The organism is Mesorhizobium sp. J8, assembly GCF_016591715.1.
In the GTDB taxonomy this organism is placed as follows: Bacteria; Pseudomonadota; Alphaproteobacteria; order Rhizobiales; family Rhizobiaceae; genus Mesorhizobium.
This window is the reverse complement of sequence record NZ_AP024109.1, coordinates 1,879,981-2,103,867: the sequence shown is the minus strand read 5'-3', so window position 1 is coordinate 2,103,867 and position 223,887 is coordinate 1,879,981. Positions and strand designations below refer to the sequence as shown.

The 223,887-nt window shown below is 64.3% G+C and carries 218 protein-coding genes, 1 pseudogene and 1 riboswitch (1 of these 220 only partly in view); of the genes and pseudogenes, 94 read left to right on the top strand and 125 right to left on the bottom strand.

The features are described from left to right. Positions 1-102: 102 nt before the first annotated feature. The 3 genes from MJ8_RS09645 to MJ8_RS09635 all read right to left on the bottom strand — a co-directional run bounded on the left by MJ8_RS09645 (position 103) and on the right by MJ8_RS09635 (position 3,328). On the bottom strand, positions 103-669 hold the full coding sequence (locus MJ8_RS09645) for a DUF6101 family protein (RefSeq protein WP_140748261.1): 567 nt from the start codon (positions 667-669) through the stop codon (positions 103-105). Between the two features lie 185 nt (positions 670-854). Beyond that, positions 855-2,288 (bottom strand): FAD-binding oxidoreductase, encoded by a 1,434-nt coding sequence (locus tag MJ8_RS09640; RefSeq protein ID WP_201414161.1) that lies wholly within the window; start codon positions 2,286-2,288, stop codon positions 855-857. Between the two features lie 77 nt (positions 2,289-2,365). Beyond that, a complete protein-coding gene (locus MJ8_RS09635; RefSeq protein WP_201414160.1) occupies positions 2,366-3,328 on the bottom strand; it encodes an L-threonylcarbamoyladenylate synthase in 963 nt (320 codons plus the stop codon). Positions 3,329-3,502: 174 nt separating this feature from the next. On the opposite strand from MJ8_RS09635, the gene MJ8_RS09630 reads away from it, so the two are divergent. Next, positions 3,503-3,991 (top strand): hypothetical protein, encoded by a 489-nt coding sequence (locus tag MJ8_RS09630; protein WP_201414159.1) that lies wholly within the window; start codon positions 3,503-3,505, stop codon positions 3,989-3,991. A gap of 101 nt (positions 3,992-4,092) precedes the next feature. Next, positions 4,093-4,482, top strand: coding sequence for a hypothetical protein (locus MJ8_RS09625; protein WP_201414158.1), 390 nt, complete (start codon positions 4,093-4,095; stop codon positions 4,480-4,482). Between the two features lie 91 nt (positions 4,483-4,573). On the opposite strand, the gene MJ8_RS09620 is transcribed toward MJ8_RS09625, so the two are convergent. From MJ8_RS09620 to MJ8_RS09610, 3 genes are all read right to left on the bottom strand, one after another. Next, positions 4,574-4,951, bottom strand: a complete 378-nt coding sequence (locus tag MJ8_RS09620) for a hypothetical protein (RefSeq protein ID WP_225248210.1) — start codon at positions 4,949-4,951, stop codon at positions 4,574-4,576. 125 nt (positions 4,952-5,076) lie between these two features. Continuing rightward, on the bottom strand, positions 5,077-7,230 hold the full coding sequence (glyS, locus tag MJ8_RS09615) for a glycine--tRNA ligase subunit beta (RefSeq protein WP_201414157.1): 2,154 nt from the start codon (positions 7,228-7,230) through the stop codon (positions 5,077-5,079). Between the two features lie 69 nt (positions 7,231-7,299). Next, entirely contained in the window at positions 7,300-7,701 is a 402-nt protein-coding gene (locus tag MJ8_RS09610) for an endonuclease domain-containing protein (RefSeq protein WP_095816363.1), read from the bottom strand. A 254-nt stretch (positions 7,702-7,955) separates the two neighbouring features. On the opposite strand from MJ8_RS09610, the gene MJ8_RS09605 reads away from it, so the two are divergent. After that, positions 7,956-8,138, top strand: a complete 183-nt coding sequence (locus MJ8_RS09605; protein ID WP_201414156.1) for a hypothetical protein — start codon at positions 7,956-7,958, stop codon at positions 8,136-8,138. Here MJ8_RS09605 and MJ8_RS09600 read toward each other — a convergent pair. Both MJ8_RS09600 and MJ8_RS09595 read right to left on the bottom strand, forming a co-directional pair. Further along, the gene (locus MJ8_RS09600; RefSeq protein ID WP_201414155.1) at positions 8,105-8,794 is read right to left on the bottom strand and encodes a DUF4328 domain-containing protein; all 690 of its coding nucleotides are present in this window, start codon (positions 8,792-8,794) and stop codon (positions 8,105-8,107) included. The two genes, MJ8_RS09605 and MJ8_RS09600, sit on opposite strands and share 34 nt — an antisense overlap. An 81-nt stretch (positions 8,795-8,875) precedes the next feature. Continuing rightward, entirely contained in the window at positions 8,876-9,796 is a 921-nt protein-coding gene (locus MJ8_RS09595) for a glycine--tRNA ligase subunit alpha (protein ID WP_201415375.1), read from the bottom strand. A 192-nt stretch (positions 9,797-9,988) separates the two neighbouring features. On the opposite strand from MJ8_RS09595, the gene MJ8_RS09590 reads away from it, so the two are divergent. Then, entirely contained in the window at positions 9,989-10,450 is a 462-nt protein-coding gene (locus tag MJ8_RS09590) for a GNAT family N-acetyltransferase (protein WP_201414154.1), read from the top strand. 45 nt (positions 10,451-10,495) lie between these two features. Here MJ8_RS09590 and MJ8_RS09585 read toward each other — a convergent pair whose 3' ends face one another. From MJ8_RS09585 to MJ8_RS09565, 5 genes are all read right to left on the bottom strand, one after another. Then, positions 10,496-12,271, bottom strand: coding sequence for a tetratricopeptide repeat protein (locus MJ8_RS09585; RefSeq protein WP_201414153.1), 1,776 nt, complete (start codon positions 12,269-12,271; stop codon positions 10,496-10,498). 203 nt (positions 12,272-12,474) lie between these two features. Then, a complete protein-coding gene (locus MJ8_RS09580) occupies positions 12,475-12,885 on the bottom strand; it encodes a DUF1284 domain-containing protein (RefSeq protein ID WP_201414152.1) in 411 nt (136 codons plus the stop codon). Beyond that, positions 12,882-13,490, bottom strand: a complete 609-nt coding sequence (locus MJ8_RS09575) for a biotin transporter BioY (protein WP_201414151.1) — start codon at positions 13,488-13,490, stop codon at positions 12,882-12,884. The genes MJ8_RS09580 and MJ8_RS09575 overlap by 4 nt, the downstream gene beginning before the upstream one ends. A 277-nt stretch (positions 13,491-13,767) precedes the next feature. Next, a complete protein-coding gene (locus MJ8_RS09570) occupies positions 13,768-14,433 on the bottom strand; it encodes a GntR family transcriptional regulator (RefSeq protein ID WP_201414150.1) in 666 nt (221 codons plus the stop codon). A gap of 106 nt (positions 14,434-14,539) precedes the next feature. Beyond that, complete coding sequence (locus MJ8_RS09565; protein WP_040991398.1) at positions 14,540-15,553, bottom strand: polyprenyl synthetase family protein; 1,014 nt, start codon at positions 15,551-15,553, stop codon at positions 14,540-14,542. A gap of 165 nt (positions 15,554-15,718) precedes the next feature. Here MJ8_RS09565 and MJ8_RS09560 point away from each other — a divergent pair, with 165 nt between their 5' ends. The 7 genes from MJ8_RS09560 to MJ8_RS09530 all read left to right on the top strand — a co-directional run bounded on the left by MJ8_RS09560 (position 15,719) and on the right by MJ8_RS09530 (position 20,011). Beyond that, the gene (locus MJ8_RS09560; RefSeq protein ID WP_127875481.1) at positions 15,719-15,943 is read left to right on the top strand and encodes a DUF2007 domain-containing protein; all 225 of its coding nucleotides are present in this window, start codon (positions 15,719-15,721) and stop codon (positions 15,941-15,943) included. Further along, positions 15,943-16,740 (top strand): tRNA1(Val) (adenine(37)-N6)-methyltransferase, encoded by a 798-nt coding sequence (locus MJ8_RS09555; protein ID WP_201414149.1) that lies wholly within the window; start codon positions 15,943-15,945, stop codon positions 16,738-16,740. The genes MJ8_RS09560 and MJ8_RS09555 overlap by 1 nt, the downstream gene beginning before the upstream one ends. A gap of 131 nt (positions 16,741-16,871) precedes the next feature. Further along, entirely contained in the window at positions 16,872-17,729 is an 858-nt protein-coding gene (locus MJ8_RS09550) for a S49 family peptidase (RefSeq protein WP_201414148.1), read from the top strand. A gap of 84 nt (positions 17,730-17,813) precedes the next feature. Next, on the top strand, positions 17,814-17,999 hold the full coding sequence (locus MJ8_RS09545; protein WP_027164591.1) for a membrane protein: 186 nt from the start codon (positions 17,814-17,816) through the stop codon (positions 17,997-17,999). Between the two features lie 25 nt (positions 18,000-18,024). Continuing rightward, complete coding sequence (locus tag MJ8_RS09540; RefSeq protein WP_201415374.1) at positions 18,025-18,918, top strand: 4-(cytidine 5'-diphospho)-2-C-methyl-D-erythritol kinase; 894 nt, start codon at positions 18,025-18,027, stop codon at positions 18,916-18,918. Further along, positions 18,905-19,462: a molybdenum cofactor biosynthesis protein B gene (moaB, locus tag MJ8_RS09535; RefSeq protein WP_201414147.1), complete on the top strand. Its 558-nt coding sequence runs from the start codon at positions 18,905-18,907 to the stop codon at positions 19,460-19,462. The genes MJ8_RS09540 and moaB overlap by 14 nt, the downstream gene beginning before the upstream one ends. Before the next feature lie 123 nt (positions 19,463-19,585). Then, on the top strand, positions 19,586-20,011 hold the full coding sequence (locus MJ8_RS09530) for a GFA family protein (RefSeq protein WP_201414146.1): 426 nt from the start codon (positions 19,586-19,588) through the stop codon (positions 20,009-20,011). A gap of 54 nt (positions 20,012-20,065) precedes the next feature. On the opposite strand, the gene MJ8_RS09525 is transcribed toward MJ8_RS09530, so the two are convergent. Continuing rightward, positions 20,066-20,569: a glycosyltransferase gene (locus tag MJ8_RS09525; RefSeq protein ID WP_201414145.1), complete on the bottom strand. Its 504-nt coding sequence runs from the start codon at positions 20,567-20,569 to the stop codon at positions 20,066-20,068. A gap of 148 nt (positions 20,570-20,717) precedes the next feature. Here MJ8_RS09525 and MJ8_RS09520 point away from each other — a divergent pair, with 148 nt between their 5' ends. Next, positions 20,718-21,872, top strand: a complete 1,155-nt coding sequence (locus MJ8_RS09520; RefSeq protein WP_201414144.1) for a PA0069 family radical SAM protein — start codon at positions 20,718-20,720, stop codon at positions 21,870-21,872. Between the two features lie 194 nt (positions 21,873-22,066). Then, positions 22,067-22,765 carry a ribonuclease HII gene (locus tag MJ8_RS09515; protein ID WP_201414143.1) on the top strand — a complete coding sequence of 233 codons (699 nt, stop codon included), beginning with the start codon at positions 22,067-22,069 and terminating at the stop codon, positions 22,763-22,765. A gap of 414 nt (positions 22,766-23,179) precedes the next feature. Here the strand turns inward: MJ8_RS09515 and MJ8_RS09510 are convergent, their stop codons facing one another. The 7 genes from MJ8_RS09510 to MJ8_RS09480 form a co-directional block, all read right to left on the bottom strand. Further along, on the bottom strand, positions 23,180-23,671 hold the full coding sequence (locus tag MJ8_RS09510) for a F0F1 ATP synthase subunit B (protein WP_040990995.1): 492 nt from the start codon (positions 23,669-23,671) through the stop codon (positions 23,180-23,182). Positions 23,672-23,682: 11 nt separating this feature from the next. Continuing rightward, positions 23,683-24,264 (bottom strand): F0F1 ATP synthase subunit B, encoded by a 582-nt coding sequence (locus tag MJ8_RS09505; RefSeq protein ID WP_201414142.1) that lies wholly within the window; start codon positions 24,262-24,264, stop codon positions 23,683-23,685. A gap of 61 nt (positions 24,265-24,325) precedes the next feature. After that, positions 24,326-24,550: a F0F1 ATP synthase subunit C gene (locus MJ8_RS09500; protein ID WP_027164582.1), complete on the bottom strand. Its 225-nt coding sequence runs from the start codon at positions 24,548-24,550 to the stop codon at positions 24,326-24,328. Between the two features lie 79 nt (positions 24,551-24,629). Further along, positions 24,630-25,391 (bottom strand): F0F1 ATP synthase subunit A, encoded by a 762-nt coding sequence (locus MJ8_RS09495; protein WP_201414141.1) that lies wholly within the window; start codon positions 25,389-25,391, stop codon positions 24,630-24,632. A gap of 66 nt (positions 25,392-25,457) precedes the next feature. Beyond that, positions 25,458-25,850: an AtpZ/AtpI family protein gene (locus tag MJ8_RS09490; protein ID WP_201414140.1), complete on the bottom strand. Its 393-nt coding sequence runs from the start codon at positions 25,848-25,850 to the stop codon at positions 25,458-25,460. A 267-nt stretch (positions 25,851-26,117) separates the two neighbouring features. Continuing rightward, on the bottom strand, positions 26,118-27,299 hold the full coding sequence (locus MJ8_RS09485) for a cell wall hydrolase (RefSeq protein ID WP_201414139.1): 1,182 nt from the start codon (positions 27,297-27,299) through the stop codon (positions 26,118-26,120). 174 nt (positions 27,300-27,473) lie between these two features. After that, on the bottom strand, positions 27,474-28,748 hold the full coding sequence (locus MJ8_RS09480) for an MFS transporter (protein ID WP_201414138.1): 1,275 nt from the start codon (positions 28,746-28,748) through the stop codon (positions 27,474-27,476). Positions 28,749-28,862: 114 nt separating this feature from the next. Here MJ8_RS09480 and MJ8_RS09475 point away from each other — a divergent pair, with 114 nt between their 5' ends. Then, positions 28,863-29,783: a LysR substrate-binding domain-containing protein gene (locus MJ8_RS09475; RefSeq protein ID WP_201414137.1), complete on the top strand. Its 921-nt coding sequence runs from the start codon at positions 28,863-28,865 to the stop codon at positions 29,781-29,783. Positions 29,784-29,867: 84 nt separating this feature from the next. On the opposite strand, the gene der is transcribed toward MJ8_RS09475, so the two are convergent. Then, positions 29,868-31,298, bottom strand: coding sequence for a ribosome biogenesis GTPase Der (der, locus tag MJ8_RS09470; RefSeq protein WP_201414136.1), 1,431 nt, complete (start codon positions 31,296-31,298; stop codon positions 29,868-29,870). 67 nt (positions 31,299-31,365) lie between these two features. Further along, positions 31,366-32,031 (bottom strand): tetratricopeptide repeat protein, encoded by a 666-nt coding sequence (locus MJ8_RS09465; protein WP_201414135.1) that lies wholly within the window; start codon positions 32,029-32,031, stop codon positions 31,366-31,368. Between the two features lie 204 nt (positions 32,032-32,235). Here MJ8_RS09465 and MJ8_RS09460 point away from each other — a divergent pair, with 204 nt between their 5' ends. After that, the gene (locus MJ8_RS09460; protein WP_201414134.1) at positions 32,236-33,246 is read left to right on the top strand and encodes a polysaccharide deacetylase family protein; all 1,011 of its coding nucleotides are present in this window, start codon (positions 32,236-32,238) and stop codon (positions 33,244-33,246) included. Positions 33,247-33,263: 17 nt separating this feature from the next. Here the strand turns inward: MJ8_RS09460 and sbmA are convergent, their stop codons facing one another. The 3 genes from sbmA to MJ8_RS09445 form a co-directional block, all read right to left on the bottom strand. Further along, complete coding sequence (sbmA, locus tag MJ8_RS09455; RefSeq protein WP_201414133.1) at positions 33,264-34,541, bottom strand: peptide antibiotic transporter SbmA; 1,278 nt, start codon at positions 34,539-34,541, stop codon at positions 33,264-33,266. Between the two features lie 122 nt (positions 34,542-34,663). After that, complete coding sequence (locus MJ8_RS09450; RefSeq protein WP_225248209.1) at positions 34,664-35,824, bottom strand: YbfB/YjiJ family MFS transporter; 1,161 nt, start codon at positions 35,822-35,824, stop codon at positions 34,664-34,666. Between the two features lie 229 nt (positions 35,825-36,053). After that, positions 36,054-36,254: a hypothetical protein gene (locus MJ8_RS09445; protein WP_201414132.1), complete on the bottom strand. Its 201-nt coding sequence runs from the start codon at positions 36,252-36,254 to the stop codon at positions 36,054-36,056. 97 nt (positions 36,255-36,351) lie between these two features. On the opposite strand from MJ8_RS09445, the gene MJ8_RS09440 reads away from it, so the two are divergent. The 3 genes from MJ8_RS09440 to MJ8_RS09430 all read left to right on the top strand — a co-directional run bounded on the left by MJ8_RS09440 (position 36,352) and on the right by MJ8_RS09430 (position 39,046). Beyond that, on the top strand, positions 36,352-37,266 hold the full coding sequence (locus tag MJ8_RS09440) for a LysR substrate-binding domain-containing protein (RefSeq protein ID WP_201414131.1): 915 nt from the start codon (positions 36,352-36,354) through the stop codon (positions 37,264-37,266). A gap of 142 nt (positions 37,267-37,408) precedes the next feature. Next, positions 37,409-38,665 (top strand): aminopeptidase, encoded by a 1,257-nt coding sequence (locus MJ8_RS09435; RefSeq protein ID WP_201414130.1) that lies wholly within the window; start codon positions 37,409-37,411, stop codon positions 38,663-38,665. Positions 38,666-38,689: 24 nt separating this feature from the next. After that, positions 38,690-39,046, top strand: a complete 357-nt coding sequence (locus MJ8_RS09430) for a DUF488 domain-containing protein (protein ID WP_201414129.1) — start codon at positions 38,690-38,692, stop codon at positions 39,044-39,046. A gap of 253 nt (positions 39,047-39,299) precedes the next feature. On the opposite strand, the gene MJ8_RS09425 is transcribed toward MJ8_RS09430, so the two are convergent. Both MJ8_RS09425 and MJ8_RS09420 read right to left on the bottom strand, forming a co-directional pair. Next, on the bottom strand, positions 39,300-40,238 hold the full coding sequence (locus MJ8_RS09425; RefSeq protein ID WP_201414128.1) for an IS110 family transposase: 939 nt from the start codon (positions 40,236-40,238) through the stop codon (positions 39,300-39,302). A gap of 317 nt (positions 40,239-40,555) precedes the next feature. After that, a complete protein-coding gene (locus tag MJ8_RS09420) occupies positions 40,556-40,903 on the bottom strand; it encodes an ArsC family reductase (protein ID WP_225248208.1) in 348 nt (115 codons plus the stop codon). Positions 40,904-41,077: 174 nt separating this feature from the next. Between MJ8_RS09420 and MJ8_RS09415 the strand changes: the two genes are divergently transcribed. Next, positions 41,078-41,431, top strand: coding sequence for an ArsR/SmtB family transcription factor (locus MJ8_RS09415; RefSeq protein WP_201414127.1), 354 nt, complete (start codon positions 41,078-41,080; stop codon positions 41,429-41,431). Beyond that, positions 41,428-41,907 (top strand): SRPBCC family protein, encoded by a 480-nt coding sequence (locus tag MJ8_RS09410; protein WP_201414126.1) that lies wholly within the window; start codon positions 41,428-41,430, stop codon positions 41,905-41,907. Before MJ8_RS09415 ends, MJ8_RS09410 begins: the two co-directional genes overlap by 4 nt. Positions 41,908-41,999: 92 nt before the next feature. On the opposite strand, the gene MJ8_RS09405 is transcribed toward MJ8_RS09410, so the two are convergent. The 9 genes from MJ8_RS09405 to MJ8_RS09365 all read right to left on the bottom strand — a co-directional run bounded on the left by MJ8_RS09405 (position 42,000) and on the right by MJ8_RS09365 (position 51,228). Beyond that, a complete protein-coding gene (locus MJ8_RS09405; RefSeq protein ID WP_201414125.1) occupies positions 42,000-42,353 on the bottom strand; it encodes a nuclear transport factor 2 family protein in 354 nt (117 codons plus the stop codon). Positions 42,354-42,440: 87 nt separating this feature from the next. Continuing rightward, positions 42,441-43,052, bottom strand: coding sequence for a 2'-5' RNA ligase family protein (locus MJ8_RS09400; protein ID WP_201414124.1), 612 nt, complete (start codon positions 43,050-43,052; stop codon positions 42,441-42,443). Positions 43,053-43,153: 101 nt separating this feature from the next. Next, positions 43,154-44,131, bottom strand: a complete 978-nt coding sequence (locus MJ8_RS09395) for a 2-dehydropantoate 2-reductase (RefSeq protein WP_201414123.1) — start codon at positions 44,129-44,131, stop codon at positions 43,154-43,156. Then, positions 44,131-45,660, bottom strand: a complete 1,530-nt coding sequence (locus MJ8_RS09390) for an acyl--CoA ligase (protein ID WP_201414122.1) — start codon at positions 45,658-45,660, stop codon at positions 44,131-44,133. The genes MJ8_RS09395 and MJ8_RS09390 overlap by 1 nt, the downstream gene beginning before the upstream one ends. 45 nt (positions 45,661-45,705) lie before the next feature. Continuing rightward, complete coding sequence (ggt, locus tag MJ8_RS09385; protein WP_201414121.1) at positions 45,706-47,292, bottom strand: gamma-glutamyltransferase; 1,587 nt, start codon at positions 47,290-47,292, stop codon at positions 45,706-45,708. Positions 47,293-47,314: 22 nt separating this feature from the next. Then, on the bottom strand, positions 47,315-48,115 hold the full coding sequence (locus MJ8_RS09380; RefSeq protein ID WP_201414120.1) for an ABC transporter permease: 801 nt from the start codon (positions 48,113-48,115) through the stop codon (positions 47,315-47,317). Then, a complete protein-coding gene (locus MJ8_RS09375) occupies positions 48,112-49,035 on the bottom strand; it encodes an ABC transporter permease (protein WP_201414119.1) in 924 nt (307 codons plus the stop codon). The genes MJ8_RS09380 and MJ8_RS09375 overlap by 4 nt, the downstream gene beginning before the upstream one ends. After that, positions 49,032-50,111, bottom strand: a complete 1,080-nt coding sequence (locus MJ8_RS09370) for an ABC transporter ATP-binding protein (RefSeq protein WP_201414118.1) — start codon at positions 50,109-50,111, stop codon at positions 49,032-49,034. The genes MJ8_RS09375 and MJ8_RS09370 overlap by 4 nt, the downstream gene beginning before the upstream one ends. A gap of 76 nt (positions 50,112-50,187) precedes the next feature. Next, complete coding sequence (locus tag MJ8_RS09365) at positions 50,188-51,228, bottom strand: ABC transporter substrate-binding protein (protein WP_201414117.1); 1,041 nt, start codon at positions 51,226-51,228, stop codon at positions 50,188-50,190. A 226-nt stretch (positions 51,229-51,454) separates the two neighbouring features. On the opposite strand from MJ8_RS09365, the gene MJ8_RS09360 reads away from it, so the two are divergent. After that, positions 51,455-52,153 (top strand): GntR family transcriptional regulator, encoded by a 699-nt coding sequence (locus MJ8_RS09360; RefSeq protein WP_201414116.1) that lies wholly within the window; start codon positions 51,455-51,457, stop codon positions 52,151-52,153. Between the two features lie 13 nt (positions 52,154-52,166). Here the strand turns inward: MJ8_RS09360 and MJ8_RS09355 are convergent, their stop codons facing one another. The 6 genes from MJ8_RS09355 to MJ8_RS09330 all read right to left on the bottom strand — a co-directional run bounded on the left by MJ8_RS09355 (position 52,167) and on the right by MJ8_RS09330 (position 58,307). Beyond that, a complete protein-coding gene (locus tag MJ8_RS09355) occupies positions 52,167-53,237 on the bottom strand; it encodes an ABC transporter ATP-binding protein (RefSeq protein ID WP_225248207.1) in 1,071 nt (356 codons plus the stop codon). A gap of 61 nt (positions 53,238-53,298) precedes the next feature. After that, a complete protein-coding gene (locus MJ8_RS09350) occupies positions 53,299-53,907 on the bottom strand; it encodes a cupin domain-containing protein (protein ID WP_201414114.1) in 609 nt (202 codons plus the stop codon). A 208-nt stretch (positions 53,908-54,115) separates the two neighbouring features. Then, complete coding sequence (locus MJ8_RS09345; RefSeq protein WP_201414113.1) at positions 54,116-55,186, bottom strand: ABC transporter substrate-binding protein; 1,071 nt, start codon at positions 55,184-55,186, stop codon at positions 54,116-54,118. Positions 55,187-55,213: 27 nt separating this feature from the next. Beyond that, positions 55,214-56,032, bottom strand: a complete 819-nt coding sequence (locus MJ8_RS09340) for an ABC transporter permease (RefSeq protein ID WP_201414112.1) — start codon at positions 56,030-56,032, stop codon at positions 55,214-55,216. After that, complete coding sequence (locus MJ8_RS09335) at positions 56,029-56,916, bottom strand: ABC transporter permease (protein WP_201414111.1); 888 nt, start codon at positions 56,914-56,916, stop codon at positions 56,029-56,031. The genes MJ8_RS09340 and MJ8_RS09335 overlap by 4 nt, the downstream gene beginning before the upstream one ends. Before the next feature lie 107 nt (positions 56,917-57,023). Beyond that, on the bottom strand, positions 57,024-58,307 hold the full coding sequence (locus tag MJ8_RS09330) for an NAD(P)/FAD-dependent oxidoreductase (RefSeq protein WP_201415371.1): 1,284 nt from the start codon (positions 58,305-58,307) through the stop codon (positions 57,024-57,026). A 194-nt stretch (positions 58,308-58,501) separates the two neighbouring features. On the opposite strand from MJ8_RS09330, the gene MJ8_RS09325 reads away from it, so the two are divergent. The 5 genes from MJ8_RS09325 (at position 58,502) to MJ8_RS09305 (ending at position 63,813) form a co-directional block, all read left to right on the top strand. Beyond that, positions 58,502-59,659 carry a fumarylacetoacetate hydrolase family protein gene (locus tag MJ8_RS09325; protein ID WP_201414110.1) on the top strand — a complete coding sequence of 386 codons (1,158 nt, stop codon included), beginning with the start codon at positions 58,502-58,504 and terminating at the stop codon, positions 59,657-59,659. A 270-nt stretch (positions 59,660-59,929) separates the two neighbouring features. Continuing rightward, a complete protein-coding gene (locus tag MJ8_RS09320) occupies positions 59,930-60,862 on the top strand; it encodes a substrate-binding domain-containing protein (protein ID WP_201414109.1) in 933 nt (310 codons plus the stop codon). 99 nt (positions 60,863-60,961) lie between these two features. Then, positions 60,962-61,948, top strand: a complete 987-nt coding sequence (locus tag MJ8_RS09315) for an ABC transporter permease (protein WP_201414108.1) — start codon at positions 60,962-60,964, stop codon at positions 61,946-61,948. A gap of 4 nt (positions 61,949-61,952) precedes the next feature. Next, positions 61,953-62,747 carry an ATP-binding cassette domain-containing protein gene (locus tag MJ8_RS09310; protein WP_201414107.1) on the top strand — a complete coding sequence of 265 codons (795 nt, stop codon included), beginning with the start codon at positions 61,953-61,955 and terminating at the stop codon, positions 62,745-62,747. Positions 62,748-62,790: 43 nt separating this feature from the next. Continuing rightward, positions 62,791-63,813, top strand: coding sequence for a LacI family DNA-binding transcriptional regulator (locus MJ8_RS09305; RefSeq protein ID WP_201415370.1), 1,023 nt, complete (start codon positions 62,791-62,793; stop codon positions 63,811-63,813). Positions 63,814-64,142: 329 nt separating this feature from the next. Here the strand turns inward: MJ8_RS09305 and MJ8_RS09300 are convergent, their stop codons facing one another. From MJ8_RS09300 to MJ8_RS09290, 3 genes are read right to left on the bottom strand one after another with little or no spacing between them, the layout of a single operon-like run. After that, complete coding sequence (locus MJ8_RS09300) at positions 64,143-65,108, bottom strand: IS481 family transposase (protein WP_201410648.1); 966 nt, start codon at positions 65,106-65,108, stop codon at positions 64,143-64,145. Between the two features lie 60 nt (positions 65,109-65,168). Next, positions 65,169-65,957: a class I SAM-dependent methyltransferase gene (locus MJ8_RS09295; RefSeq protein ID WP_201414106.1), complete on the bottom strand. Its 789-nt coding sequence runs from the start codon at positions 65,955-65,957 to the stop codon at positions 65,169-65,171. Positions 65,958-66,012: 55 nt separating this feature from the next. Further along, the gene (locus MJ8_RS09290; RefSeq protein WP_201414105.1) at positions 66,013-66,594 is read right to left on the bottom strand and encodes a TetR/AcrR family transcriptional regulator; all 582 of its coding nucleotides are present in this window, start codon (positions 66,592-66,594) and stop codon (positions 66,013-66,015) included. A 250-nt stretch (positions 66,595-66,844) separates the two neighbouring features. On the opposite strand from MJ8_RS09290, the gene MJ8_RS09285 reads away from it, so the two are divergent. From MJ8_RS09285 to MJ8_RS09275, 3 genes are read left to right on the top strand one after another with little or no spacing between them, the layout of a single operon-like run. Next, positions 66,845-67,084, top strand: a complete 240-nt coding sequence (locus MJ8_RS09285) for a hypothetical protein (protein WP_040990915.1) — start codon at positions 66,845-66,847, stop codon at positions 67,082-67,084. Then, positions 67,078-70,278, top strand: coding sequence for an efflux RND transporter permease subunit (locus tag MJ8_RS09280; protein ID WP_201414104.1), 3,201 nt, complete (start codon positions 67,078-67,080; stop codon positions 70,276-70,278). The genes MJ8_RS09285 and MJ8_RS09280 overlap by 7 nt, the downstream gene beginning before the upstream one ends. Before the next feature lie 16 nt (positions 70,279-70,294). Beyond that, the gene (locus tag MJ8_RS09275; RefSeq protein WP_201414103.1) at positions 70,295-71,449 is read left to right on the top strand and encodes an efflux RND transporter periplasmic adaptor subunit; all 1,155 of its coding nucleotides are present in this window, start codon (positions 70,295-70,297) and stop codon (positions 71,447-71,449) included. 84 nt (positions 71,450-71,533) lie between these two features. Here the strand turns inward: MJ8_RS09275 and MJ8_RS09270 are convergent, their stop codons facing one another. Beyond that, the gene (locus MJ8_RS09270) at positions 71,534-72,457 is read right to left on the bottom strand and encodes a LysR substrate-binding domain-containing protein (RefSeq protein ID WP_201414102.1); all 924 of its coding nucleotides are present in this window, start codon (positions 72,455-72,457) and stop codon (positions 71,534-71,536) included. A 99-nt stretch (positions 72,458-72,556) separates the two neighbouring features. Between MJ8_RS09270 and MJ8_RS09265 the strand changes: the two genes are divergently transcribed. The 8 genes from MJ8_RS09265 (at position 72,557) to MJ8_RS09230 (ending at position 82,365) form a co-directional block, all read left to right on the top strand. Then, a complete protein-coding gene (locus tag MJ8_RS09265) occupies positions 72,557-73,348 on the top strand; it encodes a 2OG-Fe(II) oxygenase (RefSeq protein WP_225248205.1) in 792 nt (263 codons plus the stop codon). 199 nt (positions 73,349-73,547) lie between these two features. Beyond that, positions 73,548-74,237 (top strand): GntR family transcriptional regulator, encoded by a 690-nt coding sequence (locus tag MJ8_RS09260; RefSeq protein ID WP_201414101.1) that lies wholly within the window; start codon positions 73,548-73,550, stop codon positions 74,235-74,237. Positions 74,238-74,252: 15 nt separating this feature from the next. Then, positions 74,253-75,356 (top strand): mandelate racemase/muconate lactonizing enzyme family protein, encoded by a 1,104-nt coding sequence (locus MJ8_RS09255; protein ID WP_201414100.1) that lies wholly within the window; start codon positions 74,253-74,255, stop codon positions 75,354-75,356. 1 nt (position 75,357) lies between these two features. Further along, positions 75,358-76,542 carry a mandelate racemase/muconate lactonizing enzyme family protein gene (locus tag MJ8_RS09250; RefSeq protein WP_201414099.1) on the top strand — a complete coding sequence of 395 codons (1,185 nt, stop codon included), beginning with the start codon at positions 75,358-75,360 and terminating at the stop codon, positions 76,540-76,542. A 231-nt stretch (positions 76,543-76,773) separates the two neighbouring features. Then, on the top strand, positions 76,774-78,435 hold the full coding sequence (locus MJ8_RS09245) for an ABC transporter substrate-binding protein (RefSeq protein ID WP_201414098.1): 1,662 nt from the start codon (positions 76,774-76,776) through the stop codon (positions 78,433-78,435). 135 nt (positions 78,436-78,570) lie between these two features. Continuing rightward, on the top strand, positions 78,571-79,461 hold the full coding sequence (locus tag MJ8_RS09240) for an ABC transporter permease (RefSeq protein ID WP_201414097.1): 891 nt from the start codon (positions 78,571-78,573) through the stop codon (positions 79,459-79,461). Then, complete coding sequence (locus MJ8_RS09235; RefSeq protein WP_201414096.1) at positions 79,458-80,339, top strand: ABC transporter permease; 882 nt, start codon at positions 79,458-79,460, stop codon at positions 80,337-80,339. The genes MJ8_RS09240 and MJ8_RS09235 overlap by 4 nt, the downstream gene beginning before the upstream one ends. Further along, positions 80,332-82,365, top strand: coding sequence for an ABC transporter ATP-binding protein (locus MJ8_RS09230; protein WP_201414095.1), 2,034 nt, complete (start codon positions 80,332-80,334; stop codon positions 82,363-82,365). Before MJ8_RS09235 ends, MJ8_RS09230 begins: the two co-directional genes overlap by 8 nt. A gap of 6 nt (positions 82,366-82,371) precedes the next feature. On the opposite strand, the gene MJ8_RS09225 is transcribed toward MJ8_RS09230, so the two are convergent. Next, entirely contained in the window at positions 82,372-83,280 is a 909-nt protein-coding gene (locus MJ8_RS09225) for a LysR family transcriptional regulator (protein WP_201414094.1), read from the bottom strand. A gap of 126 nt (positions 83,281-83,406) precedes the next feature. Here MJ8_RS09225 and MJ8_RS09220 point away from each other — a divergent pair, with 126 nt between their 5' ends. Together MJ8_RS09220 and MJ8_RS09215 are read left to right on the top strand one after the other, a co-directional pair. Beyond that, on the top strand, positions 83,407-85,065 hold the full coding sequence (locus MJ8_RS09220) for an ABC transporter substrate-binding protein (RefSeq protein WP_201414093.1): 1,659 nt from the start codon (positions 83,407-83,409) through the stop codon (positions 85,063-85,065). A 2-nt stretch (positions 85,066-85,067) separates the two neighbouring features. After that, positions 85,068-85,958 (top strand): DUF427 domain-containing protein, encoded by an 891-nt coding sequence (locus tag MJ8_RS09215; RefSeq protein WP_201414092.1) that lies wholly within the window; start codon positions 85,068-85,070, stop codon positions 85,956-85,958. 82 nt (positions 85,959-86,040) lie between these two features. On the opposite strand, the gene MJ8_RS09210 is transcribed toward MJ8_RS09215, so the two are convergent. After that, entirely contained in the window at positions 86,041-87,399 is a 1,359-nt protein-coding gene (locus MJ8_RS09210) for an NAD(P)-binding domain-containing protein (protein ID WP_201414091.1), read from the bottom strand. Between the two features lie 318 nt (positions 87,400-87,717). On the opposite strand from MJ8_RS09210, the gene MJ8_RS09205 reads away from it, so the two are divergent. Beyond that, the gene (locus tag MJ8_RS09205; protein ID WP_201414090.1) at positions 87,718-88,440 is read left to right on the top strand and encodes a helix-turn-helix domain-containing protein; all 723 of its coding nucleotides are present in this window, start codon (positions 87,718-87,720) and stop codon (positions 88,438-88,440) included. Between the two features lie 170 nt (positions 88,441-88,610). Here MJ8_RS09205 and MJ8_RS09200 read toward each other — a convergent pair whose 3' ends face one another. The 4 genes from MJ8_RS09200 to MJ8_RS09185 form a co-directional block, all read right to left on the bottom strand. Continuing rightward, positions 88,611-89,651 (bottom strand): heme-dependent oxidative N-demethylase family protein, encoded by a 1,041-nt coding sequence (locus tag MJ8_RS09200; protein WP_201414089.1) that lies wholly within the window; start codon positions 89,649-89,651, stop codon positions 88,611-88,613. Positions 89,652-89,660: 9 nt separating this feature from the next. Further along, the gene (locus MJ8_RS09195; RefSeq protein ID WP_201414088.1) at positions 89,661-90,626 is read right to left on the bottom strand and encodes a PDR/VanB family oxidoreductase; all 966 of its coding nucleotides are present in this window, start codon (positions 90,624-90,626) and stop codon (positions 89,661-89,663) included. After that, a complete protein-coding gene (locus tag MJ8_RS09190; protein ID WP_201414087.1) occupies positions 90,623-91,219 on the bottom strand; it encodes a dimethylamine monooxygenase subunit DmmA family protein in 597 nt (198 codons plus the stop codon). Before MJ8_RS09190 ends, MJ8_RS09195 begins: the two co-directional genes overlap by 4 nt. Positions 91,220-91,321: 102 nt before the next feature. After that, complete coding sequence (locus MJ8_RS09185) at positions 91,322-92,455, bottom strand: aminomethyltransferase family protein (RefSeq protein ID WP_201414086.1); 1,134 nt, start codon at positions 92,453-92,455, stop codon at positions 91,322-91,324. A 295-nt stretch (positions 92,456-92,750) separates the two neighbouring features. Here MJ8_RS09185 and MJ8_RS09180 point away from each other — a divergent pair, with 295 nt between their 5' ends. The 16 genes from MJ8_RS09180 to MJ8_RS09105 all read left to right on the top strand — a co-directional run bounded on the left by MJ8_RS09180 (position 92,751) and on the right by MJ8_RS09105 (position 110,261). After that, a complete protein-coding gene (locus tag MJ8_RS09180) occupies positions 92,751-93,038 on the top strand; it encodes a hypothetical protein (RefSeq protein WP_201414085.1) in 288 nt (95 codons plus the stop codon). 10 nt (positions 93,039-93,048) lie between these two features. Continuing rightward, positions 93,049-93,426: a hypothetical protein gene (locus tag MJ8_RS09175; RefSeq protein ID WP_040998044.1), complete on the top strand. Its 378-nt coding sequence runs from the start codon at positions 93,049-93,051 to the stop codon at positions 93,424-93,426. Positions 93,427-93,462: 36 nt separating this feature from the next. Further along, positions 93,463-93,624: a hypothetical protein gene (locus MJ8_RS09170; RefSeq protein WP_201414084.1), complete on the top strand. Its 162-nt coding sequence runs from the start codon at positions 93,463-93,465 to the stop codon at positions 93,622-93,624. A 14-nt stretch (positions 93,625-93,638) separates the two neighbouring features. Further along, entirely contained in the window at positions 93,639-95,045 is a 1,407-nt protein-coding gene (locus MJ8_RS09165) for an APC family permease (RefSeq protein ID WP_201414083.1), read from the top strand. A 46-nt stretch (positions 95,046-95,091) separates the two neighbouring features. Next, complete coding sequence (locus MJ8_RS09160; protein WP_201414082.1) at positions 95,092-95,781, top strand: hypothetical protein; 690 nt, start codon at positions 95,092-95,094, stop codon at positions 95,779-95,781. After that, the gene (locus MJ8_RS09155) at positions 95,778-96,107 is read left to right on the top strand and encodes a hypothetical protein (RefSeq protein WP_201414081.1); all 330 of its coding nucleotides are present in this window, start codon (positions 95,778-95,780) and stop codon (positions 96,105-96,107) included. The genes MJ8_RS09160 and MJ8_RS09155 overlap by 4 nt, the downstream gene beginning before the upstream one ends. An 86-nt stretch (positions 96,108-96,193) precedes the next feature. Continuing rightward, a complete protein-coding gene (locus MJ8_RS09150) occupies positions 96,194-97,090 on the top strand; it encodes a class II glutamine amidotransferase (RefSeq protein ID WP_201414080.1) in 897 nt (298 codons plus the stop codon). 4 nt (positions 97,091-97,094) lie between these two features. Beyond that, positions 97,095-97,826: a GXGXG domain-containing protein gene (locus tag MJ8_RS09145; RefSeq protein WP_201414079.1), complete on the top strand. Its 732-nt coding sequence runs from the start codon at positions 97,095-97,097 to the stop codon at positions 97,824-97,826. A 6-nt stretch (positions 97,827-97,832) separates the two neighbouring features. Next, a complete protein-coding gene (locus MJ8_RS09140) occupies positions 97,833-99,161 on the top strand; it encodes an FMN-binding glutamate synthase family protein (RefSeq protein WP_201414078.1) in 1,329 nt (442 codons plus the stop codon). Positions 99,162-99,197: 36 nt separating this feature from the next. After that, positions 99,198-100,505: a type III glutamate--ammonia ligase gene (gene glnT, locus MJ8_RS09135; protein WP_201414077.1), complete on the top strand. Its 1,308-nt coding sequence runs from the start codon at positions 99,198-99,200 to the stop codon at positions 100,503-100,505. A gap of 36 nt (positions 100,506-100,541) precedes the next feature. Then, a complete protein-coding gene (locus tag MJ8_RS09130) occupies positions 100,542-101,795 on the top strand; it encodes a sarcosine oxidase subunit beta family protein (RefSeq protein WP_201414076.1) in 1,254 nt (417 codons plus the stop codon). Between the two features lie 15 nt (positions 101,796-101,810). Beyond that, positions 101,811-102,086 carry a sarcosine oxidase subunit delta gene (locus MJ8_RS09125; RefSeq protein WP_040998061.1) on the top strand — a complete coding sequence of 92 codons (276 nt, stop codon included), beginning with the start codon at positions 101,811-101,813 and terminating at the stop codon, positions 102,084-102,086. Further along, positions 102,086-105,067, top strand: a complete 2,982-nt coding sequence (locus MJ8_RS09120; RefSeq protein WP_201414075.1) for a sarcosine oxidase subunit alpha — start codon at positions 102,086-102,088, stop codon at positions 105,065-105,067. Before MJ8_RS09125 ends, MJ8_RS09120 begins: the two co-directional genes overlap by 1 nt. After that, positions 105,060-105,683, top strand: coding sequence for a sarcosine oxidase subunit gamma (locus tag MJ8_RS09115; RefSeq protein WP_201414074.1), 624 nt, complete (start codon positions 105,060-105,062; stop codon positions 105,681-105,683). The genes MJ8_RS09120 and MJ8_RS09115 overlap by 8 nt, the downstream gene beginning before the upstream one ends. Positions 105,684-105,941: 258 nt before the next feature. Beyond that, positions 105,942-108,311: a DUF1989 domain-containing protein gene (locus tag MJ8_RS09110; protein ID WP_201414073.1), complete on the top strand. Its 2,370-nt coding sequence runs from the start codon at positions 105,942-105,944 to the stop codon at positions 108,309-108,311. Positions 108,312-108,551: 240 nt separating this feature from the next. Continuing rightward, complete coding sequence (locus MJ8_RS09105; protein WP_201414072.1) at positions 108,552-110,261, top strand: APC family permease; 1,710 nt, start codon at positions 108,552-108,554, stop codon at positions 110,259-110,261. Between the two features lie 72 nt (positions 110,262-110,333). On the opposite strand, the gene MJ8_RS09100 is transcribed toward MJ8_RS09105, so the two are convergent. The 5 genes from MJ8_RS09100 to MJ8_RS09080 all read right to left on the bottom strand — a co-directional run bounded on the left by MJ8_RS09100 (position 110,334) and on the right by MJ8_RS09080 (position 119,178). Further along, positions 110,334-111,683 (bottom strand): LLM class flavin-dependent oxidoreductase, encoded by a 1,350-nt coding sequence (locus MJ8_RS09100; protein WP_201414071.1) that lies wholly within the window; start codon positions 111,681-111,683, stop codon positions 110,334-110,336. Positions 111,684-111,879: 196 nt separating this feature from the next. Further along, positions 111,880-115,032, bottom strand: coding sequence for an efflux RND transporter permease subunit (locus MJ8_RS09095; protein ID WP_201414070.1), 3,153 nt, complete (start codon positions 115,030-115,032; stop codon positions 111,880-111,882). 310 nt (positions 115,033-115,342) lie between these two features. Next, positions 115,343-116,506, bottom strand: a complete 1,164-nt coding sequence (locus tag MJ8_RS09090; RefSeq protein WP_201414069.1) for an efflux RND transporter periplasmic adaptor subunit — start codon at positions 116,504-116,506, stop codon at positions 115,343-115,345. Between the two features lie 56 nt (positions 116,507-116,562). Next, on the bottom strand, positions 116,563-117,168 hold the full coding sequence (locus MJ8_RS09085) for a TetR family transcriptional regulator (protein WP_201415368.1): 606 nt from the start codon (positions 117,166-117,168) through the stop codon (positions 116,563-116,565). A 369-nt stretch (positions 117,169-117,537) separates the two neighbouring features. Then, positions 117,538-119,178 carry an acyl-CoA synthetase gene (locus tag MJ8_RS09080; protein WP_201414068.1) on the bottom strand — a complete coding sequence of 547 codons (1,641 nt, stop codon included), beginning with the start codon at positions 119,176-119,178 and terminating at the stop codon, positions 117,538-117,540. Positions 119,179-119,381: 203 nt separating this feature from the next. On the opposite strand from MJ8_RS09080, the gene MJ8_RS09075 reads away from it, so the two are divergent. The 3 genes from MJ8_RS09075 to MJ8_RS09065 all read left to right on the top strand — a co-directional run bounded on the left by MJ8_RS09075 (position 119,382) and on the right by MJ8_RS09065 (position 123,772). After that, a complete protein-coding gene (locus MJ8_RS09075) occupies positions 119,382-120,347 on the top strand; it encodes a sugar-binding transcriptional regulator (protein ID WP_201414067.1) in 966 nt (321 codons plus the stop codon). A gap of 83 nt (positions 120,348-120,430) precedes the next feature. Then, positions 120,431-122,485, top strand: a complete 2,055-nt coding sequence (locus MJ8_RS09070) for a bifunctional aldolase/short-chain dehydrogenase (RefSeq protein ID WP_201414066.1) — start codon at positions 120,431-120,433, stop codon at positions 122,483-122,485. Positions 122,486-122,707: 222 nt separating this feature from the next. After that, positions 122,708-123,772 (top strand): D-alanine--D-alanine ligase family protein, encoded by a 1,065-nt coding sequence (locus tag MJ8_RS09065; RefSeq protein ID WP_201414065.1) that lies wholly within the window; start codon positions 122,708-122,710, stop codon positions 123,770-123,772. A 49-nt stretch (positions 123,773-123,821) separates the two neighbouring features. Here the strand turns inward: MJ8_RS09065 and MJ8_RS09060 are convergent, their stop codons facing one another. Next, the gene (locus MJ8_RS09060) at positions 123,822-125,327 is read right to left on the bottom strand and encodes a winged helix-turn-helix domain-containing tetratricopeptide repeat protein (RefSeq protein WP_201414064.1); all 1,506 of its coding nucleotides are present in this window, start codon (positions 125,325-125,327) and stop codon (positions 123,822-123,824) included. Positions 125,328-125,585: 258 nt separating this feature from the next. On the opposite strand from MJ8_RS09060, the gene MJ8_RS09055 reads away from it, so the two are divergent. Next, the gene (locus tag MJ8_RS09055; protein ID WP_201414063.1) at positions 125,586-125,825 is read left to right on the top strand and encodes a DUF1127 domain-containing protein; all 240 of its coding nucleotides are present in this window, start codon (positions 125,586-125,588) and stop codon (positions 125,823-125,825) included. A gap of 76 nt (positions 125,826-125,901) precedes the next feature. Here MJ8_RS09055 and MJ8_RS09050 read toward each other — a convergent pair whose 3' ends face one another. From MJ8_RS09050 to MJ8_RS09040, 3 genes are all read right to left on the bottom strand, one after another. Further along, a complete protein-coding gene (locus MJ8_RS09050) occupies positions 125,902-126,954 on the bottom strand; it encodes a substrate-binding domain-containing protein (protein ID WP_201414062.1) in 1,053 nt (350 codons plus the stop codon). A 39-nt stretch (positions 126,955-126,993) separates the two neighbouring features. Further along, on the bottom strand, positions 126,994-127,989 hold the full coding sequence (locus tag MJ8_RS09045) for an ABC transporter permease (protein ID WP_040988532.1): 996 nt from the start codon (positions 127,987-127,989) through the stop codon (positions 126,994-126,996). A 78-nt stretch (positions 127,990-128,067) separates the two neighbouring features. Further along, a complete protein-coding gene (locus MJ8_RS09040; RefSeq protein ID WP_201414061.1) occupies positions 128,068-129,579 on the bottom strand; it encodes a sugar ABC transporter ATP-binding protein in 1,512 nt (503 codons plus the stop codon). 137 nt (positions 129,580-129,716) lie between these two features. Here MJ8_RS09040 and mtnK point away from each other — a divergent pair, with 137 nt between their 5' ends. From mtnK to MJ8_RS09025, 3 genes are all read left to right on the top strand, one after another. Further along, entirely contained in the window at positions 129,717-130,985 is a 1,269-nt protein-coding gene (gene mtnK, locus MJ8_RS09035; RefSeq protein ID WP_201414060.1) for an S-methyl-5-thioribose kinase, read from the top strand. After that, positions 130,982-132,076 (top strand): S-methyl-5-thioribose-1-phosphate isomerase, encoded by a 1,095-nt coding sequence (gene mtnA, locus MJ8_RS09030; RefSeq protein ID WP_201414059.1) that lies wholly within the window; start codon positions 130,982-130,984, stop codon positions 132,074-132,076. The genes mtnK and mtnA overlap by 4 nt, the downstream gene beginning before the upstream one ends. 48 nt (positions 132,077-132,124) lie before the next feature. Then, positions 132,125-132,270: riboswitch (FMN riboswitch) on the top strand. A gap of 79 nt (positions 132,271-132,349) precedes the next feature. Then, the gene (locus MJ8_RS09025) at positions 132,350-132,817 is read left to right on the top strand and encodes a 6,7-dimethyl-8-ribityllumazine synthase (protein ID WP_201414058.1); all 468 of its coding nucleotides are present in this window, start codon (positions 132,350-132,352) and stop codon (positions 132,815-132,817) included. Positions 132,818-132,859: 42 nt separating this feature from the next. On the opposite strand, the gene MJ8_RS32775 is transcribed toward MJ8_RS09025, so the two are convergent. Then, on the bottom strand, positions 132,860-133,936 hold the full coding sequence (locus MJ8_RS32775) for an autotransporter outer membrane beta-barrel domain-containing protein (protein WP_412177113.1): 1,077 nt from the start codon (positions 133,934-133,936) through the stop codon (positions 132,860-132,862). Positions 133,937-134,609: 673 nt separating this feature from the next. Here MJ8_RS32775 and MJ8_RS09015 point away from each other — a divergent pair. From MJ8_RS09015 to MJ8_RS08990, 6 genes are all read left to right on the top strand, one after another. Continuing rightward, on the top strand, positions 134,610-134,891 hold the full coding sequence (locus MJ8_RS09015) for a hypothetical protein (RefSeq protein ID WP_201414056.1): 282 nt from the start codon (positions 134,610-134,612) through the stop codon (positions 134,889-134,891). Between the two features lie 137 nt (positions 134,892-135,028). Beyond that, positions 135,029-135,763, top strand: a complete 735-nt coding sequence (locus MJ8_RS09010; protein ID WP_225248204.1) for a FadR/GntR family transcriptional regulator — start codon at positions 135,029-135,031, stop codon at positions 135,761-135,763. 151 nt (positions 135,764-135,914) lie between these two features. Beyond that, complete coding sequence (gene fba / locus MJ8_RS09005) at positions 135,915-136,979, top strand: class II fructose-bisphosphate aldolase (RefSeq protein WP_040998092.1); 1,065 nt, start codon at positions 135,915-135,917, stop codon at positions 136,977-136,979. Positions 136,980-137,112: 133 nt separating this feature from the next. Further along, the gene (locus MJ8_RS09000; RefSeq protein ID WP_201414054.1) at positions 137,113-137,271 is read left to right on the top strand and encodes a peptide ABC transporter permease; all 159 of its coding nucleotides are present in this window, start codon (positions 137,113-137,115) and stop codon (positions 137,269-137,271) included. 112 nt (positions 137,272-137,383) lie between these two features. Beyond that, a complete protein-coding gene (locus MJ8_RS08995) occupies positions 137,384-138,106 on the top strand; it encodes an MgtC/SapB family protein (protein WP_201414053.1) in 723 nt (240 codons plus the stop codon). Between the two features lie 462 nt (positions 138,107-138,568). Next, complete coding sequence (locus MJ8_RS08990; protein ID WP_201414052.1) at positions 138,569-141,973, top strand: acyl-[ACP]--phospholipid O-acyltransferase; 3,405 nt, start codon at positions 138,569-138,571, stop codon at positions 141,971-141,973. Positions 141,974-142,186: 213 nt separating this feature from the next. Here MJ8_RS08990 and MJ8_RS08985 read toward each other — a convergent pair whose 3' ends face one another. Beyond that, entirely contained in the window at positions 142,187-142,912 is a 726-nt protein-coding gene (locus MJ8_RS08985) for an SDR family oxidoreductase (RefSeq protein ID WP_201414051.1), read from the bottom strand. 149 nt (positions 142,913-143,061) lie between these two features. Here MJ8_RS08985 and MJ8_RS08980 point away from each other — a divergent pair, with 149 nt between their 5' ends. Beyond that, positions 143,062-143,958 (top strand): AraC family transcriptional regulator, encoded by an 897-nt coding sequence (locus MJ8_RS08980; RefSeq protein ID WP_201414050.1) that lies wholly within the window; start codon positions 143,062-143,064, stop codon positions 143,956-143,958. 78 nt (positions 143,959-144,036) lie between these two features. Here the strand turns inward: MJ8_RS08980 and MJ8_RS08975 are convergent, their stop codons facing one another. Then, the gene (locus tag MJ8_RS08975; RefSeq protein WP_201414049.1) at positions 144,037-144,996 is read right to left on the bottom strand and encodes a dihydrodipicolinate synthase family protein; all 960 of its coding nucleotides are present in this window, start codon (positions 144,994-144,996) and stop codon (positions 144,037-144,039) included. A 99-nt stretch (positions 144,997-145,095) separates the two neighbouring features. Continuing rightward, on the bottom strand, positions 145,096-146,082 hold the full coding sequence (locus MJ8_RS08970; protein ID WP_201414048.1) for a zinc-dependent alcohol dehydrogenase family protein: 987 nt from the start codon (positions 146,080-146,082) through the stop codon (positions 145,096-145,098). Positions 146,083-146,184: 102 nt separating this feature from the next. On the opposite strand from MJ8_RS08970, the pseudogene MJ8_RS08965 reads away from it, so the two are divergent. After that, positions 146,185-147,087 (top strand): annotated as a pseudogene (locus tag MJ8_RS08965) (LysR family transcriptional regulator). 136 nt (positions 147,088-147,223) lie between these two features. On the opposite strand, the gene MJ8_RS08960 reads toward MJ8_RS08965, so the two are convergent. The 9 genes from MJ8_RS08960 to MJ8_RS08920 all read right to left on the bottom strand — a co-directional run bounded on the left by MJ8_RS08960 (position 147,224) and on the right by MJ8_RS08920 (position 155,969). Beyond that, a complete protein-coding gene (locus MJ8_RS08960) occupies positions 147,224-147,586 on the bottom strand; it encodes a hypothetical protein (protein WP_225248203.1) in 363 nt (120 codons plus the stop codon). A gap of 456 nt (positions 147,587-148,042) precedes the next feature. After that, the gene (locus MJ8_RS08955; protein WP_201414047.1) at positions 148,043-149,062 is read right to left on the bottom strand and encodes an isopenicillin N synthase family dioxygenase; all 1,020 of its coding nucleotides are present in this window, start codon (positions 149,060-149,062) and stop codon (positions 148,043-148,045) included. A 156-nt stretch (positions 149,063-149,218) separates the two neighbouring features. Next, a complete protein-coding gene (locus MJ8_RS08950) occupies positions 149,219-149,875 on the bottom strand; it encodes a methionine ABC transporter permease (protein ID WP_201414046.1) in 657 nt (218 codons plus the stop codon). Beyond that, entirely contained in the window at positions 149,856-150,947 is a 1,092-nt protein-coding gene (locus MJ8_RS08945) for a methionine ABC transporter ATP-binding protein (protein WP_201414045.1), read from the bottom strand. The genes MJ8_RS08950 and MJ8_RS08945 overlap by 20 nt, the downstream gene beginning before the upstream one ends. 83 nt (positions 150,948-151,030) lie before the next feature. Then, a complete protein-coding gene (locus MJ8_RS08940; RefSeq protein ID WP_201414044.1) occupies positions 151,031-151,873 on the bottom strand; it encodes a MetQ/NlpA family lipoprotein in 843 nt (280 codons plus the stop codon). Positions 151,874-152,081: 208 nt separating this feature from the next. Beyond that, positions 152,082-152,879: an aspartate/glutamate racemase family protein gene (locus tag MJ8_RS08935; protein ID WP_201414043.1), complete on the bottom strand. Its 798-nt coding sequence runs from the start codon at positions 152,877-152,879 to the stop codon at positions 152,082-152,084. After that, the gene (locus MJ8_RS08930; RefSeq protein WP_225248202.1) at positions 152,876-154,213 is read right to left on the bottom strand and encodes a dicarboxylate/amino acid:cation symporter; all 1,338 of its coding nucleotides are present in this window, start codon (positions 154,211-154,213) and stop codon (positions 152,876-152,878) included. The genes MJ8_RS08935 and MJ8_RS08930 overlap by 4 nt, the downstream gene beginning before the upstream one ends. A gap of 29 nt (positions 154,214-154,242) precedes the next feature. After that, positions 154,243-155,079, bottom strand: coding sequence for a substrate-binding periplasmic protein (locus MJ8_RS08925; protein WP_201414041.1), 837 nt, complete (start codon positions 155,077-155,079; stop codon positions 154,243-154,245). Between the two features lie 200 nt (positions 155,080-155,279). Next, positions 155,280-155,969, bottom strand: coding sequence for an SDR family NAD(P)-dependent oxidoreductase (locus MJ8_RS08920; RefSeq protein ID WP_201414040.1), 690 nt, complete (start codon positions 155,967-155,969; stop codon positions 155,280-155,282). A 288-nt stretch (positions 155,970-156,257) separates the two neighbouring features. On the opposite strand from MJ8_RS08920, the gene MJ8_RS08915 reads away from it, so the two are divergent. After that, positions 156,258-157,373 carry an anhydro-N-acetylmuramic acid kinase gene (locus MJ8_RS08915; RefSeq protein ID WP_201414039.1) on the top strand — a complete coding sequence of 372 codons (1,116 nt, stop codon included), beginning with the start codon at positions 156,258-156,260 and terminating at the stop codon, positions 157,371-157,373. A gap of 82 nt (positions 157,374-157,455) precedes the next feature. Here the strand turns inward: MJ8_RS08915 and MJ8_RS08910 are convergent, their stop codons facing one another. Further along, positions 157,456-157,878: a GNAT family N-acetyltransferase gene (locus MJ8_RS08910; RefSeq protein ID WP_201414038.1), complete on the bottom strand. Its 423-nt coding sequence runs from the start codon at positions 157,876-157,878 to the stop codon at positions 157,456-157,458. Between the two features lie 95 nt (positions 157,879-157,973). Then, positions 157,974-159,158, bottom strand: coding sequence for an MFS transporter (locus MJ8_RS08905; protein WP_201414037.1), 1,185 nt, complete (start codon positions 159,156-159,158; stop codon positions 157,974-157,976). A 48-nt stretch (positions 159,159-159,206) separates the two neighbouring features. Here MJ8_RS08905 and MJ8_RS08900 point away from each other — a divergent pair, with 48 nt between their 5' ends. Further along, positions 159,207-159,746 (top strand): Lrp/AsnC family transcriptional regulator, encoded by a 540-nt coding sequence (locus MJ8_RS08900; RefSeq protein ID WP_201414036.1) that lies wholly within the window; start codon positions 159,207-159,209, stop codon positions 159,744-159,746. Here the strand turns inward: MJ8_RS08900 and MJ8_RS08895 are convergent. Continuing rightward, positions 159,743-160,246, bottom strand: coding sequence for a hypothetical protein (locus MJ8_RS08895; RefSeq protein ID WP_201414035.1), 504 nt, complete (start codon positions 160,244-160,246; stop codon positions 159,743-159,745). The two genes, MJ8_RS08900 and MJ8_RS08895, sit on opposite strands and share 4 nt — an antisense overlap. A gap of 9 nt (positions 160,247-160,255) precedes the next feature. Further along, positions 160,256-161,089, bottom strand: a complete 834-nt coding sequence (locus tag MJ8_RS08890; protein WP_201414034.1) for a class I SAM-dependent methyltransferase — start codon at positions 161,087-161,089, stop codon at positions 160,256-160,258. Between the two features lie 84 nt (positions 161,090-161,173). Here MJ8_RS08890 and MJ8_RS08885 point away from each other — a divergent pair, with 84 nt between their 5' ends. Continuing rightward, positions 161,174-162,127, top strand: coding sequence for a LysR family transcriptional regulator (locus tag MJ8_RS08885; protein WP_201414033.1), 954 nt, complete (start codon positions 161,174-161,176; stop codon positions 162,125-162,127). Between the two features lie 227 nt (positions 162,128-162,354). Here the strand turns inward: MJ8_RS08885 and MJ8_RS08880 are convergent, their stop codons facing one another. Next, positions 162,355-163,137 carry a helix-turn-helix transcriptional regulator gene (locus MJ8_RS08880; RefSeq protein WP_263649650.1) on the bottom strand — a complete coding sequence of 261 codons (783 nt, stop codon included), beginning with the start codon at positions 163,135-163,137 and terminating at the stop codon, positions 162,355-162,357. A gap of 165 nt (positions 163,138-163,302) precedes the next feature. Between MJ8_RS08880 and MJ8_RS08875 the strand changes: the two genes are divergently transcribed. Continuing rightward, complete coding sequence (locus MJ8_RS08875) at positions 163,303-164,205, top strand: SDR family oxidoreductase (RefSeq protein ID WP_201414031.1); 903 nt, start codon at positions 163,303-163,305, stop codon at positions 164,203-164,205. 45 nt (positions 164,206-164,250) lie between these two features. Here MJ8_RS08875 and MJ8_RS08870 read toward each other — a convergent pair whose 3' ends face one another. The 10 genes from MJ8_RS08870 to MJ8_RS08825 all read right to left on the bottom strand — a co-directional run bounded on the left by MJ8_RS08870 (position 164,251) and on the right by MJ8_RS08825 (position 172,462). Beyond that, entirely contained in the window at positions 164,251-164,958 is a 708-nt protein-coding gene (locus tag MJ8_RS08870; protein WP_201414030.1) for a GntR family transcriptional regulator, read from the bottom strand. A gap of 134 nt (positions 164,959-165,092) precedes the next feature. Continuing rightward, positions 165,093-165,833: an aspartate/glutamate racemase family protein gene (locus tag MJ8_RS08865; RefSeq protein ID WP_201414029.1), complete on the bottom strand. Its 741-nt coding sequence runs from the start codon at positions 165,831-165,833 to the stop codon at positions 165,093-165,095. Positions 165,834-165,843: 10 nt separating this feature from the next. Further along, a complete protein-coding gene (locus tag MJ8_RS08860) occupies positions 165,844-166,566 on the bottom strand; it encodes an ABC transporter ATP-binding protein (RefSeq protein ID WP_201414028.1) in 723 nt (240 codons plus the stop codon). Then, on the bottom strand, positions 166,563-167,342 hold the full coding sequence (locus MJ8_RS08855; RefSeq protein WP_201414027.1) for an ABC transporter ATP-binding protein: 780 nt from the start codon (positions 167,340-167,342) through the stop codon (positions 166,563-166,565). The genes MJ8_RS08860 and MJ8_RS08855 overlap by 4 nt, the downstream gene beginning before the upstream one ends. Before the next feature lie 3 nt (positions 167,343-167,345). After that, entirely contained in the window at positions 167,346-168,326 is a 981-nt protein-coding gene (locus tag MJ8_RS08850) for a branched-chain amino acid ABC transporter permease (RefSeq protein WP_201414026.1), read from the bottom strand. A gap of 7 nt (positions 168,327-168,333) precedes the next feature. Beyond that, a complete protein-coding gene (locus MJ8_RS08845) occupies positions 168,334-169,200 on the bottom strand; it encodes a branched-chain amino acid ABC transporter permease (protein WP_201414025.1) in 867 nt (288 codons plus the stop codon). 73 nt (positions 169,201-169,273) lie between these two features. After that, the gene (locus MJ8_RS08840) at positions 169,274-170,476 is read right to left on the bottom strand and encodes an ABC transporter substrate-binding protein (RefSeq protein WP_140747818.1); all 1,203 of its coding nucleotides are present in this window, start codon (positions 170,474-170,476) and stop codon (positions 169,274-169,276) included. Between the two features lie 284 nt (positions 170,477-170,760). Next, positions 170,761-171,030 carry a hypothetical protein gene (locus MJ8_RS08835; protein ID WP_225248201.1) on the bottom strand — a complete coding sequence of 90 codons (270 nt, stop codon included), beginning with the start codon at positions 171,028-171,030 and terminating at the stop codon, positions 170,761-170,763. Between the two features lie 77 nt (positions 171,031-171,107). After that, positions 171,108-171,914, bottom strand: a complete 807-nt coding sequence (locus MJ8_RS08830) for a sigma-70 family RNA polymerase sigma factor (protein WP_263649701.1) — start codon at positions 171,912-171,914, stop codon at positions 171,108-171,110. 59 nt (positions 171,915-171,973) lie between these two features. Next, positions 171,974-172,462, bottom strand: coding sequence for a carboxymuconolactone decarboxylase family protein (locus tag MJ8_RS08825; RefSeq protein ID WP_201414024.1), 489 nt, complete (start codon positions 172,460-172,462; stop codon positions 171,974-171,976). 208 nt (positions 172,463-172,670) lie between these two features. Here MJ8_RS08825 and MJ8_RS08820 point away from each other — a divergent pair, with 208 nt between their 5' ends. After that, on the top strand, positions 172,671-174,167 hold the full coding sequence (locus tag MJ8_RS08820; protein WP_201414023.1) for an HAL/PAL/TAL family ammonia-lyase: 1,497 nt from the start codon (positions 172,671-172,673) through the stop codon (positions 174,165-174,167). Positions 174,168-174,187: 20 nt separating this feature from the next. Here MJ8_RS08820 and MJ8_RS08815 read toward each other — a convergent pair whose 3' ends face one another. The 14 genes from MJ8_RS08815 to MJ8_RS08750 form a co-directional block, all read right to left on the bottom strand. Beyond that, the gene (locus tag MJ8_RS08815; RefSeq protein ID WP_201414022.1) at positions 174,188-174,955 is read right to left on the bottom strand and encodes an SDR family NAD(P)-dependent oxidoreductase; all 768 of its coding nucleotides are present in this window, start codon (positions 174,953-174,955) and stop codon (positions 174,188-174,190) included. Next, the gene (locus MJ8_RS08810) at positions 174,952-175,917 is read right to left on the bottom strand and encodes a carbohydrate kinase family protein (RefSeq protein ID WP_201414021.1); all 966 of its coding nucleotides are present in this window, start codon (positions 175,915-175,917) and stop codon (positions 174,952-174,954) included. The genes MJ8_RS08815 and MJ8_RS08810 overlap by 4 nt, the downstream gene beginning before the upstream one ends. 21 nt (positions 175,918-175,938) lie before the next feature. Next, on the bottom strand, positions 175,939-176,925 hold the full coding sequence (locus MJ8_RS08805) for an ABC transporter permease (protein WP_201414020.1): 987 nt from the start codon (positions 176,923-176,925) through the stop codon (positions 175,939-175,941). After that, entirely contained in the window at positions 176,922-177,953 is a 1,032-nt protein-coding gene (locus MJ8_RS08800) for an ABC transporter permease (protein WP_201414019.1), read from the bottom strand. The genes MJ8_RS08805 and MJ8_RS08800 overlap by 4 nt, the downstream gene beginning before the upstream one ends. After that, positions 177,950-179,476 (bottom strand): sugar ABC transporter ATP-binding protein, encoded by a 1,527-nt coding sequence (locus tag MJ8_RS08795; protein ID WP_225248199.1) that lies wholly within the window; start codon positions 179,474-179,476, stop codon positions 177,950-177,952. The genes MJ8_RS08800 and MJ8_RS08795 overlap by 4 nt, the downstream gene beginning before the upstream one ends. 67 nt (positions 179,477-179,543) lie before the next feature. Further along, complete coding sequence (locus MJ8_RS08790; RefSeq protein WP_201414018.1) at positions 179,544-180,551, bottom strand: sugar ABC transporter substrate-binding protein; 1,008 nt, start codon at positions 180,549-180,551, stop codon at positions 179,544-179,546. Between the two features lie 61 nt (positions 180,552-180,612). Next, on the bottom strand, positions 180,613-181,272 hold the full coding sequence (locus MJ8_RS08785; protein ID WP_201414017.1) for an L-fuculose-phosphate aldolase: 660 nt from the start codon (positions 181,270-181,272) through the stop codon (positions 180,613-180,615). Positions 181,273-181,299: 27 nt separating this feature from the next. Continuing rightward, a complete protein-coding gene (locus MJ8_RS08780) occupies positions 181,300-182,076 on the bottom strand; it encodes an SDR family NAD(P)-dependent oxidoreductase (protein WP_201414016.1) in 777 nt (258 codons plus the stop codon). Positions 182,077-182,276: 200 nt separating this feature from the next. Then, complete coding sequence (locus MJ8_RS08775; RefSeq protein ID WP_201414015.1) at positions 182,277-183,131, bottom strand: GntR family transcriptional regulator; 855 nt, start codon at positions 183,129-183,131, stop codon at positions 182,277-182,279. A gap of 52 nt (positions 183,132-183,183) precedes the next feature. Beyond that, complete coding sequence (locus MJ8_RS08770) at positions 183,184-184,428, bottom strand: MFS transporter (protein ID WP_201414014.1); 1,245 nt, start codon at positions 184,426-184,428, stop codon at positions 183,184-183,186. Further along, on the bottom strand, positions 184,425-184,877 hold the full coding sequence (locus MJ8_RS08765) for a MaoC family dehydratase (RefSeq protein WP_201414013.1): 453 nt from the start codon (positions 184,875-184,877) through the stop codon (positions 184,425-184,427). The genes MJ8_RS08770 and MJ8_RS08765 overlap by 4 nt, the downstream gene beginning before the upstream one ends. After that, entirely contained in the window at positions 184,874-185,314 is a 441-nt protein-coding gene (locus tag MJ8_RS08760; protein ID WP_201414012.1) for a Zn-ribbon domain-containing OB-fold protein, read from the bottom strand. The genes MJ8_RS08765 and MJ8_RS08760 overlap by 4 nt, the downstream gene beginning before the upstream one ends. Continuing rightward, a complete protein-coding gene (locus MJ8_RS08755) occupies positions 185,314-186,465 on the bottom strand; it encodes a thiolase family protein (protein ID WP_201414011.1) in 1,152 nt (383 codons plus the stop codon). The genes MJ8_RS08760 and MJ8_RS08755 overlap by 1 nt, the downstream gene beginning before the upstream one ends. After that, positions 186,462-188,408, bottom strand: coding sequence for an acetoacetate--CoA ligase (locus tag MJ8_RS08750; RefSeq protein ID WP_201414010.1), 1,947 nt, complete (start codon positions 188,406-188,408; stop codon positions 186,462-186,464). The genes MJ8_RS08755 and MJ8_RS08750 overlap by 4 nt, the downstream gene beginning before the upstream one ends. 134 nt (positions 188,409-188,542) lie before the next feature. On the opposite strand from MJ8_RS08750, the gene MJ8_RS08745 reads away from it, so the two are divergent. Continuing rightward, positions 188,543-189,718: an acetyl-CoA C-acetyltransferase gene (locus MJ8_RS08745; RefSeq protein ID WP_201414009.1), complete on the top strand. Its 1,176-nt coding sequence runs from the start codon at positions 188,543-188,545 to the stop codon at positions 189,716-189,718. 289 nt (positions 189,719-190,007) lie between these two features. Here the strand turns inward: MJ8_RS08745 and MJ8_RS08740 are convergent, their stop codons facing one another. The 13 genes from MJ8_RS08740 to MJ8_RS08680 all read right to left on the bottom strand — a co-directional run bounded on the left by MJ8_RS08740 (position 190,008) and on the right by MJ8_RS08680 (position 202,349). After that, on the bottom strand, positions 190,008-190,256 hold the full coding sequence (locus tag MJ8_RS08740) for a cytochrome C oxidase subunit IV family protein (RefSeq protein WP_201414008.1): 249 nt from the start codon (positions 190,254-190,256) through the stop codon (positions 190,008-190,010). Beyond that, on the bottom strand, positions 190,253-190,888 hold the full coding sequence (locus MJ8_RS08735) for a cytochrome c oxidase subunit 3 (protein WP_201414007.1): 636 nt from the start codon (positions 190,886-190,888) through the stop codon (positions 190,253-190,255). Before MJ8_RS08735 ends, MJ8_RS08740 begins: the two co-directional genes overlap by 4 nt. Continuing rightward, a complete protein-coding gene (gene ctaD, locus MJ8_RS08730; protein WP_201414006.1) occupies positions 190,885-192,528 on the bottom strand; it encodes a cytochrome c oxidase subunit I in 1,644 nt (547 codons plus the stop codon). The genes MJ8_RS08735 and ctaD overlap by 4 nt, the downstream gene beginning before the upstream one ends. After that, positions 192,525-193,478, bottom strand: a complete 954-nt coding sequence (gene coxB, locus MJ8_RS08725; protein ID WP_201414005.1) for a cytochrome c oxidase subunit II — start codon at positions 193,476-193,478, stop codon at positions 192,525-192,527. The genes ctaD and coxB overlap by 4 nt, the downstream gene beginning before the upstream one ends. After that, a complete protein-coding gene (locus MJ8_RS08720; protein ID WP_201414004.1) occupies positions 193,475-194,227 on the bottom strand; it encodes an SCO family protein in 753 nt (250 codons plus the stop codon). Before MJ8_RS08720 ends, coxB begins: the two co-directional genes overlap by 4 nt. Next, complete coding sequence (locus MJ8_RS08715; protein WP_201414003.1) at positions 194,224-194,673, bottom strand: hypothetical protein; 450 nt, start codon at positions 194,671-194,673, stop codon at positions 194,224-194,226. Before MJ8_RS08715 ends, MJ8_RS08720 begins: the two co-directional genes overlap by 4 nt. Then, a complete protein-coding gene (locus tag MJ8_RS08710) occupies positions 194,666-195,781 on the bottom strand; it encodes a hypothetical protein (RefSeq protein WP_201414002.1) in 1,116 nt (371 codons plus the stop codon). The genes MJ8_RS08715 and MJ8_RS08710 overlap by 8 nt, the downstream gene beginning before the upstream one ends. After that, entirely contained in the window at positions 195,778-196,296 is a 519-nt protein-coding gene (locus MJ8_RS08705; protein WP_412177112.1) for a c-type cytochrome, read from the bottom strand. Before MJ8_RS08705 ends, MJ8_RS08710 begins: the two co-directional genes overlap by 4 nt. Positions 196,297-196,316: 20 nt before the next feature. Next, a complete protein-coding gene (locus MJ8_RS08700) occupies positions 196,317-196,844 on the bottom strand; it encodes a DUF3341 domain-containing protein (RefSeq protein WP_201414000.1) in 528 nt (175 codons plus the stop codon). Continuing rightward, the gene (gene nrfD / locus MJ8_RS08695; RefSeq protein ID WP_201413999.1) at positions 196,841-198,199 is read right to left on the bottom strand and encodes an NrfD/PsrC family molybdoenzyme membrane anchor subunit; all 1,359 of its coding nucleotides are present in this window, start codon (positions 198,197-198,199) and stop codon (positions 196,841-196,843) included. The genes MJ8_RS08700 and nrfD overlap by 4 nt, the downstream gene beginning before the upstream one ends. Then, positions 198,192-201,167: a TAT-variant-translocated molybdopterin oxidoreductase gene (locus tag MJ8_RS08690; RefSeq protein WP_201413998.1), complete on the bottom strand. Its 2,976-nt coding sequence runs from the start codon at positions 201,165-201,167 to the stop codon at positions 198,192-198,194. The genes nrfD and MJ8_RS08690 overlap by 8 nt, the downstream gene beginning before the upstream one ends. Next, the gene (locus MJ8_RS08685) at positions 201,151-201,807 is read right to left on the bottom strand and encodes a cytochrome c3 family protein (RefSeq protein ID WP_225248198.1); all 657 of its coding nucleotides are present in this window, start codon (positions 201,805-201,807) and stop codon (positions 201,151-201,153) included. The genes MJ8_RS08690 and MJ8_RS08685 overlap by 17 nt, the downstream gene beginning before the upstream one ends. Before the next feature lie 401 nt (positions 201,808-202,208). Continuing rightward, positions 202,209-202,349, bottom strand: a complete 141-nt coding sequence (locus MJ8_RS08680) for a hypothetical protein (protein ID WP_201413996.1) — start codon at positions 202,347-202,349, stop codon at positions 202,209-202,211. Positions 202,350-202,507: 158 nt separating this feature from the next. Here MJ8_RS08680 and MJ8_RS08675 point away from each other — a divergent pair, with 158 nt between their 5' ends. From MJ8_RS08675 to MJ8_RS08660, 4 genes are all read left to right on the top strand, one after another. Continuing rightward, on the top strand, positions 202,508-202,789 hold the full coding sequence (locus MJ8_RS08675; protein ID WP_225248197.1) for a hypothetical protein: 282 nt from the start codon (positions 202,508-202,510) through the stop codon (positions 202,787-202,789). A 233-nt stretch (positions 202,790-203,022) separates the two neighbouring features. After that, positions 203,023-205,329 (top strand): FdhF/YdeP family oxidoreductase, encoded by a 2,307-nt coding sequence (locus MJ8_RS08670; protein WP_201413995.1) that lies wholly within the window; start codon positions 203,023-203,025, stop codon positions 205,327-205,329. Then, the gene (locus MJ8_RS08665; protein WP_201413994.1) at positions 205,326-205,538 is read left to right on the top strand and encodes a hypothetical protein; all 213 of its coding nucleotides are present in this window, start codon (positions 205,326-205,328) and stop codon (positions 205,536-205,538) included. The genes MJ8_RS08670 and MJ8_RS08665 overlap by 4 nt, the downstream gene beginning before the upstream one ends. Then, entirely contained in the window at positions 205,468-205,989 is a 522-nt protein-coding gene (locus MJ8_RS08660) for a gamma-glutamylcyclotransferase family protein (protein WP_225248196.1), read from the top strand. The genes MJ8_RS08665 and MJ8_RS08660 overlap by 71 nt, the downstream gene beginning before the upstream one ends. A gap of 196 nt (positions 205,990-206,185) precedes the next feature. Here the strand turns inward: MJ8_RS08660 and MJ8_RS08655 are convergent, their stop codons facing one another. Further along, positions 206,186-206,560 (bottom strand): hypothetical protein, encoded by a 375-nt coding sequence (locus MJ8_RS08655; RefSeq protein ID WP_201413993.1) that lies wholly within the window; start codon positions 206,558-206,560, stop codon positions 206,186-206,188. 789 nt (positions 206,561-207,349) lie between these two features. Between MJ8_RS08655 and MJ8_RS08650 the strand changes: the two genes are divergently transcribed. From MJ8_RS08650 to MJ8_RS08640, 3 genes are all read left to right on the top strand, one after another. After that, positions 207,350-207,568: a hypothetical protein gene (locus tag MJ8_RS08650; RefSeq protein ID WP_201413992.1), complete on the top strand. Its 219-nt coding sequence runs from the start codon at positions 207,350-207,352 to the stop codon at positions 207,566-207,568. A 466-nt stretch (positions 207,569-208,034) separates the two neighbouring features. After that, positions 208,035-208,778 (top strand): Crp/Fnr family transcriptional regulator, encoded by a 744-nt coding sequence (locus tag MJ8_RS08645; protein ID WP_201413991.1) that lies wholly within the window; start codon positions 208,035-208,037, stop codon positions 208,776-208,778. Beyond that, the gene (locus MJ8_RS08640) at positions 208,778-209,848 is read left to right on the top strand and encodes a sensor histidine kinase (RefSeq protein WP_201413990.1); all 1,071 of its coding nucleotides are present in this window, start codon (positions 208,778-208,780) and stop codon (positions 209,846-209,848) included. The genes MJ8_RS08645 and MJ8_RS08640 overlap by 1 nt, the downstream gene beginning before the upstream one ends. 96 nt (positions 209,849-209,944) lie before the next feature. Here the strand turns inward: MJ8_RS08640 and MJ8_RS08635 are convergent, their stop codons facing one another. From MJ8_RS08635 to MJ8_RS08625, 3 genes are all read right to left on the bottom strand, one after another. Next, the gene (locus MJ8_RS08635; protein WP_201415361.1) at positions 209,945-210,868 is read right to left on the bottom strand and encodes a hypothetical protein; all 924 of its coding nucleotides are present in this window, start codon (positions 210,866-210,868) and stop codon (positions 209,945-209,947) included. Between the two features lie 334 nt (positions 210,869-211,202). Continuing rightward, the gene (locus tag MJ8_RS08630) at positions 211,203-211,799 is read right to left on the bottom strand and encodes a cysteine hydrolase family protein (RefSeq protein WP_225248195.1); all 597 of its coding nucleotides are present in this window, start codon (positions 211,797-211,799) and stop codon (positions 211,203-211,205) included. Between the two features lie 12 nt (positions 211,800-211,811). Then, on the bottom strand, positions 211,812-211,967 hold the full coding sequence (locus tag MJ8_RS08625) for a hypothetical protein (RefSeq protein ID WP_201413989.1): 156 nt from the start codon (positions 211,965-211,967) through the stop codon (positions 211,812-211,814). Between the two features lie 288 nt (positions 211,968-212,255). On the opposite strand from MJ8_RS08625, the gene MJ8_RS08620 reads away from it, so the two are divergent. From MJ8_RS08620 to MJ8_RS08605, 4 genes are all read left to right on the top strand, one after another. After that, positions 212,256-212,768 carry a ferritin-like domain-containing protein gene (locus tag MJ8_RS08620; protein ID WP_201415359.1) on the top strand — a complete coding sequence of 171 codons (513 nt, stop codon included), beginning with the start codon at positions 212,256-212,258 and terminating at the stop codon, positions 212,766-212,768. Between the two features lie 280 nt (positions 212,769-213,048). Further along, positions 213,049-213,777, top strand: coding sequence for a DUF4142 domain-containing protein (locus tag MJ8_RS08615; RefSeq protein WP_201413988.1), 729 nt, complete (start codon positions 213,049-213,051; stop codon positions 213,775-213,777). Positions 213,778-213,791: 14 nt separating this feature from the next. After that, entirely contained in the window at positions 213,792-214,391 is a 600-nt protein-coding gene (locus MJ8_RS08610; RefSeq protein WP_201413987.1) for a hypothetical protein, read from the top strand. 49 nt (positions 214,392-214,440) lie between these two features. Beyond that, positions 214,441-214,653, top strand: a complete 213-nt coding sequence (locus tag MJ8_RS08605; RefSeq protein WP_201413986.1) for a hypothetical protein — start codon at positions 214,441-214,443, stop codon at positions 214,651-214,653. Positions 214,654-214,671: 18 nt separating this feature from the next. On the opposite strand, the gene MJ8_RS08600 is transcribed toward MJ8_RS08605, so the two are convergent. Then, positions 214,672-214,935 (bottom strand): hypothetical protein, encoded by a 264-nt coding sequence (locus MJ8_RS08600; RefSeq protein ID WP_201413985.1) that lies wholly within the window; start codon positions 214,933-214,935, stop codon positions 214,672-214,674. A gap of 249 nt (positions 214,936-215,184) precedes the next feature. After that, on the bottom strand, positions 215,185-217,299 hold the full coding sequence (locus MJ8_RS08595; RefSeq protein ID WP_201413984.1) for a catalase: 2,115 nt from the start codon (positions 217,297-217,299) through the stop codon (positions 215,185-215,187). An 807-nt stretch (positions 217,300-218,106) separates the two neighbouring features. Here MJ8_RS08595 and MJ8_RS08590 point away from each other — a divergent pair. From MJ8_RS08590 to MJ8_RS08575, 4 genes are all read left to right on the top strand, one after another. Then, entirely contained in the window at positions 218,107-219,867 is a 1,761-nt protein-coding gene (locus MJ8_RS08590; RefSeq protein WP_201413983.1) for a thiamine pyrophosphate-dependent enzyme, read from the top strand. Between the two features lie 12 nt (positions 219,868-219,879). Beyond that, positions 219,880-221,871 (top strand): protein-L-isoaspartate(D-aspartate) O-methyltransferase, encoded by a 1,992-nt coding sequence (locus MJ8_RS08585; protein ID WP_201413982.1) that lies wholly within the window; start codon positions 219,880-219,882, stop codon positions 221,869-221,871. 54 nt (positions 221,872-221,925) lie between these two features. After that, positions 221,926-222,129: a hypothetical protein gene (locus tag MJ8_RS08580; RefSeq protein ID WP_201413981.1), complete on the top strand. Its 204-nt coding sequence runs from the start codon at positions 221,926-221,928 to the stop codon at positions 222,127-222,129. Between the two features lie 151 nt (positions 222,130-222,280). Next, positions 222,281-222,586, top strand: coding sequence for a hypothetical protein (locus MJ8_RS08575; RefSeq protein WP_201413980.1), 306 nt, complete (start codon positions 222,281-222,283; stop codon positions 222,584-222,586). Positions 222,587-222,846: 260 nt separating this feature from the next. On the opposite strand, the gene MJ8_RS08570 is transcribed toward MJ8_RS08575, so the two are convergent. Beyond that, entirely contained in the window at positions 222,847-223,161 is a 315-nt protein-coding gene (locus MJ8_RS08570; RefSeq protein ID WP_201413979.1) for a hypothetical protein, read from the bottom strand. A gap of 149 nt (positions 223,162-223,310) precedes the next feature. On the opposite strand from MJ8_RS08570, the gene MJ8_RS08565 reads away from it, so the two are divergent. Then, positions 223,311-223,514, top strand: coding sequence for a DUF2934 domain-containing protein (locus MJ8_RS08565; RefSeq protein WP_201413978.1), 204 nt, complete (start codon positions 223,311-223,313; stop codon positions 223,512-223,514). An 8-nt stretch (positions 223,515-223,522) separates the two neighbouring features. Continuing rightward, a complete protein-coding gene (locus MJ8_RS08560) occupies positions 223,523-223,660 on the top strand; it encodes a hypothetical protein (protein WP_201413977.1) in 138 nt (45 codons plus the stop codon). A 16-nt stretch (positions 223,661-223,676) separates the two neighbouring features. Here the strand turns inward: MJ8_RS08560 and MJ8_RS08555 are convergent, their stop codons facing one another. Continuing rightward, positions 223,677-223,887 carry the end of a diguanylate cyclase gene (locus MJ8_RS08555; protein WP_201413976.1) on the bottom strand. Its footprint extends 392 nt past the window's final position, so only the last 211 of its 603 coding nucleotides appear in the window; its start codon lies off the right edge, out of view; it ends in the stop codon at positions 223,677-223,679.

Sequence of the window (223,887 nt, the reverse complement as noted above, 5' to 3'; positions counted from 1 at the left end):
GGTGTTCCAGCGGAGTGAGACGCTGGCTTTCCCTGGAGCACCCCTCATCCGTCGCCTTCGGCGACACCTTCTCCCACAAGGGGAGAAGGAGAGGGCGTCGCACTACTCCCGCGCAATAATCTCCTGGCCGTCGATGACGAGCCTCAGGCCCAGGTTGCCGGCCTTGCGGCGGGCGAGGAAGCGAGGGCGGCGCATGGTGGAGACGCGGCCCTTGCGGCGCTCCTGCGGCGGCAGGGCCTTGATGGCGGCGCCGAGCGATTCTTCCAGGGTGCGGGCGATGCCATCGGCCTCGATCAAAAGCATCGGCAGGCGATAGGCGTCGGCCCAGGCGCGCCAGTCCGCGGCGACGTCCTCGAGGTCATCGGCGACCAGCAGCGGCACCGACAGCATCGGATCATTGTGCAGGAGCTCGAGCGTCACGGTGACGTTGCCGTCCGGATCTTCCATGGCGCGGGCGGCGACGCCGCGGAACGCCTTGGCGGGCAGCGCGATGATCGCCGGCACACCGCTCATCTCCAGCACACGGCGGATGACGGCGCCGCGCTGGTCGATGGTGAAGGTCACGTCGCCATAGTCGTCGCGGGTGGCATAGCTCACCATCTGCGGCAGGCGAAACGGGTCGAGACGCATGTTGCGCCCGGCCCAGACTGGCTTCAGTCCAGTGTTCATCGATGTCTTCCCTGTTAGTCCTGAGGGCCGTTTTTCCGGTTCTCTCAGGGCCGGTTTTTCCGGCCTCGTTATGGGAAGAAACATTAGCGCTCGCTTCTTACCGGCGCGCTTAAGAAAGTCGGTTAAATTTTGCTGATCTCGGCGATGGTTATCGGAATGCGACCGGCCGCCGGGTGAGGTGAGGATCAGATAACCTTACCGGGATTCATAATGCCGGCCGGATCGAAGGCCGCCTTCACGCGGCGCATCAGATCGATCGCCATCGGCGGCGCCGTGGCGATCAGTTCGTCGCGCTTCAGCTGGCCGATGCCGTGCTCGGCCGAGATCGAGCCGTGGAAGGAGCGCACGACATCGTGCACGGCCTTGTTCATGGGATGATAGAGCTCGAGGAACGGCTCGTCCTGCCAATCCACCGGACGCGAGATGTTGTAGTGCAGGTTGCCGTCGCCCATATGGCCGAAGCAGACCACGCGCGCGCCGGGGCAGACGCCTTCCACCACGCCGGCCGCCTTTTCGATGAACTCGGGGATCGAGGCGATCGGCACCGAGATGTCGTGCTTGATCGAGGCGCCCTCCGGCTTCTGGCACTCGGGAAGCGTCTCGCGGAAATTCCAGAAGGCGTCGCCCTGGGCCAGGCTTGCCGACACCACCGCGTCGCCGACGATGCCTTGCTCGAGGCCGGCTGAAAGGATTTCCTCGATCAGCGCCTTGCCGTCCTCTTCGGAACGGCCGGAAGAAACCTGCATCAGCACATACCACGGCCAGTCGTCGGCCAGCGGCCTGGTGATGCCTTGCCCGTGCTTAAGCGTGAAATCGTAGGGCCTTCTGCCGATAAGCTCGAAAGCGGTGAGCGAGGCGCCAGCGCGGTCCATCGCCAGGGTGAACAGCGACAGCGCGTCTTTCGGGGACGACGGCAGGCCGGCAAAGGCGACCTCCCTGCCCTTCGGCTTCGGGAACAGTTTCATTACCGCGGCGGTGATGACGCCGAGCGTGCCTTCGGCGCCGACGAAGAGGTTCTTCAGATCGTAGCCGGTGTTGTCCTTCTTCAGCTTGCGCAGATCGTCGAACACCTCGCCGGTCGGCAGCACCACCTCGACGCCGAGGCAGAGCTCGCGCGCATTGCCATAGGCAAGCACGCCGGTACCGCCCGCGTTGGAAGAAAGATTGCCGCCGATCTGGCAGGACCCTTGCGCGGCGAGCGACAGCGGAAACAGCCGGTCGGCGGCGTCGGCCGCTTCCTGCAGCGTCTGCAAGATGACGCCGGCCTCGACGGTCGCCGTGTTCGACAGGACGTCGATCTCGCGGATGCGGTTAAGCCTGGACAGCGACAGCACGATGTCGTGTCCGGATTTGTCCGGCACCTGGGCGCCGACCAGCCCGGTATTGCCGCTCTGCGGCACGACCGGCGTTCCGGTCTCGGTGGCGAGGCGCATGATGCGGCTCACCTCCTCGACGCTGCCGGGTCTCAGCACCAGCGATGTGCGGCCGTGCCAGAGGCCGCGCCGCTCGGTGATGTAAGGCGCGATGTCGGCCTGGTCGCGCAAGGCATATTTGCCGCCGACGATGGCCGCGAAGCGGTCGATGACGGCGGGGTCGAGGTCGAAGGGCTGATCGTTCATGGGTCAGAACCTAGAGCAATTCCAGGAAAAGTGCGAAGCGGTTCCGCCCGGAATCGCATCAAAACAAAGAGATAGGCTCAAGCGGTCTTGTCACGCGGCGCGGCGGCGCGGGCAAGCCGGTCGTTGATCGCTTCGCCCAGGCCCTCGAACGGGATCGGCTCGACGGCGATTGTCGCGGCGCCGCTGCGGTCGAGCGCGTGCATGAAGGCGAACAGATTGCTGGCCGCCTCGCGCAGGTCGCCTCCCTCGGAAAGGTTGCGCAGCGCAACGGCCCGTTCCCAGCCCTCGGCGCGGTTGCGGCCGAAGGCCAGCAACGCCTCGCCCTCGGCAATCTTTCCGACGTTGAGCCGCATCGCGGCGCCGGGCGCGTAATGCGAGGCGAGCATGCCCGGCGCCTCGATGCCAGCGGCGCCGCGCGACAGCTTCGCGCCGGCCACCGCCTCGATCTCCTCGGCGCCGATGCCGCCCGGACGCAGCAGCCGCAGCTTGCCGTTCTCGACCTTGAGAATCGTCGATTCCAGGCCGACCGGCGTCGCGCCGCCATCGACGACCAGCTTGATCCTGTCGCCGAGGTCGGCGGCGACGGCCTGCGCCGTCGTGCCGCTGATCCTGCCTGAAGAATTGGCGCTGGGCGCGGCGAGCGGCCGGCCGAGCCGCGCGATCAGTTCGCCGCCGAAGCCGCGCGGCATGCGCAGCGCGATGGTATCCAGCCCCGCGGTGACCAGCGGATGGATGCCGCCATCGGCGCGCTGCGGCAGCACCAGCGTCAGCGGGCCTGGCCAAAAGGCCTCGGCCAATTTTGCCGAGAGCGGATCAAAGCCGGCGATACGGTCCGCCATCGCGCGATTTGCGACATGAGCGATCAGCGGGTTGAAGCGCGGCCGGCCCTTGGCCTCGAAAATGCGCGCCACGGCAACACCGTTGGTGGCATCGCCCGCCAGGCCGTAAACCGTCTCGGTGGGGATGGCGACGACGTCGCCGCCTTCGAGCAGCGCCAATGCCTGCTCCATAGCCTCGCCGGCCGCCAGTATCTCAGCCAAATTCGCCACCAATCTCAAACATGCCGGTCCCGTAATACGACGGCTTCCATCGGGCAAGGGCGGGCATTGGCGATTTATCAATCCCTAAAATGTTAAGTTTTCGGGCAAGCCGGCTTCAATTTGGCGGCCTTAAGGTGCGGGTTCTATGCGGTTGCGGGCTTGGGAGTTGTTGTGATGCGTCTGCTTGAAGCGTTCGGTATCAGTCTTCTGGCGATGAACGGCGCGGCACATGCCTCGTCGATCGTCGTGGTCGGACCATCGAGCTCGACGCCTTCGGTGGTCAGGCTGAATGCGATCGAGCCGGCCAAGCTGTCCGCGGCCTCGACGCCGTCGATGATAGCGCTGGGCGATCCCATGCCCGCCGTCACCGACGAAAAGGTCGCGGCGATTCCCGAAAAGTCCAGGCACCAGCAGGCCCCGATGATCATCCGCGGCGGCGTTGTCGGCGGCGCTTTCGCAACGCCTGCGGCGACCGCGGCGGCCAAGCCCGCGGCACCGGCAACCGCGGCCGCGCCGGCAAACGGCACTTCGCCGGCAACGCCCGCCAACGGCACAGCGTCTGCTTCGAACGGCGACGGCAAAACCGGCGACAAACCGGCCGCGACGGCCAACGCACAGCCGTCAAATGGCCAGCCCCTGCCGCGCGTCGGCAAGGCGATGTAGATCACACTGGATACCGCCTCTATGTGCTAGGCGCTTAACTCTGTCCGATTCCCGTCATCGGGACTGGGCACGATGGCGCCGGCGTTTCAAAAGGGGGTTTCATGAACGTTACGAAAGCAATGGCCGTTGCCGCACTGGTGGCGGCGATGACACTGGGCGCGGGTACGGCGAAGGCCGACGACATGCTCGGCTCCTACGTCGCGCGGATTTCCGATCGCGATCATCGCGCCAGCGACGGCTATCCGCTGAGCAGCGCGGCGCAGATGGTGCGGCAGGACCGCGCCAACTGGCACAAGTTCCACCGGCGCGACGGCGACGACCAGGACGATCGCTGGTTCCGCAGCGACGGTTCGCGGGCCGACCTGCAGCGCTGGCTGGAGCGCGGCGGCGCCATGAGCAGTTCGACCCGGCGCGCCATCGTCAATGGCGAGCCGCTGATCGAGGTCGACGTCTATCCGGACAGCGTGCGGGTCGGCATCATAGAAGATTGACGGGGTCAATCTTCTCGGAAGATTGACGAGCCTGACGAAAAGGGCGACGAGTAACGCGTCGCCCTTCATGCTTCAGACGACAGGAGACAGCTCAGGCAGCTTCTTCCTTGTCGTCCTCGTCGGACTCATCGGCCTCGTCTTCATCCTCGTCGCCATCTTCGTCCTCCTCGTCGGACTCATCGTCGCCCGAGGCCTTGGCTTCGTCGTCGGCGTCCTCGCCGTCGTCGTCATCTTCATCCTCGTCGTCCGACTCATCGTCGGTCGAGGCCGTGGCTTCCTCGTCATCGCCTTCTTCCTCGTCGTCTTCGGAAGGATCGGCGGATTCGACCGCTGCAGCGGCATGGTCGAGGAGGTTTTCGGAAGCGGCTTCGATGCCCTCGGCGGCGGCCGGGGTCTCTTCAATCAGGTCGATATCGTCAACGGAATTCATGGCATGCCTCCGTGGTTTGGGAACGCCTTGTTGTCCCATGCGGAAGTCATCGCCGTATGACTGTAAGCCGGCTCCGGCGCATTAAATTTCGGGCGCCGAATTGTTCAAGCATGCCCGCATCCTGACGGATGCAGGCAGTGCCGAACGTGCGATTTTTCGAGCTGTCAGCCGGCGATTTTTGAAAAATCCGCGACCTGATCGGTGGCGGCGCGGATGCGGGCGAGCAGCGCCAGGCGGTTGGCGCGCACGGCCTGGTCCTCATCATTCACGAGAACGCCCTCAAAAAATGAATCAACGGGTTCGCGCAACGCGCTAAGCGCCAGCATGGCGGCGGAAAAATCTTCATTTTGAATTGCTTGGCCGGCTTCCTTCTCGGCTTGATTCACCGCGGCGAAAAGCTTCTTTTCCGCTTCCTCGCGAAACAGCGCCGGCTCAACATCCTCGGCGACCAGCGTTTTCTTCTTCTCCTCGGCGGCCAGGATGTTGGCGGCGCGCTTGGTTCCGGCGAGCAGGTTCTTGCCCCCGTCGGTGTCGAGCAAGGAGCCCAGCGCCTCGACGCGACGCACGATCTGCAGCAGGTCGTCGGACCGAGGCGTGATGACGGCATCGATCAGATCGTGCCGCGCGCCCTGGTCGCGGAGATAGACTTTGAGGCGATCGTGGAAGAAGGCCAGGAGGTCTGACGACTGATCCGCCCCGCCTTTGAAATTTGCGAAGGCCTTGGCGAAAATAGACGTCAGCGCCAGACGAATACGGTTCTCGGTGAGGAGCCTGACCACGCCGAGCGCGGCGCGGCGCAAAGCGAACGGATCCTTGCTCCCGGTGGGCTTCTCGTCGATCGCCCAGAAGCCGGTCAGCGTGTCGAGCTTGTCGGCAAGCGCGACGGCAACCGAGACCGGATCAGTCGGCACGCGGTCGGACGGACCCTGCGGCTTGTAATGCTCCTCGGCAGCGGCGGCCACGGATGCATGCTCGCCCTGCAGCAGCGCGTATTTGCGGCCCATCGCGCCCTGCAGTTCCGGAAACTCGCCGACCACCTCGGTCTGCAGGTCCGCCTTGGCGAGCACCGACGCCCTGGCGACTAAAGCGCTATCGGCTCCGACGACAGGTGCCAGTTCCTCGGCCAGCCGTTTGATGCGCTCCACCCGCTGCCCTTGCGTGCCAAGCTTGGCATGGAAGGTGACGTTCAGATGATCGAGCCGCGCCATGCGCTGGTCGAGCGGCTTCTTCAGATCGAGGTCGAACTTCGCCGCCGATTCCTTCAGCTGGTCGAGGTCGGGCAAATCGCTCTGGTCGGTCTTCCAGAAATAAAGCGCATCGGACAAGCGGGCGCGCACCACCTTGCCGTTGCCGTAGGCGATCTCCTTGCCGCCATCCCTCGCCTCGATGTTGGCGACCAGGATGAAGCGGTTCGACAGGTCCTCGCCCGCGCCCTGCGGTCGGGTGACGAAACACTTCTGGTTGGCGCGGATGGTGAGGCGGATGACCTCGCCCGGAATGGTGAGGAAATCCTGCTCGAACTCGCCCATCAGCACGACCGGCCATTCCACCAGCCCGGAGACCTCCTCCAGCAGGCCCTCATCCTCGACGAGGTCGAGGCCGTTGGCGAAGGCGATGTTGCGGGCATCGGCCAGGATGATCTCCTTGCGCCGGTCGGCATCGAGCACGACCTTGGCCGCCTCCAGCTTCGCCACATAATCGTCGAAACGGCGCACGGTGATCGGGCCCGGCGCGTGGAAGCGATGACCGTAGGTGACATTGCCGGCGCGGATGCCGTCGATCTCAAAATCGACCACGACCGGCTCTTCGGTCTCCGGTCCGAAGGTGCAGACGATCGACTGCAGCGGCCGCACCCAGCGCAGCGAGCCGGGCTTCGCCGAGGCCGGCCCCCAGCGCATCGATTTCGGCCAGGGGAAGCTTTTGATGATACCCGGCACCAGTTCGGCGATGATCTCTTCCGCCGCCCGGCCCGGCTTCGAAATGTGAGCGACGTAGAAGTCGCCCTTCTTCGGATCGGAATGGACATGCGCCTCGGCGATCGATGACAGGCCGGCCTTGCGCAGGAAGCCCTGCACAGCCTGCTCGGGCGCCGTGGTCGACGGCCCCTTGATCTCCTCGCGGATCTCCTTCGAGCGCGCCGTCAGGCCACGGATGTCGAGCGCGAGGCGCCGCGGCGTCCAATATTCGCGCGCCGCCTCATAGGTGAGACCCGCCTCGACCAGACCATCGGTCAGCATCTTCCTGAGGTCGCCAGCAGCCTTGCGCTGCATGCGGGCGGGGATTTCCTCGGAGCGAAGTTCCAAGAGCAGGTCGGGCATAGTTAAGCTCCCCACCCTCCCCTGGATGGGGAGGGTCGGCGCGTAGCGCCGGGGCGGGGTGGCGGCCTCTCAGCCGCCAATACCTTCGGCACCATCGCGCAGATGCAGGTGTGATTTCCGTTCTTCCACCGCCGCATAAATTGTATCGAGCACGGAATCCAGTTCGTTTTTTATCTCATGGTTCCAGAAGCGGACGACGCGATAGCCTTGGCTTTCGAACCACCGTGTCCGAACTTCATCATGGCGCAGCTGATCATCGGCACTGTGGTGGGAGCCATCCACCTCGATAATCAATTTCAGCCGATGGGATAAGAAGTCGGGGTAATAGGCGCCCACAGACGCCTGTCGGCGGAAATGTGTTCCTTCGACCGGGATGCGCCACAGGTGCCGCCACAGCAGTCGTTCTTCGTCTGTCATCGAGGCGCGAAGCCTTCGTGCGGACTGCAACTTGAAACGGTCAAGTTTTGGCATAGGGAAGCGCCAGTCACCCCCACCCGCCGCTCCGCGGCGACCTCCCCCATCAAGGGGGAGGTAGAAGCGCATAGCAACTCGGCCGGCCGCTGTCACCCCGCCAGCAGATCGCCTCGTCGATCGATTTCGCGGAATTTTTCGGCCCGCTGTCGGGACGCAGCGAGGTCGTCCGTCCTTGGAGCAGACCATCCCATGAACCGAACGCTGCGCTGAAGCGACACACGCTCAGGCAGAGACCTATTGGCTGAACGACGATGAAGACGGCATCGAGAACCCTGCAGATCCTGGCGCTCAGCGCCTGCTTCGCCGCGCAGATGCACGGCGCGATCGCCATGCCGGGGGTCAGGCAGGCCATGCGCACGATCGATGGATCGAGCGGGCTGAATGTCCCGGCTGCGGTGGCCTATGCCGTTTCAGGCAAGCCGGCGCTGTCCTGAGGCATTGCCGGAGGGGCGGCGGACCAGGCGGTTTGCCGCCGATAAATCTCCTTCACGACTTCCAGGAGAAGCAGGCTCAGCACAACGCTGGCAACATCGGCAGCGGTGGTCGCAATCGAGGCGTTCTTCAGTTCCGGAATTTCCTGCGCTTTCATGGAGAGCCTGAAGGAGACCCGACCGAGCGCGTTGGCCACCAGCCAGGCGGCCCACCAGCCCTGAAGCGTTCCGGACGTCTCGGCCGATTTCCAGTCGGCAGACCCGCTGCTTGCCCGCCATATCTCCGACATCGCCTGATAAGGCTTCCAAAGGTTGGCGATGGGGATGAAATACCAGCCGATCGCCCAGCCGGGCGTGAACTGCATGTCGCGGGCGCCAAGCGCCCTGGCGTTCCTGTTGGCCAGGCGGATCCAGCTAAGAATGATAATGGCCTGCGCCAGATAGAGAACGAGCTGGGCGATGCCTATCGCGCCTTGCCGGCTGTCGTTCCAACTGGCCGCTGCCGTGACATCGTAGTCATAGGTGCCGGCATCGATATCGTTCAGCAGCCAGATCTCGGACAGGCCTGAAAGTACGGCGATCACGTCGACGGCGATGCCGATGCACAGCAGCCTGACGACCCAGTTCGTGCTCGTCGAAAAATTTCTGAAAATGCCCACGCTGCCTGCTCCCCCTTGGTAAGTTGCTGCAACCTAAACGGGAACAAATAGGGAATCAAGCGGGAAAGCTGCAGCCTTCCCTTAAGCCGCCATTCCGCCGGCCTGCGTCTTCAGGAACGCCTCGCCGCAAGCCTTGGCCAGGTTGCGTACGCGCAGGATGTAGCTTTGCCGCTCGGTGACCGAGATCACGCCGCGCGCGTCGAGCAGGTTGAAGACATGGCTTGCCTTGATGCACTGGTCGTAGGCCGGAAAGACCATGCGGTGCATCGCCAGATTGTCGCTGGGCTTCGGCGTGCCCGCATCGAGCAGCGCCTTGCACTCGGCCTCGGCGTCCTCGAAGTGCCTCAGCAGCATCGCGGTGTTGGCGAATTCGAAATTGTGGCGCGAATATTCCTGCTCGGCCTGCAGGAAGACGTCGCCGTAGGTGACCTTCTCGGCGCCTTCACGGCCGTTGAAGTTCAGGTCGTAGACATTGTCGACGCCCTGCACATACATGGCGAGCCGTTCGAGACCATAGGTCAGCTCGCCCGCCACCGGCGCGCATTCGATGCCGCAGACCTGCTGGAAATAGGTGAACTGCGAGACTTCCATGCCGTCGCACCAGCACTCCCAGCCGAGTCCCCAGGCGCCCAGCGTCGGGCTCTCCCAGTCGTCCTCGACGAAGCGGATGTCGTGCAGCAGCGGGTCGACGCCGATCGCCTGCAGCGAGCCGAGGTAGAGCTCCTGCAGGTTCGGCGGATTGGGCTTCAGGATCACCTGATACTGGTAATAATGCTGCAGACGGTTGGGGTTCTCGCCGTAGCGGCCGTCCTTTGGCCGGCGCGAAGGCTGCACGTAAGCCGCATTCCAGCGCAGCGGGCCGAGCGCCCGCAAGGTGGTGGCCGGATGGAAAGTGCCGGCGCCGACCTCCATGTCGTAAGGCTGCAGGATGAGGCAACCATAATCCGCCCAGTAGTTGTGCAAGGTCAGGATCAGCCCCTGGAAGGAGCGGCTGGGATGCATGTGGACGGGGATCTCGATGGTCACGGCGGCCTCGGCAAGCGCAGGATGACGCTTCCCTAGTTGCCGGGCCGGCAAGCGTCAAGGCGGCGGCTCGCATCCGGCAAGGCGGAAAGCTTTGCGGCCGGCTGGCCCATTGCGGTCGAGCGGCGGCCAACCTTTGCTCCGTTCCACGTCAACGACAGAGATTTCGTTATGTCCGGTCAACTTACCGTCCGACCCGTCACAAGGCAGGATTACGAGCAATGGCTGCCGCTGTGGGACGGCTATAACGCGTTTTACGGGCGCTCCGGCCCGACGGCACTCGCCGGCGAGATCACGCACATGACCTGGTCGCGTTTCTTCGATGCCTATGAGCCGGTGCATGCGCTGGTGTCCGAACGCGAGGGCAACCTGCTCGGCCTCGTCCATTATCTCTACCATCGGTCGACGACGTCGATCGCGCCGAGCTGCTATCTGCAGGATCTCTTCACCACGCAGGCCGCGCGCGGCCAGGGCGTCGGCCGGGCACTGATCGAAGGCGTCTACGAACGCGCCAGCCAAGCGGGGGCGAACCGCGTCTACTGGCTGACGCATGAGACGAACCACACGGCGATGCAGCTCTATGACAAGGTCGGCGAGAAGTCCGGGTTCGTCGTCTACCGGAAGATGTTTTGAAAACGCGGGGCTCCGAAGGGCCCCGCCGGCAATCAGGATCGAAGCTCAGCCCTTCGGCGCGGGCGTCGGCTCCGGCTTCACCTTCGGGGTTTCCTGCGCGGTGTTGGATTCGATGGGCGGCAGGCCCTTGAGCAGCTTCTGCTGAAGGGTGGCGAGCACGTCTGGGTCCGGCTTCAGGTCGCGCGCCTGGGTCCACTGATAGGTAGCCTCGAGCTTGCGGCCGACGCGCCAGTAGGCATCGCCGAGATGGTCGTTGAGGACCGGGTCTTCCGGCTTCAGCGAGACGGCGCGCTCCATCTCGCGCACGGCGTCGTCGAAGCGACCCATGCGGTAATAGGCCCAGCCCAGCGAATCGACGATGTAGCCGTCGTTCGGCCTGAGATCCACGGCCTTCTGGATCATCGCCAGGCCTTCCTTGAGGTTCATGTTCATGTCGACCCAGGAATAGCCGAGATAGTTCATGACCTGCGGCTGGTCGGGCTGCAATTCCAGCGCCTTGCGGAAATTAGGTTCTGCCTTCGGCCATTCCTTCAGCCGCTCATAGGCGATGCCGCGCTGGTAAAAGATGTTCCAGTTGGCGGCGGTCGGCGCCTTCAGCTGCTCGACGGCCTTATCGTAGAGATTGGCGGCCGAGCGGAAATCTTCCTTCGAGCCATAGACGCCGCCAAGCGCCAGATAGGCGCGCATGTCGTCCGGGTGCTTGTCGAGATAGGCCTTGAGATGGGCGATCGCCTCGTCGTGCTTGTCGAGATCGGCGAGGTTCAGGCCGAGCTGCAGGTCGGAAAGCTCCTTCAGCGGCGAGGAAGCCGGGATGCGGCGGTAAAGCGCGATGGCGCCCTCGCCGTCCTTGAGCTGCTCGGCGACAGCGGCAAGCTGCACCAGGGCCGCATCGCTGTCCGGCTTCAGCGCCAGCGCGTATTGCAGGTAGAGCCGCACGAAAGGCTCGCCGCCGCCGCGGTTGAGCGCGGTCGCAAGGTCAAGCAGGATTTCGGAGGCGCCGTCGGCCGGGCCGGCGACGAGCGGCTCGATCTTGTCGCCCTTGGCGATGCGGTCCCGCAGCGTGGTGATCTCGAGCTTACCCGGGGCGAAGGCTTCGGCCTGGTTCAAAACCGCCAGCGCCTTCGACTTGTCGCCCTTGCGGGCGAGGAAGGAGGCATAGGCCTGGGCATTGCGCATCCAGGTTTCGGGCGCGGAGCCGCCGGCCGTGGTGTCGGCGAGCGTGGCGGCGTAGATCGCATCGGCCTTGTCGTTCAAGCCGGCGGCGTCGGCGATCAGCGCGCGGTGGAACGACTTGAACAGGCCGAACCAGTCCGGACCCTTGAGCTTGTCGATGGACTCCATCGCCTCGGACGCGTTGCCGGCGCCCTCCATGGCCCAGCCGTTCATGACGCCGGAGAGCAACCGGTCGAGATCGGATTCGAGCGAGAGCTTCAGCCAGTACTGCGCCTTGACGTAGTCCTTCTTGTGGAAGGAATCGATGGCCAGGGCCAGGCGTGAGAAGCGCTCGACGTCCGGCACTTCCTTCAGCTTGTCGGCATAGACCAGCGATTCCTCGAAGCGGCCTTGCGCAACGAGAGCCAGCATCAGGCTTTGCTGCAGATCCTTATCGTTCGGCGCAAAGGCAAGCGCCTGCTTGTAGTAAGCGATCGCGTCGTCGAGATCGTTGTCGCTTTCGGCGATATGGGCCGCGAGATAGGCGCCCGAGAAAGATGTGATCTGCAGCGGTTGGGCATCTTCCTTGGCCTGGACCGGCAGCACCCAAAGCGCCACACCGGCCAAAAATGCCAGCCTCATCAGCCAGCGCGCACGTCCTTGCCGCATCGTATCCCTTTCAGCCAGACGCGATCCCGCCCTTGGCGGACCGCCCACAGACTCGATCTTTTCCGGTCAAAGCATGGCCTTTTTGGGGTCGAGCTTCAATCCGCAGCGAATCACAATGCAATCATCCGGCTTAAAAAACGATGCCGCGCCAGCGAAAAACTTCTGCGCGGAGCCGGGATGCCGATATGCCGGCATCGAATTGCCTACAGATAGGTATCGCTGAATCCGCTGGCGGCAACCGCGTCGCACAGGCCGGACCATTCGCAGCCGGAGCATGCCTGGCGCGTCAGCCCGGCGGAAAAAGCCTTCCGCATTCCTGCCAGTGCCGAGGCATCCAGCACGAGCCGGTCTCCGGCCCGGATCGGCCGCCCGAGAAGAGCGCCGACATCACGCGCAGCGAGCCCGTCCCGCTCGGCGGCGCTCTCGCCAAAGCAATGCGCCTCCGGCTCGTCGAGCAGCGGGGCGCAGATGTCGTCGGGACCGGAAACGATCACAACCCCCTCGCCCAGCCGCTTCACCACCTTGTCGTAATTGGCGGTGAAGGCGGGCGAGTAGCCCTTGCCGACATAGGTCAGCAGGCAAAGCAGATGATGGGCGCGCAGCCTGACGGTCATCGCGTCCCGGACGAGCGGCCGCGCTGTTCCGCCCGATCGGTGGAGAAGAGCTTCAGCGTCACCGCGCCCAGCGCCGACTTGAGCAGGCCGCCGACGATGAAGGGCAGGAAGCCGAAGGTGATGGCCTTCTCGGCGCCGATCATGACGGCAAGCCAGGCGGTGCCAAGCACCAGGCACAGCAGGTTGCCGATCAGCATGGCGGCGAAGGCAAGCATGACGCGATTTCCGTTCCAGCCGCGCTCGGCCAGCCATCCGACGACGGCGCCAACGATCGGGAAGGCGAAGAGATAGCCGCCGGTCGGACCGACGAAATGCTGGATACCGGCAGCCCCGCCCGCCAGCACCGGGAAGCCTGCCGCGCCTTCAACCAGCCAGGCGGCGATGGTGAGCGCGCCGAAACGCCAGCCGTAGAGCGCGCCGACCAGCGTCACGGCGAAGGTCTGCATGGTCACCGGAACCGGCACCATCGGGACCTCTATATAGGACGACAGCGCCAGGAACAACGAGCCGATGATCACGGCGCCGATCCGCCAGGCGAGCGAACGGCTATGCAGGCGAAGCGGGCTGAAGGAGGGCTTGTAGGTCGAAACGGCTGCGTTGCTCACGGTATGTTTCCTGGTTGGATTATAGATAATTTCTGAACTTCATCTATTATCGAATCCATATTTTCGCGAGGATGGCAAGCCCGCGGGTTCGGTCGGAGCGGGAGCGAAGCGGACGCGGAGAGAATCCATGCCGCGATCCAGGTCAAATGGGCAAAAACGATGCAGACAAGGGGCGTTCTGCACCGGTGCAAAGCTTCAACGTCACGTCTGCGCGCGTCGCTCCGCTCCTTGCTCCGCCCTAAAGTGACGAGTTCTCGACCAATCGCACCAGCCTGCGCTACCCCACTATGGCGAAAGCGTCGCGGGTCCGGCCGGAAGCGGTCTTGACCGGCTTTTGGCCGATCCATTGCACATGACGGCCGAGCGTCGCGGCGGCCGATTCGGTGTTGCCTTGCCTCAGCGCGCTCAGGATCGCTCGGTGGTCCTGGTCGGTGCGGGTTTCCCACTCCGAGCGCCAGGCCGCGAAGAGGAAGCGCGCGCTCGCCGCGTGCAAATCGTCGATGGTGGAAAGCAGGCGCGGCATGTTGCAGGGCGCCAGGATCAGCCGGTGGAAGGTGCGGTTGGCCTCTTCCCAGGAGCGCACGTCGCGGGATTTGTCGCCGGCCTTGGTCGCCTCCTCTGCGAGGTCGAGGATCGACGCCGTCAAATGCGGCGCGGCATGGCGCAGCGCCAGCACCTCGAGCGCCGCGCGCATCTCGGCCACCTCCCTCACCTCGCCAAGATCGAAAGCGGCGACGCGCACGCCGCGCCGAGGCTCGCTGATCGCCAACCCTTGAGCCTCCAGGCGCCGGAAGGCCTCGCGCACGGGGACATGGCTGGTGTTGAACTCTTCGGCGACATGATCCTGGCGCAGCCGCGATCCGGGCTCGATGGCGCCCGAAATGATGCGGTCCGCCAGTTCCTTGCTGATACGGACGGCGATCGTGTCTTCTGTGCTGGCCATATTTTATAGATAATTTGCCCGACCGCCCCTTGTCGAGATGGACGGCGCGGGATTCACAGGCCCCTGCCCGGCGGATGCGAGGCAAAATGCCTGTAAGGCAGTCAGCTCAATTCACCCGGCTGATGCAGAAATCGATGACGTCGATCAGCGCCGATTTCTGCGGCGTCGCCTCAAGCGGCGCCAGCGCGTCGCGGGCGATCTCGCCGAAATGGCGGGCGCGGCCGATCGTGTCGGCTATTGCGCCGTGGCGGGCCATCAGGCCGATCGCCTTTTCGAGCCCGGCATCGTCGGTGACGTTTTCCTCGATGGCGCGCTTCCAGAAGCTGCGCTCGGCCTTGGTGCCACGCCGGTAGGCGAGGATCACCGGCAGCGTCACCTTGCCCTCGCGGAAATCGTCGCCGACATTCTTTCCGAGATCCTTGCTGGAGCCACCATAGTCCAGCGCATCGTCGATGAGCTGGAAGGCAAGGCCGAGATTCATGCCATAGGAGCGCAGCGCGGCGCGGTCGGTGCGCGAGGCCAGGGCGATCACCGGCCCGACTTCGGCCGCGGCCGAGAACAGCGCCGCGGTCTTGGCCTTGATGACGGCGAAATGCTCGTCCTCGGTGGTGTCGAGGTTCTTGGCCGCGGCAAGCTGCATCACCTCGCCCTCGGCGATGATGGAAGCGGCGCTCGACAGGATGTCGAGGGCTTCCAGCGAGCCGACCTCGACCATCATTCGGAAGGCCTGGCCGAGCAGGAAGTCGCCGACCAGAACGCTCGCCTGGTTGCCCCAGATCATGCGCGCCGTCTTCTTGCCGCGGCGCAGCGCGCTCTCGTCGACCACGTCGTCATGGAGAAGCGTCGCCGTGTGCATGAACTCGACGGCGGTCGCGAGCTTGACGTGGCCTTCGCCCGAATAGCCGAACATCTGCGCGGCGGCCAGCGTAAGCATGGGCCTGAGCCGCTTACCGCCGGAGGAGATCAGGTGGTTGGCGATCTCCGGGATCATCTCGACGTCGGAGCCGGCCTTGGACAGGATCAGCTCGTTGACACGGCCCATGTCGGCGGCCGTCAGATCGATCAGATCCTTGATGGAAGCGGGTTCCCGCTTGCCTTCGATGTTGAGAACGACTCCCACCACAATCACTCCCGTCTCAATTGACGCGCACGACGGCACCCTTAGTCCCAACTCGACTCTAGGGCGGCACAACCGGGCACGGCAAGAGGCGAATTGGCGCGGCTCCGCGGACGGTGTGTCCACCGGCACGTTTACACGAACCCCGCAACCTGCGATTTTCATTCCATGATCGAGCTTGTCCGCACCAACGACGCCGTCGTCATCTCCTTTGTCGAATCGCTGATGCGCGATGCCGGCATCGCCTGTTTCGTCGCCGACCAGAATATGAGCGTGCTCGAAGGGTCGATCGGCCTTTTGCAGAAGCGTGTCATGGTAGACGCCGAGAAGGCCGACGCGGCGCGCCGCATCCTCAAGGATGCCGGCATCGAGAACGAGATCCGCCAGAAATAATGGCAGTCAGCCCCGCCCCCGTCCCGGACACGCCGGCGCACACGGTCGACGCCTTCCATCGCGGACGCTTTTGGTTGGTGCAGCCGAGCCGGGGCGGTCATCGCGCCGGCATGGACGCCATGACGCTGGCGGCGGCCGTGCCGTCCGGCTTTTCCGGCCGGCTCGCCGATTTCGGCGCCGGCGCTGGTGCTGCCGCCCTGGCCGTGCTGTCGCGCTGTCCGGCGGCGCGGGCCGTGCTCGTCGAGCGCTCGACCGAAATGGCGGGATTCGCCGCCGCCACGCTTTCGCATCCGGGCAACGCGCATCTCGGCGACCGCGCTTCGGTGCTGACGGCCGACGTGACGCTGACCGGCCGGGCGCGAGCGGAAGCCGGGCTTGCCGACAATTCCTTCGACTTCGTCATCATGAACCCGCCTTTCAACGCGGCCGAGGACCGCTCGACACCAGACGCGCTGCGCAGGCAGGCGCATGTCGGCGAGGACGGGCTGTTCGAGCGCTGGATCAGGAGCGCCGCCGCCGTCGTCAAGCCGCGCGGCGGGCTGGCCGTCATCGCCCGACCCGAGCAGCTCGTCGCCATCCTCGACGCGATCGAAGGGCGCTTCGGCGATGCCGAGATGCTCTGCGTCCATCCCCGGCCGGACGTGGCGGCGATACGCGTCGTCGTCAGGGCGGCGCTCGGGGCGCGCGGAAAACTGTCGATCCGCCCGCCGTTCACTTTGCACGGGCCGTCCGGCAACGCGCCGGCGGAGCGGGCGGAAATGATCAACAACGGCCTGGCGTCGCTGTTCGGCGATTGATCCCAGGCGCGCGATGCGGCATTGCCGTTAGGCGGCGAATTCCTACATGCCAAAGCAAGATACGTCGCGCCCGAGAGACATTACCGACTTAACCGATTGCTCCTTCTGCACTCCACCGGAGACACCCGTTCGTGAAACGCCTCTTCAACCGCCTGCTGCCGAAATCCTGGCGCTCGACAGTCGTCACCATTCCGGTCATCCGGCTGCAAGGCGCAATCATGGCCGGCGGCGGCCAGTTCCGGCCGAGCCTGTCGCTCGCCTCGACGGCCGGCGTCATCGAAAAGGCGTTCGGCTTCGACGCGCCGGCGGTCGCCATCTCGATCAACTCGCCGGGCGGCTCGCCGGTGCAGTCGCGGCTGATCTTCAAGCGCATCCGCGATCTGGCGGCGGAGAAGAACAAGAAGGTGCTGGTCTTCGTCGAGGATGTGGCGGCTTCCGGCGGCTACATGATCGCGGTCGCCGGCGACGAGATTTTTGCCGATCCGTCATCGATCGTCGGCTCGATCGGCGTGGTCTCGGCCTCGTTCGGCTTCCCGGAGTTGATGAAGAAGATCGGCGTCGAGCGACGTGTCCACACCGCCGGCCAGAACAAGGCCGTGCTCGATCCGTTCAAGCCGGAGAAGAAGGAGGATGTCGAACGGCTGAAGGCGCTCCAGCTCGAAGTGCACGAGACTTTCATCGACCTCGTCAAGGAGCGGCGCGGCTCGAAGCTCAAGGACGATCCGGACCTGTTCACCGGCCTGTTCTGGACCGCCAAGAAAGGCCTCGAACTCGGCCTCGTCGATGCGCTGGGCGATATGCGCAGCGTGCTTAAGGCCCGCTTCGGCGACAAGACGCAGCTCAAGCTGATCACCGCGCCGCGCGGTCTGTTCGGCCGGTTCGGCCTGTTCGGCTCGCGCTTCTCGGCGCCCGATATCGCCGCCGCCGCCGCAAACGGCGTCCTCGATGCGGCGGAAGAGCGCGCATTGTGGGCGCGCTTCGGGCTTTGAAAAAGACATGATTGCGGCTAGCATGGCCGCTTGACCGACCCATTCGGCCGGCCTTGCCGCGAGAACGCGGGAGGAGTTTTAGAGATGCCGCAGATCATTTTCTTCGCTGTTGTCGGCGCCGCCGCTTATTTCGGCTACCGCGCTTTCGTGCGCGAGGCCGAGCGTGTGACGGCCAAGATCCGGCGCACCGAGAAACAGGCGGCGAACGGCACGATGGGCACGCTGGTCAAGGATCCGAAGACCGGCGAATACCGTCTCGCCAAGGACTGATCCCATCTCGCCAGCAGCCGATATCCTGGAGCCCGGCACAGAGGTCCGGACATGGCTTGCGCCGGCCAAGATCAACCTGGCGCTGCATGTCACCGGAAGGCGCGCCGACGGCTACCATTTGATTGACAGCCTCGCCGTCTTCGCCCGCTTCGGCGACCGGCTCGAGATCGAACCGGCTGAGCAGGACGAGTTCTCCGCATCCGGCCGTTATGCCACGGGCCTGCCGCTCGACGACGGCAATCTGGTGGTGAAGGCACGCGATGCCTTGCGCCGGGAGGCTGGCGCGAGACATGCACCGCCCGTCGCCATCAGGCTGGAGAAGAACCTGCCGGTCGCGTCCGGCGTCGGCGGTGGCTCCAGCGACGCGGCGGCGGCGCTCAACGGCCTGGCGCGGCTCTGGAAGCTCGATATCGACGACATTTCGCTGGCGCGGATCGGGCTTTCGCTGGGCGCCGACCTGCCGATGTGCCTGAAGGGCAAGCCGCTTGTGGCCCGCGGCATCGGCGATGAGGTCTCGCCGCTCTCCGCCTTTCCGGCCCTCGGCCTCGTCCTGGTCAATCCGGGCGTCGCGGTCTCGACCCCGGACGTGTTCAAGGCGCTCTCCAGCCGCGACAACGAGGCGCTGCCCCCGCTGCCGAAGCGCCTCGACTTCCACGCCGTGCGCAACTGGCTGGAGACCACCCGCAACGATCTTGAGGCCCCTGCCCGCTCGTTCGAACCTGCGATCGAGGAAGCGCTGAAAGCGCTCAAGCGTGCAGACGCGGCGTTCGCGCGCATGTCCGGCTCGGGCGCCACATGCTTCGGCCTGTTCGAGACTGGCAATGTCGCCAAGCGCGCGGCGATCGCGATCCGCGCGCGCCATCCCGGCTGGTTCGTCGCCGCGACGCGCAGCATGGAGGTGAGCGATGGCGAAGCTTGACGAGAGCCGGCCCTTCATCCCGGTGCGAATCGCGGTGCTGACGGTCTCCGACACACGCAGCCTCGCCGACGACAAATCCGGCCAGACGCTGGCCGACCGCATCGCGCAAGCCGGCCATACGCTTGCCGCGCGCGACATCGTCACCGACGACCGCGACAAGATCCGCGACAAGGTGCTCGGCTGGTCGAAGGACGAAAACATCGACGTCGTCATCACCACCGGCGGCACCGGCTTCACCGGCCGCGACGTGACACCGGAGGCGCTGGAGCCGATCTTCGAAAAGCGCATGGACGGCTTTTCCGAAGTCTTCCACCGCATCTCCTACGACAAGATCGGCACCTCGACGATCCAGAGCCGAGCGACCGGCGGCGTCGTCAACGCCACCTTCGTATTCGTGCTGCCGGGCTCGCCCGGCGCCTGCAAGGATGCCTGGGACAGCATCATCAAGGCGCAGCTCGACTACCGGCACATGCCCTGCAACTTCGTCGAGATCATGCCGCGGCTGGACGAGCATCTCCGGCGCGGCGCCAAGCCCGTCTCCTAACCGCAGGCAAAGTGAGCGGCCGGCATCCGGTTCGCAGGCGAAATTGCGCTGGCGCCTGCGAGCAGCCATTTCGAAGCCGGCACCGGCAAAGTACCTTGTGCCGCGAACAAGGGACAATCCGCCATGACCGTTCACAGCGGCGGCTGCCATTGCGGCAACATCCGCCTCAGCTTCTCCACCGCGCTGGATCCGGCCGCGCTGGAAATCCGCGCCTGCCAATGCTCCTTCTGCATACGGCATGGCTCGCGCGCGGCCGCCGACCCGAACGGCAGGCTGGTCGTTTCGGTCGCGGACAGGGAGCGCCTGCAGGTCTACCGCTTTGGGCTGCGCACCGCCGACTATCTCGTCTGCCGCGACTGCGGCGTGTATGTCGCGGCAATCGCCGGTGAGGGAAGCGACGCCACAGCGGTCGTCATCGTCAACGCGCTTGACGATCGCGAGCGGTTTTCGCGCGAGCCGATCGCCGTCCGGTTCGATGCCGAAACGCGCGAGCAGCGCCTGGCGAGGCGCCGTCGCAACTGGATGCCTGTCGAAATTCAAGGGATCTGACCGGGCTGGAACCGAGTCGTCCTCCCTCCCCCTGCGGAGAAGGCGGAGCCTGCATCACTTCGGCGGCGCCACCCAGATTTCCGCGTTCAACCGCCTGGTCGCCAGGCCGCGCGCCAGGGCTTCGGCGCCGCGCGCGCTCTTTGCCAGGGCCGACGCCTGGCGCTTGCTGATGACGAGGCCCTCGGCCAGCGCCCGGTTGCCCGAAAAGACGCGGGCCAGGAAAGGCGCGCGATCGGCCCGGGCGCGTGAAAAGCGCGCAGGCATGGTCTGCTTCGCCGTGTGCGCCACGATCTCGTCAATCCAGCCTTCGGCCAGCCGGGCGCCGGGCTCCAGAAGCAGCAGCCAATCGCCCTTGGCCTGGCCGATGCCCACGGCGATCCCGCCGGTCACATAGTGACAGCCTGCATGCTCGGCCACCCGATGCGTCTGGTCGGTCGAGCCTTGATCGCAGACGATTACATCACGGACCACGCCTTCGACCGCGCCGCCGACCAGAGAGGCGAGCGTGCGGGCAAGACCCTCTTCGTCGTTCCTGGTTTCGATGACAACGCTGAGCATTTCAGCCGAATAGCGGAAAGTGCGGCGATGCGCCAGTTCCGCGCTTCAGGTGAAAAAGTTCTTGATTTGTTCCGCTCGGCAAAATAGGAATAGTTTCATGAACAGAGCGATTCGACAGCCTGCCGACAGTCCCTGGGAGAGGGCGAAAATGGAACAGATCGTACGCGCCGACATTGCCGCTTTCGGAGCAGGACGAGCCGAGATGGCAAATGCGATGATCGAGCAGAGCGGCATGCGCGTGCGGCCCGACCGCAATCGAGGCCGCTCGGCCGGCATCAACCCGTCCGGCCGGTTCGAGCCGGTCAGCCGGCATGTGTTCGACGACGGCTGGAACTCGCTGGAGGAGCTGCCGCCGTTCAAGACGGAAGTGCAGGTCGAAAAGCCGCGCACGATCATCACGCGCAACGAGTCGCCGGACATTTCTTTCGACCGCTCGATCAATCCCTACCGCGGCTGCGAGCATGGCTGCGTCTACTGCTTTGCCAGGCCGACGCATGCCTTCATGGGCCTGTCGCCAGGGCTCGATTTCGAATCGAAGCTGTTCGCCAAGCCGGATGCGGCGCGCATGCTGGACCGGGAATTGTCTAAGCCCGGCTATCAGCCGCGCACCATCGCCATCGGCACCAACACCGATCCCTACCAGCCGATCGAGAAGCAATACCGGATCATGCGCGAGATCCTGGAAGTGCTGGAGGCGCGCCGCCATCCGGTCGGCATCGTGACGAAGTCGGCGCTGGTGACGCGCGACATCGACATCCTGTCGCGCATGGCCGAGCGCGGCCTTGCCAAGGTGGCGCTGTCGGTGACGACCATGGATCGCATGCTGGCGAGAACCATGGAGCCGCGCGCGTCGACGCCGACGAAGCGGCTGGAGGCGATCAGGCAGCTTTCGGACGCCGGCGTTCCAGCATCGGTGATGGTGGCCCCGATCATCCCGGGCCTCAACGATCCGGAGATGGAGCGCATCCTTGATTCGGCTAGAGCCGCGGGCGCCAGGGAGGCCGGCTACGTCATCCTGCGGCTGCCGCTCGAAGTGGCGCCGATCTTCAAGGACTGGCTGCTGCGGCATTATCCGGACCGCTACCGGCATGTGATGTCGCTGATCCGCTCGATGCGCGACGGCAAGGATTACGATTCGGAATGGGGCAAGCGCATGAAAGGCGCCGGTCCCTATGCCTGGCAGATCGGCCGGCGCTTCGAGATCGCCGCCAAGCGGCTCGGCCTCAATGTCGAGCGACGGCAGCTTCGCACCGACCAATTCGTCGCAGGCTCCGGCGCCGGCGAGCAGCTGATGCTGCTTTGACATCAAAGCCGGCCATGCGGGCCGGCGCCAAGCACTTCCAGGCAAAGCGAATTTCCGTCCGGAGGTGCAGTCCCTTTGAAGAATCCCTCCGGCCCTTGTCCCCCGGCCGTGAGACGGTGCCTTCCCGGTCCGACGCCCCATCCGACCCGGAAGGACTTGCGGAGAATCGGAGCCGATGCGAACCTCGCCGCACCATGGCTCGCGCGCGTTCCGATTCTCCGCTTCTCTTTGAAATGGTCGAGAAGCCCGACTTCTCGATCGAGACGAAGGCGATGGCCGACGGGCTGTGGCCGGTCGCCGGCATGGATGAAGCGGGCCGCGGCCCGCTTGCCGGCCCGGTCGTGGCCGCCGCGGTGGTGCTCGACCCCGCCAACATCCCGGAGGGCCTGGACGATTCCAAACGCCTCACCCATTTGCAGCGCGAGGCGCTGTTCCTGAAGATCCTCGGCTCGGCGCTCAGCGTGTCAATGGCCTCGATCAGCGCCGAAGGCATCGACAACAGCAACATCCTGAAAGCAAGCCTGGAAGCGATGCGCCGCGCCGCCGCGGGCCTGTCGCTGCAGCCGAAACTCGCCTTGGCCGACGGCCGCGACGTTCCGCCCGGGCTTGCTTGCGAAGGCCGGGCGCTGATCAAGGGCGACCAGCGCTCGCAGTCGATCGCCGCCGCCTCGATCGTCGCCAAGGTGATGCGCGACCGCATGATGTGCGGCTGCGGCGGACATCACGAGCATTACGGCTTCGAAGTGCATATGGGCTATGCGACGGTCCGGCACCGCACCGCGATCGAGGCGCATGGGCCGGTCGCAAGGCTGCATCGGGCCTCGTTCGCGCCGTTCAGGCTCGGTGCGGCCGAGGTGGCGGAAGAAGAAGAGAGCTTCGCCGGGTTGGAGTAGCATCATCTCCCCAACTTCTGTGACTGGCGTGACTGATCGCGCCGAGGCTTGATTGCCACGTGATTCCTCAATCCGTCGTTGCTTCGCAGTGTCACCTTTCCCCCTCCGGAGGGAAAAGAAGGGAGCGTTGCTGGACGAGCGTTGACGGCAAAAGCTCGGCGCCTTTCCTCCCCCCGTCGATCGGGGGAAAGGCGGCTCGTCGAAGCCGAGACGGAGTGGGGGGTCGACCAGCGCACATAAGACAATGCATGCGCCAGACTGCCATGCACGCTATCGCCAATGACCAGCCGCTTGGAATGTGCATGCCGTGGCCCAGTTTGGGTGAGATCAGCAGTTCAGGCGCCCTGCCTTTCCGCCAACAAAAAAGCCGCCGGGTTGCCCAGGCGGCTTCATGTTAGTGGCTTCCGAACCAGCTCAGTTCAGCTTGGCCTTGACGTCGTTGAGCGCCGACTTGAACAGGTCGGCGCCGGCCTTGGCATCGACCTTGGCGGCGAGCAGCGCGCGGGCAGCTTCGACGGCGATGTCGACGGCCGAGGCGCGCACTTCGCTGACGGCCTCGCGCTCGGCCTGGCTGATCTTCTGCTCGGCAAGCGCGGTGCGCCGGGCAACATAGTCCTCGGTCTTCTTGGCCGCTTCGGAAGCAAGCAATTCAGCCTCGCGCTTGGCGGCGGCGACGATGTCGGCGGCCTCCTTCTCGGCTTCCTTGCGCTTCTGCTGATACTGGCCAAGCAGCTGCTGGGCTTCTTCGCGAAGCTTGCGCGCCTCCTCGAGCTCAGCGCTGATCTTTGCAGCACGGGCGTCGAGCGACTTGGCAAGCATGCCCGGCACCTTCAGATAGATGACGGCGCCGAGGAAGATGAGCAGGGCGATTGTGGCCCAGAGCGTGGCGAGTGATGTGGCGTCCATGATCCCGCTCCTCACCGGCTCGCGGATTTGACCGCGGCCGCGATCTCGGACTTGTCGGTCTTGCCGCCGACAAGCGCCTCGACGATGGCCGACGTGGTGTCTTCGGCGATCGTGCCGACTTCCTTCATCGCCTTGGCCTTGATCGAGGCGATGCTCGCCTCGGCCTCGCCAAGCTTCTTCTCGAGCTCGGCCTCGAGCTTCTTGCGCGTGTCCTCGGCTTGCGCCTTGGCGGCGTCGTTCGCCTGCTGGCCGATCTTGTTGGCATTGGCCTTGGCCTCCGCCAATTCCTGCTCATAGGCGGCAACGGCGGCATCCGCCTCGCCCTTCAGCCTTGCGGCATGGTCGAGGTCCTGGGTGATGCGGTCGTTGCGGACATCGATGATGCCGCCAAGACGCGGCATCACGACACGCTTCAGGAACAGGTAGAAGAGCCCGAAGGTGATGACCAGCCACAGGATCTGCGACGGGAAGGTCTTGGCATCGAACGGCGGGAACGCTTCATGCTCCGCCGCAGGCACGGCAGTGCCCGCATGCGTATCGCCCTCGGCCGCGGCCGGCGCTGTTTCTTGCGCATAGGCAGATGTCACGAACATCTCATTCCCCTGTCCATGGAACGGGGCCGCACCGCGCGGCCCCTTTCGTCAGCTCTCAATCTTACTTGAAGACCAGGAGCAGGGCGATCAGGAGCGAGAAGATGCCCAGAGCTTCGGTCACGGCGAAGCCGAAGATCAGGCGGCCGAACTGGCCGTCGGCAGCCGACGGGTTGCGGAGCGCGCCCGAGAGGTAGCTGCCGAAGATGTTGCCGAGGCCGATGCCCGCGCCGCCCATGCCGATGCAGGCGATACCAGCGCCGATAGCAGCTGCTGCAGTTGCGTCCATTTCAAAACTCCTGTGGTTTGCTTGTTCGTTGCAGTTGGTACGTTGGGTATGCTGGCGCCGAGGCGCCGGTGAAAATCGATCAGTGGCTCGGGTGCAGGGCGTCGTTCAGATACATGCAGGTCAGCACCGCGAAGACATATGCCTGCAGGAAGGCGACCAGCAGTTCGAGCGCGGAGAGCGCGACCGCCATGGCAAGCGGCAGAACCGAGCCGGCGATGCCGACGGCGCCTAGCGCGCTGAGGCTGACGACGAAGCCCGAGAACACTTTCAGCGTGATGTGGCCGGCCAGCATGTTGGCGAAAAGACGAACCGAGAGGCTGACCGGGCGTGAGACGAAGGAGATGACTTCGATCGCCACCACCAGCGGCAGGAGATAGCCCGGCACGCCATGCGGCACAAACAGCTTCAGAAAGCCCAAGCCGTGCTTGGCGAAGCCGTAGACGATGACGGTGCCAATGACCAGGATCGCCAGCGTGAAGGTGACGATGATGTGGCTGGTGACGGTGAAGAAATAGGGGAAGAGGCCGATCAAATTGGCGACTAGCACGAACATGAACAGCGAGAACACCAGCGGGAAGAACTGCATCCCCTGCTTGCCGGCGGCATCGCGCAGCATGTTGCCGACGAATTCATAGGCCATTTCGGAGATCGACTGCAGCCGGCCCGGAATGAGCGCGCGGCTGGCGGTGCTCATATAGAGGAAGGCCGAGGCCAGCACGATCGTCACGACCATGAACAGGGCGGAATTGGTGAACGAAACGTCGTAGCCGCCGATATGCAGCGGGATGATCGGATGGATCTGGAACTGGTGGATCGGATCGACCTTGTCAGCAGCAGCCACTTTAAATCCCCGTCAAAGCCACAACCGGCTTCTTAAGTTCACTTCAGCGCCTTGCGGCGCCCCGCTTCATTCTTTCGGTTCGCGCGGCTTGCCGCTCTGGCCGAATTCGGATGCCAGTCCCGCCGAGCGCAGGACGTTCAGTATACCTGCGCCAAAGCCCAGCAACAGGCCGACGATCAGACCCCAAGGCGCTGTTCCCGCCAAGCAGTCGATGATCCAGCCCAAGCCGACACCGACCACCACTCCAGCGATGAACTCGCTGGACAGTTTCAGTGCCTGACCGTAACCGGTCGCAGCTTTCGCTTCGTCTTTCCCCTCGAGCCGGTCCGTGCGTCTCGTCGCAAGTGATGCTTCGAGATCGCGCCGGCGGCGCTCAAGTTCGTCGTCGCGGATGGTGGCTTCTGGCTGCCTGCCGCGGCCGGTTTCTCCGGTTCCGTCTGGCCCGGTTTTGTCGGCCATCGCAACCCCCCTGCCCGGGCAGACGATTGCCGTCCGTCCGCTTCTAAAGTCGCCGGCAACATAGTTAGAGGGTCCGCGCCCGTCAAGCCACGGGCCGAACTTCCAAGCGATGTATTTTTGGCAATCAAATCAATGATTTATCGAGGTGCGACATCGTGCCCTTCACGCCCGCGTGAGGTGACGGCGCGAATCCGCGCGACAAGCCGCGTCCGCCGGGGCGCGCCGGGCGCCGGAAGAAGGACCGTCGGAAGCGTCGTTTTAGGCGGCTCAGCTCCAGCCGCCGCCATAGGTGCGGTAGAAAATGTGCAGCCCGATCCGGGTCATGCGCTGCATGGCGCGCGCCCAGCCGGGATGGACGTAGTTGGCATAGTAGTGCGTCGAGGAGCCGACCTCGGGAATGAAGATCTTGCCGGCGGTCACCGCCATGGCGACCTCCTGGGCGGTCTTGTAGGACGCCTGGTCGGTGATGGTCTTCTTCCTGCCGTCGCAGGCGAAGGAGAACTGGCAGCGGTTGAACCAGTCGTCGTTCTGGTAGACCACGCCGCAGATCGTCTTCGGATAGGCCGGGTTGCGGACGCGGTTCAGGATCACCTGGGCAACCGCCGCCTGGCCGCGCACCGGCTCGCTGCGCGCCTCGAAATAGATGCCCTTGGCCAGGCAGGCCTGCTCAGGCTTGGAAAAGACGCTCGCCGGCAAAGGAGTCTGCATCCAGGCGTGATCGCCCTTGCCCATCGGCGGGATGAAGCGGCCGTCGTTCGGATCGTCCTGCAGCAGCGCCTCGAAAGGCGACGCCTTGGCGTAGTCGGGCGCCGACTGCGCATAGGCGGTGGCCAGGATGTCCGGCTTGTCGTTGTTGACGAGGGCGACGAGCGCCGCCGGCAGATTCGGATCCGGCTTCTTGTCCTCGCGCAGATGGAAGGCCTGGGCGATCTGGATTTCCTTGCCCTTGATGCCGGGCTTGGCAAAGGTGAGCTTCAGGCCGCTGTCCATCGCGGGACGCAGCAGCGATGAGGTGCGCTCGAAGATCGAGCCGGCGCTGAAATTCTTGGGCGGCGCGACCGGCGAGACCTGGACGAGGCGGCCCTTCTTGTCGGCGCGCACGACGCGATCCTCATCGGGCGTCGCGCCGACGGCATTTCCCTTGCCGCGGAAGGCGACGGTGCCCACGCCCGGCAGATTGACGCCGGAGCCGGAGAGCGAGCCGGTGGCGGTGGAATCGACGAAAGGCATTTCGGCGGCATGAACCGAGCCGGCGGCGGATTTCTCGATATAGGCGTTCCAGCGGACGTTGGTCGATTCCAGGCCGGAGATCAGGCTTGCCATGTCCTGGTAGGCGACGGCCGACGGAAAGCCGATCCAAATGCCGAGCCCGAGCACCAAAGGAGATAGGAAGGAACGTCTTTTCGCAACGGCGGCGGCGGCAAGCCGCATTGAAACGCGTCGATGCACGGAACTCTCCAGAACGCTACTGACCCCGGAGAGCCAAAATGAAGCATTAACCTTGATGCGGGGTTAACGACATCGATCATGTTCTTTTCATGTTTGAGGGAAGCCGGCCTGCAATTTTCACGGCGGGGCCGATGAAGAATCAAGCTCTGGGCGGATGCATCGGCTTCGGCTGAATCAGGCCTGTCGCAGGAAGATCGGCCAGGCGAGCGCCGCGCAGACCGCCGCCGCCAGCCATACGCCCGGCCATGCGAAGGCCACCAATATCCAGGGGATGGCGATCGGCACCAGGCAGAAGCCGACAAAGACGAAACTGTTGGCGAGGCTGAGCGCGGTGCCGACGTTGCCGGCGCCGGCAAGCGTGGCAAGCTCGGTATAGGCGACGCCATGCCAGGCCGAGACGGATATGCCGGCGACGACGACCATCAGCGGAAGCAGCGCCAGCAGCCACGGCGCGCCGGCGGCGCCGATCACCAGCAGCCACAGCACCAGGAAGGCAAATGCGCTCAACGCGCTGCAGAACTTCAGGAACGGGCGGCGGTTGCGGTGGCGGTCGGTGAAACGGCCGCTCCAGACGCGCATCACCATGGCGCCGGTCTGCACGGCGGCAAGGCTCGCGCTGGTCACCAAGGTGCCCATGCCGGCAAAGTCATGCAGGAAGACCGAGGCGAAGGTCAGCACCGCGACCTGCGGGAAGCAGAGCAGGCCGATGGCGGTCGACATGCGCCACACCTCGATGTTGCGCAAGGGCGCCGGGCCGCTTGCGGCGGTGGCGGCGTAACCGCCGCTTTCCGCCGGCGGCTCGTGCAGCCAACGCCAGGCAAACCAGGCCGAGAGCGCGGAGACTGCGGCAAGCAGGCCAAAGACCGCGGAGAAGCCGAAAGTCAGCGCCAGGGAAGGCAGGACAAGCGCGCCCAGCCCGCCGCCGAGGGGCACCGCCGTCTGCCTGATGCTCATGGCAAAGCCGCGCTCGCCCTCGCCGAACCAGCCCATGATGGCGCGGCCGCTGGAGCCGTTGACGCTGCCGCCGAGCAGGCCGGCGACGAGCAGGCTGGCCGAAAGCAGCGCAACGCCAGGAACGGCCGTTTTCGTCGGCACGACAAGCAGCGCCATGATGAAAAGCCATGCGGCCGTCGCGCCGAGCCCGGTCAGGAGCACGCGGCGGTCGCCCCAGCGGTCGGTGAGCACGCCCCAGGGCAGCTCGCTGAGCGCCACGCCGAGGCCAAGAAGGCCGAGCGCGAGACCCAGCGAGGCATTGTCGAGTTGGTAACCCTGGCGCATCGCCACCGCGGTTGCCGGAATGCCGGAGAAGGTGGCGGAAAAGCCGGCATTGGCGGCGACGCCGATGCCCAGCACCTTCCAGCGATGGTTGGGGGCGAAAACCCGGCGGGCGGCGACGCCGGCGGCTGCATCAGGACGTTGGCAATCGCTGCGTGTGACGATGGCGGACATGGTTCATTCCCGTTGCGACCGGCTGACGGCTTGACGGACCGGATGTAACGCCATAGCTTCATCCATAAAATCAGGAAGTTTTTGATAGACAATCCTGAAAATCAGGATGATCCCATGCGCCGCGTCACGTTCGATCTCGATGTCCTCAGAACTTTCGTCACCGGCATGGAGCTGGGCAGCTTCGCCAAGGCGGCCGAACGGCTGGGACGCTCGACGTCCGCCGTCAGCGCGCAATTGAAGAAGCTCGAAGAGCAGGCGGATACGCCGATCTTCCGCAAGGCGGGGCGCGGCCTGGCATTGACCGAAGCCGGCGAGACCATGCTCAGCTATGCGCGGCGCTTGATCGAGCTCAACGACGAGGCGGCTTCCGCCATCCGCGATGTCGAGCTGGAAGGCTGGGTGCGGCTCGGCCTGCAGGAGGATTTCGGCGAGGCCGTGCTGCCGGACGTGCTCGGCCGCTTCGCCCGCGCCCATCCGAAGGTTCGGATCGAGGCGCGGATCGGGCGCAGCCACGACCTGGCCGAGCGTGTCCTGTCCGGCAATCTCGATATCGCGCTCGCCTGGCATGACGGCACGAGCCTGCCCTACAGCCGGCATGTCGCCGATGTGCCGGCGCGCTGGATCGGCCTGGCAAAACCGATCGAGGCCGCTCCGCGCGATGGCGAGCCGCTGCCGCTGGTGGTGTTCGAGGCGCCTTGCCTCCTGCGCACGGTCGCGACCGAAACGCTCGACCGCGCCGGCATGCCCTGGCGCATGGCATTCTCCAGCCCCAGCCTCGGCGGCATCTGGGCGGCGGTGGCGGCGGGTCTCGGCCTGACGATCCGCACCGATATCGGCCTGCCCGCCAATGTCAGGGCGATCTCGCCGGATGTGTTGGGGCTTCCGGCGCTGCCGATGATGGCGCTTCACCTGCACCAGAAGGACGCCGAGCTCGACCCGGTGGCGACGCGGCTGGCGGAGATATTGCTGCAAGCCGCGCTGGAGACGCTGCCGGAGGGGGCGCGAACCGGTGCCGGGTTGCGAGAGGCTGCTTAAGCCCCACACTTTCGTCATCCACGGGCGGAGCGACGCGAAGCGGAGCGTAGACCCGTGGATGACGAGAGACCGAGTTCCCGAAGATCACCGCTTCTTGGCGCGACCCGCGAAAGGATTGTCGGAAGTGCGCAGCGCCATGCGGATCGGCACGCCGGGCATGTCGAAGGCCTCGCGCAGGCTGTTGGTCAGGTAGCGGACATAGGATTGCGGCATCGCGTCCGGGCGCGAGCAGGAGACGACGAAGCCCGGCGGGCGCGTCTTCGCCTGGGTGACATATTTGATCTTCAACCGGCGGCCGGCGACGGCGGGCGGCGGGTGATGGGCGAGGATGCCTTCCAGCCAGCGGTTGAGCTTGCCGGTGGAGACGCGGCTGTTCCACACCCGGTGCGTCTTGATGACGCTTTCCATCAGCTTGTCCAGGCCGCGCCCGGTCTCGGCCGAGACCGTCACCGCCTGGATGCCGCGCACCTGCGGCAAGAGCCGCTCGGTCTTCTCGCGCAGCTCGGCCAGCAGCTCCTGCGGGTTGTCGATCAGGTCCCATTTGTTGAAGGCGATCACCGGCGCCCTGCCCTCGCGGATGATCAGGTCAGCGATCTGCAGGTCCTGCTTCTCGAAGGGGATGGTTGCATCGAGCACGATGATGACGATCTCGGCGAAGCGGATGGCGCGCAAGCCGTCCTGTACCGAGAGCTTTTCGAGCTTCTCCTGCACCTTCGACTTGCGCCGCATGCCGGCGGTGTCGAACAACTTTATCCTGCGGCCGCGCCAGTCCCAATCGACCGAGATCGAATCGCGCGTGATGCCGGCTTCCGGACCGGTGAGCAGCCGCTCCTCGCCGATCAGCGCGTTGATCAGCGTCGACTTGCCGGCGTTCGGCCGGCCGACGACGGCAATGCGCAGCGGCTTGGTGTCGTCATAGGCGGGCTCGGCATCCGGGTCGGCGATGTCCTCGCCGATCAGCACCTCGCTGGCGGCAATCTCGCCACCATCGTCTTTCCCGTCCTCGCCCAAGGCGCGTTCCTCGCCAAGCGCTTCGACCACCGCGTCGCGCAGGTCGGGCATGCCTTGGCCGTGCTCGGCCGAAACCGGGATCGGCTCGCCGAGGCCAAGTTCCCAGGCCTCCAGCAGTCCGCCTTGCGCGCCACGCGCCTCGGCCTTGTTGGCGACCAGCACGACCGGCTTGCCGGATTTGCGCACCACCTCGGCGAAGGTGCGGTCGTCCGGCATCAGGCCGGATTTGGCGTCCACCGTGAAGAAGATGAGGTCGGCCTCGCGGATGGCAATCTCGGTCTGCTGGCGCATGCGCCCGGGCAGCGTCGAGGCGGCCGCGTCCTCGAAGCCGGCGGTGTCGATGACGTCGAAATGAAGATCGTAGAGTTTCGCCGCATGGACGCGGCGGTCGCGCGTCACGCCCGGCGTGTCATCGACAAGCGCCAGCTTCTTTCCGACCAGCCGATTGAAAAGAGTCGATTTGCCGACGTTAGGCCGGCCGATGATGGCGACTTTGAAGCCCATCCAGTCTACCGTTTATTTTGCATGTCGTTTGTCCCAAAACCGCTGCGCACTTTTGGGCGACATGCAATCACGAGGCGTTGCCCGACCCGCGGATCAGCTCGGACATCAGCTGCGCCCGCTGGCGCACATTGCGCGGGGCGGCTTCGTCCGAGGAGATCTGGTCGAACAGTTTGAGCGCATCCGCCGACTTGCCGTCCTTCCAGGCGGCAAGGCCGAGCGCCTCGCGCGCCGAATGGCGCAGCGGATTGGTGTCGGCGGTCAGCGCCTCGATGCGGCTGGAGACATCGGCATAGGAGCCGTGGTCGACGAGCAGGAGCGCTGCCCTCAGCCGCGCGATGTCGCGGATGCCGGCCGGAATGGCGTTGTCGGCGGCGACCTCGTCGAAATCCTTGACCGCGCCGTCGACGTCGCCCTTGTCGGCCTTGACGGTGGCGGCACGCATGCGGGCAAGCAGCGGATAAGCGCCGTAGCCGTCCTTCTCCAGCTGATCGAGCGCGGCGATCGCCTCGTCGTTCTTGCCGTCATTGGCAAGCTTGAGGGCCTGCGAGAAGGCGTCGCCCGAACGGTTGGCGCGGCTCTCGTCCCAGTAGCGGTAGCCGACGACGGCCGCCGTTCCCAGCACGATCAGGATGGCGATGCCGAGAATGGCCGGGCCAAAACGATCCCACAACGCCTGGGCCTGCTCGCGACGAATCTCTTCGTTGACTTCGCGGATAAAACTGTCGTCCGACATCAATCAAAAACCATTGCTGCCCCGGAAGGGGGCGCTTCTTGAGCCCCGCGTTTTAGCGAAATTTTGTCGGCATGGAAGGGGGCGGGCCGGAAAATCGGCGCGGAGTCCCCGCTGCCTCAAAGCCGGCCGGGATCGCACCCGTGCCACAATTGAGCGATAGCCGGCTTCCGATCAGCGGGAGACGTTCCCGCCGGAAGGTTGCCAATGCTTCGTTCGTACCGCGTCCTTGCATTCAGTCTCGCCTCGCTCGCCTCAGCCAATGCCGCCTTCGCCGATCCGCCGAAATCGCCAGCCGTTTCGCCGGCCAAACCCAAGCAAGTGGTGCTGATCTCGTTCGACGCCGCCCGCGAGATCTCCCAGTGGGAACGCAGCCGGGCGCTGGCAAAGCGCACGGGCGCGCATTTCACCTATTTCCTGTCCTGCGTCTTCCTGCTCTCGCCGGAGACGCGGCAGGACTATGCCGGCCCCGGCAAGGCCGCCGGCAAATCCAATGTCGGCTTCGGCGCCTCGAAACAGGATGTCGCGGACCGGCTCGAGCAGGTCCGGCTGGCCGCAGCCGAGGGCCACGACATCGGCAGCCATGCCTGCGGCCATTTCGACGGCAAGGCATGGAGCAAGGCCGACTGGCTGGCCGAATTTGCTTCGGTCCGGCGCGTTTTCGAAAATGCCTATACGATCAACGGCATCCCGGAACCGGCCGGCTGGCGCGATTTCGCGCATCATGCGCTGGTCGGGTTCCGCGCGCCCTATCTCTCGACCGACGCCGCACTTTACGAGGCCCTGCCCCAAGCCGGCTTCCAGTATGACGCCAGCGGCGTCTCGAATGGCCCGATCATGCCGCCGACCCTGAACGGCACGACCCGCTTCGCCCTGCCGCTTATCCCAGAAGGACCGAAGGCGAAGCCCGTGGTCGCCATGGACTACAATCTTTATGTCCGCCACTCAGGCGGCGCCGAGAAGCCGGCCATGGCGAGTGAATTCACGGAGCGTGCCTACCAAGCCTTCCGAGCGGCCTTCGAGACCCAGTACAACGGCAAGCGCTTGCCGCTGGAACTCGGCTTCCACTTCACATTGATGAATAACGGCGCCTACTGGAGCGCGCTGGAGCGCTTCGCCGGCGAGGTCTGCGTGATGCAGCAAGTCGAATGCATCAGTTTCCGCGACTATGTCACGCGCCAGCGCGCCGGCCAGGCGCAGGCGAGCGTGGGCGGCTGACCGGACATAGCCACACCCTAGCTCGCCGGCTGATCTTCGGGACGCATGCCAGCTTGCTCGCGTTCTAGATAGTGCTGATCGATAATCGGCAGTTGCTCGCCCTGCAGCGTCGCTTCGAAGGCTCGCAAACGTTTGTGGACCGACTGCAGCTCGACAATCGTCGACCAGGAATTCAGTAGGAACTGCAGCGAATTCGTCACCTTGCCGAACGCGTTCGATATCTGGTTCAGGGCACCGAACGTGATCTTATGCGCAACCAGCGAGGGCCCAAGGATGAGCAACGAGAAGATGTTGTCGGCCTGCAGGTAGGTGTAACGAACCACGTTGAAATAGATGTAGTGGAAATAGAGCTTGAAATAATTGCGGCGGACATTGGCGAATAATTGTGCCGTCGTCGCCGGCTGAGCCCGGTCGGCATGATCTTCGCCGTAGACGAGTTCCTTGCGATAGGCTGCCTCGACGCGCTGGTTGCGGAACTGCAGGCCCGGAAGCTTGAGACCCGCCACCATGACGGAGATCGTCCCGAAGAGACACCAGCCCAAGGCGGCAACGACCAGCGGCTGCGGGATCGCGCCGACGATCGGCAATTCGGTGATGTGGGCCTGCAGTTGAATCAAGACCGGCAGAAAGGCGATCAGGGTCATGATCGACTGGACGAAGGTCGAGCCGAGATCCTCCATGATCTGCGAGAAGCGCATCGTGTCCTCCTGGATACGCTGCGAGGCGCCCTCGATGTGGCGCAGCCGGCCCCAGTTGGCCATGAAGTAGTCGTTCATCGCGGTGCGCCAGCGAAAGATCCAGTGGCTGACGATGAAGGCGTTGACCACCTGCACGTTCATGCCGACCAGCGCCAGCCAGGAGAAATCGGCCAATCCTATGTAAAATTCCGAGTCGGTCGATTTCCCCGTGCCCGACATCAGGCCCTGCACGTAGTCGAAGAACGGGCCATACCAATTGTTGACCGCGACCGAGACCTGAACGTTGAAATAGATGAAGAACAGGATGACGGCGGTCATCAGGATGGACCAGTTCTGCCAGGGGTGCGGGGCGTACCAGCTCCAGAAGGCATAGAAGATCGCCACGCAGGCGACGAAGTAGATGTAGAACCAGAGGAACGGCTTCGACCACAGCACCGCGATGCCGATGATGGGCGGCGTGCCGGCCGCTGCCGGCGGCAGGCCGAAGACGGCGCCCAACTGCTCGCCGCCGAAGAACCAGAACAGGATCGCGGCGAGGCTCCAGACGGCGGCCGAGGTGAAGAAGAGCTTCGGCTGCGGGAAGAAGGATACGAACACTGTGGCGGGTTTCCTCGGTCTGACCGCAAATCAGCGGCGTTGCTGTTCGGCGGGCATAAGGTCACACATTAGGGGGAAAGAAAATGCCCTGCCCGATGCCCGGCCCCGAACAAGGCCGCAAATCATGGCGATTTTGGCGCGGCCGACCAGGCAATGACACCGGAGGCGAGCAGCGCGGCGCCCGCCATGATCGAGGCCAGGGTATAATTGCCCGAGGCCTGGGCGAGCAAGCCGGCGGCGATGGGGCCGACGATCTGGCCGAGGCCGAAGGCGGCGGTCATCACCGCGAAGATGCGGCGCGGCGCCCGCGGCGCGAGTTGCCTGCCCATCTGTATGCCGAGCGCCGTGATGGCGATGAAGGTGCCGCCGAGCAGGACGGCGGCGATCAGCGGTCCGGCGGCACCCTTGACAAGGACGCTGGCGGTGACGCCGACCACCTCGATCAGGCAGGTCGCCGCGTAAGCGGCGTAGAGCCCGATGCGGCCGGCAAGCTTCTGCCAGAACCAGGTCGAGGGGAAGCCGGCAAGACCGGCGACCATCCAGACGGTTGCCTCGAAGACCCGCCCGCCGCCGCCCTGGCGGACGATGGCGACCAGGAACGTGGCTGTGACCACATAGCCGAAGCCGAACAGTCCGTAGGCGACGATCATTTTCGCCAGGGACCTGTCCTTCGGCAACGCCGGCTCGGGCCCATCGACGCCATTGGCCGGCGTGGTCGAGCCTGCAAGCAGCATGACGACGACAAGGCCGACCGCCGAAAGCGCTCCGGACCAGAGCCAGCCGGCGGACCAATCCGCGTGCTCGGAGACGAGGGTCGCCAGCAGCGCGGAGGAGACAGCAATGCCCAGGCCAACGCCGCCGAAATGCAGCGCCTGCAGATCGCCCCGGCCGGCCTCCGCCAGATGGCTGAAGACGATCGAGGCCATGAACACCATGACGAAGGCGCTGGCGAGGCCGGCGAGAAAACGGATCACGAGGAAGGCGACCATCGTCTCGGTGAGACCCATGAGGGCCGCGAGTACCGCGCTTGCCGCGAGGCCGGCGAACATCAGCATACGCTCGCGGCCATGCGCCCAGCCGCCGGCCGCGGCCAAAGCGCCGATGAGGTAGCCGAGATAGTTGGCGGAAGCGATCCAGCCGGCATCGGCCGGCGTCAGGTGCAACCCCTCCATCATGCCCGGCAGGATCGGCGTATAGACGAAGCGACCGATGCCCTGAGCGACAGCAAGCGCGACCATGCCGGCGAGGGCAAGACGCAAGGGAGATGGCGAGACGGCGTTCATTGCAGCGCACAATAAGAGTGTGCGCCCGCGAAACAATGCGCTTGCGTTAGGCCAGCTTACATCCCATCACGTAGACGTCCCCTCACCCAGCCTCCGCTTCGCTCGGCTGACCTCTGCCCGGTCGGGAGAGGAGCCTTTCAGCGCCGGCGCCATCTCTTCTCCGCCACGGGGAGAAGGTGGCCGCGACGCGGCCTGATCAGGGGGAGCGCCGTCGAACAGGCCAATCACCTCAGCGGTCAGCCACGCCCATCGTTTCGTATGCGGTGCGGCCAGCCGTCAGCCGGAACGGTATGTCGCCGAGCTCACGCTCCGACATGGTGTCGAGCACCGGATGCGACAGCGGATCGGTGATCCAGCGGGCGATCTCGCCGTCGTCGCGCGACCTCGCCTCGGTGCCGGAAAACCCTTTCAGCAAGGATAAAATCTTCATCGGATCACTCCTGGCTTAAGGCTAATGCCCGTTAAATTCTGCTCTTTTCTGGCGGGTTTCAATTGAGATTTCGATCCATGCGCTTTAGAAAAACTGAATGGCTATGCTGAACCGCGTCCATCTCAACGGCCTGCGCGCCGTGGAAACCGTCGCCCGGCTGGGATCACTAGCGGCAGCGGCGGCGGAACTGAACGTCTCGGTCAGCGCCGTCAGCCAGCAGGTCAAACGCGCGGAAAAGCAGCTGGGACAGGCGTTGTTTGAGCGCACGCCAGGCGGGCTCGTGCCGACCGAGTTCGGGGCCGCCTTCACGGCACGGCTCAGCGCCGGCTTCCGCGAGCTCGCGCAGGCGGTGGCGCTGGCCGACGAGGCCAATGAGTGCACGCTGGTCGTCTCGGTGGCACCGGCCTTCGCCTCGAAATGGCTGCTGCCCCGGCTGTCGCGGCATTTCGCGCGGCATCCGAACGTGCTTCTGCGCATCGACGCCTCGGCCAGGGTCGCCGACCTCGACCGTTCCGACATCGATATCGCCATCCGGCTCGGCGACGGCAAATGGCCGGGCGACCGCGCCGAGCTTCTGCTTGCGCAGGAAGTATTTCCTGTCTGCGCGCCCTCGATCGCGGCCAAACTGAAATCGATCGGCGATCTGGCGCAGACCTGCGCCATCACCGACGAGCGGGCGATGTTCAGCTGGGACAGCTGGTTCGAGGCGGCCGGCGTCGAGCCCGTCACCTTCCAGAAGGGCGCGCGCTTCACCGATCCGATGCTGTGCCTGGAATCGGCGATCGCCGGCCATGGCGTGATGCTCGCCTGGCAATTGCTGACCGCCGACGCGCTGGCCGACGGCCGGCTGGTCGCGCCCTTCGGCATCAGGGCCGACAGCGGGCTCGGCTACTGGCTCGTGACCTCGGCCACCAAGAGCGAAAGCCGCAAGGTACGCGACTTCAAGGCCTGGATCCGCGAGGAGATCGACGCGACCATGGCGCAGTTCCGGGCGCTGGACAGCGCGGCCTGACCGCTGCGCATCTTCAATGCTGCGTATTTTTCGACAACGCGGTCCGTCAGCTTCGTGAGCAGGCCCAGTCGATCGCGGTGGAAAGGCCAATCGCTGCGGTCTATGTAAGGGTGAGAACCCCAACATAACGGCAGGCAGGATCATGACCACACATTCGCGCGGCGTTTCGGCAAGCATCGACCCGGTGAAGCTCGACAGGTTGGCCGAAGTCGCCGTCAAGGTCGGGCTGCAGTTGCAGCCCGGTCAGGACCTGGTGCTGACCTCGTCGATCGCGGCGCTGCCGCTGACGCGGCGCATCGTCGAGCACGCCTACAAGGCCGGCGCCGGGCTGGTGACACCGATCTTCAACGACGACGAGATCACGCTGGCGCGCTTCCGCTACGGTGCGGATGCCGGTTTCGACCGCGCCGCCGGCTGGCTCTACGAAGGCATGGCGAAAGCCTTTTCCAACAATGCGGCGCGGCTCGCGGTGCGCGGCGAGGACCCGTCGCTGCTCTCGTCGCAGGATCCGGCCAAGGTGGCGCGCGCCAACAAGGCGAACTCGATGGCCTATCAGCCGGCACTGGAGAAGATCACCGGCTTCGACATCAACTGGAACATCGTCGCCTATCCCGACCTGGCCTGGGCTCGCCAGGTTTTTCCGGGCGAGCCGGACGACGTCGCGGTGGCGAAGCTCGCCGACGCGATCTTCTCGGCCTCGCGGGTCGACGTCGAGGATCCGATCGGCAACTGGAAGGCGCACAACGCCGCCTTGGCCGAGCGCACGAAATGGCTAAACGAGCACAGTTTCCACGCGCTGCATTTCACAGGACCCGGCACGGATCTCACCGTCGGACTGGCGGACGGCCATGAATGGATGGGCGGCGCCTCGACGGCGAAGAACGGCATCACCTGCAATCCGAACATCCCGACCGAGGAAGTCTTCACCACGCCGCATGCGAGGCGCGTCGAGGGCCACGTCTCCTCGACCAAGCCGCTTTCCTACCAAGGCACGCTGATCGACGAGATTTCGGTGCGCTTCGAGGGCGGACGGATCGTCGAGGCCAAGGCATCGAAGGGCGAGGACGTCTTGAAGAAAGTGCTCGACACCGACGAGGGCGCGCGCCGCCTCGGCGAAGTGGCGCTGGTGCCCCATTCCTCACCGATCTCGCGGAGTGGGCTGTTGTTCTTCAACACGCTGTTCGACGAGAACGCCGCCTGCCACATCGCGCTTGGCCAGTGCTATTCGAAATGCTTCGTCAACGGCGCCTCGCTCAGCCAGGACGAGATATCGACGCGCGGCGGCAACAAGAGCTTCATCCATATCGACTGGATGATCGGCTCGGACAAGATCGACATCGACGGCGTCGCCAAGGACGGCAGCCGCGTGCCGGTGATGCGGAAGGGCGAGTGGGCGTAACAGCTCTTCGCCGACGGAGAAAGGATGGCCTTCGACATAGCCGTGAAGCGCGTCTATGAGCCGGCGGCGAAAGCCGACGGCCAGCGGGTGCTGGTCGATCGGCTCTGGCCGCGCGGCGTCAGCAAGAAGGACGCCGAACTGACGCTGTGGCTGAAGGAGATCGCGCCGAGCGACGAGCTGCGCAAATGGTTCGGACACGAGCCGGAGCGCTGGGCCGAGTTCCAGAAGCGGTACCGGGCCGAGCTCGACGCCAACAAGGAGGCGCTGGCGCAGCTGCGTGGCTTGTTGCGCGAAGGCAAGGTGACGCTGCTCTATGGCGCGCATGACGAGGCGCACAACAATGCGGTGGCGCTGGCGGGGTATTTGGAAGCCCACGCATAATTATCGAGACGTAGCGTTCCTTCGCCCCCTCTGTGTCCTGCCTGACATCTCCCCTCGTCTTGTGTGACAGGCGTAACGGACCAGGCCGAGGCTTGATTGCCACGTGGTTCCCCCAATCCGTCGCTGCTTCGCAGCGCCACCTTTCCCCCCTCCGGAGGGAAAGGAAGGGAGCCTTGCGGACGAGCGTTGACGGCAAAAAGCTTGGCGCCTTTCCTCTCCCCCATCGATCGGGGGAGAGCGACTATCTGGCGTGTCAAGTTGCATTTGCGAACTCGGTTCTCGCGTCGCGTGCTTTTGCGTTGAGGATGACGAGAAGTTTTCTGGCGAGTGCGATGCGGATGAGCATTTTGGGCTTTCCCGCCTGCTGCAACCGTTGAGCGAACGCTTTGAGATGCGGATCGAACTTGGCGACGATGGCCGCGACGACAAAGAGGATGCCACGCGGTCCGGCTCGTCCGCCGCGCACATGCCTGTTGCCGGCGCGCCTGCCGCTGTCGTTGGCGATAGGGGCGAGGCCCGCCAGCTTGGTGATGGCCTTGTTGGAGATGAGGCCGATCTCGGGCAGCTCGGCCATCAGGCGGGCAACAGTGCGGCCAGCCACACCCTTGAGCGAACGAAAGGCCGACCCCAGCTTGGCCCACAGTGGATCGTCGTCGATCATCGAGGCGATCTCGCCTTCCAGACGCCGCTCTTCGCGCTTGAGGAAGGCCAGCATGGCCTCGATGCTGGCGCATACCACGGCATCGCGTGCGGCGCTTTTGCGCTGTTTGTTGATGGTGGCATCGCCGACAACCTGGCAAAGCCGCCCAACCAGCGCAGCAAGGCGCTGCTGGGAATTACTGGGCGGTGGGGTCGGAGCCGTCTTCTTGACTGCGCCATAATGGGCAATGACAGCAGCGTCGATCCGGTCGGTCTTCTCCAGATAGCCCATCGCCTCGGCAAAGCGCCGCACGCTTCTGGCATTGACCAGGGCGCATGGCATGCCGTGCGCCCACAAAAGCATGAAGCCAAGCCGCTCATAGCCGCCCGATGCCTCCATCACCGCAACGGCCGCGCCGTGGCTGCGACAGAACAGCCAAAGAGCTGCGATCCCCGTTGCATCGTTGGCGAAGCGCTCTATCGCCCCACTCGGCCAGACATGCGCGTCCAGCCAATCCTTGGAAACATCAACTCCACAAATGATCCTGTTCACGGTAACCTGCCTTGTACGTACGGTTGGAACCAAGCGACTGTTCGGTCGTGCGTGACGAAGGCGAAGATCCCAAGCTCTCCCGCGGCTGTAACCTCAGGTGGTACGGGCGACTTCGCCAAGCCAAGGTCCGGCTGGCCGGCCGGACCTTGGCTCAACCGCTTCAATCCCACGAAATCTCTCTCGTGTAGATACAAGGTGGCTCGGCGAAGCCGAGACGGAGTGGGGGTCGACCAGCGCTACATTAGACGATGCATACGCCAAGCTGCCATGTATGCCGTAGCCCACAAGGGGAGATTGGCAGCTTTGGCGTCCCGCCCTTACTTCACCGCTTCCTCGTAAATCTCCGGCTTGAATCCCACCAAAACCCGGTCCCCCACCTCCAGCACCGGCCGCTTGATCATCGTCGGCCTGGCGAGCATCAGCTTCTTGGCCTTCTTCTCGTCCAGCCCTTCCTTGTCCGCCTCCGGCAGCTCGCGAAAGGTGGTGCTGCCCTTGTTGAGCAGCTTCTCCCAGCCGACCTTGCCGACCCAGCCGTTCAGCTTGCCAGCCTCGATCCCCTCGGCCCGGTAGTCATGAAAACGATAGGGCACGTCATGGCTTTCCAGCCAGACACGCGCCTTCTTGATCGTGTCGCAAGTGGTGATGCCGTACATAGTGATGGTCAAGGCGGGCCTCTCTCGGATGGAGATTCGAATCCGGCGGAAGCCTAGGCCGGCCCTACAGGCTTTGCCAGCGCCTTTGCTCCGGCGCGATTTGGCTCTTGCCAATACTAAGGTTTTTTCCTAAGTATTTCTCCATAAAGATTGCCCGACCGCCGGACGGTCGCGGAAGGAACAGCTATGAGCCTGCAGACAACAAGCCAGAACCCGCCGCCCGTCGACAGCATCTTTCGCGCGCTGGCCGATCCGACACGCCGGCGCGTGGTGGAGCGGCTGAACAGAAGCCCTGCCTCGGTCAGCGAGCTGGCCGAGCCCTTCGGCATGGCGCTGCCCTCCTTCGTCGAGCACTTGAAGGTGCTGGAAGGTTGCGGGCTGGTGCAGTCGCAAAAGGCCGGACGCGTCAGGACCTACAGCCTTTCGCCCGAGCCGCTGAAGCTTGCCGAAAACTGGCTCGCCGAACAGCGCGCGCTGTGGGAGCGCCGCCTCGACCAGTTCGACGCCTATGTGATGAGCCTCAAGGAGAGTGAAACGTGAGCTATCCGTTCAAGCCGAACCCGAAACTGGACCTGACGCTGGAGCGCTTCCTCGACGCGCCGCGCGAGTTGCTGTGGCGCGCCTGGACGCGGCCGGAGCATGTCAAGCAGTGGTTCACGCCGAAGCCGTGGGTCATCACCGATTGCGAGATCGACCTCAGGCCCGGAGGCCTGTTCCGCACGCGCATGCAATCGCCCGATGGCAAGGAGGTCAGTGACCGTCACTGCTGCTACCTGGAGATCGTGCCGAACGAGCGGCTGGTATGGACCGACGCGCTGCTGCCGGGCTACCGGCCATCCGGCGAGCCCTTCATCACCGCGGTCATCGCGCTGACACCCGAGGGCAAGGGCACGCGCTACACCGCCACCGCCATCCACCGCGACGAGGCAACGCGCGACAGCCACGAGGAGATGGGTTTCTTCGACGGCTGGGGCACGGTGGCCGACCAGTTGGCGGCCTATGTGAAGACGATTTGAGAAGCTGGCATGGCGGCCAGGGCATCATCCGAGGCCGCCATGCCTGATTTTTTAAATCGTGGTGCGAAGGACATTCCAGAGCCCAGTAAGGCTCAATAGTAGAACCGCTCTTCGGTGATCTTGCCGTTCTTGACCGTGTAGAGGCCGACCTCGTCCATCTTGACGCGCTCGCCGGTGGATTTGGGCGTCACGTCGAAGCTGAAGCGCAAGGCGAACTGGTCGCCATTGACGTAGGGCCCCTCGACCGAACCGCCATGAACCTCATGGTTGGCCTCCCACCACTCGCCCTTCTGCTTGACGGCTTCCTTGCCGTTGCACACGGCCATCGGGCCTTCCATGGCTTCGTAGCTGACGATGTCGTCGGCATTGTATTTCGCGGCGGCACCGTGGCTGTCGCCCTTCTTGAGGAGCTCGGTGAAATCCTTGGCAATTTCCGCAGTGTTCATGATTTCCTCCCAATTTGGACAAGACATCAAGTAGGGACTGATCGTTCGCCTGCCAGCGGTGCGGCGCTCCGCAGGTGACAATTCGTGTCAGGATGGCGCGGCCATCAGCGGCCAGCGGCTCAGATCCTTGTAGATTGTCAGGCCGCGCAGACTGTGAATGAGGACAAACTCCCTTGCTACAAAGCCGATTGGGTCGATCGGCTGCCTGGGGACGAATTTCTCGTCATAGGCAAGCGTCATGTGCGGAACGAAATGATCCGCCGGTTTGAGACCATTTGCCTTCATCGCAACGCCAATCAACCGGCTGAGTTCGCAGACCGGCCCATCGTCTGCCAAAAGCACGAACGGACGCGATGGCGGCCTGCCTTTTGCCGCCGCGCGCCCGGGAAAACTTACGGCATGGCTAAACGTGACTTCAAACGCCGGCATTTCAACCATTTGGCCGGCTCGCTTGGCCGCGAATTCGATTTTCGATCTAAGCCTTTTGTAGTCACCCACATGCTGTTGACTGACGTGAAATCGCTCTTTCAGCAGCAGCGTCCCGGTTATCCCATTGAGATCACATAGATGTCTCTGCAACGACCAAAACGCGGCACGATCCTTTGCCTGCAAAAACACCGCAAAGAACACCCGGTCCGGCCGCTTCGGCTGCAGTGGGGGAATCGGGATGCCGAAATCAAACTCTTGCTGCCGAGACATCCGTACTCGTTCGGCTGAGAACGCTCCTGTTAAGCCTTTAACGAGAACAAAACAGGAACATTGGCAAGAGTCAAGAGGGGACGATCTTTACGTCTATGAAGTCAATAACACCCGCGCTCGATTGCCAGGCGCCGCACCAGCGCCAGCACCGTGTCGATGGTCGGCGTCGGCTGGCCGGTCAGCCGGCCGAGTTCCTGCACGGCCGTGACCAGCGCGTCGATCTCCATCGGGCGGCCGCGCTCGAGATCCTGCAGCATTGAGGTCTTGTGCTCGCCGACATCGCCGGCGCCCTTGATGCGCCGGTCGACGGGAATGAGGAAGCGCACGCCGAGCTTCTCCCCGATCGCCTGCGCCTCCAGCATCATGGCGCGGGCGGCCGCGCGCGTGTCCTCGTCGGCGACGATTGCCGCAAGCGTGGCGCCTGTCAGCGCCGAGATCGGGTTGAAGGAGAGGTTGCCCCAGAGCTTCACCCAGATCTCCGAGCGGATGTCCTCGCGCACCGGCGCCTGCAGCCCGGCCTTGACCATTTCGCGCGCCAGCGCGGTCACTCGCTCGCTCTTTTCGCCCGAAGGCTCGCCCAGCGAAAAGCGCGTGCCCTCGACATGGCGGATCAGGCCTGGAGCATCGACCTCGACGGCCGGATAGACGACGGAGCCGATGACGCGCTCGGGCCCGATGCGCTGCCAGATCGCGCCGCCTGGATCGACCGCGTCGAGCCGCGTGCCCTCGAGCGCGCCGCCGGCCTTGTGGAAATACCACCAGGGAACGCCGTTCTGCATGGTGACGACGGCCGTCCCCTCGCCGAGCAGCGGTGCTATCTGGTCAAGCGCCGGCGCCAGCGAATGCGCCTTGAGCGCCAGCACCACATAATCCTGCGCGCCAAGGTCCTCCGCGCGGGAGGCAGCCCTCACCTGCGCCACCGTTTCCTTGCCGTCCTCGATCAGGCGCAGCCCGTCGGCCTTGATCGCCTCCAGATGCGCGCCGCGCGCCACGATCGAGAGATCGACATTGCCCGCGATCGCCAGCTTGGCGGCAAGGTAGCCGCCGATCGCGCCGGCGCCAAACACAGTGATGCGCATCAGCCGAGACCTAGCTTGGCCGCGAGTCCGATGCGCTGCAGCTTGCCCGTCGCCCCCTTTGGTATCTCGTCGAGGATGACCACCTTGCGCGGCACCTTGAAATCGGCGAGCCGGGTCGCGGCAAAGCCACGGATGTCGGCCTCGGTGGCGCTCTGGCCCTCGCGCAGCACGACGGCCGACGCTACCTCTTCGCCGAGCTTGTCATGCGGCATGGCGAAGGTGACGACCTGGGCCACCGCCGGATGGTCCATAAGCACGTCATCGACCTCGAGCGGCGAGATCTTTTCACCGCCGCGATTGATGATCTCCTTCAGCCGGCCGGTGACGCGCAGGTAGTTGTCCTCGTCGAGCACGCCCTGGTCGCCGGTGTGGAACCAGCCATGCGCGAAGGCGCTGGCATTGGCTTCCGGGTTCTTCTCGTAGCCCGCGGTGACGTTGGGGCCGCGAATGACGATCTCGCCGATCTCGCCAGCTTTGAGCAGCCGCCCGTCCGGCGCCATGACGGCGACTTCCGGGCCGGCCGACGCGCCGACGCTGCCGGGCTTGCGCAGTCCGGGCGGCAGGCGATTGGACGCCATCTGATGCGCCGCCTCGGTCATGCCATAGGCCTCGATGACCGGGCAGCCGAAGGTCTTCTCCAACTCGGCCATGACCTGCGCCGGCAATGACGCCGAGGAAGAGCGGATGAAGCGCAGCTTCGCCTCGGCGAGCTGCTCGGGATTGCGGGCGGCGCGCGGCAGGATCGCCTGATGCATGGTGGGCACGGCGGTGTACCAGCTGGGCTTCGCTTCGGACAGCCACGGGAAGAAACGCAGCGCGTTGAAGCCCGGCGTGCAGAAGACGCTGCCGCCGGCGCCGAGCGAGGACAGCACCGCCGCGATCAGGCCGTGGATATGGAAGAGCGGCATGATGTTGAGGCAGCGGTCGGCCGGCGTCAGGCCGAGCGTCGCGCCGATATGCGCGGCCGAAGCGGCGAGATTGGCGTGACTGAGCGGCACGAGTTTTGGACGCGACGTGGTGCCGGAGGTGTGGAGGAGAAGCGCGACATCGCCATCGGCGGCCAGACCTGATGCGACTGGTAGTCCGACGGGATCGCCCTCGATCGCGAAGACACCGGAGGGCGCGCCTTCCGGCACCACCAGCCGTAGCACCGGAATGCCGAGGCGCTCAGCGATTACGACCGAGGGACCTGCCTCGTCGTTGCGGACGAGGATCGCCTTGACGCCGATATCGCTCAGATAGAAATCGAGCTCGTCGGACCGGTACGCCGGATTGAGCGGCGCGGTGGACGCGGCCGCCGCCACCGCGATGAAGGCCGTGGCCATTTCCGGACCGTTCGGCAGCACGATGGCGACGCGATCGCCCCGGCCGATGCCAAGCGCGTTGAGCCGCGCCACGGTATCGCGGATCAGGCGGCGCAAGCCGCCATGCGAGAGGGCCGCCCGTTCGGGCGCGGCGATGGCCGGCGCGTCGTCGGCGCCGGGGGCAAGACGATGGGCGAGACCTGTGGCGTTTTCGCTGTTTGTCATGGTTCCAAACTATCTTTCGAACGATCGGCCGATGTCCAGCGCTGCTCAATAGCCGAGCGCCAGGCCGTCCTTGCGGGGATCGGACGCGCCGGTCAGCGTGCCCTTTTCCCAATCGATCAGCACCGCCTGCCCGCCGCCCAGCGGATGGTCAGGCTCAACGACGCGATGACCACGCCGGCACAGGCCTTCGACGGCGTCGGGATGCACGCTTCGCTCGGCCTCGACGACGTCGTGGTTATAGAAGACGCGGGCTGCATCGATCGCCTGTTGCGGGTCCATGCCGAAGTCGATCATGTTGGTCAAAAGATGCACGTGGCCGAAGGGCTGGTAGCCGCCGCCCATCACGCCGAAGGGCATCATCGCGCGGCCATCCTTCGTCATCATGCCCGGCATGATCGTGTGCATCGGCCGCTTGCCGGGCGCGATCGCATTCGGGTGCTTGGGATCGAGGCGGAAGCTGGAGCCACGGTTCTGCAGCACCACGCCGGTCTTCGGGCCGACGACGCCGCTGCCGAAGGAATAATAGGTCGAGTTGATGAAGCTCACCGCGTTGCGGTCGCGGTCCACCACGCTGATATAGACGGTGTCGCTGCCCGGAAGATCGAGACGCGGCAGATGGGTCATGGCGCGCTCGGGGTCGATAGCGGCGCGCAAGCTGTCGGCATAGGCGGCGGAGAGCAGCGCCTTGACCGGCACGTCGACATGATCCTGGTCGGCGAAGAACGCATCGCGATCCTGATAGGCGAGCCGGCCGGCTTCGATCTCAAGGTGCAGGCGCGCAGCGCCCTCGGGATCGAGCGTACCGAGGTCGAAGCCCGAAAGCAGGTTCAGCATCAGAAGCGCGGTCAGGCCCTGGTTGTTGGGCGGCATCTGGTGGATGCCGTAGCTGCGATAGGAGGTGCTGACCGGGGTCCGGTAATCGCCCTTCGTGGCGGCGAAATCATCGAGCGTATGCAGGCCGCCAAGCGCGCGGAGCCGACCGACGAGGTCCTCCGCGACCGCGCCTTCGTAGAAACCGGCGCGACCTTTTTTCGCGATGATGCGCAAGGTCTCCGCCAGCTCCGGCTGGCGGTGGACATCGCCAGCTTTCGGCGGCTTGCCGCCCGGCAGGAAGATGCGCGTTGCCACCTCGTCCGCCGACAGGTCGGTCTCGGGGTCCTGCCAGTCGAAGGCGACGCGGTCGTGCACGACATAGCCTTCTTCCGCGTATCGGATGGCCGGCGCGAGCGCATCAGCCAGGCCCTTGCGACCGTGATCCTCCAACAACCGGCACCAGGCGTCGACGGCGCCGGGGATGGTGACCGCGTGCGGGCCTTGCTTCGGGAGTTCATTGAAGCCCTTGTCCAGATACCAGTCGACCGTCGCCGCCCCAGGCGCGCGGCCCGAGCCGTTGAAGGCAATCACCTCGCCCTGCCCTTTCGGACAATAGAGCACAAAGCAGTCGCCGCCGATGCCGGTCGATTGCGGTTCGACCACGGCCTGCACCGCAGCCGCGCAGACCGCAGCGTCCATGGCATTGCCGCCGGAGCGCAACATGTCGATCGCGGCAAGCGTCGACAAAGGATGCGAGGTCGCGGCCATGGCCTCGGTGGCGCGGACCGGCGAGCGGCCTGGAAACTGGAAGTCACGCATGCTGGTTTTGGTATCCCTGAATTCAACGCCCGCGGCCGAAAAGCTGGGCGGCGGACAACAAGACGATCGATAGCACGATCAGGCAAGTCGAAATGGCGGCGATCGTCGGATCGATCTGGTCACGCAGCGCGTTGAACATGCGCCGCGTCAGCGTCGTGGTTTCGCCGCCCGAGATGAACAGCGACACCACCACCTCGTCGAAGGAGGTGATGAAGGCAAACAGCGCGCCAGAGACGATGGAGAATCTTATTTGCGGCATCGTCACCTGAACGAAGGCGGAGAAGCGGCCGGCGCCCAGGCTGCGCGCCACCATCTCCTGATTCATGTCATAGGAGCGTAGTCCCGAAAGCACGGTCAGCACGACCAGTGGCAATGCCTGCACGGTATGCGCGATGACGAGGCCGGTCAGCGTGTTGTTGAGGCCGACGCGGGCATAGAGGAAGAACGTGCCGATGCCGATCAGGATGACCGGGATGATCAACGACGCCGTAAGCAGCGCGTTGATCAAGCCGGTTAGCCTGAGCGTTCGGGCGTTGATGGCGTAGGCCGCCGCAGTGCCGAGCAGCGTTGCGACGATCGCCGTCATCACCGCCACCTTGATCGAGACGACGGTGGCGTCGCGCCATTCGAGCGAGCCGAAATAGCTTTCATACCAGCGCAGCGACCATTCCTGCGGCGGGAACTGCAAGAGCGATGAGCCGGAGAAGGACATGATGACGATGATCACCGACGGGGCGATCAGGAACAGCATGACGAGGCCGCCGAGCGCATAGAGCCAGAGGCGTTGCCGATGCGAGATGGGCAAGGCGTTTTCCATGCTCATCGTTCACTCCACACACCGGTGGCGCGGGCACCGAGCAGCCGGTGGAACAGGCCGAGCAGCGCCAGCGTGACGGCGAGCAGCACGACGCCGAGCGCCGCCCCCGCGCCCCAGTTGGAATAGAGGCTGGTGGTCTGCTCCATGCGCATCGCCCACATGATGACCTTGCCGCCGCCCATCAGCGCCGGAGTGACGAAGAAGCCGAGGCAGAGAACGAAGACGATGACCACGCCCGAGGCCAGGCCCGGCAGCGACAGCGGGAAGAAGATCTGGCGGAAAGTGGCGGCCGGACTGGCGCCGAGATTCATGCCGGCGCGCAGGCAGTCGACGTCGATCGTCTTCATCGAGGCGTAGAGCGGCAGCACCAGGAAGGGCAGCATGATGTGGGTCATGCCGATGACCACGCCGGCGAAATTGTTGGCGAGCGGCAGCGGCTGGGAAATGACGCCGAGATCCATCAGCCAGGTGTTCACCAGCCCTTTGCGCTGCAGGATTACCAGCCAAGCATAGGTGCGCACCAGCACCGAGGTCCAGAACGGCAGGATGACGAAGATCAGACAGATGGAGGCTGCGCGGCGCGGCAGCTGCGACAGCATATAGGCCAGCGGGTAGCCGAAGAGCACGCAGGCGCCGGTGACGGTGAAGGCCACCTTGAAGGTGGTGACGAAGGTCTTGATGTAGGAGGCCTGCTCGAAGAAGCGCGCATAGTTCGAAGCGCTGAGCTGGCCGTTCTCGTCGAACAGCGAGAGCCAGAACAGCCAGCCGATCGGGACGATGATGACGGCGAAGACCAGGAAGAGCCCGGGCGACAGAAGCGCGAGCAGGCCGCGCGCTTCCCGTCGCGCGTCTGCGCGCAAGGCATCGGCATTCAGCGCCCCACCGGGCTGGCCGACATGATCGAGACTGGCGGACACGACGCTCATTGATCGGGCACCAGAACGACGTCCTGCGCATCGATGCCGAGCGTGATCGGCTCGCCCGGCGACGGCAGTTTCGCCAGGACGTCTGGACGGCAATAGTCACGCAACGTCAGCTGCCGGCCGTCCTTGAGCCTCGCGTAGCAGAGGAAGCTGTCGCCCTGGTAGATGACGTCGCCGACTGTCGCCGGCAACACGTTGACGTCGCCTGCGGGTTCGCCGGCGATAGGGCGCAACTTTTCCGGCCGCACCACCATCAGGTGCCGGCCGGCGGTCGGCGCGGCCGCTGTCATGCGAAGCTTCCTGTCCTCGTACCAAACGCTGCCGTTGCGGCTCTCGACAGGAACGAAGTTGGACTCGCCGATGAATCCGGCGACGAACTTCGTCCTCGGCCTGGCATAGAGCGCCTCGGGCTGGTCGATCTGCTCGATGTGCCCGGCATTCATGACGGCGATGCGGTCCGACATGGTGATCGCCTCGCGCTGGTCGTGCGTGACGTAAACCGTCGTCATGCCGAGCCTTCGGTGCAAATTGCGTAATTCGATCTGCATGTGCTCGCGCAGGCTCTTGTCGAGCGCCGACAGCGGCTCGTCCATCAGGACGATGCGCGGCTCGAAGACGATGGCGCGGGCCAACGCCACGCGCTGGCGCTGGCCGCCGGAGAGCTGGTCGACGCGGCGCTCGCCGAGACCTTTCAGCTGCACGAGGTCCAGCGCCCGCTCGACGCGTTCTGCGGTTTCAGCCGCCGGCACGCGCCGCTGCTTCAACGGAAAGGCGATGTTGTGGAAGACGTTCATATGCGGGAACAGCGCATAGTTCTGGAACACCATGCCGATGTTTCGCTTGTGCGGCGGCATGGTGATGATCTCCTCGCCGCCGACCTTGATGGAGCCGGCATTGGCCCGCACGAAGCCGGCCAGGATCATCAACAGCGTCGTCTTCCCGGAGCCGGACGGCCCGAGCAGCGTCAGGAATTCGCCCGCCGCGACATCGAGGCTGAGATCGCTGAGGATGGAGACAGCACCGAAGCGCTTGTCGATGCCGCTGATGCCGATGGGAAGCGCGGACTGCGCGAGAGACAAGAGCATCTCCTTCAACTCCGGATCATGTTTCGCGAACGATGCGGAGCGGCGCCTCGCGGACGCCGCTCCGACGACGTTATTGCTGGATCAGGTTGTTGAATTTCTCGGTCGCCTCGACGAGGGTATCGCGCCAGAAGGCGGGATCCTGCAGCACCTGCTTCTTGACGTTCTCGGGTGCGGAATTGATGTCCTTGATCCGGTCCTGCGGGATCTTGCCGGTCTCGAACGCCTTCTCGTTGGCCGGGCCGTTGTCGACATAGAGCGGCAGGTTGGCCTGGAGATCGGGGCTGACGAACCTGGCCAGCGCCTTCATGGCGATGTCCTTGTTCTTCGAACCTTTCGGGATGACCATGCAGTCGGCGGTGAGCACACCCTGGTCGAAGGAGAAGCTGACGGGCGCACCCTCTTTCTTCAAGGTCCCGGCGCGGCCGTTCCAGATGCTCGCCATGTCCACCTCACCGTCCTTGACGAGCTGCATGGCCTGCGCGCCGGAGGTCCACCAGGCGTCGATATGGCCCTTGATTTTGTCGACGGATTGCAGCGCGCCGTCGATGTCGACCGGATAGACCTTGTCGATCGGAATGCCCTTGGCCAAAGCGGCGACGCTCAGCGTTTCGGTCGATTGGCTGCCGGAAAGCGCGCGGCGACCCGGGAATTTTTGCACATCCCAGAAGTCGGCCCAGGTCTTGGGGCCTTTGTCGCCAAACACGTCCGTGCGATAGATCAGCACGACGGAGGTGTAGGAGATGCCGACCCAGTCGTCATGCACGAGCTTGGGGTTGATGCCGCTCTTGTCGATGACGTTGTAGTCGAGCTTTTCGAACAGGCCCTCCTTGGAACCGCGCGCGCATTCGTCGGCGCCGAGCTCGGTGATGTCCCATTTGACGGCATTGCCGGTGACCTGCAGCCGCACGTCGTCGAGGCCATTGGTCGTGTCCTGCTTGATGGTGATGCCAAGTTCCTTGGCCGTCGGATCGAAGAAGGCCTTGGTCTGCGCCTCCTGATAGGTACCGCCCCATGAGGCGACCGTGATGGTGTCGGCGGCCGACGCCGGAACGGCGGCGGAAGCCAGCAGCCCGGCGATCGCCAGTCCGTGAATGCAAAGTCTCTTCGTCATTTTCGCTTCTCCAACCGGTGTTCCCGTTATCGTTGATTTGGTATGCGAATTTGTATACAATTTTGAGTGTAATTCGCCGGAAGCCGATGTCAACACGGGGTATCGGTTTTTTGGTGTGCAGAAGCAGGGCAGTTTCGGAGCGGCCGCGCCGAGACAGGATCTGTTCAAGCAGGCGCTAAAAGGCACTAGACTGCGATTCCATGACTGACCGTTGGAGGCGGGGCGTTTGAAGGAAAGAAAGAACACGCTGCGCGACTCGGTGTTCGAGAAGCTCAAGGCGTTGATCATCACCGGCCAGATCCCGCCGGGCGGCCGCGTCACGGAGAACGAGATCGCGGAACGCCTGAAGGTCAGCCGCACGCCAGTGCGCGAAGCCTTCAACCGGCTGGAGCGCGACGGGCTGGTGATCGGGCGGCCGCGCCAGGGCTACGTCGTGGCCGAATTCAACATCACCATGTTCCGCGAAGCCTTCGACATCCGCGAGCTGCTCGATGGCCGCGCGACGGAGCTCGCGGCGGCCAACGCGACGGCCGCCGACAAGGCGAGACTACGCGAGATGCTTGCCGAATGCGAAAGGCTGGCGGCGATTCCCGACCGCAGCACCAGGGAAAAATTCGAGGAGCTTCAGGTCGGCATCGATCTGCACCGGGTGATCGCCGAGATCGGCGGCAACGAGATGCTCTACGGCATGCTCTGCGGCATCCTCGACAAATGCCAGCAATATGTCTGGACGGAGCTTCTGTGGCTGGACGAATGGAAGCTCACCCGCGAGGAGCATGCCGGCATCGTCGACGCGATCTGCGCCGGCGACGTCGCTTTGGCCGGCGAGCGCGCCCGCGCCCATGTGCGCGGCTCGCGCGAGAACATCCTGCGCCTGCTGCAGGCCAAGTCCGACTATCAGGGTTTTTTCGCCAAGGCGTCGTGATGCGCCAGTCGCGTCAGCTTGAGAGCACAGGGCAATTGGCGCCGCGACGCAGGCTGATATGCGCCACGTCGCCGACGCTGAATTGCGAACCGTCGGCACGGCGCGGAGCGTCGATGACGATCGGGGTCCCCTGCCCGAGCTCGGCATGGAGGCGCAGCGTGCGGCCGTGGAAGACGACGCCGCTGACCCGCGCCGGCGCGCTTCCTTCCACGGCCTCGCTGGCAACCAGAAGATCTTCCGGGCGCACGCCGATGGTGCGCGTGTCGCCGGCGGCCGGGGTCTCGCCGCTGTCCGAGGTGGCTTCCAGCGGCAGTTCGCCCGCGGCGAAGCGCAGGCGCTCGCCGTCACGACCGACAAAGCGTGACTGCAAAAGGTTCATCGTGCCGATGAAGGAAGCCACGAAGCGCGTCGCGGGCCGGTCGTAGAGGGTGGCCGGCGGCGCGATCTGCTCGATGCGGCCCTTGTTCATGACGACGATCCGGTCGGAGATCGACAGCGCCTCCGTCTGGTCGTGCGTGACCATCACGAAAGTGGTGCCCAGCCGCGACTGCAGCCGCTTCAATTCGACCTGCATCTGCTCGCGCAGATGCGCATCAAGCGCCGACAACGGCTCGTCAAGCAGCAACACGCGCGGCTCGCAGACGATGGCACGAGCGAGCGCGACGCGCTGACGCTGGCCGCCGGACAATTCCGAGACCCGGGCATGCAGCTTGTCGGCGAGGCCCACCATGTCGAGCGCGTCGCGGACGCGTTTGGCCTGCTCGGTGCCGGACAGCTTGCGCAGCGACAGGCCGAAGCCGACATTCGCCGCGACATCCATATGCGGGAACAGCGCGTAGTCCTGGAAGACGGTGTTGACCGGCCGGTCGAAGGGCCTCAGTCCGGTGATGTCGCGGCCTTCCAGCAGGACGCTGCCGCCGGTCGGGCTCTCGAAGCCAGCGATGACGCGCAGGCTGGTCGTCTTGCCGCAACCGGACGGGCCGAGCAAGGTCAGGAATTCGCCCGCGGCAATATCGAGGTCGACAGCGTCGAGGCCGACAATGCCGCCCGGAAAAACCTTCGAGACTCTCTGCAGCCGAACCAACGGTTCTCGCAATTCCGGACGGAAAACCGCTTCACACTTTTCCTGGAATTGCTCTGAGGCGTCAGGCGCCATCGCGAACCTCGGACGGTTTTGTCGTGTTGACCCACACGATCTGGCAGCGCTCGGCGCCGGGATTGCGGAAGGCATGCAGCAGCGTGCTCTTGAAGGCAAAACTGTCGCCGGCTTTCAGCACATAGGTGGTGGCGTCGACCACCAGCTCGACCTCGCCCGTCATCACGAAGCCGAATTCATGGCCGGCATGGGCGTAGGCTTCGGCCGTGCCGCCGCCGGCCTCGACCGTGACCAGCATGCCGGTCAGCGTCGCCGCCGGAGGCGACAGCAGCGCCTTGGCGATGCCTTCGGATTTCACCGGAATGGAACGGCGCTTGTCGGCGCGCACGCAATAGAGATCGTTGACCGCCTCGTTGCCGTCGGCGATCAGCGCCGACGGCTCGATGTCGAGCGCGGCGGCCAGCGGCCAGATCACCTTGACGCGCAGCGATGACATGCCGCGCTCGATCTGGCTCAGCGCGCCGATGGAGATGCCGGCCTTGGCGGCAAGCTCGGCCAGCGACAGCTTGCGCTCGAGCCTCAGCGCCCGCACGCGCCGGCCGACGCGGATGTCGGCATCGTCCCTCGGCTTTGTCGCCGCTTCGTCGAAAGCATCCATGCAATGGTCCTCGCTCAGTCTCTTCACTGGTGCGGCGCAGCGCCGCCAAGCTCCCCCTTCTCCCCTTGTGGGAGAAGGTGGATCGGCGCGCAGCGCCGAGACGGATGAGGGGTGTTCCAGCGGAGTGAGACGTTGGCTTTCCCTGGAGCACCCCTCATCCGGCCGCTTCGCGGCCACCTTCTCCCACAAGGGGAGAAGGTAAGAGCGCTCAGCCGCCCGCCTTCACCTTCTCGAACATCTTCGCCACATCGTCATTCTGCTTCATCGGACCGGTGAAGATGGTGCTCTTCAGCATCACGTCCGGGTCCGCCGGCAGTTGCAGCTTGTCGAGTTCGTCCTTCGACACGCCGGCGAAAGCGGTCGAGAGCGAGCTGCCATAGCCGTAGGACTGGATCAGGAACTTGCCCGAGTCGGCGTCGAGCCGACTGTTGATGAAGTCATAGGCGAGATCGACGTTCTTGGCGTCCTTGAGCATGACGAAGCCGCAGGCCCAGGTGAGCATCCCTTCCTTCGGCTTCATGAACTCGACCGGCACGCCCTGCTTCTTGAGCGAGGTGGCGGACGCGTTCCACGTCATGGCGGCGACCAGCTGGCCGCTCGCCAGCGCCTGCTCGACCGAGGTCATGTCCGTGGTGTAGCTGGAGAGCAGCGGCCGCTGCTCGCGCAGTTTTTCGGCCACCTTGTCCATCTCAGCCGGCGTCATGTCGAAGGGGTTCACGCCGGCCAGAAGGGCGGCGACGATCGGCGTGTCGTGCACGGCGTCGATGGTCGCCATGCGGCCGGCATATTGCTTGTCCCACAGAAGGTTCCAGCTCGCCTCGGGGTTCTTCACCAAGTCTGTGCGGTAGAGGATCGAGGTGTTGCCCCAGTCCCACGGCACCATCCAGACCTTGCCGTCGCCGGCCTGCAGGTCGGGCAGGTTCTTGAACACCGGGAAGATCGAATCCCAATTCTTGATGCGCTTGGTGTCGATCGGCTGCAGCAGGCCTTCCTTGTTCCAGCGCGCCACCTTGTCGTAGCAGGGATGCGCGATGTCGGGCCGGAAGCCGGCCTTGACCTTGGTGAACGCATCATCGTCGTCGCCGAAGATCGTTGCCTCGACGCCGTCCGGATGCGCGGCAAGGAAGCTCTTGTTGAAGTCGGGCAGCTCATAGCCCGACCAGGTGAAATATTGCAGCTTGTCGGCGGCCAGGGCGACGGTCGACGACAGCGCCAAGGCAAACGCGGCAAGGCCTGCCCGGACTTTGTGTCCGGTGATCGATTTCAGGTGGAATGTCATTTTCGTTCTCCTCTTCTTTGTTGTCGTTCAGGCTGGATTGCGGCGCGCGGCGCCGAGGCCGCGATGGCGAAGGATTTCGGCCGAGCCGGCGATGACGAAGGAGACAGCGAGGATCACCGTTCCCAGCGCCATCACGGTCGGCAGCGAGCGCGGGAAGCGCAGCTGGCTCCAGATGTAGAGCGGCAGCGTCGGCTCGGTGCCGGCGAGGAAGAAGACGACGATGAACTCGTCGAAGGAAATCAGGAAAGAAAGCATGAAGGCCGAGAGCACCGCCGGCGCACTCAGCGGCAGCATCACGCGCCGGAACGTCGTCCAGTCGGAGGCGCCCAGGTCGAGCGCCGCCTCGCGAATGGTTTTCGGAATGACGGCGAAGCGGCTGCGCATCACCACCACCGTCGTCGGCAGCGCGACGAGGATATGACCAAGCACGATCGAAACGCGCGAAGGGCCGAGGCCGATGAGGTTGACCAGGATCAACAGCGAAATGCCGACGATGACGCCGGGGATCAGGATCGGCAGCCGGGCAATGGCGCTGATGGCGGCGGCAAGCGGCGAGCGGCCGTAGAGGTCCATATAGGAGACGGTGATGCCGCAGAGCGTCGCGCCGAAGGCGGCGATGACGCCGATGACAAGGCTGTTGGCCAGGGCGCCGGAGAGCGCCGGATTGCCGTAGAGCGTGCGATACCAGTCGAGCGTGAAGCCCTGCAGCGGAAAGGCCGCCTGGATGGAATTGTTGAAGGAAAAGAGCGGGATCAAAAGCACCGGCAGGTAGAGGAACACGAGATAGGCAAGCACATAGAGGCCGAGCCAGCGGCCGTCGCTGTTGGTGTCTGCCCGGGCGCTCATGTGCGGCTGCCGAATCTGCGGTCGGCACCGCGCGCGACGAGCACCACGCAGAGGATCACGAGCATGACACAAACGGACAGTGCGGCGCCGAACGGCCAGTCATTGGCCTTGCCGAACTGCGACTGGATCAGCGTGCCGATCATGGTGCTGGCCGGGCCGCCGACCATGGCCGGCGTGACATAATCACCGACCGTCGGCACGAAGACGACGAGCGCCGCGGCCAGCACGCCCGGCATTGAATTCGGCAGCACGACCCGGCGGAAGCTGGTGAAGGGCCGCGCGCCGAGATCGGAAGCCGCTTCGAGCAGCGATTTCGGGATCGTGTCCAGCGCCACATAGATCGGCAGGATGGCGAAGGGCGCGTAAGCGTGGGCGAGCGTGACGACGACCGCGGCCGGCGTGTTGAGGAAGGCGAGCGTCGGCTCCTTCCAGAGGCCGCTTTCGATGAAAGCGGAATTCAGCACGCCACTATAGGCAAGCACGATCTTCCAGGCGAAGACGCGCAGCAGATAGCTGGTCCAGAAGGGCAGCGTGACCAGGAAGAGCAAAAGGTTGCGGCGCCGCCCGGCATGAAAGGCAAGGTAATAGGCGACCGGATAGGCGGTGACGACGGTGGCGAGCGTCACGAGGCCGGCAATGACCAGGGAGCGCAGCGTCACCGTCCAGTAGAGCGGGTCGGTGGCGACGGTGATGAAATTCTCCGCCGTCAGGCCGACGCCGAGCAGCGAGCCGTCATTGCCCCTGAAAGCGAGGAACACCACCAGACCGAGCGCGAACAGGATCAGGAAGAAGGTGACCAGCCCGCCCGGCAGCAGCATGGCGAAGCGGAACACCGGCGAGATGCGGTTTTCCGGCAAGGACCGTGCTGCAACGATGGTCGACATCTGATTGCCTATCGGGCACTCCCCGTCGGAATTCTGAAATTGTCTAATGCTTTTTCATATTCATGAAGCTGTCAAGCTGAATCGCTTGTGCGCCGCACGCGTTGGCGTCAGCGCTCGAATGCGTCGAGCACGCGATACCAGGTGATCGCGGCGGCAACGCCGACCTGGCGGAAAGCGTGGAACGGGATCGGCTTGATCGGTGACAGCGGAAACGGCAGCTGCCCGGCATCGCCGCTCGCAAGGTAGCTCGCCATGCGCTTGCCCAGCGCGCTCATCAGGCCGACGCCCCTGCCCTGGCAGCCGACAACGGCAAGCAGGCCCTTTTCCGGCTCATGCAGGTGCGGCAGGTGATCCGGCGTCAGCGCCACGCGGCCGAACCAGCGCTTCTCGATGGCGATGCCGGCAAGCGCCGGATAGAGGCGGATGAGCGCGCGTTCGAGATGCGCCCAGTCGGCCGCGCTCGAGGGCAGCGCCATGCGACCGCGTCCGCCAAGCACCATCCGGCCGTCGGGGCTCTTTCGGTAGTAGACGAGGATGCGGCGGGAATCGGAGACGGCCTGGCCGCCCGGCAGGATGCTTGCGGCAAGCTCCGCCGGCAGCGGCGCGGTGGCGATCTGGAAGGAATGCAGCGGCACGATTGTTTGCGCGAGGTCCGGCAGCAGGCCATCCGTGTAGGCGTTGGTAGCAAGCAGGACCGACCTGGCGCGCAGTTCGGCGCCGCCATGTATCGAGATCCGCCAGACGCCGGCTTCCTTGCTGAGTTTCACCACTTTCCGCTGCTCGGCGATCTTGGCGCCGGCGGCCGAGGCGACACGGGCGAGCTCGAGCGTATAGGATAGCGGGTCGATAACGCCGGCGCGGCGGTCGAGCCAGCCGCCGAGATAACCCCTAGCGCCGGTCATCGCCGCGATCCCAGCCCGGTCGAGCAGCTTGACGTCGGCGCCGCGCGCCCGCCATTGGCGATCGCGGTTCGCCGCCGCCTTCAGCGCGGTCTCGGTGTGCGCCGCCTGGATCCACCCATTGCGCGTGAACGGCACGGCCAGCTTCTCGTCGCGGATCACATCGAACACGGCATCGGCCGTCGAGGCGGCGAACGCGACCAGGGCTTCGCCGCGTTCCTTGCCGAAGTGTTCGATCAGCCATTCCGGATCGTATTTGAGGCCGGGGATGACCTGGCCGCCGTTCAGGCCCGAAGCGCCCTGCCCGATCGCGCCGGCATCGAGAATCTGGACGGAAAGGCCCGCGCGCGCCGCGTGCAAAGCGGACGACAGGCCCATGATGCCGCCGCCGACGACGACGGCATCGAGCGTGCCGCCCGATGACAGTTCGGACCGAAACGCCGGCGCCGTTTGCGGTTTTTGCCAGATCGGATCGGAAAAGGCTGCGGCCAAGAGGTCACCCACGCGCTGAAGCTTCGTGAAAATCCTATTGTCGATTTCATGGATTTGAAAGAGCGCTTCGATGGGCCAGTTCGGCCGTGGCGGTGTGACAGCACACGGACGGCCATAAATCTTGCGGCTGGCGGGATAGACCTTTCCGCGAAATCCGGGGAAAGTGCCGCGCGACAATCGAGAGGAATGATGCCATGACCGATCCGACCCGCCTGCCCGCCGATGGAACTTTTGTCGGCCGCGCCAAGACCAGCGCCACTTCCCACCCGCTGGTGGTGACGGTGCGTGACGGTGAGGTCATCGACATCACCTCGCACGCGGCGCCCACGGTGCGCGACCTTTGCGAGTTGAAGGATCCGACCGGTTATGTGCGCTCGGCCAAGGGCAAGCCTATCGGTTCACTCGCCGACATTGCCGCGAACAGCTTCGAGGCCAAACGCGACGCCGCGAAACCCGTCCTGCTGTCGCCCGTCGACCTGCAGGCGGTGAAGGCCTCCGGCGTCACCTTTGTCGTCAGCCTGCTCGAGCGCGTCATCGAGGAGCAGGCGCGAGGCTCGGCGGAAAAGGCGGACGCCATCCGCGCCGACATCGCCGGGCTGATCGGCCACGATCTGTCGAAGCTCAAGCCCGGTTCGCCGGAAGCGATGGAGATCAAGGCCAAGCTGATTTCGCGCGGCGCCTGGTCGCAATATCTGGAAGTGGGCATCGGTCCGGACGCCGAGATCTTCACCAAATGCCAGCCGATGGCGTCCGTCGGCTTCGGCGCCGATGTCGGGCTGCATCCGGTCTCCACCTGGAACAATCCGGAGCCGGAGATCGCCATGATCGCCGACAGTTCGGGCCGCATCGTCGGGGCCACGCTCGGCAACGACGTCAACCTGCGCGACGTCGAGGGGCGCTCGGCGCTGCTGCTCGGCAAAGCCAAGGACAACAATGCCTCCGCCTCGCTCGGACCGTTCATCCGGCTGTTCGACGAGACCTTTTCCATCGCCGACGTGAAGCGCGCCACCGTACGACTGAGCGTCGAGGGCGAGGACGGCTTCTCGCTGGAGGGCTCAAGCTCGATGGCGGAAATCAGCCGCTCGCCGGAGGAATTGGTCGAGGCGGCAATAGGGCCGCATCACCAGTATCCCGACGGGCTGGCGCTCTATCTCGGCACCATGTTCGTGCCGTCGAAGGATCGCGGCGAGAAGGGCAAGGGCTTTACCCACAGGATAGGCGACATCGTCACCATCTCGTCGGAAAAGCTCGGCGCGCTCACCAACCGGGTGCGCTTGTCGCCCGACTGTCCGCACTGGACGTACGGCGCCAGCCATCTGATGCGCGACCTGGCGAAGGCCGATCTTATCTAGCGTTGCACCACAAGCGATGCCGTCAAAAGCCCGTCACGCAACATGATGGGCGACGGCACCGCTCGCCCCCGAAAATATCATTGCGACTGATGCAATCTGATGGGATTGCTGATGGCGCGCGCGCCTCACCCAACATCCATTGGCGATGGAGGCTTGCCAGCGCCGGAAAAAGAGAATGCTCTAGACATTCCGGTCGGCGCCGGCAGGAGACGCGGTCCAGGACCGCGTCGCGCCGATCCAGGAGGAGAGTTTCAACATGGGAGGAATCGAATGCTTTCGCGGCTAAGACTGCTCGTCCTTGGCTTGATCGCCATGCTCGCCATTCCGGCGATGGCGCAGGCCAAGACGTTTTACTGGATTTCGCATGGCGGCCCGGCCGATCCGGTCTGGACCTATTTCCTGGCCGGCGCCAAGCAGTGGGCGAGCGACACCGGCAACAAGGTCAACACGTCCTTCCACAATGGCGACGTTGCCTCGCAGCAGGAGGCGATCCGCGCCGCCATCTCGGCCAAGGCCGACGGCATCGTCACCACCAGCCCCGATCCGGGCAGCCTTGTCGAGCTCGCCAAGGAGGCGCGCGCGGCCAACATCCCGATCATCAACTTCAACACACCCGATCCGAAGGCCAACTTCAACGCCTATGTCGGCGGCGACAACGTCACCTTCGGCAAGCACTGGGCGCAATACCTGGTCGACAAGGGCCTGGTGAAGAAAGGCGACTTCGTCTGGATGCCCGTCGAGGTTCCCGGCGCCACCTATGGCGTGCAGGAAGAGGAAGGCATCAAGAGCGTATTTGGGCCGGCCGGTATCACCTATGAGGTGACCGAAGCGACGCTCGACCAGGCCGAAGTGATCAACCGCATGGTCGACTATCTCACCGCTCACAAGGGCAAGGTGAAGGCGATCATCGGCCTTGGCGACCTCGTCACCGGCTCGATCAAGCGCGTGTTCGACCAGGTCGGCGTCAAGCCGGGCGAGATCCCGGTGGTCGGCTGGGGCAACTCGCTCGACACCACGCAGGAAGTGCTGAACGGCTATGTCAACGCCGCGCAGTGGCAGGATCCGCAGGCGACCAGCTACATCGCGCTGTCTATGGCGGCGATGGCCTCCGCCGGCATTCCCCCGGGCTTCAACGTCATCACCGGCGCGCTCTATGAGAAGGATACCGCCGGCGTCTACGACAAGATCCTGTCCGGCAAATAATCCTGATCCGTGCGGCCGCGACGGCAACGCCGCGGCCGCCTTTTCCCGTCCCGCCGCGCCCGCCTTCACAGGCAGGCCGGCCGTAACGTCGCGGGTTCAATGGAAAACCGTTCCTTCGTCCAACGCCTGATCGCGCGCCCGGAATTCGGCCCGCTGGTGCTGCTCGTCGTCGAGCTCGCCGTCTTCTGGGGCATCAATCCCGACTTCCTGTCGCCGCAGAACATCTCCAACATCCTGGCCTTCACCGTCGAGCTCGGCCTGATCGCGCTGGCGATGACGCTGCTGATGACATCGGGCGAATTCGATCTTTCCGTCGGCTCGCTGTTCGGCTTCTCGCCGGTGCTGATGTGGACCCTCTACAACAGCGGCATCACCTCGCTGGAGGTGGGCCTGCTGATCGCGCTGATCGTTGCCGCGCTGATCGGGCTGGTGAATGGCTGGTTCGTCACCCAGCTCAAGATCCCGTCCTTCCTGGTGACGCTCGGCATGCTGCTGGTCGTGCGCGGCACGGCGCTGTTCATCACCGACGGCTTCCCGCAGCGGACCTGGAGCGCCGAAAGCAGCTGGCTGGCGAACGTCCTGGTCGGCGACTTCTATGTCGGCCCGTTCCGCATCTATGCCTCGCTGTTCTGGTTCATTGGTGCTGCGATCATCCTCGGCTACGTGCTGACGCAGAGCCGCACCGGCAACTGGATCCAGGCGGCCGGCGGCAATCCGAACGCGGCGCGTGCACGCGGCGTCAACGTCAACCGAGTCAAGGTCGGCCTGTTCGTCCTCTCGGCGGTGATGGCCTCGCTCGCCGGCGTGATCTCGTCGCTGCGCACCTCCGCGGCCAACCCCAACAGCGGCACGGGCTACGAGCTAGAGGTCATCGCCATGGTGGTGATCGGCGGCACGGCGCTGACCGGCGGGCGCGGCACCATCATCGGCACGGTCCTCGGCATCCTGATCCTGCGCGTGATGCGCAACGGCATCGTGCTGATCGGCGTGCCGGGGCTCGCCTACAACATCTTCATCGGCGCGATCATCCTCGGCATGATGGCGCTGCACTCGTGGCTCGAACGCCGGCACCAAGCGGGGACTTAAGACGATGGCCGAGCCTCTGATCCGCATGACGAACATCCGCAAGTCCTACGGGCGCGTGCAGGCGCTGGTGGACGCCAATTTCCACGTCAATGAAAAGGAGATCGTCGGCCTGCTCGGCGACAACGGCGCCGGCAAGTCGACGCTGATCAAGGTGCTGTCGGGCGCCGTCCCGCTGACCAGCGGCGACATTTTCATCCGCGGCGAGAAGGTCACGCTACGGTCGACCAGCGACGCCATCGCGCATGGCATCGAGACGATCTACCAGGACTCGGCGCTGGTCACGCAGCTGTCGATCGCCCGCAACCTGTTCCTCGGGCGCGAGCCGATCAAGCCGCCCCGCTTCCTCAACCGCATGGACCAGGAGGCGATGAACGCGGTGGCGCGCGACCTTCTCAAGCAAGTCGGCATCACCAAGAACATCCCACCGACGACCCCGATCGGCTCGCTGTCGGGCGGCGAGCGGCAAGCCGTGGCGATCGCCCGCGCCATGCATTTCGACAGCGATCTCATCATCCTCGACGAGCCGACCAACAATCTCGGCGTCGCCGAGACCCAAGGTGTCTTGAGCTTCGTGCGCAGCGCCCGCGATTCCGGCCATTCCTGCATCTTCATCGCCCACAACATCCACCACGTCTTCCAGGTGGTCGACCGCATCGTGGTGATGCGCCGGGGCAAGGTGGTGGCCGACGACATCGACCCGAAGAAGACCACGGTCGCCGAGGTGGAGCGCGTCATCACCGGGATGTCGGACAAGGAAATCCGCGACGCGATTTCCGACGGCCGGGAAGCACATGGCTGATTTTAGCTGACACGGGCTCGGATCAAATCCTATGACTGGACCCATGAAAGCCACCGTGGCCGATATTGCCAGGAGTTGCGGCCTGTCGACCGCAACCGTCGACCGGGTGCTGAACAACCGTCCGGGCGCAAGTGCGGCCAACCGACAGCGGGTGATGGAAGCGGCCAAGCAGCTCGGCTATCTGCCGACGCTCGACCAGGTCGTGCTGCCGTCGAAGCCGGCACATCTCGAATTCTTCCTGCCGATCGGCTCCAATGCTTTCATGGCCGACCTTGCCCACCACATCGAGGATTACGCGGCGCGCCTGCCGCTGGTCACTTCCTGCCGCATCCACAACCTTGCCGGCATCTCGCCCGGCGCGCTCCAGGGCGCGGTGGAGAATCTTTCGCTCAAGGCCAATGGCGTCGGCGTGATCGCCGTCGACCACCCGCGCACGCGCAACATCCTGCGCGAGCTGGTCGATGCCGGGATCAGGCTGGTCACGCTGATTTCCGATGTGCCGGCCGCGCCCCGTTCGGCCTATGTCGGCATCGACAATCGCGTGGCGGGACGCACGGCGGCGCTGCTGATGGGCCGCTTCCTAGGCGGCCGCACCGGGCATCTGGCGATGGTGGTCGGCTCGCGCTCCTATCGCGGCCACGAGGAACGCGAGATGGGTTTTCGCTCGGTGCTCGCCGAAGAATTTCCCGACCTCGCCGTCTCCAGCGCTGTCGAGATCAACGACGAGCCGGATGCCAGCTACCGCGCGACCATCAAGGCGCTGCACGACGAACCGGACCTGCTCGGCATCTACTGCGTCGGGGCCGGACGCTCCGGCGTCGCCAAGGCGTTGCTGGAAGCCAAGCCGCGCAGGAAGCCGGTCTTCATCTGCCACGACCTGACCAAGGAAACGCGCCGCTATCTCGTCGACGATCTCGCCGATGTCGTCATCGACCAGAATGCGCGGCTGATCGCCGAGCAGTCCGTGATCCGCCTGCTCGGCTCGATCGCCTCGTCGGCGCCCTATCTGACCAAGAAATTCATCGAGCCGCGACTGATCTTCAAGGAAAATGTGCCGGTGCAGTAGCTGGCCGAGGGGTTCGCGAATTGTCTGACGATTGATGCCGCAATTCTGCACAGCAGCTATGCACGCTTCGCAATTGCCGAATCGTTGGGCAGCTCGTATCTATTCACTTGTCGGATGTCTTCCTCCTCCCAGACACCGACGGTGAATGCGGTACACCTCCTCCCGTGCCGTGTTCGAAATCGAAGCCCGCTGCCTCCTCCTCCCGGCAGCGGGCTTTTCTTTGCGCCAAAGGCGGAGCCAGCCCATCTGATGCTGACCAGCTACGCGCTATCTCTTTGAATTGCCGCAATTCCGGACGGAAAACCGCTCACACTTTTCCTGGAATTGCTCTAGGTGTTCAGTCCCGAGGTCAAGTGGACGGGATTGAGCCGGAACCTTTCTGGCTGTTTGGCCCATGCCGCACAGATGGCTTCGTAAGGTGTAAGGCCGTGAAGGGTCTTTAGCCGCCTGGCGAAGTTGTATCCGTTGAGGAAGGCAGCAAGGTGATTTTCAAGTTGTCGGTGGGTCTCGTAGTGATATCGCCGGACAGTTGCCTCTTTTAGCGTTCGGTTCATCCGTTCGACCTGACCGTTGGTCCATGGATGGTTGGGTTTGGTGAGACGGTGCTGGATGCCATGCCTCCAGCAGGTCCGGTCGAAGGGATGGCCGCGCCAACGCGCGGTAGGGCCATTCCGGTTCTTGGGCAGGTCGGCGAACTGGATGCCATTGTCGGTGAGCACGGTGTGGATTTTGTAGGGGACGGCTTCGACCAATTCGTCGAGGAAAGCTCTTGCAGTGACTGTGGTCGCCTTCTGCATCAGCCGAGCGAAAGCGAACTTCGAGGTCCGATCCACTGCCACGAATAGGTAGAGCTTACCCTCTTCGGTTCGAACCTCGGCGATGTCGATGTGGAAATAGCCGATCGGGTAGCGCTTGAAGGGCTGTTTGGCCGGCCTGTCGCCGGCGACCTCGGGTAGGCGGCTGATCCCGTGGCGCTGAAAGCAACGATGCAAGGACGACCGCGTCAGGTGCGGGATTGTCGCTTGCAGCGCATAGAGACAGTCATCCAGAGGCAGCAGCGTATGCTTGCGGAAGGCGACGATCATCGCCTCCTCCTGAGCCGTCAGAACGGTGGAGCGTACAATCTTCGGACCCATCGGCGCATCATGGACGAAGGCCCGCTTTCGCCACTTGGCGACAGTCTTCTGATTTAGACCGTGCTGCGCTGCGAGTTCTTTGAGCGGAGCCTCCGATCGCTGTATCGCTGCTCGGATGGCGTGCGTGGTCGTGGCGCTGCCGTGGAGTATCTGTCCCATAGCTCATCCCTGAATGAAGGATCAGCTTGACTGATTCCCCCACACTCCGGGACTAGACACCTAGCCTCTCGCTGTCACCAGATTGGAGCTGAGTTCGAAAACGACTCCAGATCCATCGGCGTAGGACTGCAGGACGGGCGCACTCCCGCTCACGATATCCTCCACGACACGCTTGCGTTCGTGATCGGCCATTGCCTTGCCGGCAGCACTCATGCCGACCAGCGCCATCGTGTTCAATCGCAGGAGCGGCGCCCCGTCCTCAAAGTGTATCCTGCGCGATATAGTCCTTGATCGAACGTCGTGGAAGCCGGCGTCCCGGAGCAGCGCCTCGATCAGCGCCGCATTCCCAAAGCTGTGGCGCAGGTCCACGACTGGACCGAGGAATCGCTCGGCGACGCGGCGGAGTTCTCGAAAGAATGGGATTTCCTCATCGGAGCGCCAGGTGACAACCGCCAACCGGCCGCCCTGCGCCAGCGCGCGCCGCATCTGCGCCGCCGCAGCGGGCTTATCGGGAAAGAACTGCAGCCCCTGCTGACAGACGATCGCGTCGAACTGCTCTCCTACATGGAGGGGCAGCGCGCCGGCATTGCCTACGCGCCAATCGATGTCTGGCGCCATGGTGCGCGCCACGGCAAGCATATCGGCGTTGATGTCGATGCCGACGACATATCCGGCGGCACCGAGCCGTTCCCTGGCAACGCGGGCAACTATTCCCGTGCCGCAGGCGATGTCCAACACACGGTGGCCTGGAGAGAGCTTGACCTCTTCGAAGGTCACTTCGGCCCAAGGGCGGAAGAGAGGACCCACGAGCCAGCGCTCATACATCTCCGGAAAACTTGCCTGACCCATCGTCTAGCGCCCCGTTTCCGGGACAGCATAGCAGAATCAGGACGAGGCGAAGAGATCAGCGCGCCCGGAACGAGGCGATCAGGCTTTCGGCCATGCGCACGAATTGCGCGCTCGGGCCTTCGGCGCCGACGCTCTGCATCGAGACGCGCGCGCCTTCGAGCAGCAGCGAGAGCGTGTCGGCCAGAAGCTCGGCCTGGCCGATACCGGCATCGCGGCAAAGCGTAACCAACTTCTCGCGCTGGGCTTCCTTCAGCTCCTTGATGACGCGCCTGGCCGGGTGATCGGTTTCGGTGAGCTCGACGGCGGCATTGGCCATGTCGCAGCCGCGGCTGTCGGCGCTGAGCAATTCCGAAGCCTTCTGGACCCAGGCGTGTAACTGGGCGAGCTTGTCGCCGGGATGCTTGGCCTCGAACTCATCCCATATCCTTGAAGCCTTCGCCGCCGTGGCGCGCAGGCATTCGATGATCAATTCGTCCTTGGACTCGAAATGACGGTAAAGCGTCATCTTGTTGGTGCCGGCAGCCTCGGTGATGGCGTCGACGCCCACGCCTTTGATGCCGTGCTTGTGGAACATGTCCTGCGCCGTCTCCAGGATTCGATCCCGGGGACGGGAACGCTCCGCGACGCCGTCAGTCATGATGATCTCCTTTCGTCGTTTCCAAAAAAACCGTCGCCACCTCTTGACTAGGGTGTTACCGGTCTGTAACTTCCAGCATGTTACTTACTGGTAACACCTATATCACTCTCCGTCAAACGACAAGGCCTCCGATAGCCCTGCCAGAGTGAAATAGGACGCAAAACCTGCCTGTCATGCGGCTTCGGCCGGTGAAAAACGAGAAAAAGCGGTCCGTGATCATGCGATGCGGGCCGAGCAAGGAGCCACTCCTATGCAAAAGCGCAAAGACCTGACGATCGACGAAGCCATCCGGGATCCAATGATCCGGCTGGTGATGAAGGCGGATGGGATCGACCCCAAGGCCTTCGAACGGCTGCTGCGCCAGCGCGCGGCGGAACAGGCGCCGGACGATGAAGTCCTGCCATCCTTCCTGCAGGATTCCGGCTCCGGCCGGGCCCGGCGCCTGCGCCATTTCGCAAAGCCGTTCGGCGAGGCGTCCGCATCATGGTAAACTTCTTCATCCACCGTCCGATCTTCGCGTCGGCGATCGCCATCATCATGGTGCTCGCGGGCGCGATCGCCTATTTCCTGCTGCCGGTCTCGCAGTTTCCCGACATCACGCCGCCGCAGGTCGTGGTCAGCGCACACTATCCGGGCGCCAGCGCGCAGGTCGTGGCCGATACGGTCACCACGCCGCTCGAGCAGCAGATCAACGGCGTGCAGGGCATGACCTACATGTCGTCGACGAGCTCGAATGACGGCTCGTCCACCATCACCATCACCTTCGATGTCGGCTATCCGCTGAGCACGGCGGCGGTCGACGTGCAGAATCGCGTCAGCCAAGCGGCGTCCTCCCTGCCGGCCATCGTCAACCAAGGCGGTGTGACGATCAAGAAGCAGAACCCCAATTTCGTGCTGATCGTCGATCTCACCTCGCCGGACGGCTCCGTCGATCCGGTGGCGCTGAGCAACCTTGCCTATCTGCAGGTTGTCGATCCGCTGAAGCGCCTGCCCGGCGTCGGCGACGTGCAGATCTTCGGCGAGCGCCGCTATTCGATGCGCGTCTGGCTCGACCCGGACAAGCTGGCCAATCTCGGCATCACCGCCGTCGATGTGCAGAACGCGATCGCAGAGCAGAACGTGCAGGTGGCGGCGGGCAAGATCGGTCAGTCGCCGGCGCCGGCCGGCACTGCCTTCGAGATGCAGGTCAACGCGGTCGGCCGCCTCAGCGACCCGAAGGAATTCGGCGACATCGTCGTGCGCGCCAATTCGCAGAACGGCTCGCTCGTGCGGCTGCGCGACGTCGCGCGCATCGAGCTCGGCGCGCTGCAATATTCGTCCTCCGCCTTCTTCGGCAAGGACCCCACCGTGGTTCTGGCCGTCTACCAGATGCCCGGCTCCAACGCGCTCGACCTGCAGCAGCGGGTCAAGGACAAGATGCAGGAGCTGTCGCAGCGCTTCCCGAAGGGCGTCAGCTACGCCATGCATTACGACACGACGCGCTTCGTGTCGGCTTCGATGCATGACGTGCTGATCACGCTTGGCGAAGCGCTGGTGCTGGTCGTGGCGGTGGTGTTCATCTTCCTGCAGAGCTGGCGCACCACGATCATCCCGACCATCGCCATTCCCGTCTCGCTGATCGCGACGCTGGCGATCATGTACATGCTGGGCTTCTCGCTCAACATGCTTTCGCTGCTCGGCATGGTGCTGGCGATCGGCCTCGTCGTCGACGACGCGATCGTCGTGGTCGAGAACGTCGAGCGACAGCTGGAGGCAGGGCTGAAGCCGCTGGCCGCAACGCGCGCGGCGATGGCCGAGGTTACCGGGCCTATCATCGCCACCACGGCGGTGCTGATGGCGGTGTTCGTCCCTGTCGCCTTCATCCCCGGCGTTTCGGGCCGGCTCTACAACCAGTTCGCGCTGACAGTCGCGATCTCGGTCGGCATCTCCGCGTTCAATTCGCTGACGCTTTCGCCGGCGCTAAGCGCCGCCTTCCTTCGCCATCGCGGCGAGACGCAGTTCGTGCTGTTCCGCTGGTTCAACGCCGGCTTCGACTGGCTGTCGCATGCCTATGCGCATGGCGTGCGCATCCTGATCAGGCTGCGCTGGATCATGCTCGGCCTGTTCGCGGCCGGTCTCGTCGCCACCTATTTCGTCTGGCAGAAATTGCCCTCGACCTTCCTGCCGGTCGAAGACCAGGGCTATTTCTTCGTCGTCATCCAGCTGCCCGACGGCGCCTCGCTCGAACGCACCGACGCCGTGGCGCAGAAGGCGCGCGACATCCTGCAGAATACGCCTGGCGTCGACATCGTCGGCTCGATCAGCGGCCTGAACTTCCTCACCAGCGCCGCGCAGTCGAACTCGGCCGTGGAATTCGCCATCCTGAAGCCGTGGGACGAGCGCGGACCCGACCAGAACGCCTCGAAGCTGGTCGCCGAGGTGCGCAACAAGCTGCTGCAGATCCCGGAAGCCTTCGCGCTGTCCTTCGATCCGCCGTCGATCCCGGGCCTCGGCACCACCGGCGGCTTCGAGTTCCAGGTCGAGGACCTCTCGGGCCGCGGCAGCGCCGCGCTGAACGACGTCACCCAGGCGCTGATCGCGGAAGCACGCAAGCAGCCGGAGCTCAACCCGCAGCAGCTGTTCTCGTCCTTCTCGACCTCGACGCCGCAGTTCAACTACGACCTCGACCGCAGCAAGGCCAAGCTTCTCGGCCTCAACCTGCCGGACGTCTTCAACACGCTGCAGATCTATCTCGGCTCGCTCTACGTCAACGACTTCAACCTGTTCGGCCGCACCTTCCGCGTGACCATCCAGGCCGACAAGGACGCGCGCGCCGACGCGACCGACATCTCCAGGCTCTATGTGCGCAACGCGTCGGGCGGCATGGTGCCGTTGAGCACGCTGGGCAAGCTGGTGCCGATCGTCGGACCGGAGACCGTGCCGCATTACAACAACAATGCCTCGGCCCTGATCAATGGCGGCGCCGCTCCCGGCTTCTCGTCCGGACAGGCGGTGGCGGCCATGGAACGGGCGGCGGCGAATGTCCTGCCGCGCGACTTCGGCTACGAATGGACCGGCATCACCTTCCAGGAGCTCAAGGCGGGATCGATCGCATCGGTCGTGTTCGGGCTGGCGATCGTCTTCGTCTTCCTGATCCTGGCGGCGCAGTATGAAAGCTGGGCGATGCCCTTCATGGTGCTGCTCGCCGTGCCGCTCGCTCTGTTCGGCGCCTTCATCGTGCTGCTGCTGCGCGGCATGCAGATCGACGTCTACTCGCAGATCGGCTTCGTCATGCTGATCGGCCTGGCGGCGAAGAACGCGATACTGATCGTCGAGTTCGCCAGACGCCGGCGCGCGGAAGGGCTCACCATCGTCGAAGCGGCGATGGAAGCGGCAAGGCTGAGGCTGCGGCCGATCCTGATGACCGCCTTCGCCTTCATCCTCGGCGTGCTGCCGCTGATGTTCGCGACGGGCGCGGGCGCGGCCAGCCGGCAGTCGATCGGCACCACCGTCTTCGGCGGCATGGTGGCGGCGACCATCCTGTCGCTCGTCTTCGTGCCCGTCTTCTACGCGGTGATCGAACAGTTGCGCGAGCGCCGCGGCAACAAGGAACCAGCCAAGGGGCACCATGACGCCCCTCAGCCGAAAGAAATCGAACCGACCGCCGAGCCGGCGCTTCAGCCGCTCGCCCAGGCGGCCGAATAGGATTGGAGAGACCAAAATGCGTAGATGGAAAATCGCTTTGGGAACGGCCGTCGCGCTCGGCGCGATCTCGGTGGCCAGTGTGCATCTGCTCGACATGGGCAATTTCGGCCTGCACAGCAGCACGGCGGGCGCCGCGCCCGCGCCGGCGGCCTTCGTCATGCCGGTGCCGGTGGTGAATGTCGTCAAGAAGACGCTGCCGATCTATCTCGACTACGCCGCGCGGGTCGAGCCGATCCGCAGCATCACGCTGCAGGCGCGTGTGCCAGGCTATCTGCAGGAGCAGACGGCGGCCGACGGCAGCGACGTCAAGCAGGGCGACCTGCTCTACCGGATCGCGCCCGACGATTATCAGGCCGCGCTCGACCAGGCGAAGGCGCAGGTGCAGCGCGATACCGCGACGCTCGAATATGCGAAGTCCAATCTCGGCCGCGGCACCGACCTTGCCAAGGCCGGCTATCTCGACAAGGACAGTTTCGACCAGCGCACCAGCAATCTGCGCACGGCGCAGGCCGCCCTCGCCGTCGACCAGGCGGCCGTGCGGACGGCCGAGCTTAATCTCGGCTATGCCGAGATCAAGGCGCCCTTCTCTGGACGCATCGGCCGCAACCAGGCCTCGGTCGGCACGCTGGTCAGCGTCGCCGGCACGGTGTTGAACACGCTTGTGCAGCTCGACCCGATCTATGTGACCTTCAATCCGAGCGAGACCGACCTCGTGCAGATCGAGCAGGCGAAGGCCAATGGTCCGATCGCCGTCGATGTGCTGTTGCCTGGTGAGACCCAGCCCAGCCAGAAGGGCGAACTTACCTTCATCGACAACACGATCGACCACTCGACCGGCACGATCACGGCGCGCGCCACGATCGGCAACGCCAAGTTCACGCTGCTGCCTGGACAGTATGTGCGGGTGCGGCTGCATGTGAAAGAGCAGCCCAACACGCTGATGGTGCCGCAGGTGGCGCTGGGTTCCAGCCAGCTCGGCAAGTACCTCTATGTCATCGGCAAGGGCAACACCGTCGACCAGAAGCTGGTGTCGCTTGGGCCGACCGACGGCGACCTGATTTCCGTGACCTCCGGCATCTCCGAGACCGACCAGGTGATCACGGGCAATCTGCAGAAGATCGGACCCGGAATGCCGGTTTCTCCCTTGCCGCAACCGAAACCGGCCAGCTGATAACCCCCATCAGTTTCCGGTCCGACGGCGCCCTCGGCACCCACGTCGAGGGCGCCGTTTTGTCATGGGTCTCAGACGGCTCCCCTACGCCGGCCCTACGTGCAGTTTCGCCGGATTGCCTGCAAGCAATTCGACGAGTGCGGCGATATCAGCGCGTTCCGCCTTGGCGGGCAGCATGAAGGCGCAATAGGGCTGGCCCAGGCGAACGGAGACCGAGGACAATGCGATCAATCGGCCGGCTTCGATATCGACACTCGCCATCACCTTCTGCCCCAGAGCTATCCCCAACCCCAGCCGCGCGGCGCCGATCGCCAGGCTGGAGAGGCCGACGCGGCGGCCATGCGACGGGTCGGGCGCGCGGTTGCCTCCGGCGGCGGCGAACCAGTCCGCCCAGCTCGGATGCGAGGCGTAGTTCGGGCCCCAGTTGGTGTGGATGAAATGGCTCTCATGCATATCGGCGAGGTCGGCGGATCCATCGCCGTGACGCTGCCAGAATGCCGGCGATGCGACCGGCAGCACCTCGTCATGGATGAGCCGCACCATCTTCAGCGCCGGATAATGATAATCGCCGTAGCTTATGCGCAGGTCGATGTTCTGGCGCACGACGTCGACAGGATCGTCCTCGACTCGGACATCGATCGCCATTTGCGGAAAGCCGTCGAGCAGCACGGCCAATCGCGGCGCCAGCCAAAGCTCGGCAAGCGAGAACGGCACGCTCACCACGAGGCGGGTGCGCAGGCCGCCTTCCAGCATGCGCCGGCCGACCGCCGCGATCTCGCCCAGCGCATGCGCCGTCTGCGGATAGATGGCGTGGCCGGCATCGGTCAGCGCGATACGGTTGCCATTGCGCACAAAGAGCTGCTTGCCGAACCAGTCTTCCAAATTGCGGATCTGCTGGCTGACCGCGGCCGACGAGACGCCGAGCTCGGTGGCGGCAAGCGTGAAGCTGCCGGCGCGGGCCGCCACCTCGAAGGTTCTCATCGCGTTCAAAGGCAGAAGCTTTTCCACGTCATCCTCGAAAGTTTTTCTTGTCGAAGCCTAACAATTTTCCGCGTTGCGGCAAAGATTTCCTTGGCGTGTAGTGGCATTCAGATTTTGGAGGACACTATGATCGAAACCATTCTCGACCTGGACCGCTACCCGCTGAACCGCGAGGGAAGCCCTGAATGGCAGCATCTGGTGGACGAGTCCAAGGCCGCGCTCTCGGCAAGCGGCATGTTCAACCTGGAAGGGTTCCTGCGCCCCGGGATTGCCGAGAAGGCCGTCGCCGAAATCCGGCCGGTGATGGACACGCGCTCGCATGTCCACAAGCGCATGCACAACATTTACTTCAAGCCGTCGATCCCGGAGCTCGCCCCCGACCATCCGGCGTTGCGCAAGGTGGAGACGATCAGCCACACGGTCTGCGCCGATCAGATCCCCGGCAGCACCGTGCTTTCGATCTACGAATACGAGCCGCTTGTGCGCTTCCTTGCGGCGACGATGGACAAGCCGCACCTTTACGTCATGCAGGACCCGCTGGCCCGCGCCAATGTCATGGGCTACCGCGCCGGCGAAGCGCTCAACTGGCATTTCGACCGTTCGGAATTCACCACGACCCTTTTGCTGCAGGCGCCGGAGCGCGGCGGCGACTTCGAGTATCGCACCGACCTGCGCTCGGACGACGATCCGAATTACGACGGCGTGGCCCGATTGCTCGAAGGGCGCGATCCCGAGGCAAAGATCCTGCGCATCAAGGCCGGCACGCTGAACGTGTTCCGCGGCAAGAACACCGCGCATCGCGTCACCACCGTCGAAGGTAATCGCGAGCGCATGATCGCGGTGTTCTCCTACTACGAGCGCCCCGGCGTGATGTTCACCGACGAGGAGCGGATCGGCTTCTACGGCCGCGCGGCTTGAGACTGTTTGAAAATAGTACTCCGGCGGCCATCTCCCGGCGTTTTCTGCGCGCTGCGCTCCGGTTCTCGAAACCACCACCATATGACTCGCCAGAGTGAATTCGAAACAGTCTCTGCATCGACGACCTAAAGCTTAAAATAGCTCTTGTTAGATTGTCGACAATCTGCTTGTCTTGCAGACATCCTTTTGGGAGCGATGCATGGCAAAGCTGGATTTCGGTCCGATCGCGGATACGACACGAAGGGCGGAGATCGTCGCCCTGCTGAGGCGCGCCATCCTGACCGGCCAGCTGGAGCCCGGGCAGAAACTCAACGAGCTCAGGATTTCCGAACAGATGCGGGTGAGCCGCGCGCCGCTGCGCGAGGCGATGCGCGAGCTGGTGCAGGAAGGCATCCTGACCAGCATTCCCTATGCCGGAACCTTCGTCGTCGACGTCACCGCCAAGGACATCATCGACGCCTATTCGCTTAACAAGGTGCTCGATGAATTCGCCATCGAGCTTGCCTGGCCGCAGCGCGACCAGCGCTTCTTCGACGAATTGGACCGCCGCCATGAAGCGGTGAAGCAGGCGACACGGGCAAAGGACACCACGCGCCAGATCGAGACGGCGCTGCAGCTGCATGGCCTGATCTATGAATGGGCCGACAATTCGGTGCTGCTGGAAACCTGGCAACGGCTGACCAGCCGGCTGCAGATGTACTTCGCCCTGCACCAGCGCGCGCGCAACGAACCCGTGCCGGCCGAGGATGTGCACGAAACCTATGTGGCGCTGCTCAAGGGTTCGGACATGCGCGCCGCCCAGCGCCATGCGCGCGAGCATATTGACCTCGATTTCGAGGAGCTTCTCGCCTATGCGCGCGGCCTCGAAAAACGCGCGTCGAAGAACTGACAGACGGACGGCAAAGTGAAGATCAAGAGCATCAAGGCCTATCACGTGGTCCAGCCCTTCGTGGATGGGCCCTACCGCATGTCGAAGGGGCGCGTCGCCGACTGCTTCGACGCGGTGATCGTCGCCATCACGTCGGACAGCGGCGTGACCGGATGGGGCGAGATGGCGCCGCTCGGCAATTTCTACTCGGCCGCGTTCCCGGCGGGAGCGCGCGCGGGCGTGCCGGAAATCGCACCGCACCTCATCGGTCAGGATCCGCGTGGGTTTGCCGGCATCGGCCGGCTGATGGACACGGTGTTCAAGGGCCACCCCTACATCAAGTCGGCGCTCGACATGGCCTGCTGGGATCTCGCCGCACGCGCGGCCGACGTGCCGCTGGTGACCATGCTCGGCGGCCGCGAGAGCGACATGGCGGAGACCTACCGGGTCGTCACCCACGGCACGCTTGATCAGATGGCGGCTTTGGCCAAGCGGATCATTTCCGAAGGCTGTCGGCGCCTGCAGGTCAAGGTCGGCGGCAATGTGCATGACGACATCGAGCGGGTGATGACGGTAGCTGCCGCCGTGCCGAAGGGCACGGTGATCTTCTGCGACGCCAACGCCGGCTGGACGCCCTATCAGGCGCGGCAGTTCGCCGACGCCACGCGCGGCATCGACTACACGTTCGAACAGCCCTGCACGACACTGGATGAGAACATGTCGGTGCGCCGCATGCTCGACAAGCCGATGGTGCTGGACGAATCTGTCACGTCGCTCGGCGAGATGCTGGAAATCCACCGCCGAGGTGCCGCCGACGGATTGACGCTGAAGATCTCGCGGCTGGGCGGCGTGACGCAGACCCGGCTGATCCGAGACGCCGCCGTCGATCTCGGCTTCATGATCACGGTCGAGGATACGGGCGGTGCCGAGATCGACACCGCCGCCATGGCGCATCTGTCGCTGTCGACGCCGGCGGAGCGCCGGCTGCACGCCATCGCTTTCCACGAATGGGTGACGGTGCGCACGGCCAGGAACGCACCGCCGGTGACCGGCAGTCATATGGGCATCCCCGACGGCCCGGGCCTCGGCATCGAGGTGGATCCCAGCCTGCTCGGCGAACCCTTCTTCGAGATCGGCTGATATGAAGATCAGGCGCGTCAAGGCAACCCCGATCAACTACAGGCTGGAAGCGCCTTATGTCTGGGTCTTCGGCGAGCTCGACGGCTTCTCGCCGACGATCGTCGAGGTCGAGACCGAGGACGGGCTCGTCGGCATCGGTGAGGCGCCGACGCCGGGCGCAGCCGCCATCATCAACGACGTGCTGGCGCCGAGACTCATTGGCCGCGACGCCTTCGACATCGCCGGCGCGGAGGAAGTCTGCCTGCCCTTCTGGAGCGGCGTGCAGTCGATCAACGACCGCACCCGCATCATGGCGTTCGGCGCCATCGAGATGGCGCTGTGGGACCTGCGCGGCAAGGCCTGGAAGCAGCCGCTCTATCAGTTGCTCGGCGGCGCGGTGCGCAAGGACATCCCCTTCACCGATTATTTCTCGCTGCGCGGCGATGGGGCCAGGGTGAAAGGCGAGAAGACGCCGGAAGACGTCGCCGACTATTGTGTCGAACTCAACGAGCGGCACGGCACGACCTTCTTCGAAGGCAAGTTCTCGACGCATGATCCGAAGGTCTCGATGAAAATGGTCGAGCTGATCCGAAAAAGGCTCGGCGACGGCGCAATGATCCGCATCGATTCCAACCAAGCCTATTCGCTCGCCACCGCGAGGCAATTGGCGAGGCCGCTGGAAGAGCTCGGCGTGCGCAACTGGGAAGACCCGGTGGCGACCGTCGAGGAGATGCGCGAACTACGCCGCCACACCTCGATCCCGTTCTCGACCCACAATATCGACATCGCGCGCGCCATGGAGCTGAAGGTGCCGGACGCCTTCGTCGGCAACCCGACGGCACATGGCGGCATCAACCGCATGCTGCGCTTCGTCGGCGCCTGCGAGCATGCCGGCATCGATTACTGGTGCTACAGCGGCGACACCGGCATCGGCAGCGCCTGTTACCTGCATCTGTGCGCCGCGCTCGGCTGGATCCGGGAGCCCAACCAGTCGCTGTTCCGCATGCAGCCGAACGATATCATCGAGGAAGGTCCGTTTTCGCCGAGGAACAATGTTGTGCCCGTGCCCGAAGGCCACGGCCTCGGGGTCACGCTGTCGCAGGAGCGGCTTGCCGCCTGCCATCGCGATTTCGTCGAAAACGGACCCTGCAACAAATATCACGACCCGGAAAAGCCCGGGACCTACCGCAGACTGCCGTTGAATTAGGAGGATGTCGAAAAGCTAGCAGGACTTATCTGGAAAAAGGCGGCCATAAGTCGCCTGGCCGACAGACAATTCATCAAGAAAATCTGACTTTTCCGTCTCAACGAGCGGATGGACCGGTCGGAACCGCATGCTACTGTACATCGACCGATACCGAGTGCCTGGACCGGAGAACTCCACGGCACTCGTAAATGCACTCGCCAACCACAACAACTGGGGAAAGGGCCTGGACCCATGCGCAAGAACTACCGCATTCTCGATCTGCTGCGGCGCGGCCGCACGCCACTCGAAAACCACCTCATCGACGGCCTGATTGACGGCCGCATCAGCCGCCGCGAGTTCGTGCGCCACGGCAGCCTGCTCGGCCTGTCGCTGCCGCTGCTCGGCCGCATCGGCATGGCGGCCGGGTTCGGCGCGGCGCCCTCGCTGGCGCGCGCCGGCGCGCCCGGCGCCACCATCCGCGTCGGCAGCAGCGTGCCGGCCGCGGCGATCGATCCGGTCACCATAGCCGACGCCGGTGGCCTGCTCGTCATGCAGCAGGTGGCCGAATTCCTCTGTGTCGACGGTCCGGATCTGGTGCTGAAACCCGCCCTGGCGGAAAGCTGGAAGCCGAACACCGATGGCTCGGTATGGACCTTCAAGCTGCGCAAGGGCGTGAAGTTCCACTCCGGCGGCGAGATGAAGGCCGAGGACGTGGTGGCGAGCATCGACCGGCTGGCCGATCCGGCCAACTCGTCCAACGCGCTGTCGGTGTTCAACGGCATCCTGAAGAAGGGCGCTTCGAAGAAGGTCGACGACTACACCGTCGAATTCCATCTCGATGCGCCGAACGGCAACTTCCCCTACATGCTGTCGTCAGACAACTACAACGCCGTCATCATCCCGGCGAGCTACAAGGGCGACTATGAAAAGAGCTTCGACGGCACCGGTCCGTTCAAGATCGAGAAGTACACGCCCAAGGTCGGCGCCTCCTTCGTGCGCAACGACGACTACTGGGGCGAGAAGGCCCTGCCGGACCGCACCGAATTCACCTTCTTCACCGACATCCAGCCGCAGATCCTGGCGCTGCAGGGCGGCCAGATCGACATCATCAACCAGATGCCGGTGCTGGCTGGCGTCGCGGTCCTCAACGATCCGAATGTCGAGATCATCAGCCTGAAGTCGTCGGCGCATCAGCAGCTGCATATGCACTGTGACGAAGGCCCGACGAAGGACGCCCGCGTGCGCCGCGCCATCGCGCTCTGCCTCGACCGCGAGAAGCTCGCCGCCGGCCTGATGAAGGGACGTGCCGCACTCGGCAACGACAGCCCGTTCGCCGCCGTCTATCCATCGACCGACACCAGCGTGCCGCAGCGCAAGCAGGACATCGCCCAGGCCAAGCAGCTTATGGAAGCGGCCGGCCTCGCCCAGGGATTCAAGATGACGCTCACCACCGAGCGCTATCTGGAAATCCCGGAATACGCGCAGCTCATCCAGAACTGGGTCAAGGAAATCGGCATCGAGCTCGAGCTCAACATCCTCGACCAGAGCGCCTATTACGGCGACGCCGTGTTCGGCAAGTCGAACTGGCTGGATTCGGCAATGGGCATCACCGACTACGGCCACCGCGGCGTGCCCAACGTCTATCTGGCAGCACCCTTGAAGAGCGACGGCACGTGGAATGCCGCACACTTCAAGAACAAGGACTACGACCAGATGGCGGCGAGCTATATCGCGGCCCTCGACCTCGAGGCGCAGAAGGCCACCGCCGGCAAGATCCAGAAGCTGCTGCTCGAAGAAACGCCGGTGGTCTTCGGCTACTTCTACGACTACCTGACGGCGACTGCGAAGGGCGTGGCGGGCGTGCAGCCCACCGCCATGTCGCAGCTGTTCCTCGAAAAGGCGTCGAAAGGCTAGGCGGGAGAGAAGAACAATCCTCAAACAGCCGGTTCTCTTTTTTGAGAGCCGGCTCCAACAGGAGTATTCGCCATCCTCTCCTTCCTCGTCCGGCGCCTTGCTCTGTCGCTCGTCACGCTGTTCCTGCTCAGCGTCATGGTGTTTCTTGGCGGTCAGGTGCTGCCCGGCAATGTCGGGCGCGCCATTCTTGGACCGTTTGCCGACCAGCGCGCCGTCGATGCGCTCAACCATTCGCTCGGCGTCGACCGCCCGCTGCTTGTGCAATATGGAAGCTGGATCTGGAACTTCCTGCAGGGCGACATGGGCACGTCCTATGTCTTCCGCGCCCCGGTGGCGCCCTTCGTCATCGATGCCTTGGGCAATTCGATGAAGCTGGCGCTGGTCGCCTTCGTGCTCGTGGTGCCGATCGGCATTCTGGGCGGCGTGATCGCCGCGCTCAACGTCAACCGGCCGCTCGACCGCATCATCAGCCTGGGCGGCCTGTCGGTCACGGTGCTGCCCGAGTTCGTCACCGGCATCATCCTGATCCTGATCTTCGGCGTCTGGCTGCGCTGGCTGCCGATCGCCGCCGCCTGGCCGAAAGGCGCCGGCTTCTTCACCCAGCTCTACTACCTGATCCTGCCGTCGCTGCCGCTGTTCCTGGTGCTGTTCGGCTATATCGCGCGCATGGCGCGCTCCGGCATGATCGAGGCACTCGATTCCGACTACACGCGCACCGCGGTGCTCAAGGGCCTGCCGTGGCGCACTGTGATCTGGCGTCATGTGCTGCGCAACGCGCTGTTGCCGACCATCACCGTGATCGCCACCCAGACCGGCTACCTGATCGGCGGCCTGGTCGTCATCGAGACGCTGTTCCGTTACCAGGGCATCGGCTCGCTGATCTTCACCGCCGCGCGCGGCAAGGATTTCCCAATGCTCGAAGCCGGCATCCTGACCATCGGCATCGTCTATGCGGTGGCGACCTTCGTCGCCGACTTCCTCTATTCCGTGCTCAATCCGCGTATCCGGCTGGGAGCAGAGCAATGAGCGCGACTGACACGCCCGCCAGCCTGCCGACGCCCGTTGCCACAGAGCGAGGCCCCTGGGGCGAGGTACTGCATTCGCTCTCCAGGTCCGGCACTTTCCTCACCGGGCTTGGCATCGTCGTCTTCTGGATCGTCTGCGCGCTTTTCGGCCAGCACTTCGTCCCCTACGACCCGCTGGCGAGCGACATCATCAACGCACTCACGCCGCCGGCGGCCGATCACTGGTTCGGCACCGACCAGCTCGGTCGCGACGTCTTCTCGCGCGTCATCATCGGCTCGCGCGACATCCTGACGGTGGCGCCGCTGGCGACGATCCTCGCCACCATCGCCGGCACCGCGCTCGGCCTCGTCATCGGCTATTTCCGCGGCATCGTCGACGACATCGTCAGCCGCGTGCTCGAGGCATTCATGGCGATCCCGGTGGTGATCATCGCGCTGCTCGCCATCGTCGCGCTGGGCACGTCCAAGGTCACGGTCATCGTCGTCATCGGCCTCAGCTTCGCGCCGATCATCGCGCGCACGGTGCGCTCGGCGGTGCTTGCCGAACGCGAGCTCGACTACGTGGCCGCGGCAAAGCTGCGCCACGAAGGCGCACTGCACACGATGTTCGTCGAGATCCTGCCCAACGTCATCCCGCCGATCCTGGTCGAGACGACGGTGCGGCTGGGCTATGCGATCTTCGCGGTGGCCACGCTCTCCTTCATGGGCTTCGGCATCCAGCCGCCCTCGCCCGACTGGGGCCTGTCGATTTCCTCCAATTACGGCATGATCGGCGGCGGCTTCTGGTGGACGGTGCTGTTCGACGCTTTAGCCATCGCCTCGCTGGTGATCGGCGTCAACCTGGTGGCCGACGGCGTGCATGGAGCGTTCAATGACTGACCCCAGGCAAGCAACCAACGCACTCGAGCTGAAGGACCTTTCGGTCGCCTATCGCGTCGGCCGCCGCAACCGCGCGGTGCTGCGCAACGTCAACCTGACCATCAAAGCCGGCGAAGCCTACGGGCTGGTCGGCGAATCCGGCTGCGGCAAATCCACCGTGGCGCTGTCGGTCGTGCGCTATCTGCCGCGCAACGGCTCCATCACCGGCGGCTCGATCGCGCTCGACGGCAAGGATGTCATGAAGCTCGATGCGGAAGCGCTGCGGCGTGCCCGCGCCGACAGCGTGTCGATGGTCTATCAGGATCCCGGCAAGGCGCTCAATCCGTCGCTGCGCATCGGCCGCCAGCTGACCGAGATCTTCGAGCTTGCCGGCATCACCGGACAGGCGGCCGAGGACAAGGCGCTCGCCATGCTGAACCGGGTGCGCATCTCGGATCCGGCTGGTGTCATGCTGCGCTATCCGCACCAGCTTTCCGGCGGCATGCAGCAGCGTGTGGCGATCGCCATGGCTTTGGCCAACGACCCCTCGATGCTGATCCTCGACGAGCCGACGACCGGCCTCGACGCCACCGTGGAAGCCGAGGTGCTCGACCTGATCGGCCAGTTGCGTCGCGAGCTGTCGGCCTCGATCCTGTTCATCAGCCACAATCTCGCCGTCGTCTCCAACATGTGCGACCGCGTCGGCGTGCTCTATGCCGGGATGCTGGTCGAGGAAGGCTCAACCAGGGACGTCTTCAACGATCCGCGCCATCCGTACACTGTGGCGCTGTTGCGCTGCCTGCCGCGCGGCGGCCAGCGCAAGGACCAGGGCCGGCTCGACACCATCCCCGGCTTCCTGCCCGGCATCGGTTCCAACATCGTCGGCTGCGCCTTCGCCGACCGCTGCGCTTTGGCCACCGAACGCTGTCGCGCCGAGCCGCCGCCGCTCTATGAGGTCGGCGACGGCCGGCTGTCGCGCTGCCACTATCACGACAAGGCGCAGTCTCTGCCGCGCGCCACGCCCGCCGAGATCGCTGCCGTCACGCCGAAGCAGGCGCCGCCTGTGCTGCAGGTCGAGGGGCTCAACAAGACCTATGCCAGCCACGGCCGTCCGTTGCGGGCGGTGAAGGACGTCTCGGTCAGCCTGAGGCCCGGCGAGACGCTCGGGCTGGTCGGCGAATCCGGCAGCGGCAAGACGACCTTCGCGAGGCTGCTGCTCGGCCTCGTCCCGCCCGACGATGGCGGTTCGATCGAACTCGAGGGCAAGAAGCTCGCGCCACGGCTTGCCAGCCGCTCGGAAGACCAGGTCAAGGCGGTGCAGATCGTCTTCCAGAACCCGGACTCGGCACTCAACCGCTCGCATTCGATCCGGCATATCCTCAGCCGCGCCCTGAAGCGGCTGGGCGGGCTCACCGGCAAGACGTTGGACAACCGCCTGGAAGAGCTGGTCCGCTCGGTGCGGCTCACCGACCGGCATCTCGCGGTCAAGCCGCGCCAGCTCTCCGGCGGGCTGAAACAGCGCGTGGCGATCGCGCGCGCCTTCGCCGGCGATCCGCGCATCGTGGTGTGCGACGAGCCGACCTCGGCGCTCGATGTCTCGGTGCAGGCGGCGATCCTCAATCTTTTGGCCGACCTGCAGTCGAAGCAGGATGTCTCCTACATCTTCATCTCGCACGACCTCGGCGTGGTGCGCTATCTCTCCGACAAGATCGCGGTGCTCTATCTCGGCCGCATCATGGAGTTCGGGCCCTCGGAAGCGGTGTTTTCCGGACCGCATCATCCCTATACCGAAGCGCTGCTCTCGGCCGTGCCGAAGCTCGATCGAACGGAGAGCTCGCGCATCCGCCTCGACGGCGAGATCCCGAGCGCGGCCAACCCGCCGACGGGCTGCGTCTTCCACACACGCTGCCCGCGCAAGATCGGCGCCATCTGCGAGACGCAGGAGCCTGAGCTCACCGAGGCGCAGCCGGGGCACACCATCCGCTGCCATATCCCCTACGACGAGCTGGCAAGGCTGCAAAAGCCGAAGGCCATGGAGCCTGCGTGATCGCGATCAGAACGCTGCCGCGCCTGCCATACTAAAGGCGCGGTCGCTCTCCGCGAAAGCCTGATCGCTCGACAGGTTCCTGGCGAGCGTGCGCAGCCCCGTGAGCGCAACGTCGAGCGCATCGGAAGAGGCAGGGTTCTCCGGATAGGCAAGGTAGATCGGACGCTGGAAAACCGGCGTGTTCTCGACGCGCTTCAGCTCGCTGCGGTCGATATGGCTGCTGACCGCGCTCAGCGGCAGATAGGCAGCGGCCTTCTGCGACAGGACGTGCTGCAAGCCGATGAACACCAGCCCGGCCGATATCGCTGGCTTCACCATGCCGGCAAAGGCGCGGTCGTGCTCGACGCGGAACTCCAGCCCCCAATCCATGAGGATGTAGTTGTCCGTCCACGGTCCGTGCTGGTCCGTGTGCTGGACGAGAACCACCTGATCGACGGCCAGCGTTTCATAGACGATGCCCGGATGCGGCTTGGGTAGATAGAGGATGCAGATGTCGAGCAGGCCCTCGGCGATCTGGTCGACCGCCAGATCGGGGAAGCTGCCTTCCAGTCTGAGCGCCACGTTCGGCCGCCTCGCGCGCATCCAGTCGATCCATGGCGAGGTTATGCTGTCCCAAAGATAGGCCGGCGCGGTGAGCCTGAGCAGCGTTTCGTAGCCATCGGGAACGGCGATGTCCTGGCGCGATTGCTCCCAGGTGCGGGTGATCGTCGAGGCATGCGGCAGGAACTGCCGGCCGGCCGGCGTCAGCGTGACGCCGTCGCTGTCGCGCACGAACAGTTTGCGACCCAACTGCTCCTCCAGGCCGCGAATGCGCGCGCTCACCGTCGACTGGGCAAGGTTCAGCCGGTGGGCGGCGACGGTGAAGCTGCCATGCGCCGCGACCTCCAGGAAACTGCGCAGATTCTCGGTGTCCATGGCTCCCGCCTTTCAGTGGCCTGCAATCGAAAATTTCGATGGCTCCGATCAAAAAATATCGCTTTCCGGTCGCGGTCAACAGTGGCCTAAATGCCTGAGCCCCCGCGACAAACAAGGAATGCCGCCATGCCGAAGCATTTCAGGACGATCGACGCCGCTCGCAAAACTCTCGGCGCAATCGAAAATTCCGCTATCGACGAATTGCTCGCCGGCAGGATCGGCCGGCGTGAATTCCTGCGCCATGGCAGCGTGCTCGGCCTGTCGCTGCCCTTCCTCGGCGGCATCGCTTCCGCGATCGGCCTTGGCGCTCAGCAGGCGCGGGCCGAAGGCAAGCCGGGCGGCATTGTGCGCGCCGGCGTCGCCGTGCCCGGCGGCGCCATCGATCCGGTGACTTTCTACGACAGCGGCAGCTACCAGCTCGCCTTCCAGACGTCCGAGTTCCTGTGTGTGACGCAGCCCGACCTGACGCTGAAGCCGGTGCTGGCCGAGAGCTGGTCGCCCAACGCCGATGGCAGCGTCTGGACCTTCAAGCTGCGCAAGGGCGTGAAATTCCACAATGGCGAGGACTTCAAGGCCGACGACGTCGTGGCGACCTTCGACCGCCTTGCCGATCCGAACGGCCCGTCCAACGCGCTGTCGGTGTTCAAGGGCCTGCTGTCGAAGGGCGGCACGCGCAAGGTCGACGACCACACAGTCGAATTCCATCTCGACGCGCCGAATGGCAGCTTCCCCTATTCGGTGTCGATCGACAATTACAACGCCGTCATTCTGCCGGCGAGCTACAAGGGCAACTACGAGAAGACTTTCGAGGGCACCGGTCCGTTCCGGCTCGAAAGCTATACGCCGAAGGTCGGCGCGAGCTTCGTGCGCAACCCCGTCTATTGGGGCGAGAAAGCACTGCCCGACCGGCTCGAGTTCAAGTTCTACGCCGACGTGCAGCCGCGGATTCTCGCGCTGCAGGCGGGCGAGGTCGACGTGCTCGATGCGATCCCGCTCGACGTCAGCCAGGTGGTGCTCGGCAATCCCGACATCCAGGTGCTGCGCGTAGCCTCCACCGCGCATCGCCAGCTCCATATGCGCTGCGACATGGCGCCGTTCACCGACAAGCGCGTGCGCCAGGCGCTGGCATTGTGCATCGACCGTTCCCAACTGGTCGACGGGCTCTGCCGCGGCATGGCCGCAACGGGCAATGACAGCCCGTTCGCGCCAGCCTTCCCCGCCACCGACAAGTCGGTGGCGCAGCGTATGCAAGATATTGCCAAGGCCAAGCAGCTGATGGAAGCGGCGGGCCTGGCCAGCGGCTTCGACATGACGCTGACGACGCTGCGCTATTCCGACATCCCCGGCTATGCGCAGCTCTTCCAGAACTTCGCCAAGGAGATCGGCGCGCGCATCTCGCTCAATATCGAGGACCAGGACAAATATTACGGCAAGGCGGTGTTCGGCCAGTCGGACTGGCTGGACAGCCCGCTCGGCATCACCGACTACGCGCATCGCAGCGTGCCGAACGTGTTCCTGAAAAGCCCGCTGGTCAGCGACGGTCCTTGGAACGCCGCGCATTTCAAGAACGCGACCTATGACGGGCTGGTCAACAGCTATTTGAAGGCGCTCGACATCGATGCCCAGCGCAAGGCCGCTTCCGACATCCAGAAGCTGCTGCTCGACGAGACGCCGGTGATCTTCAGCTATTTCCCGGACCTGCTGGTGCCGGTGCGCAAGACTGTCAGCGGCCTGCCGCCGATCGCTGCCGGCCTGCTGCTCGACCGTGTGTCGGTGGCGTCATGACAATGGTTGCGAGAAAGAATCCGGCCGCTAACGACGAGAAAAGGACGACGACCATTCGCAAGCCTCATCTGCGCGGCCGCGGGCCGCATTTCCCGATCCTCGACAACATCGTGCAGTACGAGTTCGAACCGGGCTATGTCGCCTTCACCATGCCCTCGCCCAAGCGGATCAGGGTGCAGGTGGGGCCGATGATCGTCGCCGACACCACCAAGGCGCTGGTGTTCCAGGAGAGCGATCACCTGCCGGTCTACTACTTCCCGATGAGCGACGTGCGCGAGGAGTTCCTGCTGCCGAGCCGCACGACGACGGAAGACCCGTTCAAGGGCGTCGCCACGCATTATTCTTTGAACACCGGCATCACGCTGGTCGAGGACGGCGCGTGGCGCTACCTCGATCCGGTCAAGGGCTGCCCGCCGATCCAGGACTACATCTCCTTCTACTGGCCGAAGATGACGCACTGGTATGAAGAAGACGAGGAGATCTTCGTCCATGCCCGCGACCCGTTCCGCCGCGTCGACTGCCTGCCCTCGTCGCGGCGCGTGCAGGTGATCCTCGACGGCGAGCAGGTGGCCGATTCACGGCGCGGCGTGTTCCTGTTCGAGACCGGCCACCCGGTGCGCCACTACCTGCCGATCTCGGATACGCGGCTCGATATGCTGTCGCCCAGCCGCTACATCTCGCGCTGCCCCTATAAGGGCATCTCCAACTATTACCACGTGACGACGCCGAAGAAGCGGCATGAGAACCTCGTCTGGTACTATCCCGAGCCGGTGCATGAGGCCGAGCGCATCAAGGGCCTGGTGTGCTTCCATCACGAACTGGTCGACAAGATCCTGGTCGACGGGGTGGAGATCCCGAAGGAAGCGACGGCGGCGTCGGACGGGTATTTCTGACCGTAAGCCCAAAATGATCGAGGGCAGCCCAGCATATCGCTGGGCTGCCCTTCTGTTTGTGGCTATGCTGGAACGGCGAGCGTCACTCGGCCGCGACGCCCTTCACCTCTAGATAGCTCTCCATCGAATCGTCGAGCGCCTGCAGCCACGGCGTGTGATGCAACGGCGCCATGGTGCCGGTCATCAGCGAGCGGTAGGCGTTGTCGCGGAAGGTCATGATGTTTTCCATCTTGTGGTGCTCCCACTCCATGAAGGTGCGGTTGACCGCCTCGACGTCGAAGCCCGGATAGTCGGTCTGGTCCATCAGCTCCTTGGTGTAGTCGCCCTGGAACCAGATCATCTGCTCGGCATCCTCCAGCGTCTCCTCGCGGGCGCGCCACTTGGCGCTGTGGGCGGCCATCGCCTCCGCCGATGGCAGTTTGATGCGACCCATCATGACGTCGCGCGCGTACCAGGCCTGCGCGTCGAACATGTTGAAGGTGTAGAACTGGTCCTGCATGCCGATGTAGAACAGTTTCGGATTCTTCTCCCAGACGACGCCTTCATAGAGATCGAGCGGCCACATGCGGTTGGCGGTCTTGAGCTTGAGGTCGTCGGTGAGGAACGGGAAGGAATGGAGGTAGCCGGTGCACAGGATGATGGCGTCGACGTCCTTGGTGGTGCCGTCCTTGAAATGCGCCGTCTTGCCGACGACCTTCTGCAGCAGCGGCACTTCCTTCCAGTTCTCCGGCCATTTGAAGCCCATCGGCTTGGAACGGTAGCTGGAGGTGATCGATTTGGCGCCGTATTTGTAGCACTGCGAACCGATGTCCTCGGCCGAATAGGAGCGGCCGATGATCAGGATGTCCTTGCCCTTGAATTCCATCGCGTCGCGGAAATCGTGGCTGTGCAGGATGCGGCCGTTGAAGGTGGGGAAGCCCTCGAAGAAGGGCACGTTGGGCACCGAGAAATGGCCGGAAGCGACGACGACATTGTCGAACTCTTCCGAATAGGTGACGTCGTTGGTGCGGTCATGCGCGGTGACGGTGAATTTCCCGGTCTCGTCGGAGTAGGTCACCATACGCACCGGCGTGTTGAACCGCACCCATTGGCGCACGCCGGATTTCTCCACCCGGCCCTTGATGTAGTCCCACAGCACCGCGCGCGGCGGATAGGAAGCGATCGGCCGGCCGAAATGCTCCTCGAAGGTGTAGTCGGCGAATTCAAGGCATTCCTTCGGCCCGTTCGACCACAGATAGCGGTACATCGAGCCATGCACCGGGTCGCCATGCTCGTCGAGGCCGGTGCGCCAAGTGTAGTTCCACAGGCCGCCCCAGTCGCTCTGCTTCTCGAAGCAGACGATCTCGGGGATCTCGGCGCCCTTGTCGGCCGCTGACTTGAAGGCCCTCAGCTGGGCCAGGCCCGACGGCCCGGCTCCGATGACGGCGACACGAGATTGCATTGCGGGCCCTCCTCTTTTTGATTTCAACTTTTCTCTTGACGCAATTCCGGTCGGAAAACCGTTCGGCGCTTTTCCTGGAATTGCTCTCACGAAACAATTTTCACTCACAGTGACAGTAATTGGGTCTTCGGTGCTGTCAACAAACATCTGCGGCAACGGCGTTTGCGTGAAACGGTTTTTCTGCGCAAAGGCAGCGACGGCTCCATGCGGGCGAGGCGCGGCTGCGACATACGTCGGCTTGCCGTGGCGGTTGCGCTTTCGTATCGCCACCGAATATGTTCACCTTGAGTGAAATAAATCCGCGGATTCGGGGGCGACATGGCAAACAAGACTTCTGACAAAAAGCCCTCCGCTGCGGCCGCCAAGGGCAAGGCGGCGCCGAAGCGCGTTTCGGCCGACGGGCGCACGATCCGCACGCCGCTGACGCAGAACCCGCATGCCATCCGCGACACGCGCGAAAAGGTGCTCGAAGTGGCGATCGGCCATGAGGTGCGCGCCTTCCGCAAGAAGCTCGGCATCACCGTCGCCGATCTTGCCGCCGCAACCGACATCTCGCTCGGCATGCTGTCGAAGATCGAGAACGGCATCACCTCGCCGTCGCTGACGACGCTGCAGGCGCTGTCGCGGGCGCTGGGTGTTCCGGTGACGGCCTTCTTCCGCCGCTTCGAGGAAGAGCACAGCGCCGTTTTCGTCAAGGCGGGCGAAGGCGTCGATGTCGAGCGGCGCGGCACGCGCGCCGGCCATCAGTACAATCTGCTCGGCCATATCGGCGCCAACACAAGCGGTGTCGTCGTCGAGCCCTATCTCATCACGCTGACCGAGGATTCGGACGTGTTCCCGACCTTCCAGCATGCGGGCATGGAGTTCCTCTACATGCTCGAAGGCGAGGTCGTTTACCGGCACGGCAACAATCTCTACCCGATGAAGCCGGGCGACAGCCTGTTCTTCGACGCCGACGCGCCGCACGGCCCGGAAGAGCTGACGCAGCTGCCGATGCGGTATCTGTCGATCATCTGCTATCCGCAGAACAGCGCTGGTTAATCGGATTGCAGCAGCCCCCTCACCCGGATTGCCAAGGCCGAATTGCGAAGAGCAATTCGGGGCAATCCGACCTCTCCCCGAGGGGAGAGGAGATTGTCGGCGCCGGCCCCCACCTCTTCTCCCCTCGGGGAGAAGGTGGCCGCGAAGCGGCCGGATGAGGGGGAGTCCGCCTAGTCCGGCCCGAAACCCGGGCTGGTCGGACTGCCGTCATCCAGCTTCGACAGCCATTCCACCAGCGTCGGACGATACCGCGTCAGACCCTTATAGGTGGCGAGCTCTTCCGGCAGGTCGCGGATGACGCGGTGCAGGCGCCGGGCCCATTTCGGCTGGGTGACCAGTTCGTCCATCTTGATCAGGTAGCAGCGGATCGGGAAGACGATGGCGTTGGAGCGCGGCAGACGCCAGAAGCTTTGCAGTTCGACCCGCAGATGCACTTTCTGGCCGACATTTTCGGGCGTGACGGTGGCGCGGTCCGGGCCCCATTTGTGATAGTTCTCAGGGCTGGTGTCGAGGCGCGGATTGATGGTCATCGTCCAGTTGAGGCGCCTTGCCGGCTTGCCCTGCTGGATGTTGGTGAGGAATTTCAGCGCGCGGGTGAAGATCCCTTTCTCATGCGCCAGCGGCACGGGCGCGTGCCATTCGAAGAAGTTCATGCCGATGTCGAAATCGAGCGACCAATCGGCTTGGGTGGTGACCATGCCGGCATCCATCCACAGATTGCCGTCGCGCTGGTCGAGAATGCAGAAATCGCCCTGGCTCTGGCGGGTGATGTATTCCATCGGGCCGTAGGGCAGCGTCGAGGTGTCGCCGAAGGTGAAAGTATCGTCGATGCCGAGGGGACGGTTGATCCAGCGCCAGCGGTCACCGTTCCGCTCCAGCGTGAAATGCTCGGGATAGCCGAGCGCCTGCTGCTCCATCAGAAGCTCTAGCAGATCCCAACCCGCCAACGTCATGTGCGGCAGCGACTGGCAGCGCAGCGGATCCTCGGCCAGCACCAAGGCGCGGTCCTGCATCTCAGCGACATAGTGCTCGTCGACGTCGATCAGGTTTTCAAGCACTGAACCTTTCGGCCCGACGACATGCGGCTCGATGTTGACCGCGTACATATAGCTGTCTTCGTTGAACGGAAACGGAAAGCGCCGAATGTGGTCGGGGCTGTTCCGGAAGGTATAGTCGTCGCGAAAGGTTTCCTTGCGAAAGGTGATGCCCATTGACGTCTCCTATCTTTCCAGGACCAGCGACTTGCCCTCGAAGCGCGAGACGCAAGGCATGATCTTGCAGCCGGAACGATGGTCTTCCTCGCTCAGCCAGTGATCGTTGTGGATGAACTTGCCGTCGGAGGAGATCACATTGGTCTCGCACTGGCCGCAGACGCCGCCACGGCAGAGATAGGGCGGATCGACCCCGGCCGCTTCCATCGCCTCAAGCAGGCTCTGCTGCTCGCCGACGTGGATCGTCTTGCCGCTGACGGCCAAGGTCACGTCGAAAGGCGCGCCGGGCTGAGGCGCCGCGAAATGCTCGAAATGCACGGTTTCCAGCGGCCAGCCGAGGCTAGCCGCGCGATCGCGCACCCAGTTGATCATGCCGGCGGGGCCGCAGACATAGAGATGCGTGCCGAGCGGCTGCGAGGACAACAGCCGGTCGAGATCGATGCGCTCCCCGCGATCGTCGTGATAGAGTTTCACGCGGCTGCCGTAGCGCTGCTGCAAGACATCGGCATAGGTGCCCAGCGAGGCGGTGCGGCAGGTGTAATGCAATTCAAAATTGCCGCCGGCGCCGGCCAGCTGCGACGTCTGAGCCATGAAGGGCGTGATGCCGATCCCGCCGGCCAGCATGAGATGCTTTTTCGCCCTGAGATCGAGCGAGAACAGGTTGACCGGATAGCTGATCACCATCTCCAGGCCGGGCTTGACCTGCCGGTGCATGAACAGCGAGCCGCCGCGGCCGGCATCGTCGCGGCGCACCGAGATCGTGTATTCGCGCGTGTCGAGCGGCGAGCCCATCAGCGAATAGGGATTGAGCCGGGTGCGGTCGCCGTCGCGCATCTCGACCACGACATGGGCGCCACCGGAAAAAGTCGGCAGCAGCCCGCCGTCGCGGCGGCGGAAATGGAAGCGCGTGACGAGCTCGTTGACCGGGACGACGTCGCTGACGACGACGTCGAGCGTGGTGGTGCCGGTGCTCATCGAAAAATCTCCTCCATCGGAGGAATCTCGGAGCGATCCTCGGCATTGATGCACACGCCCTGGAAGGCGGCGAGGCGCCTTGAATAGTGATCGCGCACCAGAAGCAGCAGGCCGCAATGCGAGCAGAGCGCCGGCTGCGTCGTCACATTCTCGGTGATGCCCTTGCAGTGCACGCATTGCATGCGCCGCGCCAACGAGCCGCGATGCTCGGTCTCAATAGAGGTATGGTCTATGCCGGCTTCGAGTGCTGCCTGCATCGCCTGCCCGATCAGACCTTCGGTGCCGGCAAGATAGAGGCGCAATCCCATATGCGCGTTGGTCAGCGTCTGTTTGAGACGCGGCAGGAGGCTGGCGAAGGACGGCGCGATGTGCAGTTGCGCCGGCTTCAATGCTTCCAGGGCCGCGATGTGTTTGGCCTCGGGACCCGGAATGAAGACGATCTCGGCGCCGTCGAAAAAGCCGGGCGGAGCCTTGCCGGCCATGTCGGTGATCGCCAGCGCGCCTTCGGCATCGGCGATGAAGAGATGATGTTTGCCGGGCTGCGGAGAGAGCGTTCCGTAAATGGGCCGGCTGATGATCGTCTTGGCTGCCATTCTTCCTTAGATCAGTTGGAGCATGACCTTTTCCGAATACCGGTTCCGACTTTTCGGAATCATGCTCTGGTGCCTTAAAAACGCCTCCCCGCTGATGATGCCTCAACCCTTGGCGGTGCGCTTGGTCTTCTTCGGATCGTCGAACGGCAAGGGCTGCGCCGTCGCCTTGATCGACCCGCTCCTGTTGCGGATCTCGAGCTTGGTGTCCTTGACCGCGCAATCGACGTCGAGACGGGCGATGCCCATCGATTTCTCGACCAGCGGCGAATACATGGCGCAGGTCACCACGCCGACCTTCTTGCCGTCGCGGTACACCGGCGCGCCCTCATCCGCCGGCTCCTTGCCTTCGAGCAGCACGCCATAGATCTTGAAGCGCTCCTTGCCCTTCAGGCGATAGTGTTCCTCGGCGCCGCGGAAACCGGTCTTGCCGGGACTGACGGTGAAGTCGAGGCCGAGCTCCCACAGCGTGTCGCCGGGGCCTTCGTTCTCGAACGGATATTTCTGCGAATTGTCGTAGGGGTAGAAGAGCAGGTAGCTCTCGACGCGCAGCATGTCGAGCGTGGTGAATCGGCACGGGATGATGCCGGCGCTCTTGCCTTCCTCGAGGATGCGATCCCAGATCGTGCCGGCGTCCTGGCCGCGGCAGAAGATCTCGTAGCCGCGCTCGCCGGTGTAGCCGGTGCGCGAGATCATCACCGGGAAGCCGAAGAGCTGCGTCTGCATGTGATGGAAGTAAGGAAGGTCGCGGATGCCGGGCACATGCTTGGCGAGATAGTCGACCGCGGTCGGGCCTTGCAGCGACAGGTCGTGCAGATTGTCGTCGAAGCGCAGCGAGACATCGCGGCCCATCGCAGCGCGCTGCAGCTCCTCATGGCCGGTCCCCGAGCCGTGCACGACCATCCACGAATTGGGGCTGATGCGGTAAAGGATGCAGTCGTCGGTGAATTTTCCCGCCTCGTTCAGCATGCAGGCATAGGCCGACTTACCGGGATAGATCTTCTCCACGTCGCGCGTCGTGGCTAGGTCGATCAGATGCGAGGCATGCGGGCCGGTGATGTGGACCTTCTTCAGGCCGGAGACATCCATCAGCCCGGCCTTGGTCCGGATCGCGATATATTCCTCGTTGGCATCCTTGTCATAGGTCCAGGCGGTGCCCATGCCGCTCCAGTCCTCGAGCTTCGAGCCGAGCGCGCGATGGCGATCCGCCAGGGTCGAGAATCTCCAGGATGCCGTCATCCGATCGTCCTCCGTGCAATCTAGGTCGCTTTAAGCGGTTGCTGTTCCCTGCTCCTGCTTGGTGGCGGAGCTTGGGCGAATATTGACCGCAAACGGCGAAGCCCTGCAATCCCCTTGAAGCAAATAATTTCATTGTCAGGCAAATTTCTTGCCCGTGGACAAACGCCTTACGGTGCGTAAATCCGGCTTGACAATTCCGAAGATCGGTCGGAATTTATGAAAAAAATTTCACTCTCTAGAAAGAGTGGACGCCCGGTCGATTTCGGGGCCGGACGTCGCCAGAAGGGGAAAAACGATGTCCGACCTGCAGCAGCGCGTGGAAGCGCTGTACCGTTCCGACGTGCGCGGATCCGTGCTTCTGATCGTTTGCCTGTGGGCGACGATCCTCTTCGTCCTCCTGATGACCTGGGTCTATATCCCCGATGGCGGGATCAAGCTCGTGGTGGCGATCGCGGCCGCGGCGGTGCTGATCTTCAACACCGCCGCCATCCTCGCCATGCTCAACCACTACAAGGAAGACAAGGACTTCATCTACGGACTCGACATCAAGAACGCCGACGCGGCCCGCAACCGTCAATCCTGAGGAAGAAATCATGGCCCGCTATATCCCGCCGGAGCAGAACAAGGCCGGACAGATCCTCGACATCGCCGTCGTGGTCGTCGCCATCTTCGTGGCGCTGTGGCTGCCGTTGAAGCTCGGCCTCGCCGGGGCGGCGAAGTCGATCGATCCGCTCGACGCCAAGACCTGGGATGCGCTCGGCCAGAACGCCACGATGGCCTCGATCTGGGAGAAGCTCGGCTATACGCCGGAGACGGCGCACGACATCATCCAGAACCGCTTCCACTACATCATCGACTGGCCGACGCTGATCATCATGGCGATCGTGCTGATCGCCTATTTCGTCTTCCTGTTCCGCGCCTCCGATAAGGAATATCGCGAGGTCATCAACGAGAAGTTCGACGACAAATAGACCTTCGACGACGACCAATAGTCCGGGGATAACATCATGTGGATGGGACTGTCTTACATTTGCTGGGGCATCTCGGTCGTGCTTGCGGCGTGGATGCTCTACGACTGGTTCAAGGTTGACACGACCTATTCCGAAGCCGTGCTGACATCCTCGCGCGAAGGCGAGCTTGAAGCCGTTTCCGAAAAGCACCGGATCTGAGTGGGGACTGAGCAATGACGGCTGCGGTTGATACGGGACAAACCACGACGATCCACGGCGACAGGGTTTCGCTGCTGCGGGTGCTCGGCCCGGCGCATGTCTGGGCGCTCGGCGTCGGCATCGTGCTGGTCGGCGAGTTCACCGGCTGGAATTTCTCCGCCGACAAGGGCGGCGCGCTCGCGGCGCTGATCGTCTGCTGGATCGTCGGGCTGCTCTACACCTCGGTCGCCATGATCGACTCGGAGGTGACGTCGACCGTCGCCGCCGCCGGCGGCCAGTACGCGCAGGCCAAGCACATCGTCGGGCCGCTGATGGCCTTCAACGTCGCGCTGTTCCTGGTGTTCGCCTACACCATGCTCGAAGTGTCGGACGCGATCCTGCTCGGCGACACCATCGTCGCCAAGGCAGGCGTCGAGGGGCTGACACATAATTCCTTCATCGCCGCCACGATCGTGGTGCTCGCCTGGCTCAACTATCGCGGCGTGCTGATGACGCTCAACGTCAACTTCGTCATCACCGCGATCGCCTATGTCTCCATCGTCATCCTGTTCTTCTCCGTCAGCCCATGGACGCAAGGCGCGGTGCTGAAGCTCAACGAGCTGGTCACGCCCGGCAATGCGCTGCCCTATGGCTGGATCGGCGTCATCGCCGCCTTCCAGTTCGGCATCTGGTATTATCTCGGCATCGAGGGCACCACCCAGGCGGCCGAGGAAGTGCGCTCGCCGGCGCGCTCCCTGCCCTACGGCACCATGGCCGGCATGATCACGCTTCTGATCGCCGCGGCGATGACCTGGTATGTCTGCGCCTCGCTGATGCCCTGGGAATATCTCGGCATCACCTATTATCCGCTATGGGACGCCGGCAAGCTGACCGGCAGCCCGCTGCTGGAAAACCTGCTCTTCATCGCGACGCTGCTGGCGGCGCTTGCCTCCGCCAATGGCTGCATCAACGACGCGGCGCGCGCCTGGTTCTCGCTCGGCCGCGACCGCTACCTGCCGAGCTGGTTCTCGGCCGTGCATCCGAAATACCGCACGCCCTATCGCTCGATCCTGTTCCTGCTGCCGATCGCGCTGGCCTTCGCCTTCATCGCCGACCTCAACCAGGCGATCACCTTCTCGATCCTGTCGGGCGTGCTGCAATACACCTTCATGAGCATCAACATCATGATGTTCCGCAAGAAGTGGCCGCTGGGCACGATTCGCCGCGGCTACACGCACCCCTTCCATCCCCTGCCGGCAATTGTGCTCTTCTGCCTGTGCATGGTGACGTTCTTCGCCATCTTCCTCGGCTTCGGCTCGCAGCTGATCGCGATGACGGTGTTCTATTTCCTGATCTCGCTGTGGTTCCACTTCTACCGCTACAAGTTCGTGCGGCGCGGCGACCAGTTCTCGATGCCGTGGCCGAAGCCGCAGGGTTATTGAGTGGAGTGAAGGCCCGCCTGTCGACGGCGGGCCGTGGCGTGTCGAAATGTCGGAACTGACGTCAGTACTGCTTGCCGGGGCGATCGCATTGGGGGTCGCTGGTCATATTGCCTGGCTGGCACGCGCCAGCCGCAACAGGGCGAAGGCGGCCTTGGCCGCCGATATGGCGAGCGTACGCAGCATCGTTCCGGATGCCGCCGACATTTCCGACGGCGCCGCCGGCGTCGTCACCTGGGCCGGTACGTGGAACGGTCAACGCGTTCAGTTGCGCACCATCGTCGACACGCTCGCGACGCGAAAGCTGCCGACGCGCTGGCTCAGCGTCTCGATCACCGAGCCGGTCGCGGTGCCGGGTGTCTTCGACATGATGATGCGGCCGAATTCGGCGACGACATTCTCCAATTTCGACCATCTGCCGCACACGCTGCCCAAGGTGCTCGGCTTTCCCGCCGACGCAGTGCTGAGGACGGACCGCAGAGGCGTCGCTTTCCCGCAGGATCTGATCGCCGCGCATACAGAAATCTTTGCCGAAAGCCGCGCCAAGGAATTGCTGATCACGCCGAAGGGCGTACGCATCGTATGGCTGTTGGCCGAGGCCGAGCGCACACGCTATGGCGTGTTCCGGCAGGCAGCCTTCGGCGACGCCGGGATCGATCCGGCCTTGATCGAACGGTTGCTCGAGGCGGCCTCGACACTTCGCCAAGCCATCAACCGGCGCGAAAGGCAGGCCGCATGAGCGACGGAACCGCCACCCCTGTCCCGATAAATCCCTATCTCGTGCTCGGCGCCGCGATCGTTTTGCCGGCAAGCGGCCATGTCATGCTCGGCGTGCCGGCGCGCGGCCTGCAGTTCCTGTTCTTCATGGTGATCCTTGGCTGGATAACGACCAAGATGGCGCCGGCCGACGCCAGCTTCATCGGCCGTCATGCCGGCGGCTTCCTGATCTATGCCTTCTCGATCCTCGACGCCTACCGGATCGCGCGCATCCGACATGCGATCTGGGTTCACAAGGCGCGCCCGGACAGCGATAGTGCCGAGGGCAATGCGGCGTCAAATATGTAATCACAGGAAAATTTCTTTCATACCAATTGAATTCGGCTCGCTCATTGAGTACATCGTCTGAGAGCCAAAAAACGTCGGAGGCTGGCATGTGCGGAATCGTCGGACTTTTCTTGAAGGACAAGGCGCTTGAGCCGAAACTCGGCGCGATGCTGTCGGAGATGCTGGTGTCGCTGAGCGACCGCGGCCCGGACAGCGCCGGCATCGCCATTTATGGCGCGGCCACCGGCAATGAAGCCAAGATCACCGTGCAGTCGCCGAAGCCCGATCGCGATTTCCGCGGCCTCGACGCCGAGCTCGCCAAGGCGATCGGCGCGCCGGTGAGCGTCGCGGTCAAGTCCACGCATGCGGTGATCAGGACCACGCCGGACAAGGTCGACGCCGCGCGCGAGGCGCTGCAGACGCTCCGGCCTGACATCCGCATCATGGGTGCCGGCGAGGCCGTGGAGATCTACAAGGAAGTGGGCCTGCCCGAAGCCGTCGTCGAACGCTTCGGCGTGCGCGCGATGACCGGCACACATGGCATCGGGCACACCCGCATGGCGACGGAATCGGCGGTGACGACGATGGGCGCGCATCCCTTCTCGACCGGCGCCGACCAGTGCCTGGTGCACAATGGCTCGCTCTCCAACCACAACAATGTGCGCCGCGAGCTGATCCGCGACGGCATGACTTTCGAGACCGAGAACGACACGGAAGTGGCGGCCGCCTATCTCTCCAACCGGATGGCGCATGGCAAGAATCTCGGCGAGGCGCTGGAAGGCACGCTTTCCGACCTCGACGGCTTCTTCACCTTCGTGGTCGGCACCAAGAACGGCTTCGGCGTGGTGCGCGATCCGATCGCGTGCAAGCCCGCCGTGATGGCCGAGACCGACCAGTATGTCGCCTTCGGCTCGGAATATCGCGCGCTGACCAAGCTGCCCGGCATCGACAATGCGCGGGTCTGGGAGCCCGAGCCCGCAACCGTCTATTTCTGGGAGCATTGAGCTGATGCCGGCAACCCCAATGTCGAAGGCTGAGCGCGAGCAAGGCCATGCGAGGGTGTTCGACCTCTCGCAACATTCGCTGCGCGAGTTGAACCAGGCGCTGCACCAGCTCACGCCCGGCTCGAACGAGACCGCCTGGGAGGTGCTCAATCCGAAGGGCAGCCATTCGGTCGCCGTCGGCGTCGACCAGCCGGTCAGCATCGATGTCCGCGGCAGTGTCGGCTATTACTGCGCCGGCATGAATGACGGCGCGACGATCACCGTGCATGGCTCGGCCGGCCCTGGCGTGGGCGAGAACATGATGTCGGGCTCGATCGTCATCAAGGGCGATGCCAGCCAGTATGCCGGCGCCACCGGTCGCGGCGGCCTGCTGGTCATCGAGGGCAATGCCTCCTCGCGCTGCGGCATCTCGATGAAGGGCATCGACATCGTCGTGCACGGCAATATCGGCCACATGTCGGCCTTCATGGCGCAGTCCGGCAACCTCGTGGTGCTGGGCGATGCCGGTGATGCCTTGGGCGATTCCATCTACGAGGCACGGCTCTTCGTGCGCGGCAAGGTGGAAAGCCTCGGCGCCGACTGCATCGCCAAGGAAATGCGGCCCGAGCATATCGAATTGCTGCAAGGCCTGCTCGACAAGGCCGGCGTCACCGGCGTCAAGGCCTCGGAGTTCAAGCGCTACGGTTCGGCCCGCAAGCTCTACAATTTCAACATCGATAACGCCGACGCGTATTGAGGCAAGATGACCTACCGCAACCCGCCGACGACGCCGCGCAAATCCGCGACCTTCGATGACTACACGCTTTCCGAGATCCGCCGCGCGGCTGCGACCGGCATCTATGACATCCGCGGCGCCGGCGCCAAGCGCAAGCTGCCACATTTCGACGACCTGTTGTTCCTCGGCGCTTCGATCTCTCGCTATCCGCTCGAAGGCTATCGCGAGCGCTGCGACACCAGTGTGGTGTTGGGCACGCGCCATGCCAGGAAACCGATCGAGCTGAAGATCCCGATCACCATCGCCGGCATGAGCTTTGGCTCGCTCTCCGGTCCCGCCAAGGAAGCGTTGGGGCGCGGCGCCACGCTTTCGGGCACCTCGACCACCACCGGCGACGGCGGCATGACCGAGGAAGAGCGCGGCCATTCGAAGACGCTGGTCTATCAATACCTGCCCTCGCGCTATGGCATGAATCCACGCGACCTGCGCCGCGCCGACGCCATCGAAGTGGTGGTCGGCCAGGGCGCCAAGCCAGGCGGCGGCGGAATGCTGCTTGGCCAGAAGATCTCCGACCGCGTCGCCGAGATGCGCACGCTGCCTAAGGGCATCGACCAGCGCTCGGCCTCGCGCCATCCCGACTGGACCGGCCCGGACGATCTCGAGATCAAGATCCTCGAATTGCGCGAGATCACCGACTGGGAAAAGCCGATCTACGTCAAGGTAGGCGGGGCCCGCCCCTACTATGACACCGCGCTCGCGGTGAAGGCCGGCGCCGACGTCGTCGTGGTCGACGGCATGCAGGGCGGCACGGCCGCGACCCAGGAAGTGTTCATCGAGAATGTCGGCCAGCCGACGCTTGCCTGCATCAGGCCGGCGGTGCAGGCGCTGCAGGACCTCGGCATGCACCGCAAGGTGCAGCTCATCGTCTCCGGCGGCATCCGCAACGGCGCCGATGTCGCCAAGGCGCTGGCGCTTGGCGTCGACGCGGTGTCGATCGGCACGGCGGCGCTCGTCGCGCTCGGCGACAACGATCCGCGCTGGGAGGCGGAGTACAATGCGCTGGGCACCACAGCCGGCGCCTATGACGACTGGCATGAGGGCCGCGACCCGGCCGGGATCACCACCCAGGACCCTGAATTGATGAAGCGGGTCGACCCGATCGCGGCCGGACGACGGCTGGCGAACTACCTCAAGGTGATGACGCTGGAAGCGCAAACGATTGCCCGCGCCTGCGGCAAGAACAGCCTGCACAATCTCGAGCCCGAGGATCTCGTCGCGCTCTCGATCGAAGCTGCCGCCATGGCCGGCGTACCTTTGGCCGGCACCAACTGGATACCGGGGAAGAACGGCTTCTAAGACAAACTTCCAAGACCACATAAGCGAGGAACTATAATGGGGAACGATCTCGCCGCATTCGCCAAGGAGAACGGCGTCAAATATTTCATGATCTCCTACACCGACCTGTTCAGCGGGCAGCGTGCCAAGCTGGTGCCGGCGCAGGCGATCGCGGACATGCAGAAGGACGGGGCGGGTTTCGCCGGTTTCGCGACCTGGCTCGACCTGACGCCGGCGCATCCGGACATGCTGGCGGTGCCGGACCCGGATTCGGTCATCCAATTGCCGTGGAAGAAAGACGTCGCCTGGGTGGCGGCCACCTGCGTGATGGACGACAAGCTCGTCGACCAGGCGCCGCGCAACACGCTGAAGCGGGTGATCGACGAAGCCGCCCGCGACGGCATGCATGTCAAGACCGGCGTCGAGGCCGAGTTCTTCCTGATCTCGCCCGACGGCAAGGCGATCTCCGACGAATACGACACAGCCTCGAAACCCTGCTACGACCAGCAGGCGGTGATGCGCCGCTACGACGTCATTGCCGAGATCTGCGACCATATGCTGGCGCTTGGCTGGGGCCCGTACCAGAACGACCATGAGGACGCCAACGGCCAGTTCGAGATGAACTGGACCTTCGATCACGCGCTGGCGACCGCCGACAAGCACTCCTTCTTCAAGTTTATGGTCAAGTCGATCGCCGAGAAGCACGGCCTGCGCGCGACGTTCATGCCGAAGCCCTTCCAGGGCCTGACCGGCAATGGCTGCCACGCGCATATCTCGGTGTGGGACGAGACCGGCAAGACCAATGTGTTCGCCGACAATTCGCAAGAGCTCGGCCTGTCCGCCAAGGGCAGGAACTTCCTCGGCGGCATCATGAAGCATGCCTCGGCGCTTGCCGCGATCACCAATCCGACGGTGAATTCCTACAAGCGCATCAACGCGCCGCGCACCATCTCGGGCGCGACCTGGGCTCCGAACACGGTGACCTGGACCGGCAACAACCGCACCCATATGGTGCGCGTGCCCGGGCCCGGCCGCTTCGAATTGCGCCTGCCGGACGGCGCCGCCAATCCCTATCTCCTACAGGCCGTCATCATCGCCGCCGGCCTCGACGGCATCCGCTCGAAGGCCGACCCCGGCAAGCGCTACGACATCGACATGTACCAGTTCGGCCATACCGTGACGGATGCGCCGAAACTGCCGCTCAACCTGCTCGACGCGCTGCGTGAGTTCGACAACGACAAATCGCTCAAGGCGGCGCTGGGTGAGGAATTTTCGTCGGCATATCTAAAGCTGAAGCAGCAGGAATGGAATTCCTATGCGTCGCACTTCACGCAGTGGGAGCGCGACCACACGCTGGATATCTGATGTCGGGCGTACGGCGAGCGGCCTTGGAATGACTTCATGAAATACTCCATCTTCTCGCTCGCCCGCGCCGCCCTTTCCGGGCACAAGAACTGGCAGCCCACCTGGCGCGACGCGGCGCCCAAGGACCGCTACGACGTGATCATCATCGGCGGCGGCGGCCATGGGCTCGCCACCGCCTGGTTCCTCGCCAGCGAGTTCGGCATCCGCAATGTCGCGGTGCTCGAAAAAGGGTGGATCGGCTCCGGCAATGCCGGCCGCAACACCACCATCATCCGCTCCAATTACGGCCTGCCAGGCAATACCGGCTTTTATGAGCTTTCGATGAAGCTGTGGGAGCGGATGGAGCAGGACCTCAACTACAACGCAATGGTCAGCCAGCGCGGCGTGCTCAATCTCTATCACTCCGACGCGCAGCGTGACGCCTTCGCCCGGCGCGGCAACACGATGCGCATCAACGGCATCGACGCCGAGCTGCTCGACCAGGCGGCGCTCAGGAAAATGCTGCCGTTCCTGAATTTCGACAATGCGCGCTTCCCCGTGCAAGGCGGGCTGCTGCAGCGGCGAGGCGGCACGGCCCGCCACGATGCGGTCGTCTGGGGCTACGCGCATGCCGCAAGCGCGCTCGGCGTCGACATCATCCAAAATTGCGAGGTCACCGGCTTCACGCGCGATGCCGACGGCAAGGTCACCGGCGTCGAGACATCGCGCGGCAAGATCGGCGCCGGCAAGGTCGGCATGGCGGTGGCCGGTTCCTCGTCGCGCGTCGCGGCGATGGCCGGCTTGCGCCTGCCGATCGAAAGCCATGTGCTGCAGGCTTTCGTCTCCGAAGCGATCAAGCCGCTCTTGCCCAATGTCATGACCTTTGGCGCCGGGCATTTCTATGTCAGCCAGTCGGACAAGGGCGGGCTGGTCTTCGGCGGCGACATAGACGGCTACAATTCCTACGCACAGCGCGGCAATCTGCCGGTGGTCGAGGATGTCTGCGAAGGCGGCATGGCGCTGATCCCGATGATCGGCCGCGTGCGGCTGTTGCGCCAGTGGGGCGGCATCATGGACATGTCGATGGACGGCTCACCGATCATCGACAAGAGCCCGGTCGACGGCCTCTATATCAATGCCGGCTGGTGCTATGGCGGCTTCAAGGCAACGCCGGGCTCGGGCTTCGTCTTCGCCCATCTCATCGCCCGCGATCAATCGCACAAGGAGGCCGCGCTCTTCCGCCTCGACCGGTTCCAGCGCGGCGCCATGATCGACGAGAAGGGCCAGGGCGCCCAACCGAACCTGCACTGAGGCCGCCAGAAGACCATGCGTATTACCTGTCCCTTCTGCGGCGAACGCGAGCTCGGCGAGTTCACCTATCTCGGCGACGCCAAGCCGCAACGTCCCGCGGCCGATGCCGGCGAGGATGCCGTCTACGATTACGTCTATCTGCGCGACAACATCGCCGGCGTGATGAGCGAGCACTGGTACCATGGCGGCGGCTGCCGCGCCTGGCTGAAGGTCACGCGCAACACGCTGACGCATGAGATTTCGGCCGTGGAGCCAGCGGCTGGCGCTGGCGCCGCCAAGGTTGGTGCGTGATGCGCGGCGATCAGGCAAACCGGCTGAACAATGGCGGTCTCATCGACCGCTCGGCACCGCTCAACTTCCGCTTCGACGGCAAGACCTTCTCGGGCTTCAAGGGCGACACGCTGGCTTCCGCGCTCGTCGCGAACGGTGTCAAGCTCGTCGGCCGTTCGTTCAAATATCACCGCCCGCGCGGCATCCTGACAGCGGGCTCGGAAGAACCCAACGCGCTGGTCGAATTGCGAAGCGGCGCGAGGCGCGAGCCGAACACCAAGGCGACCACGGCCGAGCTCTATGAAGGCCTGGAAGCCGCCAGCCAGAACCGCTGGCCGTCGCTCAATTTCGACGTCATGTCGGTCAACCAGTTGTTCGCGCCGATCTTCGTCGCCGGCTTCTACTACAAGACCTTCATGTGGCCGGCGAAATTCTGGGAGGCTATCTACGAGCCGGCGATCCGTCGCGCCGCCGGCCTTGGCCGCGCAGCGGGCGTTTCCGATCCCGACCGCTACGACAAGGCCTGGGCGCATTGCGACGTGGTGATCGCGGGTTCCGGACCGGCGGGCCTGGCGGCAGCCCTCGCCGCCGGTCGCAGCGGCGCGCGCGTCATCCTGTGCGAGGAGGATTTCGTCCTTGGCGGGCGGCTGCTCGCCGATGGCGGCACGGTCGACGGATCGCCGGCGGCCGAATGGATCGCCCGCGCGCTTGCCGAACTCGAGGCCATGCCGGACGTGCGCATCATGACGCGCACGACTTTGTTCGGCGTCTATGACGGCGGCACCTATGGCGCGATCGAGCGCGTCAACGACCATCTGCCGGTGCCGCCGGAGCATCAGGTGCGTCAGCGCCTGTGGCGGATCGTGGCCAAGCGCTGCGTCGTCGCAGCCGGCGCGATCGAACGTCCCATCGTTTTCGCAGGCAACGACACGCCGGGCGTGATGATGGCGTCGGCCATGCGCAGCTACATCAATCGCTACGCAGCAAAGCCAGCGCGGCGCATCGCGCTGTTCACCAATAACGAGACCGGCTGGCGCACCGCCGAAACGGCGATCGCCGCCGGGTTGCAAGTGGCGGCCGTGATCGATGCGCGGCCGGACGTTTCGCCGGCGCATCGCGCGCTTGCGAGCAAGAACGGCTTTCCGGTGCTGCACGGCGCTGTCGCCGGCGTCGACGGCGGCAAGGGCGGCGTGCGCAAGATTTCCGTCACGCTGACCGGTGGCGCGCGCGCCGAGGTCGAAGCCGACGGGCTTGCCGTCTCCGGCGGCTGGAACCCGGCGGTAGGCCTTACTTCCTACCATCGCGGCCGGCCGAAATGGCGCGACGACATCGCTGCCTTCGTTCCGGACGGTGGGCCGCCCGGCATGGTCGCCGCGGGCGCTGCCAACGGCGCCTTCGGGCTTGGCGCCTGCCTGCGCGAAGGGTTCGAAGCCGGCGCTACCGCGGCCCGCGATACCGGGCACAGCGGCAATATCGGATCGATGCCGGTCGCCGACGACGAGGCTTTTTCGCTGACGCCGCTCTGGCACGTCGCCGGCAAGGGCAAGGCCTTCGTCGACCAGCAGCATGACGTCACCGCTTCCGATGTCGAGCTGGCGCAGCGCGAGGGTTTCGAGTCGGTCGAGCACCTGAAGCGCTACACCACGCTCGGCATGGCGACCGACCAGGGCAAGACCTCCAATGTCGCCGGCCTCGCCATCATGGCCGCTGTCACCGGCAAGTCGATCCCCGAGACCGGCACGACGATCTACCGGCCGCCTTATGTGCCGGTCGCCATCGGCGCCTTCGCCGGCCATCACCGCGACGAGAATTTCCATGCGACGCGGCTGACGCCGTCGCATCACTGGGCGGCCGAACAGGGCGCGATCTTCGTCGACACCGGCCTCTGGAAACGCGCGCAGTGGTATCCCCGTCCCGGTGAGAAGGACTGGCTGGAATCGGTGACCCGCGAGGTCAAGGCGGTGCGCTCAGGCGTCGGCTTCTGCGATGTCTCGACGCTCGGCAAGATCAACGTGCATGGTCCGGATGCCGGTGCCTTCCTCGACCGCGTCTACATCAATGCCTTTTCCAGCCTTGCCGTCGGCAAGGCGCGCTACGGGCTGATGCTGCGCGAGGATGGCATCGTCTATGACGATGGCACGACCTCGCGTCTGGCCGAGGACCATTATTTCCTCACCACCACGACGGCCAAGGCCGGGCTGGTGATGCAGCATCTCGAATTCTGCCGCCAGGTGCTGTTCCCCGAGCTCGACGTGCAGCTGACTTCCGTCTCGGATCAGTGGGCGCAGTTCTCGATCGCCGGGCCGAAGACCCGCGACCTCTTGAAGGAGATCGTCGATCCGGGCGAGGACCTGTCGAACGAAGGTTTTCCTTTCATGGGCGCGCGCGAGGTCAAGCTGCGCGGCGGCCTGAAAGCGCGGCTGTTCCGCATCTCCTTCTCCGGCGAGATGGCGTTCGAGATCTCGGTGCCGGCGCGCTATGGTGAGGCCATGGCGCGCAACCTGATGATTGCCGGCAAGCCGTTCGGCGTCACGCCTTACGGCACCGAGGCTCTCGGCGTGATGCGCATAGAGAAGGGCCATGTCGCCGGGCCGGAGCTCAACGGCACCACGACCGCTGGCGATCTCGGCCTTGGCAAGATGATGTCGACCAAGAAGGATTTCATCGGCCGCGTCATGGCCGGCCGCGAGGCGCTTGTCGCGCCGAACCGACAGGTGGTCGTCGGCATCAAGCCGACCGACAAGGCACGCCGCCTGCGCTCCGGCGCGCACATCATCCCGAAGGGCGAGACGCCCGGCCCCGACAACGATCAGGGCTATATCACCTCGGTCTGCTTCTCGCCGGTGCTCGACCAATGGATCGGGCTAGGTCTTGTCGAGCGCGGCCGCGAGCGCATCGGCGAGATCGTGCGCGCGCATGATCCGCTGCGCGGCGAGGACTATGATGTCGAGCTCTGCAATTCCGTCTTCTACGATCCGGATGGAGGGCGCCAGCGTGGCTGATTTTTCCTGGGACATCCGCGGCCCGCTCGAGCGAGCGCTGGTCGCCGGCGCTTACGGCGCGCAAGGCGACGCCGGCGTGAGCCTGACGGAGATCCGCAATTTCGATCTCGTGCAGGTGATGGCGCGGCGCGGCAAGGCCGGCGAGACGGCGAAGGCGGCGAAGGCGCGCTTCGGCGTTGCCGCGCCCGAAACGCCCAAGGCGGTCGCTGCGGCCGATGCGACGCTGATCTGGTCGGGGCCAGACCAGTTTCTCGTGCTGTCCAAGGGTGCCAAGCATTCGATTGAGGCGCTCGGCCCTGTCTTTGCCGGTTCGGCCTCGCTTTCCGACCAGTCGCACGCGCGGGCGCTGATCAGCGTGTCCGGCGACAAGGCGCGCGCGATGCTCGCCAAGCTGTCGTCGATCGATTTGCATCCCGATGTGTTCGGTGTGGGCGCGGCGGCGGCCACGTCGATGGATCACACCAGCGTCACGCTGTGGCGCGGTGGTGATCGCGATGGCCGGGCCGTGTTCAATCTCCTGGTGTTCGCAACTTTTGCCGAGAGCCTGTGGCATACCGTTCTGGACTCGGCCGCGGAATATGGCGTCACGATCGGCCATTCCGAGGAATTGGCGTAGCGTCGCGCCCTTCCCTTCTCCCCTTGTGGGAGAAGGTGGATCGGCGCGACAGCGCCGAGACGGATGAGGGGTGTTCCAGCGGAGTGAGACGCTGGCTTTCCCTGGAGCACCCCTCATCCGTCGCCTTCGGCGACACCTTCTCCCACAAGGGGAGAAGGTGGAGCCAGTGCTTGCCAAACGCATTCCCCCTGCTATTCTCTCAGCGAAAATAATTTTACACACAGGCAAACTTGTTTCTCGCTCGGAGGAGGGTTTGAGATGAGCCAATCGCCCTACCCTGCCGTCCTGTCCGGACCGCCGCGCCCGAGCCTGATCCTGCGCCCCGGCGAGATCAGCCTGCCGCCAGGCGTGGAACGCTACACCGTGCAGGGCAATGGCGCGGTGCTGATCGATATCGAAGCCGGCGACAGCGTCAGCGTCACCAATGTCGAGGGCGGGCAGCCCTGCGAGTTGCTGGCCTGGGACAAGTCGGGCGCGACCGATCCCGGCATTTTCGGCGAACGGTCGAACAGCAACGCCGCCGGCATCAAGGCGCTCCTCGCCGAGGGCGATGACAGCCTTTCGGCGTTGCGCCTCAGCCTCGCGCGCCGCAAGGTAGAACTCGACCAGCCGAAGGCCGTGCGCGTATTCGGCGGCGCCTCGCCCGCCGGGACCGAGCAGAGTTTTTCCGTGCAGCGCGACGGCGCGCTGCTGATCGCGGCTCCCGGCGGGCCGATGCTGGTCGACGGTCACGACACGGCGACGCCGCTCACCGTGATCGTGCGACGAGCGACGATCCGGCTGAAGACGAGAGGCCAGCTTGCCGATCCGCTCGCCGATCCGGTGCTCGATCTCAGGGTGCATTCGGCGACCGCCGAATCCTATTTCGTCAAGGCTGGCGACTACCTGCAGATCATCGACGTCGACGGCCGGCAATGCACCGATTTCCAGTGCTTTTCAGCGCGCAAGCTGGACAAGGGCCGCGACCTGCCGCTCGACGTGACGACGACCCGCACGCTGATGGGCTCGGCCTATCCGATGCCGGGCCTGCATTCGAAATATTACGACCAGGACATGGAGCCGCTGGTCGAGGTGGTGCAGGACACATGCGGCCGGCACGACGCCTTCGCGCTCGCTTGCGCCGCCAAATATTACGACGACATCGGCTATCCCGGTCACACCAACTGCTCGGAAAATTTCAACAAGGCGCTTGTCGACAAGGGTGTCACGCCCCGCGCCGGCTGGATGGCGATCAACTTCTTCTTCAACACGGCGATCGACGCGCATGGCGTGATGGTGTCGGACGAGCCGTGGTCGCGACCGGGCGACTATGTGCTCTTGCGCGCGCTGACCGACATCGTCTGCGTGTCTTCGGCCTGCCCGGACGACACCACGCCCGCCAATGGCTGGGACCTCACAGACATCCATGTGCGGACCTATTCAGGCCAGAACAAATTCTCGCGAGCGATCGCCAGACGCATGAAGCCCGACTCGGAACCGAAAATGACCCGCGAGACAGCCTTTCATTCGAGCTTTGCCAAGCACACGCGCGACTTCGTCGAATACAGGGGTTATTGGCTGGCCAATTCCTTCGCCAAGGAAGGCCCTATCGCCGAATACTGGGCCTGCCGGCAGGATGCCGTGATCATGGACCTGTCGCCGCTGCGCAAGTTCGAGGTCACCGGACCGGATGCCGAAGCGCTGCTGCAATACACGCTGACCCGCGACGTCAAGAAGCTCGGCGTCGGCCAGGTCGTCTATACGGCCATGTGCTACGAGCATGGCGGCATGATCGATGACGGCACGCTGCTGAGACTCGGCAAGGACAATTTCCGCTGGGTCGGCGGCGACGATCTTTCCGGCGAGTGGCTGCGCGAGACGGCAAAAAAACTCGGCCTCAACGTGCTGGTGCGCTCGTCAACCGACCAGATGCACAACATCGCCGTGCAGGGGCCGAAGAGCCGCGACATCTTGAAGGAAGTCGTCTGGACCTCGCCGGTGCAGCCTTCGATCGGCGAGCTCGAATGGTTCCGCTTCGCGGTTGCGCGCATCGGCGGCGGCAACGGCGTGCCGGTCGTGGTCTCGCGCACCGGCTATACGGGCGAACTCGGCTATGAGATCTGGTGCCATCCGCGCGACGCCGAAAAAGTGTTCGACGCGATCTGGGAAGCCGGCCAGCCGCACGGGCTGAAGCCGATGGGCCTGCAGGCGCTCGACATGGTGCGTATCGAGGCCGGGCTGATCTTCGCCGGCTACGAGTTTTCCGACCAGACCGATCCGTTCGAGGCCGGCATCGGCTTCACCGTGCCATTGAAGACCAAGGCCGACGACTTCATCGGCCGCGACGCGCTGATCCGGCGTAAGGAGCATCCGCAGCACAAGCTTGTCGGCCTCGACATCGACGCCAACATCCCGGTCGGCCATGGCGACTGCGTGCATGTCGGCCGCGCCCAGATCGGCATCGTCACCTCCGGCATGCGCTCGCCGGTGCTCGGCAAAAACATCGCGCTAGCAAGGCTCGACGTCACCCATGCCGAGATCGGCACCGAGGTCGAGATCGGCAAGCTCGACGGCCACGCCAAGCGGCTGCCGGCACGCGTCGTGGCCTTCGCGCATTACGATCCGCAGAAGACCAAGCCTCGTTCCTGATAGCGGCAACCCTTGCCCTCTCCGCTTGGGGAGAAGGGGGAGAGCATGTTTCGCAAGCGTGATGTGCATGACATCCACAAAACGCTTGACGCGAAAGCGCGTCGGATCAATCTTCACTCTAAAGAAAAAAATACGACTGAGTGGAAACACGACGGGTCGACGGTGATTGGCCGGGGAGCAAGCTTCGCGAGAGCCGAAGCGTCGCCGGCGGGGAACAGAAAAAAGGGGAAGACACAAGATATGAGCACGATAAGCACGGCCCTGGAGCAGCCTGTCGAAAGCAAGCTGCTCAGGCATATCGACTGGCGTGGCGCCTTCTGGGTGGCAAGCGGCGTTCCGGCACTGGTCCTGTTCTCGATCGGCGGCATTGCCGGCACGACGGGAAAGCTGGCCTTCCTGATCTGGACGGTGTCCATGATCATGGGTTTCCTGCAATCCTTCACCTATGCGGAGATTGCCGGCCTGTTTCCGAACAAGTCCGGCGGCGCCTCGATCTACGGCGCCACCGCATGGCTGCGTTATTCGAAATTCATCGCGCCGCTGTCGGTGTGGTGCAACTGGTTCGCCTGGTCGCCGGTGCTGTCGCTCGGCTGCTCGATCGCGGCAGCCTATATCCTCAACGCGCTGGCGCCGGTGCCGATCTTCACCGAGAATTCTCCCGAAGTGATTGCCTATATCGCGGCGCATGCCGGAACGGCACCGGCCGACGCCATCACCGCGGTGACCGCCGCCGCGACGCCGGCGATCCGCACATGGTCGCTTTGGGGCCACACGCTTGGCCCGGTGTCCTTCACCTTCAACGCCACCTTCTTCATCGGCGCCGTGCTGATGCTGATCATCTTCGCCATCCAGCACCGAGGCATCCTGGGCACGGCCAATGTGCAGAAATATATCGGCCTGCTGGTCATCATTCCGATGCTGATCGTCGGCGTCGTGCCGATCTTCACCGGCCAGATCGACTGGGCGAATTTCTCGCCGCTGGTGCCGCTGGCTGCCGCCTATGCACCCGATCCCGGCTCCTGGAACATCGCTGGCTGGACGCTGGCGCTCGGCGGCATGTTCATTGCCGCATGGTCGACCTACGGCTTCGAGACCGCGGTCTGCTACACGTCGGAATTCAAGAACCCCGGTACCGACACCTTCAAGGCGATCTTCTACTCCGGCCTGCTCTGCATGCTCCTGTTCATCCTGGTGCCCTTCACCTTCCAGGGCGTGCTGGGTCTCAATGGCATGCTGGCGACGCCGATCGTCGACGGCTCGGGCGTCGCCGACGCGCTGGCCGGCATGGTCGGGGGCGGCAAGCTGATCCACAGCCTGCTGGTCATGCTGATGATCCTGGCGCTGGTGCTCTGCATCATGACGGCGATGGCCGGCTCCTCGCGCACGCTCTACCAGGGTTCGGTCGACGGCTGGCTGCCGCGCTATCTCAGCCATGTCAACGAGCATGGCGCGCCGACGCGGGCAATGTGGACCGACCTCTGCTTCAACCTGATCGTGCTGGCGATCGCTTCGGCCGACGCGACGAGCTTCTTCTTCATCCTCGCCGTATCGAATTGCGGCTACATCATCTTCAACTTCCTCAACCTCAACGCGGGCTGGATCCACCGCATCGACAACGGCCACATCAACCGTCCCTGGAAGGCGCCGACCTGGCTGCTCGGCATCGGCGCCGTCTTCGCCTATGTCAACGCGGTCTTCATGGGCGCCGGCGCCAAGGTGTGGAACCCGATGGCGCTGTGGGCGGGCCTGATCACTGCGGCCTTGATCATCCCGGTGTTCTGCTTCCGCCATTACATCCAGGACGGCGGCAAGTTCCCCGAGCACATGCTGGCCGACCTCGGCATGGCGGGGGCAGACCTCTCGGTCAAGAAGGCGGGCATGCTGCCCTATTTGACGCTCGCCGCCGGCGTGATCGTGATGCTGATCGCCAATTGGGTGTTCGTCATCTGACATGGCAACCTGAAAGAGACGGGCGCGCCTCGGCGCGTCCGTTTTCTTTTGGCGAGTTTGTCGACGCTGAGATCAGCCGGCCTTGCGGACGGCCGCTTCTTCGAAGAACCGGTTTGCAGGACGCTTCAAGCCGAGATTCTCGCGCAGCGTCGAGCCTTCATACTCCCGTCTGAAGATTCCGCGCCGCTGCAGCTCGGGAATCACCTTCTCGGCGAAATCGTCGAGCCCGGCGGGCAGATAAGGAAACATGATGTTGAAGCCGTCGGACCCGTCGGTGAGCAGCCATTCCTCCATCTCGTCGGCGATCGTTTTGGCGGTGCCGATGAAAGCCAGACCGGAATAGCCGCCCAGCCGTTGCGCCAGCTGGCGAACCGTCAGGCTTTCATTGCGCGCAAGTTCGATGACGCGTTCGCGGCTGCTTTTAGAGGCATTGGTCTCCGGAATGTCCGGCAACGGTCCGTCCGGATCGAAACCGGACGCGTCGTGGCCGAGCGCGATCGACAGCGAGGCGATGCCGCTCTCATAGTAAACGAGGCTGTCGAGCTTGGCGCGCTTGGCGCGTGCCTCCTCGACGCTATCGCCGACGATGACGAAGGCGCCGGGCAGGATCTTGATGTCGTCGCGCGCGCGGCCGAGTTTCTGCGCCCGGCCCTTGACGTCGGCAGAGAAGCGCTGGCCGGCCGCGAGATCGGCATGGGCGGCGAAGATCACCTCGGCTGTTTCGGCCGCCAGCTGCCGGCCGGCCTCGGACGCGCCGGCCTGGACGATGACCGGCCAGCCCTGCAGTGGACGGGCGATGTTGAGCGGACCGCGCACCGACAGATGCTCGCCCTTGTGGTCGAGCACATGCAGCCGCGATGGATCGAAGTAGAGGCCGCTTTCGGCGTCGCGAATGAAGGCGTCGTCGGCAAAGCTGTCCCACAGCCCGGTGACGACGTCGTAGAACTCGCGCGCCCGGTGGTAGCGCTCGTCGTGCTCGACATGCTCGTCGAGGCCGAAATTCAGCGCCGCGTCCGGGTTGGAGGTGGTGACGATGTTCCAGCCGGCGCGGCCGCCGCTGATGTGGTCGAGCGAGGCGAAGCGCCGGGCGATGTGATACGGCGCGTCGAAGGTGGTCGAGGCGGTGGCGACCAGGCCGATGTGATCGGTGACGGCTGCGAGCGCCGACAGCAGCGTGAACGGCTCGAAGGACGTCACCGTATGGCTGCGCCGCAGCGCCTCGATCGGCATGTTGAGCACGGCCAGATGGTCGGCCATGAAGAAGGCGTCGAACTTCGCCGCCTCGAGCGTCTGCGCGAAGCGCTTCAGATGCGCGAAGTTGAAGTTGGCGTCGGCATAGGCGCCGGGATAGCGCCAGGCGCCGGTGTGAAGACTGACGGGGCGCATGAAGGCGCCAAGCCGCAATTGCCGCTTGTGTGACATAGGGAAGGATCCAGCGATGACGAGCGTTGCCGCTCCGATATCGGCACAGGATCGGCCTGCGTCGCGCCGCTGAAAAGGAATTCTGTTTTGCGGAAGCCTTGCCGCGGAGCATTTTTCGGCCGGCAGACCGTCGATGCGGATCATCCGCCACCGGCTTTCACCGATGGCGGATGAACCCAGGCTGCCACGTCTATTTTTATTCCGCGGCCAGTGCCAGCTGCGGCCGTTCGATGCCTTCGACCGTCTCCGGTTCGGGCGCTTGCTCGTCGCTCGGGGCCTTCTTCGGCGCGCGGCCGAAGAACAGGGCGTAGCCGGCCGGCAGCACCAGGATGGTGAGCACCGTGGCGACCAGGATGCCGCCCATCATGGCGTAGGCGAGCGGCCCCCAGAAGACGGCGCGCGAGATCGGGATCAGCGCCAGCACGGCGGTCAGTGCCGTCAGCATGATCGGCCGGAAGCGGCGGACGGCGGCACCCACGATCGCTTCCGATCGCTCCATGCCGGCCGCGATATCCTGATCGATCTGGTCGACCAGGATGATCGAATTGCGCATGATGATGCCGAGCAGCGCGATGACGCCGAGGATGGCGACGAAGCCGAAGGGCGCGCCGCTGATCAGCAGCGCCGCCGCGGCGCCGATGATGCCCAGCGGACCGGTGGCCAGCACCAGCATCGATTTGCCGAAATGCTGCAGCTGGACCATCAGGAGCACGACGATGATGGCGAGCATGATCGGCGCCTTGGCCGCGATCGAGGCCTGGCTCTCGGCCGAATCCTCGGCGCCACCCTGGATCTCGATCTTGTAGCCGGGCGCAAGGCCGGCGCGCAGGTCCTTCATGTCGTTGTACATCTTGGTGACGACGTCGTTCGACTGCACGCCGTCCGGCAGCGTGGCGCGCACGCTGATCGTCGGCAGGCGGTCGCGCCGCCACTCTATGCCCTGCTCCATGACGGGCACGACCTTGGCCACCTGCGACAGCGGCACCGAGCCGCCGAAGTCGGTAGGGATGTAGACCGAGTCGACCGAGGAGAGCAGATGGCGGGTCGCGTCCGGCTCGCGGGCGACGATCGAGACCGTCTCCTCGCCGTCGCGGAAGTCGTCGAGCGGCGCGCCGGACATGGTCGCCTGCAGCATCTGGCGGATGCGCTGCGAGGTGACGCCAAGGGCGCGAGCCCGATCCTGGTCGATCACCAGCTTCATCGCCGGCACCGGCTCCAGCCAGTCGTCATGGATGGCGCCGAGCAGCGGGTTGGCCTGGAACTTCGCCTTCACCTCCTCGGCGATGCGGCGCACCTCCTTGCGGTCCGGACCCATGACGCGCATCTGCACCGGCCAGCCGGTCGGCGGACCGAGGAAGAGACGGTCGACCTTGCCGCGGATCGAGGGGAAGTCCTTGGCGAGGATTCCGCGCATCTTGACGATCAGCCGCTCGCGCGCCGGCTCGTCCTTGGCCATCACCAGGAGCTGGGCGAAGTTCGGATTGCGCAGCTGCTGGTCGAGCGGCAGGAAGAAGCGCGGCGCGCCTTCGCCGATATAGGTGGCGATGAAGCGCTTGTCGGGATCGTCCATCATCCTTGATTCCAGCGCCTTGGCCTGGTTCTCGACCTCCTTGATCGAGGTGCCTTCCGGCAGCCACAGATCGACGAGGATTTCCGGGCGCGAGGATTGCGGGAAGAAGTTCTGCGGGATGAACTGGAAGGCCCACAGGCTGGCGGCGAAGGTGACCAGCGTCATCACCAGCACGATGATGCGGTGGCGCACGGCCCAGGTGACGGTGGCGCGCAGGCGGCGGTAGAAACGCGTGTCGAAGACATCGTGATGGGTGCCGGCGTGCTTGCGCTGTTTCAGGATCATGTAGCCCAGCCACGGCGTAAAATAGACTGCGACGAACCACGACACGACCAGCGCGATGCCGACGACGTAGAACAGCGTGCGCACATATTCGCCGGCGGTGGATGCGGCGAAGCCGACCGGGATGAAGCCCGCCGTGGTGATCAGCGTGCCGGTGAGCATGGGAAAGGCGGTCGAGGTATAAGCGAAGCTCGCCGCCTCGATCTTGACCAGCCCTTCCTCCAGCTTTCGTTCCATCATCTCGACGACGATCATGGCGTCGTCGACCAAAAGGCCGAGCGCGATGATCAGCGCGCCGAGCGAGATGCGCTGCAAGTCGATGCCGATCTCGTACATTATGGCGAATGTCGCGGCGAGCACGAGCGGAATGGCGATGGCGATCACCAGGCCGGAGCGCCAGCCGATCGACAGGAACGACACGACGAGCACGATGAGCAGCGCTTCGCCAAGCGCCTCCATGAACTCGTTGACGGCATCCTTGACGACCTCGGGCTGGTCGGAGATCTGGTCGACCGAAACGCCATAGGGCAGCCCGGCCTCGAAACGCTGGTAGGTCGCCTCGACATCCTTGCCGACATCCCTGACGTTGAAGCCCTTGGCCATGACGACGCCAACCTGGACGCTCTCATGGCCGTTGAAGCGATATTTCCGCTCGTAAGGATCCTCGAGGCCGGAAGAGACGGTGGCGATGTCGCCGAGACGCGTCACCTGGTTGCCGGAGCGCAGCCTGAGCTCGCGGATGTCGGCGGCCCTGGTGACGTCGCCCTCGACGGAGATGCGCACCGAGCGCAGCCCGGTGTCGACGGAGCCTGCCGGATCGACGGCGTTCTGCCCTTTCACGGCGTTCTGCAGGTCGAGGATGGTCAGGCCACGCTCGGCCAACGCCTTTGACGAGACGTCGATATAGATCTTCTCCGGCTGGTCGCCGATGATGACGGCCTTCTCGACGCCGGGCGTCGTCAAGAGCATGTCGCGCGCCTGGATGGCGAACTTCTTCAGCTCCGGATAGGTGAAGCCGTCGCCGCTGATCGAATGCAGCGTGATGAAAGTATCGCCGAACTCGTCGTTGAAATACGGACCGAGCAGGCCTTGCGGCAACTCACTGGAAATGTCGCCCACCTTCTTGCGCACCTGATAGAAGGCGTCCTTCACCTCCTCGGCGTTGGTGTCGCCCTTGATCTGAAGCGTGATGATGGCGCTGCCGGCGCGGGTGTAGGAGCGCACGAAGTCGAGATGCGGCGTTTCCTGCAGCTTACGCTCGATCTTGTTGACGACCTGGTCCTCCATGTCCTGGATCGAGGCGCCCGGCCAGATCGCCTGCACCACCATGACGCGGAAAGTGAAGTCTGGGTCTTCCTTCTGGCCCATGCGCATCAGGCCGAGCGCGCCGGCCAGGATGATCAGCCCGAACAGGAAGCGAGCGATGCTCGGATGTCCGATCGCCCAGCGCGAAAGATTGAAGGGCCGCTTTTCAGTGCTGCTATCCGTCGTGGTCATGGCACAAGTCCAGTCCAATTGGCCGGCAATGCACGCCTGGCATCGCCCGTGAATTCTCGGTCGGGTTTCCGGGCGGCGAGACCCTCAAGCGGAGAGAGACTCGCAAATCGCGCTGGACGCGGCACTGCTGCGGGGGGAAGCCAACATGCCGGCATCTCACGATCGGGCGTCGCCGCCCGGAACCCATACCTTCCCCGGCTCGCGGCTCGACGCAGCGAGAGCGGGAAAGCGTCTGTTACGCCTGACTCCAGGTTTTAGTTCGATGCATGTCGTTCTCCCAAAACCGCTTCGCACTTTTGGGCGACAAGCATCAGCGCAGGCTGCTGGTGGTCGCGACGTCGCTCTCCGCCGAGGCGGATTGCTGGGCGTCGCTGGAAAGCTTGACCTTCAAATTGTCGGTCATGAATTGGGTGCCGGCCGCGACCACGACATCGCCCTGTTTCAGGCCGTCGGCCACGGCGACGCCGTCGGCGGTGAAGCTGGCGACCTTGATCGGGCGCGGATGCACCGTGTCGGAGGCGCGATCGACGGTCCAGACGATCTGCTTGCCGTCCTTCTCGGTCATCGCGGTCAGCGGGATCGAGACGAGCTCAGCCTTGCTGCCGACGGTCGCCTGGACATTGGCGGTCATGCCGAGCAGCACGCGCGGATCATTGGGCAGCGAGACCCGGACCGCGAAGGTGCGCGACTGCGGATCGGCGCTGCCGGCGACCTCGCGGACCTTGCCCTCAAGCGTCAGCCCCTCGTCAGACCAGAAGCTTGCCTTGACCTCCTTGCCCGGATGGAAGCCGGCGATGTCCATCTCCGGCACCGCGATCGACACTTCCTTCTCGCCATCGACCGCGACGGTCATGACGGGCGTGCCGGCGGCGACCACCTGGCCGACATCGGCGGAGATGGCGGTGACGATGCCGTTCTTGCTGGCCTTCAGATCGGCGTACTGAACCTGATTCTGCGCCTGGGCCAGCGTCGAACGGGCGGCATCGCGGGTCGCCACCGCCTGGTCGTAGGTCAGCCGCGCCTGGTCGAGCTGCGACTTCGGCGCGAAATTCTTGGCATAGAGCTGCTCGGCGCGCTTCCTGGCAAGGTCGACAGTCTCGACCTGGCGCTCGGCGGCGTCGAGGCTGGCCGCGGCGCTCTTCACCGACAATTCGTAGTCGGCGGGATCGATGCGGGCGAGCACGTCGCCCTCGTTCACATGCTGGCCGATGTCGACCAGGCGCTCGGTGACCTTGCCGGCGATGCGAAAGCCGAGATTCATCTCGGTGCGGGCGCGCACCGAACCGGAATAGTCGAGCTGACGGGTCGTCTGTGCCTCGCCGATCTCGACAACCTTCACCGGCCGGACGACTTCCTGGACGACCTCGGCCTTCTCCTGGCTGCAGCCGGCAAGGCCGAGCACTGCCGCGATGACGGCGGCGGTTGGGAGGCCGGCAGCCGGCAGCCTGCGGAAGATGGAACTGGACAAAGACACCTTAGCACTCCCGAACTGGAGATGATTTGTCGAAACCGCGCCCGGCGGGGCGACGGCTATTTCAAGGCTCTGATGGCGTAGTCGATAAGTTCGTCGGGCATCGCCCGGTTGGTCTTGGCAAGGCACTGCGCCACCATCTGCGGGTGGCACAGAATGACGGTCGCGGCGCCGAAGCAGCGCGAGGCCGTCTCCGGATCCTGCTCCCTGAACTCGCCGGCCTCGATGCCCTCGCGGATCACCTCGGCATAGAGGTCGTGGATTCTGTTCACATGCGCGTCGATGACGCCCCAGTCGCGCTCCAGCGCGACGATGACCATTTCATGCACCTTCTCCTGGTCAAGCATGACCTCCAGCGTCATCTTGTACTGGGCATGGATGTAGCGGCGCAGCCGCTCCTCGGCGCTGATCGGCAGATGCATGATCTCGTAGGCCATGTTGTAGCTGGCGCCGAGCATGCGGCCGCAGACGGCCTGGTGGATTTCGACCTTGGAGGCAAAGAAGCGGTAGATGTTGGCCGGCGACATGCCGAGCTCGCGGGCGATGTCGGCGACGTTGGTCTTGCCGTAGCCGTAATGGCGGAACAGCCGCTCGGCGCAGTCGAGAATGCGGGTCACATTCTCCTGTCTGGCGGGGTCTGCCACGATGTTGGCGGCTTCGGATATGGCGGCTTTCGTTTGATGAGTGACGAATTTCAATTTTCGTCACTCGTAAAACGAAAGCAGCGAGGAGTCAACGCGGAATCGACGTACGCGTATAATTTGGTGACAGATGGTGACAGTTGCGAGGGTGCAGGTGATGGGCGATGAGGAATGCAAACTCTAGCGCAGCGATCCTTCGCGCCCCCCTCTGTCCTGCCGGACATCTCCCCCACGAGGGGGGAGATCAGCAGGTTCGGCGCCGGCGCCATTCCTGCAACGTCGACAATTGGCGAAAGCGGGCGCGACATCTAATCTCCCCCCTCGTGGGGGAGATGTCCGGCAGGACAGAGGGGGGCGCTGTCCCGCCAACGTCGGCTTCTTCGCCACGCCGTACTACGTCCCCTTCGCCATTTCCCTAAGCCGGAACTTCTGGATCTTGCCCGTCGACGTCTTCGGGATTTCCGCGAACACCACCGCCTTCGGCACCTTGAAGCGGGCGAGCAGCCCTCGGCAATGCTCGATGATCTCGGCCTCGGTCGCGGTCTTGCCGGGCTTGAGCTCGACATAGGCGACCGGCACCTCGCCCCATTTTTCGTCCGCGCGCGCCACCACGCCGCAGGAGGCGACCGACGGATGCTTATAGAGCGCGTCCTCGACCTCGATGGACGAGATGTTCTCGCCGCCCGAGATGATGATGTCCTTGGAGCGGTCCTTGAGTTGGATATAGCCGTCGGGGTGCATGACGCCCAGATCCCCGGAGTGGAACCAGCCGCCGGCGAAGGCCTCGTCGGTCGCCTTGCGGTTCTTCAGGTACCCCTTCATGACGATGTTGCCGCGGAACATGACCTCGCCGATGGTCTCGCCATCGGCCGGCGTCTCCACCATCGTCTCGGGGTTCATCACCGTCAGGCCCTCGAGCGCGGCATAGCGCACGCCCTGGCGCGCTTTCTTCGCTGCCTTGAGGCCCTTCTCCAATCCATCCCACTCATTGTGCCATTCGTTGACGACGGCGGGGCCGTAGGTCTCGGTCAGGCCGTAGAGATGGGTGACGGCGAAGCCGGCATCGGCCATGCCGGAGAGCACGGCCTCAGGCGGCGGCGCCGCGGCGGTGTTGAAGGTAACGGTCTGCGGGAATTGGCGCTTGTCCTCGTCTTTCGCGTTGATCAGCACCGACATGACGATGGGCGCGCCGCAGAGATGCGTGACCCCATGGTCGGCGATGGCGTCATACATCGGCTTTGCCCGCACCCAGCGCAGGCAGACATGGGTGCCGGCCTGTACGGCCAAGGTCCAGGGGAAGCACCAGCCGTTGCAATGGAACATCGGCAGCGTCCAGAGATAGACCGCGTGCTTGGCCATGCCCGCATGGATGGTGTTGGTGTAGGCCATCAGCGCGGCACCACGATGATGATAGACGACGCCTTTCGGATTGCCCGTCGTGCCGGAAGTGTAGTTGAGCGAGATGGCGTCCCACTCGTCATCAGGCATCGACCAGGCGAAAGCCTCGTCGCCCCCGGCGAGAAGATCTTCGTAATCGAGCGTGCCGATGCGTTCGCCTTTCGGATAGGGCGCGTCGGCCGCATAGTGCGGGTCGTCATAGTCGATGACCAACGGCTTCACCTTGGCCAATGCCAGCGCTTGCCTGACGACGCCCGAGAATTCGCGGTCGACGATCAGCACCTTCGAGTCGGCATGGTCGAGCTGGAAGGCGATGACGGCGGCGTCGAGACGGGTGTTCAGCGAATGCAGCACCGCTCTGGTCATCGGCACGCCGAAATGCGCTTCCAGCATCGGCGGCGTGTTGGACAGCATCACCGTCACCGTGTCGCCCTTGCCGATGTCGCGCTTGGCAAGCGCGGAAGCAAGCTTCAGCGAGCGGCGCCAGAAATCGCGATAGGTGATGCGCTGGCCGCCATGGATGATGGCGATGTGCTCGGGATAGGTCTTGGCCGCGCGCTCGAGATAAGTGAGCGGCGTCAGCGGCTGGTGGTTGGCGGCGTTCCTGTCGAGATCCTGTTCGTAGGGATTGGCCATCCCGTTCTCCCCGATGTTCTTTTCGAGCTTTCTAACCTTAGGCCCGCCGCCACGCTATCCCCTTCCGCGGCTGAAAATACTATGTTGCGCCGGCTTGCTAGAATGGCGATCCGGATTGAGACGCGCCGCGAGGTGAACTCGGCTCCCGCATGCAAATTTGACTTTTGTCGAGAGCCGTGACTAATGTCAGCCGAGGAGGCGGCATGGCGATCAGACCGGCAGAACAGCTCATCCACAAGGCCGCCTGGCTTTACTATGCGCACGGCCTTCGTCAGGACGAAGTGGCGAGCCAGCTCAACATTTCACGCGCATCGGTCGCCATGTATCTGCGCAAGGCACGCGAGACCGGCATCGTCAACATCTCGACCTCGACGCAGCTTTTCACCGACGATGTCATGGCGCGCAAGGTCGAAGATGCCTTCGGGCTCGACGCCGTCTGGATCGCCCCGGAGAACGCCTATCTCGCCGATCCCTCGACCGATATCGCGGTGCTTGCGGCGAGCGTCTTCCTCGAGCTGGTGAAGAAGGGCGACCGCATCGGCGTCGCCTGGGGCCGCACGGTCTACACCATCGCCGACATCATGTCCTTTGCCGACCTGCAGGACGTCACCGTGGTGCAGCTGTGCGGCAATCTCGGCGCGCCCTATTCCTATCGGCCGGACCAATGCACGATGGAGATCGCGCGGCGGCTCAACGCCAAGGGCCTGAATTTCTATGCGCCGCTGGTTCTGTCGACGGAAGAGCTGGCGAAGAGCCTGCGCGGCGAGCCGGTGATCCGCGACCAGCTGGCCGGCATCGCCGATTGCGACCTGGCGCTCTATTCCGTCGGCGCGGTCGATGCCGACAGCCATCTGGTGAAATGCGGCGCGCTGTCGCCGGCCGAGATGGAGGCGCTGCGCAGCCAGGGTGCCGCCGGCGTCATCGCCGGTCAGATCATCGACGCAGAGGGCGAAGTGCTCGACTGCAGCTACAACCGGCGCGTCATCTCCGCCGAGCTCGCCTCGCTGCGCGCCATCGGGAAGCGGCTGATGGTGGTGCAGGAAGACACCAAGTTCGAGCCGCTGCTTGCGGCCATTGCCGGCGGGCTCTGCACGCATCTGGTGGTCGGCGCGCATATGGCCGAGCGTCTCCTCCAGCACGCCGGCGCGGCAAGCAAGAAGGCCTCATAGAAAAATCCTCACGCCGCTTCTGTCATACAGGCGTCGCGGCTTTCTGTTCATGAGCAAAAAAGACGAGTATCGGACAGATCGACATGAAGAACCTTTGGAATGACGCCGACGCGGAAAAGATGGTTGCCGACTATGCCAAGAAGGGCGTCGGCCGTGATCTTGCGCTACGCGTCTACACGACCCGCCTGCTCGGCGGCGAGCCGCGGCTGGTGCTGCATGGCGGCGGCAACACCTCCTGCAAGACCAGGGCCACCGATCTCCTCGGCGACGAATGGGATGTGCTGTGCGTCAAGGGCAGCGGCTGGGACATGGCCGTCATCGAGCCGCAAGGCCTGCCGGCGGTGAAGATGGGCGCGCTGCTCAAGGCGCGCTCTCTGGACAAGCTCTCCGACGAGGACATGGTGGCGCTGCAGCGCTCCAACCTCATCGATCCCGCCTCCCCCAATCCCTCTGTCGAAACGCTGCTGCACGCCTTCCTGCCGCACAAATTCGTCGACCACACGCATTCGACGGCGATCCTCGCCATTGTCGACCAGGAGGACAGCAAGCCTCTGATCAAGACCGTGTTCGGCGACAAGATGGGTTACGTGCCCTACATCAAGCCGGGCTTCGACCTTGCCAAGGTGGCGGCGGAAGTCTTCGACGCCGACCCCAGCGTCGAAGGCCTTATCCTCGACAAGCATGGCATCTTCACCTTCGGCGACGACGCCAAGCAGGCCTATGACCGCATGATCCACTACGTGACTGTGGCCGAGGATTATGTCGCCAAAAACGGCAAGCCGCAGGCGGCCAAGGCCGCGCTGCCGGCAAAGCTCGCGAAGCCCAGCGACATCGCGCCGACGCTGCGCGGCGCCGTGGCCGTGGCGCGGGGCGAAGGCCGCTTCGACCGCATGATCAGCGACTTCCGCACCTCCGACGCCATCGTCGATTTCATCAATTCCGCGAAGATCGCCGACTATGCCGGCCGCGGCGTGTCAACGCCGGACCTGTCGATCCGCATCAAGACAGGGCCGATGGCGGTGCCGGCGCCCGACGCCGACAAGCTCGGCGACTACAAGGCCGTGGTGCGCAGCCATGTCGAGGCCTTCGTCAAGGACTACACCGCCTATTTCGAGACCAATGACGCGCTGGACGACGTCAAGCGCACCATGCTCGACCCGATGCCGCGCCTGACGCTGGTGCCGGGGCTAGGCATGTTCGGCCATGGCCGCACGCTGAAGGATGCCAAGATCGCGTCGGATGTCGGTGAGATGTGGATCGAAGCGGTGCGCGGCGCCGAGGCCGTCGGCAATTTCCATCCGCTCTCCAAGGCCGATCTGTTTCCGCTTGAATACTGGTCACTGGAGCAGGCGAAGCTCGCTTCCAACAAGCCGAAGCCGCTGACCGGCCAGGTCGTGCTGGTCACCGGCGGCGCCGGCGCAATCGGCGCCGCGACCGCAAAGCTGTTCGCCGCCAATGGCGCGCATGCCGTTATCGTCGACCTCGACGCAGGCAAGGCAGCGGAAGCAGCAAAGGCTGCCGGCAACAACTCGATCAGCGTCGCTGCCGACATCACCAAGCCGGCCGAGATGCGCGCCGCCTTCGACAAGGCGGTCGCCGTCTATGGCGGCGTCGACATCCTGGTCTCCAACGCGGGCGCCGCCTGGGAAGGCCGTATCGGCGAACTGGATGATGCCACTTTGCGCAAGAGCTTCGAGCTCAACTTCTTCGCCCATCACTCGGCGGCGCAGAACGCGGTGCGTATCATGCTGGAACAGGGCACGGGCGGCGTGCTCCTCTTCAACACCTCCAAGCAGGCGATCAATCCCGGGCCGAAATTCGGCGCATACGGCATTCCGAAGGCGGCGACGCTGTTCCTGTCCCGGCAATATGCGCTGGACTACGGGGCCTATGGCATCCGCTCCAATGCGGTGAATGCCGATCGCATCCGCTCCGGGCTCCTGACCGACGCCATGATCGCCAGCCGTTCCGGCGCGCGCGGCGTCTCGGAAAAGGAATACATGTCCGGTAATCTGCTCGGGCAGGAGGTAACGGCCGACGACGTGGCGCAGGCCTTCCTGCATCAGGCGCTGGCCGAACGCACCACGGCGGACGTGACGACGGTTGACGGCGGCAACATCGCGGCGGCGCTGCGCTGACCAGACAGAAGTATCCCGCTCCTGGGGCGGTTCATCGCGAAAACGACGAATCGCCCCCATCCCTATCGACTCGGTTCCGCGCAAGGCCTTTCACCTTTCTGCTGAAGAACTGCTCAAACCCGTCAAAATCCATTCCAATCCTTCGCGTATTGGTCGGCCAGCTTAAGGGGCGCCTTGTGTTTCGCATGCGAGCTCCAACCTTGATCGTTGGTGGAGCTTCAAATGGCGGCGAGAAGACTTCGTATCGGTGTGCTCTTCGGCGGGCGCTCCGCCGAGCATGAGGTGTCGCTGCTGTCGGCGGCCAACGTCATGGCCGCGCTGGACCCTGTGAAATACGATGCCGTTCCGATCTTCGTGACGCGCGAAGGGCAGTGGCTGCTGAGCAGCTTCGAGAACGGCGCGTTGGCGACGCCATCCGTCGGCACGCAGCTCTGCCTTGTGCCGGGAGGGCATGGGCGGATGCTGGCGATCCCTGGCGGCGGTGCGGCCCACGACTTTCCCGCCATCGATATCCTGTTTCCGGTTCTGCACGGACTGCATGGCGAGGACGGCGCGGTGCAGGGATTGGCCGAAGTGGCGCGCGTGCCCCTCGCCGGCTGCGGCATCCTCGGTTCAGCCACGGCCCTCGATAAGGACATCGCCAAGCGGCTGCTGAAGGCGGCAGGCGTGCCTGTCGCGCGCTCGGTGACGATCGATGAAGCTGCGCGGCCGTCGCTTGCCGACCTCGAAGACAAGCTTGGCTTGCCGCTGTTCATCAAGCCAGCGCGGCAGGGCTCGTCGGTCGGCGTCGCCAAGGTCAACGCCAGCCAGGAATTCGAGCGTGCGCTGTCTGAAGCGTTCCAGCACGACAGCAAGCTGCTGGCGGAGGAATTCGTTCGTGGCCGCGAGATCGAGTTCAGCGTGCTGGAAAGCCCCGAAGGCGAGCTTTTCGTCTCGCGTCCAGGCGAGATCGTGCCCGCGAAAAGCCATGGCTTCTACAACTATAACGCCAAATACATCGACGAGAACGGCGCCGCCTTGATCGTACCAGCCGAACTGCCGCCGAAGGTGGAGGAAGCCATGCGGGATATGGCCAAAAGAGCGTTCAGAGCGCTCGGCTGCGACGGGATGGCACGCGTCGACTTCTTCCTGACGCCGGACATGAATTTCCTGATCAACGAGCTCAACACCATTCCCGGCTTCACCAACATCAGCATGTATGCCAAGGCGATGGCGGCAAGCGGCGTCAGCTATCCGGAGGTCATCGACCGTCTGGTGGCGCATGGGCTGGCGCGCGCCGGCCGGTGAAAATCCGAGGAGTGAAACCTCGCAGCGATCAGTCGGCCGCGTCGCGCCATTACGCCGGAAGACCTGCCTTCCTGAACCCGTCGACGAAATGCTCAAGCGTCGCATCGTCGCGGAACGGCTCCGTCGCGACCCAGCGCTGCGTGGAGAAATGCGGATTGCCGACGAGGAACAGCGCGACCTCGGTGCGCGCCTCATCGAGCCGACCGAGCTGCGCCAGGCTTGCCGCGAGGAAGCGGCGCGAGCTGGTGCGATAGGTCTCGTCGCGGCGCAGGGTCTCGACGGCGGCCTCATAGTCGCGGGCCGCATACTGCGCCTGGCCCAGCGTCAGATAATACCAGCTCGGCGGAAATGGGTTCAGCCGGAACGCCTTGCGGATGTGTTCCAGGCCCTCGTCTATACGCCCGCCCAGCACGTCGATATCGGACAATGTCGCCCAGATATCGGCCTCGTTCGGGTCGAGCTCGATCGCCTTGGCGAATTCCGCCTCGGACTGCTCGGAATCGCGTTCATAGGCAAGGAGATTCGCCAGAACCCAGCGGCAGCCGGCATCGTTGGGATCGATCGCCACCGCCTTGCGCGCCAGTTCCAGGGAGATGCTGCGGGCGGGCTCGAACGGCTCGCCCCAATGCACCCATCCCATCCAGTGGTTCATCGCAAGCCAGCGATAGGCCTCGGCATAGTCCGGGTCGAGCGAGATCGCGCGTGTCAGCATCAGATGCGCTTCGCGCGCCATCTGCGGCGATTCGTCGAACATTTTGCGTGCCCGCACGACGAGATCATAAGCTTCGAGATTCTTCGGCCGATTGCGCTCTGGCGGCGCGCGCAGCCGCCCGAGCAGCGCCTCCACGATCTTGGCGGTCGCCTCGTCCTGAACGGCAAAGATGTCTTCCAGGCCGCGATCGAAACGCTCCGCCCAGAGATGCTCGCCGCTCAGCGCATCGATCAATTGCGCATTGATGCGCACCCGCCCCGCGGCGCGCCTGGCGCTGCCCTCCAGCAGGTAACGCACGCCAAGTTCGCCGGCGATGGCGCGCACGTCCATCGCCTTGCCCTTATAGGCAAAGACCGAATTGCGCGCGATGACGAAGAGGCCCGGGATCCGCGAGAGATCGGTGATCAAATCCTCGGTCAAGCCGTCGGCAAAAGAGTCCTGCTCGGGATCATTGCTCAGATTGACAAAGGGCAAGACGGCGATCGACGGTTTGTCGGGCAGCGGCAAGGTTTTGCGCGTGGCGTCGGACTGTTCAACGGCACCGGTAAAACGATAGCCGACGCGCGGCACCGTGGCGATCCACTCGCCGCCGCCGATTGCCGGACCCAGCAGCTTCCTGAGCTGCGCGATCTGGACGGTGAGATTGCCTTCCTCGACGGCGGTGCCCGGCCACGCCGCGTCCATCAGTTCGCCCTTGGCCAGGATTTCGCCGGGACGCGCGACGAGCGCCTCGAGCAGCTTCAGCCCGCGATGGCCGGCGGCCACGGGAACATCGCCCCGGAGCAGCGTTCCCGCGCCAGGATCAAAGACGAACGGTCCGAAAGCAAAGCGCGATCCCTGCATGCGGCGATCTATAGAGCAATTCCAGGAAAAGTGTGAGCGGTTAAGTTCGGCGACTTCGCCGTACCCTCCGCCCGGAATTGCGTAAAAACAAAGGGATAGAGCCTTTCGCCGTCACCGTAAAACGGTGAAACGCTCTGACCGATTTGGAAGTTTTGAGAACTATTTGGGAGGGCTTAATTACGCCGCCAGCCGGCTGCGGCACACTGCAATCTCAATCAGGTCGTGGGTCCTAAAACCCTCTACCGCATGGAGGTTGCCATGAACGATATCCTTGTGCCTTTCGCACCTTTGGCGGCGCGTCCGGCCGAGATGAAGGGCCGCCGGCGCCACGGCCTCTCAGCCTTGCGCAGCCTCATCGCCGAACGCCGCAAGCAGGCCTATTTCCGCTTTGCGCTCAAGCGCATGGCGACGGACAACCCGCATCTGATCGACGATATCGGACTGACGAGAGAAGAGGTCGAGGCGGAGATCGCCAAATTGCCCTTCTGGCAGCGGTGAGGCCGGAACGGCCTGAACAGCAACAAAAGAGAGCGGCCCGTTGGACCGCTCTCTTCGTTTTCCGGCTGCCCGGACCTTACTTGGCGTTCGGGTTCGGCATCCAGGCCGGCATCGCAACATCGGCATGGGCGAACTGCGGCAGCTTGGCCGACAGGTCTTCCATGTTCTTGATGTCCTTGTCGATCAGTTCCTTCTGGGTGATCAGCGTCGGCGGCACGATGACGTTGTGGCCGGGATCCTCGCCGGCAAGCAACTGCGCCAGCGCGCGCACCGAGACCTGGCCGACGACGGCCGGGTTGGTGGCGGCGGTGGCCGCCCAGGCGCTGTCCGGCTCGCGCATGGCGGCGATATCCGAGGTGGAGATGTCGGCGGAATAGATCTTGATCTTCTTGTTCAGGCCGGCTTCATCGACGGCGATCTTCACGCCCTTGGCGAACTCGTCATAGGGGGCGAACATCACGTTGATGTCGGGATGCGCCTGCAGCACCGAGCGAGCCTGGTTGGCGACGGAATTGGCGATCGGATTGTCGAGCGTGCCGAACTGCGCGACCTCGCTGATGCCCGAATATTTCTTCTTCACGTCCACCCAGGTCTCGTTGCGGCGGTCGAGCGGGGCGATGCCGGCGACATAGACATAGCCGGCCTTCCAGCTTTCGCCATTGTCCTTGACTGCCTGCTCGAGCGCGAGCCTGGCGAGGTCCTTGTCCGACTGCTCGATCTGCGGGATCTTCGGGTTCTCGACATTGACGTCGAAGGCGACGACCTTGATGCCGGCATCCACCGCGCGCTGGGCCGCGTCCTTCATCGATTCCGTCAGACCGTGCTGGATGATGATGCCCTGCACGCCCAGCGCGATCGCCTGGTCGACCATGTCGGCCTGGAGCGCGGCATCCTGGCGGCTGTCCAGTACGCGGAGGTCGACGCCGAGCGCCTTGGCCTGCGCCTCGACGCCCGACAGATAGGCCTGGAAGAAGTCACCGGTCGACAGGTAGCGCACCAGCGCGATCTTGACGCCCGGCTTGTCGAACGGCGCCGGCCTGTCCGCCGCCAGGGCCGTGCCCTGCATCAGCAGCGCCGCGCCGGCGAGGCCGAGTGCCGCTTTCCCCAAAAGTCTTCTTGTGATGCTCACTTTTTCCTCCGTTTTCTGTTCTCAATGCCCCGGTCGAAACTATCTCTTGCCCCTGCCGGAAAGGGCGAAGGTGAAGACAAGGGCGACGACGAGCACCGCGCCCTTGACGAAGTCCTGCGTGTAGTAAGGAGCGTTCATCATCGTCAGGCCTTGCAGCAGGACGCCGACGAACACCGCGCCGACGGCCGTGCCGAAGGCGTTGGGCTTGGCGGCGCCGAGCACCGCGTAGCCGATGAGCGCCGCGGCGACAGCGTCGAGCAAGAGATTATTACCCGAGGCGATGTCGCCGCGTCCAAGCCGGGCAGCGAGCAAAATCCCGCCGATCGAGGCAAAAACTCCCGAAATCACGTAGGCCCAGATTTTGTATGCCTTGACAGGCGCGCCGGCGAGCTCGGCAGCCCTCTCGTTTGAGCCGACGGCATACATCATGCGGCCGAAGCGGGTGTATTCGAGGAAGAACCAGATCAGCAGCGCGAGCACGACCAGCACCACCACCGAGACCGGGATCAGGTTCGGGATGAAGAAGTCGATGCGGTGGCGGCCGAGCGCCAGGAAGGCTTCCGAAAACTTGCCGTTGGCAACCGAGCCGTCGGGCATGGTCATGCCGGTGGCGATCGAGCGGCCTTCCGTCGGGATGCGCTGCAGGCCGAGCAGCAGGAACATCATGCCGAGCGTCGCCAGCAGGTCGGGCACCCGCATATAGACGATCAGCCAACCATTGATCAGGCCGACGATGACGCCGATGACCAGGCAGGCGATGACGGCGACGATGGCGTTCTGCTCCAGCACCACCATCGCGTAGGACGCCGCCATCATGGCGCTGGTGGCGACCGAGCCGATCGACAGGTCGAAACCGCCGACGACGAGCGTCGCGGTGACGCCGAGCGCCAACACGCCGGTGATGGCCACCGACTGGAAGATGAAGACAGCGCTCTGCGGCGAGGCGAAACCGTCGGCGGCGATCGCGAAATAGGCGATCAACCCGACCAGCAGCACGATGAAGCCGTAGCGGATGGCATAGTCACGCAATGTCATCGAACGCTCCCGCGCTGTTGCCCTCTCCGCCAAACTGGAACTCATGCCTGCACTCCAAGTCTCGTCATCCGCACGATCTCACGCAGCACCATGCAGCGGCCCGCCGGCCACTTGCGCCAGCAGCCGATCGAGATCGATATCGGCGTTCCTGTGCTCGCCGACGATCGTGTGTTCCGACATCACCAGGATGCGGTCGGCGGTCTCCAACGCCTCGTCGAGCTCCGTGACGAAGATCAGCGTCGCGCGGCCGTCGGCGCTCGCCCTCAGCTTGGCCGCGATGTCGCGCCGCGCCGAAATGTCGACGCCCTGGAAAGGCTCGTCGAGGATGAAGAGGCGCGAAGCCTGCGACATCCAGCGCGCAACCATCACCTTCTGCTGGTTGCCGCCGGACAGAGCCGACAGTTCGTCCTTCTCCGAGCGGCAGACGATGCCCAGCTCGTCGATCTGGCGGCGCGCGACAGCACGCTCGGCACGCTTCTTCATGACGCCGAAGCCCGACATGCGCTTGAGGAACGGCAGGCTGATGTTGCGCTCGATGTTGAAGCCGCCGACGATGCCGCTCGCTGCACGGTCCTTGGCGACGAGGAAGGCGCCGGCGGCGATCGCCTCGCGCGCCGAGCTCGGCGCGTAGGGCTTGCCGTCCATATGCATGGTGCCCGCGAGCGGCCGGCGCACACCGAATAGCGTTTCGGCAAGCGCCGTCTTGCCGACGCCGACAAGGCCAGTGATCGCCACCACCTCGCCGGCGCCGAGCGTCATCGAGATCGGCTTTGCTCCATGCGCGAGCTGCAGGCCTTCCGCGGTGAAAACCGCGCGCGCCGAGCTTCTGGCTACCACCCGTTCGAGATGAATCTTGCGGCCGAGCATGGCGTTGACCGCGCCCTCATAGTCGAGCGGCTTCTTGTCGAAGACGCCGGAGACGACGCCGTCGCGCATCGACACGATCCGGTCGGCGAGACGCCTGATGTCGGACATGCGATGCGAGATATAGAGGATGGCGACGCCCTGCCCGCGCAGCCGGTCGATCAGCGAAAACAGCCGGTCGGCCTCGGCGCTCGACAGCGAGGAGGTCGGCTCGTCGAGGATCAGCACCTTGGGCTGATGCGCCATGGCCCGCGCGATGGCCACCATCTGCCGGTCGGCCAACGACAAGTCGCTGACGCGCGCCTTGAGGTCGAGGGCGAGGCCCATGCGGTCGGCAACCGCCCTCGCCTCGGCCCGAACATTGGCCGGCTTGAACAGCAACGACGCACCTTTGCCGCTCAGCCGGTCGAGCGTCAGGTTGGTGGCGACATCGAGGTCGGCGACCACGCCGTCATTGATGTTCTGGTGCACGGTGACGACGCCGGCGCGGATGGCTTCGGCGGGGGTCTGCGGATCGAAGGCCTTGCCGGCGAGCCGCATCGTGCCGGCGCCACGTTCGTAGACACCGCTGACGATCTTGACCAGGGTGGACTTGCCGGCGCCGTTGGCGCCCATCAGCACCGTCACCTCGCCCGCAAAGAGGTCGAGCGAGATGCCGCCAAGCACCTCGTTCTGGCCGAAGGATTTCCTCAGGCCCTCCACATGGAACACGGCATCTGCGCCCATCCGTTCCTCCCGGATCGTGACGCTATGGGCTCATTCGGCAATTGTCAACACGATTGACATTTGCCAGAGCGCTTCCTAGCTTGGCCCCGCCGCCGTGGCTCCGCTATCGTCGGAAACCACGCGCAGGAGGGGAGAGCATGACCGGGAAGTTCGAAGCATTGTCGGTGGAAACGCTGCCGAAACGCCTTGGCGGGACCACGGCCCTGACCGAGCGCATCGGCAGCGATGTCAGCCGCTGGAAGGTGCGTGAGGTCGGCGACGGCAACCTCAACCTCGTCTTCATCGTCGAGGGCGACCAGGGCGCCGCGGTGGTCAAACAGGCGCTGCCCTATGTGCGGCTGGTCGGCGACAGCTGGCCGCTGCCGCTCAAACGCTCGTTCTTCGAATATCATGCGCTGACCAGGCAGGAAGCCCGTGCGCCCGGCTCGGTGCCGGCGATCTACCATTTCGATGAGACCCAGGCGCTGATCGTCATGGAATATCTGGCGCCGCCGCACGTCATTTTGAGGCGCGCGCTGATAGACGGCCGCGAGCTGCCGAACATCGCGCGCGACATCGGCCTGTTCATGGCCCGCACGCTGTTCCGCGGCTCGGATCTCTCGATGGCGACGAAAGAGCGCAAGGCCGACCTGGCGCTGTTCGCCGACAATGTCGAACTCTGCGACATCACCGAGAACCTGGTGTTCTCCGATCCCTATTTCGACGCCAAGCTGAACCGGCACACCTCGCCGCAGCTCGACGGCCTGGTGGCCGAATTGCGCGCCGACCGCGACCTCAAGGTCGAAGCGCAGCGGCTGAAGCATCTCTTCGTTGCCAATGCCGAGACGCTGCTGCATGGCGATTTGCATTCCGGCTCGATCATGGTGACCGACACAGAGACCCGGATGATCGATCCGGAGTTCGCTTTCTATGGTCCGATCGCCTTCGATGTCGGCATGCTGCTCGCCAATTTCTGGATGGCCTTCTTCTCGCAGCGCGGCCATGAGGAGAAAAGCGGCAGGGACTCGATGCGCGCCTATCTGCTCGGCGTCACGGCAGAGACCTGGGCCACCTTCCGCGCCGAGTTCGCGCATCTGTGGCGCACCGAGCGCACCGGCATCCTCTACCAGAAGAGCCTGTTCGAGGATCAGGGCGACCAGCTCGGCGCCGAACAGGCGCTCGACCACGTGCTGCATTCCATCTGGACCGACCTGCTCGGCTTCGCCGGCATCGAGGTGCACCGGCGTATTCTCGGCCTCGCCCACAATGCCGATTTCGAGACCATTGCCGATCAAGACCTGCGCGCCAGATGTGAGGCCAAGGCTTTGCGCTTCGGCCGCCACATCGCCGTCAACCGGCGGCAGATCCACAGCATCGACGAGGTCAACAATCTCGCCGCGCTGATCGAACAGGAGAAGAGCCTTTGAACGTCGGCGAACGCCATTACCGCACCATCTGGCTCAGCGGCGACAAGCGGTCGGTCGAGATCATCGACCAGCGCTGGCTGCCGCATGAGTTCCGCATCGAAAAGATCGGAACCGTTGCCGGCATCGCCACCGCCATCCGCGACATGTGGGTGCGCGGCGCGCCGCTGATCGGCGTCACTGCCGCCTATGGCGTCGCCATCCAGATGATGGAGGATCCGTCGGACGAAGCGCTCGACGCGGTATGGGAGACGCTTCACAAGACCCGGCCGACGGCGATCAACCTGCGCTGGGCGTTGGACGAGATGCGGCGGCACCTGAAGCCGCTCGCGCCGGAAGAGCGTGCCGAGGCAGCCTACAGGCGGGCCGCCGAGATCGCCGACGAAGATGTCGGACTGAACCGCGCCATCGGCGAGAACGGGCTTGCCATCATCAGGAAGATCGCCGCGAAGAAAAAACCGGGCGAGACCGTCAACATCCTCACCCATTGCAATGCCGGCTGGCTCGCGACCGTCGACTACGGCACCGCCACCGCGCCGATCTATCTGGCGACCGAGGCCGGCATTCCGGTGCATGTCTATGTCGACGAGACCAGGCCGCGCAACCAGGGCGCCCAGCTGACCGCCTGGGAGATGGCCGGGCACGGCGTGCCGCATACGCTGATCGTCGACAATGCCGGCGGCCACCTGATGCAGCATGGCGATATCGACATGGTCATCGTCGGCACCGACCGCACCACGGCCAATGGCGACGTCTGCAACAAGATCGGCACCTATCTGAAGGCGCTGGCCGCCGCCGACAACGACGTGCCCTTCTATGTCGCGCTCCCCTCGCCCACCATCGACTGGACCGTGGCCGACGGGCTGAAGGAAATCCCGATCGAGGAGCGCTCCGGCGACGAGGTCTCCTTGGTCTGGGGCAAGACGGCGGACGGCAAGGTCGCGCAGGTGCGGGTATCGCCGGATGCCACGCCGGCGGCCAACCCAGCCTTCGACGTGACGCCGGCGCGGCTGGTCACGGGGCTCATCACCGAGCGCGGTGTGGCGAAAGCCTCGCGCGAGGGGCTGAGGGCAATGTTCCCGGAGCGGGGGTAGTCAATCGCCAATTGACAGCGCTACCCTCCTCTCCCATAAAACCCGCGTTAATGTTCTCAGGGCGGGGTGAAAGTCCCCACCGGCGGTAAGAGCCTCGGCTCAAGCCCGCGAGCGCCTTCCGGCAATCGGAAGGGTCAGCAGATCCGGTGCGATTCCGGAGCCGACGGTTACAGTCCGGATGGAAGAGAACGTACGCAGGAGACGGTCTGCTCGCGCGGGCCGGTTTTTTGCGTCGTGCGTCCTGATTCTGGTTCGAAACGGAAGGAAGGACCCATGAATCAGCATCTCCTCAAAGACCATACACTCCGTCGTGTCGCCGTCATCCGGGCGCGCTGGCACGCCGATATCGTCGATCAGTGCGTGGCGGCGTTCGAAGCGGAGCTTGCCGCGCTCGGCGGCTTTGCGGTCGAGGTCTTCGACGTGCCGGGAGCCTATGAGATCCCGCTGCACGCCAAGACGCTCGCCGGGACCGGCCGCTATGCGGCGATCCTCGGCACTGCCTTCGTGGTCAATGGCGGCATCTACCGGCACGACTTCGTGGCGAGCGCCGTGATCGACGGCATGATGAACGTGCAGCTCATGACCGGCGTGCCGGTGCTGTCGGCGGTGCTGACGCCGCACAACTACCATGACAGCGCCGAGCATCACCGCTTCTTCCACGAGCATTTCACCGCAAAGGGCAAGGAAGCGGCGAAAGCCTGCGTCGAGATCCTCGCCGCGCGCGCCAAGATCGCTGCGTGAAAGAGCCGCCGGGCGGGCAAACCCGCCCGGCATGCTTCGGCCCTACAGCTTCAGGTCGAAGTTGATCTTGAAGGTGTGTCCCTGGGCTTCCTTGGCGATCTGGCCGGAATAGGATGCGCCGAGCGTTGCCTTGGGTGACAGGAACACATCGAAGCCGGCTTCCAGCGCCAATGCGTCCCTGGCGATCGGCACGCCGGCGCTGGCGAAGGACGCCCCCGTGTTGAAGGTAAGCGTCGTTGCCGGCTGGACATCGCCATAGGCGTGCTGCCAACCGAGCATGCCATGCAGGGCGGTCATGCCCGTCCCGAACCGGGTCGAGGCGCGCAGGCCCAGCGTCGAGAACGTGTTTTCGCTCGACGCACCTTGACTGGTCAAAGCCGAGGTGGCGCCGCCGGTTTCGGCAAAGCCGTTGGCGTCCAGATGGACATAGGCCAGATTGGCGAAAGGTTCGAACGCCCCCAGGCTCGTGTCGAGCTTGTAAGCGAGCTCGCCGAAGGCCTGCGCGGTCTCGGCCCTGTAGCCCGCGGACAAGGACTCGCTGAAAGCCGGGAAGACGACGTTGCGCCTGACGTTTATATCATGCCAGCCATAGATCGCACCGGCCCGGAAGCCGAAATCTCCCCATTGCGTGCCGGCATAGAGGCCGAGGTCGTAATTGTCGCTGGAACCGGAGGAAGCGCGGTCGCTGACGTCGAAATTGGTGCGGCTGTAGCCGGCGAGCACGCCCAGCCGCCAGCTTGCCAGAGGAATGTCGGCGCCGCCGACGAAGCCGGCGGTCGTGCGGTCGAAGCCGGCGGCATTGCCCGAGCCGTTGGCATTGCCGGTCATGGCAAGCGCCTCGCTCCAGATCACGATGCCGCCGGCCGTGGCGGGCGCGGCATGCAGTCCCGTGGCATCGATGGCCGCTGTGGTGAGGGACACGTCATCAGCATCGAAGGCCGAACGAAGCCGGCGGTTTGCCGAATCCCGCGCGAAGCGGCTGTCGTCGACAAGCGCGCCCATGATGTCGGCATGGACCTCACCGGAAAGCGCGTTGCCGTAAGGGCGGAGGTAGCGATAGAAGCCGACGGCCTCCTCGTCGGGATTCCCCTCCAGCGCTTCCCGGTTCAGGATGTACATCGACCAGCCGTCCTTGGTCATGTTGAAGGACAGGCCTTCGACTTCCTGTTCGCCGTCGATCTTCAGGTTGCCCAGATTCTCGACTTCGCCGGTCTTCAGGTTCGCCCGATAGATGATCTTGTCGTCATTGTCGGTGGAGAAATACATCCAGCCGTCGAGCAGCTTGCCGCCCTGCGCCTGGTCGATGGTGTGCGACAACGGGATGTATTCCTTGAAGCTCCAGTCCGAGAGATTGTAGACGGTTATTTCCGTGGCGTTCTCATAGGCCATGCCGTAGCCGAGGCCGTTCTTGGCATCGACGGCCACCCAGCTCGCGATGTCATGGATGCCGTGCGGCGGATTGAGCGCAAAGGCCTGGCCGGTGAAACTCAGGTCGCTTGCCCGGTAGACCGCGAAGACAGGGTTCTCGTACTTGCCGCCGGTGACCGGGTCGCGTTGGCTCGAGTCGAGCGAGATGTAGAGATAGCCATCCGCATAATCGATGTCGCCGATGTGGTTTAGCCCGATATCGGAATATTGCGACGGCAGCTTGAGGACATCCGGGATGGCCGGCGAGACCTGCAGGCTGGGATTATAGTTCTTGTCGGTGCGCTCCAGCACATTGGTACCGGAGAAATACCAGTTCGTTCCGTCCGTCGTCACACCCTGCTGCTTGGAGACGATCGTGTCACCCGTGAAGGTCGTCTTCTCGACCATGATCCACGGTTCCACGGCAAAAGCCGGCGACGCCATGACGAGGAATTCGGTCACAAGAAGGCAGGAGGCGGTGGTTTTGAGAATGCAAGTTATTGCCGTTCGCTTCGCGGCGGTCTGGCTGGCGCGGGTAGTCATCAAGGAAGACATCTTTGTCGCGTTCCTGTTGTATGGCTCGTCGACAAGATTGCGCGCACGACATCGAGCGGCGACGGGAGGCGCCGCCGGCGATGTCAGAAACCCAGATTTTTGTGGTTCTTGAGGTGCGGTTGCGCGGAATTTTGTCGATCGGCTCTGGCTGCTTGTTCAACGGTGTGCTTACTAGGGGGCGCACGTGACAATCATATGAATAATGGGAATAGTATGAAGATTAGCGCCAGCCGCCCCCGGATGCTCCGGATGACGCCGTTCATGGCCGGCTCGTCCAACACCGGCTTGCACGGCAGGCTGCTCAACGAGATCGGCCAAAGCATCGTCAGCGGCGAATTCACGCCCGGCGACCAGTTGCCGAACGGCGACGACTGGAGCGCCTCCTATGGCGCCAGCCGCACGGGCCTGCGCGAAGTCATCAAGGTTCTGGCCGGCAAGGGCATGGTGGAGATGCGCCCGCGCACGGGAACGCGGGTGCGCCCGCGGCGGGACTGGAATTTCCTCGACCCGGACGTGCTGATGTGGCGGTTCGGGCCGCGGGCGACGGCCGAGGACGCGCGTTCCTTGTTCGAGCTGCGCCGCGCCATCGAGCCGATGGCCGGAGCGCTGGCGGCGGAGCGCGCCACGCCCGAGCAGATAGCCGAGCTGTGGGACATCCTGGACGAAATGGAAAAGGCGGGCGACGACGGCGAGCGCTTCGCTGTTCCCGACCTCGCCTTCCATCAGTCCATCCTGCACATGTCCGGAAACGAGCTGATCGGCTCGCTGGCGGCCCTGATCGAGACGGCGCTGATCATCAGCTTCCGGCTTTCGGACGACAATCCGGCCGGGCAGAGCCATTCGCTGAGGCTGCATCAGGAAATCGCCGAGAACATCGAGAAGCGCGATCCCGCGGCCACCAGCAAGGCCCTGATTGCCCTGCTGGACGGCGCGGAGGAAGATGTGCGGCTTTCGCTCGCGGCCAGGCAGGGCAGCCGGACATAGCACCAGTGCGCCTCTACAGGCTGTAACAAGAATTGCGCCGTGCAGGCCCGCAGACTGTTGCGGTCCGACGGGATTCCGGCCAGAAGCAACGGACCGCCCGCCCGGGCGGCCTCTTTGAACAGGGCTCGAACCAGATACGGGAGACTATTCGTTGGCTCGCATCACACTGAGACAATTGCTCGACCATGCCGCCGAACACGGCTATGGCGTGCCTGCCTTCAACATGAACAACATGGAACAGGGGCTCGCCATCATGGAAGCGGCCGAGGAGACCAAGTCGCCGGTGATCCTGCAGGCCAGCCGCGGCGCGCGCGCCTATGCCAATGACGTGGTGCTGGCCAAGCTGATCGACGCGCTGGTCGAGATCCATCCCGACATCCCGGTCTGCATGCATCTCGACCACGGCAACAACGAAGCGACCTGCGTCACCGCGATCCAGTACGGCTTCACCTCGGTGATGATGGACGGCTCGCTGAAGGAGGACGGCAAGTCGCCGGCCGACTACGCCTATAATTCCGGCATCACGCGCCGCGTCGTCGACATGGCGCATTGGGGCGGCGTCTCGGTGGAGGGCGAGATCGGCGTGCTGGGCTCGCTGGAAAGCGGCGGCGGCGAGCAGGAGGACGGCCACGGCGTCGAGGGCGCGATCAGCCACGACCAGCTCTTGACCGATCCGGTGCAGGCGGAACAGTTCGTGCGCGACACGCATGTCGACGCGCTGGCGGTGGCCATGGGCACCAGCCACGGCGCCTACAAATTCTCGCGCAAGCCGGACGGCGCGGTGCTGGCGATGAATGTGATCGAGGAGATCCACCGCCGCCTGCCCAACATGCATCTCGTCATGCACGGCTCGTCCTCGGTGCCGGAGGAGCTGCAGGAGATCATCAACAAATATGGCGGCCAGATGAAGCCGACCTGGGGCGTGCCGGTGGAGGAGATCCAGCGCGGCATCAAACATGGCGTGCGCAAGATCAACATCGACACCGACAACCGCATGGCGCTGACCGGCGCGATCCGCAAGGTGCTGACCGAGAACCCGTCGGAGTTCGACCCGCGCAAATATCTGACGCCGGCGATGGCGGCGATGAAGAAGCTCTGCAAGGAGCGCTTCGAGCAGTTCGGCACCGCCGGCAACGCGCCGAAGATCAAGCCGATCCCGCTGGCCGAAATGGCCAAACGCTACAAGTCGGGCAGCCTGGATCCGAAATTCGGCTGAGCCGATCATTGCCCGCGACCGGTTCGATCCCGGTCGCGGATATCCGCCCGCCGAAACGGCGAGGAACCTCAAGCCGATAAGTTGGTTCCTGCTCAGAGACCTTCCGGATCCATCCAAAGGGAAGGAGCAACTCATGAGCAAGGATCGCGACCGCGAAGGGCCGGTCTTCTCCGGTCAGAATGCCCGGCAGGGCGAGATCATCCTGCGCACGCGCGCGCAACGCATCATCTTCATCGCAGGGTTGGTCGGCATCGTGGTGCTGACGCTGGTGGTTAGCCTCGCGGCTCATTGAAGGGCACCGACCGCGAGCCCGGACTTCGGGCAAGGAACTATCGCCGACTCCGCCAGTTGAACGTCGCAGACGAAATTGAGGCGCGGCGACTTGTCACCGCCCTGTCGAGACGATGTTAGACCCGCTTTGCTGCGACATGCCGCTTCATCCGACCTGGCCGGACCTTGTCGGGCGGCTGCTGCTGACTTTGCTCGCCGGCTTTCTCATCGGCCTGAACCGGGAAGCGCGAGGCCATTCCGCCGGGCTGCGCACGACCATACTGGTCGGTCTGGCGGCCTGCGTGGCCATGATCCAGGCCAACATGCTTCTCGACGTCTCCGGCAAAGGGCCTGGCTCCTTCGTGCGCATGGATGTGATGCGATTTCCGCTCGGCGTGCTTACCGGCGTCGGCTTCATCGGCGGCGGCGCGATCCTGCGACGGGGCGATCTCGTCACCGGCGTAACCACCGCCGCCACGATGTGGATCATGACCATGATCGGCCTTGCCTTGGGCGGCGGCCAATACGGCCTCGGCGCGATCGCGACGGTGCTGACTCTGGTCACGCTGCAGGGGCTGAAATGGGTCGATCTCAAGATTTCGCGCGACCACAAGGCGATGCTTTCCGTCTCATGGCCGAACAACTCGCCGCCCGACCTCGATGGCATGATACGAACACTCGGCTACGATGCCCGCCTCGTCAGCATGGAGAACGCCGGCGGCAACCGTTTCGTTTTCTCGTTCCAAATCCGATGGAAGCAGCCGGATGCGGACCAGCCTTCAACCGACGTGCTGGGCGTGGTCGCCGAGCATTGCACGATTGAGCGGTTCGAGGTGATCAGCGAAAAGCCCAACTGAGCAGGGTTCACCTGATTGCTCCCGCGCCGGTGCGGGCCGCCTGAAGACAAGTCCAGCAATTCCATAACCTGCCTGTTCGCTTTGTTAACCATGCCTGGACAGACATGAACGTCGTTCATTCTCCTCTTGAACGATGTTCACAATGTGCTATGGTGCACACTTGAACGATGTTCAAGAGATGCATCCGACCTGAAACAAGCCCGCGCCGAGCCACACTCACCCTGAAACGAAAGGATCATATCGATGCTCGCCCACAGCCAAGCCCGCAAACAGTCAGGTGCCTCGAAGGCCTGGAGACCGATCATGGACGACAGATTCCAGGCGCCGAGAACAAGAAACAAATGGATTGGATTGAATCGCAGTAACGAAGCTTAACCGCTTCCCGATAAACAAGGCTCAAACGCGCAAGTGTCCGCTCAGTCCAATCGGGTTGCCAGCCGGACTTGCCCAATGGAAATTGCCATGAACACCCATCTGATGATGTCGCGGCGCTTCGCGCCTCTCTTCTGGACGCAATTCCTCTCGGCCTTCAACGACAATTTCCTGAAGAACACGCTGGTGTTCCTCATTCTCTTCACGCTGGCGAAGGATCAGGCCGCGTCCTTGGTGACGCTGGCCGGCGCTGTCTTCATGGCGCCCTTCCTGCTGCTTTCGGCACTCGGCGGCGAGATCGCCGACCGCTTCGACAAGGCGCTCATCGCGCGGCGGCTGAAATTCACCGAGATCGCCGCGGCCGCCGTCGCCGTCTTCGGCATCGCGCTGTCCTCGATCCCGGTGCTGATGACCGCGCTGCTGATGTTCGGCATCATCTCGGCGCTGTTCGGGCCGATCAAATACGGCATCCTGCCGGATCATCTCGAGCGCAAGGAACTGCCCAAGGCCAATGCCTGGATCGAGTCGGCGACCTTCGCGGCGATCCTGGGCGGCACCATTGCCGGCGGCGTCGTCTCCGCCGACGGCATCGGGGTTGCGGTGTTCGGGCCGATCATGATGGCCCTGGCCGTCGGCTGCTGGTTCGTCAGCCGCTACATCCCTTCGACAGGTTCGGCCGCTCCCAATCTTACTATCGACAAGAACATCTTCCGCTCGACTTGGCGGCAGGTCGCCGAATTGCGCACCGACATGCGCATCTGGCGCGCAGGCCTGATGACCTCCTGGTTCTGGCTGGTCGGCGCCATCGTACTGTCCATCCTGCCGTCGCTGATCAAGGATTCGCTCGGCGGCAACGAGATCGCCGTCACCGCCTATCTCGCCGTGTTCGCCGTCTCGATCGCCATCGGCTCGGCCATCGCCGCCTGGATGTCGCAGGGACGCATGGTGCTTTTGCCCGCGCCTGTCGGCACCGCGCTGATGGCGCTGTTCGGCCTGCACCTCGCCTGGACCATCGGCAGCATGCAGCCCTCGCCCCAGGCCGAGACGCTTGCCGCCTTCTTTGCCGGCCCGAACACCATCCGCGTCGCCATCGACCTCGCCGGCATGGCGATCGCCGCCGCCTTCCTCGTCGTGCCGACCTTCGCCGCCGTGCAGGCCTGGTCGCCGGAAGCTCGCCGCGCCCGCGTCGTTGCTGCGGTCAGCATCGTCAATGCCGGCTTCATGACCGTCGGCGGCATCCTCGTCGCCGCCATCCAGGCGGCGGGCGTCTCCATCGCGGGCATCCTGTTCGGCCTCGTCGTCGCCAACGCCGTCGCCGCCTGGCTGATGCTGAAATTCCTGCCGACCAATCCGTTCCGCGATTTCGTCTCGATCCTGTTCCGCGCCTTCCTGCGGCTGGAAGTCGAGGGGCTGGACAACCTCAAGGCGGCCGGCAAGGCGCCGATCCTGGCGCTCAACCATGTCAGCTTTCTCGACGGTCCGCTGGCGCTGACGCTGACCGACGAGGAACCGGTCTTCGCCATCGACTACACGATCGCCCAAGCGTGGTGGATGAAGCCGTTCATGAAGCTTGCTCGCGCCTTGCCGCTCAATCCGGCCAAGCCGATGTCGACCCGAACGCTGATCAAGATCGTGCAGGGCGGCGATCCGCTGGTCATCTTCCCGGAAGGCCGCATCACCGTCACCGGCGGCCTGATGAAGGTCTATGACGGCGCCGCCATGGTCGCCGACAAGACCGGCTCGATGGTGGTGCCGGTGCGCATCGAGGGGCTGGAGACGAGCTATTTCTCACGGCTCTCCTCCCAGCATGTGCGCCGCCGCCTGTTCCCGAAGGTCAAGGTGACCATCCTGGAGCCGGTGAAGCTCGAAGTCGCGCAGGAACTGAAGGGGCGCCAGCGTCGCGCCGCCGCGGGCTCGGCGCTCTACCAGGTGATGTCGGACCTCGTCTTCCGCACCCAGGACATCGGCAAGACGGTGCTCGAGAAGATCATCGAGACGGCGCACGAACGCGGCATGAAGGAGCTTGCGGTGCAGGATCCCGTCACCGGTTCGCTGAGCTACGGCAAGCTGCTAACCGCCGCCGCCGTGCTCGGCGAGAAGTTCGAGCACCTCTATGACGGACAGCAGACGCTGGGCATCATGCTGCCCAACGCCAACGGCTCCTGCGCCACGCTGCTCGGCGTCATGTCGGCCGGCAAGGTGCCGGCGATGATCAACTTCACCGCGGGTGCGGCGAACATCCTGTCGGCCTGCAAGGCGGCCGAGGTGCGGACCGTGCTCACCTCGCGCGCCTTCGTCGAGCAGGCAAAGCTCGGGCCGGTGGTCGAGGAGATCGGCCGTTCGGTCGACATCGTCTGGCTAGACGATCTGCGCGCCACGATCGGCCTCAAGGACAAGCTGCTTGGACTGTTGCGCAAGGCGACGCCGCGGGTGGCGCGCAAGGCCGACGATCCGGCGGCGATCCTGTTCACCTCCGGCTCGGAAGGAACGCCCAAGGGCGTGGTGCTCACCCACCGCAACATCCTGGCCAATGCGGCCCAGGCCGCTTCGCGCATCGACTTCCATTCGGGCGACAAGGTGTTCAACGTGCTGCCGATCTTCCACTCCTTCGGCATGACGGCGGGCACGGTGCTGCCGCTGATTTCCGGCGTGCCGGTCTATTTCTACCCCTCGCCGCTGCACTACCGCATCGTGCCGGAACTGATCTACGGGTCGAACGCGACGATCATCTTCGGCACCGACACGTTCCTGTCCGGCTACGCCCGCACGGCGCATCCTTACGACTTCCGATCGGTGCGCTACTGCTTCGCCGGCGCCGAGCCGGTCAAGGCCACCACGCGCACGACTTATATGGAGAAGTTCGGCCTGCGTATCCTGGAAGGCTACGGCGTGACCGAAACCGCGCCGGTGATCGCCATCAACACGCCGATGTACAACAAATCGGGCAGCGTCGGTAAGATCATGCCCGGCATGGAGTACCGCCTCGAGCCGGTGCCGGGCGTCGACGAAGGCGGGCGGCTTTTCGTGCGCGGCCCCAACGTCATGGCCGGCTACCTGCGCGCCGAGAATCCGGGCGTGATCGAGCCGCTGAAGGATGGTTGGCACGACACCGGCGATGTCGTCACCGTCGACGATGCGGGCTTCATCTCGATCCGCGGCCGCGCCAAGCGCTTCGCCAAGATCGGCGGCGAGATGGTCTCGCTTGCCGCGGTGGAGGCGCTGGCGGGCGAATTGTGGAAAGGCTCGCCGTCGGCCGTCGCCACGCTGCCGGACGCGCGCAAGGGCGAGAAGCTGATCCTGATCACGGAAGCTTCCGGCGCCACCCGCGCCGAGTTCCTCGCCTTCGCCAAGGCCAACGGCGCCATGGACCTGATGGTGCCGGCCGAAGTGCGCGTGGTGCCGAAAGTGCCGGTGCTCGGCTCCGGCAAGCTCGACTTCGCCGGCGTGACCAGGATGGTGCGCGGCGAGGAAGAGCTGAAGGTCAAGGCCGCCTGAGCCGAGCGTGCGACCAGGCCGGCAACAAGCTCCGGCCTGTTCATTGCCAATCGCTGCCGTTCAAAAGCAAGTATGACGTGGCGCCAAGGAGCTGCGGGAGCGGGTGCGCACGGGTGGTGCAGGGCGAACTGATCCCCGCCGACAGCTTGCACCCGCTCCTGCGTGGCATGCGCGGAGTTCCTCGCCCGCAAGCCGACCAAGCAGGCTAAGCCTCTACATGTTGGCGGCGGTCGGGCGCACGATCACTTCGTTGACGTCGACGCCGTCAGGCTGTTCGAGCGCGAAGCGGATCGCACGGGCGATGGCGTCCGGCGTCAGCGACTTTTGCCGCCACTCTTTCAAAGCCGCTGCCACGTGCGGGTCGCTGATGTCGTCGCCCAATTCGGTCGCGGTCACGCCGGGGGAGATGATCGTGGCGCGGATGTCGTCGTGCTCCTGCCGCAGGCCTTCGGTGATCGCCCACACCGCATATTTCGTACCACAGTAGACCGCCGCGGTGGGCAGCACGAGATGCGCGCCGACGGACGCCACGTTGACGACGTGGCCGTTTTTCTGCGCGACGAAGCGCGGCAGCACCGACGCGATCCCGTTCAGCACGCCGAAGATGTTGACGTTTACCATGCGCGCCCACTCGTCGCGTTTCAGGGCGGCAAGCGGCGACAGCGGCATGACGCCGGCATTGTTGACCAGCGCATCGATTCGCCCGAATCGGGCATGAGCGGCATCGGCGAAAGCGTCGAAGCTCTCGGCATTCGTTACGTCCAGTTCGCGCCAGGCGACGCGTTCACCGATTTTCCCGGCCAGCGCCTTCAGACGTTCGGCGCGTCGGGCTCCGATGAACAGCCTGACGCCGGCCGCGGCAAGCTCTCGCACCGTCGCTTCGCCGATGCCGCTCGATGCGCCCGTGATGAGTACAACCTTGTCTTTCAGTCCCGTCATGATCGTTCCTTTTTGGCTTGCGGTGACGGGATGGAAAATGGCGCCGCACAGGCGAAGACCGGTAGCGTGATTGTCCGAAGAGTTTGCACAATCCTCCAAATCAGGCGAACTAGCCTTGCAACATTCCACGCGATGCAGATTTATGCGGCATGGGAAAAATCACCGAACTGGCCGGGCTGATTGCCCGGCATACCAGGAATCCGGGCATTTCAAGCACCGCGATACCCCGGCTGACGCTCATTCGTGCCGACCAGCCCAGCGCGCCGGTGCCGGCGGTCTATGAAGCCTCGCTTTGCATAATCGCCCAGGGGTCGAAACGCGTCTCGCTGGCAGACCAGAACGTGGTCTATGATGCATCGAGCTATCTCCTTGTTTCGGTCGACCTGCCTCTGGTCGGCCATGTTCTCGAGGCCAGTCCGGCCGCACCATATCTATGCTGCAAGATCGACTTCGACCTCGCGGCACTTGCCGACCTGCTTGTGACGGAGCGGCGGGCTTTTGGGGAAAAGGACTTGCCTGTGCTTGCGGTCTATCCAAGCGACCCGGACCTGATCGATGCCGCGAGCCGATTGGTGAAGCTACTCGATCGCCCCGAAACCATCGATGCTCTGGCCCCGCTGATAGAGCGCGAAATCCTCTACCGTCTGCTTACCGGTCCGCATGGCGCAACGCTTCGTCAAATGGGAACCGTGGATAGCCACCTGAACCAGGTGAGCCGCGCGATCGCAACGATTCGGAACGGCTTCCAGGCGCAATTGCGGATCGACGAGATTGCCGCGGCCTCAGGCATGAGCGCGTCGTCGCTTCATGCTCACTTCAAGGCGATCACGCGCATGACCCCGCTGGAATATCAAAAGCAGCTACGCCTGCAGGAAGCGCGGAGGCTGATGCTGGCCGACGGGGCCAACGCCGGCACGGCCGGTTTCGCAGTCGGCTATGACAGCCCGTCCCAGTTCAGTCGCGAATATCGGCGCCTGTTCGGCGCTCCGCCCCGTCAGGACATCGAGCGCCTTCAGGCCATACCCGGCTCGGCCGCGGCCTATTGAGCCTTTGGCCGAGCACGGGTGCAGCCTGTCAAACCGGCCAGTTGGATCGCCGAAGATCTTGCGATCGCGATCGCCGGCTCAGGCCGCGTATCTTGCCATGACAGGCTGCCTCGACCACTGCGCATACCAGGCGTCGAACAGCTTGAGCTGCTGCTCGGCATAGCCGCGTTGGCTGTCGCTCAGCGCATCCGTCTCGTTGAAGTGCAGCTTGTATTCGGGATTACCCTTCAACACCATCATGTGCTTGAAATAGAGCACGAGGTCCGGGCCCTCGTCGAAGGAGGACAGCACGGCAAGCGCCGCGTCCAGTTCCTGCGCCAGCCGGCGCGCCTCGGCGTCCCCCTTCGCCGCGGCCTGGCTGAGGCCGACCAGATGCAGCACTTCTTTCGGCAGCACGTTGCCGATGCCGGTGATGGCACCGGACGCTCCGCAATTGACGAAGCCATGGAAGACGGCGGTGTCGACACCGATCATCAGCGCAACCTCGTCGTCGCGGCTGGTGATGTTTTCCGCAGCGTAGCGCAGATCCGCCGGGCCGCCGAACTCCTTGAAGCCGACCAGGTTCGGATGCTCGGCGCGCAGCGCGAAGAAGAGGTCGGCGCGCGTGGCAAAGCCGTAATAAGGGCTGTTGTAGATCACCGCCGGCAGGGCGGGCGCGGCGGCGAGGATCGCCTTGAAGTGGTGGCGCTGCGCCGTCACCGACGGCCCGCGCGACAGAACGCGCGGAATGACCATCAAGCCTCGCGCGCCGACCTTCTGGGCATGGGCAGCGTGCGCCACCGCGCTGGCGGTATTCACCGCGCCGGTGCCGACGATTACCGGGACGCCGGCCTTTACCAGGCGCTCGACGCCTTCCATGCGCTGCGCGTCGGTCAAGAGCGGCCAGTCGCCCATCGAGCCGCAATAGACGACGGCCGACATGCCGGCAGCGATCAGTTCGCGCCCCTTGCGCACCAGCGCGTCGAAGTCGGGCTGGCGGTCATCGGTGCAAGGCGTCATCAGCGCCGGCATGCAGCCGGAAAAAACGTTGGCGGTCATCTTCGAAGTCTCCTTGAGGCAGGCATGCAGATTGATCAGTTTGGCCCGAGGCAGCCCCGCTTGCCAAGCGGATAGTCGCTTTTCCGGCCGAGGCGAGCCTCAAACGGTCACCACGATCTTGCCGAACTGTTCCCCTGCTTCCAGAAAACGGTGCGCCTCGGCGATCTCCTCGAACGCAAACGTCCTGGCGACAATCGGCTTCAGCGCGCCTGAGGCCAGGCCATCGAGGATGAAGGCCTTGGCGGCTTCGAGCCGGGCGGGATCGCCGGTGATCTCGTGGACGAGGTAGCCGCGCAGCGTCAACGTCTTCGCAAGGACCTCGAACAGCGGGAACGGCGTCGGCTCGGGGCTGAGGCCGCCATATTCAATGAGAATGCCGCCGCGCGCCATCGCGGCCGTCAGCGGCGTGAAGATTGGACCGCCGACCGCGTCGAGGACGACGCGCACGCCATGCAGCGCGATTGCCTTCAGTCGCGCCTCGAGGTCCTCCTCGGCCAGCGCCACCACATGCGCCGCTCCGGCATCGAGCAACGCTATCTTCTTGGCCGATGTCCGGGTGACGGCGATCGGGACGGCGCCAATTCTGTTGGCGATTTGAATCGCGGCGAGCCCGACGCTGCTCGACGCGGCGGTGATGACGACGGGCTCGCCGCGACCGAGGCGGGCGACGTCGATCAGCGCGCCATAGGCGGTGAGATATTGCATCCATGTCGCGGCGGCGGCCTCGAATGAAAGCGACGGCGGATGTTTTACTGCAAGCTCGGCTGGAAAATTCACGAGCTCGCCATAGGCCGGCCAGCGCGCCATCGAGCGCGGCGGGATGATGCTGACCGCATCGCCCGGTGCGAAGACTTCCACGCCGGTTCCCACCGCCTCGACGACCCCCGCCGCTTCGAGGCCGAGACCCGACGGCAGCGTCGGCTTCTCGATGTAAGAGCCGTTGCGCATCGAGGCCTCGGCGCGGTTCAGGCCCAGCGCCCTGACGTGGATCCGGATCTCACCGGGGCCTGGCTGCGGAACTTCTATGTCCACGATGCGAAGCACCTCTGGACCGCCATGACTGTGAAAGCGAACAACCCTTGCCATGCCTGCAATCTCAAAACAAACCGATAGAATTGACTATGCAGAGACCTGGAGGAGCGATAAATGGGCGCGCGGGCAGAACAGTCGAAACGAATGGTTTTGAATATGGATCGCCTCGAAAGCATGGATGTGTTCGTCAAGGCCGTCGATCTCGGCTCGTTCGCGGCCGCCGCGGCGGCGCTCGATCTGTCGGGGCCGATGGTGGGCAAGCATGTCCGTTTCCTCGGAGAGCGGCTCGGCATGCGCCTCATCAACCGCACCACGCGCCGGCAGAGCCTGACCGATTTCGGGCGCGCCTATTACGAGCGTTGCCGCATCGTGCTGGCCGAAGCGCAAGCCGCCGACGCGCTGGCGGCCGATCAATTATCCGAGCCGCGCGGCAAGCTGCGCGTGACGATGCCGGCGCATTTCGGCCGCCACTGCGTCACGCCGATCCTGCTCGCGCTTGCCCGGCGTTAACCGACGCTGGAATTGGACCTGTCGCTCAGTGATCGTTTCGCCGATCTCGTCGATGACGGTTTCGACCTGGCGATCCGCACCGGCACGCTGGATGACAGGGCCGGCATCGTCGCGCGCCGCGTCGCGCGCCAGCGCATGATCGTCTGCGCTTCGCCGTCCTACATCGAAACCTTCGGCCGACCGCTTCAACTCGAAGACATCGCCAGCCATCAGGCGATCATCTACCGGCGGCTCGGCCAGGCGCTGCAACCATGGCTATTTCCTCGCGACGAGGATTCGGTCGCGGAGATCGTGCCCGCCGGCCGGCTGCGGCTCGACGACCTCGACGCCATCGCCGATGCGGCAACCGACGGCCTGGGACTGGCCTGGCTGCCATACTGGCTGGTGCGTGAACGCATCGAGGGCGGCACACTGGTCCGCCTGCTGCCTGAGCAAGGCGACTATCTCTATGACTGCCATGCGCTCTGGCTGCAGACGCCGCACCTGCCGCTGAAAGTGCGGCTGACCGTCGATGCGCTGGCGGCGGGATTGCCAAAGATGATGAACTAATTCTACGCCGATTTCAGTCGCTGCATCACCGAACCGCGTCAGCCCTTCGACAGGAACAGCATCGCCAGAATGATCGGCTCCAAACTCTGCATCATCGCGGACATTCCGGGTTCGACCGCCTATGCGGCTGAAAGTCTCACACCGTCCACATTGTCGAGCGCAGAAGAGCTTGCATGTGTTCTGGCAGATCGAGTTCGCCGCGCGCCTCAATCTCTAAGAGATATCGGGCCTTGGCCAAGCGGTCGCCTTCCTTGACCGCCCGATAGGCGCAGATGGCCAGCAGCGCCCTCTCCTCCTCTCGGCCGGCCTCGATATGGTCGCGGCTATGGCTGCCCGTTTTGTGGACGAGCTTGCCGAACGCTGCGTAGCTTGTCTTGTGCGCCTCGATCAGGGCGATCAGGTCCTTGGACGGTTGCCGGTTATGTTTCAGTGCCTTTGCGCTGTGAGCGTCCGCTGCAACGGTCGAGGCGACGACAGCGCAGCCGGAATGAAAAAGCAAGGCGCGACGGCTGATCCTGGACGTGATGAACTCTCCTCTTGGCTTTGCGGCAGGCCCGAGCGGATGCCGTGAACATTATCAGCACCGTAACACAGCGGTTCGCGCATTCATGTCAGGATGGATGGCGAGGGATGCGCTTGAGGTTCGAGCAAGCGGAATTCGAGCAGAGGGCCGCCGACGGGGCCGGAGCGGATGAAGGGATCAATTCATGTGCAGGCCGAGCGTATCGGCGATCTGATCGCTGCATTCCCAGCGCTGAAAGAAAAAGGCCGGGCGCGAAAGCGGCCCGGCCAAGAATGAAGGTCATAACCTTCAGAGGGGAACATCGCTCGGCGCAATGGGAGGAAAACACCGAGCGATGCCCCTTATTTGGGGCCTGAACGGTGTATTTTCCACGAACGGAATTCCAAAAAGGACCGAAATCACGAAAAAATCTCGCTCACTTATCAGCTTTTGTCAGCCGGCGACCGATGCTTTTTCCAGAAGGTCGGCATAGTGACGCCGCGCCACGTCGGGATGCGACCTCAGCCGGCTTTTCAGTACGTTGGTCCCGACATTGCGGAAGAGCGGATTGTCGGGATCGCTGGCCGGGCCGCGCGCTTCGGCCGCCAGCTCCTCGGGCAGATCGAGCAGCGGGATGGTGGCGTCAAGCCGGGCGCTGAAGAAGAACGGCACCGAAATCCGTTCGACGCCGGCCGGCGGCGTGACGACGCGATGCACGGTAGCCCTGAGATAGCCGTTCGAGGCGAGTTCGAGCAGCTCGCCGATGTTGACGACAAGCGTTCGCGGGATCGGGTCGACGTCGACCCAGCTACCGTCATATTCGACCTGCAGGCCCTTGTTCTCGTCCTGCAGCAAAAGCGTGAGGAAGCCGCCATCCTTGTGCGCGCCGACACCCTGGTCGTCGCCGGTGGCATTGCGGCCGGGGTAGCGCACGATCTTCATGCGGTGGTTCGGTTCGCCGCGGTAGATCGGGTCGAAGGCGTCTTCCGGCTGGTCGAGCGACAGCGCGAAGGCCTTGAGCAGCCGGATCGCCACGTCGGTCGCCTTGGCCTGCCAGGCAAGCAGCGCGGGCTTGAGATCAGGGAGCGCGGCAGGCCACTGGTTCGGGCCCTGCAGCCGCGTCCAGGCCGGCACGCCCGGCCCTTGCGCAATGGTCGTGCGTTCGACGCCGATATCGAGCTGCTCGCGCCAGTCGGCCTTGCCCCTGGTCAGCTCGCCGCCGGCGCGCGTATAGCCGCGAAACTGCGGCGACTTCACCATTTCGATGGCGAGCTTGTCGGCTTCCGGCAAGGCGAAGAAGCTGCGCGCGGCGCCCAGCACCGCGTCGATCTCCGGCTGGGTGATGCCGTGGCCGCTCAGATAGAAGAAACCGACATCGCGGGCGGCGGTGCGAAGATCGAAAAGAAACGTCCGCAGCTCCGACGGGCCTTGCTCCAGACGATCGAGATCAAGCACCGGAATTATTCTGGGCATGGACAGGCTCCTCTTGGCGAGACTTGTAACCCCAGCCACAGGATGACATCAGCGCCATTGCTGGTGAAGAAACACACCGACCAATCTCACTGCAAACGGGGCAAGCCGGCGCTCAATTCCCGGCTTTTGCGGCAAATTGCGTTCGGATGCCGCACATCATCCCCGATGATCCAGACGAGCGACAAGGCGGTCGCCAAGCCACTGAATGCCGCAGACGAGCACGATCAACACGACCACCACCGCGACCATCACGCTGGTTTCGAAGCGCTGATAGCCGTAGCGGATGGCAAGGTCGCCGAGGCCGCCGGCGCCAATGGCGCCGGCCATGGCCGACGCGCCGACCAGCGTCACGAGCGTCACGGTGAACCCCGCCACGATGCCCGGCAGCGCCTCCGGCACCAGCACCTCGCGGATGATCGTCCAGCGGTTGCCGCCCATGGCGCGCGCCGCCTCGATCAGGCCGTGGTCGACCTCGCGCAGCGAGACTTCGGCGATACGGGCATAATAGGGGGTGGCGGCGATCGACAGCGGCACGATCGCCGCCCATGTGCCGATCGAAGTGCCGACGATCAGCCGCGTCACCGGGATCAGCGCCACCAGAAGGATAATGAAAGGCACCGACCGGAAGCCGTTGATGATAGCGCCGAGAATGCGATTGACCCACAGACTCTCGGCGATGCCGCCGCGATCGGTGGCGACCAGAGCAAGGCCGAGCGGCAGGCCGAAGACCAGCGAGATAAGGCCGGACGCGCCGGTCATCAGCACCGTCTCCCAGATCGATCGGAGCAGGAGTTCAAACAGGACCGGCGACATGGCCAAGCACCTCCACCCGCGCGCCGCGGTCTTTCAGGAATGTCGTCACCCGCGCAAGATGCGGGGCTTCAGCGCCGGCAACAGCCAGGAACAGCGTGCCGACGGGTTGGCCCTGGACATGATCGACGCCGCCGTGCACGAGGCGGAATTGGCTTGGCACCGCCACGGCAAGATCGGAAAGCAAAGCACTGTGCGCAGCCTCGCCGGCCACATCGATCCGCAGGATCGTTTCCGCCCCTGCGCCCGGAACCAGCCGGCCCGCGATCTCGAGCGGCAATTGCGGCCGGATGCCGCCGAGCAGGCTGCGGGTGATCTGCGATTTCGGATCGGCGAAGACCTGCCAGACGGCGCCCTCCTCGACGATCCGGCCGGCGTCTATCACCGCCACGCGGTCGGCGATGGAGCGGATCACCTCCATCTCGTGCGTGATGAGCAGGATCGTGAGACCGAGCCTGGAATTGATATCTTTCAGCAGAGCGAGGATCGAGCGCGTCGTCTCCGGATCGAGCGCCGAGGTGGCCTCGTCCGACAAGAGCAGCGCCGGTCGGGCGGCAAGCGCCCTGGCGATGCCGACGCGCTGCTTCTGCCCGCCCGACAGCGAGGCGGGATAGGCTTTGGCCTTCTCCGAGAGGCCAACGAGCTGCAGCAGCTCGGCCGCGCGGGCCATGCGCTCGGCGCGCGGGCGACCTTCGATCTTGAGCGGCAGGGCGACATTGTCCTCGACGGTCTTGGCCGACAGAAGATTGAAGTGCTGGAACACCATGCCGATGCGGCGGCGCAGCGGCTGCAGGTCGCGTTCGCCCAGCCGGCCGATCTCGCGGCCCTCGATAAAGACCTCGCCGGAATCCGGCCGCTCCAACCCGTTCAGGCAGCGGATCAGCGTCGACTTGCCGGCGCCACTGCGGCCGATGATGCCGAGGATCTCGCCTTTGCGGACGGTAAGCGAAACGCCGTCGAGCGCCGCGGTCGCGCCGAAACTGCGCTTCAGGCCGACGAGGCGGACGACATCTTCCCGCCCGGTCGGCTGGATGTGGACCGGGTCGGCGCGTTCGGTCGTGACATGCTGGTTCATCTCTATGTCCGTTTCAGTGCCGCGCAAACGCGACGGCGGCCCGCTCAGCAGCGGGCCGCCCGTTTCCGCCAGCCAGGCCCCGATCAATAGGCGCTGATCCCGGTGCCCTTGTAGACCTTGTCGAACTCGGCCTTGACGGTCTCGTTCTGATAGGAGGCGACTAGCGTCTTCACCCAGGGCTCGTTCTCGCTTCCGGCCTTGACCGCGATGAAGTTGCGGTAGGGATTGTCGGCCACCGGCTCCTGCGCGATGCGGTTTTCCGGGCCGAGGCCGCTCTTCAGCGCCCAGTCGGTGTTGACGACGGCGGCATCGAGATCGTCGACCGAGCGGCCGACGATGCCGGCGTCGAGTTCCTTGATCTCGAGCTTCTTCGGGTTCTCCGCAATGTCGGCGGTCGTCGCCAGGATGCCGGTGCCGTCCTTGAGCTTGATCAGGCCTTCATGCTCCAGCACGTGCAGAGCGCGGCCCTCGTTGGACGGATCGTTGGGCAGGCCGATCACCGCGCCTTCCGGAAGGTCGGCAACCTTGGCGTGCTTCTTCGAGTAAAGGCCGATCGGCCAGACGCCGGTATAGCCGACCGGCACGATGTGATAGCCCTGCGTCTTGATCTGGTTGTCGAGATAGGGCTTGTGCTGGAAGGCGTTGGCGTCGATCTCGCCGCGCTCCAGCGCCTCGTTGGGCTGGGTGTAGTCGTTGAAGACGACGGTCTCGATCGTCAGCCCTTTCTTGGCCGCCTCAGCGGTGACGACGCGCCAGACATCCTCATCCTCGCCGCTGATGATGCCGACCTTGATCGACTTCTTGTCCTCGGCGAAGGAGGGCGACGGCGCGGTCAGGCCGATGACGGCCAATGTCGTGGCGAGAAGTGCCGCCAGTCCGGCGCGCCTGGTGATTGTCGTAACGAGAGAATTTGAAGCGTCGGACATGATGCGTTCCTTGCGTCCCTGAAATCATTGCGGCCTGGCGGGATGCGAAGCCTTGATCTCAGGATCACCAATGCTGCCTCATTGGGCAAAGAAGCGCTTTTCCTCTCAAACGAGAGGCGGAAAATATTCTCTCAAAGATTTTGTGACTTGGAGAACATCGGCTGCTGGTAAGCGGATATCGACGGTCAGGTGGTGGACGCTTGCGCGCCTATGAAGCCCGCCGGGCGACATGCAAGGACGGCCGGCCGTCTGCCGGCAGCGATGAAACGGTGGGCAGGCCTCGCGCTTCCTGTACAGAATAGCCCAACCGTTGCAGGCTGGCCCGCGCCAACGCCGCATTGCTGTCGATGACGACCAGCCCATTCGTATCGCCGAGGCTGGCCGCCACGACGGACAGTTCCGTGCAGCCAAGCAGGGCGGCGTCGGCGCCGGCCCGTTGCGCGAGATGAAGCGCGCGCTCGGTCTCGGTCGCGGCCTCTGCGATCGAACCGGCCTTGACGAGCATGATCGCGCTGTCGACTCGCTCCTGAAACTCGGCCTCCTGCGGGAGGCAGAGGTCGAACCCCGCCGCCGTCATCCTGTGCTGATAGAAGCCGGAAACCAGGGTGCCCCGGGTTGCGAGGTTAGCGACCCGGCCCCGGTCGAGGCCACGGCGGATCTCCGCGACCACCGCGTCGCCGATATGCATGATCTCGGCTGACGAGTTTGCCGCCAACTTGTCGTACCAGTGATGGGCGGTGTTGCAGGGCATGGCGATGCAGGTGACGCCGAGCGCGTTGAGCGTCGAGACCGCGGCCTGCAGCGGCGCCAGCGGTCCGTCATGGCCGGCCAGGATCGCTTCGGTCCTGTCGGGCAGTTGCGGCACGCTGAGGATGACGCAAGGCACATGCTCGTTGTCGCGCAGCGCCTCGGTCATCCGCGTCAGCTTGAAGTAGAAGTCGGCCGACGCCAGCGGCCCGAGGCCGCCGATGATGCCGAGCTGCGGGCGGATGCCGTCGTCGATCATCGGGCGGGCTCGGCTTCGAGCTCTTGCGCGACGGTTTCAGCGCTCTGCGCCGCCTCCCGATGGCTCGGCGCGATCATTGCCGTGCTTGCCGCGACGGTGGAGACGCTGGACAGCGTCATCAGCGTGTCCACGGCCGCGTCCACCGCGACGAACAAGGCGAACGCCGCCTCGAAGGGAAGCTTCAGATAGCCGCAGACGATAGACATCTGCGACAGGATGAGCAGGCTGCCCATGCCGCCTGTCGTAAGCGCCAGAAGCGCGGAGACGACGCCGACAAGCAAGAGATCCGGGATCGCCAGCGGATGGCCGTAGAGCTGGGCAATGAACAGGGCGCCGGATGTGTAGACCAGCGCCGGCCCGGTCCGCAGCAGCGCCGCCTGCAGCGGCACGAGCAGCTCGACCACCACCAAGTTGAAGCGCAGCCGCTCGCTCAAAAGATTGATGACCCACGGCAGCGAGGCGACGGTGGAGCGCGTCGTGATGGCCACCATCAGAAGCGGCTGAAGGGTCTTGATCGTGGCCCAGTAGCTTCGCCGCGAGCGTATGGCGATGACGGCGAACGCTCCGGCGAGGAAGGTCAGGCAGGAGAGGCCCATAACCAGCAGATAGCCGCCCATCAGCATCAGCGGCTTGGTGCCGGTCGACGCGGTCTGGTCGGCGATCAGGACGAAGGTCGCAAAGGGCAATCCCCAGACGAACCAGTTGGTCAGCACGGTGCAGGCCCGATACACCGCGTTGAGCGCCTGTGAGAGGCTGAGCGACGAGGGTTGGGGAATCTTGCCCATCGCCAGCCCGAAAAGCAGGCAGAACAAGAGCACCTGGATGGTCTGGCCAGAGGCCAGCGCGTTGAAGACGTTGTTCGGCACCAGATCAAGGAAGATCGAATGTCCGCTGTTCGGATCCCCGGTCGACGGCGGGGGCTGGAACGGGAATGCGAGATCGGTGGAGACGCTGCCTTGCGAATTGATGAACTCGCCGAGCTCGATGCGTGATTGCGGGTTCTCGATCTGGCCGGGCTTCAGGATTAGCGAATAGGTGCCGCTGACCAGCACGGCGAGGAACGACACGACCAGCACCGCTATGCCGACCTTGCCGAGATATCGGACCGATTTCGGATCCTGGACCATCGCGGTGATGGAGAAGATCACCGACGAGACCAGATAGGGCAGGACGACCATCTTGAGGAAGTTCAGATAGACCTGCGCGACGGGGCTGATCGCATGCGCAAAAGCCGGGTAGTAGAGTCCGCACAGGATCCCGGCCAGGATCATGATGATCGTTGTCAACGGCGAGCGCAGGATGCGCTTTGCCGCCAGGCGCCAATCGAGAGGCATGGGTGCGGCTGCATCGGAGACGGCCATCGTCAGGCTTTGCTCCCCTGGCGGTAGCGCGCGATGATCTCGTCGGTGTTGAGGACCTGCTGGCCTCGCGCAAGATCGAGATAGAGATCGACGAAGGCCGCGAGATGCGGATTGGCGGGGTTAATGCCGACCGCGATCGTGTCGACCTTGTCGGTCAGCGTGATCGAGCGCGCGACGACCGTCATCGACGGATCGTCGACCATCAGCTTCTTGATCTCGAAATCATCGCGATAGGCGAGGTCGATCGTACCGTTGCGGATCGCGTCGATGACGGTATTCCAGCCCGCGAAGCGTTGGATCGTGGCGTGCGGGAAAGTGGTCGCCGCATAGGTGGCGAAGGACGAGCCTTCGATCACGCCGAGATCGCCCGAGAAATCGCGGATGATCTGTTCGGGCGGCTTACCCTGCGTGATGCGCGCCAGGTTCACGCGGTTAGCGAGCAGCCCCTGGTGCAGCATGGCGTAGGGCCGCGAATAGAGGATAGAGCGGCCGCGCTGAAGGGTGCGGCTGAGCTTGCCGATCGCCAGGTCAGCCTGGCCGGACGTCAGCTTTTGCACCATGGCGTCGAAGGTCACGGCGGACCGGTCGAACACCGGTTCGACGCCAAGCTCCGCGGCAATGCCGCGCGCAAGGTCCACGTCGATGCCCTTGTCGCCCGAGCCGTCGGCCGGAAAGAATGGATCCGAAGCGAAGGCCGGCATGGCGATGCGCAGCTTGTTGTCGCCGACGATGGGTTTTGGACCGTCCTGCGCCTGGGCCGGCGTGGCCGCAGCTTGCGCTTGCGCGATCAGCAGCCCTCCGCCTCCGGCTGCAAACAGCGTGCGACGTGTAAGCGGCATGCCCATTCTCAATTCGCGCAGGAGAGCCGGACAACAATTCTGACCAACTCGCAGTATGCACGCCGAAGTTAAGTAAAGGTATCTTTTATTTTTCGCCTTTTTACATTGCAGATCGCTAAAATGCCATCAATATATGCGAATTTTCTAAAAATACCATCCACGGCCGGGCGCGCTGTTTTACGGTTGCTGCGGCGGGATCGTCAGAAGGTCTCGACCCAGGGCCTCAGCTCGACCTCGAAGCTCCAGGCGCTGCGATGCTGGCGATGGACTGCGAGATAGGTCTCGGCGATCGCGTCGGGCGAGAGGCGGCGATCCGGACGGTCGGGCTCGGGCGCCTGTCCAGCCGGCTCGATCTGGCCGTCGATGATGAAATGCGCGACGTGGATGTTCTTCGGCGCGAGCTCGCGCGCCATCGATTGCGCCAGCCCGCGCAGGCCGAATTTCGGCATGGCGAAACCGGCCGAGCCGGAGAAGCCCTTGAGGCTCGCCGTGGCGCCGGTGAACAGGATCGAGCCGGAGCCGCGCGCAAGAAGCCGGCGCGCCGCCTGCTGGCCGACCAGGAAGCCGCCATAGGCGCCGACAAGCAGGGCTTGTTTGACCGCCTCGGGATCGAGCTCGGCGATCGGGCCGCGCGTGCGGCCGCTGGCGTTGAAGACGGCGATTTCGAGCGGGCCGGCCTTGTCGGCCGCCTCGAATAGCCGCTCGACGGAAGCGACGTCCGAGACGTCGGTTTCCACCGCCTGCGCGCCGGTTTCCTTGGCGAGCGCGGTCAGTTTGTCGACGTTGCGGGCGGCGAGGATGACCCGGAAGCCCTCCCTGGCGAGAAGCCGCGCCAGCGAGGCGCTTAGGCCAGAGCCGGCGCCTGCGATCACTGCAACATTGGCTGCCATGGCCTTTCCTCCGGATAGCTCGATGTCGGAGCCCCAGGCTCGCGCCTTCGGCGGCAAGAGGCAAGAATGTGGTTGCTCGATTTTCGTCCTTTGGCGCAAAAGGCCGCCGGCATAGACCGGCTCGCCGTTTCACGGGAGCGGCGAACCGCTCTATCTTCTTGTTTTCACGCAATTCCGGACGGAAAACCGCTCACACTTTTCCCGGAATTGCTCTAGCCGCGGCGAAAGACTTGCCTGCCGCGCCGATCCGTCCGACACGTGGTTGGACGACGATTCGGGGACAAGACCATGGAACCAATCTGGGCCGTCGGCCTGATGACCGGCACGGTGCTCGACGGCAACATCGACGTGGCGCTGATCAAGACGGACGGCGAGCGCATCGCCGACGCCGGCACCTACACGCTCGCCCCCTACCCGCAATCGATCCGCGCCCTGCTCGAAGAGACGCTGCGCCAGGCGCGCGTCTGGAATTTCGAAGGTTCGGAACCCGCTATCTTTCGCGAAGCGGAGGAGGCGCTGACGCGGGCGCAGTCGGCCGCGGTCAAGGATCTGGTCGAGAGCCAGGGGATGCGCATGGCCGATATCGGCGTCGTCGGCTTCCACGGCCAGACGGTGCTGCACCGCGCGCCGCAGCCGGGACGGATCGGCCGCACGCGCCAGCTCGGTGACGGCGAACTAATGGCCTCGCTGCTCGGCACCAAGGTCGCCTATGATTTCCGCTCGGCCGATGTCGCGGCCGGCGGGCAAGGCGCGCCTCTGGCCGCCGCCTATCATGCGGCGCTGCTGAGGGATGCCGACCCAAGCGGCGACACCGCCGTGCTCAACCTCGGCGGTGTCGGCAACATCACCTGGTGGGACGGCAAGGACAATATCGTCGCCTTCGACACCGGTCCGGCCAATGCGCCGGTCAATGATTTCATCAAGGCGAAGGGCCTCGGCGAGATGGACCGCGACGGCAGGCTCGCTGCCGCCGGCGAGGTCGATGAGGAACGGCTCGCTAAGCTGCTCAAGCATCCCTACCTGACGAAACCTTATCCGAAATCGCTTGACCGCTTCGACTTCACCGCCGCGATGGCCGAAGGGTTGAGCGCCGAGGATGGCGCAGCATTGCTGACGGCCTTCACCGTGTCGGCCGTCGGCAAGGCGCTCGACCTTTTGCCGCGCAGGCCGAAGCGGCTGGCGGTCAGCGGTGGCGGCCGCCACAACCCGACGATGATGGCAATGCTCGAAAGTCGCGCCGGCGTCGAGGTGGTGCAGGCCGAGTCGCTTGGATGGAAAGGCGACGCGGTGGAAGCGGAATGTTTTGCTTTCCTCGCAGTGCGCGTGCTGCGCGGCCTGCCGATCAGCTTCCCAAGCACCACCGGCGCGCCCGAGCCGCTGCGCGGCGGAAAGCTCGCCGGATAGAGTCTTTGTTCGTGCAATTCCCGACGGAAGGCTACGGCGAAGACGCCGAGCCTAACCGCTCCACACTTTTCCTGGAATTGCTCTAAGGCAGCCTCTTCTGCAGGAAAACGCGGCGGCGGCCGATCGGGAAATCCGGCAATTCGCCGAACGGCTTGTAGCCCTGGCGCTCGTAGACCTTCTCAGCGGTTGGACTGAAAGTGTCGATCCAGGCGCCGTGGCAACCCCGCGCAACAGCCTCGCGTTCGGCCGCGTCGAGCATATCGGCGGCAACGCCTTTTCCGCGCAGCTTTTCGTCGACCCACAGCCACTGCACATAAAGCCAGCCCCAGGCGGTGTAGCCGGATATGCCGGCAACGATGGCGCCGGTTTCGTCGCGCACGAAAACCGCCAGCGGCTTCCGGGCCGACGCGCCGACATCGGCATCGTTGAAGGCGGTGAGGTTCCCGCTCAGGAAAGCGAGATCCTGCGGCAAAGGCTCGGCGGTGATCTCGAGACTGGTCTTCATCGGCTGCGACTCCGGTTCGCAAGTCAGCCTTAGAGCAATTCCGAGAAAAGCGCGAAACGGTTTTCCGGCCGCAAATGAAGAGTGGGGCAGGCCTGTTACCGAGGACCGACTGAGCGCCACGTCGCTGCGCCCGCCGCCACCAGCATCAGTCCCGCGGCGATCAGGGCGCAATTGGCGAAGCCGAGGCTCGTGTAGAGCGGGCCGAAGCTTGCCGTGCCGACGGTGACGGCGAGATAGGTGACCGCGCTGTTCAGTCCCATGATGGTGCCGCGCCGCGACGGGTCGAGCGCGGTGAGGCGCATGACCAGCACGTTCAGGCCGAAATGGTTGGCGAGGCCCCAGACGGCGATCGTCGCAAGCAGGAGACCGAAGCCGGTGCTCGCCAGCGCGATCGCGACATAGACGGCCGCGACCAGCAGATAGGCGAAGGGCATTACGCGGCGGGCGCCGAGGCGGTCGATGACGCCGTCCAGCAAGGCCGCCGCGCCGAAGCCGAGGCCGTAGGCGACCGCCGCCAAGCCATTGGCGCTGACCGGCTCGCCGAGGGCTTCGTGGAGATGATCGCCGAGATAGCCATAGACGCCATAGAAGGCGGTCATGAAGGCGCCGCAGGCAATGAGCAGCGGCAGGATGCCGGGAACGGCGAGCGCGCCGAGCGGCGACGGCGCGGGGCCGCTTTTCCTGGTGTCATGCAGCGAGCTCATCGCCAGGCCGGCAACGGCCGCTGCCGCCAGCAGCGCGACGGCCGCGAAGACAGCGCGCCAGTGGATCAGATCGGCGAGCACGGCCGACAGCGAGACGCCGGCTACCATGGAAAGCGTCCAGCCGGTCAGCACCACCCCGATGGTGCCGCTTTCGCGGCCGGGTGGAGCGATCGCGGCCGAGCTCGCATAGATCGCCGGCATGGCGATGCCGGCGGCAACACCGGCGACGAGCTGGGCCGTCACAAGAAACGCGACGGTCGGCGCGAGCGCGCTGGCGACCAGCGCCAAAGCCAGCAACAGCAATGCGCCTTGAAGCATGCGGCGCGCGCCGATCCGGTCGATGTAGCGGGCAAGGAAGAGCGCGCTGGCCGAGGTGCCGAGGCCGAAGGCGGCGGCAGCCGTCATCACCGCCGGCACACTGGCGCCGAACGACGCCGCGACGGCAGGCGCGATGGGTCCCAGAACCAGCGAATTCGAGCCGATGACGGCAATGCAGCCGGTCAGCAGATAGGCGGCGGCCGGGATCGGCGCGCGCGGCGCCTCAGTTATAATTGCTGATTGATCAGTGTTCGGCATATCGTCATAATGGCCGAATTGAATTCCGCAGCAATGGAGATTTTCCATATGGACGCAGAAACAGATGACATTCAGCGGAACAAGCATCCGGCCCGCGAGGCCGACCCGATCGACCGAAAGATATTAGGCATTCTCGTCGAGGACGCGACCGTCAGCTATGCCGAGCTCGGCGAGCGTGTCGGCCTGTCGCCGCCAGCGGCGCATGAGCGGGTCAAACGGCTGAAGCGCAGCGGCGCCATCCGCGCCACAGCGGCGCTCATCGATCCGAGGGCGGTGAAGAAGCCGCTGCTCGCCTTCGTGCATATCGATACCAGGGGTTGGGGCAAGACACCGGAACTGATGGCGGTCTCCAAATATCCGGAGGTCGAGGAGATCCACACGGTCGCCGGCGACACCTGCATGCTGCTCAAGGTGCGCACCGAGGACACGCGGGCGCTGGAAGGACTGCTGGCCCGTCTCTACGATACGCCAGGCGTCACCTCGACGCGCAGCTATGTGGTGCTGTCCACCTACCTGGAACGTCCGGTGCAGCCGGAGATCACGAGCGAATGGCCGGCGCCGAAGCATATGGCAAACCCAATGTATTAGGCCGTTGCCGGCTGATGGCGCCTGGAACGCGCCAGCAGATAGAAGGCCGCGGCATGCGTGATCATCAAGAGCGGTACGTAGATGATCGGGATCGCGTAAGTCGCGCCCAACTGGCCGGCCTGCCCCGGAAGGTCGAGCAGCACGCCGTGATAGTAGTCGCCGACAAGGTCGACCACGCCGACGACATTGAAGGCGACGACGAGCGGCCAGAAAATCGCGGGCCGCTTCACGCCAAGCAGCGCCAGCATGGCGAGCAGACCGGTGGCGAAGTCGCCATAGGCGGCGAAGCCTGCGAAGCCAGGCGCAAGCTCGGGGCCGACCACGCCCGGGATGAGGAAGACGAGGCCGAAGAAGCGGAAGCTGTGCAGCGTTGCGATGGCGCGCTGCGCCTCAATCGGCTCCATCGACCTCAGCCTCGGCCAGATATAAGCGGCGAAGCAAAGCAGCCATGGCACGTAGCCCAGCGCGAGATGGATGTTGAAGATCACCGCCGGTGACATCTTAACCTCCTATGAAGTTTTGGCCGGAACGGCTTCGAACACCGCCGTGAGGATGCCCAGCCGTCCTTCCATGAGATTGCGCCCGAGATTGGTGGCGAGCTCCGCGAACCCCTGCCCCATGACGACGCCGAGATTGAGCGAAGGCGGCGGGCCGGAGGCGCGGAGCTCGGCGAACCAGGCCTTGGCTATGGCCGTGTCGTCGCGGCGGACGAGCGTGCCGAAGCCGGCCGCCTCGATCGCCTCGCAGGTCGCCTCGGCCGTCAGAAGGAAGCTTTCGCCCGGCGTCTTCGCCCACGGAACCGGATAGAGCGGATCGCCGCTCTTCAGCACGACGTCGAAGGTCGCGAATTTTCCGCCAGGCTTCAGCACGCGCCTGATCTCGCGGTAGAGCAGCGGCCGGTCGGTGATGTTCATCGCCACGTGCTGCAACAGCGCGGCGTCCAACCGGCCATTCTCGAAGGGAAGAGAAAGCGCGCTGCCGGTTTCGAACGACACTTTGTCGTCCTGCCCGGTTCGCGCGGTCAGGTAGCGCGCGGCCTCGACGAAAGCTTCGCTGAGGTCGACGCCCGTCACCTGGCAGCCATAGGTCTCCGCAAGAAAGCGAGCCGGCCCGCCGACGCCCGATCCGACATCGAGCACCGACATGTCGGCGGTGATGACGGCCAGATCGGCGAGTTCCGCCGTCGCGGCGAGCCCGCGGGTGTGGAACTGGTCAAGAGTCGCCAACTGTTGGGGTTTCAGCCGCTGTTGCTCAGGCCCAAACACCGCCAGCGTGGTCTTCAACCGATCGGTGAGGCCGGTCGCACGGTAGTGATCGCGCACGCGATCGAGTTCATTTGTCATTGCCATTTCCCTTCAGGCTTCCAAGTCACGGCAGAAATACGGGCGCTTCCTGCGAACCGCTATCCGCGATAATGTCGATGGGTCATGAAGCAGAACTTCACAGTCAGGCATGGCGCGCTCGACGGCGTCGAAGCCTTCTTGAGCGTCGCAAGGCACCGCAATTTCCGCAAGGCGGCGGCCGAGCTTGCCGTCACCCCGTCAGCGATCAGCCAGGCGATACGCACGCTGGAGGCGCGCATAGGTGCTGCGCTGTTCATCCGCACGACGCGCAGCGTCGGCCTCACCGAAGCCGGCGAGAGATTTTTCGCGCGTGCCCGGCCGGCCTTCGAGGAGTTGATCGCCGCGAGCGAGATCGCGCGCGGCATGGGCCAGCGGCCGGCGGGGCTGTTGCGCCTCTCGGTGCCGCCGGCCGTGGTGCCGGTGCTGCTGGAGCCGATGATCGCCTCCTTCTGCCAGGCCTATCCCGAGATCGAGTTGGAGATCGTCGCCAGCGGCGAGTTGGCCGATCTCGCCGCCGGGGGATTCGATGCCGGCATCCGTATGGGGGACCTGATCGCGCCCGACATGGTCGCCGTTCGCCTGACGCCCTCCTTCCCGATGGTGGTCGTCGGCAGTCCGCAATATCTGCGCCGGCGCGCGGCGCCCGAGCGCATCGAGGATCTGCGCGACCATGCCTGCCTGCGCCTGCGCCGCTCGAACGGCTCGGTCGCGCCCTGGTCCTTCGTCGACGGCAACAAGACGATAGAGGCGATCGTCTCGGGACCGTTGATCGCGCATGACTACCCCTCGCTGCTCGGCGCGGCGATCCAGGGTGTCGGGCTGGCACAGGTGCCTGGTCCTATCGCCGAGACGCCGATCGCCGACGGGCGTCTGCAGGCGCTGCTCGGCCGCTTCGCGGTGACCACGCCGGGCGTGTTCCTCTATTACCCGGAAAGGCACCAGGTGCTGCCCAAACTGCGCGCTTTCATCGATCACGCAAGACAGCCCAGCGGCGTCGATGCTTCCCCGAAGCGCCCGGGCAGGAGGCGGCAAAGCTGACGCTTCAGGGCGTCGTCGGCCGGGATCTCGGCCGGTATCGATCTGGCGCTGGCGTTGATCGAGGACGATCTCGGCCCTGCGATCGCGCGCCGTACCGCTCAGCAACTCGTTGTCCACCAGCGTCGGCCTTGCGGGCAGCCTCAGTCATCGGGCCTTCGAACTCGACGGCCTCGGCCACCGCCGCAGGCGCCAAGGCGCGCAGCGGCGAGAGCCTGAGAGGCACGCAGTCAGCCGGCGCGGGATTCGATCAAGGATCGGATGCGCTCAGCGTCGGCGGGCGTCGCGGGGTTGTAGACGATCATGCCAAGCTCGGGCCGGCCGTCAACGGCAAAGACAGAAAACTCCAGCTCGATCAGTCCGATCTCGGGATGCCGCATGCGCTTCACGCCTTCGCCATGCGCAGGCGCGACTTCGTTATCGCGCCAGAGCGCCGCGAACTCCGGACTCGCCCGGGAAAGCTCCTCGACGAGTTCCGTGACCTCCGCGCCGGCGCCGGCCCGGACGGCATCCGCCCTGAAGGAGCCGACCACGAAACGCGCGACGCTCTGCCAGTCGTCCTGCGCGTCGCGCACGCGGGGATTGCCGAACATCAGGCGCAGGATGTTTCGCTGCTCGCGCGGCAGCTTGGAATAGTCGGTGAGCATCGCCGCGGCGGCACGGTTCCAGGCCACCACATCCCATGTCGCGGTCTTGATGATCGCTGGGCTGGGGTCCAAGGCATCGAGGACGCGCTGCAGGCGCGGCGTCACGCTATCCACGCTTTTGTAGCGGACTTCCGGCGGCCGCCCGAGACCCAGCATGAACAAATGCTCGCGTTCGGGCTCGGTCAGCATCAGGCCCGTGGCGATTCGATTCAGCACATCGGCGGACGGCGCGCCGCCCCGCCCCTGCTCCAGCCAGGTGTACCAGGTCGGGCTGATGTTGGCGCGCTGCGCCACCTCCTCGCGGCGCAGCCCTTGCGTGCGCCGACGCCCCGTGGCGAAGCCGAAGGCGGCGGGATCGAGGCGCATGCGGCGATCGCGAAGAAATGTGCCCAGCTTGTTGGTCGTCTCTTTGTTGGCAATCTCTTGAGGCATCGCTATCCTGTTGGCAATTATACCATGATAAGATCACTACTTTAACAGAATGAGTTATAGCGCAAATAAGGCCTCCGAACAACCACAGGAGACCTTCCCATGCGTGTATTCCTTACCGGCGCGACCGGCTTCATCGGTTCCAGGATCGTGCCCGAGCTTCTCGCCGCCGGCCATCAGGTGCTCGGCCTGACCCGCTCCGATGCCGGCGCGCGGTCGCTTGTCGCCGCAGGCGCCGAGCCGCATCGCGGCGATCTCGAAGACCTCGACAGCCTGCGCGACGGCGCGGCAAAATCGGATGCGGTGATCCATACCGCTTTCGACCACGATTTCTCGAATTTCGTCGCGAATTGCGAGAAGGACAAGCGCGCCATCGAAGCGCTGGGCAGCGCGCTCGCCGGCTCCGACCGGCTGCTCATCATCACGTCGGGCGTGGGCATGGGCTCTGCCGAACACGGACAACCGGCGCGGGAAGACATCTTCAACACTGACCATCCCAATCCGCGCATCCTGTCCGAGCTTACCGGCCAGGCGATGGCCGAGAAGGGCGTCAAGGTGTCGGTGGTGCGGCTGCCGCAGGTGCATGACACGGTGAAGCAGGGCCTGATCACACCGCTGATCGCGCAAACGCGCGCCAAGGGCGTGTCGGCCTATCTCGGCGAGGGCCGCAACCGGTGGTCGTCGGCGCATGTGCTGGATGTCGCGAAGCTCTACCGTTTGGGGCTGGACAAGCAGGAAGCCGGCGTACGCTACAACGCCGTCGCCGAGGAAGGCATCCCGATGCGCGAGATCGCGGAAGTGATCGGCGCGGGCCTCAACGTGCCGGTGGTCTCGCTGTCGCAGGAAGAAGCGGCCGACCATTTCGGATGGCTTTCCATGTTCGCCGGCCTCGACATGCCGGCGTCGAGCGAGTGGACGCGCGCACATCTCGGCTGGCAGCCGACCGGACCCGGCCTCATCGCCGATCTGGAGCGGATGGATTATTCGCGAGCGGCCGCGGCTTAACTGCACTCGCGGGGCGGTCCGGCAATCAAGCTGAACCGCCTCACGCTAGGCGCGCAGCAGATCCGCCAGGCTGTCCGACTTCTCCACCTTGTCGGTGAGGTCGAGGCCGGAAAGCAGGTCAACCAGGTGGCTGTTCATCAGGGCAGCAGCGTCGGCGCTGTTGCCGGCCTCGATCGCATCGACCAGGGCGTGGTGCGCATGCTTCTCGCAGGTCGCGTCGCGGCGCTTCCAGTAAAGCGCGATGATCAGCGAGGAGTGCGAGACGAGGTCGCGGACAAAATTGGTGAACACCGAATGCGCGGCGATCTCGGCGATGCCGACATGGAAGCGCGCCGACAGCATGATGGCGTCGCTGTCGCGGCCGTCATGGAGCGCCTCGTGCTCTTTCTCCAGATGCGCCCGCAATTGCGCGATGTCGGACGGCACCGCCGCCCTGGCGGCGAGCGCCGCCACCTTTGGTTCGATCAGCGCCCTCGCCTCGAACACTTCCCGCGCCTCGATTTTCGACGGCTGCGCGACGAAGGCGCCGCGATTGGGCTCCAGCCGTGCCAGCCGGTCATGCGCAAGCGCCTGCAGTGCGGCGCGCACGACGGTGCGGCTCACCGAATAGATCGAGGCCAACTCGTCCTCCGGCAATTTGGTGCCCGGGGCGAGGCGGTGGCTGACGATGGCATCCCTCAGCCCATAGTAGATCGGCGACCAGCGCGCCGCCGGCTTGTCGTCTCGATCTTCTTCCCTGAGTACCGTCAACATACTTTCAATGCGCGGGCCCGAATGGCCCGATCTGCCCCCAAATCGCCGGCAGCCCGCCCAATCTAGTATCGCTCGCGCGGCGGTCAATCCCACCTGCCCGGCGCCGACCGGTCGTCCGGCGGCATGGAGCATGCCTAAACGATTTCCGCTTGCGAGGGCGACAGCGGCGCGAACATGCCGGCGAACCGCTTGCCGCGCGGCGCGGCATAGCCGCCAATCTTCGATGTCTTCAAACCGACCTTGAACAGGCTCTCGGCCAGCGTGACGGCGCAGACGACCCCGTCCAGCACCGGAACGCCATGCTCCTCGGACAGGCTGTGCGCAAGGTCGGCCATGCCGGCGCAACCGAGCACGATCGCTTCGGCCTTGTCCTCGCTGATGGCGCGCGCGATCTCCTGCGATATCCGGTGCCTGGCATTCGAGCCCGGACGTTCGAGCTCGAGCACGGCGACGTCCGACGAGCGCACCTTGGCGCAGCGCGAGGCGAGGCCGTATTTCGCCAGATTGTGCTCGATCGCCGGCACCGAGCGGGCAAGCGTGGTGACGACGCTGAACTTGCCGGCGACAAGGCTCGCCATGTGGAACGCCGCCTCGCCGATGCCGATCACCGGAGCCTCGGTGGCGCAGCGGGCGGCATCGAGGCCGGTATCGTCGAAGCAGGCGATGACATAGGCATCGGCAGGCGCCTTGCCCATTTCCGCGATGATGCCCGGAATGGCGAAGACCTCGTCGAAATAACCCTCGATGCTCGGCGGGCCGTCGGCCGGATTGACGGCGACGATCTGGGTGGCCTCGGACGCAACGCTTGCCGCAGCCTCGCCGATCTTGGCGGTCATCGATTGGGTGGTGTTGGGATTGATGACGAGAATGCGCATTAAATCAGCCTCAGATCTCGCCGCCGAGATAAAGACGCTTGACCCGGTCGTCGGTCAGCAATTCGGCGGAATTGCCGCTCAGAGCGACACTGCCGGTGGTCAGCGCATAGGCGCGCTGCGAGATGCGCAGCGCCATGCGCGAATTCTGCTCGACCAGAAGGACGCTGACCTTCTCGTCGCGGTTGATGGCGACGATCGAGCGGGCGATGTCCTGGACAAGCTTTGGCGCGACGCCGAGCGACGGCTCGTCGAGCAGCAGCAGCTTCGGCTTCGCCATCAAGGCGCGGCCGATGACCAGCATCTGCTGCTCGCCGCCGCTCATCGTGCCGGCGGCCTGCGAGAAGCGCTCCTTGAGTCGGGGAAAGCGCCCCAGCACCATCTCCATCGTCGCCGCGATCTCGGCCTTGCTGGTGCGCGTGAAGGCGCCCATCAGGAGATTGTCCCGGACCGACATGAAGGGGAAGACGCGGCGGCCCTCGGGTACCATGGCGATGCCCATCTTGACGATCTCGTCAGGCCCGGCGCCGTCGATGCGCTTGCCGTTGTATTGGATTTCGCCGGACCTGATCTTGCGCAGGCCGGTGATGGCGCGAAGGATCGATGATTTGCCGGCGCCGTTGGCGCCGATCAGCGCGACGGTCTCCCCCTCATTGACCTCGAGCGAGACGCCCTTCAGCGCATAGACGTGATCGTAGTAGAGCTCGACATTGGCGAAGTTCAGGATCTGGTTCATAAGCCGATCGCCTCGTCTTCGCTGCCGAGATAGGCTTCGATCACCTTCTCGTCGGCCTGGATTTCCGACGGCGTTCCCTCGGCGATCTTCTGCCCGAAATTGAGCACCACCAGACGGTCCGAGATCTTCATCACGGCCGGCATGTCGTGCTCGACCAGAAGGATGGTCAGGCCGCGCTCGCGCAAGCGCCGCACCATCTCGACCATGCGCATGGTCTCGTCGTGGTTCATGCCGGCGAAGGGCTCGTCGAGCAGCAGGATGGAAGGGTTGGTGGCCAGGCCGATGGCGATGCCCAGCGCCCGCAAATGGCCATGCGGCAGGTTGCGGGCGGTCTCATTGGCGAGCGAGGAGAGGCCGAGCAGCGCCAGGATTTCGTCGGCGGATTGGCCGAAGGCCGCTTCGTCGGCCTTTGCCGTACCGGTGCCGAGAAAGAAGCCGAGGAGGCTCGCCCTGGAGCGCGGATGGTGCGCGATGATGACGTTGTCACGCACGCTCATGTTCTTGAAGATCGTGGTCTCCTGGAAGGTGCGCACCACGCCCCTGCGGGCGGCGATGTGCGGAGCGAGACCGGAGATGCGTTCGCCCTTCAGGCGCACCTCGCCGGTGGTCGGCCTGAGGAACGACGAGATCAGCTTGAACAGCGTCGACTTGCCGGCGCCGTTCGGACCGATCACCGACAGGATCTCCTTCTCGCGCACGGAGAAGGAGACGTTGTTGACCGCAACCAGACCGCCGAAGCGCTTGGTGATGCCGGAGACCTCGAGCATTTCGGCCATGGCTCAACCCTTCTTCCGGGTCGTTTCGGCAAGGCTGAGCAGACCGTTGGGCAGCACCAGCATCAGGACGATCATCAGGCCGGAATAGATGAGCAATTGGAACTCGCCGGTCTGGAACAGAAGGTCCCAGCCGAAATAGAGCACCAGCGTGCCGAGCATCGGACCGAACACATAGCCGAGGCCGCCGAGGAAGCAGTTCAGCATGAAGTTGACGGAATCGGTAACGGTGAAGCTCGACGGGTAGATCGACTGGGAGATGGCGGCGAAGATGGCGCCGGAAACGCCGCCGAGGAAGGAGGAGACGGCATAGGCGATGACGCGCAGCCAGGCGATGTTGACGCCGATCGAGGAGGCCAGCTCCTCATTCTGCTGCAGCGATTGGCAAAGCCTGCCGATGCGCGAATTGACGAGCCGGTACATGACCGCGAAGCAGACCACCATCAGCGTGACCGCCAGCAGATAGAAGGCGAGCCGCGAATTCTGCAGCGTGGCGAAATCCGGAATGATCGTCAGGCCGAAGACCGACAACGCGCCGGGCAGCGGAATGCTGACGATGCCCTTGGCGCCGTTGGTAATCGGCAGCGCCAGCGCAAGCAGTCGCGCCACCTCGGTCAGCACCAGCGTGACCATGGCGAAATAGACGCCACGCAGGCGCAGGATCGGCAGGCCAATCAGCACGCTGGCAGCGGCGCAGAAAAGCCCGGCCACCGGCAAGGTCAGCCAGAACGACCAGCCATGGCTCATCACCAGTATGGCCGAGACGTAGCCGCCCATCAGCGCATAGGCGCCCTGCCCGATGTTGATGCGGCCGATGTAGAAGGTGAGCCAGACGCCGGCGCTGGCAATGCTGAGCAGCGCCACCGAGGTCAGCGTGTAATAGAGGTCGAAGCGGCCGCTCGACGAGATCGCGACCGGCACAGCGATGAAGACGATCGCGAGGAAAGCGACGACCGCGGCGATCCTGGTGCTGCGATTGCGGGTCATGGCGCGATCAACCCCACGGCTTGCCCATCAGCCCGTTGGGACGGACCGACAGGAACACCATCAGGGCGGCGAAAATGACGAGATAGGTCACGTCGCCATATTCGCGCAGCACGGTAAGGCCAACCGATTCCATCATGCCGAGGATGAAGCCGCCGGCGATCGCTCCGCCGACGACGCCCGCGCCGCCGATCATCACCATGAGGAAGGCCTTGATCGAAATGGGCCCGCCGATGCCGGAATTGACGCCGGTGATGGTGACCAGGAGCCCACCGACGACACCCGCCAGCATGGCGCCCATGGCGAAGCCGATCATCGAATAGCGGTCGACGCGTACGCCCATCAGCTGGGCGGCGACGCGGTCCTGGGCGAGCGCGCGCATGGCGCGGCCAACCCGGCTGTACTGCATATAGAGCACGAAAGCGGCGATGAAGACGATCGCCAGCGCGCCGACGACGATGCGGTCGTAAGGCATGATGATGCCGGCATCGTTGAAGACGCCCTTGACGATCTTGGGAACGCCGCGCTGCTTCTCGCCGAAGAGAAGCAGGATGACGGCATCGAAGAAGAAGGCGGTCGCGGCGGCGAGCAGCATCGTGCTCTCCTCGCGATGGCTGCGCCTGATGACGGTGCGGAAGAGGAATTTCTCCATCAGCGCGCCGATGATAGCGAGCGTGACGCCGGAGGCGAGCAGCGCGACCACGAAAGGCAGGCCGAGCTGGCCGTAGACGGTGTAGGTGATGAACCCGCCTAGCACATACATCTGGCCGTGGGCGAAGTTGAGCACGTTCATCAGGGCGAAGATCAAGGTGAGCCCCAACGCAATCAGCGCGTATTGGGCACCGAGATACAATCCGTTGGCGATGACCTGTTCCATGGATACCTTCGATCTTCCGCGGGGTCTATCGGACCCCGCGGCAAGCTGGAGGGAGTGACGCCCGAAGGTAACGCTAGTCGACGGAGCCGACGAACAGCGTCTGGAAAGCGCCGTCCTTGTACTCGTTCACCACCATCGGCACCGACAGCTGGCGCTTCTGCCCGAAGGACGTCGTGCCGACATAGCTGAGCTTCGCGTCGCCCTTCAGGAAGGGGTTGGGCGCCGAGAAGGTGTCCATGGTCTTCTTGAATTCGGCGACGTCGTTGATGGCCGCAGGATTGGCCTTCAAGGTCTCGATGATGTATTCGAGCGCATAGACCTTGGTGTTGGACTCGTCGTTATATTCGCCGAACATCTTGGTGTAGCGGGCGACGAATTCCTTCATCGCGTCCGAGGCGATCTCCGGCGTCGAAGCGCCGCCGACGGAGATGAAGCCGTTGGCGTACTCGCCGGCGCCTTCTTCCAGGACCTTGGCGTCCTGCGCGGTTTCCGTCGAGATCAGGCCTTCATAGCCGAGCTCGCGGGCGGCGCGGATGAGGAGCGGCGCGTTGGCGGGCGCCACGCCCGACAGGACGAGCAGGTCGGGCTTCAGCGCCACGATCGGCGTCAGCACCGGGGTGAAGTCGCGGGTGTCGTTCTGGTAGGTGTCGTTCTGGGCGACGATCTCCAGGCCGAGCGCCTTCGCCGCCTCGACGCCGCTGTCGCGCTGGCTGAGCGGATCGGATTCATTGGCCGCGACAAAGGCGATCTTCTTCACACCTTTGTTTTCCTTGAGGTATTTGTAGATCGCCGGACCGGACTGATAGTTGGCGATCATGCCGAGCACGGCATTGGAGGCCGGCTTCTGGTAAAGCGCTTTGGGGAAGGCGTAGGGGAAGTAAATGATGCCGTTGGCCTCGGCGACGGGGCGGACCGCGGCGGCGCCGTCATCGACATTCGGCCCGACGACATAGTGGACGCCTTCCTGCGCCATCTTCTCCATGCCGGCAATGGCGCGCTTGGGGTCCTTCTGGTCGTCGAAAGTGACGATGTTGATGTTGTAGGTGTCGTTGCCGATCTTGACGCCACCGGTCTCGTTGATCCAGGCGGCACGGGTCTGCATCGAGCGCACGTTCGAGGTGCCCCAGGCGGCGGCGGGGCCGCTGGTGACGCCGACGAAGCCGATTTTCAGTTCCTTGTTTTCAGCCTGCGCGGAAGAAATGCCGAGAGCGGCGAGCGCCAGGGTCGAGACGGCGCCGAGCGCCATTGATTTCAGAGTCGAGCGACGGTTGATCATAGCTTCAGTTCCCCTTGGTTATCGCGCTTTGTGTTTTGCTCGTAGGCTGCGCGTATAGCGTAAGGGAAACCGACCGCGACAGATTGTCAACATCTTTCTTTATTATTGTATACAATATTTTTATCGAATGTGTGCGATGCCGTCCCTCATGATACGACCGATCTTCCGAGGAGGCCGGTTCAGCCAACAACAATCATCCCCCGCGACCCCGATAGGTCCGCTGGGCCCATAAACGCCAAGGGTCGAGGCTGACCGAACCGGCCCGAGGGACGCCGGCTCGGAATCTACTTCCCGCAATAGTGATCGTTGATGTCGTTCACCGCATTCGCGTCGGGGCCGACGCGGTGATACGCGCAGGCGCCCGCCGCCGTGTTGGTCATCTGCTGGTCGTAGTAGCGCGGACCGCCGAACAGCGTCTCGATAATGTCGTCACTGGCCGGAACATAACGCTCATGCTCGACAACGCGGTAATGATGTTCGCCGGCGGCAGCGGGACCCGCCATCGCGGCTGCGGCGGCAAGCATGAGCGCGGTGATTGCAAAGTGTTTCGTCATGGCAGCAACCTTCTGGCAATTTGGATCCGCAGCATATCCAAAATCGCCACCGGAGCAAAAGTTCCCCTTTCCCGCTTCTATTGCAGCTGATGCAGATGCCGCAGCTTGTCGGGGTTGCGCATGACATAGATCGCCGCGATCTTGCCGTCCTCGATGTCGAGCGCCGTGGTCTGGAGCTCACCATCGACCTCCTGCGTGACGAAGCCGGGCAGGCCGTTGATGAAGCCGTAGCGGATGAGCGTCGAGGGATTGTCCTTCAGCCACGCCGCCACGACCGCGTATTGCGTCATGACGGCCTCGAAGCCGAGCGCCGGCTCAGTCGCCGCCGGGCGCTTGCCGCCGCCGTCGGCGTGGGCGGTGACGTCGGCGCTGAGCATCGCGCCGAGCGCTTTCATGTCGCCACTGCGCGACGCGTTGAAGAAGGCCTCGGCGATCTCCAGCCCGCGCTGGTTCTCGACCTTGAAGCGCGGCCGCGCCTCGCGGACATGCTCACGCGCTCTGGCCGCGAGTTGGCGGCAAGCGGCGGGTTCGCGCTCGATCTCCGCCGCGACTTCTTCGAACTGCAGGCCGAACACATCATGCAGCAGAAAGGCGGCGCGCTCGAGCGGCGAAAGCCGCTCAAGCGCCAGCATCAGCGGCAAGGTGACGTCCTCCGCCTCGTCTTCCTCCACAAGCGGCTCGGGCAACCACGGGCCGACATAGGTCTCGCGCCGACGGCGCGCGGATTTGAGCTGGTCAAGGCAAAGCCTGGTTACCGTGCGGCGCAGGAACGCCTCGGGCTGGCGCACCTCGGCGCGCTCGGTCCGCATCCAGCGGATGAAGGCCTCCTGCACCACATCCTCGGCATCGGCGACAGAGCCCAGCATGCGGTAGGCGACCCGCATCAGCTTCGGGCGCAGCGGTTCGAATTCCGCCGCCGCGCCCGTAAAGGACGGCTCCGGTGTCAAGCCGCGGCAGCCTTGTTGGCAGCCGCCTTGTTGGATGCCTTGATGGCCGCCGGATCGACAAAGCCGCCGAAGCCGACAGCGATGCGGTTCCAGCCATTGATTATGTTGATCATCAATGTGAGCTTCACGCGTTCCTCCTCGGAGAAATGCGGCTTCAGCGCTTCATAGGCCGCTTCATGCGTATGGCCTTCGCAAATCCTGGTCAGCGCTTCGGTCCAGCCGAGCGCGGCGCGCTCTCGATCGGTATAGCACGGCGCCTCGCGCCAAGCCGACAACAGATAGATGCGCTGCTCGGTCTCGCCGCGCTCGCGGGCATAGGTCGAATGCATGTTGATGCAGTTGGCGCAACCATTGATCTGCGAGGATCGGATCTCGATAAGCTCGGCAAGCGCCGGATCGAGGCTGCCGGAAATGGCGAGCGAAGCGCGCTGCCACTCCTTCATCAGCGAAGGGGCGGCGGCAAGGGGGTCAAGTCTGACAGTCATGGTCGGTTCCTTTCGTTGCTTCCGACCTCAAGACGAGCGAGGCTTGGCCCGATGTGACATCGGCGCCGAAATTTCGCCGCCCTGCCGCCTATCCGGACTGCCGAAAAATAACGGCAATCGCGACGGCGGATTTTCGACAATGGCCGGCTCCGATGCCGGATATCCTGCATTCGTTCGGCCGCCATTCCCGGAGGCCCAGGAAAGCCCTATGACAGCCAGAGTGATCGTCCTCGACGCCAGGCCGCTCGGCACGGAAGATGTCGCGGAGATCGCGCGGCGCAATGCCCGGCTCGTGCTCGGCGAGGAAGCCATGCGCCGCATCCGCGCAAGCCGCGCCCTAATCGAGCATCTCACCAAGCTCGGCAAGCCGCTCTACGGCGTCACCACCGGGCTCGGCGCCTGTGTCGACACGCCGCTCGCCGAGGCCGACCTGATCGCCTTCCAGCACAGCGTGCCGCTCAGCCACTCGATGGGCGCCGGCCCGTCGCTGCCCACCGAGGCGGTGCGGGCGCTGATTGTGGCACGCATCTGCGGCATGGCGGCGGGCGGCACCGGCACCTCGGAGGGCGTGGTGCTCGGACTGCTCGCCGCGCTCAACGCCGGCGTCCATCCGGTCATTCCGAGCTGGGGATCGGTGGGCGCCGCGGACCTCGCGCCGCTCGGCCATCTGGCGCGGGCGCTGCGCGGCGACGGCGAGAGCGAATATCAGGGCCGGATCATGCCGTCGGCCGAGGCGCTGAAGCTCGCCGGGCTGGAGCCGCTCGACCTGCGCGAAAAGGACGGCCACGCCATCATCGTCGCCAACAGTCTTTCGACCGGAACGGCCTGTCTGGCGCTCGAAGAGGTCGCGTGCCTGGTCGACTGGTCGCTGGCGGCTGTCGCTCTCAACTACGAGGCATTCCGCGCGTCGCTCAAGGCGATCGACGAGGACGCGCTGGCGGCGCGGCCGGCCTTCGGCCAGCGCGAGATCGGCGCGCGGCTAAGGGCGGAACTTGCGGGCAGCGGGTTGTGGCGGGACAATGCCGCGCGGCGACTGCAGGATCCGCTCAGCTTCCGCTGCGTGCCGCAAGTGTGGGGCGGCCTGTTGCATGCCTATGAGCAGGCGAAGCTGGCGACCGAGATCGAGCTCGGCCACTCCGGTGACAATCCGGTCATCCTGCCCGAGGCCGAGCGCGTCGTCTCCAACGGCAATTTCGACCTCACCGCCTTCACGCTGACCTGGGAAAGCCTCGGCCAGGCGCTGGCGCATTGCGCGGTCGGCACCGCCAACCGCTCGATGAAGCTGATGTCGCCGACGGTGGCGGAACTGCCGCGCTTCCTGTCGGCCCGGGGCGGTAGCCGCCAGGGATACGCCGAACTGCAGAAGCCGGTTGCCGCGCTCGAGGCGGAAATCCGGCACCTCGCCAATCCAATGTCGCTCAGCCCCCTTGCCATCTCCGACGGCGTCGAAGACCAGTCGTCGATGGCGCCGCGCGTGGTGGCCAAGACGGCGGGAATCATCGAGCGCCTGCGCTACCTGGTGGCGATGGAGCTGATCTTCGCCGCCACCGGCGTGGAGTTGCGCGGCGTGCTGGACTCGATGGGCGAAGGTCCGCGGCGCAGCTATGAGGCCGTGCGGGCGCTCGTCGCCCCGCTCGACGACGACCGCGAGATGAGCGCCGACATGGCGCGCGTCGCCAGGATGGTCGCGGGGCCGCGGCTGTAGCGCAGGCCCCGCTACGAGCGTCAGTGGTAGTAGATACCGCCGTCGACGTTGAGCGCCTGGCCGGTGACGAAGGCCGACAGATCGGAGGCGAAGAACAGCACCGGACCGATGATGTCCTCGGGCGCGCCGAGGCGCTTCAGCGCCGCAACCTCCTCCCAATGGCGGATCGCCGCTTCGCTGCCCAGATTGTTCTTGCCCATCTCGGTCAGGATGATGCCGGGGCAGATGGCGTTGACGGTGATGCCGTCCATGCCGACTTCCTGCGCTAGCACGCGAGTCAGCGTGATCACCACCGCCTTGGTCGCGGCGTAGTGGCCCTGCGTCGGCACGCCCTGCCGGCCGGCGATGGAGGCGATGTTGATCACCCTGCCCGACTTCCTGGCACGCATATGCGGGAGCACCGCCTGGCACATCATCAGCACGCCCTTGGCGTTGACGTCGAAATGCGCGTCCCAATTGGCCTCGTCGAGATCCTGCAGCAGGCTGGGTTTCAGGATGCCGGCATTATTGACCAGCACGTCGATGCTGCCGGCCGCTTCAAGCAGTGCCTGCGCGGTCGCTTCGATGTCCTTCTTCTTGCTGACATCCATCGTATAGACATATGCCTTGCGGCCGGCGGCCTCGATCTCGCCCTTGGTGACGTCGAGTTCCGCCGCCTGCGAGGGCAGATCGGTGATGGCGACGTCGAAGCCGGCTTCGGCGAGGCCTTTCGCGAGCGCCCTGCCGATGCCGCGGCTGGCGCCGGTGACGAGAGCCGTCTTGCCCTTGGCCTCAGGAAGAATGGTCATGCTGCTTCCACCTTTGATGTCTTGACCGGCAGCGAATTCATCGCCGCGATCGTGTCGTCGAATGAAACGAGTTTGCCGTCGGAGCCCAGCCCCATCGCCACCTTGGCGGCGACCGCGCTGGCAAAACGCGCGGACTGTTTCAAATCCCAGCCCTTGACGATGCCGACGATAATGCCGGCCGTGAAGGAATCGCCGCAGCCCGTGGTGTCGAAGACCTGGACCTCGAAGGCAGGCAGATGGAAATCCTCGCCATGTTCGGGCGAGACATGGACGCCGCCGGCGCCGAGCGTCAGGATGCAATTCTTCACGCCTCTCGTCTTGAAGAAAGCGGCGACGCGGGCCGGATCGCGGTCATGCGCCATCTCGCCGGCTTCGTCGATGCTGGGCACGAAATAGTCGATGTAAGGAAGGCATGGCTCGACCAGCTTCCAGGTCTCCGGCGTCGCCTGGATCAGATCGAAGGTAGTGACGCGGCCAAGCTCCTTGGCGCGCTTCAGAAGCTTGACGGTCGGTTCGCCGTCGAAGCGCTTCAAGAGGCCGGTGCCGCCGACATGGACGACGGTCGCGTCGAGCGCGGCATCGAGATCGGCATCGGCGACCTCGAACAGGGCGGCGGTGCCCGGCACATGCAAGGCGGGGCGCTCGCCGTTCGGCCGCACCGGCAGGATGGTGGACGAGGTCTGGACGCTGCCGTCGCGGCGCACGAGGCTCGTCTCCAGGCCGTATTTCTTCAGCTTGGCGAGAAACCAGTCGCCCATATCGTCGGTGCCGAGCGTGGTGACGGCGCGCGTCTTCAGGCCGAGAATGGCACAGTCCATGCCGGTTGCGCCGGCGGTGCCGGCGACGGTCATGCGGATCTCCTCGATATAGTCGGCGCGGCCGCCTTCGGGGATGCGCGAGACCGGCCGCCCCAGGATGTCGAGGACGTAGAAACCGATCGAGCTGACGTCGTATTGGGGCATGGTTGACTTGACCTTTCGAACTCAATGGGCGGCGCGGCGCAGGCCGAAGCTCGCGGCCAGCACCAGGAAGACGAGCACGCCGATGCCGACCTGCTGCCAGTAGAAATTCCAGCCGACAAGCAGCAGCCCGTTCTTGACGATGGCGAGCAGCAGCACGCCAAGCAGCGTGCCGATGACCGAGGGCTTGCGCTCGCGGCTCAGCGTCGTGCCGATGAAGGTGGCGCCGATCGCATCGAGCAGGAAGGCGTTGCCGGAGAGCGGCACGTAGGACTTCACGGTCGCCGAGAGCAGGATGCCGGTGACGCCGGCAAGCAGCGCGCACAAAACATGCACCATCGACAATTCGCGCGGCACGCGGATGCCGGAATACCAGGCTACGCCGGGCTGCGCGCCCATGGCCTGCACGTAGCGGCCGAACACCGAGCGATGCAGCAGGACATGAACCGCGACGACGAGGACGATCAGCACGATGACCGGAGTCGGTATCCCCAACAAGGCGGTGCGGGCGATGGCGTTGAACTGGTCTGCTGCATACCCGCTGGTGAGATAGATCGGCTGGCCGCCGCTGGTCGCGAGCTGCTGCGTGCTCTGGCCGATGAAGAGCACGCCGAGCGTGGCCAGGAAGGGGCTGATGTTGAGCCTGGTGATGAGGATCGCATTCAGCACGCCGACGATCAGCGCGGCGCCGAGCCCGCCCGCGACGCCGACGACGCCGCTGTAGCCGGCGGCCAGAAGCATGACGAAGATCATGCTTGCCATGTCGACCGAGACGCCGACCGACAGATCGATGCCACCCGACGAGATGACAATGGTGAGACCCAGCGCCACGATCGCCAGCATGACGACGTTGTTGACCAGCACGTTGAAGAGGTTGGCCGGCGTCAGGAAGGTCGGGCTCGCCGCAGAAAAGAAGATGACGATGGCCGCGAAGGCGATGAGCACGCTGTATTTGGCGAGGAAGCCGCGCAGGCTCGCCTTGGCGGTGTTGTCGTTGGCCGAGACGCTCATCGCGAACCCTCCGAACCGCGGGCAAAGGATGTGATCGCCACAACCAGCAGGATCAGCGCGCCCTGCACGCCGTTGACCCAGTAGCTGGAGACGTTGAGCAGCTGGAAGCCGTTCGCGAGCAGGCCGATGAACAGCACGCTGAGCAGCGTGCCGCCCATGGTCGGCACGAAGCGGCGGGAGAAAACGGTGCCGAGCAGGGCTGCGGCCAGCACCGACAGGAGCAGCTCGCCGGAGCCAGGCGTGCTGGCCGACAGGCGCGAGACGGTGAGGATGCTCGCCACCGCCGCGCAGAAGCCGCTGAGAACATAGGTGAATGACACGTAGAACGGCACGCTGATGCCAGCCGCGCGCGCCGCCTCGGGATGGCCGCCGACCGCGTAGAGCCTGAGACCGAACGACGTGCCGTGGACGACCACGATCATAACAGCTGAGAAGACGATCAACGCCCAGGCAAGCGCGGAGATGCCGAGGAAGCTGCCCGACACCAGCACGCCGAGCAGCGGGGAGGATGCGCCGACGACCGTGTTCTGAGTGAGCGTGAGTTCCATGCCGGCCGCCACATTGAGCACGGCAAGCGTCGCGAGCAGCGGCAGGATGCCGAGGCCGACCACGGCAAGGGCGTTCAGCGCGCCGACCGCCATGCCGACGGCGATCGCCGCGAGCACTGAGAGGAAATCGCCATAGCCCATCGACAGAAGCGTGGCATAGACCGCCGCGCACAACCCCATATTGGCGGCGATCGAAAGGTCGATGCCGCCTTCGGTGACATCGGAGCCGCCGCCGATGATGACGGCCGTCATGCCATAGGCGAGCACGCCCAGGATCGCCGACTGCTCGACGACGTTGATCAGGTTGAAGGTTGAGGTGAAGCCCGGTGCGAAGATCACGAAATAAGCCATGATCGCGGCGAAGGCGGCGATCGCGCCAAGCCGCACGACGAGCGCGCCAAAGCGGCGGCCGGCGCTCTTGGCGGCTGCTTGCTTTTCGTCGGAGACGCCGACTTCGGTGTGGAGAACGCTCGCGCTCATGCGGCCACTCCATCGGTGTTCGAGCGCGCGCCGGACGAAGCCGCCAGCAGCGCGTCGCTGTTCATCGCGGGACCGGAGAAGCTGCCGGCAAGCCTGCCGCGATAGACGACAAGCACGCGGTCGCAGACGCCGATCAGCTCGAGCAGGTCGGAGGACAGAAGCAGGATCGCAGCGCCCTCGGCCGCCAGCCGGTTCAACAGATTGTAGATCTCTACCTTGGCGCCAACATCGACGGCGACCGTCGGCTCGTCCAGCACATAGACGCGCGACTGGCAGCTCAGCCATTTGGCGATCGCCACCTTCTGCTGATTACCGCCGGAAAGCTCGCGCACCAGCGCGTCGCGATGCGGCGTCTTGATCGACAGTTCCTTGATCAGACCGTCCACTGCCTGATTCTCGCTGCCGCGGCTGACCAACCCGTTCTTGGAATAGCGGCGCAGGCTGGCGAGCGAAATGTTCTCGCGCACCGAAAGACCAAGCGCGACACCATGGGCGCGGCGGTCTTCCGGCAGCATGGCGATGCCGTCGCGCACCGCCTTGACCGGCGTCGACAGCGACAGCTCCCTGCCCTCGACCTTGACCTGGCCGCCATCGGCGGTCTTGAGGCCGAACAGGCATTGCACGATTTCCTTGGCGCCGGAGCCAAGCAGGCCGGTGAGGCCGACGATCTCGCCAGCGCGGACGTTGAAGCCGATATTCTCGAAGCTGCCGCCAAGCCGCAGATTGGAAACCTCCAGCACCGGCGCGCCAAGCTCGACCGAGCGCTTCGGAAACATCTCGCCGACATCGCGGGCGATCATCATCGCAATGATCTCGTCGATCGGCGTCTGGCGCGGATCGACCGTGCCGACATCGGTGCCGTTGCGCATGACGGTGACGCGGTCGCAGAGCTTCTCGATCTCCTGCATGTAGTGGGAGATGAAGACCACCGCGATGCCGTCGTCGCGCAGCCGGCGCAGCACCCCGAACAGGCTGTCGACCTCGCGTTTGACGAGCGCCGCTGTCGGTTCGTCAAGCACCAGCACCGACGCCTTTTGCGCCAGAGCCCGGGTGATCTGGACGACCTTCTGCTGCGCCGTGGTCAGGTCTTTCACAAGCGTTCCCGCCGGCAGTTCCATGCCGAAGAACCGCTTCAGCAAATCGGCCGCGCGGCGCTCCATGGCGCGGCGGCTGACGAACGGGCCGAGGCCGATTTCGTGGCCGAGGAACACGGCTTCGCCGACGGTCGCGGTCGGCACCAGCAACCGGTCCTGGTGGATGAAGTGCACGCCGAGCTTTTCGACCGAAGCCGGCGTCAGCGCGCTGACGGTTTCGCCATTGATGACGATCGAGCCGCTGTCAGGCTTGATGATGCCGGCCAGCACCTTGATGATGGTCGACTTGCCGGCGCCGTTCTGGCCGACAAGGCCGAGGATCGAGCCGCGCACGATCTCGAGGTTCGCGTTTTCCAGCGCGCGCACCGGACCGAACCGTTTCGATATGCCCGTCATCGATACAGCAATGTCATGCTTTGCTGTCTGCATAGCCGTCAATCCCGGTTGGATGTGACGGGCAGCCGCATAGGCGGGCCGCCCGTCGTTTCGTTCCGTCCTATTTAACGCCGGCCTTCTCGGCGGCGTCGAGGAACGGCTTTCCTTTTTCGGCGGCATTTTCCTTGTTGATCAGCACCGAAGGCACGAAAGTGAACGGCGGCACCTTCTGGCCGGCCAGATATTTGGCGGCGTTGTCGACCGAGGTCCTGCCGATCTCATAAGGCTGCTGCGCCGCAACGGCGCCCGCCGACGACTTCGGATCCATCACCATCTTGATGACTTCGGGGCTGCCGTCGATGCCGTAGGTCTTGACCTCGTTGCGGCCGGCGGCTTCGACCGCCTGCGTGGCGCCGATCTGCGGCACGTCCCAGCAGGCCCAGACCGCGCCGATCGAGCCCTTCTCGGGCGACTTGGTCAGCATGTCGGTGACGTTGGAATAGGCGCTCTGCACCGTGTTCGGGATGACGTCGCGCAATTCCGGCTCGACGATCTTCACATCCGGGAACGAGGTCAGCACATATTTCAGCTGGTCGTAGCGGATCTTGCAGACCGGCACGCTGTAGAAGCCGTTGAAGACCAGCACATTGCCCTTGCCGCCCATGTCGGCGACCATCTGCAAGGCGATCTCGGCGCCGATATTGTAGTTGTTGGAGGTGGTGTTGTTGATGGCATGCGGCGTGGCGGTATCGACCGTGAACAGCGGGATGCCGGCGTCGCGGATCTTCTGCAGCCACGGGTTCAGCACCTCGAGGTTGCCGAGCTGCTCGATGATGGCGTCGGGCTTCTGCGCGATCAGCGTCTGCAGCTGCGCGATCTGCTGCTGGTCCTTGCGGCCGGCGTCGAGCGCGATGACTTCACCGCCGAGCTCCTTGACGCGGTCCTGGATGCCTTTGAACGCCATCAGGTCCCAATAATGGTCGGTGCCGATAGCGGAGACGCCGATGCGCTTGCCCTTCAGCGAAAGCTCCTCGGCGTTCGCGCCGGCGACGGCGGCAAGGCTGCAAGCCGCCGCCAACCCCAGGGCGAGCGCCTTGACGAGGCCTTTCATGGATCTGGTCATTTTCATTTCCTCCCTTGTTGATCGCTCCGGGCCTTCCCGGAGGATATGCGAAACCATGGTCCACCGCTTAGGCGGCGGCGTCCTTGTCGCGCAGGCCGTAGCTCGCCATGCGCTTGATGACGTTCTCGATCTCCTCGTCGGACAGGATCGGCGGCTCGCCGATCTGCAGGGCGCCGTGATACTGGCGCGCCAGCGTCTCGACCTCGACGGCCAGCCACATCGCCTGGGCAAGGCTCGATCCGACGGCGATCATGCCGTGCTGGGCAAGCAGGCAGGCCTTGCGGTCGCGCAGCGCCTCCACCGCATGCGCCGAAAGCTCCGCGGTGCCGAAGGTGGCGTAGGGCGCGCAGCGTATGTCGCTGCCGCCGGCGACCGCGACCATGTAGTGGATCGCTGGTATCTTCCGGCCCATGATGGCGATGGTCGTGCAGTAGGTCGGATGCGCGTGGACGACGGCGTTGACCTCGGGCCGCGCCTTCAAGATATCGAGATGGAAACGCCATTCGCTCGATGGCGGCAGGCGTCCATCGACCTCGCCATCCCAGCCCATGAATACGATGTCTTCCGGCTGCAGCGTGTCGTAGGGCGTGCTGGTCGGCGAGATCAGCATGCCCTCGCCATGGCGCCGGCTGATGTTGCCGGATGTGCCCTGGTTGATGCCCAGCGCGTTCATCTCGATGCAGGCATCGATGATGGCCTGGCGCGCCTCGAGGTCCGAAAGGGTCATGCGATATTCCAATCCTTGTCCGCCCCGTTACCAGGCCGTGTAGCCGCCATCGATCGACAGGATGGCACCGGTGACGTAGCTCGAGGCTGGCGACGCCAGGAACAGGATCGCCGAGGCGATCTCCTGCGGCGTGCCCAAGCGCCCCATCGGCGTCATGTCGATCCAGGTGTTGAAGAGTTCGGGACGCTCGCGCATCTTCAGCGTCATCTCGGTGCCGACATAGCCCGGCGCCAGCGCGTTGACGCGCACCCCGGATTTCGCCCACTCGACCGCGAGCGCCTTGGTCATCATGTGCACGGCGCCCTTGCTTACCATGTAGGACGGCGCCGTCTGCGGGCGGTTGATGATCAGACCCGACATCGAGCCCAGATTGACGATCGAGCCTTTCTTGCGGGCGACCATCGAACGCCCGAAGGCGCGCGAAGCCCAGTAGACGCCATTGACGTTGACATCCATCACCAGGCGCCATTCCTCGTCCGGCGTATCCAACGCGGTGTTGAGGCGCGCGATGCCGGCGCTGTTGACCAGGATATCGACCTTGCCGAAGTCCGCGGCGACTTGAGCAGCCATCGTCTCGACGGCTTGCGGATCGGTGACGTCAAGCACGCGGCCCTCGACGCTTGCGACCCCAGCGGCCCGCAGTTCATCCGCAGCAGCCTTCAGTCCTTCCGCATTCATGTCGAGCAGGACGACCCTCGCGCCGCAAGTCCCCAGCGCCTTGGCGCCCTCGAGACCGATCCCGCTGGCGCCGCCGGTGACGACGGCGACCTCGCCCGTCAGGTCGAATTGCGACCGATAATCCATGCACATCCTCCATCAGGACAGGCTCGATCGCGGGCAAAACTTCGCCCTCGCCGCCGAGGCAGCGCCGCAAGCCGACCGGTCCTGATAATGCCTCCGGGGTCAGGCTCCTCCCGACCCCATGACAGGGACGTTACAGAAGCTTCCCGGGTCCGTCAATCTGGTTATAACCAGAAAACAGAATCTTTTTTGATAGGCCCAATTCAGGTGCGGTCGACACCGTTCACGGTCGCCGAAGGCTGCTCGACCGCCATGTGGATGCGCGCGACGGAGGAGTTGTAGAAGGCCTCGTAATATTCGAGGGCGGCGCCGTCGGCGTCATAGGCGATCGACTCGATCTCGATCAGCGGCGTGTTGGCGGCGACGCCCATCTGATCGGCCTCTTCCTTGGTGGGAAGGGCCGCTCGCAGCCAGCGGTCGGCGCGCTTCACCGTCAGGCCGAAGACGGCGCGGATGGTGCCGAAGATCGACTGGTTTTCCGACAGGATGTTCTCCAGACCCGGCACCCGATGTCCCGGCAAGCTGATGCGCGTCATGGTGATCGGCGCGCCATCGGTCATGTAGACGCGGCTGATGCGGACCACGCTGCCACTGGCGGGAATGCCGAAGACTTTGGATTCTTTCTCGCTCGGGGGGCAGCGGTAGATCTCCAGCGTGCGGGTCGAGACCTTGTGGCCCTTGGCGGTCAGGTCGTCGAACACGCCGAGATTGGCGGTCATGAAGTCGACATGCTCGCGGGGTGCTGCGACGAACATGCCCTTGCGCGGCATCTTGATGATGCGGCCTTCGTTGGAGAGCGAGCCGATCGCGGCGCGCACGACGGGACGCGACACACCAAAGAAATCGCAGAGCGCCTGTTCCGAAGGAATGCGCGAATTGGCGGCCAGCAGGCCGGTGTTGATCGCTTCCTCGACCTGGTTGCGCAACTGCACCCAGAGCGGCGCCGCCTCGTCGCGGTTGAGCTGGACCTTGGAGCCGATCGAGCGGAAGGCCTCGGCCGCCTCGGCATCTTCCTGATCGTAACGAGGACGTCCGCGCGTTCTGGTTGCTTGTTCCATCCGGTCCTGCCGCAATTCATTTGCCGCGACTCAGATGAGCGGCAGCGCCTCCCTAGCGGAGACCGCCAGTCATTTTCACGCTCTCCGGCAAGTTTCGCAACCATAGCATGGCGGCCACTCCCAGAAGTGGTCCGGGAACCAGGAGCAGGAAGGCCCAGCGCCAGCCGCCAATGAAGTCGGCGAAGCGTGGGGTCAGCCAGATGGCGAACACCGTCAGCGCGAAACCGGCGCCGAGCTGCACCGACAGTGCCGTGCCGACGAAGCGGCGGTCGGCAAGCTCGGTGACGGCGGCGGAGAATTGCGCCGAATCGCCGATCACCGAAACGCCCCAGACAATGGCCACCAGCACGAACAGCCAGAGCGGGCCGGTGAAGAGAAAGCCCATCAGCAGGGCGCAACCTCCCGAGACGAGCATCATGCCGGCGGTGGTGGCGGTGCGGCCGATGCGGTCCGACAGATAGCCGCCGAGCAGGCAACCAAGGATGCCGGAGGCGACGACAAGGAAAGTCGCGAGCGAGGCGGTGGCGGCGGTTCCGATCGCCTGCGCCTCGAAGGCCGCGCGCGTGTAGGCGAGCAGCCAGGCCCACATGGCGTAGAGCTCCCACATGTGACCGAGATAGCCGAGATTGGCGAGGAGCAGCGGCTTTTCTCGGAACACCTGGCCGATGCGCGAGGGCTCGAACACCGCCTTGCCGAAGGGATAGGGCCCTTCTTTCGCGAACAACAGGAAGAGCAGCGCGCCGGCCGCGGTGGCCACGCTTGCCGCTGCGACCACCGGCCGCCAGTCGAGCGCGGTCGAGACCGCGCGGAAGAGATGCGGCAGCGCCGAGCCGACAGTCAGCGCGCCGATGACCGCCCCAAGCGCCAGTCCCCTGTCGCGGGTGAACCAGGTGGCGACCAGCTTCAGCGCCGGCGGATAGACGCCGGCAAGCGCCGCGCCAGTGACGATGCGCGCGGCGATCACGCCGCCCGGCCCGGGATGGAGCAGAAGCGTCGCGTTGGCCAAAGCGGCGACAAGCGCCGCCGCCGCCATCAGTCGGCTGAGCCGCACCAGGTCGGGAAGGTTGACCAGGCTCGCCGCCAGCGCGCCGATGACGAAGCCGACCTGAACGCCATTGGTTAGCCACGCCTCGGCGCTCGGGCCCAGCGCCAGCTCCTGCTTCAGTTCGGGAAGAATCGCGGTCGCCGAAAACCAGGTGGTCAGCGACAGGACGACCGCCAGGCAAAGCAGCGACAGCACGCGCCAGCGCTCGCCGTCGGCCGCAACGCCAAGCCGGCCGTTGTCCACCGGGCTCACGCGCCTTGCAGCGGAACGGTGAACACCGTGGCCGTGCCGGTTAGGCAAAGCTCGCCCTGGCCGTTACGCACGCTGGTCTCGATCTTGCAGATCGGCTTGTCGGGGCGCACTTCCTTGACCTCCACGCGGCCGGTGATCTCCTCGTCGACGCCGACGGCCTTGACGAACTTCCAGGCCACTTCGAGGAACACGGTTCCGGGGCCGGGCAGATCCTCGGCGACCAGCGCGTTGAGGATGCCGGAGGTCACGCCGCCCTGGACGATCAGCTTGCCGAACACCGACTTCTCGGCCAGCGCACGGTCGTAATGCAGCGGATTACGATCGCCGGTCATCTCGGTGAAGGCCTCGATGTCGCTCATCCTCGTGCGCCGTGTGCGCTCGGCGAAGGCGCCGACCTGCGGACGACCTTTCACCACGCCAACCCAACCGTCCTTCGTTTCGGTGCTCATTGCGGCTTCTCCTCTGCTCTGGGTTCGACTGGTTTGAAGGCCGGCAGGACACGGCCGCCGATGGCGGTCGGAGCAAGAAGCAGCATGTCCCCGACCTGTAGCGGCCGTGTGCCGGGCAAGATGAAGCTCAGTATCGTCGGGCCTTCGGCCAATTCGACCAGGCCGACCACGTAGGGTGCTGCCGGCAGCCAGCCGGGATGGCCGGGCTTGTGCACCTCGGAAAAGGATTTGAGCCGCCCCCTGCCCGATGCGTCTTTCCAGACCAGACGCTTGCTCCAGCAATGCGGGCAGATCGGGCGCGGATAGAAGACGGCCTTGCCGCAATCCTCGCAGTGCTGGATTTTCAGCCGGCCCTCGGCGGCGGCATCCCAGAATGGCTTGGTCAGCGCGGTGATCGTCGGGCCAGGGGTTTTCAGCGTGTCGAGATCGACGGACATCAGGCGGCTCCCAGCACGAGCGCTGTCGCTTCGCTCATCGTCGCGCCATTGCCGGTGACCAGCGCGAGCCGGGCCTTGCCGATCTGGCGTTCCCCCGCCTCGCCGCGCAATTGGCGCACCGCCTCGACGACATGGGTCATACCGCCGGCAAGGTCCGGCTGGCCGAAGCCGAGCTGGCCGCCATGCGTATTGAGCGGCTTGTCGCCCTTGTGGGAAAGGTCGTGGTCGTGGAGCCACGCGCCGAACTCGCCCGGCGCGCAAAGGCCGGCATCCTCGATCGTGGCCGCGACCATGATCGTGTAGCAATCGTAGAGCGACAGAAGGTCCATCTCATCGGCCCGCGTGCCGGACTGTTGGAAGGCCCGCGCCATGGCGCTCTTCAACGGACCGGAGGTGAGACTCGGCGCCTGGCTGACCGCGCGGTGCGTGACCTTCTCGCCGGCGCCGAGCAGATGCACGGGCGGCTTTCGCAACGACCGCGCGCGTTCGGCCGAGGTGACGACGACCGCTTCGCCGCCGGCGACCGGCATGACGATTTCGAGGAGGTGCAGCGGCGAAGCGATCATCGGCGAGGCCAGCACCGCCTCCACATCGGCCGGCTTGCCGAAGAAGATGGCGTCGGGATTGAGCTGCGCATTGGCGCGCGCGGCCGCGGCGATCAGGGCGAAGTCCCGCGCGGTCGAGCCGTATGCGGCCATATGCGCCTGCATCAGCAGCGCATAGGAGATGTTGGCGCCCGAGGCGCCGAACGGCACGTCGAACTCGCGGATCGGATTGCGGTTGGGAGAACGGGGCAGCGTCTGCTCGCGGTTGTTGGCGAGCACGCACAGCACTGTCTCGCACATGCCGGCCTCGATCGCGGCCGCCGCGCGCCAGACCATGCCGGCGCCGGATGCGCCGCCGAGGTCCACGACATTGGCCATGGTCGGCGCCAACCCGAGATATTCGGCAATCGTTGCCGGCACATGCTGCGGCGTCTCGCCGCCCTGCGGCCCGACCAGCAGCCCATCGATCGCCGCCGGCTCGAGCCCGGCATCGAGCACTGCCAGGCGCGAGACCTCGGCGATCATCTCCAGCGTCGTCACGCCGCTGGTCAGGCGCTGCGGCCTCAGCTCGCCGATGCCGACGATCGCTCCCGTCGGCCGGCTCATGCCGCCTTGCTCCGGTCGAGCGTGCGGTATTCCTCCAGGCATGCCGGATTGGCGAGCGAAGCCATGTTCTTGACCGGCTTGCCTTCGAACGTGGTGCGGGCGGCGCCCTCGACGCGTTTCCCGTTCAGCGTATAGGGCACCGCCTGCACCGCATGGATGCGATGCGGCACATGGCGCGGCGAGGCCCCTTCGCGGATCGCGCCGCGGATTTGCGCGGCAAGCTCTGGGGTCAACGCATAGCCGTCATTGAGCTTGACGCAGAGCACGATTTCCTCGTCGCCTTCGACCGGCGCGCCGAAGACCAGGCAATCCTCGATCTCGGCAAAGTTTTCGCAGGCGGCATAGATTTCCGCCGTGCCAATGCGCACGCCGCCGGGCTTCAGCGTCGTGTCCGAGCGACCGTGGATGACGCCGGAGCCGTAAGCGGTCATCTCAGCCACGTCGCCATGCGTCCAGATCTCATGGCGCGCGGCGAAATAGGTGGCGTGATAGCGCTCGTCGCCGTCCTTGCCCCAGAAGGTCAGCGGCATCGACGGGAAGGGCTCGGTGCAGACGAGATCGCCCTGGCGGCCGATCACCGGCGCATTGCGCTCGTCCATCACCGCGACTGCCAGACCAAGCCCCTTCACCGTCAGCTCGCCGCGCCGCACAGGATGGATCGGCGATCCCAGCAGGAAGCAGCCGATGATCTCGGTGCCGCCGGAAATGGAGGAGAAGATCATGTCGCGCTTCACATGCTCGTAGACCCAGTCGAACTGCGCTGGAGAAACCGGCGCGCCGGCCGACAGCAGCGAGCGCAGCGGCGAAAGGTCGTGCAGGCGCCCCGGCGCGTAATTTTCGGCGGCAAGCGTGGCCAGATATTTCGGGCTGGTGCCGAAATGCGTGACGCGGGCACGCTCGGCCATCGTCCATAGCGGACTGGGGTCGAGGCCATCGGCCGATTTCAGGATCGGCGCGCCGTCATAGAGCACCACGCTCGCGCCGCAGGCGAGGCCTGAGATCAACCAGTGATACATCATCCAGGCGGTGTTGGTGTACCAGCTCATGACGTCGCCGGGGCGAACATCGCCGTGCAGCAGGTGCTCCTTCAGATGCTGGAGCAGCACGCCACCGGCGCGATGGACGATCGCCTTCGGCGCGCCTGTCGTGCCGGAGGTGTAGAGCACATAGGCGGGATGGTCGAAGGGCGCGCGCTCGAAGCTGAGCGGAGCGTCGCCGCCGAAATGGTCGAACGAAATGCAATCCGCCGCGCAGTTTGGCCGAAAGCCCGGCTCGCCCGTCAGCACCAGCGTCGTGACCGTCGGCATCGCGGCGACGATCTCGGCCAGCCTGCCGGAAATGTCGTGCTCCTTCCCCGCATAGCGGTAACGCGGCGCGGCGAACAACACCTTGACGCCAATCTGGCCGAGGCGGTCGACGATCGCGGTGGCGCCGAAATCCGGCGAGCAGGACGACCAGATGGCACCGATGGAGAGCGTCGCCAGAAGCGCGACGAGGCCCTCGACGCGATTGGGCAGGATGCCACCGACGCAATCGCCCTTGCCGATACCGGCCGCGCGCAGGCCGTCGGCCGTCCTAGCGACGAGCCGGCGCAGCTCGCCAAGCGTAATGGTCCGGAAATGGCCGCCCTCGTCGGCCTCGATAACCGCGACCCTCTCGCCGTCGCCACGCAACAGGTTTTCCGCAAGATTGAGCTTTGCTTCCGGCAGGAAGCGGCTCCCGGTCATCGGCGCATTGTCGTCGCGCAGGAAGGAGATCGCGCCTGGATCGCCGACGACCTCGGCGAAATCCCACACCGCCCGCCAGAAGGCCCCGGGATCACCGATCGACCAGCGATGCAGCGCCTCGTACTCGCGCGAGTCGAAGCCGTTGGCCATCGAAAAGCGCGCAAGGTTGGATGATTGGAACGCGGCCGGCGCCGGCGTCCAAAGCACGGATGACATGGATTTCCTCCCGCAACGCAGGCCGGGCTCGATGCCGCGACCTTGCCTGCCGACGCATTTCATGATTATTGGTTATAACCAGAATGTCAAGCGGCGATCCCGCCTGTGTGGATCGTACGTGCGGAGGATCGGAAATGGATGCGGTTTATATCGTTGCCGCCAAGCGCACGCCCATCGGCAAGCTGAATGGCGCGTTCGCCAGCCTGTCGGCGGCGGAGCTGGGCGGGCAGCTTATCCAGGCAATGCTTGCCGATACCCAGCTCGCGCCCGATTCCGTCAGCGAGGTGATCATGGGCCAAGTGCTGACCGGCGGCGCCGGGCAGAACCCGGCGCGGCAGGCCGCGCTCAAGGCTGGCCTTCCGGTCAGCGTTCCCGCAATGACCGTCAACAAGGTGTGCGGCGCTGGCCAGAAGTCGATCCATCTCGCCGCGCAAGCCATTCGCTGCGGCGACGCCGATTGCGTGATCGCCGGCGGGCAGGATTCGATGACCTCGGCGCCGCATTTCATCGACGGTGTGCGCGCCGGCATCCGCATGGGCGACCGCACCGTCAAGGATTCCATGATCACCGACGGGCTGTGGGACGCCTTCCATCAGGTGCATATGGGCGTTACCGCCGAGTCGCTGGCGCAGCGCTACCGGATCACCCGCGAGGGACAGGACCGTTTCGCGCTGCGTTCACAGGAAAAGGCGGACGCCGCCATCCAGTCCGGCAGATTCGACGACGAGATCGTTCCGGTGTCGATCAAGACAAGGCAAGGCGATGTCGTCATCGAGCGCGACGAGCACCCCAATCCCACCACCACGATGGAAGGCCTTGGCCGGCTGAGGCCGGTCTTCGATGCGGCGGGGACGATCACGGCCGGCAACTCATCCGGCCTCAACGACGGCGCCGCCGCGGTCCTGGTGATGTCGGAGGCGCGGATGACCGAACTCGGGCTGACGCCCCTCGCCCGCATCGCGTCCTACGCTTCCGCCGGCGTCGAGCCGATGGACATGGGTCTCGGTCCCGTCGCCGCCTCACGCCTGGCGCTCGACAAAGCCGGCTGGCGCGCGGCCGACCTTGACGTGATGGAAATCAACGAAGCCTTCGCCGCACAGGCCATTGCGGTCAACCGAGAGATGGGCTGGAACGAGGGCATCATCAACCTGAGCGGTGGCGCCATCGCGCTCGGCCATCCGCTGGCCGGCTCCGGCTGCCGCATCGTGGTGACGCTGCTTCACGAGATGATCCGCCGTGATGCGCGGAAGGGCCTCGCCTCGCTCTGCATCGGCGGCGGCCAGGGCGTGGCGATCTGCCTGGAGCGGTGAGCAGGGGCGATCATATACGCTCGGGTTTGAACGGAGATGCGCTTCACCCACAAATGGCATCGGGCATGACGTGACGCGGCACACGCGCGATCATACACAAAAGGCCTTGGGATCGGTGGCTATCGACCGCAATTGGCCGGCAACTGAATGGCGGCTTCTGGGCGTGTTTGCCTAGAGCATGACCCCGAAAGTGGGAACCGGTTTTCGGAGAAAGATCATGCTCCAACAAAGAGTTAGATCGTGAGGGCGATTCAACGAAACGCCATCACGATCTGGAAACTGGCGCGGGCTACCGGCCGATCACAGTCAATCCGAATAGGATAATCAGCCAAAGCCCGGTGGCCGCAACAGCAAGCCGAGGCAACGTCCCGGTCAGATGCATGAATAGCAGGCCAATCAGGGCAGCCTTCGCAGCGGCGATCGCCAGGTTGAGCGCGACGTTGAAACCGCCGAGATCGATCAAGGATGAGCCGACCGTCAGCGCCAGCAGCGCGAGCAGCCCGAGATAGGCGAAGGTGAGTTTGCGCAATTCGCTCATCGGTTGATCAGATAAAGGACCGGGAACATGAACACCCAGATGATGTCGACGAAATGCCAGTAGAGGCCGACGGCCACCACCCGGCGCAGCCGGTTGGCAGGGCCGGCGGTCCGCCAGAGCGCGATCATGCCGGCGATGACGACGATGCCGCCGATCAGGTGCAGCGCATGCAGCGAGGTCATCGCGAAATAGAGGCCGAAGAAGAATTCGGCATGGGTCGGATCCGGCCCGGCATAAGTGAACGGCAGGCCGAGAAGCGGCGCCAGTCCTTCGCGGATTTCCTTGCCGTATTCGATTCCCTTCACGACCAGGAAGCACGCGCCCAGCGCCGCGGTCGCGACCAGCGCCCAGACCGTGGCGCGCCAACGTCTCTGAAGCGCAAGCATATGCGCTAATGCCATGGTGAAGCTGCTGGTGATCAGCACCGCGGTGTTGAACGTGCCGAGCGGCAGCGAAAGGCGCTTCGAGGCGGCGGCGAAGGCAGGTCCGAAATCGATATGGGCGACAAGGAAGACCAGGAAGATCGCGCCGAACAGCATCGCTTCGGAGCCGATGAACACCCACATGGCGAAAGTGTCGGCGCGCCGTTCGCGTTGGGGCGTGTCGAAAGCGATGCTTTCCGTGCCGCTCATCCCGCTGCTTCCTCCCGGTGTGGGCTGAAGCGCTCGTGCTCGAGCCCCTTCATGTCATAGGCATAGGCCGGCCGCGTCACGACCGGCATGGTTTCGAAATTATGCGGCGGCGGCGGCGAACCCGTCTGCCATTCGAGCCCGGTGGCGTTCCACGGATTGTCGGGCGCGCGGACCCCGCGAAACAGCGACCAGCCTAGATAGAACAACGGCATCAGATAGCCGATCGCCAGCACAACCGCGCCTGCCGAGGACAAGACGTTCCAGAACTGGAACTCAGGCGGATAGGTGTGATAGCGCCGCGGCATGCCGTCGAAGCCCAGCACAAATTGTGGGAAGAATGTCAGGTTGAAGCCGACGAAGGTGACGGTCGCCGCGATCCGCCCCGCCGTTTCCGAATACATGCGGCCGGTCAGCTTAGGCCACCAGAAATGCAGGCCGGCCATATAAGCGGTCACCATGCCGCCGACCATGATGTAGTGGAAGTGCGCGATGACGAAGTAGGTGTCGTGGACATGGACATCCACCGCGAGCGCCGCGAGAAAAAGTCCAGCCAGCCCGCCGAAGGTGAACAGCGCCAGGAAGAACAGCGCATAGAGCATCGGCGTCTCGAAGCTGATCTCGCCCTTGCGCAGCGTCAGGCTCCAGTTGAAGACTTTGATCGCCGACGGGATCGCGACGCAGAAGGACAGGAACGAGAACACCACGCCGGCATAGGCCGACTGCCCGCTGACGAACATGTGGTGCCCCCAAACCAGGAAGCCGAAGACCGCGATCGCCATCGACGAGATCGCCACCGCCTTGTAGCCGAACAGCGGCCGGCGGCTGAAACACGGCAGCACTTCCGACACCACGCCCATGCCCGGCAGGATCATGATGTAGACGGCCGGGTGCGAGTAGAACCAGAAGAGATGCTGGAAGAGCAGTGGGTCGCCGCCGAGATCGGGATTGAAGATGCCGATGCCGAAGACGCGCTCCAGCACGATCAGGATCAGCGAGGCGGCGAGCACCGGGGTCGCCAGCACCATGACCAGGCTGGTGGCGTAGAGCGTCCAGACGAAGATCGGCAGGCGAAACCAGGTGAGTCCCGGCGCGCGCAGCGTGTGTACGCTGACGATGAAGTTGATGCCGGTCATGATTGTCGAGAAGCCGACGATGAAGACGCCGAAGGCCGCGGTCGAGACCCAGCCATTGGCATAGAGCGTCGACAGCGGCGTGTAGAAAGTCCAGCCGGTGTCGACGCCGCCGGCCACCACCGCAAACAAGGCGAACAGGCTGCCGAAGATGAATACATACCAGCTGGCGAGGTTCAGCCGCGGGAAGGCGAGGTCGCGCGCGCCGATCATCAGCGGCAAAAGGAAATTGCCAAGCGTCGCCGGGATCGACGGCACCAGGAAGAACCAGACCATGATGATGCCATGCAGCGAGAACAGCCGGTTGTAGACATCGTCGGAGACGAGGTCGCCGGCCGGCGTCGCCAGCTCGATCCGCATCAGCACGGCCATGGCGCCGCCGAGGAAGAAAAAGGCCGTCAGCGAAATGAGATAGAGCCACGCGACGCGTTTATGGTCGGTGGTCAGCAGCCACGCGCGAGGTCCGCTCCCCTCTCCGAGATAAGTGCCAGGCATCGCCGCGTTGGTCATGGCCTGGCTCCAGCCGTTGGTTGCGGGGAAAGCGACTTCAGGTAGGCAAGCAGCATCTGCAGCTCGCCTTCGTCGATGAGGCCGTCGAAGCTCGGCATGACCGGCTCGTAGCCGGCGGCGATCTCTTTCTTCGGGTTGAGGATGGAGTCGCGCAGGTAACGCTCGTCGGCGATGACCGTCTGCTGATTGTCGAGCGCCACCGGTCGGCCGAAGATGCCGTCGAGCGCCGGTGCCCTCACCTTGCTGCTCGCGCCGTGGCAGCCGGAACAGCCCAGCGCGCGAAACAATTTCTCGCCGCCCGCGGCTAGCGTCTCGCCTTCGCCCTGGCTGTTCAGCCACGCGGCATATTGCTCGGGCGCCATCGCCGTCACCCAGCCGCCCATTTCGGAGTGCTGGGTGCCGCAATACTGGGCGCAGAACAAGTGATAGCGGCCGGGCTCGGTGGCGACGAACCAGATATGCGTCGTGCGGCCCGGCACCGCGTCCTGCTTGATGCGGAAGGCCGGCACGTAGAAGGAGTGGATGACGTCCTGCGCGGCGAGCGACACGACGACGGCCTTGCCGACGGGGACGTGCAGTTCGTTGATCTCGCGCTGGCCACCGGGTTGCCTGAACTCCCACATCCACTGCTTGCCAATGCCGTTGATCTCGAGCGCGTCAGCCGGCGGATGGTCGCGGCGAACGAAAAGCGCCGCGCCCCAGCCGAAGAAGATGAAGGCGATGACCAGGCTGGCGATCGTCCAGCTCATTTCGAGCGGCAGGCTGCGGGAACGCTTGCCCGTTCGATCCGCCTTGGAGCCGACGCGGTATTTCACGGCGTAGCCGACGACGAGACCGGTAAGCGCCAGCCCGAGAACGACTGAAAAAACGAGCAGCGTATAAAAAAGCGCGTCGACCTGGCCGGCTTCCGATGATGCTTCCTGCGGGAAGAAGGGGATGCCGAAGCTCACCTGGCCCTCCCCCAGCTCTGCCAGAGTACGGTTGCGCCGAGGCCAAGCAGCGTTGCCAGGCTGGCCACTTTCAGCGCCGCCCAGATCGCCGGCGTATACTGGCCTTTCGAACTGTCGAACCCGGCACAGAGCAGGAAGATGTGATCGGCGATCGACCCGAGCCTGTTTTCCGACGCTTCGACCAGCGCAAGCTCGAGGTCGCGCTGCGTGAAGGTCAGCGCCGGCAGCACCTGTGAAATTCGGCCTGACGGTGTGAGCGCGATAACCGCGATCGGATGGACGAACTGATCGATGCCCTTGCGCCGATCGAAAGTGAGGCCGGCCTCGCTGGCGAGCGCAGCGCCGGCGCCATCGCGGCTGGTCAGGAAACGCCAGGCGGGAAGGCCTGCCGGACCGGCAGCGGAGGCGATCTCATCTTGCGCCGCGGCTGCGTCGGCCGGTGTCTCTTCCGGATCGATCGAGATGAACAGCGCGCGGTAATCCGCCGCGTCAAGCGAGGTCTTCTTCAGGTCGGAGGCGACGGCCTGCTGGGTGACGCCACACAGGTTCGGGCATTTGTCGTAACCGAAGATAACCAACGCCGGATGGCCGCCCAGCGTTTCGCCAAGCGTCTGCTTCCGGCCGCCGGCGTCGACCAATTCGCGGTCCAGAGTCAATTGCGCTCCAAGCTTCGGATCGAATGTCGGTCGCCCGGCGGCGGGGGCCGCGCCGGCCACAAGCAGGCAAAAAGCGACCAGGAGGCTTCTCATCGCCCTGCCCCGCCGCTTTGCAACTGGCATTTCACGGCCTGAGGCGTTCGTGGAGCCGCGGCCGAGAGCAGATTGCAATCGTTCGGTTCCGAAGCTGTGGCACCCGGCTGTGACCAATCTGGCAGCCCTTTGCTGACCACTGCCCACATGGCGTCGTCGATCGGAATGCGTGCGATGCCGGCATTGCGGTCGACCCATCCAAGCATTTTCAGCTGGCGGTCCTCCTCGGCGCGGAAGTTGACGAGATCCTGCCTTGGCGCGCTCTGCAAATCGGGAGCTGCCGGGTTGGCGTTCTCGGATTGCGGCAGCCAGCTTGGCGTGGTGTTGAAGACGAGCTTCATGCCGATCGCGGCCAGGGCCAGAAACACCAACAGCCCGCCACCGAAGGCGAGCAGCACCCGTGGCTGGACATCGCGTGTCTCGGGATGGCGCTGCGCCTTAGCCATGGGCAATTTCCCGCTTCCACCAGACGATCCTGTCCGGCCTGTGGAGCAGGAAGAGCAACAGCGCTAACCACAGTCCGCCCACTCCAATCCAGGCAGCGGCGTCATGCCATAGCGCCAGCGGGCCGCCAACGAAAAGCGGTGGGCGGATTCGCCAGAACACATCGGCGAAATGGCCGGCCAGTGTGGTTCCGGCGAGCCAGACCAGACCGGCATGGCTGCGCTTCAGACCCCGGTTGAGCGGGCCGGCAAAGGCAGCCACCTGCAACGCAATCAGCACATAAAGCAGATATTGCCAGCCATTGTCGCCACGGATGACGTACCAATGGATCTCATCGGGCAGATCGCCGCCCCAGACCACCAGCCATTGCATGAACGCAAGATAGATCCAGGTCAGCACGAAGCCGAATTGCATGTTGGCAAGGTCTTCGCTCAACGTGGTTTCCTCGTCTCCGCCCGGCAGGATCTCGACCGCCCGATTTGCGGCCAGGATCAAAATCGCCATGGCGAATGCTCCGACAACTTCGGCCGACGCTTCGCAGAGTGCATAGATTGTCGAGGTGAATTCCGGCTCGAGCGACAGCATCCAGTCGATCGAAAAGACACTGACAGCAAGCGCATGAGGAATGAGGCCAAGAGCGAATCTTTTGCCGCTGCGGTGGTTCGAACTGGTCTCATCGCCTGTCGCATCGAGCACAATCCAAGTGAGGAAGAGCCAGATTGCGGCACAGAAGGCGAAGCGCAGCAGGAAGAACGGCACGTTGAGATAAGCGAGCTTCTCACGAACCTTCTCAGAAAGCATCGCCGGGTCCGCGCCAGCCCAAGGAAAGACCAGATCGAGCCTCATCAGCACGGGTAGGAGCAAGACGAGCGCAAACGGCAGCATCGCGATCATGATCCGCAAAGGCTGACGGACCGCCTCGCCCCAGCGTCCGCCGGTCAGCCCGTGCACCATCAAAATGGTCAGTGCCCCGAGCGACAGGCTGAGCGCGAAGAGAGCCGCCGCGAGCCAGGCGCCCAGCATCGCTTTGGCATCGAGCGGCGCGCCAAGGGCGCAGAGGACAAGACCCGCGATGCCGACGACCGCAAAGCCCTGCTCGAGGCGGCTCATGGCGATGCCTCCGCTTCGAGCCGCGCGCGCAGGCTTTGCGGAAGTTCGGCGACTGGAGCGTCGCGTGAATATTGCAGCGCGCGGATATAGGCGACGATCGCCCAGCGATCCTGCGGCGGCACCCGCGCCGCGTAGGAATACATGGCGCCATAGCCGTTGGTGATGACATCGTAGAAATGCCGGTCGGAGGCCTTGCGCAACGCGTCCTGGTGATAACTCGGCGGCGCCGGGAAGCCACGCTCAACGATCATGCCGCGGCCGTCGCCGGTGCGGCCGTGGCAGGGCGAGCAGAAAATGTCGAAACGCTGCTGGCCGCGCTGCAGCAGTTCGATCGTGATTGGATAGGGAATTCTGTCCGGGACCGGCGTCAGATCGGTGTCGCGCGCCACGGTTCCCGCCACCGGCGTTCTGGCCGACATACCGTCGGCGAACTGGTTGCTCGCCTCCAGCGGATCGTAGCGCGGCTGGTCCTCCATGTCCTGCCGGCAGCCGGCGACGAGCAGCGCGCCGAACATGATCGCGACGCGCAGGGCGCTCACGCCTCGACCTCCTCGACGACCTCGGCGCCGAGCCGCGTCAGTTGCCCCTTGGTCACGCCCTTGCGGTACTTCGGATCCGCCGCTTCGATCAGTAGATAGAACTTGCCTCCACGCGCATAGCTGAAGCTCTCGGCGTTGAAGATCGGATGATGGTAGCGAGGCAGCCCGTTGGCCGCGAGCAGGCCGAGAAAGCCGGCGAAGGCTGCGCCGAGGATGCCGGCCTCGAAGGCGATGACGACGAAAGGCGGCCAGGAATGCAGCGGCCGCCCGCCGACATTGATAGGGTAGTCGATTTCGACCGAATACCAGATCAGCGCATAGACGAGAGCAGCACCGGCAATACCGCCGGCGAGCACGGCCCAGGGCAGGCGCGTCTTGGGGATCTCCAATATCACATCCAGTTCCTTCATCGGAAACGGCGAGAACGCATCCATGCGACGATAGCCACGCTCGCGCATGCCGCGCGCCGCCGCAACGAGCGCTTCGGGATCGGCAAACGCCGCCAGGATACCGTAGAGGCTCATCTGAGCTTGCCCTCCTCCTCGGCCAATTCCTCGACCTCGAATATGGTGATCGCCGGCAGGATGCGGATGAACAGGAAGACAAGCGCGAAGAAAGTGCCGATCGAGCCGAACAGGATGCCGAAATCGAGCCAGGTCAGCGACTGCTCGCCCCATGCGGATGGCAGGTAATCGCGGCTCGGCCCTGTCACGACGATGATGTAGCGCTCTATCCACATGCCGATGTTGATGGCAATGGCGATCGCAAACAGCAGCGGCATGTTGCGGCGGATGCGCCTGAACCAAAGCAGTTGCAGCACACCGCAATTCAGGCCGAGCATCGTCCAGAACAACGGCGAATACGGACCTAGCGCGCGCTCTGCCATCATGGCGCGTTCATAGGGCTCGCCTGAATACCAGGCGAAGAATGCTTCCGAGACATAGCCATAGGCCACGACCATGCCGGCGGCGATCATCAGCTTGGCGGCATTGTCCATGTGCCTGAGCGTGATCATATCCTGGACCGAAAACGCCCAGCGCAGCGGAATGGCGATGGTGAGCACCATGGCGAAGCCGGAGAGCAGCGCACCGGCGACGAAATAAGGCGGGAAGATCGTCGAGTGGTAGCCGGGCGTGATCGCGAAGGTGAAATCGAGCGAGACGATCGAATGCACCGAGATGACGAGCGGCGTGGCCAGGGCAGCAAGCAGGAAATAGACTATCCTGTAGCGTGACCAATGGAATGCCGAGCCGCGCCAGCCGAGCGCCAAAATGCCATAGAAGAGCTGCGCCGGCCTCGACATTGCACGGTCGCGCAGCACCGCCAAGTCGGGCAGAAGGCCCAAATACCAGAACAGCAGCGAGACGGTCGCGTAGGTGGCGATCGCCGCGAAATCCCAGACCAGCGGGCTGCGCCATTGCGGCCAGTGCATATGCACATTGGGCAGCGGCAGCAGCCAGTAGAAGAACCACGGGCGTCCAAGATGCAGGATGGGGAACAAGCCGGCCATGGCGACGGCAAACAGCGTCATGGCTTCGGCAAAGCGGTTGATCGAGGCCCGCCATGGCTGGCGCAGCAAAAGCAGCACCGCCGAGATCAGCGTGCCGGCATGGCCGATGCCGATCCACCAGACGAAATTGGAGATCATGGTACCCCAGGCCACCGGGATATCGATGCCGTAAGCGCCGACGCCGACCGCGATCAGATAGGTGATCGAGTAGAGGAAGAGCAGCACGAGCAGAAAGCAGAGGAAGAACGCGGTCCAGAAATGCCGTGGCAGGCGGCCGCTGAGCACGATCGAGCCGATGCGCCCGCTGATCTCGGGAAAATCGTGGCGGCCACGCAGGACGGCCGGGCTGTTCGCGCTCGCTTCAGCCATCGCTCGCCTCGCCGGGCATGGCAAGCCTGCCGTTCGGATTGGAGATCTTGCCGAGATAGGTGGTGCGCGGCCGTGTGTTCAGCTCCTCCAGCAGCGCGTAATTCTGCGGCGCGCTTTTCTCCCGAACGACCTTTGCGTTTTTCCTGTTGCGATCACCAAAAGTGATGGCCTGGGTCGGACAGGCCTGTTGGCAGGCGGTGACCACTTCGCCATCGGCGATGTCGCGATTTTCGATCTGCGCCTGGATGCGCTTGGCGCTGATGCGCTGGACGCAGTAAGTGCATTTCTCCATCACGCCGCGCGAGCGCACGCTGACGTTCGGATTGTGCACGCCCTGTTCCGGACCCGCGTCGTCCTTATCGAAGGGTTGGTGGTCGAGGAAGTTGAAGCGCCGCACCTTGTAGGGGCAGTTCTGCGAGCAATAGCGCGTGCCGATACAGCGGTTATAGACCTGCGCGTTCAGCCCGTCATGCGTATGCATCGTGGCGTTGACCGGGCACACCACTTCGCAGGGCGCCTTCTCGCAATGCATGCAGGGCACCGGCTGGAAGAAGGTCTCGGGCGCGTCGAGCGGCCCGGCATAATAACGGTCAACCCGCAGCCAATGCATCTCGTGGCCGCGCTCGCATTCCTCCGGCCCGACCGGCGCGATGTTGTTCTCCGCCTGACAAGCCGCAACGCACGCCATGCAGCCGATGCAGGCCGAAAGATCGATCGCCATCGCCCAGGCTTCCTGGTCGTAACGCCAATCGGGATAGAGCGATTCCGTCGGCGCCGGCGGCGCGTCCTTGCGCACGAAATCCGGGTTCCGCCGGAAGGCATCGAGCGAAGCATGGCGAATGATCGCGCGTCCCTCCATCGCCTGGTGGTGCTGTGTGGTGATGACCCGCACGCTGTTCTCGCGCGGCGTAATCGCAGCACCGGTCCCTACCCATTCCGCTCCGCTGCGCAAACGGAATGCGTCATAGCCTTCCGCCAACGCGGCAACGGAACCGGCCTGGCGCCCGAAACCGAAGGAGAGCGTCACGCTCTCGTCCGGATGCCCGGGCACGATCCACGCCGGCGCATCGATGTCCGCGCCGTTCAATGCGACGTTGATGATCTTGCCGTTTTCGATTTTCAATCGCTCGGCAGTCGTGGGCGAGACGAGCGCTGCATTGCCCCAGACGATCTTGGTCAGTGGCCGCGGCAGTTCCTGCAGCCACGAGGTGTTGGCAAAACGGCCATCGCGCAGCCATGGATCGGCGACGAAGCGTATTTCGAAGCCATCGGCAGCGTTGGCGGCGGGTCTCAGGCCGCCCAGGTCCGGTGGCACGGTGACCGATACTGGCTTGGCAGGGCTGTCCGGTAGAACACCGGCACGCAACGCCATCTTCCAGGCATCGTCATCGAGTGCTGCCCAATGTTGCCTGACGAGCGACAGCGGATCGGTCTCGAACTGGCCACCAAGCACGGCAAGCAGCTCATGCACGGTCTTGCCGTCGTAAAGCGGCCTGATCAACGGCTGCACCAGCGAGGCGGTGCCATCATAAGCGCGCACGTCGCTCCAGCTCTCGAGCTCATGCGCCAAAGGCACATGCCAGTGCGCCAGGAATGTCGTCTCGTCGCGGTAGAGTCCGTGATGGACCAGCAGCTTCAGGCTGGAGAACGCCTTATGCGCATCGAGCCTCGTTGTGGCCGTATGCAGCGGATTTGCGCCCAGCACCACGACCGTGTCGATCGCGCCATCGCCGATTGCCTCATGCAGCATGGCCAGATCGCCATCGACCTGCAATGCATCCGGCGGCTCGATCAGCTCGACCGTGTTGCCGAGCGCGCCAAGCTTCGCATTGGCAGACAAAGCTGCGGCTTGAACGAAGGCACTCTGATGCGCTCCCGCAATGACCAACGCGTTGCGACCTGCCGCCTTCAGGTCGTCGACCAACGCCGCCATCCAGGCCGGATCGATCGGCGAGCCGGCCCCCCCGGTTTGACCGGTCAACGCCGCGTTCAATCCGGCGGCCACGGCTTCGGCCCCGCTTGGCTTGATCGCAAGCCGATGATCGGCAGCGGCCCCGGTGATTGTCGGCGTCGATTCCACCGCATAGAGCCGGCTCATCCGGTCGTTCGGGCTGCGCACACGTCGGCGCGCAGCGAAGTCACGCGCGTAAGCCAGCCGGCCCGGCCCCTCGCCGAGGAAATCGGCATCGAGACTGACAATCGTTTCGGCACGATCGAAGCGGTAGACCGGTGTCAGTGCCGACCCGAACAGTGCACGTGACGCATCTGCCGCCGCCGGTATCGCCAACGGGTCGTGGCGGTAGATTTTAAGTTTCGGATAGCGTGCCCGCAGCGCGTCGATCTGGGCCAGGAGCGTAGGCGACGTGGAGGCATCGAGAAGCAACGCGCCGCCCTGCCCTTGCGACGCCATCCATCGCGAAAAGAGCCCCGCCATGTCCTTGAGGAAGTCGCCATAGGATGCCGGCTGACCATCCTTGAGAGGCGTGCGCGAGCGGTCGGGATCGAACAGCGTCAGCACCGCTGCCTGCATCACGGCGTCGGTCGCGCCGCGCGCTGCCGGATGGTCCGGATTGCCCTCGATCTTGGTCGGCCGCCCTTCATGGCTTTCAACGATCGCGCCGATGCCGAAGCCATCGCTGGACAATGTGGTCGCGTAGTAAACGGGCTTGCCGGGAATGAGTATTTCCGGCTGGCGCACATAGGGCACGATGCTTTCCGCCTTGCTGCAGGCCGCCAACCCCGCAAGCGACAGCGAGGCGCCCATCAGCTTCAGGAGCGTGCGCCGGTTTGGCCTTGCCGGCAGGCGTTCCGCGATTGCCGGGAACTCGGTCTCGACGAAACGGCGGAACTCGGCCGTGCCGGCAATCTCGTCGAGGCTGCGCCACATCTCGTGACCGCTTGCAAGTTGTTTGCGCAGGGCCGCGACGTCGATGCCGAAACTTGGCCCTCTTTCAGCGATGGCAGACATAGCAATCCGTCATCGTCTCTGGATGGATGTCGAGCATGCCGATCAGTTGCCGCCTGATCTCATCGATGTCCGCAGGCGGTTGCCAGTGCATCAGAAACACGTCCTGCGGCGGACGCAGATTGGGTCCGGGATTGCGATGACAGCCGAGGCACCATTCCATGCTCAGTGTATGCGCACGCCGCGTCAGCGGCATGTCATCGACCGCGCCATGGCAGGTCTCGCAGGCTACGCCTTTGTTGACGTGGATCGCGTGGTTGAAGAACACGAAGTCGGGCACGCTGTTGACGCGCTGCCATTCGATCGGCTTGCCGCTGGCCAGGCTTGCGCGCACCGGCGCCAGCATGTTGGCGTTGGTGAAAAGCTGCGAATGGCAGGTCATGCAAACTTCGGTGGCGGGCAGACCCGCCGAAGAGGACGTCTCGACGCCGTTGTGGCAATAGCGGCAGTCGATGCCGAGCTGGCCGACATGGTGCTTGTGACTGAACGGCACCGGTTGCGCCAATGGCTCACCTACTCCCGTTACAAGGTCTGAACGGGGCAGAATTGTCCCGATCGCGGCGGCGATCAGCAGAGCGGCACAACTTCCCCAGATGACAAAGCGCGCAACGCCATTGGCGTTTTTCGAGAAGATCTGCGGCATCCCCTCGCCGATTCTGCTGAAGGCAAACTCAGAGTTGACGGCCCTTAACGGTGCTTTCGCCGCCAAGGTTCCGAGCGGACGCTTGAATCACAGAATGGTGACCGTTAGCGACGGCGGGTCTCGACTTGATCCGCAACCAAGGGTCGGCGACGAGGTCATCACCTATGCTTTGGCCAAGGGTGATTGTGCGGAGGCCGCAGGCTTTATGCAATGCTTGGAACCGCTAGCTCATCCGGCCGCCATGTGGTCCATTCCCCGGCCGCCTTCTGTTGCGCGCTCGTGCGCTTCGGCGCCTGGCGAGGGAATACATCCAGACCAAGATCAGAACCACCGGAACGCCGGCAACGACCAGCATCCATATGCCGATGTGAAACATGGACGTCTCTCTGTCTCAGGCTGGGTCAGGCGCGGATCAGATCGGGCTTCGATACCCAAACCGGCGTGGGAAAGAACAGTTCCAAGAGCGACTTAGCCGCCGATAGCGGCGCAGTGCGAAAATTTTCGCAGCCGCAGCGCGTCAGCGAAAGGATCATGGCCGGCATGCCGGCGACATTCGGGACCGACGCCGAATGGCGCACGGAACTTGTCGGCCTCGCCCCGCATGCCGACGAGGTGGAGGCCAGGATCAGCCGAAGCATAGCAAGCGGAACAACTGTTTCGGCGAAAGGTTCTTCACTCGAAGTCAGCAATGGAGAACGCTATGGACCCGCGCGACAAACAGCGGCCTGCAAAGACCGGCGAAACCGGAGCGCCGACCATCGAACAGCAGGACTGGGATGCTCTGGAGGGCGGCAGAATCCTGCCTGACAGCGTCGCAGTCAACGGCGACCCGCAGGATGATGCCGAAGCGGAAGGCGACCTCCCGGAAGAGGATGACGACAACCCCTTCCAGGACAGCGATGAAGCGTTGCCTGATGACGAAGAAGAACGCGTCCTGTCGAGGGACCCGTCCAAGGAAGGTAGCCGCTTCGACGAGGTCTAGAAGGCGACCGGTACTGTGCTCCGCAAGCAGGCGCGCCGGCGATGCGCCACCGGTGAAAGGGTCGACTGTTCCGCTGTCGGAATGGAGACCGCCCACCATTCGGTGGCGGCTTGAGCACGCCTGGCGGCTTCATTTCGCGCAAAGCCGCACCTCACCGCCGCCCTCTCGGTGCGGCGGAACATACTGCCCCCCGAAAGGTTGAACATCCAAGCGATAGCCAGCCGAGTTCCACCATGAATCCCTCCACCACCGACCATGTCGAAATCCGCAAATACAACCATCCAACCGGCGGGTGGGGATCGCTGAAGTCCTTGATCCGCAAGGCACGCGGCGAAGGGCTGCTGATGTCCGGCATCTGGAGCACGCTGCTCAAGCAGAACAAGGCCGACGGCTATATGTGCGTCTCCTGCTCCTGGGCGAAGCCCGCCGAGCCACGGCCGTTCGAATTCTGCGAGAACGGCGCCAAGGCGACGATCTGGGACCAGACCAAACGGCGCTGCGGCCCGGAATTCTTCGCCGCCCACTCCGTCAACGAACTGCTGGACTGGCCTGATCACGATCTTGAAAAGCAGGGCCGGCTGGTCGAGCCGATGCGCTACAACGAAGTCAGCGACAAATATGAACCGGTCTCGTGGGAGGCCGCGTTCCGCGACATCGGCGAAGAGCTCCGTAAGCTCGATCCGAAATCGGTCGTGTTCTACACCTCGGGCCGCGCCTCACTCGAGGCATCGTTCATGTATCAGCTGTTCGCGCGCATCTACGGCTCGTGCAACCTGCCGGACTCGTCCAACATGTGTCACGAGTCGACTTCGGTCGGCCTGCCCGAATCCATCGGCTCGCCCGTGGGAACCGTGCAACTGGAGGATTTCAGCCATTGCGACCTGATGTTCTTCTTCGGCCACAACACCGGCGTCAGCGCCCCGCGGCTGCTTCATCCGATCGAGGAAGCGCGCCAGCGCGGCATACCCGTCATCACCTTCAATCCGCTGCCGGAGCGCGGGCTAAAGCGATTCAAGAATCCGCAGGACCCGTTTGAAATGCTTTCGCCGGGGCCCGGCACCAGGATGTCGAGCGACTTCTTCCAGATTCGCGGCGGGGGCGACATCGCCGCCATGACCGGTATTGCGAAGGCAGTTCTGGCGCTCGACGACGCGGCGAAGCAGGCCGGCGCGCCGCGCGTCCTCGACACGGCTTTTATCGAGGAGCACACGCACGGCTTCTATGCGTTCGAGGCGTATCTGCGGCGCACGTCCTGGGAAAAGATCGAAGCGCGCTCGGGCATCACGCGCGCCGATCTCGAGCATGTGGCCGAAATCTACAGCAGGGCCTCGGCGGTCATCGGCAATTACGGCATGGGCCTGACACAGCACCGGCACGGGACCGAGAACGTCCACATGCTTTGCAATCTGCTCCTGATGCGCGGCAATATCGGCAAACCGGGCGCCGGTGTCTCGCCGCTTCGCGGCCACTCCAACGTGCAGGGCCAACGGACCGTCGGCATCTCCGAAAAGCCGGAACTTGTCCCGCTCGACAAGTTTGCCGAATTCTACAAGTTCGAGCCGCCGCGCGAGAAGGGCCGCGATACCGTCGAGACATGCGAAGGCGTGATCGACGGTTCGGTCAAGGCATTCATCGGTCTGGGCGGCAATTTCGTTCGGGCCGTTCCGGAAACCGGACTTGTCGAAGACGCCTGGCGGCACCTCAGATTGCATGTCCAGATCGCCACGAAGCTCAACCGCAGTCACCTGATACCGGGAGCCGTCACCTATCTGCTGCCCTGCCTTTCACGGATCGAGAAGGATTTGCAGGCTACCGGCGAGCAGCATGTCTCGATGGAGGATTCCACCGCCTGCATCCATGGTTCCTTCGGCTATCGCCCGCCGGCGGGACCCAAACTGCTCTCCGAGCCAAAGATCATCGCCGAGCTTGCGAAGGCTACGGTGCCTGGAAAGAGCTCGATCCCATGGGATGAGTGGGTGGCCGACTATTCGCGCGTGAGGAATGAGATCGAACGTTGCTTCCCGGACCATTTCAAGGACTTCAACAGACGCTTCCTGATGCCAGGGGGCTTTCATCGCGACATCAAGGCTTCCAAGCGCGTGTGGCAGACACCGAACAAGAAGGCCAACTTCAAGCCGCCGACGATGCTGGAGACGGATCCCGACATCGACGTCTCACAATCGGACGTGCTGACGCTGATCACGGTTCGGTCCAACGATCAGTTCAACACCACCATCTACGGCTACCACGATCGCCTTCGCGGCATCGACGGGACGCGGATGGTGGTGCTCATGAACGAGCACGACATCGAACGGCTGGGACTCCATGAAGGAGAAATGGTTGATCTGGAGTCCGCGGCAACCGACGGTGTCGAGCGTCGCGTGCGCGGCCTGCGTGTGACGCGCTACTCAATCCCGCCCGGAGATTGCGCGGGTTACTATCCGGAACTCAATCCCCTCATCCCGCTTTGGCACCGAGCCGAAAAAGCCCATGTGCCGGCGGCGAAATCGGTTCCGGTTCGGGTGGTCATCCCTGGATGACCCTTGCCGACGAAATCCGTGTGGCTGAAAGGCATGTCCGTGTCGGGCAACGGCATATCCGCCGTCAACGCACGATCATCTCCGATCTGGAAGCCAAGGGTTTGCCGGCCGGCGAGGCCATTCACTTCCTGGATTTGCTTGAGCAAAACCAACGCGCGCATCTCGATGAGCGCGACAGGCTTCGCCGCCTGTCACAGTCCGTCAATTGAGATGTCCAGCCGACCGACGGCCGAGAACGTGTTCGTGTTCGGCACTTTGAAAAGAGGCTTTCCGCTCCACGATGAAGGCATGTCGGGCGCGCGATTTGTCGGTCTGTGCCGAACCAAACAGCGATATCCGATGCTGATCGCAGGGCCGCGCTTCGCCCCGATGATGTTCAATGAGCCCGGGTGCGGCTTTCATGTCAGCGGCGAGCTTTATACCGTGGATGAATGCGTCCTGGCGAAGCTGGATAGCATCGAGTCAATCGGCAAGCCCGGGAACTTTCGCATCCTGATCGAGATCGATCCTGCCGTAGGCCGGCCTAGCACGCTGGCACATGTCTATATGAAGTCTCGCAGCCTTGCCGATCCGATCCACTCCGGATTGCTCGACCGCTACGAGGACCGGCGTTTCATCCGGGAGGACCCGGCACAGCCCGGCCCGCCATGTCGTCCGTGACACAAGAGTGCAGTCCGGGCGTGGCCTAGGTGAGGCACAAAGGCCAGATCCACGTTGCCCCCTGATTTGCGGCACCGCCTTGACATAGGCTGTTGATGTCGACGGCTTGAGCATTTCGCCAGAGCGGACAGAGGCTTCCAAAGCCGCTGTCGATCTCAGGCAGCCATCCAAAAACGCCAAAGGCTGCTTATTGCATTTAAGCGTCTCCCAGCGCCTTGGAAATGGCGCCGACGATTTGCCGGAGTTGTACCGGCTTCTGCAGCCGTTCGATGTCGTCGAACCGGTCGGGAATCACCTCCTCATCGTAGCCGGTGATGAAAACGAACGGGACACCGATATCCTTGAGGGAATCGGCCAGGCTGAATGACGGCCCGGGGCCGAGATTGATATCGAGCAGCACCGCATGCGGGCGCCGCTCTTCGAGTTCAGCCCTTGCAGCCCGATCGGACGGACATGGCCCGATGACTTCGGCGCCGGCGCATCGCAACGCCCGCGCCGCCTCGACGGCGATGTAATATTCGTCCTCCACGACCAGCACAGTGCGGCCGCCGAGATCAGGTCCTCCCATCATAGCCAGTGCTCCTCCAAACACCGTGTCACCCTAGGAGCGTTTTTGCTGCCTCTGGGCGACCGCCAAATTGACGCGGCGGATGACTCCTTTGTCATCTTTCCGCAATCCAGCCTCCCGCTCCAATACTGGCATCACGAATTTCAGTGGCCGATCCATTTCGGAGCGGAAAGGAATATGGCTCAGCGTCGCGAAATCTCAATGGCGGCGCATACTCAGACAGCACTTGCGTCCGTTTCCTCGCGCTCCGGATCCCGCAACGCCTGCCTGAAGGCCTCGATCAACGCCGGCGGACAGGGTTCGCCCTCATGGAGATCTTCGTAAAACGACGGGACGATATCCTTGATCGCCACTGCCGGATCGGACACAGCTGACGCGCGACAGCCGTGAAAAAGCCATAGCGTTCGGAGCGGAGATCATTTTGTTCTTCTTATTGCTCGGCAGAGCGTATTGCGGGTGAGCCCAGGCGCCCTTTCAACCGGGTCCGCCCGCGTCGCTGAAGATGTCTGCGCTCGGCACAGGCCTCCGAACAGTAACTCAGGTTAAAGCGACTCTTTCCGGTTCGGATAGATTTCAACCCCGGCTTAACCAACGATGGCAACCATAGCGAGCCGGAGGGCCCGCCTAACTCTACCCCCAGGCGAGGCGGGCCCTTTCTGCCGATCGGACCCGTGCCGCGCCGAAGCTTCCAAAGAATTTTCGCCTTCCTCTCATGGGTTAATGCGTGGCCGCGAAGCCGAGCGCAATTATCAACTGCAAGACTGTAAAAGCGCAGCTTAGGGAGGTTGCGGCGTGATCAAATATCATCCTGTGCGGCTCAACGAACTCATCGAACATAACATGGAAACGCGCCCCTCGCACCGCTCGCCGGTGTCGGTGGCCGCGGCCACTCGTGCCATCTTGACGGTGATGCCGGATTGCTCGATCGAGAGCCCGCAATTGAGCAACATGATTGCGCGATCGGCCGTAAAGCACGGCCATGCGGTGAGCTTCGACTTGATGAGCATCTGACCCGGCGACGAACGTTCAGCGTCGGAAAGCGCCGGCCAATGGCCGGCGTGTCATTTTTCGATATGTGACGCGCCAGTTCCGTGGGATCGCAAGGGCTCTTTCAAGCCTGTGACTTTCGCGCCGTAGCCGGTGCGAAAACCAGTTGCAGCCCCGTCGCGGCAATTCGTCCGTGGCGGCAAAGTCGACGGTTCCGGTGAGGTCCAGATTGAGGATGCCGGCCTCGACGCTATCCGACCGACAATTCCATCGCTTCATTGCCGGTCGCGAGAGGGCAGACCGAGCGCAGCGAGCGCTTTGGTGATATCCTGTGGCAGAATACTCCTCTTCCATCCCGAGGACAGAGCACCGGCGACCTTCTTATCCACGGGTCTGCCTCCCTTGAGGGGAGTCGCTGCCCATGCTCGACATTAACATAGGTAAGGTCATTGCCGGATCATTCTGTGTATCACGGGACAAGAGGATAAGGATGAGGCGACCTCTGATCCGCAAGCTCGAGAAATTCACCCGGCTCTCGCATGCCGACAAGGAGATGCTGGTCAAAATCTCGGCGCAACGCGTCCGGCGCTTCTCCGCCCGAGAAGACATTATCCACGAAGGCGAGAAGCCTGAATTCATCAACCTGATCAACGAGGGCTGGGCTTGCCGCTATAAGACCCTCGAAGACGGGCGCCGGCAGATCATTGCGTTTTTCCTCCCCGGCGATCTGTGCGATCTCAACGTCTTCATCCTCAAGGAAATGGACCACTCGATCGGCGCCATCACGCCGGTCGTCATTTCGGAAATTTCGCGCGCGGCCTTCGACGAGATGACGATCGGGTATCCGCGCATCACCCAGGCACTGTGGTGGGAATCGCTCGTCGCCGCTGCCATCCAGCGCGAGTGGACGGTCAACCTCGGCCAGCGCGATGCGTTGGAGCGGATGGCGCATCTCTTATGCGAGTTGTTCATTCGGCTGGAAGCTGCCGGCTGCACAACCAACAGCAGTTGCGAATTTCCGTTGACGCAGACGGAGTTGGGCGAGACGCTGGGCATGTCGACGGTCCACGTCAATCGGACGCTGCAGGAGTTGCGTGCTTCGAACCTTATTGTGCTGAAGGACAGGACGCTCACCATTCCCGATCTCCAGGCATTGCAGGACGTCGCCCTTTTCAATCCCAACTATCTGCATCTCAATCGCGAAGGCAGGCATCTCGATGCCAATGAGGAGTGATGTCCAAGGGCCCGCCCAAGAAGCCGCTTGAACGCGGCCTGGCCGATGTCAAGGCGGCCATGCGCGAGCATGCGCGTGCGGAGGCTCGACTGCGAGAGAGCGAGGAGAACCTGCGGGATTTCGGAGAGGCCGCCTCGGACGTATTATGGATCCGCAACGCCGAGACGCTGCAGTGGGAATACTTGACGCCCGCCTTCGATGCCATTTACGGGATGAGCCGTGAACAGGCCTTGGCGGGCGACAACTTCGCCACTTGGATCGATCTTATCGTACCCGAAGATCGCGAGCATGTGCTGGGCCAGATCGAGCGCATCCGCGAGGGCGAACGCGCAACCTTCGAATATCGCATATGCCGGCCGGCCGACAACGAGATACGCTGGCTGCGCGATGCGGATTTTCCGATGCGCGATGAAACGGGAAAGGTCGCCCATATCGGCGGCGTCGGCCAGGACATCACGCGTCAGCGGGAAGCCGAGGATCGGCAGCAGGCGCGCTTCGCTGAATTGCAGCATCATGTGCGTAACACGCTGGCCGTCATCCGTTCGATCATTCGGCGTACGATGGAAAAGAGCCAGTCGCTGGACGAGGCGGCGGCTCATCTGGAGGGCCGCATCAACGCTTTCGCCCGCGTGCAGGCAGCCATCACGCGCCGCCCGTCCATCAGCATCAATCTGGCGTCGATCGTCGCGGAAGAATTGCGCGCCGCAGGGGGCCGGGAAGGCGAGAACCTGACGATCAAAGGCCCGCCCGTGGCTCTGGCGCCGAAGGCCGCCGAGACAATGGGGCTGGTCATTCACGAATTGGCGACGAATGCACTGAAGTACGGAGCACTTTCAAGTCGCGCGGGCCGCACCGACATCGAATGGCAGTTGGAAGAAGACACGCTTCGCTTCGCATGGACCGAAAGCAGTCCTCATGATTTCAGGCCCGCTGAGCGGCGCGGCTTCGGCCTTGAGGTGCTGGAGCACACCTTGCCTTACGAACTCGGAGCGACGGTGGACTTGCGGATCGCTCCGAGCGGTCTCAATTTCATAGCGGTCATACCGCTCGAGGCCATCGGCATCCAGTAGCACCACGGATTATCGGGGCTGAATTGCCGCGCTGCCAATGCACTGAAAGGGAAGCGGCTCACACTTTCCTGGAATGGCCCAGATGTGGCGATACCATCAGCCGGTTTGCAAAAAGCGAGCCTCGTCCTCATCCCTCTGACGGCCACCAAGCACTCCGGCGACGGATGCGATGAAGGCGCCGATCACCAGAGACAAAGCGCCGACCAGCGCAGTCGTGGCGCTTGCCTTGCGAGCCTTATCGGCAGCCGCCTTGGCCTTGTTCTTGGCGTCCTCGACCCGCGCCAGGACGTCGTCGACGCGCTTCTGCGCATCAGCTTGTGGAAGACCCGTGCGCAACGCTACCAGGCGGGCGAGATAAGCCTTGTCGTCCGCGCTCATTTCCCCGTTCGCGGCGCCGACCGCAAGTATCCGCGATGCCTGGGCCGCGATGTCCGCGTTGTTCTGGGGCGCGCCAGCTGCGGGAGGCGCCGCAGCCGCTGCGTTGTCGGCCGGCCGGAACAGTGAATCGACGAAGTATCCGGCCAGGTCGTTGGCGGATGGCGACTGCGCCGACGAGGCCTGCGAAGCCGCGCCGGCGGCGGCGCCGCTCAACAAGCCGGTCGTGGCCTGTGCGCCTGCGCCGACAATCCCCGATATCGCCGAACCAAGAACGGTCGCCACCAGCAAGGTAGCCAAGGCCCAAGCGAGGAAGCCATGCGCGGTATCACGGAAATACACCTCGTCGGTGTGGACGTTGACCCATTTGGTGCGAAGCCGGCCGGCGATATAGCCGCCCAGCGCGGATGAGAGCCATTGCACGACGACGAGCCAGATCGCGGTCGAGACCGCAAATGTCGTCAGGGAGGCGCTGTTGCCCCAGGGCGACATCATGGTCAGCCCAAGCCCGGAGCCGACGAGCATCAGGATGACCGTAAGGGTGGCTGCCGCAAAAGCACCGGCCACAATGGGACCCCAACTGACCGCTGAACTCGACGTTTCGATCGCGGCTGGTTCATCGGCCGCGGAAAAGGCATTGGTCATCATCAGGCTCCTAACGGGCGAAAAGCATCAAAAGGATAATGATCGGGATCGGAACGCCAAGCAGCCAGAGCAGAATACCTCGTCCCATTTCTTCCTCCTGCAAATAATGTTCAGATGCCTGTATGTAATTCCCGGATTCGGCTTTCGTTCCACCGACGAACAGAGCCCGCCGGTGAAGGATGAGCGGGCGGGCTCGATCGGACGCTTGCGGCCCGAGCCCGCGCATCGGGACGCGATGTGCGCGGTCGCCGACCAAACTGAGCTTGCAGTGAGATTTCTCGCAGAACCAACGAGCGATCCCGGCAAAAATGCCGGTGTCGACATCTCCGTGCGGTCAATGCCAGCATTCAAGAATGGCCTCCACCGGCGCCACCTCGACATGATGGGAGTAGCGCTTGGTGAAGAGCTTCAGGATGTTTTCGTAGGCCTCATCGGACGTGCTGCAGATGGCATCCTCCGCAAGGATGGTTCGATAGCCCAGATCAATGGCGCCAAGCAGAGTCGCCAGGACGCACATATCGGCCTCGCCGCCGCTGACGATGATCTCCTCAACGCCTTCGGATTGAAGCACGCGAGCCAGTTCGCCGCTCAGCCAGGGTGAATAGATCGGCTTGTCGAACAGACGCGCTGGCGGGATGTAGATGGCAAGCTCGGGCAGAAGTTCGACCATCTCCTTGCCGGCTCTTGCAATCGTCATGTCGGCCCAATGCTCATAATACTGCTTCCATTGGCCGTGGCCCTCTCCCGGATTCCGCGCGGGGATGAACCGGGTGAAGATCGTGGCTTCAGGTCGCTTGCGCACCAGCCTGTGGACCTGTGGCAGGATCATTGGCAGCCATTCGACCGCCCAAGGGCCTGGCGGCGTGAACATCTGCTGCATGTCTACGCAAATATGGACGGCCTTCGCCGAGATCGGTGAGAGCGCTGCCAAAGTACTTTGCCATTAAACCGCGGCGCGTCCGATATCGCGAGAAGCAGTTCGCGTATCGAAATCCCGCGACAGGGTGGACTCTTTGATGCGGCGGGCCAAGGCGCGCATTGCCCGTGCGATCGGATACATCTTGTTGCGCTCGAATTCCATCGCCTGCGCCTCGGCCATGGCCGCGCACCGTTCCCGCTCGGCGATTTCGGGTGAGAGATTTTCGGCAGTAGATTCCATTGTGAATGTCCCGATCACTTGTCTGCCGCTAACTCGATCGGGAGCTATCCGTTCCATCCAGCCGGGCATCTGCCGCGCTTTTCGACAGGAGAGCTTGCGGCGGCGGGGGCCTCTTGCCGCGCGCAACTACAAATGATGTTTCGGCTTCCCATGCGAGAAAAATTTTATGTGGAACAAGTCGCCCGGCATGAAGTTGGTTGCCATCAACACTCACCAGGAGGGCGCATTATGCCGGCAAGAAAATCAGACTCGAAAAAAGGTCTCAATGAACTCTTTCACGACACGCTCAAGGACATCTATTTCGCCGAGAAGAAGATCCTGACCACACTGCCGAAGATGGCCAAGGCAGCTCAGGACGAGGCACTGAAAGCAGCGTTCGAAAAGCACCGCGACCAAACCGAGGAACATGTTGCGCGCCTTGAGGAAGTCTTCGACGTCATCGACAAGAAGCCCGCGGGCAAGACTTGCGCGGCCATCATGGGGATCACCGAGGAAGGCGCCGAGATCATGGAAGAATATAAGGGTTCGCCGTCGCTTGACGCTGGTCTGCTGGCGGCCGCCCAGGCAGTGGAGCACTACGAGATCTCGCGTTACGGCACGCTCAAGACATGGGCGCAGGAACTCGGCCTGACCGAAGCGGTCACCTTGCTCGACAAGACACTCAACGAGGAGAAAGAGACGGACGCCGCGCTCACCGAGCTTGCCGAAGGAGCGGTCAACGTGGCGGCGGAGGCTGCCTGACGCGCCTGGTTTTTTGAAAGCGTCACGCGTCTCAGGTCGAATGGTTTTATTCTTCTTGAAGACACGGCGATGCTCGAAGAGCTGGGGTGCCTGACCGCGCCAGCCAAATGCCTGAGCGCGGGTGGGACTAGCGTGCCGCCGCACTTGTCCATCGATGATGAACCCGCCAGGTCACGGCCTGGCGGGTTTCATTTTTTGCGGGGACCGCCAACAGCCTATCCGGGAACAAAGGCCCGCAATGGCGGTTCGGCCCCACCAAGGAGCAAAGGAGCCAGGGACTATGAGCAAGCCGATATTGCTTATTCCATTGACCGCCGCCGCGTTGATGCTTGCCCTTCCGGCCTTCGCTGCAGACGACGCGCAGACCTTCGTCAACAAGGCAGCAATCGGCGGAATGTTCGAAGTGGATTCGAGCAAGATCGCGCAGGACAACGCGAAGGATCAGCAGATCAAGGATTTCGCCAAGCGGATGATTGCCGATCACGGCGCCGCGAACGCCAAGCTGCAGAAGATCGCCGGCGAGCAGAAGTTGCAGGTACCGACGCAATCCGACGCCGAGCATAAGAGCGATCTGGAACGCTTGCAGGGCACGACGGCCTCACTGGACCAGCCCTATGTCGAGATGCAGCGCAAGGCGCATGCGGACGCAGTCGGCCTGTTCGAGGCGTACGCCAAGGATGGAGACAATCCCGCCCTCAAATCTTTCGCGGCGGAGACGCTGCCGACGTTGAAGATGCATCAGGACATGATCGAGAAGATCGCCGGCGCCAGCGCGGGCATGCCGGCGGTCAAATCGGCATCGACGCCCAAGCCACCCGCTCCTGTCCCCGGCGCGAACAGCTTCACCGAAGCGCAGGCGAAAAAGCGCATCCAGGATGCCGGCTATGCGGACGTCTCGGCACTCGCCAAGGACGAACAAGGCGTCTGGCGCGGCCAGGCGACGAAGGACGGCAAGGGCACCTCCGTTGCGCTCGACTATCAGGGCAACGTCTTTGCCGGCCAACAATAGATAGGAGAACCGACATGCAAACGATCACCGCGCTGTTCGACGACTATGACGACGCCGCTGACGCCGTGGGCGCGCTGGAGTCCACAGGCGTCCCGCCATCCGATATAAGCATCATGGCCAACAACGCCCGTGGCTGGTACCGAAACACGCAATCCCCGGCCGCCGAAGACGCCGCGAGCGGCGCCGGCATCGGCGCGGTCGTGGGTGGCGCCGGCGGCCTGGCAACGGGCCTGGGCGCCATGGCAATACCGGGCGTCGGGCCGGTGGTCGCGGCTGGCTGGCTGGCGGCAACAGCCGCGGGCGCTGTCGCCGGAGCGATTGTGGGCGGCGCCGCGGGTGGCATCATCGGCAGCCTGACGGATGCCGGAGTGCCGGAGGAAGATGCGCATGTCTATGCCGAAGGCGTCCGCCGCGGCGGCACGCTGGTGACGGCTCGCGTCGAGGACGACCTGGCCTCGGAAGCCCAGGAAGTTCTTCGCAGCTCCGCGTCGGTCAACATCGCCGACCGCCGCAGCGAATACCAGGCGGGCGGATGGGCAGCCTTCGACCCGGCTGCCGGCGACTATTCGGCCGAGGATGTCGAGCGCGAGGCCGCGCGACGGCGGGAAGCATGAGCGTCGTCGGCGCCTGCGGTGCAACAGCAAAGCCCATCATGAGTTCGGCATGAAACGGGTGCTTTTGCCGCTTCTGCTGCTGCTGGTGGTCATGGCGCTTTGTTACTGGACCTTCGTCTATGTCGGCAACGGCTGGCAAACAGCACCCCTCAAACGCACACCCGAACAAAACCAGGGCGGGAATGCGCCGCAGGACACCTCGCCGGCCGCCGGCGTCACCAAGAACCCTCGGGACGCCAGCAAGATGCCGGGCGTTCAGTAACTGGGGATGTCCCGGCTCCTATTCGCGCGGAACGAATTTGTTGAAGTGGCTGATGCTGCCTTCCGGGGTCATGTCCTGGTGAACGAACGCCAAGTTGTTGTCGTCCAGGACTTTGAAGAAATCTTCCCATTCTACCGGCGTAAGATCTTCATCGCTCGCGCCGAAATCGACCCGCAGCGTCGCGGCCTTTCCCGGCGCTGCGACGACGGCAGGCCTGCCTTCGCGCGCCTCGATCCATGCTCGGATCACTTCGTGATTTGAGGTCGTCATAGCCTCGCTCATCGCGGCCTCCTGTAGACGGTTTCCTCTCTCGAACGAAACCCGGAAGACATCCCGCTTGTTCCCATTGCGCCCTGTTTCGGGAGGCTCGCCGCAATGGAATATCCGGATACGAAGAAGGCCCGTTGCCTGCTGCGGCAACGGGCCATGGGCCTTGATGGGACCCGGATCGCTGGAGGGAGGGCGATCTTCTTTCGAACCGGCATGCGCTCCAAATGTTCCGGCAAAAGACCTGGGTTTCGGATGAAAGCGTCAGAGCTTGACGGCACCTTCCCTCGCCCATAGCCGCAGCTTGCGGCAAGCCTCGACGAACGAGCGTGCGGAACCGCCGTCTGTGAGCTCGATGAGCCCCTCGTCCGCATCGGCCGCTACCCCGGCGCTTGCCAGAAGAGGCCCGGCATCCGCGACGAAGCCGATGAACTTCAGATGCGCAAAGGCGTCGGACACGAAGTCCTTCGCGGCAGCATCCCTGGACAGCATCTCGGCGCCTTCCTCGGAAACGAGCAGCACGACCGCGTCGAAGAGAACCGACGGTCCGCCGTCGATCATGTGGTTGGCTTCGATCCAGCTGCCGTCGCCAGCCTCGACACCGCCCACCCGGGCTGCCACGATTTCCACCTTGGCGCCTTCCGCTTGCGCCGCATCCCCTATCGCCTGCAGAAGGCCGGGATCGATGCCGTCGCTGACGAGCACGCCGATCTTGCGGCCCTTGAAGCTGTCCGGCCCGTTGTTGATGATGCTGAGCGCAGGCGATGGCTCGAGATCGTCGCGTGTCGGCACAGCCGCGTCGGCGGGCGCCGGCATGGTCTTGATGCCGAGCTTGTCGGCAACCGTTGTCGCCAGCGTCTCGTCGATGTTGAGCAGATGGGAGACCATCCGCTCGCGGATGACCGGCGTCTCGACTTTGCTCAGTTCGAACGTCAAAGCCATTGCTATGTGACGCTGCTCGGGCTCGGTCTGGCTGATGAAGAACTGCCGGGCCTGGCTGTAGTGATCGGCGAAGCTCTCCGCCCGCAACCGGACCTTCTGTCCTTCCTCCGCATCGGCGAAAGAGCGGAAGCCCCGCTTAGGCGCCTCGCGCGGTCCCTCGCCCCAGGAATTCGGCTCATAGTTGGCGCGGCCGGCCGGGTTGCGCATCGCCATGTGGCCATCCTGCTGGAAATGATGGAACGGACATTTCGGCGCGTTGATGGGAAGGTGGGTGAAGTTGGGGCTGCCCAGGCGTTTGAGCTGCGTGTCGAGATAGGAGAAGTTGCGTCCCTGCAGCAGGGGATCGTTCGAGAAGTCGATGCCCGGCGGCACGTTCTGCGTCATGAAGGCGACCTGCTCGGTCTCGGCGAAGAAGTTCTCCGGCATCCGATCGAGAACAAGGCGCCCGACCGGCAACGGTTCGATGACCTCCTCTGGAATGATCTTGGTGGGATCGAGAATGTCGAAGTCGAAACTGTCGGCGAAATCCTGGTCGAAGAGCTGCACGCACAGCTCCCATTCCGGAAAATCGCCGGATTGGATGGCGTTCCAGAGATCGCGGCGGTGGAAATCGGGATCCGCGCCGTTGATCTTCACGGCCTCGTTCCAGACCACCGACTGCATGCCCAGCTTCGGTTTCCAGATGAACTTGACGAAGGTCGATTCGTCCTTGGCATTGACGAGACGGAATGTGTGCACGCCGAAGCCCTGCATAAACCGGAAGGAGCGGGGAATGGCGCGGTCGGACATGATCCACATGATCATGTGCATCGATTCCGGCGTGAGCGATATGAAATCCCAGAAATTGTCATGCGCGGATTGCGCCTGCGGAAAAGCCCGGTCCGGCTCCTCTTTAACGGCATGCACCATATCCGGAAACCTGATCGCATCCTGGATGAAGAAAACCGGGATGTTGTTGCCGACGAGGTCCCAGTTGCCTTCCTTGGTGTAGAGCTTCACGGCGAAGCCCCGTACATCCCGCGCCAGATCGAACGACCCTTTGCTGCCGGCGACGGTCGAGAAACGAACGAAGGCCGGGGTCTTCTCGCCGGGCCGCTGGAAGATGTCTGCTTTGGTGTACTTTGCGAGTGACTCGTACGTCTCGAAGAAGCCGTGGGCGCCGTAGCCGCGCGCGTGGACTACGCGCTCGGGGATGCGCTCATGATCGAAATGGAAGATCTTTTCGCGGAAATGAAAATCCTCGATCAGCGTCGGACCGCGTTCGCCGATCTTGAGCGTGTTGTGATCATCGGAAACCGGAGTTCCAAGCGCAGTCGTCAAGACCTCGGCATCGCCTTCGGCCGTCTGATGCAGTTCGCCGCCATTGCCGCGGACAAGTTTCTGGTCATGAATCTCGGCCACGGCTGTAGCGTCGGCCGGCGAAGCTTTTTTCGGCATAATCGGTGTCCCTTGTGCTCGCTGAAATGATGTTGCCGAACGAGCAATCGGGGCGAATGTTCCAGCCGGTACGGCGGGGCAGACCCTGGCTTGAGCTATCTCGGAACGGCGTCCGACCCTTCCCCCGTTCCGCTTGCCCGGGAACGGTTTGGCGCCGCTCGCAAGGATGCGCGAGCGAGCACCTCTCTCGGCGCCGGGTTGCGAGATTTTCGGCGCAACCAGCGCGGCAGGAACTCGGCCATCAGGCTTTGAATGAGGCTCTTCATCCGATTGCCCATGCAAGTCTTCACAGGCGAACAGATGCCCGCCCTAATTGTTCCGGGTTGGCGCGATGTCGCCACGCGACGTCGTCAGTTGAAAGTCAATTCGGACGGGACTTTTGCGCATGCAACGCAATCGCGGCGTCGAGCTTTCGCGCCAATTCCAGCATTCGAGAAGGCGCGTCCTCGACTATCAGCATCTCCAACGCGACGATCGTCTCGCGTTCTGGCTTTGTTGTCTCGGACAGTTCCTGTTCCGATCTCAGTGCTTCTCGAACCTTTCGTGCCACGGCCGCGCCCTAACATGGGTTAATGCCTGCTCACTAACCCACTGATGGAGAAAAGGTTCCTGCTTCGCCCGTCCGCTGGAGCGGCGAACTTCCCTTCCGCTGTCGGGGTCGGCCAGGAATTTCTTCAGCCGCCTCCTCAAAGGCACCACACTGGATGCGCAGTCGAATTGGTTCCCTGTGGCCGTCGGCCCGGTCCGATTCAATGAGGGAACCAACCGCAACCTTGCTGGTTCGGGCAGCAACAGCGGAGCCTCGCCATGCCCAATGCAGCCGAAATCCTCGTCGACACCTTGATTGCCTGGAATGTCGAAGTCGTCTTCGGCCTTCCCGGCGACGGCATCAACGGCGTCATGGAGGCGCTGCGCAAAAACCAGGACAGGATATCCTTCGTCCAGGTGCGGCATGAGGAATCGGCCGCGTTCATGGCCTGCGCCTACGCCAAATGGACCGGCAGGCTCGGGGTGTGCCTTGCGACGTCCGGCCCTGGCGGCACCCACCTTCTGACCGGCCTCTACGACGCCAAGCTCGACCAGGCGCCGGTGCTGGCAATCACGGGCATGCAGTTTCACGATCTCATCGAGACATTCACGCAGCAGGACGTCGATCTCACCCGCGTCTTCAATGACGTCAGCGTCTACAATGTCCAGGTCTCGGACGCGGCGCATATGGAGAACGTGGCGAGCCTCGCCTGCCGTACGGCGCTCGCCCGCAAGAGCGTGGCGCATCTTTCCATCGCCAGCGATATCCAGGAACAGCCCGCCGACGCGGCCAAACGGTCCAAGCGCAACCGGCCGGCACATACGCCGCAGGACATGTTCGCTCCTCACTGTCTCGCGCAAGATGCGGAGTTGGACAAGGCAGCGGCCCTTCTCAACGACGCGGGGCGCGTGGCGATCCTGGCGGGACGCGGGGCGATCGGCGCGGCGGCGGAGCTCGAAGAGACCGCGCGGCTGCTGCAGGCGCCGATCGCCAAGGCGCTGCTCGGCAAGGCGGTGTTGCCGGACGACCATCCCTATACCACTGGCGGCATCGGCATTCTGGGCACGCTGCCGTCGCAGGAGGCGATGGAGACGTGCGACGCCATCCTCATCGTGGGATCGACCTTCCCCTATATCGAGTACTATCCGCAACCAGGCAAAGCCCGTGGCGTCCAGATCGATTGCGACGCGCAGCGTATCGGACTGCGCTTCCCCGTCGAGGCCGGGCTGGTCGGCGACGCGGCCGAAACCTTGCGCGCCCTCAATAAGCGATTGAAGCAGAAGGACGACGGCGCGTTCCTGGCAACCGCACGGAACTCGATGCAAAAATGGCGCGAGATGATGCGTCAGTCCGAAGACGGCTCGGCCCATCCGCTCAAGCCGCAACGCATCGCGCGCGCCTTCGGCGAACGCCTCGCCGAAAACACGGTGCTGGCAACCGATTCCGGCCAGAACACGGAACTCGCCGCGCGCCATGTCGATCTGCGCATGGGGCAAGCTTTCGGCGTTTCCGGCGCGCTTGCCTCCATGTCCTGCGGTCTCAGCTATGCGATCGCCGCAGGCATCGCCTTTCCGGGCCGCCCGATCGCGGCCATCGTCGGCGATGGCGGTCTTGCCATGCAGCTCGGCGAGTTTTCCACGGCGGTGCGCTATGGCATCCCGTTGAAACTCCTGGTCATCAAGAACAACATGCTGAACCAGATTGCCTGGGAACAGATGATGTTTCTCGGCAACCCGCAATTCGGCTGCGAGCTGCAGCCGATCGATTTCGCCAAGGCCGCCGAGGCGATGGGCGGAAAAGGCTTCAGCATCGAGCGGGCGGATGATGTCGAGCGCGTGCTTGACCAGGCGTTCGCCACCAGCGGCCCGGTGATCATCGAGGCCCTGGTCGACGCCTATGAACCGATGATGCCGCCGAAAATGCCACCTGATTACGCTGAGAACTTCCGCAAGGCGCTGCCGCAGAGTCCGGGCCACGGCGAGATTGAGGAAAACGTCGCCCGCGAGCCTGCCAAGACCATGATGGAGGCGGGAGAATAGGAGAGAATTCCGATGCTCGATCTTTCCCGCGAGCGCCGTCGGATGGTCGATGTTCATCTCGGTCGTCGCGGCATCCGTGATCGGGAAATCCTGGCGGCGATGCGCGAGGTCCCCCGCGAAGCCTTCGTCGATCCTGGCTACGAAGAATTCGCCTATGAGGACGGACCATTGCCGATTGCGGAGGGGCAGACCATATCGCAGCCCTACATCGTCGCCTTCATGCTGGAAATGGCGCAGATCCGCCCGGGCGACCAGGTGCTCGAAGTTGGCACGGGATCCGGCTACGCGGCCGCGGTCATGAGCCGCATCGTCGACCATGTCTACACGATCGAACGGCATGCGGCGTTGGCCGAGACAGCACGGCGGCGCTTTCAAAAGCTAGGCTATGGCAACATCGACGTTCGGACCGGTGACGGCACCAAAGGCTGGCCGGAAGCGGCGCCCTTCGATGCCATCGTGGTCGCAGCGAGCGGACCGGGCGCCCCACTAGCCTTGCAGCAGCAGCTCGATGTCGGGGGCAGGCTGGTCATCCCTGTGGGCGACGATCCGGACGAACAGCGGCTGCTCAAGGTAACTCGCACCGGCGCATCGACTTACAGCGAGGAGGATTTCGGCGGGGTGCGCTTCGTCCCGTTGATCGGCGAACAGGGCTGGCGCGAGGAGAGCCGCCCAGGAATTGCGCGCGCGATACCGCTTGCCCGCCCGCGCAGCCTGCCGGAGATGATCGCGGCAGCGGCCGAGCCGCTTTCCGACTTCGACGATCCCGCCTTTGCCGAAGCGTTCGACCGGTTCGCGGACCGGCGGATTGTCCTGCTCGGCGAGGCCAGCCACGGCACGTCCGAATTCTACCGGGCGCGCGCGGCGATCAGCAAAAGGCTGATCGAGAGGCACGGCTTCACCATCGTTGCGGTCGAGGCCGATTGGCCCGATGCCGCCGCGATCGACCGCTATGTCCGCGGCCGCGGCGCCTCGTCCGGCGCCGCCCGACCGTTCCAGCGCTTTCCCACCTGGATGTGGCGCAACACCGACGTCGCGGCATTCGTGGAATGGCTGCGCGGGCACAATGACAAGGTCAAGGCGTTCCAGCCGCAAGCAGGCTTCCATGGCCTCGATATCTACAACATGCGCGGCTCGATCGCCGCCGTCCTGGACTATCTCGACCGTGTCGACCCGGAAGCGGCAAAGGTTGCGCGGGAGCGCTATGGCTGCCTGACGCCGTGGCAGACCGAACCGTCGACCTATGCCCGGGCCGCGCTGACCAAAGGCTATCGCGAATGCGAGGAAGCTGTCCTCGAACAATGCCGCGACATGCTTGCAAGGCAGCTCGATCATGCCGGCGAGGACGGCGAGGAACTTTTCGATGCCGCGCAGAACGCCCGGCTCATTGCCTCCGCCGAGCGTTACTACCGCACCATGTACTATGGCGGATCTCAGTCCTGGAATTTGCGCGACACGCATATGTTCGAAACGCTGGAGCGCATTCTCGACGCGCGGGGACCGAACGCCAAAGCCGTGGTATGGGCGCACAACTCCCATATCGGCGATGCGCGTTACACCGAAATGGGAATCTCGCGCGAGGAAGTGAATATCGGCCAGCTCTGCCGCCAGCGCTTCGGCGATGCCGCGGCGCTCATCGGTTTCGGCACGCATGCAGGCACTGTCGCCGCGGCGACCGACTGGGACGGCGAGATGGAAATCAAGTCGGTGCGGCCTTCGCGCGAGGACAGCTACGAGCGGCTCTGCCACGACGCCGGCATCGGCCGGTTCCTGCTTGACCTCGGGCGCGACCCGAAGCTGCGCGACCGTCTGACCGAGCGCCGTCTGGAGCGCTTCATCGGCGTGATCTACCGGCCGGAAACAGAGTTGCACAGCCACTATGCCGACGCTTCGCTTGCGCGGCAGTTCGACGCCTTCGTCTGGTTCGATGAAACCAGCGCAGTCACGCCGCTCGGACCCGAGCACGCGGCCGAAGGCGTACCCGAAACCTATCCATTCGGCGTTTGACGCCGGAACATTCAGCGCCACCTCCGGTTTGGAAAGATACAGCGAGGAACGTCCATGAGCGGAAACCAGCACCCGAAATCGAAAAAACCGAGCAACGCCGACCTGGGGAACGATCCTGGCATCGGCACCTCCAAGGGCACCATCAAGGAAGGCGACGAACTGGAGCACGGTGAGAACACCGTCGAGGGAGATGTCGAAAACGACACCACCGAGGCAGGCGGAATCAACCCACGCCAGAAGATGCGTACCAACAAGTAATTCCATTCGTTCTTATGGTAGATAAGACGTTGCATCTTCCACAAACAAACAGCAAACAAATTGCAACTCGTGCATAGCTCAAGCGGAACATTGGCAGGAGTCTCTTGTTTGAAACGTATCGCAATCAGGCGATCAAACAGGAGACATCCCCATGATTAAGCTTCTCTCGGCTTCGGCTGTCGCAATTGTCCTGGCTACATCCGCAATGGCCCAATCGAGCGGTTCCGGTGGTTCCGGCAATGGGACCGGCGCCAACAACACGGGCACCACGACCGGGACCAACGGCATGAACAACAACGGCAATGGCGGCACGGTCGACCCGAACGCCACGAACAGCACGACGACAAACGGGTCCGGCGGCATCGGCGACCGGTGCAAGGACGCAGCCGGAAACGACATCCAGAACAACACGGCAAGCGGGAACACCACGTCCGACACGCAGAATTGCAACAAGTAAACCCTAGCCTTTACGCGACCGGACGCCCGCCTGGAAGGCGGGCGTCCGGTCGTCTTGCGACACGGCTGGCCGGCCACGTCCCGCTGTCAGCAGGACGCAGAGCAGGCTCGTCAGGACATTCGCCGTCAGGGAAGCCGATCCGCCATGATTGCGGCGGCTTCAGACGTCCCAGAGCCTCACCATCCGCCGCCGGATCATCGACGGCGACCAGTCTCGAACTTGGAAGTCACAGCAATATTCAACGACGTCGGCGGCGCGGTTCATTCCTTCACATACGCGCCGGGCTGACGCCCGCTCCGGGGCGCTTTGGCGTCCTTGGAATGTTCTGCGACTGCCGGGCCAGCGCCTGAGCTCTTTTCGGTCGCCGGGCTTGGCGTCGGCTGCCGCGGCGGATTGCGGCCGTCCGATTGATGGGTCTTGTCCTCGACCTCCCCCTGTTTGCGGCTGAGGCCTGGATCGACGTGAGGTCTGTCGTTGCTGGCGGCGTCCTGCGAAAATTCCTCGCTCGGATCCGGATCGGTGTTCGCCGGATATTTCCTGGCGCCCGTCTCGCGGCGGTTCTGGATGTCCTTCATGATTTCATCTCCGGTTGGATGGAAGATAACAACGGTGCGAGGACGGCGTTCCAATCTCCGCGCAGCATGAGCCAAGCTGCCAAGGGAACAAACCTCCCGGCATTCGATTAGGCGCGGGCAGTACAACTCAGCCGCAAGAGGAGCCGGGCATGGACAGGGAAGAACGCATCAGGCAACGCGCACACGAGATATGGGAGCGGGAAGGCCGCCCCGAGGGCCGCCAGCAGGAACACTGGGACCAGGCCGTCCAGGAGATCGAGTCGGAAGGTTCGGAAGCCGAGCGCGGTCCGGTGACGCCCGATCCCGCGGTTGGGGTCGGCTCGGACCCGGCCGCCAACCGGCCAGGCGGATGAAGCCGGGGATGCGTCCTATTGCAATTGGGCTCGGCATTCTGGTGATCGTTCTGGTCGCCCTCTGGGTTTGGGCTGGCCAGAACGGCGGGCGTCCTGCCGGCGGTGCCCAGCAGCCATCGCCGCACGCGATCGACCAGAACGGCTGAGAAGAGGACGTACACCTCACCGGATGGCGGTATCGCCGGCCTCGCGCCGCCTGGCCTTGGCGGGCACGAGCCGGCCTGCATTGGCGCGCAGGCCTCTGAAGAACTCCTCCACATAGGGCAGCAACTCGAAGAGCGCGATGACGAGCATGACGATGGCGACATATGTCACCGGCAGTTGCTCCTGCTTCCAGGCGAGATCGAAGCGCGCCCTTTCGGTTCCAGTTCCG

Excerpts from the sequence above, each read along its gene's own strand:
- MJ8_RS09645 (WP_140748261.1), bottom strand. The coding sequence starts at position 669 with ATGAACACTGGACTGAAGCCAGTCTGGGCCGGGCGCAACATGCGTCTC.
- MJ8_RS09640 (WP_201414161.1), bottom strand. The coding sequence starts at position 2,288 with ATGAACGATCAGCCCTTCGACCTCGACCCCGCCGTCATCGACCGCTTC.
- MJ8_RS09630 (WP_201414159.1), top strand. The coding sequence starts at position 3,503 with ATGCGTCTGCTTGAAGCGTTCGGTATCAGTCTTCTGGCGATGAACGGC.
- MJ8_RS09625 (WP_201414158.1), top strand. The coding sequence starts at position 4,093 with ATGAACGTTACGAAAGCAATGGCCGTTGCCGCACTGGTGGCGGCGATG.
- MJ8_RS09620 (WP_225248210.1), bottom strand. The coding sequence starts at position 4,951 with ATGGGACAACAAGGCGTTCCCAAACCACGGAGGCATGCCATGAATTCC.
- glyS (WP_201414157.1), bottom strand. The coding sequence starts at position 7,230 with ATGCCCGACCTGCTCTTGGAACTTCGCTCCGAGGAAATCCCCGCCCGC.
- MJ8_RS09610 (WP_095816363.1), bottom strand. The coding sequence starts at position 7,701 with ATGCCAAAACTTGACCGTTTCAAGTTGCAGTCCGCACGAAGGCTTCGC.
- MJ8_RS09605 (WP_201414156.1), top strand. The coding sequence starts at position 7,956 with ATGAAGACGGCATCGAGAACCCTGCAGATCCTGGCGCTCAGCGCCTGC.
- MJ8_RS09595 (WP_201415375.1), bottom strand. The coding sequence starts at position 9,796 with ATGCATCCCAGCCGCTCCTTCCAGGGGCTGATCCTGACCTTGCACAAC.
- MJ8_RS09590 (WP_201414154.1), top strand. The coding sequence starts at position 9,989 with ATGTCCGGTCAACTTACCGTCCGACCCGTCACAAGGCAGGATTACGAG.
- MJ8_RS09585 (WP_201414153.1), bottom strand. The coding sequence starts at position 12,271 with ATGCGGCAAGGACGTGCGCGCTGGCTGATGAGGCTGGCATTTTTGGCC.
- MJ8_RS09580 (WP_201414152.1), bottom strand. The coding sequence starts at position 12,885 with ATGACCGTCAGGCTGCGCGCCCATCATCTGCTTTGCCTGCTGACCTAT.
- MJ8_RS09570 (WP_201414150.1), bottom strand. The coding sequence starts at position 14,433 with ATGGCCAGCACAGAAGACACGATCGCCGTCCGTATCAGCAAGGAACTG.
- MJ8_RS09560 (WP_127875481.1), top strand. The coding sequence starts at position 15,719 with ATGATCGAGCTTGTCCGCACCAACGACGCCGTCGTCATCTCCTTTGTC.
- MJ8_RS09555 (WP_201414149.1), top strand. The coding sequence starts at position 15,943 with ATGGCAGTCAGCCCCGCCCCCGTCCCGGACACGCCGGCGCACACGGTC.
- MJ8_RS09545 (WP_027164591.1), top strand. The coding sequence starts at position 17,814 with ATGCCGCAGATCATTTTCTTCGCTGTTGTCGGCGCCGCCGCTTATTTC.
- moaB (WP_201414147.1), top strand. The coding sequence starts at position 18,905 with ATGGCGAAGCTTGACGAGAGCCGGCCCTTCATCCCGGTGCGAATCGCG.
- MJ8_RS09530 (WP_201414146.1), top strand. The coding sequence starts at position 19,586 with ATGACCGTTCACAGCGGCGGCTGCCATTGCGGCAACATCCGCCTCAGC.
- MJ8_RS09525 (WP_201414145.1), bottom strand. The coding sequence starts at position 20,569 with ATGCTCAGCGTTGTCATCGAAACCAGGAACGACGAAGAGGGTCTTGCC.
- MJ8_RS09520 (WP_201414144.1), top strand. The coding sequence starts at position 20,718 with ATGGAACAGATCGTACGCGCCGACATTGCCGCTTTCGGAGCAGGACGA.
- MJ8_RS09515 (WP_201414143.1), top strand. The coding sequence starts at position 22,067 with ATGGCTCGCGCGCGTTCCGATTCTCCGCTTCTCTTTGAAATGGTCGAG.
- MJ8_RS09510 (WP_040990995.1), bottom strand. The coding sequence starts at position 23,671 with ATGGACGCCACATCACTCGCCACGCTCTGGGCCACAATCGCCCTGCTC.
- MJ8_RS09505 (WP_201414142.1), bottom strand. The coding sequence starts at position 24,264 with ATGTTCGTGACATCTGCCTATGCGCAAGAAACAGCGCCGGCCGCGGCC.
- MJ8_RS09500 (WP_027164582.1), bottom strand. The coding sequence starts at position 24,550 with ATGGACGCAACTGCAGCAGCTGCTATCGGCGCTGGTATCGCCTGCATC.
- MJ8_RS09490 (WP_201414140.1), bottom strand. The coding sequence starts at position 25,850 with ATGGCCGACAAAACCGGGCCAGACGGAACCGGAGAAACCGGCCGCGGC.
- MJ8_RS09480 (WP_201414138.1), bottom strand. The coding sequence starts at position 28,748 with ATGTCCGCCATCGTCACACGCAGCGATTGCCAACGTCCTGATGCAGCC.
- MJ8_RS09475 (WP_201414137.1), top strand. The coding sequence starts at position 28,863 with ATGCGCCGCGTCACGTTCGATCTCGATGTCCTCAGAACTTTCGTCACC.
- der (WP_201414136.1), bottom strand. The coding sequence starts at position 31,298 with ATGGGCTTCAAAGTCGCCATCATCGGCCGGCCTAACGTCGGCAAATCG.
- MJ8_RS09465 (WP_201414135.1), bottom strand. The coding sequence starts at position 32,031 with ATGTCGGACGACAGTTTTATCCGCGAAGTCAACGAAGAGATTCGTCGC.
- MJ8_RS09460 (WP_201414134.1), top strand. The coding sequence starts at position 32,236 with ATGCTTCGTTCGTACCGCGTCCTTGCATTCAGTCTCGCCTCGCTCGCC.
- MJ8_RS09450 (WP_225248209.1), bottom strand. The coding sequence starts at position 35,824 with ATGAACGCCGTCTCGCCATCTCCCTTGCGTCTTGCCCTCGCCGGCATG.
- MJ8_RS09445 (WP_201414132.1), bottom strand. The coding sequence starts at position 36,254 with ATGAAGATTTTATCCTTGCTGAAAGGGTTTTCCGGCACCGAGGCGAGG.
- MJ8_RS09440 (WP_201414131.1), top strand. The coding sequence starts at position 36,352 with ATGGCTATGCTGAACCGCGTCCATCTCAACGGCCTGCGCGCCGTGGAA.
- MJ8_RS09435 (WP_201414130.1), top strand. The coding sequence starts at position 37,409 with ATGACCACACATTCGCGCGGCGTTTCGGCAAGCATCGACCCGGTGAAG.
- MJ8_RS09430 (WP_201414129.1), top strand. The coding sequence starts at position 38,690 with ATGGCCTTCGACATAGCCGTGAAGCGCGTCTATGAGCCGGCGGCGAAA.
- MJ8_RS09415 (WP_201414127.1), top strand. The coding sequence starts at position 41,078 with ATGAGCCTGCAGACAACAAGCCAGAACCCGCCGCCCGTCGACAGCATC.
- MJ8_RS09405 (WP_201414125.1), bottom strand. The coding sequence starts at position 42,353 with ATGAACACTGCGGAAATTGCCAAGGATTTCACCGAGCTCCTCAAGAAG.
- MJ8_RS09400 (WP_201414124.1), bottom strand. The coding sequence starts at position 43,052 with ATGTCTCGGCAGCAAGAGTTTGATTTCGGCATCCCGATTCCCCCACTG.
- MJ8_RS09395 (WP_201414123.1), bottom strand. The coding sequence starts at position 44,131 with ATGCGCATCACTGTGTTTGGCGCCGGCGCGATCGGCGGCTACCTTGCC.
- MJ8_RS09390 (WP_201414122.1), bottom strand. The coding sequence starts at position 45,660 with ATGACAAACAGCGAAAACGCCACAGGTCTCGCCCATCGTCTTGCCCCC.
- ggt (WP_201414121.1), bottom strand. The coding sequence starts at position 47,292 with ATGCGTGACTTCCAGTTTCCAGGCCGCTCGCCGGTCCGCGCCACCGAG.
- MJ8_RS09380 (WP_201414120.1), bottom strand. The coding sequence starts at position 48,115 with ATGAGCATGGAAAACGCCTTGCCCATCTCGCATCGGCAACGCCTCTGG.
- MJ8_RS09375 (WP_201414119.1), bottom strand. The coding sequence starts at position 49,035 with ATGAGCGTCGTGTCCGCCAGTCTCGATCATGTCGGCCAGCCCGGTGGG.
- MJ8_RS09365 (WP_201414117.1), bottom strand. The coding sequence starts at position 51,228 with ATGACGAAGAGACTTTGCATTCACGGACTGGCGATCGCCGGGCTGCTG.
- MJ8_RS09350 (WP_201414114.1), bottom strand. The coding sequence starts at position 53,907 with ATGGATGCTTTCGACGAAGCGGCGACAAAGCCGAGGGACGATGCCGAC.
- MJ8_RS09345 (WP_201414113.1), bottom strand. The coding sequence starts at position 55,186 with ATGACATTCCACCTGAAATCGATCACCGGACACAAAGTCCGGGCAGGC.
- MJ8_RS09340 (WP_201414112.1), bottom strand. The coding sequence starts at position 56,032 with ATGAGCGCCCGGGCAGACACCAACAGCGACGGCCGCTGGCTCGGCCTC.
- MJ8_RS09335 (WP_201414111.1), bottom strand. The coding sequence starts at position 56,916 with ATGTCGACCATCGTTGCAGCACGGTCCTTGCCGGAAAACCGCATCTCG.
- MJ8_RS09325 (WP_201414110.1), top strand. The coding sequence starts at position 58,502 with ATGACCGATCCGACCCGCCTGCCCGCCGATGGAACTTTTGTCGGCCGC.
- MJ8_RS09320 (WP_201414109.1), top strand. The coding sequence starts at position 59,930 with ATGCTTTCGCGGCTAAGACTGCTCGTCCTTGGCTTGATCGCCATGCTC.
- MJ8_RS09315 (WP_201414108.1), top strand. The coding sequence starts at position 60,962 with ATGGAAAACCGTTCCTTCGTCCAACGCCTGATCGCGCGCCCGGAATTC.
- MJ8_RS09310 (WP_201414107.1), top strand. The coding sequence starts at position 61,953 with ATGGCCGAGCCTCTGATCCGCATGACGAACATCCGCAAGTCCTACGGG.
- MJ8_RS09305 (WP_201415370.1), top strand. The coding sequence starts at position 62,791 with ATGAAAGCCACCGTGGCCGATATTGCCAGGAGTTGCGGCCTGTCGACC.
- MJ8_RS09300 (WP_201410648.1), bottom strand. The coding sequence starts at position 65,108 with ATGGGACAGATACTCCACGGCAGCGCCACGACCACGCACGCCATCCGA.
- MJ8_RS09295 (WP_201414106.1), bottom strand. The coding sequence starts at position 65,957 with ATGGGTCAGGCAAGTTTTCCGGAGATGTATGAGCGCTGGCTCGTGGGT.
- MJ8_RS09290 (WP_201414105.1), bottom strand. The coding sequence starts at position 66,594 with ATGACTGACGGCGTCGCGGAGCGTTCCCGTCCCCGGGATCGAATCCTG.
- MJ8_RS09285 (WP_040990915.1), top strand. The coding sequence starts at position 66,845 with ATGCAAAAGCGCAAAGACCTGACGATCGACGAAGCCATCCGGGATCCA.
- MJ8_RS09280 (WP_201414104.1), top strand. The coding sequence starts at position 67,078 with ATGGTAAACTTCTTCATCCACCGTCCGATCTTCGCGTCGGCGATCGCC.
- MJ8_RS09275 (WP_201414103.1), top strand. The coding sequence starts at position 70,295 with ATGCGTAGATGGAAAATCGCTTTGGGAACGGCCGTCGCGCTCGGCGCG.
- MJ8_RS09265 (WP_225248205.1), top strand. The coding sequence starts at position 72,557 with ATGATCGAAACCATTCTCGACCTGGACCGCTACCCGCTGAACCGCGAG.
- MJ8_RS09260 (WP_201414101.1), top strand. The coding sequence starts at position 73,548 with ATGGCAAAGCTGGATTTCGGTCCGATCGCGGATACGACACGAAGGGCG.
- MJ8_RS09250 (WP_201414099.1), top strand. The coding sequence starts at position 75,358 with ATGAAGATCAGGCGCGTCAAGGCAACCCCGATCAACTACAGGCTGGAA.
- MJ8_RS09245 (WP_201414098.1), top strand. The coding sequence starts at position 76,774 with ATGCGCAAGAACTACCGCATTCTCGATCTGCTGCGGCGCGGCCGCACG.
- MJ8_RS09240 (WP_201414097.1), top strand. The coding sequence starts at position 78,571 with ATGGTGTTTCTTGGCGGTCAGGTGCTGCCCGGCAATGTCGGGCGCGCC.
- MJ8_RS09235 (WP_201414096.1), top strand. The coding sequence starts at position 79,458 with ATGAGCGCGACTGACACGCCCGCCAGCCTGCCGACGCCCGTTGCCACA.
- MJ8_RS09230 (WP_201414095.1), top strand. The coding sequence starts at position 80,332 with ATGACTGACCCCAGGCAAGCAACCAACGCACTCGAGCTGAAGGACCTT.
- MJ8_RS09225 (WP_201414094.1), bottom strand. The coding sequence starts at position 83,280 with ATGGACACCGAGAATCTGCGCAGTTTCCTGGAGGTCGCGGCGCATGGC.
- MJ8_RS09220 (WP_201414093.1), top strand. The coding sequence starts at position 83,407 with ATGCCGAAGCATTTCAGGACGATCGACGCCGCTCGCAAAACTCTCGGC.
- MJ8_RS09215 (WP_201414092.1), top strand. The coding sequence starts at position 85,068 with ATGGTTGCGAGAAAGAATCCGGCCGCTAACGACGAGAAAAGGACGACG.
- MJ8_RS09210 (WP_201414091.1), bottom strand. The coding sequence starts at position 87,399 with ATGCAATCTCGTGTCGCCGTCATCGGAGCCGGGCCGTCGGGCCTGGCC.
- MJ8_RS09205 (WP_201414090.1), top strand. The coding sequence starts at position 87,718 with ATGGCAAACAAGACTTCTGACAAAAAGCCCTCCGCTGCGGCCGCCAAG.
- MJ8_RS09200 (WP_201414089.1), bottom strand. The coding sequence starts at position 89,651 with ATGGGCATCACCTTTCGCAAGGAAACCTTTCGCGACGACTATACCTTC.
- MJ8_RS09195 (WP_201414088.1), bottom strand. The coding sequence starts at position 90,626 with ATGAGCACCGGCACCACCACGCTCGACGTCGTCGTCAGCGACGTCGTC.
- MJ8_RS09190 (WP_201414087.1), bottom strand. The coding sequence starts at position 91,219 with ATGGCAGCCAAGACGATCATCAGCCGGCCCATTTACGGAACGCTCTCT.
- MJ8_RS09185 (WP_201414086.1), bottom strand. The coding sequence starts at position 92,455 with ATGACGGCATCCTGGAGATTCTCGACCCTGGCGGATCGCCATCGCGCG.
- MJ8_RS09180 (WP_201414085.1), top strand. The coding sequence starts at position 92,751 with ATGTCCGACCTGCAGCAGCGCGTGGAAGCGCTGTACCGTTCCGACGTG.
- MJ8_RS09175 (WP_040998044.1), top strand. The coding sequence starts at position 93,049 with ATGGCCCGCTATATCCCGCCGGAGCAGAACAAGGCCGGACAGATCCTC.
- MJ8_RS09170 (WP_201414084.1), top strand. The coding sequence starts at position 93,463 with ATGTGGATGGGACTGTCTTACATTTGCTGGGGCATCTCGGTCGTGCTT.
- MJ8_RS09165 (WP_201414083.1), top strand. The coding sequence starts at position 93,639 with ATGACGGCTGCGGTTGATACGGGACAAACCACGACGATCCACGGCGAC.
- MJ8_RS09160 (WP_201414082.1), top strand. The coding sequence starts at position 95,092 with ATGTCGGAACTGACGTCAGTACTGCTTGCCGGGGCGATCGCATTGGGG.
- MJ8_RS09155 (WP_201414081.1), top strand. The coding sequence starts at position 95,778 with ATGAGCGACGGAACCGCCACCCCTGTCCCGATAAATCCCTATCTCGTG.
- MJ8_RS09150 (WP_201414080.1), top strand. The coding sequence starts at position 96,194 with ATGTGCGGAATCGTCGGACTTTTCTTGAAGGACAAGGCGCTTGAGCCG.
- MJ8_RS09145 (WP_201414079.1), top strand. The coding sequence starts at position 97,095 with ATGCCGGCAACCCCAATGTCGAAGGCTGAGCGCGAGCAAGGCCATGCG.
- MJ8_RS09140 (WP_201414078.1), top strand. The coding sequence starts at position 97,833 with ATGACCTACCGCAACCCGCCGACGACGCCGCGCAAATCCGCGACCTTC.
- glnT (WP_201414077.1), top strand. The coding sequence starts at position 99,198 with ATGGGGAACGATCTCGCCGCATTCGCCAAGGAGAACGGCGTCAAATAT.
- MJ8_RS09130 (WP_201414076.1), top strand. The coding sequence starts at position 100,542 with ATGAAATACTCCATCTTCTCGCTCGCCCGCGCCGCCCTTTCCGGGCAC.
- MJ8_RS09125 (WP_040998061.1), top strand. The coding sequence starts at position 101,811 with ATGCGTATTACCTGTCCCTTCTGCGGCGAACGCGAGCTCGGCGAGTTC.
- MJ8_RS09120 (WP_201414075.1), top strand. The coding sequence starts at position 102,086 with ATGCGCGGCGATCAGGCAAACCGGCTGAACAATGGCGGTCTCATCGAC.
- MJ8_RS09110 (WP_201414073.1), top strand. The coding sequence starts at position 105,942 with ATGAGCCAATCGCCCTACCCTGCCGTCCTGTCCGGACCGCCGCGCCCG.
- MJ8_RS09105 (WP_201414072.1), top strand. The coding sequence starts at position 108,552 with ATGAGCACGATAAGCACGGCCCTGGAGCAGCCTGTCGAAAGCAAGCTG.
- MJ8_RS09100 (WP_201414071.1), bottom strand. The coding sequence starts at position 111,683 with ATGTCACACAAGCGGCAATTGCGGCTTGGCGCCTTCATGCGCCCCGTC.
- MJ8_RS09095 (WP_201414070.1), bottom strand. The coding sequence starts at position 115,032 with ATGACCACGACGGATAGCAGCACTGAAAAGCGGCCCTTCAATCTTTCG.
- MJ8_RS09080 (WP_201414068.1), bottom strand. The coding sequence starts at position 119,178 with ATGGCCAATCCCTACGAACAGGATCTCGACAGGAACGCCGCCAACCAC.
- MJ8_RS09075 (WP_201414067.1), top strand. The coding sequence starts at position 119,382 with ATGGCGATCAGACCGGCAGAACAGCTCATCCACAAGGCCGCCTGGCTT.
- MJ8_RS09070 (WP_201414066.1), top strand. The coding sequence starts at position 120,431 with ATGAAGAACCTTTGGAATGACGCCGACGCGGAAAAGATGGTTGCCGAC.
- MJ8_RS09065 (WP_201414065.1), top strand. The coding sequence starts at position 122,708 with ATGGCGGCGAGAAGACTTCGTATCGGTGTGCTCTTCGGCGGGCGCTCC.
- MJ8_RS09060 (WP_201414064.1), bottom strand. The coding sequence starts at position 125,327 with ATGCAGGGATCGCGCTTTGCTTTCGGACCGTTCGTCTTTGATCCTGGC.
- MJ8_RS09055 (WP_201414063.1), top strand. The coding sequence starts at position 125,586 with ATGAACGATATCCTTGTGCCTTTCGCACCTTTGGCGGCGCGTCCGGCC.
- MJ8_RS09045 (WP_040988532.1), bottom strand. The coding sequence starts at position 127,989 with ATGACATTGCGTGACTATGCCATCCGCTACGGCTTCATCGTGCTGCTG.
- MJ8_RS09040 (WP_201414061.1), bottom strand. The coding sequence starts at position 129,579 with ATGGGCGCAGATGCCGTGTTCCATGTGGAGGGCCTGAGGAAATCCTTC.
- mtnK (WP_201414060.1), top strand. The coding sequence starts at position 129,717 with ATGACCGGGAAGTTCGAAGCATTGTCGGTGGAAACGCTGCCGAAACGC.
- MJ8_RS09025 (WP_201414058.1), top strand. The coding sequence starts at position 132,350 with ATGAATCAGCATCTCCTCAAAGACCATACACTCCGTCGTGTCGCCGTC.
- MJ8_RS32775 (WP_412177113.1), bottom strand. The coding sequence starts at position 133,936 with ATGTACATCCTGAACCGGGAAGCGCTGGAGGGGAATCCCGACGAGGAG.
- MJ8_RS09010 (WP_225248204.1), top strand. The coding sequence starts at position 135,029 with ATGACGCCGTTCATGGCCGGCTCGTCCAACACCGGCTTGCACGGCAGG.
- MJ8_RS09000 (WP_201414054.1), top strand. The coding sequence starts at position 137,113 with ATGAGCAAGGATCGCGACCGCGAAGGGCCGGTCTTCTCCGGTCAGAAT.
- MJ8_RS08995 (WP_201414053.1), top strand. The coding sequence starts at position 137,384 with ATGTTAGACCCGCTTTGCTGCGACATGCCGCTTCATCCGACCTGGCCG.
- MJ8_RS08990 (WP_201414052.1), top strand. The coding sequence starts at position 138,569 with ATGAACACCCATCTGATGATGTCGCGGCGCTTCGCGCCTCTCTTCTGG.
- MJ8_RS08985 (WP_201414051.1), bottom strand. The coding sequence starts at position 142,912 with ATGACGGGACTGAAAGACAAGGTTGTACTCATCACGGGCGCATCGAGC.
- MJ8_RS08980 (WP_201414050.1), top strand. The coding sequence starts at position 143,062 with ATGGGAAAAATCACCGAACTGGCCGGGCTGATTGCCCGGCATACCAGG.
- MJ8_RS08975 (WP_201414049.1), bottom strand. The coding sequence starts at position 144,996 with ATGACCGCCAACGTTTTTTCCGGCTGCATGCCGGCGCTGATGACGCCT.
- MJ8_RS08970 (WP_201414048.1), bottom strand. The coding sequence starts at position 146,082 with ATGGCAAGGGTTGTTCGCTTTCACAGTCATGGCGGTCCAGAGGTGCTT.
- MJ8_RS08955 (WP_201414047.1), bottom strand. The coding sequence starts at position 149,062 with ATGCCCAGAATAATTCCGGTGCTTGATCTCGATCGTCTGGAGCAAGGC.
- MJ8_RS08950 (WP_201414046.1), bottom strand. The coding sequence starts at position 149,875 with ATGTCGCCGGTCCTGTTTGAACTCCTGCTCCGATCGATCTGGGAGACG.
- MJ8_RS08945 (WP_201414045.1), bottom strand. The coding sequence starts at position 150,947 with ATGAACCAGCATGTCACGACCGAACGCGCCGACCCGGTCCACATCCAG.
- MJ8_RS08940 (WP_201414044.1), bottom strand. The coding sequence starts at position 151,873 with ATGTCCGACGCTTCAAATTCTCTCGTTACGACAATCACCAGGCGCGCC.
- MJ8_RS08935 (WP_201414043.1), bottom strand. The coding sequence starts at position 152,879 with ATGATCGACGACGGCATCCGCCCGCAGCTCGGCATCATCGGCGGCCTC.
- MJ8_RS08930 (WP_225248202.1), bottom strand. The coding sequence starts at position 154,213 with ATGCCTCTCGATTGGCGCCTGGCGGCAAAGCGCATCCTGCGCTCGCCG.
- MJ8_RS08925 (WP_201414041.1), bottom strand. The coding sequence starts at position 155,079 with ATGCCGCTTACACGTCGCACGCTGTTTGCAGCCGGAGGCGGAGGGCTG.
- MJ8_RS08920 (WP_201414040.1), bottom strand. The coding sequence starts at position 155,969 with ATGGCAGCCAATGTTGCAGTGATCGCAGGCGCCGGCTCTGGCCTAAGC.
- MJ8_RS08915 (WP_201414039.1), top strand. The coding sequence starts at position 156,258 with ATGGAACCAATCTGGGCCGTCGGCCTGATGACCGGCACGGTGCTCGAC.
- MJ8_RS08910 (WP_201414038.1), bottom strand. The coding sequence starts at position 157,878 with ATGAAGACCAGTCTCGAGATCACCGCCGAGCCTTTGCCGCAGGATCTC.
- MJ8_RS08905 (WP_201414037.1), bottom strand. The coding sequence starts at position 159,158 with ATGCCGAACACTGATCAATCAGCAATTATAACTGAGGCGCCGCGCGCG.
- MJ8_RS08900 (WP_201414036.1), top strand. The coding sequence starts at position 159,207 with ATGGACGCAGAAACAGATGACATTCAGCGGAACAAGCATCCGGCCCGC.
- MJ8_RS08895 (WP_201414035.1), bottom strand. The coding sequence starts at position 160,246 with ATGTCACCGGCGGTGATCTTCAACATCCATCTCGCGCTGGGCTACGTG.
- MJ8_RS08890 (WP_201414034.1), bottom strand. The coding sequence starts at position 161,089 with ATGACAAATGAACTCGATCGCGTGCGCGATCACTACCGTGCGACCGGC.
- MJ8_RS08885 (WP_201414033.1), top strand. The coding sequence starts at position 161,174 with ATGAAGCAGAACTTCACAGTCAGGCATGGCGCGCTCGACGGCGTCGAA.
- MJ8_RS08880 (WP_263649650.1), bottom strand. The coding sequence starts at position 163,137 with ATGCGCCTCGATCCCGCCGCCTTCGGCTTCGCCACGGGGCGTCGGCGC.
- MJ8_RS08875 (WP_201414031.1), top strand. The coding sequence starts at position 163,303 with ATGCGTGTATTCCTTACCGGCGCGACCGGCTTCATCGGTTCCAGGATC.
- MJ8_RS08870 (WP_201414030.1), bottom strand. The coding sequence starts at position 164,958 with ATGTTGACGGTACTCAGGGAAGAAGATCGAGACGACAAGCCGGCGGCG.
- MJ8_RS08865 (WP_201414029.1), bottom strand. The coding sequence starts at position 165,833 with ATGCGCATTCTCGTCATCAATCCCAACACCACCCAATCGATGACCGCC.
- MJ8_RS08860 (WP_201414028.1), bottom strand. The coding sequence starts at position 166,566 with ATGAACCAGATCCTGAACTTCGCCAATGTCGAGCTCTACTACGATCAC.
- MJ8_RS08855 (WP_201414027.1), bottom strand. The coding sequence starts at position 167,342 with ATGGCCGAAATGCTCGAGGTCTCCGGCATCACCAAGCGCTTCGGCGGT.
- MJ8_RS08850 (WP_201414026.1), bottom strand. The coding sequence starts at position 168,326 with ATGACCCGCAATCGCAGCACCAGGATCGCCGCGGTCGTCGCTTTCCTC.
- MJ8_RS08845 (WP_201414025.1), bottom strand. The coding sequence starts at position 169,200 with ATGGAACAGGTCATCGCCAACGGATTGTATCTCGGTGCCCAATACGCG.
- MJ8_RS08840 (WP_140747818.1), bottom strand. The coding sequence starts at position 170,476 with ATGATCAACCGTCGCTCGACTCTGAAATCAATGGCGCTCGGCGCCGTC.
- MJ8_RS08835 (WP_225248201.1), bottom strand. The coding sequence starts at position 171,030 with ATGACGAAACACTTTGCAATCACCGCGCTCATGCTTGCCGCCGCAGCC.
- MJ8_RS08830 (WP_263649701.1), bottom strand. The coding sequence starts at position 171,914 with ATGCGGGTCGCCTACCGCATGCTGGGCTCTGTCGCCGATGCCGAGGAT.
- MJ8_RS08825 (WP_201414024.1), bottom strand. The coding sequence starts at position 172,462 with ATGACTGTCAGACTTGACCCCCTTGCCGCCGCCCCTTCGCTGATGAAG.
- MJ8_RS08820 (WP_201414023.1), top strand. The coding sequence starts at position 172,671 with ATGACAGCCAGAGTGATCGTCCTCGACGCCAGGCCGCTCGGCACGGAA.
- MJ8_RS08815 (WP_201414022.1), bottom strand. The coding sequence starts at position 174,955 with ATGACCATTCTTCCTGAGGCCAAGGGCAAGACGGCTCTCGTCACCGGC.
- MJ8_RS08810 (WP_201414021.1), bottom strand. The coding sequence starts at position 175,917 with ATGCCCCAATACGACGTCAGCTCGATCGGTTTCTACGTCCTCGACATC.
- MJ8_RS08805 (WP_201414020.1), bottom strand. The coding sequence starts at position 176,925 with ATGAGCGTCTCGGCCAACGACAACACCGCCAAGGCGAGCCTGCGCGGC.
- MJ8_RS08800 (WP_201414019.1), bottom strand. The coding sequence starts at position 177,953 with ATGAGCGCGAGCGTTCTCCACACCGAAGTCGGCGTCTCCGACGAAAAG.
- MJ8_RS08795 (WP_225248199.1), bottom strand. The coding sequence starts at position 179,476 with ATGCAGACAGCAAAGCATGACATTGCTGTATCGATGACGGGCATATCG.
- MJ8_RS08790 (WP_201414018.1), bottom strand. The coding sequence starts at position 180,551 with ATGAAAATGACCAGATCCATGAAAGGCCTCGTCAAGGCGCTCGCCCTG.
- MJ8_RS08785 (WP_201414017.1), bottom strand. The coding sequence starts at position 181,272 with ATGACCCTTTCGGACCTCGAGGCGCGCCAGGCCATCATCGATGCCTGC.
- MJ8_RS08780 (WP_201414016.1), bottom strand. The coding sequence starts at position 182,076 with ATGGATTATCGGTCGCAATTCGACCTGACGGGCGAGGTCGCCGTCGTC.
- MJ8_RS08775 (WP_201414015.1), bottom strand. The coding sequence starts at position 183,131 with ATGGAACAAGCAACCAGAACGCGCGGACGTCCTCGTTACGATCAGGAA.
- MJ8_RS08765 (WP_201414013.1), bottom strand. The coding sequence starts at position 184,877 with ATGAGCACCGAAACGAAGGACGGTTGGGTTGGCGTGGTGAAAGGTCGT.
- MJ8_RS08760 (WP_201414012.1), bottom strand. The coding sequence starts at position 185,314 with ATGTCCGTCGATCTCGACACGCTGAAAACCCCTGGCCCGACGATCACC.
- MJ8_RS08755 (WP_201414011.1), bottom strand. The coding sequence starts at position 186,465 with ATGAGCCGGCCGACGGGAGCGATCGTCGGCATCGGCGAGCTGAGGCCG.
- MJ8_RS08750 (WP_201414010.1), bottom strand. The coding sequence starts at position 188,408 with ATGTCATCCGTGCTTTGGACGCCGGCGCCGGCCGCGTTCCAATCATCC.
- MJ8_RS08745 (WP_201414009.1), top strand. The coding sequence starts at position 188,543 with ATGGATGCGGTTTATATCGTTGCCGCCAAGCGCACGCCCATCGGCAAG.
- MJ8_RS08740 (WP_201414008.1), bottom strand. The coding sequence starts at position 190,256 with ATGAGCGAATTGCGCAAACTCACCTTCGCCTATCTCGGGCTGCTCGCG.
- MJ8_RS08735 (WP_201414007.1), bottom strand. The coding sequence starts at position 190,888 with ATGAGCGGCACGGAAAGCATCGCTTTCGACACGCCCCAACGCGAACGG.
- ctaD (WP_201414006.1), bottom strand. The coding sequence starts at position 192,528 with ATGACCAACGCGGCGATGCCTGGCACTTATCTCGGAGAGGGGAGCGGA.
- MJ8_RS08720 (WP_201414004.1), bottom strand. The coding sequence starts at position 194,227 with ATGAGAAGCCTCCTGGTCGCTTTTTGCCTGCTTGTGGCCGGCGCGGCC.
- MJ8_RS08715 (WP_201414003.1), bottom strand. The coding sequence starts at position 194,673 with ATGGCTAAGGCGCAGCGCCATCCCGAGACACGCGATGTCCAGCCACGG.
- MJ8_RS08710 (WP_201414002.1), bottom strand. The coding sequence starts at position 195,781 with ATGAGCCGCCTCGAGCAGGGCTTTGCGGTCGTCGGCATCGCGGGTCTT.
- MJ8_RS08705 (WP_412177112.1), bottom strand. The coding sequence starts at position 196,296 with ATGTTCGGCGCGCTGCTCGTCGCCGGCTGCCGGCAGGACATGGAGGAC.
- MJ8_RS08700 (WP_201414000.1), bottom strand. The coding sequence starts at position 196,844 with ATGAGCCTCTACGGTATCCTGGCGGCGTTTGCCGATCCCGAAGCGCTC.
- nrfD (WP_201413999.1), bottom strand. The coding sequence starts at position 198,199 with ATGGCTGAAGCGAGCGCGAACAGCCCGGCCGTCCTGCGTGGCCGCCAC.
- MJ8_RS08690 (WP_201413998.1), bottom strand. The coding sequence starts at position 201,167 with ATGTCTGCCATCGCTGAAAGAGGGCCAAGTTTCGGCATCGACGTCGCG.
- MJ8_RS08685 (WP_225248198.1), bottom strand. The coding sequence starts at position 201,807 with ATGCCGCAGATCTTCTCGAAAAACGCCAATGGCGTTGCGCGCTTTGTC.
- MJ8_RS08680 (WP_201413996.1), bottom strand. The coding sequence starts at position 202,349 with ATGCCGGCCATGATCCTTTCGCTGACGCGCTGCGGCTGCGAAAATTTT.
- MJ8_RS08675 (WP_225248197.1), top strand. The coding sequence starts at position 202,508 with ATGGACCCGCGCGACAAACAGCGGCCTGCAAAGACCGGCGAAACCGGA.
- MJ8_RS08670 (WP_201413995.1), top strand. The coding sequence starts at position 203,023 with ATGAATCCCTCCACCACCGACCATGTCGAAATCCGCAAATACAACCAT.
- MJ8_RS08665 (WP_201413994.1), top strand. The coding sequence starts at position 205,326 with ATGACCCTTGCCGACGAAATCCGTGTGGCTGAAAGGCATGTCCGTGTC.
- MJ8_RS08655 (WP_201413993.1), bottom strand. The coding sequence starts at position 206,560 with ATGATGGGAGGACCTGATCTCGGCGGCCGCACTGTGCTGGTCGTGGAG.
- MJ8_RS08645 (WP_201413991.1), top strand. The coding sequence starts at position 208,035 with ATGAGGCGACCTCTGATCCGCAAGCTCGAGAAATTCACCCGGCTCTCG.
- MJ8_RS08640 (WP_201413990.1), top strand. The coding sequence starts at position 208,778 with ATGTCCAAGGGCCCGCCCAAGAAGCCGCTTGAACGCGGCCTGGCCGAT.
- MJ8_RS08635 (WP_201415361.1), bottom strand. The coding sequence starts at position 210,868 with ATGACCAATGCCTTTTCCGCGGCCGATGAACCAGCCGCGATCGAAACG.
- MJ8_RS08625 (WP_201413989.1), bottom strand. The coding sequence starts at position 211,967 with ATGGCCGAGGCGCAGGCGATGGAATTCGAGCGCAACAAGATGTATCCG.
- MJ8_RS08620 (WP_201415359.1), top strand. The coding sequence starts at position 212,256 with ATGCCGGCAAGAAAATCAGACTCGAAAAAAGGTCTCAATGAACTCTTT.
- MJ8_RS08615 (WP_201413988.1), top strand. The coding sequence starts at position 213,049 with ATGAGCAAGCCGATATTGCTTATTCCATTGACCGCCGCCGCGTTGATG.
- MJ8_RS08610 (WP_201413987.1), top strand. The coding sequence starts at position 213,792 with ATGCAAACGATCACCGCGCTGTTCGACGACTATGACGACGCCGCTGAC.
- MJ8_RS08605 (WP_201413986.1), top strand. The coding sequence starts at position 214,441 with ATGAAACGGGTGCTTTTGCCGCTTCTGCTGCTGCTGGTGGTCATGGCG.
- MJ8_RS08600 (WP_201413985.1), bottom strand. The coding sequence starts at position 214,935 with ATGAGCGAGGCTATGACGACCTCAAATCACGAAGTGATCCGAGCATGG.
- MJ8_RS08595 (WP_201413984.1), bottom strand. The coding sequence starts at position 217,299 with ATGCCGAAAAAAGCTTCGCCGGCCGACGCTACAGCCGTGGCCGAGATT.
- MJ8_RS08590 (WP_201413983.1), top strand. The coding sequence starts at position 218,107 with ATGCCCAATGCAGCCGAAATCCTCGTCGACACCTTGATTGCCTGGAAT.
- MJ8_RS08585 (WP_201413982.1), top strand. The coding sequence starts at position 219,880 with ATGCTCGATCTTTCCCGCGAGCGCCGTCGGATGGTCGATGTTCATCTC.
- MJ8_RS08580 (WP_201413981.1), top strand. The coding sequence starts at position 221,926 with ATGAGCGGAAACCAGCACCCGAAATCGAAAAAACCGAGCAACGCCGAC.
- MJ8_RS08575 (WP_201413980.1), top strand. The coding sequence starts at position 222,281 with ATGATTAAGCTTCTCTCGGCTTCGGCTGTCGCAATTGTCCTGGCTACA.
- MJ8_RS08570 (WP_201413979.1), bottom strand. The coding sequence starts at position 223,161 with ATGAAGGACATCCAGAACCGCCGCGAGACGGGCGCCAGGAAATATCCG.
- MJ8_RS08565 (WP_201413978.1), top strand. The coding sequence starts at position 223,311 with ATGGACAGGGAAGAACGCATCAGGCAACGCGCACACGAGATATGGGAG.
- MJ8_RS08560 (WP_201413977.1), top strand. The coding sequence starts at position 223,523 with ATGCGTCCTATTGCAATTGGGCTCGGCATTCTGGTGATCGTTCTGGTC.